This window comes from Pseudomonas sp. R3-56 (assembly GCF_051132075.1).
In the GTDB taxonomy this organism is placed as follows: domain Bacteria; phylum Pseudomonadota; class Gammaproteobacteria; order Pseudomonadales; family Pseudomonadaceae; genus Aquipseudomonas.
In genome coordinates this window covers 3,367,238-3,597,923 of sequence record NZ_CP071657.1, presented here as the reverse complement: position 1 = coordinate 3,597,923, position 230,686 = coordinate 3,367,238, and the positions used below count along the sequence as shown (strand labels likewise).

General features: G+C 61.1%; 189 protein-coding genes and 9 pseudogenes (1 of these 198 only partly in view). 117 read left to right on the top strand and 81 right to left on the bottom strand.

Features of this window, described 5'->3' with window-relative positions; genetic code table 11:
* Positions 1 to 184: 184 nt before the first annotated feature.
* Positions 185 to 1,009, bottom strand: coding sequence for a DUF6216 family protein (locus tag J3P96_RS16005; protein ID WP_434652277.1), 825 nt, complete (start codon positions 1,007 to 1,009; stop codon positions 185 to 187).
* A 248-nt stretch (positions 1,010 to 1,257) separates the two neighbouring features.
* Here J3P96_RS16005 and J3P96_RS16000 point away from each other — a divergent pair, with 248 nt between their 5' ends.
* Positions 1,258 to 1,536 carry a hypothetical protein gene (locus J3P96_RS16000; protein WP_434652275.1) on the top strand — a complete coding sequence of 93 codons (279 nt, stop codon included), beginning with the start codon at positions 1,258 to 1,260 and terminating at the stop codon, positions 1,534 to 1,536.
* Between the two features lie 510 nt (positions 1,537 to 2,046).
* On the opposite strand, the gene J3P96_RS15995 is transcribed toward J3P96_RS16000, so the two are convergent.
* Positions 2,047 to 2,454 (bottom strand): helix-turn-helix domain-containing protein, encoded by a 408-nt coding sequence (locus tag J3P96_RS15995; protein WP_434652273.1) that lies wholly within the window; start codon positions 2,452 to 2,454, stop codon positions 2,047 to 2,049.
* Between the two features lie 336 nt (positions 2,455 to 2,790).
* Here J3P96_RS15995 and J3P96_RS15990 point away from each other — a divergent pair, with 336 nt between their 5' ends.
* The 6 genes from J3P96_RS15990 to J3P96_RS15965 all read left to right on the top strand — a co-directional run bounded on the left by J3P96_RS15990 (position 2,791) and on the right by J3P96_RS15965 (position 9,059).
* Entirely contained in the window at positions 2,791 to 3,678 is an 888-nt protein-coding gene (locus tag J3P96_RS15990) for a serine hydrolase domain-containing protein (protein WP_434652271.1), read from the top strand.
* Between the two features lie 204 nt (positions 3,679 to 3,882).
* Entirely contained in the window at positions 3,883 to 4,293 is a 411-nt protein-coding gene (locus J3P96_RS15985) for a hypothetical protein (RefSeq protein WP_434652269.1), read from the top strand.
* A gap of 178 nt (positions 4,294 to 4,471) precedes the next feature.
* On the top strand, positions 4,472 to 4,909 hold the full coding sequence (locus tag J3P96_RS15980) for a GNAT family N-acetyltransferase (RefSeq protein ID WP_434652267.1): 438 nt from the start codon (positions 4,472 to 4,474) through the stop codon (positions 4,907 to 4,909).
* Positions 4,910 to 5,066: 157 nt separating this feature from the next.
* Positions 5,067 to 5,582 carry a sigma-70 family RNA polymerase sigma factor gene (locus J3P96_RS15975; protein WP_434658210.1) on the top strand — a complete coding sequence of 172 codons (516 nt, stop codon included), beginning with the start codon at positions 5,067 to 5,069 and terminating at the stop codon, positions 5,580 to 5,582.
* Positions 5,569 to 6,549: a FecR domain-containing protein gene (locus tag J3P96_RS15970; protein ID WP_434652265.1), complete on the top strand. Its 981-nt coding sequence runs from the start codon at positions 5,569 to 5,571 to the stop codon at positions 6,547 to 6,549. Before J3P96_RS15975 ends, J3P96_RS15970 begins: the two co-directional genes overlap by 14 nt.
* 119 nt (positions 6,550 to 6,668) lie before the next feature.
* The gene (locus tag J3P96_RS15965) at positions 6,669 to 9,059 is read left to right on the top strand and encodes a TonB-dependent siderophore receptor (protein ID WP_434652263.1); all 2,391 of its coding nucleotides are present in this window, start codon (positions 6,669 to 6,671) and stop codon (positions 9,057 to 9,059) included.
* Positions 9,060 to 9,076: 17 nt separating this feature from the next.
* Here the strand turns inward: J3P96_RS15965 and J3P96_RS15960 are convergent, their stop codons facing one another.
* On the bottom strand, positions 9,077 to 10,072 hold the full coding sequence (locus J3P96_RS15960) for an MBL fold metallo-hydrolase (RefSeq protein ID WP_434652261.1): 996 nt from the start codon (positions 10,070 to 10,072) through the stop codon (positions 9,077 to 9,079).
* A gap of 218 nt (positions 10,073 to 10,290) precedes the next feature.
* Here J3P96_RS15960 and J3P96_RS15955 point away from each other — a divergent pair, with 218 nt between their 5' ends.
* Positions 10,291 to 10,836: a YkgB family protein gene (locus J3P96_RS15955; RefSeq protein WP_434652259.1), complete on the top strand. Its 546-nt coding sequence runs from the start codon at positions 10,291 to 10,293 to the stop codon at positions 10,834 to 10,836.
* Here the strand turns inward: J3P96_RS15955 and J3P96_RS15950 are convergent.
* Complete coding sequence (locus J3P96_RS15950) at positions 10,793 to 11,698, bottom strand: LysR family transcriptional regulator (protein ID WP_434652257.1); 906 nt, start codon at positions 11,696 to 11,698, stop codon at positions 10,793 to 10,795. The genes J3P96_RS15955 and J3P96_RS15950 overlap by 44 nt on opposite strands.
* Before the next feature lie 114 nt (positions 11,699 to 11,812).
* Here J3P96_RS15950 and J3P96_RS15945 point away from each other — a divergent pair, with 114 nt between their 5' ends.
* Positions 11,813 to 12,409: a flavodoxin family protein gene (locus J3P96_RS15945; RefSeq protein WP_434652256.1), complete on the top strand. Its 597-nt coding sequence runs from the start codon at positions 11,813 to 11,815 to the stop codon at positions 12,407 to 12,409.
* A 71-nt stretch (positions 12,410 to 12,480) separates the two neighbouring features.
* Positions 12,481 to 12,723: an aldo/keto reductase gene (locus J3P96_RS15940; protein WP_434652254.1), complete on the top strand. Its 243-nt coding sequence runs from the start codon at positions 12,481 to 12,483 to the stop codon at positions 12,721 to 12,723.
* A gap of 20 nt (positions 12,724 to 12,743) precedes the next feature.
* On the opposite strand, the pseudogene J3P96_RS15935 reads toward J3P96_RS15940, so the two are convergent.
* Positions 12,744 to 12,911 (bottom strand): annotated as a pseudogene (locus J3P96_RS15935) (IS66 family transposase); the annotation flags it as partial.
* A gap of 3 nt (positions 12,912 to 12,914) precedes the next feature.
* Positions 12,915 to 13,433, bottom strand: a complete 519-nt coding sequence (locus J3P96_RS15930) for a MarR family winged helix-turn-helix transcriptional regulator (RefSeq protein ID WP_434652252.1) — start codon at positions 13,431 to 13,433, stop codon at positions 12,915 to 12,917.
* Between the two features lie 354 nt (positions 13,434 to 13,787).
* On the opposite strand from J3P96_RS15930, the gene J3P96_RS15925 reads away from it, so the two are divergent.
* The 3 genes from J3P96_RS15925 to J3P96_RS15915 all read left to right on the top strand — a co-directional run bounded on the left by J3P96_RS15925 (position 13,788) and on the right by J3P96_RS15915 (position 17,465).
* A complete protein-coding gene (locus J3P96_RS15925) occupies positions 13,788 to 15,440 on the top strand; it encodes a RopAA-2 (protein ID WP_434652250.1) in 1,653 nt (550 codons plus the stop codon).
* Between the two features lie 193 nt (positions 15,441 to 15,633).
* Complete coding sequence (locus J3P96_RS15920; protein ID WP_434658208.1) at positions 15,634 to 17,076, top strand: ATPase domain-containing protein; 1,443 nt, start codon at positions 15,634 to 15,636, stop codon at positions 17,074 to 17,076.
* 26 nt (positions 17,077 to 17,102) lie between these two features.
* A complete protein-coding gene (locus tag J3P96_RS15915; protein ID WP_434624371.1) occupies positions 17,103 to 17,465 on the top strand; it encodes a response regulator in 363 nt (120 codons plus the stop codon).
* 84 nt (positions 17,466 to 17,549) lie between these two features.
* Here the strand turns inward: J3P96_RS15915 and J3P96_RS15910 are convergent, their stop codons facing one another.
* The 3 genes from J3P96_RS15910 to J3P96_RS15900 all read right to left on the bottom strand — a co-directional run bounded on the left by J3P96_RS15910 (position 17,550) and on the right by J3P96_RS15900 (position 19,477).
* The gene (locus J3P96_RS15910; RefSeq protein ID WP_434652248.1) at positions 17,550 to 18,272 is read right to left on the bottom strand and encodes an anti-sigma factor; all 723 of its coding nucleotides are present in this window, start codon (positions 18,270 to 18,272) and stop codon (positions 17,550 to 17,552) included.
* Positions 18,269 to 18,823, bottom strand: a complete 555-nt coding sequence (locus J3P96_RS15905) for a sigma-70 family RNA polymerase sigma factor (RefSeq protein WP_434604327.1) — start codon at positions 18,821 to 18,823, stop codon at positions 18,269 to 18,271. Before J3P96_RS15905 ends, J3P96_RS15910 begins: the two co-directional genes overlap by 4 nt.
* Positions 18,824 to 18,934: 111 nt before the next feature.
* Positions 18,935 to 19,477, bottom strand: a complete 543-nt coding sequence (locus tag J3P96_RS15900) for a DUF3455 domain-containing protein (protein ID WP_434652246.1) — start codon at positions 19,475 to 19,477, stop codon at positions 18,935 to 18,937.
* Positions 19,478 to 19,754: 277 nt separating this feature from the next.
* Here J3P96_RS15900 and J3P96_RS15895 point away from each other — a divergent pair, with 277 nt between their 5' ends.
* The 5 genes from J3P96_RS15895 to J3P96_RS15875 all read left to right on the top strand — a co-directional run bounded on the left by J3P96_RS15895 (position 19,755) and on the right by J3P96_RS15875 (position 24,481).
* Positions 19,755 to 20,438 carry a methylamine utilization protein gene (locus J3P96_RS15895; protein WP_434624363.1) on the top strand — a complete coding sequence of 228 codons (684 nt, stop codon included), beginning with the start codon at positions 19,755 to 19,757 and terminating at the stop codon, positions 20,436 to 20,438.
* Positions 20,422 to 22,779 (top strand): putative bifunctional diguanylate cyclase/phosphodiesterase, encoded by a 2,358-nt coding sequence (locus J3P96_RS15890; protein WP_434652244.1) that lies wholly within the window; start codon positions 20,422 to 20,424, stop codon positions 22,777 to 22,779. Before J3P96_RS15895 ends, J3P96_RS15890 begins: the two co-directional genes overlap by 17 nt.
* 5 nt (positions 22,780 to 22,784) lie before the next feature.
* Positions 22,785 to 23,648 (top strand): DUF3034 family protein, encoded by an 864-nt coding sequence (locus J3P96_RS15885; RefSeq protein ID WP_434568847.1) that lies wholly within the window; start codon positions 22,785 to 22,787, stop codon positions 23,646 to 23,648.
* Entirely contained in the window at positions 23,648 to 24,067 is a 420-nt protein-coding gene (locus J3P96_RS15880) for a group I truncated hemoglobin (RefSeq protein WP_434624359.1), read from the top strand. Before J3P96_RS15885 ends, J3P96_RS15880 begins: the two co-directional genes overlap by 1 nt.
* Positions 24,068 to 24,181: 114 nt before the next feature.
* Positions 24,182 to 24,481: a hypothetical protein gene (locus tag J3P96_RS15875; protein ID WP_434652242.1), complete on the top strand. Its 300-nt coding sequence runs from the start codon at positions 24,182 to 24,184 to the stop codon at positions 24,479 to 24,481.
* Between the two features lie 29 nt (positions 24,482 to 24,510).
* On the opposite strand, the gene J3P96_RS15870 is transcribed toward J3P96_RS15875, so the two are convergent.
* On the bottom strand, positions 24,511 to 25,056 hold the full coding sequence (locus J3P96_RS15870; RefSeq protein ID WP_434652241.1) for a cytochrome b/b6 domain-containing protein: 546 nt from the start codon (positions 25,054 to 25,056) through the stop codon (positions 24,511 to 24,513).
* Complete coding sequence (locus J3P96_RS15865; RefSeq protein ID WP_434652239.1) at positions 25,056 to 25,322, bottom strand: PepSY domain-containing protein; 267 nt, start codon at positions 25,320 to 25,322, stop codon at positions 25,056 to 25,058. Before J3P96_RS15865 ends, J3P96_RS15870 begins: the two co-directional genes overlap by 1 nt.
* A gap of 146 nt (positions 25,323 to 25,468) precedes the next feature.
* Between J3P96_RS15865 and J3P96_RS15860 the strand changes: the two genes are divergently transcribed.
* The gene (locus tag J3P96_RS15860) at positions 25,469 to 26,131 is read left to right on the top strand and encodes a response regulator (RefSeq protein ID WP_305495225.1); all 663 of its coding nucleotides are present in this window, start codon (positions 25,469 to 25,471) and stop codon (positions 26,129 to 26,131) included.
* Positions 26,128 to 27,519 (top strand): ATP-binding protein, encoded by a 1,392-nt coding sequence (locus J3P96_RS15855; protein WP_434652237.1) that lies wholly within the window; start codon positions 26,128 to 26,130, stop codon positions 27,517 to 27,519. The genes J3P96_RS15860 and J3P96_RS15855 overlap by 4 nt, the downstream gene beginning before the upstream one ends.
* 108 nt (positions 27,520 to 27,627) lie before the next feature.
* Here J3P96_RS15855 and J3P96_RS15850 read toward each other — a convergent pair whose 3' ends face one another.
* The 4 genes from J3P96_RS15850 to J3P96_RS15835 form a co-directional block, all read right to left on the bottom strand.
* A complete protein-coding gene (locus J3P96_RS15850; protein ID WP_434652236.1) occupies positions 27,628 to 28,740 on the bottom strand; it encodes a class II histone deacetylase in 1,113 nt (370 codons plus the stop codon).
* 35 nt (positions 28,741 to 28,775) lie between these two features.
* Positions 28,776 to 29,939 carry an MFS transporter gene (locus J3P96_RS15845; protein ID WP_434652234.1) on the bottom strand — a complete coding sequence of 388 codons (1,164 nt, stop codon included), beginning with the start codon at positions 29,937 to 29,939 and terminating at the stop codon, positions 28,776 to 28,778.
* Positions 29,940 to 29,961: 22 nt separating this feature from the next.
* Entirely contained in the window at positions 29,962 to 30,843 is an 882-nt protein-coding gene (locus J3P96_RS15840; protein ID WP_434652232.1) for a transporter, read from the bottom strand.
* Positions 30,844 to 30,974: 131 nt separating this feature from the next.
* Positions 30,975 to 31,952 carry a helix-turn-helix transcriptional regulator gene (locus J3P96_RS15835; protein WP_434652230.1) on the bottom strand — a complete coding sequence of 326 codons (978 nt, stop codon included), beginning with the start codon at positions 31,950 to 31,952 and terminating at the stop codon, positions 30,975 to 30,977.
* A 277-nt stretch (positions 31,953 to 32,229) separates the two neighbouring features.
* On the opposite strand from J3P96_RS15835, the gene J3P96_RS15830 reads away from it, so the two are divergent.
* Entirely contained in the window at positions 32,230 to 33,552 is a 1,323-nt protein-coding gene (locus tag J3P96_RS15830) for an APC family permease (RefSeq protein ID WP_434658205.1), read from the top strand.
* A gap of 48 nt (positions 33,553 to 33,600) precedes the next feature.
* Here J3P96_RS15830 and J3P96_RS15825 read toward each other — a convergent pair whose 3' ends face one another.
* The 4 genes from J3P96_RS15825 to J3P96_RS15810 form a co-directional block, all read right to left on the bottom strand.
* Positions 33,601 to 34,647, bottom strand: coding sequence for a DUF2955 domain-containing protein (locus J3P96_RS15825; RefSeq protein WP_434652228.1), 1,047 nt, complete (start codon positions 34,645 to 34,647; stop codon positions 33,601 to 33,603).
* Positions 34,637 to 35,758 (bottom strand): HlyD family secretion protein, encoded by a 1,122-nt coding sequence (locus J3P96_RS15820; protein WP_434652226.1) that lies wholly within the window; start codon positions 35,756 to 35,758, stop codon positions 34,637 to 34,639. The genes J3P96_RS15825 and J3P96_RS15820 overlap by 11 nt, the downstream gene beginning before the upstream one ends.
* A 73-nt stretch (positions 35,759 to 35,831) precedes the next feature.
* A complete protein-coding gene (locus J3P96_RS15815) occupies positions 35,832 to 36,281 on the bottom strand; it encodes a transporter suffix domain-containing protein (protein WP_305501278.1) in 450 nt (149 codons plus the stop codon).
* 221 nt (positions 36,282 to 36,502) lie between these two features.
* The gene (locus J3P96_RS15810; RefSeq protein WP_434652224.1) at positions 36,503 to 37,396 is read right to left on the bottom strand and encodes a LysR family transcriptional regulator; all 894 of its coding nucleotides are present in this window, start codon (positions 37,394 to 37,396) and stop codon (positions 36,503 to 36,505) included.
* Positions 37,397 to 37,491: 95 nt separating this feature from the next.
* On the opposite strand from J3P96_RS15810, the gene J3P96_RS15805 reads away from it, so the two are divergent.
* The 5 genes and pseudogenes from J3P96_RS15805 to J3P96_RS15785 all read left to right on the top strand — a co-directional run bounded on the left by J3P96_RS15805 (position 37,492) and on the right by J3P96_RS15785 (position 43,676).
* Positions 37,492 to 38,658, top strand: a complete 1,167-nt coding sequence (locus J3P96_RS15805) for an MFS transporter (protein WP_434652222.1) — start codon at positions 37,492 to 37,494, stop codon at positions 38,656 to 38,658.
* Positions 38,659 to 38,884: 226 nt separating this feature from the next.
* Positions 38,885 to 39,925, top strand: coding sequence for an ABC transporter substrate-binding protein (locus J3P96_RS15800; protein WP_434658202.1), 1,041 nt, complete (start codon positions 38,885 to 38,887; stop codon positions 39,923 to 39,925).
* Between the two features lie 28 nt (positions 39,926 to 39,953).
* A pseudogene (locus tag J3P96_RS15795) lies at positions 39,954 to 42,218 on the top strand (ATP-binding protein); the annotation flags it as partial.
* Positions 42,210 to 42,815, top strand: a pseudogene (locus J3P96_RS15790) (ATP-binding response regulator); the annotation flags it as partial. The pseudogenes J3P96_RS15795 and J3P96_RS15790, both read left to right, overlap by 9 nt.
* Positions 42,816 to 43,676 (top strand): sensor histidine kinase, encoded by an 861-nt coding sequence (locus J3P96_RS15785; protein ID WP_434658199.1) that lies wholly within the window; start codon positions 42,816 to 42,818, stop codon positions 43,674 to 43,676.
* 415 nt (positions 43,677 to 44,091) lie between these two features.
* On the opposite strand, the gene J3P96_RS15780 is transcribed toward J3P96_RS15785, so the two are convergent.
* Positions 44,092 to 44,826, bottom strand: coding sequence for a GntR family transcriptional regulator (locus tag J3P96_RS15780; RefSeq protein ID WP_434652220.1), 735 nt, complete (start codon positions 44,824 to 44,826; stop codon positions 44,092 to 44,094).
* Between the two features lie 135 nt (positions 44,827 to 44,961).
* Here J3P96_RS15780 and J3P96_RS15775 point away from each other — a divergent pair, with 135 nt between their 5' ends.
* From J3P96_RS15775 to J3P96_RS15760, 4 genes are read left to right on the top strand one after another with little or no spacing between them, the layout of a single operon-like run.
* Complete coding sequence (locus J3P96_RS15775) at positions 44,962 to 45,801, top strand: ABC transporter ATP-binding protein (RefSeq protein ID WP_434652218.1); 840 nt, start codon at positions 44,962 to 44,964, stop codon at positions 45,799 to 45,801.
* Positions 45,798 to 46,799 (top strand): ABC transporter substrate-binding protein, encoded by a 1,002-nt coding sequence (locus J3P96_RS15770; protein ID WP_434652216.1) that lies wholly within the window; start codon positions 45,798 to 45,800, stop codon positions 46,797 to 46,799. The genes J3P96_RS15775 and J3P96_RS15770 overlap by 4 nt, the downstream gene beginning before the upstream one ends.
* Positions 46,800 to 46,806: 7 nt before the next feature.
* Positions 46,807 to 47,556: an ABC transporter permease gene (locus J3P96_RS15765; RefSeq protein ID WP_434652214.1), complete on the top strand. Its 750-nt coding sequence runs from the start codon at positions 46,807 to 46,809 to the stop codon at positions 47,554 to 47,556.
* Between the two features lie 52 nt (positions 47,557 to 47,608).
* Positions 47,609 to 49,981: a hypothetical protein gene (locus J3P96_RS15760; protein ID WP_434652212.1), complete on the top strand. Its 2,373-nt coding sequence runs from the start codon at positions 47,609 to 47,611 to the stop codon at positions 49,979 to 49,981.
* Positions 49,982 to 50,188: 207 nt separating this feature from the next.
* On the opposite strand, the gene J3P96_RS15755 is transcribed toward J3P96_RS15760, so the two are convergent.
* A complete protein-coding gene (locus tag J3P96_RS15755; RefSeq protein ID WP_434624319.1) occupies positions 50,189 to 50,599 on the bottom strand; it encodes a hypothetical protein in 411 nt (136 codons plus the stop codon).
* Between the two features lie 44 nt (positions 50,600 to 50,643).
* Entirely contained in the window at positions 50,644 to 51,333 is a 690-nt protein-coding gene (locus J3P96_RS15750) for a calcium-binding protein (protein WP_434652210.1), read from the bottom strand.
* A 519-nt stretch (positions 51,334 to 51,852) separates the two neighbouring features.
* Between J3P96_RS15750 and J3P96_RS15745 the strand changes: the two genes are divergently transcribed.
* Entirely contained in the window at positions 51,853 to 53,097 is a 1,245-nt protein-coding gene (locus J3P96_RS15745) for a serine hydrolase domain-containing protein (protein ID WP_434652208.1), read from the top strand.
* A 138-nt stretch (positions 53,098 to 53,235) separates the two neighbouring features.
* Here J3P96_RS15745 and J3P96_RS15740 read toward each other — a convergent pair whose 3' ends face one another.
* Both J3P96_RS15740 and J3P96_RS15735 read right to left on the bottom strand, forming a co-directional pair.
* The gene (locus tag J3P96_RS15740; protein WP_434652206.1) at positions 53,236 to 55,221 is read right to left on the bottom strand and encodes a M10 family metallopeptidase C-terminal domain-containing protein; all 1,986 of its coding nucleotides are present in this window, start codon (positions 55,219 to 55,221) and stop codon (positions 53,236 to 53,238) included.
* A gap of 133 nt (positions 55,222 to 55,354) precedes the next feature.
* The gene (locus tag J3P96_RS15735) at positions 55,355 to 56,317 is read right to left on the bottom strand and encodes a DMT family transporter (RefSeq protein ID WP_434652204.1); all 963 of its coding nucleotides are present in this window, start codon (positions 56,315 to 56,317) and stop codon (positions 55,355 to 55,357) included.
* A gap of 257 nt (positions 56,318 to 56,574) precedes the next feature.
* Between J3P96_RS15735 and J3P96_RS15730 the strand changes: the two genes are divergently transcribed.
* The gene (locus J3P96_RS15730; protein WP_434652202.1) at positions 56,575 to 57,414 is read left to right on the top strand and encodes a LysR substrate-binding domain-containing protein; all 840 of its coding nucleotides are present in this window, start codon (positions 56,575 to 56,577) and stop codon (positions 57,412 to 57,414) included.
* Positions 57,415 to 57,442: 28 nt separating this feature from the next.
* On the opposite strand, the gene J3P96_RS15725 is transcribed toward J3P96_RS15730, so the two are convergent.
* Positions 57,443 to 58,345 (bottom strand): bestrophin family protein, encoded by a 903-nt coding sequence (locus tag J3P96_RS15725; RefSeq protein WP_305495189.1) that lies wholly within the window; start codon positions 58,343 to 58,345, stop codon positions 57,443 to 57,445.
* 482 nt (positions 58,346 to 58,827) lie between these two features.
* On the opposite strand from J3P96_RS15725, the gene J3P96_RS15720 reads away from it, so the two are divergent.
* Positions 58,828 to 59,154, top strand: coding sequence for a hypothetical protein (locus J3P96_RS15720; protein WP_434652200.1), 327 nt, complete (start codon positions 58,828 to 58,830; stop codon positions 59,152 to 59,154).
* A gap of 1,608 nt (positions 59,155 to 60,762) precedes the next feature.
* Positions 60,763 to 63,474, top strand: a complete 2,712-nt coding sequence (locus J3P96_RS15715) for an AAA domain-containing protein (RefSeq protein WP_434652198.1) — start codon at positions 60,763 to 60,765, stop codon at positions 63,472 to 63,474.
* A gap of 599 nt (positions 63,475 to 64,073) precedes the next feature.
* Here the strand turns inward: J3P96_RS15715 and J3P96_RS15710 are convergent.
* The 3 genes from J3P96_RS15710 to J3P96_RS15700 all read right to left on the bottom strand — a co-directional run bounded on the left by J3P96_RS15710 (position 64,074) and on the right by J3P96_RS15700 (position 66,734).
* The gene (locus J3P96_RS15710; protein ID WP_434652196.1) at positions 64,074 to 64,313 is read right to left on the bottom strand and encodes a hypothetical protein; all 240 of its coding nucleotides are present in this window, start codon (positions 64,311 to 64,313) and stop codon (positions 64,074 to 64,076) included.
* A 13-nt stretch (positions 64,314 to 64,326) separates the two neighbouring features.
* Entirely contained in the window at positions 64,327 to 65,457 is a 1,131-nt protein-coding gene (locus J3P96_RS15705) for a M10 family metallopeptidase C-terminal domain-containing protein (protein ID WP_434652194.1), read from the bottom strand.
* A 311-nt stretch (positions 65,458 to 65,768) separates the two neighbouring features.
* Positions 65,769 to 66,734, bottom strand: coding sequence for an AraC family transcriptional regulator (locus J3P96_RS15700; protein WP_434652192.1), 966 nt, complete (start codon positions 66,732 to 66,734; stop codon positions 65,769 to 65,771).
* 101 nt (positions 66,735 to 66,835) lie between these two features.
* Here J3P96_RS15700 and J3P96_RS15695 point away from each other — a divergent pair, with 101 nt between their 5' ends.
* Positions 66,836 to 68,107 carry an MFS transporter gene (locus J3P96_RS15695; protein ID WP_434652190.1) on the top strand — a complete coding sequence of 424 codons (1,272 nt, stop codon included), beginning with the start codon at positions 66,836 to 66,838 and terminating at the stop codon, positions 68,105 to 68,107.
* On the opposite strand, the gene J3P96_RS15690 is transcribed toward J3P96_RS15695, so the two are convergent.
* Positions 68,079 to 68,981 carry a LysR substrate-binding domain-containing protein gene (locus tag J3P96_RS15690; protein WP_434624303.1) on the bottom strand — a complete coding sequence of 301 codons (903 nt, stop codon included), beginning with the start codon at positions 68,979 to 68,981 and terminating at the stop codon, positions 68,079 to 68,081. The two genes, J3P96_RS15695 and J3P96_RS15690, sit on opposite strands and share 29 nt — an antisense overlap.
* 239 nt (positions 68,982 to 69,220) lie before the next feature.
* On the opposite strand from J3P96_RS15690, the gene J3P96_RS15685 reads away from it, so the two are divergent.
* The 6 genes from J3P96_RS15685 to J3P96_RS15660 are packed head-to-tail and all read left to right on the top strand — an operon-like array spanning position 69,221 to position 74,500.
* Positions 69,221 to 70,066, top strand: coding sequence for a transporter substrate-binding domain-containing protein (locus J3P96_RS15685; RefSeq protein ID WP_434568817.1), 846 nt, complete (start codon positions 69,221 to 69,223; stop codon positions 70,064 to 70,066).
* A 12-nt stretch (positions 70,067 to 70,078) separates the two neighbouring features.
* The gene (locus tag J3P96_RS15680) at positions 70,079 to 70,741 is read left to right on the top strand and encodes an amino acid ABC transporter permease (RefSeq protein WP_305495180.1); all 663 of its coding nucleotides are present in this window, start codon (positions 70,079 to 70,081) and stop codon (positions 70,739 to 70,741) included.
* Positions 70,742 to 70,748: 7 nt separating this feature from the next.
* Entirely contained in the window at positions 70,749 to 71,468 is a 720-nt protein-coding gene (locus J3P96_RS15675; protein WP_434568816.1) for an amino acid ABC transporter permease, read from the top strand.
* Complete coding sequence (argH, locus tag J3P96_RS15670; RefSeq protein WP_434652187.1) at positions 71,438 to 72,940, top strand: argininosuccinate lyase; 1,503 nt, start codon at positions 71,438 to 71,440, stop codon at positions 72,938 to 72,940. The genes J3P96_RS15675 and argH overlap by 31 nt, the downstream gene beginning before the upstream one ends.
* Positions 72,937 to 73,677: an amino acid ABC transporter ATP-binding protein gene (locus J3P96_RS15665; RefSeq protein ID WP_434652185.1), complete on the top strand. Its 741-nt coding sequence runs from the start codon at positions 72,937 to 72,939 to the stop codon at positions 73,675 to 73,677. The genes argH and J3P96_RS15665 overlap by 4 nt, the downstream gene beginning before the upstream one ends.
* A 58-nt stretch (positions 73,678 to 73,735) precedes the next feature.
* Positions 73,736 to 74,500: an amino acid ABC transporter ATP-binding protein gene (locus tag J3P96_RS15660; protein ID WP_434652183.1), complete on the top strand. Its 765-nt coding sequence runs from the start codon at positions 73,736 to 73,738 to the stop codon at positions 74,498 to 74,500.
* 54 nt (positions 74,501 to 74,554) lie between these two features.
* On the opposite strand, the gene J3P96_RS15655 is transcribed toward J3P96_RS15660, so the two are convergent.
* The 3 genes from J3P96_RS15655 to J3P96_RS15645 form a co-directional block, all read right to left on the bottom strand.
* Positions 74,555 to 75,268, bottom strand: a complete 714-nt coding sequence (locus tag J3P96_RS15655; protein WP_434652181.1) for an ABC transporter ATP-binding protein — start codon at positions 75,266 to 75,268, stop codon at positions 74,555 to 74,557.
* A gap of 3 nt (positions 75,269 to 75,271) precedes the next feature.
* Positions 75,272 to 76,114, bottom strand: a complete 843-nt coding sequence (locus J3P96_RS15650) for an ABC transporter permease (RefSeq protein WP_434652180.1) — start codon at positions 76,112 to 76,114, stop codon at positions 75,272 to 75,274.
* Between the two features lie 62 nt (positions 76,115 to 76,176).
* On the bottom strand, positions 76,177 to 77,169 hold the full coding sequence (locus J3P96_RS15645) for an aliphatic sulfonate ABC transporter substrate-binding protein (protein WP_434652179.1): 993 nt from the start codon (positions 77,167 to 77,169) through the stop codon (positions 76,177 to 76,179).
* A gap of 318 nt (positions 77,170 to 77,487) precedes the next feature.
* On the opposite strand from J3P96_RS15645, the gene J3P96_RS15640 reads away from it, so the two are divergent.
* The 10 genes from J3P96_RS15640 (at position 77,488) to J3P96_RS15595 (ending at position 87,799) form a co-directional block, all read left to right on the top strand.
* Positions 77,488 to 78,417: an ABC transporter substrate-binding protein gene (locus J3P96_RS15640; RefSeq protein WP_434652178.1), complete on the top strand. Its 930-nt coding sequence runs from the start codon at positions 77,488 to 77,490 to the stop codon at positions 78,415 to 78,417.
* A gap of 253 nt (positions 78,418 to 78,670) precedes the next feature.
* Positions 78,671 to 80,086 (top strand): LLM class flavin-dependent oxidoreductase, encoded by a 1,416-nt coding sequence (locus J3P96_RS15635; protein ID WP_434652177.1) that lies wholly within the window; start codon positions 78,671 to 78,673, stop codon positions 80,084 to 80,086.
* A gap of 4 nt (positions 80,087 to 80,090) precedes the next feature.
* On the top strand, positions 80,091 to 81,062 hold the full coding sequence (locus J3P96_RS15630) for an AMP-binding protein (protein ID WP_434652176.1): 972 nt from the start codon (positions 80,091 to 80,093) through the stop codon (positions 81,060 to 81,062).
* Positions 81,059 to 81,829, top strand: coding sequence for an ABC transporter ATP-binding protein (locus J3P96_RS15625; RefSeq protein WP_434652175.1), 771 nt, complete (start codon positions 81,059 to 81,061; stop codon positions 81,827 to 81,829). Before J3P96_RS15630 ends, J3P96_RS15625 begins: the two co-directional genes overlap by 4 nt.
* Positions 81,826 to 82,707, top strand: a complete 882-nt coding sequence (locus J3P96_RS15620; RefSeq protein ID WP_434652174.1) for a branched-chain amino acid ABC transporter permease — start codon at positions 81,826 to 81,828, stop codon at positions 82,705 to 82,707. The genes J3P96_RS15625 and J3P96_RS15620 overlap by 4 nt, the downstream gene beginning before the upstream one ends.
* A 4-nt stretch (positions 82,708 to 82,711) precedes the next feature.
* Complete coding sequence (locus J3P96_RS15615; RefSeq protein WP_434652172.1) at positions 82,712 to 83,776, top strand: branched-chain amino acid ABC transporter permease; 1,065 nt, start codon at positions 82,712 to 82,714, stop codon at positions 83,774 to 83,776.
* An 88-nt stretch (positions 83,777 to 83,864) separates the two neighbouring features.
* Positions 83,865 to 85,199 (top strand): ABC transporter substrate-binding protein, encoded by a 1,335-nt coding sequence (locus tag J3P96_RS15610; protein WP_434652170.1) that lies wholly within the window; start codon positions 83,865 to 83,867, stop codon positions 85,197 to 85,199.
* A gap of 25 nt (positions 85,200 to 85,224) precedes the next feature.
* On the top strand, positions 85,225 to 86,001 hold the full coding sequence (locus J3P96_RS15605) for an ABC transporter ATP-binding protein (RefSeq protein WP_434652168.1): 777 nt from the start codon (positions 85,225 to 85,227) through the stop codon (positions 85,999 to 86,001).
* 168 nt (positions 86,002 to 86,169) lie between these two features.
* Complete coding sequence (locus J3P96_RS15600) at positions 86,170 to 87,402, top strand: SfnB family sulfur acquisition oxidoreductase (protein ID WP_434652166.1); 1,233 nt, start codon at positions 86,170 to 86,172, stop codon at positions 87,400 to 87,402.
* A 10-nt stretch (positions 87,403 to 87,412) separates the two neighbouring features.
* Positions 87,413 to 87,799, top strand: coding sequence for a hypothetical protein (locus tag J3P96_RS15595; RefSeq protein WP_434652164.1), 387 nt, complete (start codon positions 87,413 to 87,415; stop codon positions 87,797 to 87,799).
* Here J3P96_RS15595 and J3P96_RS15590 read toward each other — a convergent pair.
* From J3P96_RS15590 to J3P96_RS15570, 5 genes are all read right to left on the bottom strand, one after another.
* Positions 87,751 to 88,737, bottom strand: a complete 987-nt coding sequence (locus J3P96_RS15590) for an alpha/beta hydrolase (protein WP_434652162.1) — start codon at positions 88,735 to 88,737, stop codon at positions 87,751 to 87,753. The two genes, J3P96_RS15595 and J3P96_RS15590, sit on opposite strands and share 49 nt — an antisense overlap.
* A gap of 63 nt (positions 88,738 to 88,800) precedes the next feature.
* Positions 88,801 to 89,823, bottom strand: a complete 1,023-nt coding sequence (locus tag J3P96_RS15585) for a transketolase family protein (RefSeq protein WP_434652160.1) — start codon at positions 89,821 to 89,823, stop codon at positions 88,801 to 88,803.
* Positions 89,820 to 90,668: a transketolase gene (locus J3P96_RS15580; RefSeq protein ID WP_434652158.1), complete on the bottom strand. Its 849-nt coding sequence runs from the start codon at positions 90,666 to 90,668 to the stop codon at positions 89,820 to 89,822. Before J3P96_RS15580 ends, J3P96_RS15585 begins: the two co-directional genes overlap by 4 nt.
* A gap of 18 nt (positions 90,669 to 90,686) precedes the next feature.
* Positions 90,687 to 91,985 (bottom strand): MFS transporter, encoded by a 1,299-nt coding sequence (locus J3P96_RS15575; RefSeq protein WP_434604417.1) that lies wholly within the window; start codon positions 91,983 to 91,985, stop codon positions 90,687 to 90,689.
* A 99-nt stretch (positions 91,986 to 92,084) separates the two neighbouring features.
* Positions 92,085 to 92,834 carry an SDR family NAD(P)-dependent oxidoreductase gene (locus J3P96_RS15570; RefSeq protein ID WP_434652156.1) on the bottom strand — a complete coding sequence of 250 codons (750 nt, stop codon included), beginning with the start codon at positions 92,832 to 92,834 and terminating at the stop codon, positions 92,085 to 92,087.
* A gap of 195 nt (positions 92,835 to 93,029) precedes the next feature.
* Here J3P96_RS15570 and J3P96_RS15565 point away from each other — a divergent pair, with 195 nt between their 5' ends.
* The gene (locus tag J3P96_RS15565) at positions 93,030 to 93,947 is read left to right on the top strand and encodes a LysR substrate-binding domain-containing protein (protein ID WP_434604421.1); all 918 of its coding nucleotides are present in this window, start codon (positions 93,030 to 93,032) and stop codon (positions 93,945 to 93,947) included.
* Between the two features lie 87 nt (positions 93,948 to 94,034).
* Positions 94,035 to 94,229, top strand: a pseudogene (locus J3P96_RS15560) (PLP-dependent transferase); the annotation flags it as partial.
* Between the two features lies 1 nt (position 94,230).
* On the opposite strand, the gene J3P96_RS15555 reads toward J3P96_RS15560, so the two are convergent.
* The 11 genes and pseudogenes from J3P96_RS15555 to J3P96_RS15505 form a co-directional block, all read right to left on the bottom strand.
* The gene (locus J3P96_RS15555) at positions 94,231 to 95,358 is read right to left on the bottom strand and encodes a glycosyl transferase (RefSeq protein ID WP_434652154.1); all 1,128 of its coding nucleotides are present in this window, start codon (positions 95,356 to 95,358) and stop codon (positions 94,231 to 94,233) included.
* Positions 95,355 to 96,458 carry a non-hydrolyzing UDP-N-acetylglucosamine 2-epimerase gene (wecB, locus tag J3P96_RS15550; protein WP_434652152.1) on the bottom strand — a complete coding sequence of 368 codons (1,104 nt, stop codon included), beginning with the start codon at positions 96,456 to 96,458 and terminating at the stop codon, positions 95,355 to 95,357. Before wecB ends, J3P96_RS15555 begins: the two co-directional genes overlap by 4 nt.
* Entirely contained in the window at positions 96,455 to 98,041 is a 1,587-nt protein-coding gene (locus tag J3P96_RS15545) for a GMC oxidoreductase (protein WP_434652150.1), read from the bottom strand. Before J3P96_RS15545 ends, wecB begins: the two co-directional genes overlap by 4 nt.
* On the bottom strand, positions 98,031 to 99,314 hold the full coding sequence (locus tag J3P96_RS15540; RefSeq protein ID WP_434652148.1) for an NAD-dependent epimerase/dehydratase family protein: 1,284 nt from the start codon (positions 99,312 to 99,314) through the stop codon (positions 98,031 to 98,033). Before J3P96_RS15540 ends, J3P96_RS15545 begins: the two co-directional genes overlap by 11 nt.
* Positions 99,311 to 99,661 (bottom strand): GtrA family protein, encoded by a 351-nt coding sequence (locus J3P96_RS15535; RefSeq protein ID WP_434652146.1) that lies wholly within the window; start codon positions 99,659 to 99,661, stop codon positions 99,311 to 99,313. The genes J3P96_RS15540 and J3P96_RS15535 overlap by 4 nt, the downstream gene beginning before the upstream one ends.
* A 59-nt stretch (positions 99,662 to 99,720) precedes the next feature.
* Entirely contained in the window at positions 99,721 to 100,023 is a 303-nt protein-coding gene (locus J3P96_RS15530; RefSeq protein WP_434624238.1) for a hypothetical protein, read from the bottom strand.
* A gap of 135 nt (positions 100,024 to 100,158) precedes the next feature.
* A pseudogene (locus J3P96_RS15525) lies at positions 100,159 to 100,218 on the bottom strand (hypothetical protein); the annotation flags it as partial.
* Positions 100,219 to 100,499: 281 nt separating this feature from the next.
* Positions 100,500 to 101,519, bottom strand: a complete 1,020-nt coding sequence (locus tag J3P96_RS15520; RefSeq protein WP_434652144.1) for a glycosyltransferase family 2 protein — start codon at positions 101,517 to 101,519, stop codon at positions 100,500 to 100,502.
* An 11-nt stretch (positions 101,520 to 101,530) separates the two neighbouring features.
* Positions 101,531 to 103,939 carry a phospholipid carrier-dependent glycosyltransferase gene (locus tag J3P96_RS15515; protein WP_434652142.1) on the bottom strand — a complete coding sequence of 803 codons (2,409 nt, stop codon included), beginning with the start codon at positions 103,937 to 103,939 and terminating at the stop codon, positions 101,531 to 101,533.
* A 220-nt stretch (positions 103,940 to 104,159) separates the two neighbouring features.
* On the bottom strand, positions 104,160 to 106,610 hold the full coding sequence (locus J3P96_RS15510) for a glycosyltransferase (RefSeq protein ID WP_434652140.1): 2,451 nt from the start codon (positions 106,608 to 106,610) through the stop codon (positions 104,160 to 104,162).
* Between the two features lie 146 nt (positions 106,611 to 106,756).
* Complete coding sequence (locus J3P96_RS15505; RefSeq protein WP_434652138.1) at positions 106,757 to 107,575, bottom strand: ABC transporter permease; 819 nt, start codon at positions 107,573 to 107,575, stop codon at positions 106,757 to 106,759.
* A gap of 183 nt (positions 107,576 to 107,758) precedes the next feature.
* Between J3P96_RS15505 and J3P96_RS15500 the strand changes: the two are divergent.
* The 4 genes and pseudogenes from J3P96_RS15500 to J3P96_RS15485 form a co-directional block, all read left to right on the top strand.
* Positions 107,759 to 108,985 (top strand): annotated as a pseudogene (locus J3P96_RS15500) (ABC transporter ATP-binding protein); the annotation flags it as partial.
* The gene (locus tag J3P96_RS15495) at positions 108,962 to 110,482 is read left to right on the top strand and encodes a polysaccharide pyruvyl transferase family protein (protein ID WP_434658196.1); all 1,521 of its coding nucleotides are present in this window, start codon (positions 108,962 to 108,964) and stop codon (positions 110,480 to 110,482) included. The pseudogene J3P96_RS15500 and the gene J3P96_RS15495, both read left to right, overlap by 24 nt.
* Positions 110,476 to 111,162 carry a 2OG-Fe(II) oxygenase gene (locus J3P96_RS15490; protein WP_434652136.1) on the top strand — a complete coding sequence of 229 codons (687 nt, stop codon included), beginning with the start codon at positions 110,476 to 110,478 and terminating at the stop codon, positions 111,160 to 111,162. Before J3P96_RS15495 ends, J3P96_RS15490 begins: the two co-directional genes overlap by 7 nt.
* Entirely contained in the window at positions 111,155 to 113,308 is a 2,154-nt protein-coding gene (locus J3P96_RS15485; protein ID WP_434658193.1) for a glycosyltransferase, read from the top strand. The genes J3P96_RS15490 and J3P96_RS15485 overlap by 8 nt, the downstream gene beginning before the upstream one ends.
* Positions 113,309 to 114,243: 935 nt before the next feature.
* Here J3P96_RS15485 and J3P96_RS15480 read toward each other — a convergent pair.
* Both J3P96_RS15480 and J3P96_RS15475 read right to left on the bottom strand, forming a co-directional pair.
* Entirely contained in the window at positions 114,244 to 115,116 is an 873-nt protein-coding gene (locus J3P96_RS15480; RefSeq protein WP_434652133.1) for an NAD-dependent epimerase/dehydratase family protein, read from the bottom strand.
* Positions 115,113 to 116,060: a glycosyltransferase family 2 protein gene (locus tag J3P96_RS15475; protein ID WP_434652130.1), complete on the bottom strand. Its 948-nt coding sequence runs from the start codon at positions 116,058 to 116,060 to the stop codon at positions 115,113 to 115,115. The genes J3P96_RS15480 and J3P96_RS15475 overlap by 4 nt, the downstream gene beginning before the upstream one ends.
* A gap of 335 nt (positions 116,061 to 116,395) precedes the next feature.
* Between J3P96_RS15475 and J3P96_RS15470 the strand changes: the two genes are divergently transcribed.
* Both J3P96_RS15470 and aldA read left to right on the top strand, forming a co-directional pair.
* The gene (locus J3P96_RS15470) at positions 116,396 to 118,573 is read left to right on the top strand and encodes a PQQ-dependent dehydrogenase, methanol/ethanol family (protein ID WP_434652127.1); all 2,178 of its coding nucleotides are present in this window, start codon (positions 116,396 to 116,398) and stop codon (positions 118,571 to 118,573) included.
* A 66-nt stretch (positions 118,574 to 118,639) separates the two neighbouring features.
* Positions 118,640 to 120,076: an aldehyde dehydrogenase gene (gene aldA / locus J3P96_RS15465; RefSeq protein ID WP_434652125.1), complete on the top strand. Its 1,437-nt coding sequence runs from the start codon at positions 118,640 to 118,642 to the stop codon at positions 120,074 to 120,076.
* 222 nt (positions 120,077 to 120,298) lie between these two features.
* Here aldA and J3P96_RS15460 read toward each other — a convergent pair whose 3' ends face one another.
* Both J3P96_RS15460 and J3P96_RS15455 read right to left on the bottom strand, forming a co-directional pair.
* A complete protein-coding gene (locus tag J3P96_RS15460; RefSeq protein ID WP_434652123.1) occupies positions 120,299 to 122,242 on the bottom strand; it encodes a sigma-54-dependent Fis family transcriptional regulator in 1,944 nt (647 codons plus the stop codon).
* A gap of 161 nt (positions 122,243 to 122,403) precedes the next feature.
* Positions 122,404 to 123,300: an alpha/beta fold hydrolase gene (locus tag J3P96_RS15455; RefSeq protein ID WP_434652121.1), complete on the bottom strand. Its 897-nt coding sequence runs from the start codon at positions 123,298 to 123,300 to the stop codon at positions 122,404 to 122,406.
* A gap of 227 nt (positions 123,301 to 123,527) precedes the next feature.
* On the opposite strand from J3P96_RS15455, the gene J3P96_RS15450 reads away from it, so the two are divergent.
* From J3P96_RS15450 to J3P96_RS15420, 7 genes are all read left to right on the top strand, one after another.
* Positions 123,528 to 123,953, top strand: coding sequence for a YciI family protein (locus J3P96_RS15450; RefSeq protein ID WP_434604468.1), 426 nt, complete (start codon positions 123,528 to 123,530; stop codon positions 123,951 to 123,953).
* A gap of 23 nt (positions 123,954 to 123,976) precedes the next feature.
* Complete coding sequence (locus J3P96_RS15445; RefSeq protein WP_434624215.1) at positions 123,977 to 124,384, top strand: VOC family protein; 408 nt, start codon at positions 123,977 to 123,979, stop codon at positions 124,382 to 124,384.
* Positions 124,385 to 124,553: 169 nt separating this feature from the next.
* Complete coding sequence (locus J3P96_RS15440) at positions 124,554 to 125,258, top strand: heavy metal response regulator transcription factor (RefSeq protein ID WP_434568772.1); 705 nt, start codon at positions 124,554 to 124,556, stop codon at positions 125,256 to 125,258.
* Positions 125,258 to 126,631 (top strand): heavy metal sensor histidine kinase, encoded by a 1,374-nt coding sequence (locus J3P96_RS15435; RefSeq protein ID WP_434624213.1) that lies wholly within the window; start codon positions 125,258 to 125,260, stop codon positions 126,629 to 126,631. Before J3P96_RS15440 ends, J3P96_RS15435 begins: the two co-directional genes overlap by 1 nt.
* Before the next feature lie 296 nt (positions 126,632 to 126,927).
* Positions 126,928 to 127,188: a DUF2790 domain-containing protein gene (locus tag J3P96_RS15430; RefSeq protein WP_434652118.1), complete on the top strand. Its 261-nt coding sequence runs from the start codon at positions 126,928 to 126,930 to the stop codon at positions 127,186 to 127,188.
* Positions 127,189 to 127,232: 44 nt separating this feature from the next.
* A complete protein-coding gene (locus tag J3P96_RS15425) occupies positions 127,233 to 128,288 on the top strand; it encodes an SDR family oxidoreductase (RefSeq protein ID WP_434568769.1) in 1,056 nt (351 codons plus the stop codon).
* 69 nt (positions 128,289 to 128,357) lie between these two features.
* Positions 128,358 to 129,677, top strand: coding sequence for an NTP/NDP exchange transporter (locus tag J3P96_RS15420; RefSeq protein ID WP_434652116.1), 1,320 nt, complete (start codon positions 128,358 to 128,360; stop codon positions 129,675 to 129,677).
* A gap of 143 nt (positions 129,678 to 129,820) precedes the next feature.
* On the opposite strand, the gene map is transcribed toward J3P96_RS15420, so the two are convergent.
* The 3 genes from map to J3P96_RS15405 all read right to left on the bottom strand — a co-directional run bounded on the left by map (position 129,821) and on the right by J3P96_RS15405 (position 132,445).
* On the bottom strand, positions 129,821 to 130,600 hold the full coding sequence (gene map, locus J3P96_RS15415) for a type I methionyl aminopeptidase (RefSeq protein WP_434568767.1): 780 nt from the start codon (positions 130,598 to 130,600) through the stop codon (positions 129,821 to 129,823).
* Entirely contained in the window at positions 130,597 to 130,809 is a 213-nt protein-coding gene (locus J3P96_RS15410; RefSeq protein WP_434568766.1) for a ParD-like family protein, read from the bottom strand. Before J3P96_RS15410 ends, map begins: the two co-directional genes overlap by 4 nt.
* Positions 130,810 to 130,888: 79 nt before the next feature.
* Complete coding sequence (locus tag J3P96_RS15405) at positions 130,889 to 132,445, bottom strand: TerC family protein (protein ID WP_434652113.1); 1,557 nt, start codon at positions 132,443 to 132,445, stop codon at positions 130,889 to 130,891.
* 313 nt (positions 132,446 to 132,758) lie between these two features.
* Between J3P96_RS15405 and J3P96_RS15400 the strand changes: the two genes are divergently transcribed.
* The 3 genes from J3P96_RS15400 to J3P96_RS15390 all read left to right on the top strand — a co-directional run bounded on the left by J3P96_RS15400 (position 132,759) and on the right by J3P96_RS15390 (position 134,938).
* The gene (locus tag J3P96_RS15400) at positions 132,759 to 133,052 is read left to right on the top strand and encodes a metal-sensing transcriptional repressor (protein WP_434568764.1); all 294 of its coding nucleotides are present in this window, start codon (positions 132,759 to 132,761) and stop codon (positions 133,050 to 133,052) included.
* A gap of 8 nt (positions 133,053 to 133,060) precedes the next feature.
* Positions 133,061 to 133,933, top strand: coding sequence for a nickel/cobalt efflux protein RcnA (locus J3P96_RS15395; RefSeq protein WP_434652111.1), 873 nt, complete (start codon positions 133,061 to 133,063; stop codon positions 133,931 to 133,933).
* A 102-nt stretch (positions 133,934 to 134,035) separates the two neighbouring features.
* Positions 134,036 to 134,938: a LysR substrate-binding domain-containing protein gene (locus J3P96_RS15390; RefSeq protein ID WP_434658192.1), complete on the top strand. Its 903-nt coding sequence runs from the start codon at positions 134,036 to 134,038 to the stop codon at positions 134,936 to 134,938.
* 31 nt (positions 134,939 to 134,969) lie between these two features.
* Here the strand turns inward: J3P96_RS15390 and J3P96_RS15385 are convergent, their stop codons facing one another.
* Complete coding sequence (locus tag J3P96_RS15385; protein ID WP_434652109.1) at positions 134,970 to 135,902, bottom strand: helix-turn-helix domain-containing protein; 933 nt, start codon at positions 135,900 to 135,902, stop codon at positions 134,970 to 134,972.
* Here J3P96_RS15385 and J3P96_RS15380 point away from each other — a divergent pair.
* From J3P96_RS15380 to J3P96_RS15365, 4 genes are all read left to right on the top strand, one after another.
* On the top strand, positions 135,901 to 137,517 hold the full coding sequence (locus J3P96_RS15380; protein ID WP_434652106.1) for an acyclic terpene utilization AtuA family protein: 1,617 nt from the start codon (positions 135,901 to 135,903) through the stop codon (positions 137,515 to 137,517). The genes J3P96_RS15385 and J3P96_RS15380 overlap by 2 nt on opposite strands.
* Entirely contained in the window at positions 137,514 to 137,822 is a 309-nt protein-coding gene (locus J3P96_RS15375) for a DUF4387 domain-containing protein (RefSeq protein ID WP_434652103.1), read from the top strand. The genes J3P96_RS15380 and J3P96_RS15375 overlap by 4 nt, the downstream gene beginning before the upstream one ends.
* A gap of 69 nt (positions 137,823 to 137,891) precedes the next feature.
* A complete protein-coding gene (locus J3P96_RS15370) occupies positions 137,892 to 139,301 on the top strand; it encodes an MmgE/PrpD family protein (protein ID WP_434652101.1) in 1,410 nt (469 codons plus the stop codon).
* Between the two features lie 422 nt (positions 139,302 to 139,723).
* Positions 139,724 to 140,671 carry an IS110 family transposase gene (locus tag J3P96_RS15365; RefSeq protein WP_434623735.1) on the top strand — a complete coding sequence of 316 codons (948 nt, stop codon included), beginning with the start codon at positions 139,724 to 139,726 and terminating at the stop codon, positions 140,669 to 140,671.
* Between the two features lie 287 nt (positions 140,672 to 140,958).
* Here the strand turns inward: J3P96_RS15365 and J3P96_RS15360 are convergent, their stop codons facing one another.
* Positions 140,959 to 142,164, bottom strand: a complete 1,206-nt coding sequence (locus J3P96_RS15360) for a citrate synthase (protein WP_434652099.1) — start codon at positions 142,162 to 142,164, stop codon at positions 140,959 to 140,961.
* Between the two features lie 257 nt (positions 142,165 to 142,421).
* Here J3P96_RS15360 and J3P96_RS15355 point away from each other — a divergent pair, with 257 nt between their 5' ends.
* The 6 genes from J3P96_RS15355 to treS all read left to right on the top strand — a co-directional run bounded on the left by J3P96_RS15355 (position 142,422) and on the right by treS (position 150,929).
* Positions 142,422 to 143,711: a CitMHS family transporter gene (locus J3P96_RS15355; RefSeq protein ID WP_434652097.1), complete on the top strand. Its 1,290-nt coding sequence runs from the start codon at positions 142,422 to 142,424 to the stop codon at positions 143,709 to 143,711.
* An 84-nt stretch (positions 143,712 to 143,795) separates the two neighbouring features.
* Positions 143,796 to 145,193: an OprD family outer membrane porin gene (locus tag J3P96_RS15350; protein ID WP_434652094.1), complete on the top strand. Its 1,398-nt coding sequence runs from the start codon at positions 143,796 to 143,798 to the stop codon at positions 145,191 to 145,193.
* 30 nt (positions 145,194 to 145,223) lie between these two features.
* A complete protein-coding gene (locus J3P96_RS15345; protein WP_434652092.1) occupies positions 145,224 to 146,252 on the top strand; it encodes a phosphoglycerate dehydrogenase in 1,029 nt (342 codons plus the stop codon).
* Positions 146,249 to 147,214: an alpha/beta hydrolase gene (locus J3P96_RS15340; protein WP_434652090.1), complete on the top strand. Its 966-nt coding sequence runs from the start codon at positions 146,249 to 146,251 to the stop codon at positions 147,212 to 147,214. The genes J3P96_RS15345 and J3P96_RS15340 overlap by 4 nt, the downstream gene beginning before the upstream one ends.
* On the top strand, positions 147,211 to 148,473 hold the full coding sequence (locus J3P96_RS15335) for an alpha/beta fold hydrolase (protein WP_434652088.1): 1,263 nt from the start codon (positions 147,211 to 147,213) through the stop codon (positions 148,471 to 148,473). Before J3P96_RS15340 ends, J3P96_RS15335 begins: the two co-directional genes overlap by 4 nt.
* Before the next feature lie 389 nt (positions 148,474 to 148,862).
* Positions 148,863 to 150,929, top strand: coding sequence for a maltose alpha-D-glucosyltransferase (gene treS / locus J3P96_RS15330; RefSeq protein WP_434652086.1), 2,067 nt, complete (start codon positions 148,863 to 148,865; stop codon positions 150,927 to 150,929).
* Between the two features lie 15 nt (positions 150,930 to 150,944).
* Here the strand turns inward: treS and J3P96_RS15325 are convergent, their stop codons facing one another.
* The 4 genes from J3P96_RS15325 to J3P96_RS15310 all read right to left on the bottom strand — a co-directional run bounded on the left by J3P96_RS15325 (position 150,945) and on the right by J3P96_RS15310 (position 154,538).
* Positions 150,945 to 151,475 carry a cupin gene (locus J3P96_RS15325; protein WP_434652083.1) on the bottom strand — a complete coding sequence of 177 codons (531 nt, stop codon included), beginning with the start codon at positions 151,473 to 151,475 and terminating at the stop codon, positions 150,945 to 150,947.
* A 188-nt stretch (positions 151,476 to 151,663) separates the two neighbouring features.
* Positions 151,664 to 152,398, bottom strand: coding sequence for a substrate-binding periplasmic protein (locus tag J3P96_RS15320; protein WP_434652081.1), 735 nt, complete (start codon positions 152,396 to 152,398; stop codon positions 151,664 to 151,666).
* A 24-nt stretch (positions 152,399 to 152,422) separates the two neighbouring features.
* A complete protein-coding gene (locus J3P96_RS15315; RefSeq protein WP_434658190.1) occupies positions 152,423 to 153,766 on the bottom strand; it encodes a GGDEF domain-containing protein in 1,344 nt (447 codons plus the stop codon).
* Position 153,767: 1 nt separating this feature from the next.
* Entirely contained in the window at positions 153,768 to 154,538 is a 771-nt protein-coding gene (locus J3P96_RS15310; RefSeq protein WP_434652079.1) for a substrate-binding periplasmic protein, read from the bottom strand.
* Between the two features lie 230 nt (positions 154,539 to 154,768).
* On the opposite strand from J3P96_RS15310, the gene J3P96_RS15305 reads away from it, so the two are divergent.
* Positions 154,769 to 156,505 carry an OPT family oligopeptide transporter gene (locus J3P96_RS15305; protein WP_434652076.1) on the top strand — a complete coding sequence of 579 codons (1,737 nt, stop codon included), beginning with the start codon at positions 154,769 to 154,771 and terminating at the stop codon, positions 156,503 to 156,505.
* Positions 156,506 to 156,775: 270 nt separating this feature from the next.
* On the opposite strand, the gene J3P96_RS15300 is transcribed toward J3P96_RS15305, so the two are convergent.
* From J3P96_RS15300 to J3P96_RS15285, 4 genes are all read right to left on the bottom strand, one after another.
* Complete coding sequence (locus tag J3P96_RS15300) at positions 156,776 to 157,192, bottom strand: hypothetical protein (protein ID WP_434652074.1); 417 nt, start codon at positions 157,190 to 157,192, stop codon at positions 156,776 to 156,778.
* Positions 157,192 to 161,994, bottom strand: coding sequence for an RHS repeat-associated core domain-containing protein (locus J3P96_RS15295; RefSeq protein WP_434652071.1), 4,803 nt, complete (start codon positions 161,992 to 161,994; stop codon positions 157,192 to 157,194). The genes J3P96_RS15300 and J3P96_RS15295 overlap by 1 nt, the downstream gene beginning before the upstream one ends.
* Positions 161,995 to 162,185: 191 nt before the next feature.
* The gene (locus J3P96_RS15290) at positions 162,186 to 163,970 is read right to left on the bottom strand and encodes an IlvD/Edd family dehydratase (protein ID WP_434652068.1); all 1,785 of its coding nucleotides are present in this window, start codon (positions 163,968 to 163,970) and stop codon (positions 162,186 to 162,188) included.
* A 46-nt stretch (positions 163,971 to 164,016) separates the two neighbouring features.
* Positions 164,017 to 165,198, bottom strand: coding sequence for a fumarylacetoacetate hydrolase family protein (locus J3P96_RS15285; RefSeq protein WP_434652065.1), 1,182 nt, complete (start codon positions 165,196 to 165,198; stop codon positions 164,017 to 164,019).
* A 113-nt stretch (positions 165,199 to 165,311) separates the two neighbouring features.
* Between J3P96_RS15285 and J3P96_RS15280 the strand changes: the two genes are divergently transcribed.
* From J3P96_RS15280 to J3P96_RS15260, 5 genes are all read left to right on the top strand, one after another.
* Positions 165,312 to 166,250 carry a LysR family transcriptional regulator gene (locus J3P96_RS15280; RefSeq protein ID WP_305495087.1) on the top strand — a complete coding sequence of 313 codons (939 nt, stop codon included), beginning with the start codon at positions 165,312 to 165,314 and terminating at the stop codon, positions 166,248 to 166,250.
* Between the two features lie 306 nt (positions 166,251 to 166,556).
* Entirely contained in the window at positions 166,557 to 167,939 is a 1,383-nt protein-coding gene (locus J3P96_RS15275; protein WP_434652062.1) for an MFS transporter, read from the top strand.
* A complete protein-coding gene (locus tag J3P96_RS15270; protein WP_434652060.1) occupies positions 167,936 to 168,676 on the top strand; it encodes an SDR family oxidoreductase in 741 nt (246 codons plus the stop codon). Before J3P96_RS15275 ends, J3P96_RS15270 begins: the two co-directional genes overlap by 4 nt.
* Before the next feature lie 25 nt (positions 168,677 to 168,701).
* On the top strand, positions 168,702 to 169,550 hold the full coding sequence (locus J3P96_RS15265) for an ureidoglycolate lyase (protein ID WP_434652058.1): 849 nt from the start codon (positions 168,702 to 168,704) through the stop codon (positions 169,548 to 169,550).
* A gap of 185 nt (positions 169,551 to 169,735) precedes the next feature.
* Positions 169,736 to 170,638 carry a hypothetical protein gene (locus tag J3P96_RS15260; RefSeq protein ID WP_434652056.1) on the top strand — a complete coding sequence of 301 codons (903 nt, stop codon included), beginning with the start codon at positions 169,736 to 169,738 and terminating at the stop codon, positions 170,636 to 170,638.
* Between the two features lie 11 nt (positions 170,639 to 170,649).
* Here J3P96_RS15260 and J3P96_RS15255 read toward each other — a convergent pair whose 3' ends face one another.
* The 4 genes and pseudogenes from J3P96_RS15255 to J3P96_RS15240 all read right to left on the bottom strand — a co-directional run.
* Entirely contained in the window at positions 170,650 to 173,745 is a 3,096-nt protein-coding gene (locus J3P96_RS15255) for a multidrug efflux RND transporter permease subunit (protein WP_434652053.1), read from the bottom strand.
* A gap of 3 nt (positions 173,746 to 173,748) precedes the next feature.
* On the bottom strand, positions 173,749 to 174,915 hold the full coding sequence (locus J3P96_RS15250) for an efflux RND transporter periplasmic adaptor subunit (RefSeq protein ID WP_434652051.1): 1,167 nt from the start codon (positions 174,913 to 174,915) through the stop codon (positions 173,749 to 173,751).
* Positions 174,916 to 175,009: 94 nt separating this feature from the next.
* Positions 175,010 to 175,606, bottom strand: a pseudogene (locus J3P96_RS15245) (methyl-accepting chemotaxis protein); the annotation flags it as partial.
* Between the two features lie 309 nt (positions 175,607 to 175,915).
* A pseudogene (locus J3P96_RS15240) lies at positions 175,916 to 177,061 on the bottom strand (PDC sensor domain-containing protein); the annotation flags it as partial.
* A gap of 497 nt (positions 177,062 to 177,558) precedes the next feature.
* Here J3P96_RS15240 and J3P96_RS15235 point away from each other — a divergent pair.
* The 4 genes and pseudogenes from J3P96_RS15235 to J3P96_RS15220 all read left to right on the top strand — a co-directional run bounded on the left by J3P96_RS15235 (position 177,559) and on the right by J3P96_RS15220 (position 183,282).
* Positions 177,559 to 179,007 (top strand): APC family permease, encoded by a 1,449-nt coding sequence (locus J3P96_RS15235; RefSeq protein ID WP_434568737.1) that lies wholly within the window; start codon positions 177,559 to 177,561, stop codon positions 179,005 to 179,007.
* A gap of 85 nt (positions 179,008 to 179,092) precedes the next feature.
* The gene (locus J3P96_RS15230) at positions 179,093 to 180,514 is read left to right on the top strand and encodes an aldehyde dehydrogenase family protein (protein WP_434652048.1); all 1,422 of its coding nucleotides are present in this window, start codon (positions 179,093 to 179,095) and stop codon (positions 180,512 to 180,514) included.
* An 11-nt stretch (positions 180,515 to 180,525) separates the two neighbouring features.
* Positions 180,526 to 181,874, top strand: a pseudogene (locus J3P96_RS15225) (aminotransferase class III-fold pyridoxal phosphate-dependent enzyme).
* A gap of 82 nt (positions 181,875 to 181,956) precedes the next feature.
* Positions 181,957 to 183,282 carry a hypothetical protein gene (locus J3P96_RS15220; protein WP_434652045.1) on the top strand — a complete coding sequence of 442 codons (1,326 nt, stop codon included), beginning with the start codon at positions 181,957 to 181,959 and terminating at the stop codon, positions 183,280 to 183,282.
* A 177-nt stretch (positions 183,283 to 183,459) separates the two neighbouring features.
* Here the strand turns inward: J3P96_RS15220 and J3P96_RS15215 are convergent, their stop codons facing one another.
* A complete protein-coding gene (locus J3P96_RS15215) occupies positions 183,460 to 184,212 on the bottom strand; it encodes an IclR family transcriptional regulator (RefSeq protein WP_434652043.1) in 753 nt (250 codons plus the stop codon).
* Positions 184,213 to 184,485: 273 nt separating this feature from the next.
* Here J3P96_RS15215 and J3P96_RS15210 point away from each other — a divergent pair, with 273 nt between their 5' ends.
* From J3P96_RS15210 to J3P96_RS15140, 15 genes are all read left to right on the top strand, one after another.
* Positions 184,486 to 186,027, top strand: a complete 1,542-nt coding sequence (locus J3P96_RS15210; protein WP_434624142.1) for an acetolactate synthase large subunit — start codon at positions 184,486 to 184,488, stop codon at positions 186,025 to 186,027.
* 10 nt (positions 186,028 to 186,037) lie between these two features.
* Positions 186,038 to 187,528 carry an aldehyde dehydrogenase family protein gene (locus J3P96_RS15205; protein WP_434652041.1) on the top strand — a complete coding sequence of 497 codons (1,491 nt, stop codon included), beginning with the start codon at positions 186,038 to 186,040 and terminating at the stop codon, positions 187,526 to 187,528.
* A 25-nt stretch (positions 187,529 to 187,553) separates the two neighbouring features.
* Positions 187,554 to 188,348 carry an SDR family NAD(P)-dependent oxidoreductase gene (locus tag J3P96_RS15200; protein ID WP_434624138.1) on the top strand — a complete coding sequence of 265 codons (795 nt, stop codon included), beginning with the start codon at positions 187,554 to 187,556 and terminating at the stop codon, positions 188,346 to 188,348.
* A 12-nt stretch (positions 188,349 to 188,360) separates the two neighbouring features.
* Positions 188,361 to 189,401: a VPS10 domain-containing protein gene (locus J3P96_RS15195; protein WP_434652039.1), complete on the top strand. Its 1,041-nt coding sequence runs from the start codon at positions 188,361 to 188,363 to the stop codon at positions 189,399 to 189,401.
* An 11-nt stretch (positions 189,402 to 189,412) separates the two neighbouring features.
* Positions 189,413 to 189,862, top strand: coding sequence for a VOC family protein (locus J3P96_RS15190; RefSeq protein ID WP_305495050.1), 450 nt, complete (start codon positions 189,413 to 189,415; stop codon positions 189,860 to 189,862).
* 14 nt (positions 189,863 to 189,876) lie between these two features.
* The gene (locus tag J3P96_RS15185) at positions 189,877 to 190,479 is read left to right on the top strand and encodes an amino acid synthesis family protein (protein WP_434652036.1); all 603 of its coding nucleotides are present in this window, start codon (positions 189,877 to 189,879) and stop codon (positions 190,477 to 190,479) included.
* 26 nt (positions 190,480 to 190,505) lie between these two features.
* On the top strand, positions 190,506 to 191,357 hold the full coding sequence (locus tag J3P96_RS15180) for an alpha/beta fold hydrolase (protein WP_434652033.1): 852 nt from the start codon (positions 190,506 to 190,508) through the stop codon (positions 191,355 to 191,357).
* Between the two features lie 14 nt (positions 191,358 to 191,371).
* Positions 191,372 to 192,979, top strand: coding sequence for a bifunctional 3-(3-hydroxy-phenyl)propionate/3-hydroxycinnamic acid hydroxylase (locus J3P96_RS15175; protein ID WP_434652031.1), 1,608 nt, complete (start codon positions 191,372 to 191,374; stop codon positions 192,977 to 192,979).
* A complete protein-coding gene (locus J3P96_RS15170; protein WP_434652029.1) occupies positions 192,976 to 193,740 on the top strand; it encodes a 2-keto-4-pentenoate hydratase in 765 nt (254 codons plus the stop codon). Before J3P96_RS15175 ends, J3P96_RS15170 begins: the two co-directional genes overlap by 4 nt.
* A 92-nt stretch (positions 193,741 to 193,832) precedes the next feature.
* On the top strand, positions 193,833 to 194,774 hold the full coding sequence (locus J3P96_RS15165; protein ID WP_434652027.1) for a helix-turn-helix domain-containing protein: 942 nt from the start codon (positions 193,833 to 193,835) through the stop codon (positions 194,772 to 194,774).
* Positions 194,775 to 194,995: 221 nt separating this feature from the next.
* Positions 194,996 to 195,664 (top strand): GntR family transcriptional regulator, encoded by a 669-nt coding sequence (locus J3P96_RS15160; RefSeq protein ID WP_434652026.1) that lies wholly within the window; start codon positions 194,996 to 194,998, stop codon positions 195,662 to 195,664.
* Between the two features lie 76 nt (positions 195,665 to 195,740).
* Positions 195,741 to 196,547 carry an ABC transporter substrate-binding protein gene (locus tag J3P96_RS15155; protein ID WP_434652024.1) on the top strand — a complete coding sequence of 269 codons (807 nt, stop codon included), beginning with the start codon at positions 195,741 to 195,743 and terminating at the stop codon, positions 196,545 to 196,547.
* 12 nt (positions 196,548 to 196,559) lie between these two features.
* Positions 196,560 to 197,336, top strand: a complete 777-nt coding sequence (locus J3P96_RS15150) for an amino acid ABC transporter permease (RefSeq protein ID WP_434652022.1) — start codon at positions 196,560 to 196,562, stop codon at positions 197,334 to 197,336.
* 2 nt (positions 197,337 to 197,338) lie between these two features.
* Positions 197,339 to 198,118 carry an amino acid ABC transporter ATP-binding protein gene (locus J3P96_RS15145; RefSeq protein ID WP_305495035.1) on the top strand — a complete coding sequence of 260 codons (780 nt, stop codon included), beginning with the start codon at positions 197,339 to 197,341 and terminating at the stop codon, positions 198,116 to 198,118.
* A 41-nt stretch (positions 198,119 to 198,159) separates the two neighbouring features.
* On the top strand, positions 198,160 to 199,770 hold the full coding sequence (locus tag J3P96_RS15140) for a gamma-glutamyltransferase family protein (RefSeq protein ID WP_434652021.1): 1,611 nt from the start codon (positions 198,160 to 198,162) through the stop codon (positions 199,768 to 199,770).
* 15 nt (positions 199,771 to 199,785) lie between these two features.
* Here J3P96_RS15140 and J3P96_RS15135 read toward each other — a convergent pair whose 3' ends face one another.
* On the bottom strand, positions 199,786 to 200,664 hold the full coding sequence (locus tag J3P96_RS15135; RefSeq protein WP_434652020.1) for a LysR substrate-binding domain-containing protein: 879 nt from the start codon (positions 200,662 to 200,664) through the stop codon (positions 199,786 to 199,788).
* A gap of 124 nt (positions 200,665 to 200,788) precedes the next feature.
* Here J3P96_RS15135 and J3P96_RS15130 point away from each other — a divergent pair, with 124 nt between their 5' ends.
* Positions 200,789 to 201,214, top strand: coding sequence for a VOC family protein (locus J3P96_RS15130; RefSeq protein ID WP_434652018.1), 426 nt, complete (start codon positions 200,789 to 200,791; stop codon positions 201,212 to 201,214).
* Between the two features lie 299 nt (positions 201,215 to 201,513).
* Here J3P96_RS15130 and kdgR read toward each other — a convergent pair whose 3' ends face one another.
* Positions 201,514 to 202,296 carry a DNA-binding transcriptional regulator KdgR gene (gene kdgR, locus J3P96_RS15125; RefSeq protein WP_434568717.1) on the bottom strand — a complete coding sequence of 261 codons (783 nt, stop codon included), beginning with the start codon at positions 202,294 to 202,296 and terminating at the stop codon, positions 201,514 to 201,516.
* 152 nt (positions 202,297 to 202,448) lie between these two features.
* Between kdgR and J3P96_RS15120 the strand changes: the two genes are divergently transcribed.
* From J3P96_RS15120 to uxuA, 6 genes are all read left to right on the top strand, one after another.
* Positions 202,449 to 203,450 carry a sugar kinase gene (locus tag J3P96_RS15120; RefSeq protein WP_434652016.1) on the top strand — a complete coding sequence of 334 codons (1,002 nt, stop codon included), beginning with the start codon at positions 202,449 to 202,451 and terminating at the stop codon, positions 203,448 to 203,450.
* 3 nt (positions 203,451 to 203,453) lie between these two features.
* On the top strand, positions 203,454 to 204,665 hold the full coding sequence (manD, locus tag J3P96_RS15115) for a D-mannonate dehydratase ManD (protein ID WP_434652015.1): 1,212 nt from the start codon (positions 203,454 to 203,456) through the stop codon (positions 204,663 to 204,665).
* Positions 204,666 to 204,720: 55 nt separating this feature from the next.
* Positions 204,721 to 205,752: a Zn-dependent oxidoreductase gene (locus tag J3P96_RS15110; protein WP_434652014.1), complete on the top strand. Its 1,032-nt coding sequence runs from the start codon at positions 204,721 to 204,723 to the stop codon at positions 205,750 to 205,752.
* Positions 205,753 to 205,830: 78 nt separating this feature from the next.
* A complete protein-coding gene (locus tag J3P96_RS15105) occupies positions 205,831 to 207,123 on the top strand; it encodes an MFS transporter (RefSeq protein ID WP_434568715.1) in 1,293 nt (430 codons plus the stop codon).
* 12 nt (positions 207,124 to 207,135) lie between these two features.
* Complete coding sequence (locus J3P96_RS15100) at positions 207,136 to 208,593, top strand: mannitol dehydrogenase family protein (protein ID WP_434652013.1); 1,458 nt, start codon at positions 207,136 to 207,138, stop codon at positions 208,591 to 208,593.
* 16 nt (positions 208,594 to 208,609) lie between these two features.
* Positions 208,610 to 209,797, top strand: a complete 1,188-nt coding sequence (gene uxuA / locus J3P96_RS15095) for a mannonate dehydratase (RefSeq protein WP_434652011.1) — start codon at positions 208,610 to 208,612, stop codon at positions 209,795 to 209,797.
* 1,177 nt (positions 209,798 to 210,974) lie between these two features.
* Here uxuA and J3P96_RS15090 read toward each other — a convergent pair.
* The 6 genes from J3P96_RS15090 to J3P96_RS15065 all read right to left on the bottom strand — a co-directional run bounded on the left by J3P96_RS15090 (position 210,975) and on the right by J3P96_RS15065 (position 217,685).
* On the bottom strand, positions 210,975 to 211,688 hold the full coding sequence (locus J3P96_RS15090; protein ID WP_434652008.1) for a FadR/GntR family transcriptional regulator: 714 nt from the start codon (positions 211,686 to 211,688) through the stop codon (positions 210,975 to 210,977).
* A gap of 82 nt (positions 211,689 to 211,770) precedes the next feature.
* On the bottom strand, positions 211,771 to 213,300 hold the full coding sequence (locus tag J3P96_RS15085; protein WP_434652005.1) for a UxaA family hydrolase: 1,530 nt from the start codon (positions 213,298 to 213,300) through the stop codon (positions 211,771 to 211,773).
* A gap of 17 nt (positions 213,301 to 213,317) precedes the next feature.
* Positions 213,318 to 214,328 (bottom strand): zinc-binding alcohol dehydrogenase family protein, encoded by a 1,011-nt coding sequence (locus J3P96_RS15080; protein WP_434652003.1) that lies wholly within the window; start codon positions 214,326 to 214,328, stop codon positions 213,318 to 213,320.
* 439 nt (positions 214,329 to 214,767) lie between these two features.
* Positions 214,768 to 215,724 carry a diguanylate cyclase gene (locus J3P96_RS15075; RefSeq protein WP_434604593.1) on the bottom strand — a complete coding sequence of 319 codons (957 nt, stop codon included), beginning with the start codon at positions 215,722 to 215,724 and terminating at the stop codon, positions 214,768 to 214,770.
* A gap of 3 nt (positions 215,725 to 215,727) precedes the next feature.
* On the bottom strand, positions 215,728 to 216,687 hold the full coding sequence (locus J3P96_RS15070; protein ID WP_434574195.1) for a response regulator: 960 nt from the start codon (positions 216,685 to 216,687) through the stop codon (positions 215,728 to 215,730).
* A 185-nt stretch (positions 216,688 to 216,872) separates the two neighbouring features.
* On the bottom strand, positions 216,873 to 217,685 hold the full coding sequence (locus tag J3P96_RS15065; RefSeq protein WP_434574193.1) for a helix-turn-helix transcriptional regulator: 813 nt from the start codon (positions 217,683 to 217,685) through the stop codon (positions 216,873 to 216,875).
* 106 nt (positions 217,686 to 217,791) lie between these two features.
* Here J3P96_RS15065 and J3P96_RS15060 point away from each other — a divergent pair, with 106 nt between their 5' ends.
* The gene (locus J3P96_RS15060) at positions 217,792 to 218,748 is read left to right on the top strand and encodes a threonine dehydratase (RefSeq protein ID WP_434652000.1); all 957 of its coding nucleotides are present in this window, start codon (positions 217,792 to 217,794) and stop codon (positions 218,746 to 218,748) included.
* A gap of 97 nt (positions 218,749 to 218,845) precedes the next feature.
* Positions 218,846 to 219,466 carry a TetR/AcrR family transcriptional regulator gene (locus J3P96_RS15055; RefSeq protein ID WP_434568707.1) on the top strand — a complete coding sequence of 207 codons (621 nt, stop codon included), beginning with the start codon at positions 218,846 to 218,848 and terminating at the stop codon, positions 219,464 to 219,466.
* A gap of 113 nt (positions 219,467 to 219,579) precedes the next feature.
* Here the strand turns inward: J3P96_RS15055 and J3P96_RS15050 are convergent, their stop codons facing one another.
* A complete protein-coding gene (locus J3P96_RS15050) occupies positions 219,580 to 221,040 on the bottom strand; it encodes an efflux transporter outer membrane subunit (protein WP_434651998.1) in 1,461 nt (486 codons plus the stop codon).
* Between the two features lie 221 nt (positions 221,041 to 221,261).
* On the opposite strand from J3P96_RS15050, the gene J3P96_RS15045 reads away from it, so the two are divergent.
* Genes J3P96_RS15045 through fabF form a run of 3 tightly spaced genes read left to right on the top strand, consistent with a single transcriptional unit; the run spans position 221,262 to position 226,713 of the window.
* Positions 221,262 to 222,371, top strand: coding sequence for an efflux RND transporter periplasmic adaptor subunit (locus J3P96_RS15045; RefSeq protein WP_434651996.1), 1,110 nt, complete (start codon positions 221,262 to 221,264; stop codon positions 222,369 to 222,371).
* Positions 222,368 to 225,430: an efflux RND transporter permease subunit gene (locus tag J3P96_RS15040; RefSeq protein WP_434651994.1), complete on the top strand. Its 3,063-nt coding sequence runs from the start codon at positions 222,368 to 222,370 to the stop codon at positions 225,428 to 225,430. The genes J3P96_RS15045 and J3P96_RS15040 overlap by 4 nt, the downstream gene beginning before the upstream one ends.
* Positions 225,427 to 226,713 (top strand): beta-ketoacyl-ACP synthase II, encoded by a 1,287-nt coding sequence (fabF, locus tag J3P96_RS15035; protein ID WP_434651992.1) that lies wholly within the window; start codon positions 225,427 to 225,429, stop codon positions 226,711 to 226,713. Before J3P96_RS15040 ends, fabF begins: the two co-directional genes overlap by 4 nt.
* Before the next feature lie 7 nt (positions 226,714 to 226,720).
* Here fabF and J3P96_RS15030 read toward each other — a convergent pair whose 3' ends face one another.
* Together J3P96_RS15030 and J3P96_RS15025 are read right to left on the bottom strand one after the other, a co-directional pair.
* A complete protein-coding gene (locus J3P96_RS15030; protein WP_434651989.1) occupies positions 226,721 to 227,932 on the bottom strand; it encodes a multidrug effflux MFS transporter in 1,212 nt (403 codons plus the stop codon).
* A gap of 191 nt (positions 227,933 to 228,123) precedes the next feature.
* Positions 228,124 to 230,337 carry a TonB-dependent siderophore receptor gene (locus tag J3P96_RS15025; RefSeq protein WP_434651987.1) on the bottom strand — a complete coding sequence of 738 codons (2,214 nt, stop codon included), beginning with the start codon at positions 230,335 to 230,337 and terminating at the stop codon, positions 228,124 to 228,126.
* Between the two features lie 290 nt (positions 230,338 to 230,627).
* Between J3P96_RS15025 and J3P96_RS15020 the strand changes: the two genes are divergently transcribed.
* Positions 230,628 to 230,686, top strand: partial view of an ABC transporter ATP-binding protein gene (locus tag J3P96_RS15020; protein WP_434651985.1) — the 5' end (the start) only. It continues 745 nt past the right edge of the window; only the first 59 of its 804 coding nucleotides appear in the window; its start codon is at positions 230,628 to 230,630; its stop codon lies beyond the right edge, outside the window.

Genomic DNA, 230,686 nt, shown 5'->3' with positions numbered 1-230,686 from the left:
CAGCAAAACCAGGCGACTTCAGGAATTTGGCCTGCTTCAGCCGAGACGATGGTTGTTGCAATAGGTTTCGAGCCCACTGCCGGAAGGAAACATTTAGCTGTCAAAAGCATCGCTCCGCGAAGTGGTGCTGGGGCAGCAGGTTACACAGCTAGCGTCTGCCCAAGGCAAGAACGGGAGCAGGCCACTAGACGCTCCCCGACACATCGGCAACCTTTTTCTCCAAAGCCGTGGCGTTGACCTCACAAAGCATGATGAAGATTAGAAAAATGAGGCAGACAAATGCCGCACAGCCCACCCCCATTCCGATCGCCCACTGCTCACCGATGATGTCCTCGATTTTCTGATTGGAATTGCCCAGCACCAGGTTGCAGACAACCTCTTTGTCCCACTGATCTTTGAAGGGCTCCAGGCCATCCGAGAACAGACAGTATTGATTGTCTACTGTCCACTGGGCAGAGCCACCCCACGGCAACCAGTTGCCGGTGCCATTGAAGGCGCCGTTTGGCTGAACCCAGAACGTAATATGAGTTTTTTTGACCGTGAGCAACGCGTACGGGGTCTGAGTGAACACGTAGGCTGCCAAGGACAGAAATGCCGCTACGAGCAGCATCATGGTTCGCACGGTTCTGCGCCGAAGCTTTGAGGGGATTTTGAAGGCAAGCTCGTTTGCATCGAAGTAGCGACGTGCTCGGCACAGCTCTTCGATAGTCAGTTCATGGCGACTCATCCAGGAAAGCAGCTTTGCCATATGTTTGGACGTCCTGAGTTGCAGTCCGAACCACAGGTTGAAGCGCTGCAAGTCTTCATGATCCGCCCACACACGCTGCGCAAATTTGCTGTTGAAGCCCTTTGTCGCTCCCAACAGTTGATGCCATCGGTAGACCACATAGAACATCGCGTTGGTTCTGAGCATCACGTAGATCATCAACGCAGCAGCTCCCAAATAGGGCAGTATTTTGATTGCAACGTCGATCCATTCCAGAGGAGATTTAACGAGCTGTTCGGACAAGGAGGAGTTTCCAACAAGATGGTGAATGGCAAGGAAGGGCTGGTGCGTTTCGCAACGTGATGCTGCTATCTCATGTACAGCTGCTTGGTTCGGGTCATCTTGATGACATAGCTGTCAGCGAAAAGGCCATTCGTTTCCAATACGACTTCGTCCTTTTTCATGCTGCGAATGTCATATCGCTGGGACTGAGCCAAGAGGAGACCTCGCTCAATCTCGGATTCCTCAGCACTTTGATGAGGTGAGGTGCCATGGACGTCGAAGCTCATGCCAGCTATCGATTTGGCGGTTATTCGCGTTTTCACATTCAGCAGTTTGATTACCAGTTCATCATCAGTGGCCTGCCACTCTCCATTGCCATCGAAGTTATAGCTTGTGGCGTATGGAAGGAATGGTACGGGCAAAAAGGTAGTGCTCTTCAGCAGACCAGTAATTCGGTATGTGCTGTTGCGAAAGTACTCAATAGTGCCCTCGAAGCCGACCACGCCATTGTGTTGAGCGTATTGGAATTTCTCATCCCACATGCCTAGCAATTTGGAGTTCAAACCGTCGGATGAGCTTGGGGGATTGATGTAGGGTGCCCAAGGCCCAAGGATGGTCGAAAAATCCTTGAAAAACGCGAGTAGAAGAACCACCACTGCGATGATGCTTTTCCGCCAGCCACCTCGAAACCTGCTCCACCTCATACTATGCTATCCATGTTGTAAAAAATTCCTGTTCCTTATATGACCAAGTGCCTAAGCGTTGGATTTTCCATGCCACAGGTCTTGCACTGTCTGCTTGGATAGTGGAATTGGTCAGCCATCACAGATCTCGCAATCCTGAACCTTTGGTAGGCTCTGCTGAGCGCCGCCCTCGAGGCATCATGACGCGTGATAGTTATAAGGTAAATCCCCTTCCTGGAGCCCGACAGCGGACGCAACGCGCCCTGAAACTGATCTGCGAAATATTAGATGTTTACAGGACAATGCTGCTCGCCGGCCGACCAAGAATTAAGCTGTAAACAATCTCATGGCTTGATTATCGGAACCAAGGGGACTTCAGTGCCAGTGCCGCTGAACTGTCGACCTCGGAATCCCCAGATCCCTAGAGACTTTTACCTGGGTTAGCCCCCGAGCTTTCACTTCTTGGACTTGCGAGCGTGTACGTGCAGCCCGCGAGCTGGTCGGGTGAGGGCTATCGGTGCTTTGCGCTGATGCTGGCGGAACTGTATCGATCAGCCCAAGACGCTCCAGGTCGTCAACTGCTTTCATCAGCACAGCTCTAGGCGTAGTCCCCAAATTGGAGGCGGCAGCGGCAGCCAGTAGCGCAGAAGGTGACAGGCCGAGTGCAAGGGCCAAATCTCCAGCGACCTTGACTGTCTGACTTGTTTTGCCGGCTTCGAGTTGACTGACGTGTGACGCAGCGAAAGTGGTGCTGACATCTTTTTGGGTCAGCCCTCTGGTCACCCGTATCCATCGCAACGCTGCAGCGCTCGCGCGTGACCTATCGACCAGTCAATAGCATTTTGCTGACCAACTGTGTGCATTCGACTTAACCAGCGCACGCGGTAATGATGGTCGGCATAGAACGGCTAACTGCTATCGATCCCGAGTGGCAGCGAATGGCCGATTGTTGCCTTTCGCCACCGGCAGCAATGGGTCGATAGCAGCCCTTCGTGACAGGCAGCTATCGGCCAAGAGCAGTCGTTCAGGACAGTGCAACGGCTGATCTTTGCCTCCGCGAAAGGAATGACTGAGGTATCTTGTCAAGCTGCCGATCCGCTTGAGACTCCAAGGAAGCCAATGCTCAGTTCACTCGTTTCAAATGGTCAGGTACAAGCGGCTGATCGCTCAGAACTGATGGCCCCCTGGTGGAGTTTCACGAAAACAGTCTTGGCTGCTACGGCCCTATCGTTGGTGCGTGACGGGCTGGTCGGATTGGACCACCCTGTTCTTGGTCAGCCTTTTACGCTACGCCAGTTACTACGGCATGAGGCCGGTCTGCCTGATTACGGAGAACTTGCGGAGTATCACTCCGCCGTTAAAAATAGTGAGCCAGCCTGGCCGGCCGTTGAAATGATGCAACGCCTTGACGGTGCTCGACTCCGATATAGTCCCGGAAACGGTTGGCGTTACTCGAATGTCGGCTACCTGCTTGTCGGCAGGCTAATTGAACGGCTGACTGATCTGAAGCTTGATGAAGCGGTAATTCAACGGACACTTTCTCCTCTGGGCTTATTGGGCGTTCGCTTTGCAAAAACGCGAGCAGACTTCCAAACGACCCACCTTGGAAGTTCCTCAAGTTATGATCCTGCCTGGGTTTACCACGGCTTGTTGATCGGCCACATTTCGCACGCAGCGTTATTTCTGGATCGACTCTTTTGTGCAGACCTGCTCCCCACGGACTTGCTTCAGGAAATGCAAAAAGCACGAACATTGGGCGGCCCGATTCCCGGTCGCCCTTGGATCACGCCGGGCTATGGCCTTGGCGTGATGCAAGGGTCGATTGATGGCGGGTATTCGCTATGCGGGCACACCGGGTGCGGACCGAGCAGTGTCATTGCTGTCTACCGTCTCTGCGACGGCGACGCATCGGCTTGTTGTGCTGCTTTTGACGTGGGGTCCAGTGAAGGCTTCGTCGAAGCCATCGTCGTCGAGCAGCTCATGCAAGTTCTGCGTCAGAAGAGCTGACTGCATTAAACGCCTTTTGGCGTCGGTCAAAGGATTTGCCGAATGACCGCCTTGGGTCGAAAGACGTCTTTCGGTAAAGACATCGGGACGTCGCTACGCCCCGCGCGGACCGGGTAGCAGAGTGGCGATGGGAGTCGCCTGATTCGTTGCGCGTTTGTTAGGTCATCGTCACTCTGGAAGCGACGATTTTTTGAGCAAATTGAAGTGGACATTGAGCGTCTGTTAAAAAAGCGGCAACTGAACGTGCAAGAGCAAAATGCTCTTGTGGCCCACAGACTCATGGTAACCGCCAAAGCTTGGTTGGCCAGAGGGATTCCCCTCGCCTTAAAAAACTATAGCGAGTCGAAAGGCATTAGATGGTCAGAAACCGTCGTATTAGATCTTGAGGTCGACTTTCCCGGTATGCCCAGCCTTTATGGTCTTTTGCTCACTCACGCAGAGCGGTTCATAGAGTTTGAAATTGATACCGATAACACTCACAGGTACGTGGAATCGGTGAGTCAATGGGAGGATGTTTCTGCTAATCAGGACTACGCGCCCCGCAAGCGCGGCACTGGAAAGGGCTTCGCAGCAATTGCTCTTCAGGTCAGGCGCGAACTCCTATGCGGCTTGTAGGTGTGGATCACAGAACCTGAGATTCGATTGTTGATCGGAAGCTGCTTTTGCGCCGATTTCTTCCGGCAACTGGTGTCCTCTTTGGGTCGGTAGCTGCCGCTTGCGTGCGCACAGTCCGCACATCAAGATCCCTAGCAACTCAGAAGCTTCGTACCCAATTAGGGAGGACTGACCGCCAATGGAGATTCAACGGGTTACGCACATGCCGTCACAAATTTATGCCCTTGAGAAAGAGGCTGTGGCAGAAGGTTTCAGGTTTATCACTCGGCTGACTTCGGAATGGTATTCAGGCACCAATTGCTTCGATGCGCCAGGCGAATGCCTAATGGCAGCGTATCTAGACCGGCAACTGGTGGGCGTTGGAGGTCTGTCTGTTGATCCGTTCACGCATACCCGCATAGGAAGGCTGCGGCGTGTTTATGTAACTCCTGCGTCACGGGGGCAACAGATTGGCAGGCGACTGGTTAGCGCCTTGCTTGCCCACGCCGCTTTGCACTTTCAAGGAGTGCGTCTTTACACCGAAACTTCTGAGGGAAGCACTTTTTACCTGCGCTGCGGCTTCACACGAACTCAAGACGCCCATGCGACTCACATCGTGCAGCAAAGAAGCCTCTGACTCTGGCAGCTTTCGGCCAAATGCAGCCACTCAGGTTCCGATGTTTTTCCAGCGCAACGTGCCCAAAAAACGGACACCGATCGCCACGTATTTGCCTAAGGCCTAGCCCCTGAGTAGAATGCGATTAATTATCAATCATGTACTTGCCGGGATTCCGATGCGCAGCGATGAAACGCTAGGTAACACAGATCTAGGGCTGCTCTATCGAACCCACCACTCGTGGTTACACGGCTGGCTTATCCGACGCATTGGATGTCGCGATAACGCAGCAGATTTGGCGCAGGACACCTTCGTACGTCTGCTCAAATCCCGCCAGTCCAGCCCCTTGCGCGAACCACGGGCCTATTTGAGCAGTATCGCCCGCGGACTGATGATCGATCAGTATCGTCGTCGTGAACTCGAACGTGCCTACCTGGAAAGCGTCACGTTGCTGCCTCAGCACGAGGTTCCCTCGGAAGAAAGCCGGCTGTTGATTCTCGATGCGCTCGAGCGCATAGACCGCATGCTCGGTATGCTGAAACCCAGAGTTCGCCAGGCATTTTTATTTGCCCGACTCGACGGTCTGACCTGCGCGCAAATAGCCGAAAAGCTGGGTGTTTCCCGTGCGACGGTGGAACGCGACCTGGCCACGGCCCTGCAGCACTGCTATCGCTTGCGTTATGTCGAGGCATGAGCCGCAGGCGCTCGATCCGGCCATTGTCGAGCAGGCGATCGAATGGCTGGTGCGCCTTCGCTTCAATCAAGCCGATGAACAAACACAGCGCACTTTCGAGCACTGGCTGCAGCAGTGCCCGGAGCATGTGTTGGCGTGGCAGCGTGTGGAAACGCTTGGGGATGAATTTGCGGGCGTGCCAGCTCAATTGGCCCGACAAACCCTTAGTGGTACCCATCATGGAATGCGGCGGCGGGAAAGCCTGAAGCTGCTGGGCCTATTGGCCACTGTTAGCACTGCAGCCTGGCTCGGCCGGGACTATACGCCCGTACCCGCCATGCTTGCGCAGCAGCGCAGCAGTACCGGCGAGCAACGACGCTTCCAACTCGATGATGGCAGCCTGATCCAGCTCAATAGCGATAGCGCCGTCGACAGCGATTTCGACGCCCAGCGACGCCTGATAATCCTGCGACGTGGTGAAATCATCGTGAATGTCGGCGCGGATCGACACTCGCCTCAAGCGCGACCGTTCTGGGTGCAGTCACGTGACGGGATCATGCGCGCTCAGAGTTCCCGCTTCCTGGCACGCGAGCTGGATGATGGCACTCTGGTCTCGGCTCAGGAAGGATCAGTCACGGTTTTCCTCGGCTCCAGTCAAACTCCTGCGAGCCGCAGCGTCCAGGCAGGAAGCCAGCTGCTGTTCTCATCAAGTGGCACCCGAATGTTCAGGGACAACGGCCTGGATCTATGGAGCTGGGGGGACGGGGTGATCAGTGCGTGCAATATGCGCCTCAATGATTTCATCGTGGAGTTGTCGCGTTATCGCCCCGGGGTGCTGCGCTGCGCCGAAGAGGTCGCTGATCTTCGCGTTTCCGGCACCTTCCAGCTCGCCGACAACGATCAGGTCCTGGCATTGGTCGCGCAGTCACTGCACTTGAACATTGATTATCGAACCCGTTATTGGGTGACCGTGACCGCTGCCACCTGAGCCCATCAAAAAATTTGTGCTAGCTGAAAAATAATGAGGTAGCTTCTCATTCTCGTTCGACCTCTAAGGAAGGCCGGAATACAGGCCAGTCTGCCGATGTCCTTTCTTGGAGCGAGAAAATGAGTTCGTCCCCTGTTTCACAGCGCCATCCATTAAATCGTGCCTTGCACGCTGCGATTTTGGGTTTGATCGTAAGCAGCTATGCATTGCCATCGCTGGCGCAAACATCGAGCGCTGACCACAGCAACCCAGTCAAGCAGTGGAACATCGCTGCCGGCCCACTGGCGCCAGCGCTTGACCGCTTTGCGCGCGAGGCTGGCATCAGTCTTTCCTTCGACGCGTCAAGTGTCGCGAACCGCACCACTGCTGGCGTGAATGGCACGCTCGATACGTCGGCAGCGCTGTCATCGTTGCTGCAGGGGAGCGAATTGCAAATCGAACAGCAAGGCCCGAATGCCTATCTACTGCTCCCTCAACCAAAGCCCGCCGGCCCGCTGGAGCTCGACGCAACGGACGTCGAGGAATACCGCCTGGCACCCCTCATCATCAATGCCAAGGTCAGGGTCAGCGCCGACGACGACGCCAACTCGGTAGTTGCCAAGGAGCTCTGGGTTGGCGGCAAGGTGGCAACCAGCATTCTCAATACGCCGGCATCGGTGTCGGTTGTTACCAACAAGGAAATGGAGCAACGTAGCGTCAGCACCACCGAAGAGGCGCTGCAATACACGCCGGGCGTGATCAGTGATTTCTATGGTACGGATGACCGCAACGACTATTTCCAGATCCGGGGCTTCCAGGCCACCACTTACCGTGACGGCTTGACCCTGAGTTCGATGCGCGGCGTACGCGAAGATCCGTTCGCTTATGAACGCATAGAGATTCTGCGTGGCGCCAACTCCACGCTGTTTGGCCCAGCGGACCCGGGCGGTTCGGTGAATTTCGTGACCAAACAGCCGCGCTTCGAGCAGTTTGGCCAAGGCTACGTGACCTACGGTTCGTTTGACCATGTGGAGACAGGCATCGATGTGGGGGATGCGCTGAACGACGAGAAAACCGTGGCTGGCCGCTTTACTGCCAAAGGCCAGAACAGCGACCGCGAGTACGACCACTCACAGGACGATAACCGGTTGGTGATGGGTGGCCTCACCTGGGCACCCACGGATTACACGTCAGCCACCGTGATTCTGGACTATCTGAAAACTGAAAGTTCGCCCAACAGTGGCGGCTATCCGCGGGACAAAGAGTACGACCGCAGCAAGTTTTATGGTGAGCCCAGCTACAACTTTCATGATGTCGAGCGCACCAGCCTCAGCGGTAACGTCACGCATGACTTCGACAACGGCTTCGTACTGCGCAGCAATCTGCGTTACAGCAAATTGACCGATGATTTCGGCTACGTTTACCTCAGCGACAGCGCCGGACGTGTCGGTACCACCGTTGACCGGTATTTGTTTGGAACGGACACTGAGGCCGACCAGTTCAACGGCAATCTGATGCTGCAATACGATGCCCGCTTCGAGAACATCGACAGCAGCAGCCTGGTGGGCGTGGAGTACCTCGATTCGACCACCAAGGAAAGCTCGGTCTACGCCCTGACGACCCCGATTGACATTAAAAATCCTGTGTTTACTGGCGTCCCAGGCTCAATCACGCCGTATGCCGTCAACAAGCGAGACGCGACCACCAAGGCTGTTTTCCTTCAGCAGAACCTGTCGTTCTACGAGCGTTTCATCGTCACCGCGGGTATGCGCAACGACTCGATGGACCTTACCAGCAAAGGCTTGCAATCCACTGAGAAGGACAACTTCTCCGAAACCTCCTACCGAGGTGCGTTGACTTATATCGTCAACGACGAGGTGTCCACCTATGTGAGCATGGTGGAATCCGTCTCGCCGCCGCAGGTTGGCGTAACCCCGCAGACGGGCACGCAGTACGAAGTGGGCGTGAAGTATGCGCCGATGGGAATGGACGCACTGTTCTCCGCAGCCGTCTATGACCTGACCCAGGAAAACGTCACCATCGCCGTGGTGCTGCCGAGCGGCATCATCGAGCAACAGACGGTGGGCGAATCGCGGGCGCGTGGCCTCGACCTGGAGGCCAAGGCGCAGGTGACGCAGAACATCAGCCTGATAGGCGGTTATTCCTATATGGAGTCCGAGGTACTGCGCGGTTCGTTGTACGACGGCAGCTCCCTGAAGGGTAATGAGTTCTCCACGGCGCCCAAGCATTCCGCTTCGCTCTGGAGTTATTACGACGTGCCCGGTACTGATGTCAGCGTTGGCTTGGGTGCGCGCTACGTCGGCTCTTATTACTTCGATGCAGCCAACTCCGGCAAAAGCGATGGCACCACGCTGTTCGACGCCGCCTTCAACTACGAGATCGCCAAGGGCACCGACCTTGCGGTGAACGTCAGCAACCTGCTGGATGAGCAGCACGTGGTCGGTTCCGGCACAGCGAACTTCTACAACCCGGGTCGCGAGATTACCGCCAAAGTGAGTTACAACTGGTAAGCAGGCGTGTAAGGCCTTCAGTCGCGATTGCGGTATTGGACGGGTACCCACTCATACCTGCCGGCTTCGCGCCTGATGTGGCCTATGCCCGGAAATGGCAAGTGAGCGACTGCTGACAACCGTTGCTCACTCGCGGCAGCCTCAAATTGTCGTAATCGCTGGGCGCGAGCGGCGTTCTGATTGACGTCGAAGGTTATTGTCACCTCCGGCCGCGAGAACTGGATGAGGCCGACATGCATGATGTCGCCCCAGAAATCGATGCTCTCGCCTTCGCTTGTGACCCGAAAAAAGCTGTGGCCCGGGGTATGTCCCGGCGTGGGAATGGCGGTGATACCCGGGAGGATTTCGGATTCGGCTGCGAATGGCTTCAGCTTTCCTTCGCGCTGGTACGGGCCAACCGTCTTCAGCGCTTGCTCCAGATAAGCCGGCGTTAACCCCTTGTCCAGGTTGGCGCGGTCCAGGAAGAAGTCGACGTCGGCCTGGCCGACGTGGATGGTCGCATTGGGAAACATCATCTGGCCGCCGCGTGTCAGGCCGCCGGAATGATCGGTATGGATGTGGGTAATCAGCACATCGGTGATCTGCGCCGGCTGGTAGCCCGCAGCCGCCAGGCTTTCGGGTAGCTTGCCGCCAACGTTACCGAACAATTCACCGGCACCGGTATCGATCAGTACTACATGTGAGCCAGTATCGACGAGGTAGGCATTGATAGACGTCTCCAGCGGGTTGCGAGCAAATCCGCGTTGCAGCATTGCGTCGATCTGCTTTGGGCTGATGCCTCTAAGCAGCGGATGTAGATCGAGGGGCAGCGTCCCGTCGCTTAGTGCGGTGATGCGGAACTTGCCCAGAGTGAAGGCGTAGATGCCCGCGAGTGCAGGTTTATGGGGCGGTGCCGTCGTTGCGGTCGACGTCTGTGACGCTAGCGCTGCGGTGGGCGACGGTGAGTAGGTTGCACCCGTGACTAGGGCGGCTGTCAGTAGGGCCGCAAGATGGAACCGCGCGTGGTTATGCATGATGAGTACCTTTGTGAGTGTAACCATCGGTGATCGCTGCGATAAAGGTAGATAAAGCGCGTTCAGTGTGAGGCACCGCGTACGCCTTAGCCGCTAGCCAGTACCGGCTGTATCTACGACATGCTTAGGCTTCATAGCGAAATATTATATGCGTGACGCATGCATTTTGCCAATAGCTGATATATGCTTCGAGCACATATCGGCAATCGGAGAATCTCATGCAGCACATCACGAGCGTCACCAGCAGCCAGGCTGCTCTCACTTCCAGCATTTCGAGACTCGAGAACGTAAGTCGGGCAATTGTCTTGTCCGGCGTTGTTCTTCCCCTGCTAATGATTGGTCTACTCAAGTTCACGCAGATCGAGGTGCAGGTACTCATACCCCTGATCAGTGGCACCCCATGGCTGGCCTGGCTTTATCCAGTTCTTGGCGAAGCCGGTACCTCGTACTTATTAGGTGTAGTCGAGATACTGACTGCATTGCTGCTCATCGCTTCACCCTGGTCTGCTCGAGCAGCTATCGCAGGTGGGTTGTTAGCATCGCTGACCTTCTTTACGACCATTTCCATGATGTTGGTATTGCCGATATGGGAGGCCGGATCGGGAGGTTTTCCATGGCTGAACTTCCTGGGCACATTCCTGATAAAAGACGTTGCGTTGTTAGGGGTGAGCCTGGTGATCCTCACCGAGGGGCTGCAGCGTATGTTGCCCACTCTAGCGGCTAATCAAAATAGGGTTCCAAAACACTCTCAATCCAAGTCATGAAGGCCCGGACGCGTTGGGAAAGGTTACGCCGATGCGCGACTACGAGCGACGCCGACAGCGGCTCTGGTCGTAGATCGGGCAGAATCTCCACCAGATCGCCGCTTTTGATGTGGTGCGCAAGGGCCAGATAACCGGCCTGAATCAGTCCAATCCCCGCCAGGCCCGCAGCATGATAGGTTTGCACGTTATTCACTTGCACCGCCCCTGGCAACGCAAGTGATGCGTAGCTGTCTCCCTCCGGATATTCCCAACCAGCGAGTCGCGCGCCGAGTGTCGGCGTGTAGTGAACCATCTGGTGACCCTGGATGAGGAGGTCATCGAGTGTTTGCGGTATGCCGTACTTTGCCAGATAGCCTGGACTCGCCACGTTCATCATGCGCAGTTTGCCGAGCGAGCGGGCGATCAGTCTGTCGTCCATGATCGGCCCGAGACGAATCACGCAATCAAACCCTTCTTGAACCAGATCGACACGGCGATCCGTGCTGGATAGTTCCAGCTCCAACTCAGGATTGGCCTTGAGTAGTTGCGGTAGAGCGGGAATCACGACGGTCTTTGCCAACTCAGTCGGCATATCTACGCGCAATCTCCCCCTCAGAGGGGCGCCGCTGTTCGCGAACATGGACTGCACGTCCTGAGCTTCGGCCAGCAGGTCACGCGCACGTGCATAAAAACTACGACCGTCTTCGGTCAATTGCACGCTGCGTGTTGTTCTGTGCAGGAGGGTCGCGCCCATGTCCCGTTCCAGCTCACGAATCACCGTCGACACCCGTCCCTTCTGGATTCCCAGGCTTTCAGCGGCACGCGTGAAGCTCATCATTTCCGCAACGCGGGCAAAAATCAAAAGTGCCTGAAGATTGGGCATTGTTCACCGATTGGATAACAGTGTGTTCGGATTCGGATGGTTTATAACTCATTTTGGACTCAGTAGAGTAACTCTCAGGTTGTCAACAACTCCAGAACTTGTAAGGGAGCACTCATGAACTCAACTTCCACGCCAATCCGAACGGTCATCATTTATCACTCAGGCTATGGCCACACCGTACGAATGGCAGCTGCCGTTGCCGAAGGCGCTGGCACCGACTCTGTATTGGTTGCAATCGACCCCGAGGGCAATCTCCCCGAGGATGCCTGGCAAATACTCGCAGACGCAGACGCAATCGTCTTCGGTTCGCCTACCTACATGGGCGGCCCTAGCTGGCAGTTCAAGAAATTCGCGGACGCCTCTTCCAAGCCCTGGTTCGAAGGCGCATGGCAAAACAAGATTTTTGGCGGCTTTACCAATAGCGCGAGCATCAACGGCGACAAGCTCAATACTCTTGAGTATTTCTTCCTGCTCTCTGGGCAGCACGCCGGGATCTGGGTTGGTCTGGACATCAAACCAGCGAACGTCAAGGCGTCGAAACGCGACGATTTGAACCGCATGGGTTCTTACATCGCGCCCATGGCGCAGACGCCTGCGGATGCCTCTCCTGACGAGATGTCATCGGGAGATCTGGAGACCGCGCGTCTGTATGGCGCGCGCGTCGCATTGATTGCCGGACAGTTCCGAGCCGGTAAATCTCAGTCTGTCTGATGTCCACTCGCGTCGACGATACTGGCCCGCTGCTGTGCTCATTTTCATCCATCGATCTCGAAGGAGAAGTCATGAAATACAAGCGACTTGGTCGTACGGGCCTGTATGTATCCGAGCTGTGCCTGGGCACGATGACGCTCGGTGGTAATGCCAACGCGGGTATGTGGTCTGCAATCGGCGCGGTTGAACAGGGCGAAGCCAACAGATTGATCGCCCACGCTCTGGCGCAAGGAATCAACTTCATGGACACCGCCGATATTTATTCTTTCGGTCAGTCGGAGCGTATGCCATTTCTTGCGCCCAAGAGCCCATGATCTGCTTTGGTTTTCAGCCCAATTGTTTGGATATAGCGCAAGGCCTGCTCGGCGAGCGTGCTCTTGTTGGCAGCGTGCAACTCGAAGAACTTGCGCCGCGCATGGGCCACACAGCCGATCTCGGTCACCCCGAGTTCGAAGCTGGCTTTGTAGCCACCAGAATCATCACAGACCAACTTGCCCTTCCAGTCTTAGAGATGGCCAGTGCAGGGATTTTCATTCAACGCATCTGCGACTGGACAATTCGTGCAAGACGCAGGGTCGCACAGTCTACAAACTGAATAGCCTTGATCGAGATCATTCACCAAGCCGTTGAGTAGCTTTTCGGTTATCCGTCCAAGGATTTCGCGCTCATCCGGATCAAGCACTTCCAAAGCACGAGCTATACGTTCATGGCGGACTGCTAGCACGGCAGCACAGTTCGCATTTCCTGCGGTAGTAAGGTGGAGCGCAACGGCACGCCGATCAGCGTCTGCTTGTCTCCGTTCCACTACACCCTGGGTGACAAGCCTATCAACCAGGCGCACGGCTCCAGGATGAGACAATCCCAATGCTCGCCTCAAACGCTCTATGGACATGCCTGGCTCGTGACCGAGCAAGGCAATAGCCGCAGCTGCCGGACCAACTTCCGGAGCTTGGTCTTGAGTGCCTTGGTGGATAGAGTCAGAAATCGCCAGCGACAGCGCCCCAACTATGTTTTCGAGTTTCATATCTTTCATGGGCTAAATATGTGTGCATCGCGCATGGAATGCAAGATTTTCGGATGAGAAGGGCCCGTCTTGGGGAAAAGCTACGGGTTCTTTCTTATCAGTAGCTCCATTGCTCAGCGACTTTTAGCTATCGCATCGACATTCTTGTTTCCAAGGACCGGCCTGGCCTTCGCATCGCCTTCTACGATGAAAAAAAATAGAACGGTCAGCCTTTCAGTTGTGACCGTCGGTTTTTCAAATTTATTACATCCTTGGAACGCTTCTTCCGGCACGGCCACTCAGGTGTGAGGATGCCGCCGCTCATACCGGGGTCATTCGCATTCATCTATCTGCCGATGCCAAGAGGACAACGCCATGGATACGATTAATGTAGGTACAAGCCGCGAGCTGACCCGTCCACCTGATGAGATACAGCAGGAAACAACACTGCGGGCCTCTCACTCTCCGGTCCTCGGTGATATCGGGGTAGCAATGCGCACGCGGCTTCATAACCATTTCGAGGCTCACCTTGAAACACAAGCTGACTCCGATCAACCCGCTGCCCCTGCTTCAAGCGCCCGCAACGCGGAGCTGAACGCCATTCGCGATGACCGTGCCCAACGGCTGGAGGCCGGGGGTTATACCGTCCATGACATGGAGAAGGCGGAAAAAAACGCAGCCAGGGCCGACAGATTGTTTGCGTCGATAAAGTCAGGGATGGGGGGGACACCCTTTGCGGCGCTGACCGAGGCCGGTAATTTCAAACCGTCGATCCTCCAGGTAGCGGGCCAGCATGCCAATACGGTACGCCAAGCGGCTATAGAGAACGCCATGTCATGCTTGTACGCCGGTATGGCGGATGCTGCCGGTAACAAGACGATCGCGGGCTTCAAGCCTGGTTATTACCTTAAGCCCGAGAGCAATACACTGCACCCGGCGCTTCAAGCATCGGTGGCGGAGAAGCTGCTGGCGTTGGACAAAGGTCCATTGCGCAATGCTTTCGACGAAGCTAATAAATGGCTTACCGGGTTTGCTGTACGTAACACTGCAATGTACGCATCAACGCTTGCCATGACGGCTGCTGGCAGAGAGGAACTGGATGCAATCCTGCAACCCGCCCTACGACCGGTCACGGCTATCATCGTGGGTATTGCAATCGAGCATTACAATGTGAGCCGTGATCGCAGTAACCATTTGGCTGACCCTGCAATGCTCTATGGTCGTCGAGATGCTGTACCGGAAGGGCAGGCTCATAAGCCTATTGATCAAGATACCGAATGGCTGGATGACTTCGAGACCTTAAAGGATCTCGATGCCACTGCCCTGGTCAAGATGGTCTCCACGCGGCTGGGTGAAGGCGCGGCCACGGCGCTGAATGCGGTCATCAGTGGCGATGCCTTGAAAGAGATAGTAGACCCGGTCAGTGTTGTAGGAAATGGTCTGCTGATTGGCGGTTTTTCTGCAATGGGCGCGGCTACAACCGCCACAGCCAACCTGGCGAAGTCCACGGAGCTGGGAAAAATGGCGGCTACCGCAGCCTCGGAGGGCGTAAAAAACGTATTGGGTACCCTGGCTTTCGGGCTGTGGGCAGCTGGCGCCTCGCTAGGTGGATCAGTGCCGAAAAAAGCCACCGCTGCTGTCGATGCCCATGTACCAAAAGCGGTAGAAGGGGGCGCAGATGCAGCGGGCAGGGTGGCGGTCAAAGGCGGTGAGCTTGCGCTCAAGACATCGCTCACCGGCGCCAGATTTGCCAAAGAGACAGCGGTGTCAGCGACCAACCACACAAAAAATGCAGCTCAAGCGGTAGGGGATGGAGTCACTAGCGTTGCCAGCGCCATTGGCACCACCTCCCAGTCAGCCTGGAATAAAAGCGTTGGAGCCCTGAGGCAACGCTCCGCGGCCACCCCTCAAAGCCAGGCCGCTCAGGGGCAGAGCATACCCATGCAGCCGCTCGCGGGTACGCAGGTCCAGGCATCTTCCTCAGCACCTGCGCGTCCGACTGCCCAGGATGACGGAGATATCGTTTAGCAGCCTTTCCTTGTCGCTCACTTCAGTTTTCCTTGATGTCCAGGGATCGGACATTTCAAATGATTACTTACGACCCAAAGCGAACGATCTCCCACGTCTACTTTCTATTGAACCTGAATGGCCTCGAATTCGAATTGGCGTTAGCATTTCATTCATCCGGCTTAAAAGCCTGTTTTTTTTAGATCAGGGTCACATTGTGGAAAAGCTAAAACGCCTTCAAAGCGGAATCGAAGGGCTCGACGCTCTGCTTAACGGAGGGCTGGTCGCGGGTGCTTCATACATAATTCAAGGTCGTCCAGGTTCGGGCAAGACGATCCTCGCCAATCAGCTTGGATTCCATCACGTGCGTAATGGAGGCCGTGTTTTAGTCGCCACACTGCTGGCCGAGTCGCATGACCGTCTCTTTCAGTTTCTCTCTACCCTGAGCTTTTTCGACTCATCCAAAGTGGGCGCTGAAATCCAGTTCGTCAGCGCATTCGATACGTTGGAAAACGAAGGTCTCGATGAAGTAGTAAAACTGCTTCGGCGTGAGATCAGTCGGCAGAAGGCTACGGTCATGGTCGTCGACGGTTTGCTCAATGCGCGCTCCAAAGCCGATTCGCCTATCGACACCAAGAAATTCATCCTGGAGTTGCAAGGCCACGCAGCGTTCGCCGGATGTACCGTACTGTTCCTCACCAGTTCACGGCTTGACGACGGTAGCCCAGAGCACACGATGGTTGATGGTGTGATCGAAATGGGAGAGGAGCTGTTCGGCACTCGTTCCGTACGACGTATACAACTACGCAAGACGCGAGGCAGCAGCGCACTGACCGGTCTTCACGAATGTGAAATCACTGATGACGGCCTGGTTGTCTATCCGCGTCTCGAGAGCCTGTACAGCCGTCCTTCCTCTTCCGACAGTGCGGACATGACGCGTATCGCCAGTGGGATTGATTCCCTCGACGATATATTGGGCGGAGGGCTACACAGCTCCAGTGTGTCTCTGGTCATGGGGCCCTCCGGGATCGGCAAGACCACGCTGGGTCTCAAATTCCTGGCCAAGTCCACACCTGATGCCCCAGGCTTGCATTTTGGGTTCTATGAAAGTCCACAGCGGCTGCGCCTGAAAGGATCCTCACTGGGCATCGACATCGAAGCCATGGAGGAGAGCGGGGCGTTGAGCATTGTCTGGCAGCCAACCACCGAAGGGCTGCTGGATGGACTCGGCTCAAGACTGCTGAGCATCGTCAAGGAGAAGGGTATCAAACGCCTGTTCATCGACAGTCTGAGCGGGATGACACGCGTTTCGACAAATCCGGGACGGATTACCGATTTCTACAGTGCGCTCATGAATGAGCTGCGCTCCAGAGGCGTTACGGTATTTGCATCCTGGGAAATGCGCGACCTGTTCGGTTCTGAGGTCAGCTCACCGAACTCCGACCTGTCGAGCATCGTCGACAACCTGATGCTGATGCGTTTCTTTGAGAGTCGCGCTGAACTAAGCAGGACGCTTTCCATTCTTAAGGTACGAGATAGCTCCTATGACCCCTCGCGATTCGAGGTGGTGATTCGTGATCAAGATGTTTTCCTGAAAAAGGCTTTGAGGAATGAACCTTCAGTTGCCACTGAGTCCTTGCCTGGTTCGATTTCATAAGTCTTTGAACAGGTTGAAAAATTAACATGACCACCATCCTGGTCGTCGACGACGAGTATCTGATCGCTGACATCCTCAGCTTCGCGCTGGAGGATGAAGGCTTCATGGTCGTAAAAGCCAGCAATGGTCGAAAGGGACTCGAAGTTCTCGAAAGGGAGCGTCCAGCGTTGATTGTTACCGACTTCATGATGCCCGTCATGGACGGCTTGGAGTTCGCCACGGCTGTGCGAGCACTTCCGTCCGTCAATCGTTTGCCAATCATCCTCATGAGCGGTGCCCAGGCGCACATAGGTATGCAGAGATCGGATTTGTTTGATGCAGTCCTGCCAAAGCCATTCGAGATAGGCGCCATCATCGCAGAAGTGAAAAAGCTCTTGTCTGCGCAGTAGTTCGTTCCGGTAGGCGTCACGAGAGCGAGTCTATCGAGTGCCCACCGATGCCCAGCGTGGGCTGCGTGATTTTTGAGGAGGGTGCTAGAGGACTTTCACGGCCCGGCCGATGAACTGCACCGGCCCTGTGGGTTTTCCGGTCGGCGAGCCATTGACACTTTCAAGAGTCAGTTCAAAAAGTTGATGGGGCTCCAACGGCGGTAATTTATCGAGCGGGACCGACAGCGTTTGTCCAGGCCGGACCAAACCCAGGGATACCGGCGCTTTCCAGTCGTCCGCCTTGGTCCAGAATTGCAATGCTTTATCGCTGGGGACCTGTGCCACCGCCAGCGGTATAAGTTGAATTTGCTTGGAGTCGGTCGCTTGGATGACCCATCCAGGTGCCTGGTTTTGCGGCGCTACCAGCACCACCAGGTAAGTGGTTGGGCTGACCGCGGTCGTGCGCGTCAGTAGCAGCGTTCCCAGCAGCAATGTTGCAACGATGCCTGCCCCGGCGAGCCCGCGCCATAACGGAAGAAAATTCCACAATGATCTCGACCGTGGGGCATTCGGCGCTCGCTGGCCATGACTGTCCAGGCTGTTCTGGATACGCCTCCAGACTAGGGGCCCAGGTGTTTGCGGTTCTGCCTGCTCAGTCAAGGCAGCCAGGCGCTGCTCCCAGGCATCGACCGCGTCGCGCAGGGCGGGTTCTTGCGCGAGACGCTGTCGAACCTGCTTGCGCTGATTGGCCGGCAATGTCCCCAACACATATTCGCTCGCCAGTTCTTCGATGTTTTCGGGAAGATCATCCTCTGCGCTCGTCGTCATCCCATGCACTCCCGCAACGCCACCAGACTACGTTTGATCCACGCCTTTACGGTTCCCAGCGGTGCGCCCACTTTTTTCGATATTTCGGAGTGTGAATAACCGTCCACGTACGCATGAAGTATGCAATTGCGCCGGGCCGGCTCCAATCGTTCAAGGCAGGTATAGATACGACCTGAACGAGTCAGGTACTCAAACGTGTCGCTGTTCGGCGCGTCAACGGACGCCAAAGCGTCCGAGGCCATTTCACTGTGCTCGTCGAGCTGAATTTGCCTGGCGTTGTCGCGCACGACATTGAGGGCCAGGTGTCGGGTTATGCTGAATATCCAGCCACGGGCCGAGCCTCTGGTCGGGTCGAAACTGGCGGCGCGAGTCCATATCTTGATAAAGACGTCATGGAGGATGTCTTCCGCCAACGCCTTATGGCGCACGATTCGCTGAGCAACGCCCATCACGCGTGCGCTTTCCTGATCGTATAAGGCGCGCAACGCCTGTTGGTCGCCTTGGGCGCATGCCGCAAGGTGGGCTTCATAATCGAAGTAAGGTTCGGGCAAGGACAGGTTTCCAGCCATTGGCAGCAACATGACCCCAAGCCCGGAGGCAAGGGGGTATTCATGGGAGAAGAGTAGCCGACTTTGCCCTGACCACTGGCCGTCGATCGTGATCTATTGGGCAGCCCAGAATATATAGTCGGCCTGATACTTCACTACCTCACGCTTGCCTTTGTTGGCACTGGAGCATTCGGTCATCGGCGCTACGCCACCCTTGACGGCTAGCCGCTGGATGTAACTGACTCCGCTCATTGCGCCTTTCCCTTCGGCGGGGTTGGCCTTGACCAGCTGCAAGGGGAGGTCTTTGGGGCTGACCGATGCGACCGCCAATTGGGTTCCGGTGATTTTGGAACCGTCGTTGGCTTGCCATGTTGCGGGTGGTCCGAAATAAGTGCCGATCGCCTTGCCGCTTCGGTCGTTCAGCAGCGCCTTCGGGCCGATGAAAAACCATTCTGTCTGCCCTGTGGCATTGGCCTTGTCACGACATTCATAAGTGATTTCTCCGACTCCTGCACTTTCGAGCGCGACCTTATGGCCGGCCGGGACCTTGATGCTTTCAGGCAAGTCTGCTTGCGCGTAAGCAGCAGGCATCGCGACGAACAGGCAACTGGCAGTCAATGCAGTACCGACAATGCAGAACAATCGTTTAGCGTTCATACAAGCTTCTCCTGAGGATTTGATCAGCGCAGCGGTTCATGGCCGCTACATGTACTACCCTCTGGAACGCGGACTGGATGCACTTGGCTGAATAAAAATATCAACGGCCGTTTCAGCGGGGCTCAAGGCCGGCAGTCGGTCATGTCGGGGCTGCCTGTTCAGGTTTTTGCTACGCGGTCGATACCTAGGTAAATGGGCGATCAGTGCGTGACTGCCGATGCCGCCATCAGGAGTCTCGTCACCAGGACGATTCACCCTCGTTTTCAATGGAATGGGCATGTCCAGGAATAACCCGCTTTTTGCACTGCTGTTACTGTTCGCGTGCCCTGTCGGGTGGGCGGGGGTGGCCAAGCTTGATGTGGCGATGCACGAAGGCACAGGCCAGCGGCTGCCCGACGCGGTGGTCACGCTGCAAGGCCCGATCGGTGCGCCGTTGGCGCCTCCCGCCGCCAATATGGATCAGCGCAACCAGCAATTTGCGCCCCATGTGCTGGCGGTGCACACCGGCACCCCGATCAAATTTCCCAACAGCGACAACATCCGCCACCAGGTCTACTCGTTTTCGCCAGCGAAGCGCTTTGAGTTGCGCTTGTACGAGGGCACCCCCTCCGAGCCGGTGCTGTTCGATAAGCCCGGCGTGGTGGTATTGGGCTGCAACATCCATGACCGGATGCTCGGCTACGTCTTTGTCACCGACGATCCGCGTTTTGCCGTCAGCGATGCCCAAGGCAATGTGGTGCTGAACGATTTGCCAGTCGGCGAGTACCGCGTGACGCTTTGGCATCCCCGGCTCAAGGGGATGCAACCGATCGATGCCGGTTCTGTGAAACTTCCTGCGACCGGCCTCAAGCAGAACTACACCCTGACGCTGGAGCCTTTACCTGAGCAGCCCGCAACCGCTCCGGCTTCGAGTGCCTTCGGCGACACATTCAAGCGAGCGGCTCGTGAAACTGCGCAATAGTTTCCAGGCGCAAGTCGCAGCGGTGATGATCCTGTTGTCGCTGGGGGTGATCGGCGTGTTGTATTTCAGCGTCAATGCAGCGACCCGTTCTGCGGTGCGTAGCCAGTCCGAGGCGCAGTTGGACGTCGGTACGCGCGTCTTCGAGCGGCTGCTGGAAGTGCAGGGCCGACGCTTGGCCGATGGCGTGCAGTTATTGGCGGCCGACTTCGGCTTTCGCGAAGCGGTAGCCAGCCGGGATGCTGCAACCATCCGTTCAGTGCTGGTCAACCATGGCAAGCGCATCAATGCCAGCGACATGATTCTGCTGAGCATGGACGGCGAGGTGCTCGCCAGTACCCTCGACAACATGCCGGAAGGTTCATTGTTCCAGTACGATGGCGCGCTGCGCCTGGCGCAACGTGCGCGCCAGGCCATGGTAATCGTACCGTTGCAGGGTAAACCGCATCTGTTGGTGGAAACGCCCGTACTCGCACCTCTGCCTGTTGCCAGGGTGGTGATGGGTTTCAGCATGGACAAGGCCTTTGCCAGTGAGTTGCGCTCACTCACCAACCTTGAGGTTTCGTTTCTTGCCGTTGATCACCAACGGCCTGGTGAGCTTGTCAGCACGCAACCAGACGTTCTGCGCGGGCCTGTCTCCAGCTTGATGCTCAACTCGTCCAACCGCAACAGCGCGGTACTGACGGAGCACCTGGATCGCAATTTCCTCAGTCAGTTTCTGCTGCTGGCTGACGGTTCGAACGAATACGATGGGCAAGTAATAGCACTCTTGCAGAGTCCGCTGGACGTGGCCATGCAAGCGTTTGCTCCGCTGGACGAAAAAATCCTGGCGATTACCCTGGTCGCACTGATCGCCTCGTTGGTCGGCGCTTTGCTATTGGCACGAGGTGTGTCGCGTCCGGTCAAGTCACTGGCGCTGGCGGCGGAGCGCATCGGTCAAGGCGATTACCAGACCCCCGTGGTATTGGAGCGGGAGGATGAACTCGGGGTGTTGGCCAAAGCCGTCAATTCGATGCAAAGCGGCATCGCCGAGCGGGAGCAGCAGCTGGCCCACAACGCCCTCCATGACCCCGTCACTGGCTTGCCCAACCGCGCATTGGCCATGGAGCGCCTGGGCAGTGCAATTGCCGCCAACCGGCCGATTGCCCTGATCTGCATGGGCATCCATAACCTGCGGGCCATCAACGAAACGGTCGACCCCGAAACGGTCGACCGGCTGCTCCGTCAGACCGGCCAGCAAACCCAAGCCCTGTTGCACCCTGGCGACACCGTGGCGCATCTGATCGCCGAGGAGTTCCTGGTTCTGCTCGATGGGATGGACAGCGATGCGGCGGTCGCCTTGGCGGACAGGTTGCAGCAAGTATTGCTCAAGCCCCAGCACATCAACGGCCACGACCTGGCCCTGGAATGCAGGCTTGGAATAGCGGCCTACCCGGCGGATGGGCAAAGCGCGCAGACCCTGCTGGAACGCGCCTCCATCGCCATGAAAGACGCGGCGCAGATGCCGGGTCATCTACAGATTTATCAGCACGGGCGTGATTTGGCTCACCGCCGCCAGATCGCCCTGATTCGAGACTTGCGCCACGCGGCGAACAACGGTGAGCTGCTCCTGCATTACCAGCCCAAGATGGACATTCTGAAGAGTCATGTCCGCCAGGCTGAAGGCCTGTTGCGCTGGCAGCATCCGCAACTGGGCCCGATCTCTCCAGCCGAATTCATTCCCTTGGCAGAACGGACCGGAAGCATTCAGGCGCTGACCCACTGGGTGATCAACGAGGGCATGCGCCAGCTCTCGGAGTGGAATGGGCGAGGGTTACGCTTGCAACTGTCATTGAATATATCCGCCGAAGACCTGATCAGCGACGATCTGCCTGGTCGGGTCGTGGTGTTGCTGCGCACGCATCGGCTGCCAGCCGAGCAGCTGGTGTTTGAAGTCACCGAGAGCGCTGTCATGCGCGAGCCCGAGCGGGCCTTGAAGAACCTCCATTTGTTGCGCGATTGCGGCATCAGTCTGTCGGTGGATGACTTCGGTACCGGCTATTCGTCCTTGGCGCACCTCAAGCGACTGCCGGTGCAAGAGTTGAAAATCGACCAGTCGTTCGTCCGAGACCTGCATGACACCAGCGAAGATGCGGTAATTGTCCGCTCGACCATCGAAATGAGTCATAACCTGGGGCTCAAGGTCGTTGCCGAAGGCGTTGAATATGAACACAGCCTGAGATTACTCGAGCGTTGGCATTGCGATACCGCGCAGGGCTACCTGATCAGCCGACCGCTGACCGCCGCGGCGTTCGAGGCCTGGGTGGCGTTGCCTTTGAATCTTCATTCTTCGCTGGTTCATTGAACATCATGAGTTCACGTTTGTGGCTATCGATCGCCTGTTGCACAGGACTCGCCCTTCAGGTTGTTTCTGCCGACGGCGGGCGTTTGATCGCGACCGGTGGCGCCAGCAGCCTGGAGGGTGCCGCCGGCGGCGGGATCACGCCTTGGGCAGTGCTGGCCGGTTACGGCGAAAAAAACGAATGGGGGGCGACTGCGTTCGCGACCTCGGTCAATCTGCCGGATTATCGGCTGGATGTCGCCGGGCTGGCCGTGGCCTACGACAACCGGGTCGAGCTGTCTTTTGCCCGGCAGCGTTTCGACCTGGGTTCGCTGGTGAACAAGCTGAACCTGCCCGACGATAACCTCGGCCAGGACATCTTTGCCATGAAGGTGCGTTTGTTCGGTGACGTGATCTACGACGATTTGCCGCAGGTTTCCCTTGGTCTGGAGTACAAACACCAGAACAACTTCCTGATCCCGAGCCTGGTCGGCGCCAGGCGGGACAGCGACACCGAAGGCTATCTGGCTGCCAGTCGGTTATTCATGGGCGGGGCGTTTGGCTACAACCTGCTGCTCAACGGCAGCCTGCGCTACAGCCGTGCCAATGAGCTGGGGTTGCTCGGGTTCGGCGGTGACCGTCGCGACACTCGTAGCGTGCTGAAGGAGGGCTCCCTGGCGGTGCTGCTCAATCCGCGCTGGGCACTGGGCGTCGAGTATCGGCAGAAACCGGACAACCTGTCCTTTGCCGGGGAAAGTGACTGGGCTGATCTGTTCGTCGGTTACTTTCCCAATAAACATCTGTCGGTGGTGCTGGCCTACGCGCGGCTGGGCGAAATCGCGACGCTCGACCGCCAGAACGGCACATATCTTTCGGTGCAGGGGAGTTTTTGATGCGCATTGTCCTGCTGGTGCTGATCGGGCTGTTGAGCGCCTGCGCACAATCCTTGCCCAGGGACGACTCGCTCTATCAAGACCTCGGCGCACAGGCCGGGATCACCCGGATCGTCGAGGGCATGCTGCTGAACATCGCGCGTGATGAACGTATCGTAGAGCGCTTTCGCAAGATTGATATCGAGCGGCTGCGCGACAAATTGATCGAGCAATTTTGCCTGGAAACCGGCGGCCCCTGCACCTACACCGGTGACAGCATGGCCGAGAGTCACAAGGGGCAGAACATCAGCCGCAGTGACTTTAATGCCTTGGTTGAAGACCTGATCGCTGCAATGGATGAACAGCGTGTTCCGGTGCCGGTGCAAAATCGGTTGATCGCACGGCTGGCACCGATGCGCGGCGAGATCATCGAGAAGTAAGGGGTTCAATCCGTGTTTTAAGCCAGACCTGTCTTGGGCTTTCGTCAGACGCAGGGAACGACCCGCTGCGCCTGTAAGTCTACCTGAATCTACTCATTGGCAAGGTACAGCGCAATGGATAAGACAATCACCGTGGATCAGCTGGCTACCACCGACCTTGGACCATTCAATGAGATATGGCTCGGTGGGACTCATACCCAGCTATGCCTATGGCGGGGTGCCCAGGTGTTCACCCACGAAATGCTCAGCGAGGGCACCCACGATCAGAATGTCCAGCGCCTGTGCTTGCAGTTGGTCGACCCTGACGATCAGGCCGCCGTGGCCAGCGTTGAGCTGATCGCCCGCGAACGGCTGAACAAGATCGGGAAGGAGGGCGAATTTTATCCGGCTGAGGAAGCGGACACCCATCAATAGTCACCCTGCAAGCTCGGCGTCATTAAATGTTACTGCGCACGTTCGTCCGGCAGGCGCTTCCTGCGGCCGGTGAGCATGGATAACGGCAAGTTGTCGCGGACCTGGATACTTTCAAAAACGGCTGCCAGCACATGCACACACACCAGACCGAGCAGCGTGTTGGCGGCGGTTTCGTGCAGTTGCAACGGCCAATCGGCGCCCCAGAGGGCATTGACTTCCTGCATCAGGAAGCCGCTGATTCCGATAGTCAGCAATGCCAGCAACATCGACAACATCACCAGCGCGCCAATTGGCGAATGGCCCAGGCGGTGTTGTGGCCGACCGTTGAGCAGCGAGCGCACGTGAGTACCCAGACGTTCTGGCGTGGGCCAGAAGTCCGCCCACCGTGCGCTGCGTGGTCCGACGAATCCCCAAACCGTTCGTACCAGCAGCCAGGCCATGGCGTAATAGCCCAGCCAGACGTGCCAGTCGTCGCCTGCTTCGTTGAAGAAGTAGTTGGCGACAAAGACCCCGGCGATAGACAGATGAAACAGTCTCACCAACGGGTCCCACAGGCGTAAGGATTCGCCTGGCATCAGCCTTTGATCTCGGTCTTCACGGCTTTTCCGGTGACCGGGTCATGGTAGATTTCGACCTTGCGCTTGTCCTTGTCGAAGCCGTAGATCTCGTAGCAGTTGCCATCGGTCACCTTGAACTTGCTGATCTCGTAGCCTTCGCTCTTGAGCTTGTCCTGGAAGGCTTTTTCGTCTTGCCATTGCGAACGCTCTGCGGTGGTGCATTGCGGACCGGCGACAGCCAGGGGGCTGGCGATAATCAGGGACAACAGGAGAATTTTGCGCATGGAAAAGCTCTCAGCGGATGTGGGAGATTGCACAGTGCAAAACCAACCTTAGGGCAACCTTAGTTGGCAACGAGTCGTAACATTTTGCTGAAATGCCCCCGGCCAGAACTCGGCATGATGCCGCCGATTCCTACAGAGATTTTGCCATGCGCCTGCTCCTTGTCGAAGATGACCGTGCCCTCGGCCAGGGAATTCGCGTAGCCCTGGGTGCCGAAGGCTACACGCTGGACTGGCTGCAGGATGGCGTCGCGGCCCTGCACGCCGTGCGCAGCGAAAGCTTTGACCTGTTGCTGCTCGACCTCGGCCTGCCACGCCTCGACGGCCTCGACCTGTTGCAACAACTGCGCGCCGAGCAGCACGATTTACCGGTGCTGGTGCTCACCGCCCGCGACGGCACCGCCGAACGCATCGCCGGGCTCGACGCTGGCGCCGACGACTATCTGGTGAAACCCTTCGACGTCGAAGAACTCAAGGCCCGCGTGCGCGCCTTGCTGCGCCGCAGCCAGGGCCGCGCGCAACCGATGCTTGAACACGCCGGCGTCAGCCTTGACCCGGCCACTCAGCAGGTGCGCTACCAGGATGCGGACGTCATCGTCACCCCCATGGAATACCAACTGCTCCACCAACTGATGGTGCGCCCCGGCAAAGTGGTGACCCGCGAGCGTCTGTCCCGCGCGCTGTATGGCTGGCAGGACCGCGTCGAGAGCAACACATTGGAAGTGTTGATCCACAACCTGCGAAAAAAGTTATCCAGCGAGCTGATCCGCACCGTGCGCGGTGTTGGCTACGTACTGGCGCTCAAACCATGACCTCCGTGCGGGCGCGCATCCTCATTCCTGTATTGGCCCTGATCCTGTTGGGTGACGCCCTGATCAGCTGGCTGGTGCTGCGCGATAGCCACCAGGAAATAGAAGAAGTCTACGACGCCCAACTGGCCCAAAGCGCGCGGCTGCTGCAAGGCGTGCTGCGCCAACGCGACCCCGGCGAAGCTGACTGGAACCGCCTGTACCAGGCCTTCGACCAGGCCATGAGTCGCGTCGGTGAAAACGGCGTTGCCCATCCTTATGAAACGCGCTTGACCTTCCAGGTGTGGCGCAGGGATGGTCAGCTACTGGTGCGCTCCGCCGGCGCACCGGTTCTCGATGCGTCGCTGGCCACCCTGGGTTCCCACGACATTGTCGATAACGGCAATGACTGGTGCGCCTTTCTCCTTGCCGACCCTGAACAGGACCTGCTGATCTGGGTGGGCGAGCGCGACGACATCCGCCAGGACCTGATCCAGCGCATCGTGCGTCATACCCTCTGGCCCAGCCTGATTGGAGTGCCGCTGCTGGCGCTGTTGATCTGGCTGGTCATCGGTTGGGGCCTCAGCCCCTTGCGGACCATGGCCCTTTCTATCCGTGGGCGCACCACCGAGACTTTGCAGCCGTTGCATCTCAAGCCTCTGCCCAGCGATCTTGAGCCCATGCAAACCGCGCTGAATCGCCTGCTGGAACAGGTCGATGGTCTATTGGCGCGCGAGCGTCGCTTCATCGCCGACGCCGCTCACGAGCTGCGTACACCCTTGGCGATCCTGCGCATCCATGCCCAGAACGCGCAAACCGCGTTGACTGAAGAACAGCGGCGCGAGGCGCTGCATTTCCTGGTCAACGGGGTCGATCGCGCCACCCGCATCGCCAGCCAGCTCTTGACCATGGCCCGCATCGAACCGCAACTGAACAACCCCGTGTATCAGCGCGTGCAACTCGCCGAACTGGTCCGTGAAGAATTGGCCGAACTCACGCCACTGGCCATGGAAAAGAACGTGGAATTGGTATTGGAGTGTGATGAAGCGTGTTGGCTGCAAACCGAACCGGTAGCACTGGCCATTGTCCTGCAGAACCTGGTGACCAATGCCCTCAACTTTTCTCCCCCAGGGAGCGAGGTGGCTGTGGTGGTGCGCAAGGACGAGGCGGGCAGGGTCTGCTTGAGGGTTGAAGACGCCGGCCCGGGGATCGATGAAGGGGAAATCGCAAGGCTGTTCGAGCGCTTTTACAGTCGCGGCAATGCCAATGGCGCGGGCCTGGGATTGGCCATCGTGCAGATGGTGACAAACAAGATCGGCTGCACGTTACGCCTTTACAACCTGGCGGGCGGTGGCGTTTGTGCGGAACTTTGTCTGAACAGTGACCTTGCAAGCCCGACCTCCAACGCTTGACTCAAGGGTTGGCTTCGCAGCATGCGGGCGTAGAAGTGTCAGGCGCGTATCAAGAGCCGATGCCAGTCATGGCATCGGTTCTTGTCTCTCGCTCAGGCGTGCCAGCGCCTAGGCCAAGCGTGTGTGGGCCAACTCATCGATCAAGTGCCGCTGAAACGCCGCAAGCGCCTCCTTCGGTTGCTGCAGTTGGACAAATTCCAGCATGGGATCGGTGACGGCAGTCCTCACGCCCGCCAGTTCCTCAAGGGTCGCCAGCCCGCAAAACGGTACATACGCTTCTGAGTATCCACCTTCGTGCACCAGCACGAGACGGCCCTGGCACAAGCGCTCGGCGGCTTTACGCACGAGGCAGGTCATCTGCCGGAACGAGTCGCTGTGCAACAGCATGCGGGCCAGCGGGTCGACGGCGTTGGCGTCGTAGCCGCAGGCGACAATGATCAATTCGGGCTCGAAGCGCTCCAGTGCCGGGATCACGATGCGTTCCATCGCGTACAGGTAAGCCTCATGGCCGCTGCCGGGCGGCAGTGGAATATTGATGTTCGCACCCAACCCCGCGCCACGGCCGCGATCAGCCTCACCGCCGTAACCTGCCGGGAAACAACCGTCCTGGTGCAGTGAGATAGTCAGCACGTCACCACGCTCTTCGAAGATGGATTGTGTGCCGTTGCCATGGTGTACGTCCCAGTCGATCACCGCGACGTTGCCCAGGCCACGGCGGGCTTTTGCGGCTTCAATGGCGATGGCAATGTTGGCCAGGAAGCAAAAGCCCATGGCGCTGTCGGCGAGGCAGTGATGGCCTGGCGGGCGCGACAGGGCGTATGCGTTGTCGGCTTCCCCGACGAGCACGGCATCGACCGCGGCGATGGCCAACCCGGCAGAGAGCTTGGCTATTTCATAACTACCAGGCCCGATGGGCGCGTGCGGCCCCAACTCACCGCCCCCGGCATCGCTCATCGTCTTGAAGCGTTGCAGGTAACCGGGCGTATGAACCCGCAGCAGATCTTCATCGGTCGCCGCATTAGCGCTGCGTACCTGCAAATGACGGGTCAGGCCGGAAACGTCCAGCAGGCTCTTCAGACGGCGTTTGGTTTCCGGCGATTCAGCGTGGCCCGCAGCGGCAGGTGGTTGTACCCATCCTCCCACCGGCAAGGTCAAGGCATGCAACCCGGCGCTGTGCCAGAGGCTGAGTTCGTCGAAGAAAAATGCACTTTTTCGGCTCATCGTCTTTCCATTTTCTTTGGGGGTAATAAGGCCACTCATGCGTTTGGGCGGCTGCCGAGCATCAACGCCAGGGAGAGCAGGGTGATGCACGTCCCGCCGATCAGCAGCGATTGGAAGCCGCCGCTGGCTTCGATCAGCCGGCCCGCCACTGTCGGGCCGATAGCCAGGCCACCGCCGATCACCAGGTTGGAGGCGTTCATCAGTTTCCCGGAGCGGTCGAGGTCGGCCAGACAGGCCAGAATCAGCGGCAGGATGAAGGTCCAGGTGAACTTGAACAGCAGCGCCGCCACGGCAAATTGCATTATTTCGGGTTGACCTCGCAGCAACAGCACTGAGCCGGCCATCAGTGCGTAGCCCAGCAGCAACAGCAGCAAGCGTGGCAGTCGGTCGCCGATCAGTGAGGCACAGCCCGCTCCGACAATGCCCATCACCGTGGCGAGGGCCAGAACCTTGCCACTGGACTCGGCGGAGATACCTGCCTGGGTGGCGATGGAGCCGATAAAGGTCCACACGCCGCCCAGGCAAATGTAGAAACTCAAGACCCCCAGAATGCCCAGCGCGGCTTTCCACAGCGAGGCGATGGCGACATGCTCGGCGGTTGTTTCAGCCGATGGGCTGCCTTGCGGAAAATAGCGGGCCAGTGGCAAAAAGACCGTCATCAACCCTGCGAGGATCACGTAGCACGCCGATAGCCCGAAGTGTTCGAAGAGCCGAGGCAGGATGCTCAAACCGATCGCCCCGACGACCAGTTGCCCCAGCACCCATAACCCATAGACGCGACCGGGATTGGCTGTTGACGCGGCGCTGGACAGGCAGATGATCATCAACGAACCGCCCGCCAGGGCACTGCAAAAGCGTAATGCCAGGAGTATCGAGTAGTCGGCAGCAAGCACTGATAAAAGGTTTGCTGCAATGAACACGACACCCGCTAGCAATGCGGCGCGGCGCCAGTCGATACGTTTCAGCCACCACAGGGCGGGCAGGGTGGCCAGGCTCATGGCGCCAAGTTCGGTGGAGAACAGATCGCCGATCTGTGACGGGCTCAACTGCCATTGAGTCGCCAGTTGCGCTGCGATGGCCGGTGCGGTCATGAGAATGGTCGGGGTGATGGCGGCGAACAGCACGATGGCTGCCAGCAGCGCCCGTTCAGATGATGCGCGCAAACGCTCATGCACCAGCGGTTGGGTCTGGGTGTTCATGGGGAAACTCCGGTGAATGAATTCAGAACACATGGACCAGACGCAGCAGTGCGTCGGTGCCGTGATAGCCGTTATCGGTAGCAACGTTCTGCGAAAGGCCGAACATCACCTGGTTCTGTTTATCCAGCCAGTGGCCGACCTCGAAGCCCACCTGGGTGTAGCGCTTGTGAGTGTCATCGATGCTCTGGTCATTGATCCGCAGCTCGCCGCCATCGGCGTGGATCAGTCGCAATGCGCCGTAGGTGCTTTGCGTAAAGTCGTAGGACGCGAAGGCCTGCAGGCGATACAGCGGGTCCTGTTTCAGCTCGCTGCCAAAGTAATCGTCGTTCTTGCCGTAGAGCTGGGCTTCGAGGTTCGCCTCCAATACCCATTTTTCGCCGATGCCCTGGGTGTAGTTGTAAACGAAGGTCGCGCCCCAGCGATTGGCACCGGGTGAGACATCAGGACTGTCGTCGTGGTATTCGCCAATCGGCAGGGTGACCAGGGTCAGCAAGCCGCTATAGGTGCGTGAAGCGGGGTCATTGATGATGAACAGCGTGCCGCCGACCTGAGGGTCGCCAAAGCCGCTTTCCCCGGTGTAATGGCTGGCACCTGGCAGGCGTGCGTTGATGTCGGCAAAGGGCACGATGAACTGCGGAGTGCACAGGGTGCCCCAGACGTCGGTGAAAAATACCTGACGGTAAGCCATGGCGTTGACCTTGAGGTCGGCCTTGCCGGTGCTGTCGGCCGGGCCGTGAAAGTCGTCAGCGCGGCTCGCCGGCAAATACACCACGCCCAGGTTGGTGCCTGAAGGCGCGCCGAAAAAATCCCGAGCATTGAGGTCGGCGGCACTGGCGTGCAGGTTCGACAATCCACCGATCAGGGCCAGTGCGGCATTGCGCGTGAAAGTCTTGGTCATTGGCATTGCATCTCTTCTTTGAGTTGTCGTGCGGCGAATGGCTCGCCTGTCGATGGCAGAGGGGCAAAAAAAGGACAAAGGCGTCCCGTGGCCGTCAAAACGACAGCGAAAAATTCAGCGCAAGTCAGCGGTGCGGATCAGTCGGGTGGGGCATGCAGTAGATGGGCGATACGGGCCTTGTCCTTGACACCGAGCTTGCTGTAGATCGCCCGGATGTGGTGGCGCACGGTGTTGGGGGACATGCCCAGGTCGCGGGCGACTTCCTTGTAGGTCTTGCCTTCGCCGAAACCCTGGGCTACGGCGTTTTCCCGTGGGCTCAGTTGCATCAGCACCGTGCGGCTGCGAGCGGCCAGCAGGAGCAGGTCGCCGACCGTCGATGCCTCGATCTGCAAGTGCTTGCCTTCATAGCCGTCAGCGTTCATCGCCACCGGCAGGCAAGGGCCGGTCCAGTCCGGCCACTCGCTCAACAGCAAGTCGACGAAGCCACGTTCCGCGCAGTGCAGGGTGCCGCGTTGGTCGCACACGGCGAGCGCGAGGTTGCGCGGATGCGTGAGGGCTTCGCGCATCGCCACCAGGGTGCGAATCTGATTGGCGGATACCGCCGCCACCAGGTGCAACATGAGATTGTTCAGCAACAGGCAGTCTTGCTCGGTGAAGCGTGCCGCGTCTGGGGCGCGATAGAGTGCGAGGTGGTCGCTGAGGTGGGTTTGCGGGTCGATGTACACCACGCACAGCAACTCGCCGATGGCGTACGTCTGGCCGAGCCAGTTAAGCCCGGAGCCGCTGGCAGGGTTGCGCATGTCGACGATGACCGCTCGCCCCGGAACATCGTGGGCCCTGGCGACAGTCACATCGATATGGCGAATCGACTGCCAGTCCGACAGGTAGCTGCGGGGCAGTTCATGTAGATAGGAGCTGTGTTCTTCAGGCAGTCCGTCAACCAACGCCCCGCGGCCCCACCAGGCGCTGTCGAAGGGCAACAGCTGGCTGATGCAGCTCAGCGCCGCTTCGTGGAAATGCTCGATGTCCTTGTCTTGCGCCAGGCGCTGGAGCTCCAGTGTCATTGCGCTGAAGGCCTCAAGGAGGCAGGCGTGACCATGATCATGACGGCTCATTCGTATGTACCTCTATGCGACGTTCTTATTGTTTTCGTCACGAAGTCATTGAGGGCCGGAACGTCGTTTGGACGTGGGCAGGGCCTGGGAGCGATTATTGGCCCACTAAAGCAAGACTGCCATCCTACAGATGCATGATAGTGCCTGGCGGGAGCTCTTCCTCCACTGGCAATTTAGTGAACTTTTACCCTGCGAATTTTTCCACTGCTCAGAGGTTATGCGAGGGCATGACGCTCGGATGAATCTTGCGAAAAAAATCCCCCTGGCAGAGCCTCGAATGACAGTGAACCGGTCACAACCCAAGCCCTCTTTGCGCCGCGCCATCACGGGGCCGATGCTGTTTCTGTTCATCCTGGGCGATGTACTGGGCGCTGGCGTTTATGCCCTTGCGGGTACCATCGCCGGAGAGGTAGGCGGGGCGATTTGGGTGCCGTTATTGATCGCGTTGTTCTTCGCCATGTTGACGGCAGGTTCGTACGCCGAACTTGTCTCGAAATATCCTCACGCGGGCGCGGCGTCGGTGTTTGCCGAAAAGGCTTTCAAGTCACCGCTGATATCGTTCCTGGTCGGTTTTTGCATGCTCGCCGCGGCGGTGACCAGCGCTGCCGGTCTCTCGCTGGCCTTCGCGGGGGACTATCTTGGCGCATTCATCCAGGTATCACCCCACGTTGCTGCGCTGATTTTCCTGCTGGCCATTGCCCTCTTGAATGCGCGAGGAATCAAGGAATCTCTGGGGGCGAATCTGCTGATGACCGTGATCGAGCTGTCAGGGCTGATATTGGTCATCGTTGCTGCGGGTTACTTTTTCAGTTCTGGCGAAGCTGAACTGGCAAGGGCGCTGGAGTTCAAGCCTGGGGTCAGTCCGATGCTGGCGGTATTGGGCGCGGCGTTGCTCGCGTTCTATTCGTTCGTCGGTTTTGAGACGTCCGCCAATCTCGCGGAAGAGATCAAGGATGTTCGCAAGGTATACCCACGGGCCTTGTTCGCGGCGCTGATTACCGCAGGGGTGGTTTACATGGCTGTTGGGGTCGCCGCGTCCTCAGTGTTGCCAACGGAAAAACTGCTTGCCACATCGGCCCCACTACTGGAAGTGGTTCGGGCTTCCGGGCTCGACATTTCGCCGCGCCTGTTCGCCTTTATCGCGCTCATCGCGGTGGCCAACGGAGCGCTGCTGACCATGATCATGGCCAGTCGACTCACTTATGGGATGGCCAATCTGGGGCTGTTGCCAGATGTCCTGGGACGGGTCCTGCCGCATAGGCGCACACCGTGGGCGGCGATTATTGCAACGACGCTCGTAGCCATCGCACTGACGCTGACAGGAACGTTGGCGACCTTGGCGCAAACCGTGGTGCTGCTTTTACTGTTCGTGTTCCTCAGTACCAACATGGCCGTGCTGGTGTTACGCAAGGACAAGGTTGCGGAAGAACATTTTCAGGTTCCAACCTGGGTACCCTGGCTGGCGATCCTGTCTTGCCTCTTATTGCTGAGTCAGCAAGACCTGGGTACGTGGCTGCGAGGCGGGGCACTTATCCTGGTGGGGATGCTGCTGTATGTCTTTGCCCGAATGGCTGTGCCGGCTGTTGTAAAACCAGACTAGACAACGGCCGCACCGCAAGCAGACGCGCCTCGTGCAGGAGTGGATCACCTACACCGATTGCGGACGAGGCTCCGATACGCTCGCTCTTGGCCACAGCAGCGCGGCCAGGCCAATGGCATAGACCACTGCAAACAACACGTAGGCGATTCGGCTGGAAAACAGCTGTGGCGTCTCTGTTGGCAGTGGCGATACACCGAGCCCGAACAGAATAACGAAGGTGATAAGCCCGCCGCCGAATATCTTGCCAGTGGCGTTGCCGATGGCGGCTTTGCCGGCAAACAGCAGGCTTACCAGCAACAGGATCAGCGCCACCAGCCACAGGGTCGGGCGCAGTTCAAACAGCGTGAAGGCCACGGATGCCGCCATCCCGCCTAGCAAGTTGACCAGCACCAGGCCAAGGGCGGTGCGGCTGCTCATGCCCAGGGAAAACTGGCTAAGCAACGAGGCCACCGTGATCGGTACGACGATCGCCGTGGCCAGCCGTGGGTCGCTCAGGCACAGCGCAACCATGGCCAGCAGAATTGTCGCGCTGGCCATGGCCTGGCGAATCACCAGCGTCTGCTCGTGCGGCTGGGCGGCTGCCTGCCTGGCATGTTCACCAGCAGGGTCGGGCAGCAGCGCATGGGCGCCCCAGGCCAGCAGCAAACCCAGGCCGACCGCCTTGACCAGTACCAGCACAATGGACTCGCCCAGATCGCTCTGCGCGATATCGAGCATCGGCACCACAATGGCGATCACCAGCATCAGCGCTGGTCCCGCGCCGCCAGGTTGCCGGCCTTGCGCGGTAAAACAGGCGAGATAAAACAGCCAAAGCAGCGGCAGCAATATCCATGGCCGCTCACCGAACATACCAGTCACACCCACCAGCAGCGCGCCGGTGAGCATACTCACCAGCAACGTTATCAACCCTTGAGATAGCGCTGGCGCGCGGCGGCTGGCCAAGAGGAACTGGACGGCGAACAAGGGCGCGAGAAACGGCAGGACGTCGCCCAGGACCAGACCCGCACACAAGCCCACGGTCACTGCCAGGGCGACACGCAATCCCTGGCGTTTGATCCGCAGCAGCTCAAGCTTGGCCTGCCCATCAATTGACATAGTTCAGCCAGGCGCCCAGGCGTGTCATGAATGCCCCCAGTGCGTTAGTCATGGGGTTGTCATCGGTATAGATCACCACGCTCACCTGCGAGCCGTAACGCGGGCCGATCGGGTGCGGTTCCTCCACTATCAGGCGTACCGGAAAGCGCTGCGGGTCGCGCACCCAACCACTCTGGTTGCGCACCGAGGGCAGGGCCGAGTTGCTGCTGCCCTGTTGCGCGACACCCCAGCCGACGCTTTCAACACGGCCTTTGAACACACGACCCGGCAATACATCGAACACCAGTTCCGCCGGATCGTCGGCCTGCACATGTTCCAGGCTGTTTTCCTTGAACGCGGCAGACACCCATACCGTGCCCCTGTCGATGAAGGTCAGTGCCGGTTGGCCGGCGCTGACGACCTGACCGACCGCTAGCTGGAGATGGGTGATCACGCCGTCGGCGGGTGCGATGACTTCGGTGCGCACCAGATCGAGCCGGGCTTTTTCCAGCGCGGCCAGGGCTTGCTTGAACTGCGGATTGTCGTTGCCTTTGGGCCCCAGTTGCTGGCGCGCCCGTTCCAGGTCGGCCTGGGCCTTGCTCACGGCCGCCTCGGCGGAGCCCAGCGAGGCTTTCGCTTCATCCTGGCGGGCGGCGGCAAACACGCCACGCTCCACCAGTTGATTCACCCGTCGGGCTTGCTCGCGAATGTTGTCGCGCTGCGCTCGCGCCGACACCAGCTGCGCCTGGGCGGCATCCACCGAGGCGGTGCTGGCGCCCACTGCCTGGCCGGCTTCCTCCAGCCGTGCCTCTGCCTCGCTGACGACAAGTCTGTAAGGCTGCGGGTCGATACGAAACAGCACCTGGCCGGCCTTCACCCGGGCATTGTCGATCACCGCTATTTCCGTCACACGGCCGCCCACTTCGGCAGCCATCTCCACCACATAGGCTTGCACCACGGCTTGCGACGTCGAGGGCGTGCGGCGCTCCATGAAAATCGAGAGGGTGAACAGCACGGCGATCAACACTGCAACGCCCAGGGCAATGCGCCTTAGCGGATTGGCTGGCGCAGGCTTTTCAGGAAGCGGTTCGGTTTGTAACTCAGGCTCGACGGAACTGGGCGAATCGGGCATATCGGCACCTGCAAGTCATGGCCATCCAAAAAACAGCTGACAGAGCGCCGGGGGCGGCGGCCCTGGTATCGGATCAGACCGCGTCGGCAGCGGTATTGACCCGTGCGGTGCGGATAAACAACGCGCGCAATTTCTCCCAGAAGTTACCACCCAGGACGAAGAAGCTGCCGATCAACAGGACATCGCCAAGCAGTTGCAACGCCCAGCTGTTGGGGCGAAAGCCGGGCGCGAAGGCATCGATATAAGGTTCAAGAAAAGAGCACAGCAACGGCAGGCAGAACATCACCAGGCCAATACGGTGGCGGGTGACGCTGACCTCCTGCTCGGCACTGGGTACAAGGCCCGACACATAACCGAACACCTTCTGCTTGAGCTCTTGAAAACCTGCCTTGCCCATCACCGCGATGACCAGCAGCAACAGCACCTTGTTGATGATGAACAGCGCGCCGGTGATCGCCGCAATGGTGGAGCGGGGTACATCCGCAGCCGCCGCCAGCGGCACCAGCAACCATAACGTGAGCATCAGGCAAAGAATCGCGATGCCTGCCTTGAAGCGCCATTTGGCGGACTTTGACGTGGTCGGAGGCGGTACCGTGCTCATGCTGCCTTACCTTTCTTTGAGTTGTTATGGCTTATGGTCTGGAGCGAAACTGAGCTTAGCAGCTGGATTGTCAACGCATTCAGCGCTGTCGGTATTTTCTGCGCAGGGGCCGAATCTGTTTATGCGTGAGATACAGCTCAACCTCACATCCGATGATGCTCCAGCAGAAAGTCCACAAACACCCGTACCCGCGCCGGCATCGCCGCACCCCCCACGAAGACGGCATGGATCGGCTCCCGGTCTCCCGGGTTCCAGGCATCCAGGAGCGATACCAGATCGCCGCGTTGCAGATCCTCGGCCACGCTGAACTCGCCGATACGGGCGATGCCAGCCCCTAACCGTGCGAACTGTGCCAGCGCCTCACCACTGCTGCATTCGATGTTGCCGCTGACCTTCAGGGAAAACTCTTTGCCGTCGCGGGTGAACGGCCAGTTGGGTTCGGCGCGACGGAAGTTGAAGCGCAGGCAGTTGTGCCGCAGCAGGTCTTCCGGTACCTCGAGGGTGCCGTGTCGTTGCAGATACTCGGGAGAAGCCACCACCACCTGGCCGGTGTCGCCGATCCTGCGCGCGGTCAGCGGGCTGTCGGGCAGGTGGCCAAACCGCACCGCCACATCGGCCTGGCCGCCGAGAATGTCGACCACTTCGTCGCCAAGGGTGAGGTCGACGACGATGTTCGGGTAGCGGGCGCTGAATGCGGCCACCAGAGGAACGATGGTCTGCCGCCCATGGCCGAGGGCGGCACTGACCCGCAAACGGCCCTTGGGCACGCCCTGGTCAGCGATGGCCTCTTCGACCTCAGCCATGTCGGCGAGGATACGCCGGGCTGCGCGCAGGTAAGCCTCGCCTTCGGCGGTGAAGGTGATCGAGCGGGTGGTGCGCAACAGCAGGCGGGTGCCAAGCCGTTGTTCGGTTCGCGCGATGATCCGACTGACCGCCGAAGGGGTCAGCCCCAATACACGCGCTGCGGCCGACAGGCTGCCTTCCTGCGCCACCGTGGCGAACATAGCCATTTCACCTGATCTGCCGTTGAAGTCCATTTGTGCTCCCCACGCAAAGGTGCTTGCCAGAAATGCTATCTACCGCTTGCAAAGGCCGAATCGTAGCATTTGCGGCATAGATAAGGAGGCTTCCCATGCGTATCAATCCACCGCTTGTCGCACTCGCCATTGGTGCCTTTGGCATCGGCGTTACCGAGTTTGCCCCCATGGGCATGTTGCCGGGCATCGCCGCGGATCTCGGCGTTTCCATTCCCGCCGCGGGTCTGTTGGTCAGTGCCTACGCTCTGGGCGTGCTGCTCGGCGCGCCGCTGATGACCTTGACCACCGGCAGAATTCCCCGGCGCTATCTGCTGATCGGGCTCATGGCGATTTTCACCCTGGGTAACCTGATGTCAGCGCTGGCGACCGATTACTACAGCCTGATGGTTGCCAGGGTGGTGACCTCACTGAACCACGGTGCGTTTTTTGGCGTTGGCTCCATCGTCGCCGCCAGCGTGGTCGCCCCGGAAAAACGTGCCGGGGCGGTCGCGGCCATGTTCATGGGCCTGACCCTGGCGACCATCGGCGGTGTGCCGTTGGCGGCCTGGTTTGGCGATTTGTTTGGCTGGCGCACCGCGTTCTGGGGAATTACCGGATTGGGCGTAATGGCAATGGCTGCGTTGTGGTTCGCGCTGCCCAACCTGCCGGCGCCGCAAAGCAGCGGGGTGCTGGCGGAAATCCGTGTACTGGGCCGCGGCCCGGTGCTCGGGGCGTTGGTCCTGACCGTAGTCGGCTCGGGCGCAATGTTCACGGTCTTCACCTACATCGCTCCGATCCTGACCAGCGAGACTCATGCCTCCAACGCCTTTATCACGGCCATGTTGGTGCTGTTCGGCGTGGGGCTGACGCTGGGCAATATGTGGGGCGGCAAGGCCGCGGATCGCTCGATAGACCGCACCCTGATCGTTTCGCTGAGCGTGCTGATTCTCGTCTTGCTGGCGTTCACGGTACTGATGCGCTGGCCGCTGCCGGCCGCGGTTGCCATCCTCATCTGGGGGATCGCCAGTTTTGCCTTGGTACCGCCACTGCAGATGCGCGTGATGGAAGCCGCCAAGGACGCGCCCAATCTGGCTTCGGCGGTGAATATCGGCGCCTTCAACTTCGGCAACGCGATTGGCGCGGCGCTGGGCGGCGCGGTGATCAACGCGGGGTTGGGTTACCCGGCGATTTCCCTGGCCGGCGCGGCAATGGCGGGTCTGGGGCTGCTGATGGTGCTGGCTTTTGCCTGGCGTGCCCGAGGGGTTGCGGCTGCGGCGGTGTGAAGGTGGCGCGATCAGGGGGCTCGGCTGGCTGAAATCCTCCGTGGCCGCGCGAAGCGGGCACGTTGGGACTATGCTCATTGCCACTACCGTCGTTGCACGGGTTTCAGTCGCCGCCAAGGAAAGGAGTCTGTACGTGTCTGATACTTCATGCCCGGTTCCATTATTGAAATGGCCCTTGATCCACAGCGTCCTTTGGCGCTTCGCCGGTTGCGTAACCGGGCTGGCGATGCTTGCCGCCCATCCAGCCCAAGCGGCCGACGGCGGTGTCGCCGGCGGCTCCACCGCAAGCTATAGCATTGCCTTCAGCAATTCCTACGCGGGCAGCGATTTTCGCAAGGTGATGGTGCGCAACTGGCAGGAAATTGCGTCCCAGGCGCAAAAGGACGGCTTGATCCGCGAGGCTCCGGTGGTCAGCGCCAACAACTCGGCGTCGGAACAAGCGGCCCATATCCAGGACATGATCGTCAATGGCGTGAACGCCATCGTCATCCTGGCCGCGTCCGACACGGCGCTGAACGGGGTGATCCGCGATGCCTGCAATGCCGGCATCGTGGTGGTGGTCATGGCCAGCCTGGTCAGCGAAAGTTGCGTCTATACCGTGGACTACAACTGGTCCGCCATGGGCCGCGTGGAGATGGATTACATCGCCGAGCGCCTCAAGGGCAACGGAACGCTGCTGGAGATCCGCGGCATTGCCGGCGATGCCACCGATAAAAACATCAGCGACGGCATTCGCAAGGCCGCCAGCGACTATCCGGGCCTGAAGTTCGCCAAGACCGTGTATGGGAACTGGACGGCTTCCGTCGCCCGCAAAGAGGTGGCGCTGGCGCTGCCGTCGCTGCCGAGCATCGATGCCGTGGCGACTCAAGGGGGCGACGGTTATGGCGCGGCCATGGCGTTCAAGGCGGCGGGACGGCCTCTACCGATCATCGTGATGGGCAATCGTCAGGACGAACTCGCCCTGTGGAAACAGGAGCGCGATGCCAATGGCTACGAGACCGTCTCTGTTTCTGCCTCCCCCAGCGTTTCGCAGGCAGGTTTCTGGGTCGCCCAGCAGATTCTGGCGGGCAAGCAGGTGCCGAAGTTCGTCGAAGTGCCGCTGGTGCGTATCGATGCGAAAGACCTGGACGCCTGGCTCGCGACCATGCCGGTGGGCGGCGCCGCCAATCCTTTTTACAGCCAGGCTTCCGTAGCCGCGATGATCGACGCGGCTAACAACAATACGGCGCCGCCGGCGACGCCTTTGCCGGAGGTTACGAAGCAGTAGTGGCGGGGGAGTGGGGAGGCGCAGCGCCATGGTGACATTCAAGCCCGTCACCGACAGGCCCATTGCCGTCAGGATCGGGCTGGCGGTCGCCGCGCTGGTGTTCCTGATGCTGGCGGTGTCGCTGGTGAACCTCTACGGCTTGCGAGGCATGGTCCGCGCGGTGGATTCCGCCAGCCATTCGGCGGAGATCCTGGCCTCGGTCAACGGCGCCACCGGGCGTGTGGAAAACTTCATCGCTACTCGCGATCCTGAGAGTCTGTCCCAGGCCGAAGGCATGGTGGCGACGGCGATCGCCGGCCTCAGCGCCATTCCGGCGGCCGAGGCGCAATCGCTCAAGGGCAGCCTGGAGCGGCTCGCCGCAGCGATCACTGCCTTGCGCGCGGCGACCCTGACCATGGATGGCGAAACGGAGAACATGACCGCCCACTACGGGCGGATGCGAGAGGCGACGATCCTCGTCGAACAGGGCATCGCCGATGGCCTGAAGGGGCTCGATGCCCGCACCGCCGGGCACGAGGCGCGGGTGAGCAACATCGAAAGCGCCCACCGCATCCTGGATGTCCTGCGCAACGGCGAACGGATCATCACCGGCTATATGGCCAAGATGTTGGTAACCGGGGATGCGGCGGCCGCCACCGCGGCGCGCAACGCCTGCGCGGCGCTCCTGCCGGTGGTCGAACAACTGCGCGAGGTGATGGTGGCGCCGCAGGAAACGGAGATCCTTGACCAGTTGGCGGCGGCGGTCGCTGCTGCCAGCGTCGCGGTAGAGCACCTTGGCGAGGCCCCCAGAGTTCAGGGAGACGAAGCTTTGCGGCAGCTCGCCGCCGTCGGGGATGCGGCCGGGCGCCTCGAGGCGATGCTGGCTGACGCGGATGGGCTCGTCGGCCACGACGCAAGCGACATTCAGGCAGCGACGGGGTTGCTGCACAACGCAGCCGCGTTATCCAAGCGTTTCGCCGAGCGTGTCGCCACGCTGGAAGCGCAGACCTTGTCGTTTCGCCTGTCACCGTCGGCCGAAACCGCCCGCTCTGTCGGCCTGATTCTTGACGAGCTCTCCCGTCTCGCCCGGGTTCTGCCTTCGTCCGTGGGACTGCAAGCCAAGGCGACGCCCCTGACGGTCAGTGATCAGATTGCCGGCTACCGGGCGGCCTTCGCCAGGTTCCATCAGGCGAGCAATGCCTTGAGCGCGGCGCGCGACGAGGTTCGCAACGAGGCACGGAGCGCCGGCCTGTTGGTTGCGCGCTTTGCCGGTGAAGCGCGCTCCGACGCCTTGGTCCATAACGATCGCGGCATGCTTGCGACGATAATTGCGGGCACCGTCGCCGTCCTGCTGGCCGGTGCCATCGCCTGGAGCACGTCACGATTTGTCGCGCAGCCCATCGTGGCCCTGGCCTCGGTCATGCGCCGGCTTGCGGCCGGCGACCTGAACGCCGAGATTGCCAGCGCCGCGCGCGGTGACGAGATTGGAATCATGACCCGCGCCGTACGGGTGTTCCAGGAGAATGCCCTGCGCATCCGGGTGCTGGAGGCCGAGGCCGAAGCCGAGCGACAGCAGGTGCAGGCCTCTTTGGAGCGAATGGTCGCCGAACGGACCGACACGTTGCACCAACAGACCGACATACTGGAGGCGCAGGCCGTCGAACTCATTCAGGCGCGCAACCAGGCCGAGACGGCCAACCAGGCAAAGAGCGATTTTGTCGCCACGGTCAGCCACGAACTGCGCACCCCCCTGACCCTCATCCTCGCCCCCCTGGAGCAGCTCTCGGCGGCGAACACCCCGCCGGCGGACTGGCGTGTGCAGGTCGAACGTGCCCAACGCAACGCATTGCGCTTGATGAACCGGGTGAACGACATCCTCGACTTTTCCAAGGCCGAAGCTGGCAAGTTCGAGCTGTGTCCCTCGCCGGTTGATTTGAACCAGGCGGTGGGGGTGCTGGCCGAGGACGCCGCCATGGTCGCCGAGGGCAAAGGCTGCACCTTGACTTGCAACATCGATCCCGCGCTCGGCACGGTGTTTCTGGACCCCCGGCACTTCGAAAAAATCCTCCTCAACCTGGTGAGCAATGCCATCAAGTTCACGCCCGGCGGCGGCACCGTACACCTGGCAGTGACGCCGATCGAAGGCGAGCGATTTGAATTAGCGGTGCAAGACTCGGGAATCGGCATAGCGCCGGACAAACTCCCGCTGTTGTTTCAGCGTTTTTCCCAGATCGACAACTCTGCCACGCGCCATTACAGCGGCACCGGCATCGGTCTCGCCCTGGTCAAGGACCTCGCCGAACTGATGGGCGGCGAAGTTGGCGTCAACAGCGAGCCTGGACGGGGTTCGCGCTTCTTTGTCCGGCTTCCGCTGGGGGCTGAGCAGAACACCCTGCCGACCGAAGTCAGCCATATGCTTGAGCAATCATCGGCGGGCACAACCAGTACGATGGAGCAGCGCCACCTGCGTTTTGACGATGGCCGCCAGGGCAGTCGCAACGACCTCGCTTCGACGCAAGGCGCAGACGACGAGCCGCATCCGGAACATGCCCTGCGATCCAGAGTGCTGGTGGTGGACGACAGCCCGGAAATGCTCAGTTATCTCAGCGAGCTTCTGCAAAACGACTACATCGTCGCCACCGCAACGGATGGAGAGCAGGCCTGGGCACTGCTGCAGCTTCGACCCATCGATGTGATCGTCTCGGATGTGATGATGCCCAAGCTCGACGGTTTCGGCCTGACCGCCAGGATCAAAGCCAGCGCCGGTTTTGCCCATTTACCGGTAATCCTGGTGACCGCCCGCGGCGGTAGCGAGGCCTGCATCTCCGGGCTGGAAAGTGGCGCCGACGACTATATCGCCAAACCCTTCTCGCCGCTGGAGCTCAAGGCTCGCGTACGCGCGGCGCTGCGCATGAGCCAGGTGCAAAGCGAACTGCAGGCAAAATCCCGCCAGGCGGGCATGGCCGAAATCGCCACGACTGTGCTGCACAACGTCGGTAACGTCCTCAACAGCGTGAACGTATCGGCAGAACTGGTCAGCAGCCAGATGCGCACCTCCAAGGCCCAGGGGCTGGGGAAAGTGGCGCGGCTGATGAACGAACACGTCCATGACCTGAGCGATTTTCTGACTACGGACAACAAGGGAAGGATGCTGCCCGATTATCTGCTCAAGCTGGCGCAAGTGGTGACGGAAGAGCAGCAGGGCATCATCGAAGAGCTCGGGCAACTCATCAAGGGCATCGACCACATCAAAACCATCGTCGCTGCCCAGCAGTCCTATGCCGTTGCTGTCAGCGTCGTCGAGACAGTACCGGTCCCGGAATTGATCAATGATGCCTTGCGCATGAGTGCCGGATCACTGGCACGCAAGGAGGTGACGGTGGTCAAGAACATTGCCGACTTGCCCTTGCTGTCGCTGGACCGGCACCGGATGCTGCTGATTCTGGTGAACCTGATCCGCAACGCCAGGCAGGCGCTGGATGGCGTGAGCGATCGCAGCCCCTGCATCACGTTCTGCGCGTCCCTTGTCGACGGATCAGTATTGCGTATCACGGTGGCCGACAACGGCAACGGGGTCGCGCCAGAGCACTTGGCGCGGATCTTTACCCATGGCTTCACTACTCGCAAGGATGGTCACGGTTTCGGCCTGCACAGCTGCGCGCTCGCCGCGCAGGAAATGGGCGGCAGCTTGAGCGTGCACAGCGACGGGGCCGGCCAGGGCGCGACCTTTATCCTTGATATTCCCGTTGATGCTGCGCTGAGCGGTGCTTGAACATCGCGTCGTCAACGACACCGATGCGGCGCTGTTCGCTACGGTTTCCAGACCTCGACGTCGTGCGCATCCACCGCCGATAGGCCCAGGACCTGAGCGGCGTTCCAGTGTGGGAGCGAGCTTGCTCGCGAAGGCGGAGTATCGGTCGATGAACGTATTGATGTGATGGTCTGTTCGAGATCCAGGCGGCCCCGCCCGGGCCACGGTCCAGAGAGTCCCGTTTGCGCTTCAAACTGAGAATCCGTGGCGAGGGAGCTTGCTCCCGCTGGGCTGCGAAGCGGCCCTAAAACCTGCCCAATACGGAGTATCAGGCACACCGCACCCCGCCGGTCACGACAGCTTGGTAGTAAACGCCTGCAGGCCCAGTTTCACTGCCGGCCATGACCGCGGGTTCGGACTGTTGTCATCAACTACCCTAAGCGGTTTTGAAAACCCCACTGAGAATAAACGCATAGCGCTCCGGCCGGATGTAGAACGTCGTGCGGTCGCAGCAGCGACCGTCGGCAAAATACGAGGTGCGCTCCATGACCAGCAGCGCCGCGCCGCGTTTGACCTGCAGCGCGTTGGCCAGGCTTTTGTCGGCTTCCTGCGCACGGATTGCCAGGTCGGCGCGGGTGACCGCGAGGCCAGTGATTGACTCGAGGATGGAATAGATCGGCTGGTGTTCGACTTCACTCCAGGCAACGTCGGCCAACTCCGCCGGTAAGTGACTGCGTCCCAGAGCAATGGGTTCGTCATCGACGAAGTGCAGGCGCTCCAGCAGCAGGCAGTCGTCTGCTGCTTCAAACAAACCCCGCATGAGTTCCGGAACAGGCAGCAGGGCATGGCTGAGCACCCGCATGCTCGGTTGCAGCCCTTGCAGCAACAACGCCTCATGAAAACTGCGCAACGCATCCAGGCCGTGGCGTACCTGTTTGGCTGCGACGAAGGTGCCTTTGCCTTGCTTGCGTTCCACCACGCCGTCGTCGCTGAGCTTGCCCACCGCCAGGCGAATCGTGACGCGGCTCACCCCGAACCGCTCGCCCAACTGCGCCTCGGACGGCAGCTTGCCGCTGGGTTCATAGTCGCCGCGCTGGATTTCCTCCAGCAGTTGATGGGCAATCTGTTCATAGAGTGAGGTGCTGCTGTCGCGAAGAATGGAGGTGGACACTGTCAGCTTCCATGGCCTTGAGTGGGGGCAGGGCGCCTTCACTTCTAAGGTTATAAAAATAGGTTATTGGGACTACTTGTATTAATACGTATTATGTCAGGCATTGCCATTGTAAACGACCTGACGACACTTGCCATGCTCAAAACCCTCCCGTGCCCACAGCTGCAAGCCGATGCCCTGACAGTTGCTGATATCAGCTTCCGTTACCCCAACGGGCATACAGTATTTTCCTCGTTCAGCCTGAACGCCAGGCCCGGTGAATTCGTCGCGATCCTCGGTCCATCCGGCTGCGGAAAAACCACGCTATTGAATCTGCTGTCGGGTTTCATGCAGCCGCAGGCTGGCCAGATCACCATCAACCAGACAGCGGTGCGGCCGGAGCGTTCGGAGCTGGGTTACGTGTTCCAGGCGCCGCAATTGTTTCCCTGGTTGAGCGCGTTGGAAAACGTCCGTTTCGGTCTGCGGATGAGCGCCAGCATCGACGCATCGCAGCAGCGCGAACGGGCCTTGCAGTACCTGCGCCTGGTCGATCTGGAGAGCGCGGCGCATCGGCTGCCGCACCAGCTTTCCGGCGGCATGCAACAGCGCGTCTCCCTGGCCCGGACCCTGGCCCTGGAACCCAGTGTGTTGCTGATGGACGAGCCGTTTGCCGCGCTCGACGCCATCAGCCGCAACAGCATGAACGAAGAGACGTTGCGCATCTGGGCCGAACTGGGCCAGACGGTGTTGTTCATCACCCACGACATCGACGAAGCGGTGTTCCTGGCCGATCGGGTCATCGTACTGAACATTGCCCCCGCAGGGATTCACAGCGAACTGGAGATCCAGCTGCCGCGCCCCCGAACGAACCTTAAGACCCGCCGCCTGCCGGCGTTCCTCGATTACCGCAATGAATTGATGACGCGCATCGCCCAGGTGATGAACACGGGCGACGCCACGGTTTACCCCACCCCTCGACTTGAGCTGACAGCATGATCAAACGTTCGCTGCTTGCCCTTACCTTGTCCGCCGCCACGTTGGCCGGCAGCGCATTCGCCGTGGCCGGCGAGGCGAAACCCTTGCGCGTGGGTTACGTCTTCGCCATGGCCAACGCTCCGGCGCTGATCGCTGAGAAACAGGGCTACTTCCGTGACGAGGGCTTGAATGTCGATCTCAAGGCGTTGGGCGATGGCCCGGTGATCCAACAGGCCCTGGCCGCCGGTGAACTGGACGTGGCTTATGTCGGCACCCCGCCGGTGTACCAGTGGTTTTCCCGTGGGCTGCAAAGCCGGATCCTGGCGAAGGTCAATTATGGCCAGGCCGCGGTGATTGTCGATGCCAAGAGTGCGATCACCCAGCTGGAAGCGCTCAAGGGGAAAAAGCTCGCCGGGGTCAAGAAGGGCAGCGGCATGGATGTGCTGCTGCGCGGATACGTCCTGAAGGAAAAGGCCGGGCTCGATCCTGACAAGGACCTGGACATCATCGACATGCCGCCGGGCAACATGAACGCCGCCCTGGAACGCGGCATCGTCGATGCGGCATTTTCCTGGGAGCCCTTCGTCAGCCAGTCAGTGTTGCGCGGTTCGAGCCGGATTTTGCTCGATGTCAACCAGGCGCTGCCCCAGTATCCATGGTACGTGGTGATCGCCTTGCCAAAAACCTTGCAGGAGCATCCGGACGACGTGGTGAAGCTGCTACGTGCCCACCGCAAGGCGATCGCCTTCCTCAATGAGCATCCCGCCGAATCGAACCGGCTTATCGCCGAGGCTTTCAAGCTGGAAGCGGTGCAGGGCATTGACGGCAAGACCATCACGCCGGAGGCCATCGTCGCCCAGGCGCGGACCCGGCTGGGCTGGTCGGCGGACTTGGAGGAGTCGGACATCCAGTTCATCCAGCGCCTGATGAATTACTCCCATGCCCTGGGTTTTATCGACACCACGCTCAAGACCGAACAGATCGTGGATACCTCCTACCTGGAAAAAGCCGCGTACTGAGCCCGTCATGTCCTTGCCAAAGCCGAATTGGGGATGGGCGTCGCTGCCATTCCTGTTGTTGATCTGGATCGCCCTGGCGAGCCGCTTTCCCACCTACATCCTGCCGCAGCCATGGGACGTTGCCCGTGAGGCGCTGCGCTGGCTGGGGGACCGTTCGCTGTGGCAGCACCTGCAGACCAGTGTGTTGGAAGAACTGGGTGGTTTTTGCGCGGCGGTAATCGTGGCGGTCTTGCTGGGGACGGCCGCTGGCCTGTCCTCGCATTTTCGCGATTTTATCTCACCGCTCAACAGCCTGTTCATGGCCATCCCGCCGATTGCCTGGGCGCCGCTGATCATGATCATTTTCGGCCTGGGCTATGTCTCCATCGTGCTGGTGATTTTCATTGCCGCGATGTTCCCCATGGCAGTGACGATCCAGGAGGGCGTGCAAAGCATTCGCGGCGGTGAAGTCCGTGCGGCGCGAACCTTGGGCGCCAACGCCTGGCAGCTGTTGGCCCACGTCTATCTGCCGGCCTCGTTGCCGTTCGTGACCGCCGCCTTGCGCATCGGCTTCAGCCAGGGCTGGCGGGCGCTGGTCGCGGCGGAAATGATCGGAGCCTCCCAAGGCATCGGCTGGATGGTCTCCACCGGCGGGCAGATCGGCAACAGCAGTCAGGTGCTGCTGGGCATCGTCGTGATCGGCCTGATCGCCTGGCTCATGGAAAGCTTCGTGTTCCGGCGCATCGAGCGTCACTACCAGAAATGGCGCGTGCAATAAGCATCGCCCCACGTATTCGAACCCTTCAGTGGACCACTGCACGAGGTGTCATGTGAGTAACGTTTTCGATCCACGCGAAGCCGGGCACTACATCGCCCCGCAAGGCCTGTACGAGCGCAACAAGAAACGTCCATTCCTGGGCAGCGTCCACTGCGACCGTGACACGCTGGTCGCCGGGCAGTGGGATGAAATCACCCTGGTCTATGAGGTCGGTGGCAGTGGCCTGGCCGACGGTGCGTGGCTCAAGTTGGCCTTCAAGTTCTACTCGGACTGGGCCTTGTTCCAGACCTCGAACCCGGCCGGTCCCAACTATGTCAGCGCCGAATACCAGGCCGGTGAGTTGGTCCCCGGCCAGAGCCAGGCCACGGTGCAGCACTTGAAAGTGCGCTTCGACCAGAAGGGGCATGAACGGCCGTTCCAGAAAGCGATCATCATCGACATCATCGACGGCTACCTGAACCCAGGAGATAAAGTCATCATCCGCCTGGGCGATCGACGCCAGGGCGGAGCAGGGACACGGGCGCAGAGTTTCGTCGAGAAGGACTTCCGTTTCCGCCTGTTCATCGACCCGTTGGGCAGCTCGAAATTTGCCGAGGTGCCGGGCGATCCCCTGCTGGACATCGTGCCGGGGCCGGCGCAGCGTGTGCAGGTGATCGTGCCGCGATTGGTCAGCGCCGGCGAGGCATTCGATGTCCTGTTGCGGGTGGACGATGCCTGGGGCAACACCTGCCGAAACCTGCCGCTCGAGGGTGTGCTGACCTTGGTTGACCCGGAGGGCGGCGAGAGCCAACAGCCGTTCACGCTGGCCTGCGAAGGTTGGGCGACGGCCCGTATCGAGGCGCTTGATCTCGGCGCCGTGGGTGAGTGGCGTCTGTCCGCCGAGGTGGCGGCACCTTTTGTCCACGGCGCCCAGGCCTTCGTCACTGTCGACCCGGCCGGTACTGCGCTGCGCCCGCTCTACGCCGACCTGCATGTGCACTCGGATGACACGGTGGGCACCAACGACACCCTGTACAACCTCAGCTACGGTCGCGATGTCGCCGGGCTCGATGTCCTCGGCTACACCGCCAACGACTTCAACATCACCGAGCAGCGCTGGGACCAGGCGGTCAAGCTGATCCATGAGCTCAATGAGCCAGGCCGATTCGTGTGTTATCCCGGTACGGAATGGTGCGGTAACTCCTGCGCCGGTGGCGACCGCAACGTCGTATTCCTTCACGACCGCAAACCCGAATTCCCCTTCGACAATCAGGGCCGACTGGTGCGCTCCTTCGAATGGAACGAGTTCACCGCCGGCACCATCAAGCCGGGTGCCTGGCCGGTGGACGAGTTGTATGCCGCCTATGCCAAGGACCCCGAAGGCCATTTGATGATGCCCCACGTCGGCGGCCGTCGGTGCAACCTCGACTGGCATCACCCGGAGCTCGAACGGCTGATCGAAGTCGGTTCGGCCTGGGGCCAGTTCCATTGGGTCTACGCCGAAGCGCTGCAGCGTGGCTATCGGGTCGGCGCCGCGGCGAACAGCGACGAGCATCAAGGCCGCTGCGGTGGTGGCGTTCCAGCGACGGCGGTGTTCGGCTCCCGTGGCGGGCTGACCGGCGTGGTCGCCGAGGCTTTCGACCGCGCCAATGTCGGCAAGGCCCTGCGCGCCCGTCGCACCTTCGCCACAACCGGCGAACGCTCGTTCGCCAGCCTGCGCCAGGGCAAGCACTTCATGGGCGAAGTCTTCACCGCCGATTCGAATGCCATTCTGGATTATCGACTATTGGGCGAGGCGGGCTGGGAGCAGGTCGATCTGTTCGACGGCGACCAACTGATCTGGTCACGCAACCTGCACCAGGAACTGGGCTACAGCACACAACGCATTCGCCTGCGCCTGGGCGGCGCACGGATCAAGGATCGCTATCGCGGCGCCTACTGGACCGGCGAAATCCGCATCACTGGCGCAGTCATCAACGGCTTTCGCGCCCTGGGCCTCGATCACCCCGAGCAGACCGTATGGCGCAAGGATGCAACGGTCCTGGCGTTTCGCACCGACACCAATGGCGATACCGACAGCATCGAAATCGACCTGTCGCAACTGGCCGGCGCCACGCTGCAGATCCACAGCCGTATCGACAATTACGTCAAGGTTGGCGACCCGTCCGAACCGCAACCTAACGTACACGCGCCGACAGTGGTCATGGAACTCTCCGGCGAACAATTGCTGACGCAATCGCAAGTGGTCGAAGTTTTGCCCGGCGCGGAATTGAAAATGTCCCTGGAACGGATGACCGCTGCGCCGTTGCCCCGTGAATTGCAGGGCAGCATCGAACTGGCGCGGTTGGGGCTTGAAGCAGGACGAGAGCACCCGTTGTTCATCTGCGCCCGGCAGCGCGACCAGTCACGGGTCTGGACGTCTGCGTTATTTCTTGGCCTGCAATAGCATGAACGGGCCCACTGCGGTGGGCCCGTTGAGTCAGTGCTGGACGCCTCCCTTGGCCTCAAGGGCACGGTAATAATCAATCTTGTCTTGCAGTGCAACGATAGCCTTTTGCATGGCAACCTCCCTTCTTCGAAGATTTCAAAAAAAAAGTCCCGCCGAAACTGGGCTTTTTTTAACGCGGTGTGCGGTTATCCAAAAAATCTCGTCTTAAACGATTGTTGAAAACGGAAATTTCGAAGAGCGAGAGTCGGGAGATACATCTAAAATCTTCCCGCCCACAGCCTCTGCTATCACTTTAGCGCGCATCGCTCCTGATTCAGGAAGATTGAGGTGGTCTATATATCCGGCGAACTCACCAGAAATCGTTACTGCACCGGATTTATAAATTGTGGCAACAACCTGATTGCCTTTCATAACCGTTTGAACCGCGTTCTCGGGGGCGTTGTCAGCAACAAAGTGAATTTCGCCTCGTTCCATCGCTTGCGCCTTGAGAACAAATTTTTGCCCCTCACTTAACACGCGGTCAAAATCACCAGTCGCTTTCGCTGGCGTAGGATTCATGTCTGCAATGCTGCGCGACATGTTTGTCGTTAAGCGTATGCCTTTGGAAATGTCCATGTAATATATCTCCTTCTGTTTATATGAGGTCTGCCACTGGCAAGTTACGCAAATGCCAAACTATGCGAAGAGGACTCGGTGTACGAAGTTTCGTCCGGAGTCAACAGTTGGGATAGGTCAAATCTGGCGCCGGTGCTATCCTTCATATATTCAATATTGGTGTTGTTATCATTCAAATAGAAGTCTTGAATGATAACGCCGTGCTGGATCGATCCATTTTCGTCCACGCCTGCCGATGTAAATAACAGAAGGTCATTACTGGAAGCGAGGTGCTGAAAATAGATATCGTTAAAAGTTGCGTTGGAAAATTCAAGCGTGTCGGTTCCGCCGCCGTAGCCCGCGATTCCGGCTGCCGTGAGACCATCATTGATGATATCAATCCCGGAGTTCACGGAATAAAGATAATTATCATTGCCGTAATTGCCATGTAAACGATCATTGCCGGCGCCACCAAATAGGAAGTCGTTTCCAGCTCCGGTAGCATCGAGGGTATTGTCTCCGACGATAAAATCGTCTCCATCCCCTCCATATAATCGGTCAGATCCCTCGTTGCCGATTACCATATCGTTCCCAGCATTGGCGTATATCACATCATTGCCAGTTCCTGCTTCAATGATGTCATTGAAATTACTTCCATTTATGGTGTCGTTTCCTCCAAAACCATACATGAAAGAAGCTTCGGTAGCCCACAAGTCGTCGTCGCTGTTGTCGCCCTCAACAATAGCCATAGCCATAGTTATCTCCTGAAAATATATAGGTTTCGTCCTTAAGCACTGTATGGAAGAAGATCCTGAGCGCCTACGAATGCTAGCATGTGACTTGCACATCGTGAAACTAAATTCCTCCAGCTACAAAGGTATTGCTGGGTATGCAACTTCTAGGGTCTGTAAGAAACTTCCGATAACCCCAATTGTTGTTCTTAAAATGCTGAGACTTGGTAGCGTTTGCACCATCAACGGAACGAAATTATGTAATGACAAAGTGTTACAAACTATCGGATGAGGCCTGGGAATGTAGGTCTCCGAACTCTTCATCGAAACCCATGGCAGGGGGCGGCCTCGCTTGAACGACCGATGGATGCTGACAGTAAAAGGCGGTAAGAGGGGACAGCCTTATCTTCAGCAAATGAATCTGTCGCTTTTTCTGCAACAGCAGCGTCTTTCAGCCCGGGCGTGATTTCAATGAGTAGGCTATGGTTCAAGCGGGCGCGTGTCTTGACGTGCGTGAATAGCAAATCAAAATAAGGATAGGTTATGCACTCATCCGCTATTTTTGGTGTGGCTGCGGCTGGTCGTTCGCTGCTTCTCTCGCTTGGTCTGCTCGCCGCAGGTATCACCGCGGGCGCGTGGGCTGAGGATTATCCCCACGCCCAGGAACCGATTGGCACCGTGGAGCAGATCTATGACGGCGCCATGCTCCCCGATCTGGCGGTCAGTACCTACCGCAACATCGACCGGCTGTTCCCTACCCACAGGATCAAAGCCGGCGATCACCCGTATGCGCTGCCGAAATCAGACAAACAGTTGCCCAACGTTCGCTTCACTGTCGGGGACAAAAAGTACGACCTGTATGACTTCGTCGCACTGGACAGTATTACGGCGATGCTTGTGCTCAAGGACGGCAAGATCGTGTTCGAGACCTACCAGCGAGGCAACACCGAGAAAACCCGATGGATGTCGATGTCGATAGCCAAGTCCATCACCTCTACGCTGGCGGCTGCAGCGATCAAGGACGGCCTTATCAAGAGCCTTGATGCGCAAGTGGTGGATTACGTTCCCGAGCTCAAGGGCAGCGCCTACGAAGGAGTGACCGTGCGCAACGTGCTGATGATGTCTTCGGGCGTGAAGTGGAACGAGACCTACACCGATCCGGCGTCCGATCGTCGCGCGCTACTCAAAGCGCAGATCTCGCAGAAACCGCATTCGGCCATGGCCTTGATGGCAAGCTTGCCGCGAGCGGCCGAGCCCGGCACGGCCAACACTTACAGCACTGGCGAAACGCAGGTACTCGGTGAGATCGTCCGTGGCGCTGTGAAAATGCCGCTGGCCGATTATCTATCGCAGAAGATCTGGCAGCCGTTCGGTATGGAGAGTGATGCCCGGTGGTGGCTCGATTCGCCTGACGGCGTGGAAATCGGTGGCAGTGGTATCAGTGCCACGCTGCGCGATTATGGACGCTTCGGGCTGTTTTTCATGAACGGCGGCAAGATCAATGGCACCTCGATTCTGCCCGAAGGCTGGGTCAAGGAGGCGACGCTGCCGACCACCCTCAAAGGCGGCAAGTCCCTGGACTACGGTTATATGTGGTGGACGGCGTGGACCGAGCCGTCGGTGAAAGACGGCGCCTATTCGGCGGTCGGAATCCAGGGCCAGAACATCTACGTCAACCCTGCCAATAACGTCGTGATTGTCACCTTCGGTGCCCAGCCCAAGCCGGTGGACAAAGAGCCGATCGACCCGATGGTATTCTTCGATGCCGTGGTGGCTGCGTTGAAGTAAATTCGCGCATCGAATGACGTTAAGCTTCGCGGCGCGGAAGAACAACTGCGGGGAGTAACGAAGAGCGGCCTGTTCCGTTGGATGACATCCCCGCGTCGAGTGCTAACTGCCTAAGACAAAACTATCCAGGCCTGCGTTTCACACTAGGGCGTCAGCCACTCCGATCAACTGAAAGAGGTCCTCCTCCAAGGGCTCGGCGAAGATGATGTTCAAGTCACGGTAACCGGAGTGATCCCCTGCCAGGCTCAACTCGAATCTGGCCCCGGACGCGTCGGCTTCGTAGCTCTTCAAGTAAGTCAGGTTCTTGGCCTCATTAAAAACCACGTCCAACGTGCCGTTGTAACCATTTCCCAATCGAGTAAAGCCCAAGGCGGACAAGTCGATCGTGTCTTCACCCGCGGTATAGTCAATCAGGCGATCAGTGTGGTTTTCGGTGGCGGTACGGTAGCTGTCGCTCAATGCGTCGAAGCGGAACACATCGTTGTTGCCGCCACCCGCCAATAGGTCCCGACCATTTCCGCCGGCCAATACATCATTCCCGAGTGCGCCATCAAGGCGATCATCGCCTGCGAATCCTTCGATGATTTCGCCGCGAGCGTTGCCTTGTAAACGATCAGCCCCTTCGGTGCCCATCAGTCTGGCTAGGTGAAACAGGACGTTGGTTTCATTCAGCGTCTGGCCCAGGTTACCGTCGAAGACCACTTCGAAGCGTTCCCCATCCGCGTTGGCCTCGAAACTCTTGAGGTAGGTCCGGGTCCCGCTTTCATTGACGCGTATCGCCAGCGTTCCGTCATATCCATTGCCCAGCCCGAGGAAGCCGAGGGAGGAGAGGTCGATCGTATCGGTGCTGGGGTCGAAGTCGGTGATTCGGTCGCTATGGGCCGTGGTTGCGGTTCGGTAGCTGTCTGCGGCTGACTGATAACGGAACGTATCGGCCCCGGTGCCACCCGTCAGCAGGTCACGACCTTGCTGGCCATCGAGCAGATCGTCACCGGCCCCGCCAGAGATCGCATCGTCGAACGAGGCGGTACCGAGCAGGAAGTCATCCTCGCGGCCACCGTCAAGGTGCTGATAGCCATCGTCCGGATTGCCAAAGCCGAGGTCCAGGCGACCGTCGGGGTTCAACTGAACCAAGGCGGCCAGATAACCGTCCGCGCTCGTCCCTTGGCTTCCGCCAATCAATAGCTTGCCGTTGGCCTGCACGATCATGTCGGCGACTGCGAAAGGAGCGCTTTGCGAGCCCCAACTCACCTTACCCTGATCACCGAAACCGGTGTCGAGCGAGCCGTCGGCATTGAGGCGGATGACGCTCGCCACGCCGCCCGAGGCGCCCGCCAGCAGGATTTTGCCGTCATCCTGAATGACGAGGGCGTCTGGGTGAACATCCAGAGCGAGGCTGCCCCCGTTCGCAAAACTGCTATCCAGAGTACCGTCCGGGTTGAGGCGGGTCAGGGTATCTCGCCCGGTGACCAATACCTTCCCGTCTCCCTGCAGCGAAACGTCGATCGCGCTGCCGGGGTGAATGCCCACGGACGCTGGCAGGTGCAGGACTCCAGCCTCGCCGAAAGACGAGACCAAAATCCCCGTCGCGTCGAAGCGGGCGATATGGATCTCCCCAGAGGGATACCCGGCGCTTGCGAAAAAGCTGCCGTCGCGTTGTACGGAGAACGACGCTTGCTGGCCTAGATCTTCATTCCAGTAGAAAGGCACCGTCGTGGTGCCGCCATTCCCGAAACTGGTATCGAGGCTGCCGTCAGCCAAGGTACGGCTTACACCTGAAACCCAGGCATCGCCCACTTTTACGTAGAGCGCCGCCAGGTAGCCCCCTCCCGGCTGCACCGCAGCGTTGCCACCGTCCTCGATATCGAGCGACACGGGGAGGAGGGACTTACCGTCTCCACTGAAGTTGCGATCCAGGCTACCGTCGGCATTGAACCGAACCAGGCTGCCGGTAAAGCCTGAATCTTCTTCGCCTCCTAATCCCAGGCGACTATAAGCGCCAAGCCAGATGGCACCGTCCGGATCGACCGTAATACCTGCGACGGTGTCCGAGCCCCATAAAGTCGTGATTACCATGCCGGTATTCCGCGCAGCTGAAGCGGCGGGCGAAATGCTCTGACTCATGTCCATGCCTCCGGTAGCTATCTGGCGCCGAAAACTATAGACAGGGCTCAATCAGGTTGCCAGGTGAGCTGCGCAATTGAACGTACCCCGAAGCGATCACCGGATGACGGCCAGCCTGTCCGTCAACCCGTCTTCATGACTGAATCTTCCCCTTGCGATTTTCAAGGGGCGGGCAACTTCTATCATCCCCAGTCTGCCCAACCGCTTTGCTGAGATTCACTACGAGCAGGCCGACAATAGTCAGGCTTGCGCCCAGTAGAAATCCGAAGCTCGTTTGCTCTCCGAGCCACAGATAACCCATCAGTACGCCAAACAGCGGACTCATGAAGGCCAGCACTCCAAGACGAGCTGCGAAGTAGCGGCGAAGCATCCAGAACCAGATCAAGTAGCTTGCCACTGACACGATTAATGTCTGGAAAACCAGGCTGGCCACTGCGCCGGTAGAGAAAGTCATCGAGCTTTGGCCTGCTACCAGGCTTAAAGGCAGCAGAAAGAGAAAGGCTCCTGCCAGTTGATAAAACAGGGTCTGGGTTGCCGGAGCTTCACTAAGGCGACTGGTACGCACCGCTACTGTCGTAAATCCCCAAGTAGCGCCCGCGCACAAGCCCAACAGGTCACCCAGAAGACTGTTTGAGTTGGTGATTTGAAGGGCTGTCCCGTCCCGTGGCATGAGGAAGGTGACGGCAATCCCTGCGAACGCCAGAGACATACCAGACCATTGAATCGCGCTAAGGCGCTCCTCCGGCAAGCGTAGATGCAGACCAATGGCGGCGAATAAGGGCGCTGTATAAAGGAAAACCGCCATATGTGAAGCACTTGTCCAGCGTAACCCTTGCGCGATAAACAGAAATTCGCTGGCGAACAGAACGGCCACGACCAACCCGGAGCGGCACCAGACACGTGGCAACCACATCTCCCGCATGATGCATTTTCCGATCAGCCAGACCAAGGCTGCAGCGACTCCGGAGCGAACGGCGACCTGCATGATAGGGGCCATGTCACCAGCAACCGCCTTCATTGCCACTTGCTGGGCACCCCAAATGAGGCACAGCACCACCATCACTGCCGTGGCAGCCCCGTCTACAGACTTCCTCACTTATTGGCACCTTTTATCGCTGATGATCTGGACAGCCATTTATTCCTCACTCGGTTGGGGCACAGCCGGCCATCTGCCGGACGATCGGCATTGGTTTTTCCTACGGAAATCGGAATTCGTTCTGCGCTGTAGCGAAATTCGATTGTGGGAAAGTACGCAAGCCGCTACAAATCATGTGTTTTCGATCTATAGAAGAGAAAAACTACGTCATGAGAGCTGACACGCCCCTCAGGGCTATCGCTTGCTTCGACGCGGTCATGCGCACTGGCAGCGTCAGCGTCGCTGCAAGCCAGTTGTTCGTGACGCCGGGAGCAGTCGGGCAACAGATTCGAAAACTGGAAGGTTGGCTAGGAACGCCACTGTTCGTACGCAGTGTGCGCAGGCTGCAACCAACGGCGGAAGCTCTGAGCTACTGGGAGCAGGTGAAGCCGGCTCTTCGCCAGCTGGAGACAGCCAACCTGGCTGTCCGGGGCCTTAGAGACAGGCAGGTACGGTTGAGTCTGCCGCCGGCGTTCGCCAAGTCCTGGTTCGCAAAACGGATGCCGTTGTTCACCGAGCGCTATCCAGAAGTGCAACTGCACCTGAGTGCATCTACCGATACCGTGGATTTTAACGACGCCGCCTGCGACCTGGCAGTGCGCCATTTCGATGGATATGCCAGTGACGTGCACGCAGAACTGCTCTTGCCGGACGAGGTAAGGGTCTACTGCAGCCCGGCCTACCGCGAACGGCTCCAGTTGCATGACCTTGATTGTTTGCCGGGAGCCACCTTGCTTTATACGACTTCTCATGCCCACTGGTCTCAATGGCTATCATCGGTCGGCATGTCCCCCGATAACTTCTCCAGCAGCCTCAAATTCGATCAGTCCGAGTTGGCAATCGACGCGGCGCGGCGCGATCAAGGTTTGGTGCTCACCAGCCCTTGGCTGGTTGAGGACGACATGGAGCAAGGCCTTCTAGTACCTGTCGTTGACGCTGTGCTGAAGACTGGCAAGGGCTATTATTTAGTGCAGGCCAAAGATGTGGTGCTGGGCGAGGCAGCCCAACTGTTGCGCCAGTGGCTATGTGAAGTAGCGCGGCGAGTTCAACAACACTGATAACCTGAGGGACTATTAGAGTTTTTCTTCAAGCGTTCTCTTCAATCCTGCGCACATCACCCAAGGAATCGCGCTGCATCGACTGCAGGTTCTTTTCGATGGTTTCGCACAGCGCATCCATCTGAATCTGATGTTCGCTGTGGCGGAACGGGCTTTGCAGATCGGTGCCGATGCGCTCGATGGCCAGCAGCATGAACCCAACCACGGTCGAAGCCAGCGGCGTGAACCAGCCCAGGGATTCCACCAGTCCAACCGGCACAATCAGGCAGAACAGCGAAATAAACAGCCGTGGAAAATACACATAGGGGTAGGGCAGCGGCGTATTCGCGATCCGCTCCATGCCGCCCTGACTGTTGGACAGGTCCACCAGCGTCGACTCAAGACGCGCCAGGCGAATACTGTCCAAGTGTCCGGCTTTGTATTCCCGCGCCAGCAACGTCGCCGAGCCGGTGAGGATATCGTTGGCAAAGTTATTGGTCGTGCCACTGCGGGCAAACTCTTCGTCCGGAATAAACGCCCGCACCTCCTCGGGACAAGGCTGGCCTTGCAGATGCGCGGCGAGGCAATTCACATAAGCGACGTGGCGACGCAACAGGGTCGACTTGACCGGATTCACCTCGCTGCCAGGGTCATCCAGCAGCGTCAGCACCTGACGGGCGAAGCTGCGTGAATTGTTGATCATCGTCCCCCACAGCGTCCGTGCTTCCCACCAGCGGTTGTAAGCACTGCTGTTGCGGAAGCTGATCAACACCACCAACGCCGAGCCGAGCAAGGTCAGCGGCATCAGCGGCAGGTTCAACTTGGCGTTGAGAAACAGCATGAAGTCCACCGTGACGGCGATGTCCCAGAGCAACAACCAGAACAAAGCCCAGCCCACGTAGCCCATGGTCTTGACGATCAGACGGTAATTTTTGACGATGGCAGCTTTCAAACGGAAACCTCGTGGCGAGCAGTTAGCTTAAACGCTTAAGCTCGGACGATGCTTGGGGGCAAAGGTTCGGTTGGCGCAGGAAGCATGACATTTTGGTCGGTTGATGAGATCGGCGAGAGCGGCCGCCTGTTCGGCTGTCCGAGCTGGTTTTGCTGAGGTTGAGGAGCCGAGCAAGGGACCTAAACAGGCCGTAGAACTCCGCGAGCATCCCATCAGCTGAACTTTGGAGATCTGCGGGATTCGGCGCTTCCAGAGTTTATAGGCTGCTATCAACCCAAAGCAGCCGTTGGACCTGCGCAACAATGAGCTGATAGGGTTGAATCTACCCACTAATGGTAATAGGTTGACCGAACTGTTTTTTGGAGCTTGATGATGGGTTTCTCCACAACGCTGTGGGAGTGGTACGGCCAAGATGAATACAAGCGAGTTGTCGCGGTGTGCGAGGCATCCCGGCTCTTGAGTTCCTGGCACTGACCTCGGACATGCAGCAGGAAACCATCCCGGATTGCCCTGCATGTGAAGCCTGGTCAGGTATGATCCTTCCGTTGAGCGAAGTTCTTTCAATCTGTGGCAGCGCGTTACCAGAGGAGATCAAGACACGGCTGCAAGGCATTTGGAAGCGATGCAATAGCCTTACTGAGGCTGCATTTCACTGTCATGATCGGCTGATATTTGATCATGACGAGTGGCAGCCGATCAGGACGGCCGCCGTAGAACTGCTGGATCTAATGGACTCGCTGGCAATCAATCCATTTCTGGATGACTTGCTATTGGATTGCATAAACCTTACTCGCGGAATAAAGCGTTGAGCATTTCTGCAATTCTATGATGGTGTTGAACGTACTCAGCCGCGTGCCCTAGAGATTTACCGCTTTTGGCCGATAGCTGTTGAAGCTATCGCTGCTACCATCCTTTCCCCGATCGAGTGCGCGACACATGCATTATCTGCTTTCAGGTGTTCTGGAGATATACTCACGATGACAGGGAACTCACTAATCTATAAAAATAATCATATTAAACTAATGAGGTTTCATATCGTTTTGGCATTGGTGTATTTTTTTCTTTGTTCACTTTTTGTTTGGTTAAGCTTTGCTGATAAGGATACTTCAATCTGGCTGCCTGTTTTTTGCGGCGGAGCAATTTGCGCTCATTTACTGCTGGCATATGGAAGCAAAAATAGACTTGAGTCTTCAAGGAAAGTATCAGAACTTATAGGCGTATTATTGATGTTAGGTTTTCCAGTAGGTACTTTTTTAGGATATTTCTTCTTGCAATGCACGATATGGCATGATCCAGAACAAAAACAATAACAGTCTATGTGAGGATAGGTATGTGTGAAGGAGGTCCTTTTATTGGATTGACTTACACCGAGTTATTGGCCAAAAGACCTCGCCCTCAGTGTAAGGCAACTGACTGCTTACGGCCGGCGGGCGACGATTTTGGCGCAAGACACCAGTACACTCAGCCGTGCCCAGGGCGTTAACTTGCACGGCGGCGAGGCGTAAGCTGCCCTTGGCATGGGGCGACTTGTACCGCAAGCTGCCTGTCGCGAATGGTTGCTTTTTGCTTTGATCCTAAGCGGGCGGTCGCGACAGCTGTTCGGCCTCATAATACCTTAAGTGATAGCCTTGTGACTGGATGCACTCTCTTGCCGGCGTCAGCTACGGTCGTCTTCTGCCCGTCGCGAGACGGAAGAAAACGACCCAATACAGCCGGTCGACACTGGCAGAAGTGGGCCAAAAGCGGAATTTATCTGCTATGACACCAATGACGAGCTGGTCTGTGAGGTAGGCTGTAAAAATATGATCACCACAGTGAGCCAAGATGATTGCTTAAGCTATTTCGTCGTCGTGCATGGCATTGACATTGAGACCTACGAACGACTGGCCGTTCACTTCGAATGTCGTCGTGGCGGCATGCGAGTGACGGACGGAAGCCGGTATATCTCTGTCCCAATCACGATGGCTACCTTAGAGGGCACCCTCGCTTGGGTCAAAACCGAACTCGGGGGGCGCTACTGTGAGCTGTATTTAATAGTGTGCGTCGCAACCAAATTGTCTTGGAGCGAGGTTGTCATCAACTCTGAGATAGCTTTGCTCGCTGGTCAAGCTGGTGCGGCGATTAAGTTTGCTTTTAAGCGAGCGTGATTTCATCTCTGCAGTATCCACATTGGGTCGGTAGCCGCGATTGGTGAACGGCTGCTTTTGGCCGCTAGCAGTCCTTATCAAAGGTCTGCATTGGGTCGAAAGCTGCCATTTGCGATGGGCTGCTCTCCGCCGGTAGCACGAAAGATTAATAAACGCGTGAATTGGCTATCGACCCTGCATGCAATGATGGCAATATGATCGCTCTAGGAGAAATAGCATTCGGCGCGAGGCAAAGCCGGATGTCATGCGCATAGGGATAGGGATAGGGATATGGCTTCGATTCTGGTGGATGGTGCGGACAAGACCGCAAAGATCAGCGATTGGGCGATTCGCTGGAACGACAAGCACGAAGCTCTGGAATTGACCTGTCACTTCCCCTCCAAGAAAAAATACACCCGCCCACTCAGTAACTGCCAAGTTTCGCCCACCCGCGAGTTGACTAATGTATTGCTGCACAAGCCCGGCAGCATGATCGTCACGCCCATTGCCAAAGCTATGATTTACGGCGAGCGATACGCCGTCGTGCACTACCCAGGCACCGAAAAGCCTTATGTCTACAAGATGGACGGTATCAACTTCACCGCCCCGACATCAATGAAAGACACTCCGGTCTTTCGCTATTTCACTACCGTGGCGAATGCCCGACAGGATCATGCTGAGTCGAAAACTGATCGTGAAATTGCCGAAAATGTGGTGCGCCAGCTTGGAAAACTGCCTGCCATCGCTGGTACTGCCTTGCAAGCCTATTGTACGGGGCGCAACGGCACGCTGGCGCCGGGTCAGGGGCTCATCTATCCGTTCGGGCTTAACGAGAGTCAGCTTCAGGCGGTCGAACGAGCGTTCAGTGCGCAAATCAGCGTGATCGAAGGCCCGCCAGGGACCGGCAAGACTCAGACGATCCTCAACATACTCGCCAATATTCTTTTACGTGGGCAGACGGTAGCGGTGCTGTCCAACAACAATGCTGCCGTGGAGAACGTTTACGAGAAGCTGGAGAAGTACGGCCTGGGCCACTTAGTCGCCAAGCTTGGCAGCCAGGACAAACGCGAGTCCTTCTTCGCCGACCTGCCTGAGTGGCCATCAAGCGCGCCCGAGCCTGCACCGTCCCTAGATGAGATCCAGGCCTTGCTGACCCGCTTGAAGCAGCACCTGAAAGACCACAACAGGGCGGCACAACTACAAATCGAGCTGGACGAGCTGGTCATCGAACGGCGCTACCTGCAGCAATGGCAGACAGAAAGTGATGTGCAGGGCACAGGCTCGCTCGATAAGTACGGCCTGACCCCCCGCAAGACTGCGGACCTCATGGCCTATTTGGCTTACCTCGGCGAGCAGCGCGTTAATTTCAAAGACCGCATTGAGCTACTGTTTAAATTCAAGATTTTCCGCACCAAGCCATTCGCCGAGGGCGAGGCGCGCATGGCCGTTTTTCATGCACTGCAAATGCATTACTACGACAAGTCGCTACGGGACAAGGAGGCGGAGCTGCGGGCGTGCCGTGAATCGATGGTACGCGCAAATTTCACGGCCCTGCTGAAAGAATTCTCAACAGCATCAATGCACCATCTGAAGCAGCATCTGCAACTTCAGGTACCGCCGTCGGACAGCTTTGATGCCAAAACTTACCGCAGGTATTTCGACGTTTTTATGAAGCGCTTCCCGATCCTGGGCAGCGGCACGCACTCCATCGTCAATTCGATCGCGCCGGGAGCGGTCCTCGACTACGTAATCATCGACGAAGCCTCTTTGCAAGACATCGTGCCGGGCATCCTGCCACTGGGCTGCGCAAAGAACCTGATCGTCGTGGGAGACAACCGACAGTTGCCGCATATCCCCGTGGCACTGGGGCTTCAAGCGCCCGCCGAGGTCTACGATTGCGAGCACTACAGCCTACTGGATTCGTGCATCGCTGTGTTCCAGGACGCTCTGCCCAGAACCCTGTTGAAAGAACATTACCGCTGCCACCCCAGGATCATCCAGTTCTGCAACCAGCAGTTCTACAACAACGCACTGGTGCCAATGACCGAGGACAAAGGCGAAGCCCCCCTGCGCCTAGTGGTGACAGCCAAGGGCAACCACGCCAGGAAGAACACCAACCTTCGGGAGTTGGATTCCCTGCTGAAGGTGCTTGAGGACGAGGGGCAGCCCGTCGGAGTGGACGGCGAAGGCCGTGGTTACATCGCCCCGTTTCGGGCGCAAGTCAATCTTTCCGACACGCACCTGCCGACGGATTTCGTTAAGGACACCGTGCATAAGTTTCAGGGGCGTGAGTGCGACGAGATTGTCTTCTCCACTGTGCTCGACAAGAAGCGCTACAACCAGGCGCAAACACGTCTGGATTTCGTCGATGACCCACGCATGGTCAACGTGGCAGTTTCGCGGGCCAGACATCGCTTCACGCTGGTGACCGGCGATGAGGTGTTCACTGATAATAATGGCCACATCGCCGCGCTGATCCGCTACATCAGCTATTACGCGCAGGACGAGCAGATCGTACGCGCGCCGGTGGTGTCGGCATTCGACTTGCTGTACCGCGAGTACGACAGGTCCCTGGCACGCTTGGACGCCCGCCTGCGATCAGAGGACTCACGCTACAAGTCCGAGCAGATCGTGGAACAGTTGCTGCGCGAAGCGCTGTCAGCCCCGGCGTACCAGGCATTGAAGTACCACACACAGATCCAGCTGGATAAGCTTGCATCACCGGGTAGCCTCGACTGGACGGGGCCCCAGCGGGAATTCATGAGGCGCGCCAGTTGCGATTTCGTGATCTATTTCAAAGTGGGCAAGAAACCGATAGGGGTGATCGAGGTCGATGGCGGGTACCACGACCGACCCGTGCAGGCAGCTCGGGACGCCAAGAAGAATGAGATTTTGGCTAAAAGCGGCATTCCTATTCTGCGGCTGCGGACGGTTGAGAGTGACATTGAGCGAAGAGTTGGCGACTTTATTGGGCGGTGGGCTAGTCCTGCGCATGGCGCATAAACCACTTGGAGGGCTAATTTATTAATACGCCTGTACCCCGAAATCTGTTTGCGGCACTCAAAAAACCAAACGACGTTGGGGTTACAGCCTTGGCGGTAATTGGCCTGGTGAGTACTGACCTAGAGGTGTGCTACCTCGTTATCAGGTACATCAACTATGAAACGGGCGCTGTTGATGGCGATCATCTTTATCTCTCCTTAGAGGAAGTGTTCGCCTCGACCGCGTCGGATTATGGGGTGGCAATAGATGACTGGCGGACGCTATCGGCCGCAGAGGTCGCTGTTATTAACGCGCAAATTCGGTGAGTGACTTGGGGTTCTTCCTCACCTGTGGTGCCTTTGGCAAAACTTTTCATCTGCGCTAATCGATTGGGATTGATAGCCCTTAAGGTCAGTGGCCCGGTGCCGGAAAGGAGGTTTGGCTCGTATGGAAGAGATTGGCTGGGCCGTGTGAGGCTAGCCATGGTGCGTTTGCAAACCAAGCGGCATCCGGTTTTTTCGCAAGGCTGGGCGCGCTTGCGGCGGCTTGCGAGATCCATCACTTCATATCGCTTTAGACCGCTCGGAAAGCCCAAGGCAAGGACTAACCAGGTTTACTTTTCACACCAAGGACTCAGCCACTCCGATCAATTGAAAGGCGTCTTTCTCCAAAGGCTCGGCGAAGATGATGTTCCAATCACGGTAACCGGAGTGATCCCCTACCAGGCTCAACTCGAATCGAGCCCCAGATGCATCGGTTTCGTAGCTTTTCAAGTAAGTCAGGTTCTTGGCTTCATTAAAAACCACGTCCACCGTGCTGTTGTAACCATTTCCCAGTCGGGTAAAGCCCAAGGCGGGCAAGTCGATCGTGTCTTCACCCGCGGTATAGGCGATCAGTGTGGTTTTCGGTGGCGGTACGGTAGCTGTCGCTCAATGCGTCGAAGCGGAACACATCGTTGTTACCGCCACCCGTCAATAGGTCCCGGCCATCTCCGCCAACCAATACATCATTCCCTAGCGCGCCATAAAGGCGATCATCGCCCGCGAAGCTTTCGATGATTTCGCCTCGAGCGTTGCCTTGTAAATGATCAGCCTCTTCGGTGCCCATCAACCTGGCTAGGTGAAACAGGATGTTGGTTTCATTCAGCGCTTGGCCCAAGTTACCGTCGAAGATCACTTCGAAGCGTTCCCCATCCGCGTTGGCCTCGAAACTCTTGAGGTAGGTCCGCGTCCCGCTGTCATTGACTCGTATCGCCAGTGTTCCATCATGTCCGTTGCCCAGCCCGAGGAAGCCGAGGGAGGAGAGGTCGAGCGTATCGGTGCTGGGGTCGAAGTCGGTGATTCGGTCGCTATGGGCCGTGGTTGCGGTTCGGTAGCTGTCTGCGGCTGACTGGTAACGGAACGTATCGGCCCCGGCGCCGCCTGTCAGCAGGTCACGACCTTGCTGGCCATCGAGCAGATCGTCACCGGCTCCGCCAGAGATCGCATCGTCGAACGAGGCGGTACCGAGCAGGAAGTCATCCTCGCGGCCACCGTCAAGGTGATGATAGCCATCGTCGGGATTGCCAAAGCCGAGGTCCAGGCGACCGTCGGGGTTCAACTGAACCAAGGCGGCCAGATAGCCGTCCGCGCTCGTCCCTTGGCTTCCGCCAATCAATAGCTTGCCGTTGGCCAGCACGATCATGTCAGCGACTGCGAAAGGAGCGCTTTGCGAGCCCCAACTCACCTTGTCCTGATCACCGAAACCGCTGTCGAGCGAGCCGTCGGCATTGAGGCGGATGACGCTCGCCACGCCGCCCGAGGCGCCCGCCAGCAGGATTTTGCCGTCATCCTGGATGACCAGGGCGTCTGGGTGAACATCCAGGGCGAGGCTGCCCCCGTTCGCAAAGCTGCTATCCAGAGTGCCGTCCGGATTGAGGCGAGTCAGGGTATCTCGCCCGGTGACCAATACCTTCCCGTCTCCCTGCAGCGAAACGTCGATCGCGCTGCCGGGTTGAATGCCCACGGACGCTGGCAGGTGCAGGACCCCAGCCTCGCCGAAAGACGAGACCAGGGTCCCCGTCGCGTCGAAGCGAGCGATATGGATCTCCCCGGACGGATACCCGGCGCTTGCGAAAAAAAAAGCTGCCGTCGCGTTGTACGGAGAACGACGCTTGCTGACCCCAGATCGTCATTCCAATAGAAAGGCACCGTTGCGGTGCCGCCATTCCCGAAACTGGTATCGAGGCTGCCGTTTGCCAAGGTACGGCTTACACCCGAAACCCAGGCATCGCCCACCTTCACGTAGAGCGCCGCCAGGTAGCCCCCTCCCGGCTGCTAGAGAGCCGACTGCCTCGACTGACGACTCAACCCAGGCGTCTTGCCCGTAACGCGCTTGAATGCGCGGCTGAAAGCGGCCTGGGAGGTGTAGCCCAGGCGTTGCGCCACTTCTTCGATTGGCAACCTTTCGAGCGTCAGCCACTGGCTCGCGAGCCGCATCCGCAGTTCGGTGACGTAGCGCAACGGGGCCATGCCGATAGTCGCCTGGAAACGGTCGGCGAAGACCGAGCGCGAGGTATTGCATTGCTTCGCCAACTGCGCAACGGTCCAGTCGCGGCCCGGTTGTTGATGGAGCGCGAGAAGTGCATTGGCCAGGCGCTGATCGCGCAATGCGGCGACCAGCCCAGAGGCATTGCCGCAGGCGCACTCCACCCAACCGCGAACGACCATGGCGGCCACCACGTCGGCCAGCCGCGCGAGAATGCCGGCGAAGCCGACACGTGCGGCGCTCGCTTCGCGTTCCATGGTGGTCAGGATCGGCATCAGTCCAGGGTAACGCTGGCCGCCGGCATCAATCAGCATCAGGCCCGGCATCAGCCTGCCCAGGCCATGGATGCTGCCCAGTTCAAACTCCATGCAGCCGCTGAACAGAATGGTCGTCGGCGTGGGGCTGGCATCGTTTCCGGTATCCACCGCGCTGACGGCATCGCCGAGGGGAGCGCCGTCCAGGCGATCGATGGCCTGAACCGGCGCGTCCACATGGGACAGCAGTTGGTGGACCGCCCCATGGGAAATGAACACGGCATTGCCGGCCGACAGCGCATAGGTGGTTCCGTCTTCCATCCGCAGCAGTGCATTGCCGACCGCCAGGAAGTGGAACCAGGCGTGTCCGGGTTTGTCAGCGAAGCCGAGGCCGAAGGCTGGACCGGCCTGGATACGCCGGTACTCGACGCCGCGCAGGCGCATGCCGCGCAACAACTCGTTGATGAGATCCGAGGAGAGGGCAAACTGATCGGTGGGCATGGCTCAGGTGTTTCGGTCAAAAAGTCGAGGTTTTCGATCATAGATCATCCGGTTTCGCGCGCCTAGACTGCGGGTCGCAATGAAATTCGGAGATCCGTGTAATGACTGACTGTGTGTGTAATGCCGGACCCGGCAGCCGTTCCGGCGTCGGGCCGGATGTGGAGCCGACAACCCCCGCGTGGATGGCCGTTTTCTCGCTGGCAATGGGCGTGTTCGGATTGCTGACCGCCGAGTACCTTCCGGCCAGCCTGTTGACGCCGATGGCGACCGACCTGGGAGTGTCCGAAGCGTTGGCTGGCCAGGCGGTAACGGTGACCGCCGTGGTCGCGTTGTTCGCTGGCCTGTTGGTGCCTGGCCTGACCCGCGGCATCGATCGCCGCTGGGTGCTGCTGGGTTTTTCCACGTTGATGATCGCATCCAATCTACTGGTCGCCGTGTCCTCCAGCCTCGCGGTGCTGTTGCTGATGCGGATCTTGCTGGGCATCGCCCTGGGCGGGTTCTGGAGCATGGCGGCAGCGGTGGCGATGCGCCTGGTACCGGCGGCTTTGTTGCCCCGAGCGCTCTCGATCATTTTCAGCGGCATTGCTATCGGGACGGTGGTTGCGGTCCCGCTGGGTAGCTACCTGGGCGGGCTGTATGGCTGGCGCAGCGCGTTCTTTGCAGCGGCGGCGGTAGGTGTGGTGACCCTGGCTTTCCAGTCGTTCACGCTGCCGCGCCTCGCGCCGCGCAGGCCGGCCCGCCTGCGCACCGTACTTGAAGTGTTGCGGCGCCCGGGCATCGCCATGGGCATGTTCGCTTGCGTGCTGGTGCACAGCGGCCATTTCGCGATGTTCACTTATGTCCGGCCATTTCTCGAAGGGACTACCGGCATCGACGCGCAAGGGCTGTCGCTGATGCTGCTGGGTTTCGGTGTGGCGAACTTCGCCGGCACGCTGTTGGCCGGGTGGCTGCTTGAGCGTCATCCGCTGGCCACCCTGGTATTGATGCCGGCGCTGGTAGGCGTTGCCGCACTGGCGTTGGTGCTGTTGCCGGCCTCGGTGCCAGGCCAGGCGGTGCTGCTGGCAATCTGGGGCCTGGCCTTTGGCGGTGTGCCGGTGGCGTGGTCGAACTGGGTCGCCAGCGCGGTGCCTGATCAGGCGGAAAGCGCCGGGGGCATGGTGGTGGCGTCCGTGCAGTCGGCCATCGCAACGGGCGCTGCCGGTGGCGGTGCGATGTTCAGCCTCGGTGGCAGCGTCGGCGTATTCGTCGCGGCGGCTGTGGTGATGCTGCTGGCTGCGTTGCTGATTGCGTTGCGGGTCCGGGTTCGTTCTGTCCATGGCAGTGCCCAGGCCACGACGGCGCCGCTCATTGCCAATCCGTCGCAACGGCAGTGAGCATTTCATGAATCAGTTGCCCGAACCGTTGTGTCAGCAAGCCTTGCGGCCTGTCTGCCGGTAGCAGCAGATAGGTCGAGAAGCGTATCTGTGGGCGAAAGGGGCGGATTTCGATGCCAGTATGCAGGTACTCCAGCGCCACGATCGGGCTGACGATGCTGACACCCAGGCCCAGACCCACCAACGAGCAGACCGTGGCGGCGTAGGGCGTTTCCAGGCTCAGTTTCCGGTGGCCCCGGTCCTCGGGGAATGCCCGGTCGACCCGGGCACGAGAGCCGTCGTTTTGCGACAGCGAAATGAATTCCTCGCCCTTGAGATCCTCCGGTCCGACGCAGGCCAGTGCGCTCAGGCGATGACCCTTGGGGAATATGCACACGCCTGGCACGTCGCAGATCAACCGGGTCGTCACCCCCGGCATGTCCTCGCCGACGTAGGACGCCAGCCCCAGATCGCAAAATTGCGAGGCAGTCCAATGGGCAACCATCGGTGAGTCATTGGTATGGAGCGAGATCGCGACGTCCGGGTTCTCCTGGCGAAAGCGTTGGATCACGCGAGGCAACACCGTCAGCGACAGGGAGGGGACCGCGGCGATACGCAAGCGCCCCGTGCCGACGCGGCGGATGTTCTGCGCGGCTTTCTCCAGGCTGTGCAGCCCGATGAACGCCCGCTCGACATCGGCGAACAGCGCGGCCCCTTCATCGGTGGGTAGCAAGCGTCCGGCGACCCGTTCGAACAGCTTGAAACCAGCGTTGCGCTCAAGTTGGGCAATCAAACGACTGATGTTGGGCTGGGAGGTATGCAGGGACTCGGCCGCGGCGGTCATCGAGCCACTCAACATGACCGCGCGAAAGGCTTCGACTTGTTTGAAGTTCATGGCGTCCCATATCAATTTGGTATGAATGACTGATGAATTGTCATTTGTTTGCATGAGCCACAGGCTTTATAAATCTTTCCATCGACGTGAGCGCGAACGCGGGAACGGCGATGCGGTTCGAGCATACGGCAGTCATAAGCATAAAAAAATGCCGCTCTTTATCTCATTTCTGCCCTTGTATTTTCACGGTGTCGTGCTGCCTCAGCCGCTCGATACCGATAGGTAAACCAGGAGGCATCATGTCGTTTTCATTCAAGATTCTTGGCAGTGCGCTGGCGTTCTCGGGCCTGACGCTGGGTGGCCTTGCCCAGGCCCAGGCAAGCGGATTGCCTGCGGTTCCCGATGAGATCAAGGAGGCCGGCCAGGTGCGTGCCGGCGTGCGTTGCGACCAACCGCCCTACGGTTTTCAGGACAGCAGTGGCCAGTTCGCCGGCGTCGAAGTGGAGATGGCCAGGCAGATCGCGCTGTGGTCGCTGGGCTCGAAAGACAAGGTGACGTTCACCTGCGTCACGGCGGAAAACCGCGTCCCGCAATTGCTCGGGCGCAAGGTCGATTTCCTGATCGCGACCTTGGGCGTCACCCCTGAACGCTTGCGCGTCATCGACTTCACCACGCCTTATCGTTGGGGCGCCAGCGACGTGGTGGTGAAGAAGGACAGCCCGATCAGGAAAATCGCCGACCTCAACGGCAAGACCCTCGCTACCCTCAAGGGCTCGGTGCAGGCCAAGTGGTTCGAAGACCACATGCCGGGGGTCAAGACCTTGCGCATGAACAGCGCCGCCGATGCGTTGCAGACCTTCCGCCAGGGCCGCGCCGATGCCTACACCCATGATGCGGCGACGCTTGTGGTGGTGGCGGACAATGACAAGGACGCGCGCCTGCTCAACGAGCCGTTCCAGATTTCCGATGCGGCGATCGGCGTGCGCAAGAACGACGAGGCATGGCGCGACTACCTCAGCGCCGCCATCGCGCGCATGCATGAGGAAAAACTGTTCCGTGGCTGGATCCAGCAGTTCGTGCCCCAGGGCATCCAGAGCTACTACATAAGCGTCTTCGAGCAGCCCAAGCCTGCCGAAGCCCTTTGAGCGGACGTCACCATGGACTTTGACTTCAACTATCTATTGGCCCAGTGGCCGGCGCTGCTCGATGGCGTGCAGATGACGTTGCGCGTGTCGGTGCTCGCCATCGGTTGCTCATTGCTCGTGGGTGTCCTCGGTGGCGCGGCGCGGGTGATGAAAGTGCCGGTGCTGGCGCAGGTCGTGGCGTTGTACGTGGAACTGATCCGCAACACGCCGATCCTGGTGCAGTTGTTCTTCATTTTCTATGGGTTGCCCGCCATCGGCATGGGGCTGTCGCTGTTCTGGTCGGGGGTGTTGTGCCTGTCGCTTTGGGCCGGGGCCTATCAGATCGAGAACGTGCGGGGAGGGCTGGCGACCGTGGAGCACGGCATGCGTGAAGCCAGCGTCGCGCTGAGCCTCAAGCCAAGTCATTACTTTTGCCTGGTGGCCTTGCCCATCGCTTTCAGGACCAGTTTGCCGGCGATGTTGAACACCGCCATTTCGTTGCTCAAGAACTCGTCCTACCTGCAGGCCATCGGCCTGGCCGAGCTGACGTTCGTCGCGGTGGACCGCATTGCCACGGATTTTCGTGCCATCGAAATGTTCAGCGCCATTTGCGTCATCTACCTGGCGCTGGTGGGGATCCTGGCGCTGTTGACGGGACGGCTCTCGGCCCGCTTGCAACGACCTTTCCAACACTGAGGCCGGTATGAATTTTCTGATCGAAAACTGGGCCTTCGTATGCAAGGGCCTGTGGATGACCTTGCGCCTGGCGTTGGTGGTGCTGCTGTTCACTACGCTGATCTCTGTCGTTCTCGGGGTGCTGGCGACGCTGAAGAATCGTCTGTTGCAGTTGGCGATCCACGGTTACGTCGAGCTGTTTCGTTCGATCCCGTTGATCGTCAATGTGTTCTTCATCTTTTTCGGTGCGCCGATGTTGGGCCTGGACTTGAGCCCGTTCGTGGCGGTGACCACCGGCCTGACCCTGTGGGGCAGTGCCAATGGCATCGAGATCGTGCGCGGTGGCCTGGAGTCGGTGGCGCGCCATCAATGGAAAAGCGCCTGGGCACTGGGCCTGCGGCCCTGGCAAATCTATCTCTACGTGATCGCGCCACAGTCGATGCGCGCCATCCTTCCGGCGTACACCGGCCTGCTGACCATGCTGGTACAGGCCACGTCCCTGGGCGCGCTGGTGGGTGTCGGCGAGTTCCTCAAGGTCGGCCAGATCATCATCGAACGGGACACCGTCATGACTGGTGTGAGCCCTGCGTTCACGGTCTACGGCCTGGTGTTGCTGGTGTATTTCGTCATCTGTTCCCTGCTGAGCTGGCTCAGCCGTTATCTCGAACGTCGGCTGGGTCGCCCAGTGACGCGTGCCACTCCTGAAGAGGTTTCAACATGCAAGCATCCAAAGTCAGCCGGCGTCTGAAGGAAGCCACCGCGCCGGAAGTCAACGAGTACATCTATCGGCCGCGCCTGCAGGGCTTCGCCGAGGGTTTCGAACTGTTGGGCAATATCAACAAGGCCCACATCGTGATGCTTGCCGAGCAAGGCCTGATCAAGGATGAGCACGCCGCCGTGTTGGCCAGGGGCGTGCTCGAAATGGAGGAGGCCGGGCCTGGCGAGGTGGCCCTCGACCCGTCCCGTGAGGATGCCTACTTCAACTACGAGGCCCACCTGATCGGGCAAATTGGCACCGACATCGGCGGGCGCCTGCACACCGGCCGCAGCCGCAACGACATCCTCGCCACGCTCGACCGGCTGCGCTGCCGTGAAGTGCTGATGGACCTGATCGAGGCATTGCTGGAAGTCCGCCAGACAGCTGTCAACAACGCCGAAGTGTTCGCCGACGTGGTGATGCCGGGTTATACCCATCTGCAACCGGCGCAGCCGATCACCTATGGCTATTACCTGTCTGCGGTGGAACAGGCGTTGGCACGCGATTGCAAGCGCCTGACCCAGACCCTGGAATCGATGAACCAGAGTCCGCTGGGCGCGGCGGCCTTCGCCGGGACGCCATTCAACATCAACCGGGGGCGCACGGCCGAGCTGCTGGGTTTCGACGGCTATCTGGACAACGCCCTGGACGCGGTCGGCTCCAGGGATTTCATTCTCGAAAGCCTGTCGCACCTGAGCCTGTTGGCGGTGTTCTGGAGCCGCGTGGCCCAGGATTATTTCGTCTGGAGCACTCACGAATTCAGCCTGATCGACTTTCCCGACAGCGTCGCCGCGACGTCGAGCATCATGCCCCAGAAGAAAAACCCCACGGTGCTGGAGTATCTCAAAGGCCGCAGCGGGCATATTGTCGGCCTGCTGATGGGGGCGAGTATCAGCATCAAGGGAAGCAATTTCTCCCATACCGGCGACGGTAATCGCGAGGGCATCCGTGGCTTCTGGGAGGCCGCCGAAGAAAGCCTGCGCTGCCTGAAACTGTTGGATCTGGTATTGCGCACCGCAACGCCGAATATCGAACTGGCGGTACGCCGCGCGGGAGAGGATTTTTCAACCGCCACCGGCCTGGCCGATCTGATCGTGCAGGAAGCGGACCTGTCGTTCCGCGAGGCCCATCATGTCGTCGGTGGGGTCGTACGCATGGCCATGGATGCGGGCATGCTGGCGCACCAGATCGATAGCGCGATGGTCGATGTCTGTGCCCTGGAGCAGTTGGGGTATGCGCTGAACCTGCCGGCCCAGAAGGTGCGCGACTGCCTTGATCCGACCGCCAACGTCCAGGCGCGGATTTCGGCGGGCGGCCCGTCGATGGCTTCACTCAAGCCGAGCCTGCTGCGCGCCAACGCCAGAATCGCCACCGAGCGCCAAGCCAACCAGGCTCGTCGTGATCGCTTGGCGGCTGCCCATGAGCGTCTGCAGGCGGCGACCCGGGCCCAGGCGGGGCTATGAAGAGCATGTTGACGGTACGTGGGTTGCACAAGCGGTTCGGTGACCATGAGGTGGTCAAGGGCGTGGACCTGGACGTTGCCGAAGGCGAAGTGGTGGTGATCATCGGTCCCAGCGGCTCCGGAAAATCCACCTTCATTCGCTGCCTCAACAGCCTCGAATTGCCCTCGGCTGGCAGTGTGGTGATCGGCAATGGCGAGTCGATCAAGGCGGGTGATCGCAAGGCACTGGCGAAGTTGCGGGAGGAGGTGGGCATGGTGTTCCAGGACTACACCTTGTTCCCGCACCTGTCGGTGATGGCCAATATGATCCTGGCGCCGGTCAAGCTCAAGCGCGCGTCCAAGGCCCAGGCGCAAAGCGCTGCGCTGGCACTGCTGGACCGCGTCGGACTTCGGCATAAGGCTGACGGGTACCCATCCGAACTGTCGGGGGGGCAGCAACAGCGCGTGGCGATCGTCCGTGCCTTGGCCATGAAGCCCAAGTTGCTGCTGTTCGATGAGCCCACCTCGGCGCTGGACCCGGAAACCGTTGGCGACGTGCTGAACGTGATGAAGGGTCTGGCCGCCGAAGGCATGACCATGATTGTCGTGACCCACGAAATGGGCTTTGCCCGGGAAGTGGCGGATCGGGTGATATTTTTCGACGCAGGGCGGATTGTCGAGATGGGGCCGCCGTCACAGATATTTACCGCGCCCCAGGAGGCTCGGACACGACAATTCCTGCAAGCGGTCCTTCATTGAAACGCAGATATTCAGGCCGTTGCTCGACATGAGCGGGCCTGCAGCATGGGAGTTTGTGATGAATGAAGTGATCACTGGGCCTGCGGGCGCCGACGGCATGATCCGCATGGAGGCTGTCCACAAATGGTACGGCCAGTTCCACGTGTTGAAAGACATCAACCTGAACGTCAGGCAGGGTGAGCGTATCGTCCTGTGCGGCCCTTCGGGTTCCGGCAAGTCCACCACCATCCGCTGCCTCAATCGCCTGGAAGAACACCAGCAGGGCCGCATCGTGGTCGACGGCGTCGAGCTGACCAACGACCTCAAGCAGATCGAAGCGATCCGCCGGGAAGTCGGCATGGTGTTCCAGCACTTCAACCTGTTCCCGCACCTGACCATCCTGCAGAACTGCACCCTGGCCCCGATGTGGGTGCGCAAGATGCCCAAGCGCAAGGCCGAGGAAATCGCCATGCATTACCTGGAGCGCGTGCGCATTCCGGAACAGGCGCACAAGTACCCGGGCCAGCTTTCTGGCGGTCAGCAGCAGCGCGTGGCGATTGCCCGCGCCCTGTGCATGAAACCGAAAATCATGCTGTTCGACGAACCGACCTCGGCCCTCGACCCGGAAATGGTGAAAGAGGTTCTGGACACCATGATCGGCCTGGCCGAAGACGGCATGACCATGCTCTGCGTGACCCACGAAATGGGTTTCGCCCGCACCGTGGCCAACCGCGTGATCTTCATGGACAAGGGCGAAATCGTCGAACAGGCCGCCCCGCACGACTTCTTCGACAACCCACAGAACGACCGCACCAAGCTGTTCCTGAGCCAAATCCTGCATTGATCGAGCTTGCTACGCTGGTCAGGTGATGCCGGCCACTGCTGGTTGAACGCCTGTTCAAATCACATGCGCACGCTGCAATTCAGTCAGGGCCAGCGCCTTGAGCTGCGCCAGCAATGGGTCGCGTCGATCCCGCGGATGGTCCAGCTGCACCGTCAGTTCCTGGCGGATGCTGCTGGGGCGGTTGTCCATCACCAAGACCCGGTCACTCAGGTACAACGCCTCGTCAACATCGTGGGTCACCAACAACAGGGCGATGGCGTGCCGCTCGGCCAGTTGCAGCAAGAGGTCCTGCAGTTTCATCCGGGTGAACGCGTCCACGGCACTGAAGGGTTCGTCCAGCAATAGCACTTGCGGTCGCGAGTACAGGCCGCGGGCAATCGCCACGCGTTGCGCCATGCCGCCGGACAAGGCCTTGGGCAAGGCGTCGGCAAAACCGTTGAGGCCAACTTCGTCGATCAACTGCGCGACCCAGGCCTTGTCGTAATCATCGTCATCACCGAAGCCGATGTTCTGTTGCACCGTCAGCCACGGCATCAGCCGTGCTTCCTGAAACACAAAGGCGAGCTGTTCGGTGTGGCTGAGCAGTTGTCCTTCGAAGTCTTTTTCCAGGCCTGCGACGATGCGCAGCAAAGTGCTTTTGCCACAGCCGCTGGGGCCCAGCAGGCTCACGGTTTCCCGGGGCTGCAGTTGCAGGTGGATATTATCGAGCACAGTGGTGGCGGCAAAGGTCTTGCGCTCGACGTGGATATCCAGCAGGGCTTGGGTCATGGCTCAATCCTCGCTGCCGTTGAAGGTGTCGCGCCAGGCCAGGAAGCGTTTTTCCAGGCCGGCAAGGATGCCGTCGCTGAGCTTGCCGAGCACGGCGAGTGCGATGATGGCCGCCAGGACGATGTCCGGCCGCGAGGTTTCGCGGCCATCGCTGAGCAGATAGCCCAAGCCTTTGGTGGCGGCGATCAGTTCGGCGGCCACCAGAAACATCCAGGCCAGGCTCATGCCGCTGCGCAACCCGGTGAACAGGCCGGGCAGGGCGGCGGGCAGGAGAATCCGCCGCACCAGGCGGCGGCGGTTGAACCCGTACATATGGCCGACTTCCACCAGCTTGCGGTCGATGTTGCGAATCGCTGCGACGCCATTGAGGTAAACGGGAAAGAACGCGCCGATGGCGATCAGCACCACTTTCGAGGTTTCGTCGATGCCCAGCCACAGCAGGAGCAACGGCACCCAGGCCAGGCTGGGAATCGAGCGCAGGCCGGCGAAGGTTGGTTCCAGATAGGCTTCGGCTTCGCGGCTCAAGCCAACCCAGGCGGCAAATACCAAGGCCAGGCCGGCGCCGATGGCGAAGCCCAGCAATACCCGCAACAGGCTGGCGCTGATGTGTTTCCACAGTGCCCCTTCGGCGAGGTCGCCGAGGGTCAGGGCGATCTCGCTCGGGGCCGGCATCTGGTAGGAGGGCAGCCAACCGATGCGCACGATGATTTCCAGGAATACGATGATCAGCACCGGCAGGGCCAGCCCCTTGAGACGCAGTCGCCAGTCGGCATTGAACAAGGGCGTCTTGCCCGCTGTGGGCAGGGCCAGGCGCGGGCTGGAAAGGTCTTTGCTGTTACTGCTCATGGCGGTTCTCCGGCAACGCCGAATCCGCGCCAGGCGCGGATCGGTTGTCGCCTGGGCAATGGTTATTCAAGGGCCACGGCCTGCTGGCGGCCGGTGTCGAGCAGCTGCTCGATCACCTCGTCCACATTCACCCCGCGCCGCACTAGTTCCTCGGAAACCAGGATCGGCGCGGCGGCCTTGGAAGCCACTACATCCTTGGCGCTCAGTTGTGGGTCGCCCAGGTCAGTGCGCGACAGTTGCAACCTGGCCACTTCCAGCGGCAGGCCCGATTCGTCGGCCAGCAGTTTGGCCAGCTCCTGCGGATGACCTAGCGCCCACTCACGGGCCTGTTCATAAGCGGCGAGTACGGTGTTGATGGTCTGCGGATGCTCCTTTGCATATTTTTCGGTGACGCTGACTACCCCGTAGCTGTTGAAGCCGGGGTTGCGATACAGCAGGCGCGATCCGGCCTGGACTTCACTGGCGGCCATGTGCGGGTCGAGGCCGGCCCAGGCGTCGACGTCACCTTTTTCCAGGGCGGTGCGCCCGTCCGGGTGCTGCAGGTGGACGAGTTCTACGTCGTCTTTGTCCAGCCCGGCCTGTTGCAGGCTGCGCAAGGTGAACAGGTAGGGATCGGTGCCCTTGGTGGCGGCGATTTTTTTGCCCTTGAGGTCGGCGACCGTCTGGTACGGCGAATCCTTGCGCACCACCAGGGCGGTCCATTCGGCACGGCTGTAGACGTACACCGACTTGATCGGGCTACCGTTGGCCCGACTCAGCACGGCGGCGAGGCTGGCGGACGAAGCGAAGTCGACGCCGCCGCTGTTGAGGTATTCCAGGGAACGGTTACTGCCCTGGCTCAAAACCCAGCTCACCTTGGTCTGGGGCAGGGCCTTTTCCAGATAGCCGAAGTGCTTGAGCACCAGGCTGACCGGCGAGTAATAGGCGTAGTCCAGATGCACTTCAGCCGGTGGGCTTTCTGCGGCCAGGGTCAGGGACGGGAGGCCCAGCACCAGGACGCAGGCGCTGAGCAGGGATCTGGCGCGGGCCAGGGAAAAGCGGAGGGCGGGTTTCATCGAGCGGCTCCAGGCAAGGCGGCAAGAAGGCAATGTTCTTATTTCCGAAAGATCGAAAGGCAGGAAAAAACCGCCGGATTGGAATATTGCAGGCTCTGTGCCATAGCCGGAAAACGCGCGGCTGGCGGGGCGCCAGGGGGTGGAAGTTTCGAGGGCAATGTTGCCCTGTCAACAGTCTGCTGCGGCGCTGTTGCACCGCAGACAGCGGTCGCAAGTGACTTATGAGCTTATGCCTTAAAAGAATTTCTGAGTTGAATTACAAGAGCGTTAAGTTCTAACAAATTCACTCAGGAGTCTTTCACGCAGCCCCGTCAATTCTTGCAACGTCTACTGCTCAGCACATTGTCTGCCGCACCGTTGGCCCAGGCCGCCGAGCCATTGGTACTGCATGTCGGCGACCAGAACTATTACAACGTACGGGCTTCGGTGGAGGCTTCGGGTGTGCTTGAGGGCGCCCCCTATCGCGTCGACTGGAAGCACTTCCAAGCGGCCGCGCCACTGGCCGAGGCGCTGAGTACCGGTGACCTGGACCTGGGTTTCCTCGGCGATTCGGGCTTTTTGTTCCTGGCAGCCAAACAGGCACCAGTGAAGTTGATCGGCGTCTCGCGGCAGAACCCTGACACCATCGCGCTGCTCGTGCCCAAGGACTCGCCGGTCAAGACCATCGCCGACCTCAAGGGCAAGAAGGTCGCCTATTGGCCCGGGGCGTGGAGTCAGCAACTGACACTGCGCGCCCTGGAACGGGCCGGCTTGCCGGAAGACCACGTCGACTTCATCAAGCTGATGCCCATTGATGCAGCCGCTGCCTTGCCCCAGGGCAGCATCGATGCCTTCCCGGTGTGGGAGCCCTACATCTCACAACAGATCCTCTTCTCCGGCGCCCGGCCGATCCTGACGGCGAAGGACCTCATGCCCGGCCTCAGCGCCATAGCCGCCTCGACGCCGGCCATCGACAGCAAGCGTGAAGCCATCGCCGACTTCCTCGGCCGCGTGAAACAAGCCCGCGCCTGGGTCGACAACCACACCGACCAATACGCCGACCTCTGGGCAAAGAAGGCCAATCTTGACCAGGACGTTTCGCGCCATTGGTTGCGCCAGGCCCACATGAGCGTTGGTCCGGTGGACCAGCAGTCCGCCGCCGACCTGCAGAGCACGGCGGACTTCCTGTTCAAGGTCAAGGCGCTATCGGCTCCGCTGGCCACTGCTGGCGTTATCGACACTTCCTTCAACCAAGCCTTCAGCCATTGAACATTGATGAGCGATGGCCGGTTCCGGACTAGGCCGTCGGCTGGGTGTTGGCAAACGGTCCCGAGCGAACGTCCGTACTGTTTGTTATCGAACAATTGATCAACACCGGTGTTGGGAGGCAGTCACCCTGATTGCCCGGTTGCGTGAGTAACCCACTGTAAATAAAGGAATTTACGAACTGGCATGAATCATGTTGAGACAGCAACGAGAAAGCGCCCGGATGGGGTGCTGAACCCATCGAGCAGGAGTTCCCATGCCACGTGAAATTCGTTTCAATGCCTTCGAGATGAACTGCGTCGGCCACCAGTCTCCAGGGCTCTGGCGACATCCCCTGGATCGTGCCTGGCAGTATAAAGACCTGGATTACTGGACCGACCTGGCCAAACTGCTGGAGCGCGGCAAGTTCGACGGCATCTTCATTGCCGATGTGATCGGTATCTACGATGTGCTCGGCGGCAATGGTGACGCCGCGATCCGCCAGGCGACCCAAGTCCCGGTCAATGATCCACTGGCGCTGATCACGCCGATGGCACTGGTGACCGAGCACCTGGGTTTCGGCCTGACCGCCTCGTTGACCTTCGAGCATCCCTATCCCTTTGCCCGCCGCCTGTCGACATTGGATCACCTGACCAAGGGGCGCATCGGTTGGAACATCGTCACGTCTTACCTCGACAGTGGCGCGCGTAACCTCGGCCAGAAGGCGCTGAGTGATCACGATGCACGCTACGACTACGCCGACGAATACCTCGAGGTGCTCTACAAACTGTTCGAAGGCAGTTGGGAGGAGGGCGCGGTGGTGCGCGACCGTGAGCGCGGCATCTTCAGCGACCCGGGCAAAGTCCATGAGATCCGTCACCAGGGCAAGCACTTCCAGGTGCCGGGTATCCACCTTTGCGAGCCGTCGCCGCAGCGCACGCCGGTGCTCTACCAGGCAGGGGCATCGAGCCGTGGCAAGGATTTCGCCGCCGGCCATGCGGAATGTGTATTCGTCGCGGCGCCGTCGAAGGTCATCCTGAAAAAGACCGTGGCCGATATCCGCCGACGTGCCGCAGAGGCCGGGCGTGATCCGCGCAAGGTGCTGATCTTCAACCTGCAAACGGTGATCGTCGACGAGACCGATGCCAAGGCACAGGCCAAGTGGCGGGAGCTGAAATCCTACAGCAGCTATGAGGGCGCGCTGGCGTTGGTTTCCGGCTGGACTGGCATCGACTTCAGCCAGTACCGACCCGACCAGGTGCTCAAGCACATCCATACCAACGCCATTCAATCGGCCGTGGAAACCTTCTCCACCGCCGACCCCGACAAACAATGGACAGTCCAGGAACTGGCCGATTGGGTCGGCATCGGCGGCTTTGGTCCGTTGATCGTCGGCGGCGCGCAAACCGTCGCCGACGAGTTGCAGGCCTGGGTCGAGGACACCGATGTGGACGGCTTCAACCTGGCCTACGCCCGGGCCCATGAGACCTTTCGCGACGTGGTCGAGCTGCTGGTGCCCGAACTCCAACAGCGCGGCGTGTACAAGAACGAATATCGCCCCGGCACCCTGCGCGAGAAGCTGTTCGGCGACGGCCCGCGCCTTCCCGCCAGCCACCCGGGCGCTGGTTATCGGGACTTGAATCGCCTGGCCCAGCGCGCTCGTGTCGCTGAGCCGGCCCTGGTTGAGGAGTAAGCGCATGAGTGTTTTCGAACTCAATGCTCCATTGCCCGAAAGCGTGACGGACAGCGCCCTCGTGGCGTTGCAGCGCTGGGCCAGGGAGCGTCCGACGCAGATCGCGATGCGTCATCGACGCCTCGGCGCCTGGAGGGCCTGGCGGTGGATCGATGTGCAACGCGAGGTCGAGCGGGTTTGCGATGGCCTGCGCCAACAAGGCTTCGTCCCTGGCGCGCGGTTGGCATTGAGCGGTGCCTTCGAGCCGAGCCTGCTGATCCTGACATTGGCGGCGCGCCAGCTGGGTGGACACAGCGTGGTCGTCGACCGCGACAGTCAGGGCGAGGATCTGCAACGCCAGTTACGTTTGATCCGCCCGGCGTTCGCCTTTGTCCAGCGCCGCGAAAGTGTCTCGCACTGGCTGCAGTGCGGCCTGGATGAAGAGTGGCCGCTGCGGCTGTATTCGGCCCAGGCCAGTGCGGCGCGTCGTGGCCTTTGGCAGGTGCAGTCACTGTCGGTGCTGTTCGTCACCGAGGCGCCGGCAGCGCAGCGCCAGGGCTGGGCCCAGGTCGCCAAGGACGCGGTGGTATGGATCGATGAGGGCACTGAATGGCGTGATGGGCTGACTCATCTGTTCCGTCGCTGGCTGGAGGGCGGTGAAGGCCTGGCCTTTCCGGAAGCTCGCGAATCGGCCAGCCGCGATCGCCGCGAGATTGCCCCGACGGCCTTGCTGTTGTCCGCTGCGCGAGTCGAATCGCTGGCGGCGGAAATCGAAGCCCGGCTGCCGATTGCGGGCAGTTGGCGGCGACGCCTCTGCGAATGGACCCTGGATGATCCGCGACGTGGCCTGCGCCGCTGGCTCAAGTCGCGGGTGCGGCGTCTGCTCGGGTTCCAGCGGCTGCGCCGGATCGAGGTGCCAAGCGCGCCCGCAGACGCCTTGTTGCAAGGCTCGGCGCGCCAGGCCTGGTTGCAGGAATATCTGGAGCGAGCCGCATGAATGCGCTGTTGGAGGTGCGTAATGTGTCGCTGTCGTTCAGGGGCGTGAAAGCGATTTCCGACCTCTCGTTCAGCGTCAGGCTTGGCGAGATCTGCGCGTTGATCGGGCCGAACGGTGCGGGCAAGAGTTCGCTGCTGAACATCCTCAACGGGGTCTACCGGGCCGATGCCGGCCAGGTGTTCTTCGCTGCCGAACCGTTGCGCCGTCCGCATCCATTGAAGGCGGCGCGGCTTGGTATCGGCCGGACGTTCCAGAACAACGCGCTGTTCAAGAAAATGAGCGTGGTGGACAACCTGCTCACTGGCCTGTCGCGCTTGCAGCGTACGTTTTTTCTCGAGCAGGCCTTGGGCTTGCCGCGCGCCCGGCGCGAGGCGCGGGCGTTCGCCGAGCGGGCCGAGCAGGTGCTGGAATTCCTCGAACTGCAGGCCTGGCGTGACGTCGCGGTGGGCAGCCTCGCCTACGGTTTGCAGAAACGCGTGGAGCTGGGCCGGGCACTGATCGCGCAGCCGACCCTGCTGTTGCTCGACGAACCGATGGCTGGCATGAACGCTGAAGAAAAACAGGAGATGAGCCGCTTCATCGTCGATATCAATCGCGACCTTGGCACCACGGTGATTCTCATTGAACACGACATTCCGGTGGTCATGGGGCTGTCCAGCCATGTGGTGGTGCTGGACTACGGACGCAAGGTCGGTGACGGCACGCCCGCGCAGGTGCAGGCCAACCCCGATGTGATCGCCGCTTACCTGGGGGCCTCGCACTCATGAATTTCTTTCTGGAAACCCTGGTTGGCGGGCTGCTGGCCGGCACTCTGTATTCACTGGTGGCCATCGGTTTCGTGCTGATCTACAAGGCCAGCGGCGTGTTCAATTTTGCTCAGGGCGCGATGCTGCTGTTCGCCGCGCTGACCTTCGTCAGCTTGCGTGAGCAGGGCCTGTCTTTTGCCCTCGCGTTGGTCCTGACGGTGCTGGTGATGATCGTCGGCGCATTGTTGATCGAGCGCCTGGTGCTACGGCCGTTGGTCAACCGATCGCAGATCACCCTGTTCATGGCCACCCTCGGCCTGTCGTTTATCATCGAGGGCCTGGCCCAAGGACTGATGGGCGCCCAGGTGCGTGCGCTGGACCTGGGCATCGAGGACGTCCCGCTGTTCGTAGGGGAGATCATGGTCAGCCAATTCGACTTGATGGCGGCGGCAGTGTCCGGACTGACGGTGGCGGTGCTGGCCTTGCTGTTCAACCAGACCCGCATCGGGATCGCCCTGCGCGCCGTGGCCGATGATACCCGTGCGGCGTTGTCGCTGGGCATCAACCTCAATCGCATCTGGCAGATTGTCTGGGCCGTGGCCGGGGTGGTCGGCCTGGTCGCCGGGTTGCTCTGGGGCGCGCGACAGGGCGTGCAGTTCTCGCTTTCGCTGGTGGTGCTAAAAGCGCTGCCGGTGCTGATCATCGGCGGCTTCACCTCGATCGGCGGGGCCATCGTCGGCGGGCTGATCGTCGGTGCGGCGGAGAATCTTGCCGAGGCTTACATCGGTCCGCTGATCGGCGGAGGCATCACGCCCTGGTTCGCCTATTTCCTCGCCTTGATCTTCCTCTACATCCGTCCGTCCGGCCTGTTCGGCGACCGGATCATTGAACGGGTATGACGCCATGACCGCTACTGTTGCGCGCCTCACTGCCAGCTTCGACGACTCACCCCTGACCCTGGTGCGCCGGCGTTGGCGGCCGGGCCTCTTGTTGCTGCTACTGGTGGCTTTTATCGGGTTGCCGTGGCTCGGTAATGACTATTGGCTCAACGCGATCCTGATTCCCTTCCTGGTGCTGTCGCTGGCAGGCGTGGGGCTGAACCTGTTGACCGGCTACACCGGCCAGACCTCGGTCGGCGCCGCCGGCTTCATGGCCGTGGGCGCGTTCGCCACTTACGGCCTGCTGCTGCGCGTGCCCGGGCTGCCGTTGCCACTGGCGCTGCTTGGCGGTGGAGTGATTACCGGGTTGGTCGGGCTGCTGTTCGGCATTCCAAGTTCTCGGATCAAGGGTTTTTACCTGATGGTCACCACGCTGGCCTCGCAGTTCTCCCTGGAATGGGTGTTTGCCAAATTCCCCTGGTTCTACAACTACGCCTCGTCCGGCACCATCAGCGCGCCACGCCTGGAGCTGTTCGGCCATAACCTCGGCACCCCGGTCGGTCGCTACCTGTTGACCCTCAGTTGCGTGGTGCTGTTGACCTGGGTGGCGGTCAACCTGGTGCGCAGCCAGATTGGCCGCAACTGGATGGCCATCCGGGACATGGACACCGCTGCCGCTGTCATCGGGATCGCCGTGGAGCGCGACAAGCGCATGGCCTTCGCCGTCAGTTCGTTCTACCTCGGAATCGCCGGGGCGCTCTGGGCGTTCGCGTACCTGGGGACGGCCAGTGCAGGCAGCTTCGACATCAATCGTTCGTTCCAGATTCTGTTCATCATCATTATCGGCGGCATGGGCAGCATTGCCGGCAGCTTCATCGGCGCGGCCTTCATCAGCCTCGTGCCGATCCTGCTCAGCCATGCCGGCCTATGGCTGTTCAACGGCAACGTCGACGCCGGGCAACTGCAGAACCTGCAGAAGGTGCTCTTCGGTGGCCTGATCATCTGGTTCCTGATCAAGGAACCGGAAGGGCTGGCACGCCTGCTCGGTGACCTGCGTGAACGCATCAAGGTCTGGCCGCTGCGGTTCTGAGCGCCTTCCCACAACCCAACGAACCTTGACCCTACCGAGGGAAAGGAGGTTTCCAACACTGCACAAGACCCCAATCGAGAAGACCAACATGCATGCAACTTTAAAACGCAGCCTCGCTGCCATCGGCCTGGCACTGGGTGCCTGCGCAACGCTGGTACCGGTTGCCCAGGCGGCCAACGAACAGTTCTTCCCCCTGGCCACCTACCGGGTCGGCGCCTATGCCTCCAGCGGCATTCCGGTGTGGGCCGGAATGATCGACTATCTGCGCTACATCAACGAGGTGGAAGGCGGGGTCAACGGCGTCAAGCTGGTCTGGCAGGAGTGCGAGACCGAATGGACGGCGGAAAAAGGCATCGAGTGCTACGAGCGCTTCAAGAACGGCCTCAACGGCGCGCCGGTGGCGGTCTACCAACCCAACGGTGCACCGGCGGCCTATGCCCTCGCGGACAAGGCCGAAGCCGACCGGATTCCGCTGATCACCCTCGGCTATGGTCGGACCGAGGCTACCGATGGCAGGGTGTTTCCCTACAATTTCCCGGCCATGCTGACGTTCTACAGCGAGGCTTCGGCATTCATCAATTACGTGGCTGAGCGCGAGGGCGGGCTGGACAGGCTCAAGGGCAAGAAGATCGCCACCGTCTACCATGACTCGGCCTATGGTCGGGAAACCCAGGGGCCGCTGGCCCTGCTGGCGCAGAAGTATGGCTTCGAGAACATCCAGATCGCGGTGGCGGATCCGGGCAACGAACAGGCCGGGCAGTGGCGCCAGGTGCGGCAGCTCAAGCCGGACTGGGTGTTCCTGCGTACCTGGGGTGTATCCACGCCGGTAGCGATCAAGACCGCGGCGCGTTTCGGCTACCCGGTGGAGCGCATCGTCGGTGACATCTGGGCCAGTTCCAACGAGGACGTGTTGCCGGCCGGCGAGGCCGGCAAGGGCTACCTGGCGTTGACACCCTATCCAGGCGGTGCCGATTTCGACATCCACCAACGCATTCGCCAGTACATCCTCGATACCGGCAAGAGCGATCTCAAGGATCCGAAGAGTTTCGGCAGCGTCTATTACAACTCCGGCCTGGTGAATGCCGCCATTGCCGTCGAGGCGATCCGCACCGGGCAGAAGAAGTTCGGCAATCGTCCGCTCAACGGTGAGGAAGGTCGCTGGGGCCTGGAGCATCTCGACCTCGATGACGCGCGTCTCAAGGAGATCGGTTTCCTTGGACTGATGCAGCCGCTGAAGCTGTCTTGCAGCGACCATGAAGGTGGCGGGGCAGCCAAGGTACAACAATGGGACGGCCAGCAATGGAAACTGATCACCGACTGGGTCCAGGCCGACCGCGCGACGTTGCGCCCATTGATCGACGCCAAGGCCGCCGAGTATGCGAAAGAAAAGGGCGTAACGGCCCGCGATTGCGCGGCGCAGTAGCCGTGCGCACGAGGAGGAAGAACCCATGACCATTGCGGCCCTTGCGGGCACCGCAAGCAGCGAGTTGCTGGCGGTGCACGACATCGAAGTCATCTACGACGGCGCGATCCTCGCCGTGGCCGGGGTTTCCCTGCGGGTCGGGCAGGGCGACATCGTTGCGCTGCTGGGCGCCAACGGGGCTGGCAAGAGCACCACGCTCAAGGCCATTTCCGGGTTGGTCCAGGCTGACCGTGCGCAAGTCAGCCGCGGCCGGATCACTTTCCAGGGGCGTGATACCGCCGGCGTCGCAGCCAACCTGCTGGCCCGCCAAGGCATTGTCCATGTGCTGGAGGGGCGCCACGTGTTCGCCCACCTGACCGTCGAGGACAACCTGCGTACCGGCGGTTTCCTGCGTAACCCGACGCGCCGGGAACTGGAACAGGATCTGGAGCGCATCTACGCCTGGTTCCCTCGTCTCAAGACCAAGCGCAAGACCCAGGCCGGGCTGACATCCGGCGGCGAGCAGCAAATGCTTGCCATCGGTCGGGCGCTGATGACCCGACCTCGGCTGGTATTGCTGGATGAACCTTCGATGGGGCTGGCGCCGATCCTCGTCGAGGAGATTTTTGCCATCGTCGCCCAGCTCAATGCCCAGGAAGGCATGAGCTTCCTGGTGGCCGAACAGAACATCAACGTTGCGCTGCGCCATGCCACCTACGCCTACGTCCTGGAAAACGGTCGGGTCGTGGGTGAGGGCAGCGGTGCGGAGTTGGCGGCGCGGGAAGACATCCAGCATTTCTATCTGGGCGGCAAGACCGGTTGAGTGCCGGTTTTCCGCTGTCTTGTGGGCAACAGTGAATCCGCAATTTGCTGTTGCAGGGGCTTTGTCCAGCCCGCTAATGGTTCACAACTCTTTGAAAAAAAAGGGTTTAGAGGGTTGGTACGGACTGTGCTCTGGCTGTTGATGAACCCGTTACGAAAGGAGCAACACATGAGCCATTCAGCGACTATTGATCCGTCCGAGCAGGTTCGTCCGGTGCCTCGGCGCCCGGCCCATCTCATTCGCAGCGACGCCGAGGCGATCGAGGTGGCGCACCGTGTGGCCGGGGATTTCGCTCGCGAGGCGGCAACCCGCGACCGCGACCGACGTCTGCCCTGGGAAGAACTCGAACGCTTTTCCGAAAGCGGGTTGTGGGCGATCAGCGTGCCGAAGGCCTACGGCGGCGCCGGGGTGTCCTATGTCACGCTGAGCGAAGTGATCGCCATCATTTCCGCAGCCGATTCCTCCCTCGGTCAGTTGCCGCAAAACCATTTCGGGGTACTCAGCAATCTTGGCTTGACCGGCAGCGAAGAGCAGAAACGGCGCTACTACGCCAGGGTGCTCGAGGGGTATCGCTTTGGTAACGCTTTTTCCGAAGCGCGAAGCCAATACGTCACCACGTTCCAGACGCAGATTCGCTTCGAGGGTGACACGGCCGTACTTGATGGAGAAAAGGCCTACTGCACCGGTGCATTGTTCGCTCATATCGTGCCGGTAGCCGCGGTGGACGAGGCGGGGCATGTGCATATCGCGCTGGTTCCGCGCGATGCCGCCGGATTGACGGTAATCGACAGTTGGGACGGTTTCGGCCAACGCATCACCGCCAGCGGCCAAGTGCGCATCGAAGGCGTACGCGTGCCTGCCCGCGACGTGGTACCTGCCTGGAAAGCCTATGACCAGCCCACTGCCGATGGCCCGATTTCGCAGATCATCCAGGCCGCGGTGGACACCGGCATTGCCCGGGGTGCCTTCGCCGAGACCCTGCGTGTCGCCCGCCAGGCGCGTCCTTGGGTCGACAGCGGCCTGCAACACGGTTGGCAGGATCCGCTAGGCCAAGCGCTGATCGGCGAGCTGGCCTGGCGGCTGCAAGCGGCCGAGGCGATTTTGCAGCGCGCGGCCCAAGCGGTCGATCTCGCGGTCGCCGAGCCCAGTGAGGAACGGGTCGCCGAAGCCTCTGTGGTCGTAGGCCAGGCCAAGGTGCTGTCCACCGAGATTGCCCTTGAGGCTTCCAGCCGCCTGCTGGAGCTGGGCGGCACGCGCAGCGTCTCGGCCAGCCAGGGCCTGGACCGGTTCTGGCGCAATGCGCGGACCCATACCCTGCATGACCCGGTGCGCTGGAAATATCACCTGGTCGGCAACCAGCTTCTCAACGAAATCAAGCCGCAACGTCACTCCTGGAACTGAGGTATCGAGCATGTCCCATTCACCCTCCCAGGGTCGCAGCGACCTCGCCCATGCCCGCCACGTCGAGGCGGCTCTGCTTGACTACCTGCGCGGGCAGAGCGCGCGACATGAAGCCCTGGTGGTCGCCGCGGTCGGTGACCTGCGTATCCGTATCGACGCTGCCGATGCGTTGCTCGAACGCGCCAACGCTTCCCAATCGTCCGCCATTGCCTTTCGTCTGGCTGCTGCCGAGGCGGCGCGTGTCGGTGCGCATCTATTCTTCGAGCTGGCCGGGCGCAGCTTGCCGCGGCCGTTGCCGGATGCAGCCGAGCCGGCGTTACTGACCCAGCGTCGGCTGCTGGGCGACCATTACCTCAACGGCGCGGCGCTGGCTGATGGACAGGGAGGGCAGGCATGACGGCTGCTCAAAAGTCCTTTCAACGCCCGGACGATATCTAGGGTCAATTGATCCGCGATGCGCCCTGGCACTTGGTCGAACATATGCGGGGCTCCAGGATAGACGTGGAGTTCCATGGCCACTCCGGCGCGAGACAACCGCATTGCAAAATCCACGTCCTCCTCAAGGAACAGGTCTTGAGAGCCGACGGCGATGAAGGTCGGCGGCAGGTTGCGCAGGTCGGGTTGCAGGGCCGGGGAAAACAGACCGACACGTTCATCGTCCAGGGCGTAGCCACCGCGCAGGCATGTCCAGCAGAACTGGTTGGGCTCCGGCAACCAACTGAACGTGCCTGTCTGCCCGCTGGGATAGGGTGATTGCGCTGAGCCTGTGCGGTGATCGAGCATGGGATAGATGAGGACCTGGCCGGCGAGCGGAAACCGGGCTCTGTCGCGGGCCATGATCGCCAATGCGGCGGCCAGCGCGCCGCCGGCGCTATGGCCCATCACGGCAATGCGCCGGGGATCCAGGCTCAGGTCCTGACTGTTTTCGAACAGCCAGGCGAGGGCGCTGTAGCAGTCGTCAAGGGGCGCTGGAAAGGAATGTTCTGGCGCCAGTCGATAATCCACCGCAACGATGAACGCACTCAGTTCGTCGGCCAGGTCGGCCAGGAAGTCATCGGCCATCTCGGGTCTTCCGAGTACGAAGCCACCGCCATGGATGGACAGGATCGCCGGAAGGCTTGCGTCTGGCCCGAGGCCTTTCGGCCGATAGAGGCACAGACGCAAGCGTGCGGTATCGGGGCCGGGGATCCAGCGTACTTCGCATCGTGCGCGATGCTCGGGTTTGAAGCCCGAATGGACTCGGGTGCGGATGGCCGGCAGCGTGTCCAGCGACCATTGTTCAGCACCCGAGGCGACAAGGCCGCGAAATGCGGGATCGAGCCATTGCTCAGGCATCAGGTTGCGCTCCCCTTTGTTTGAACCGCCGGGTACCTGTTGCCGGTACCCGGCGCTTTGCCGTTAAAGCCAGGCTTTGATTTGCGCGCAAACGGCCTGGGTGGAAATGCCGTAGCGATCATGCAGTGTCGGCAGCGCGCCCGCGTCGAGGAAGGCGTCTGGCAAGGCTATTTGCCTGAACGTCGGCGTCACGCCGTTGCGCAGCAGGACCCCGGCAACCGCTTCGCCGAGCCCGCCGATGACAGAGCTGTTTTCCGCGGTCACCACCAGTCGTCCCGGCTTTCTGGCCTCGGCAAGGAGGGTGTGTTCATCCAGCGGCTTGATGGTCGGCATGTGCAGTACCGCGACGTCGACGCCGTCTGCCTGCAATTGCTTGGCGGCTTCGAGAGCACGCATCGTCATCAACCCGGTGGAAACGATCAGCACATCGTTGCCGGTGCGCAGGGTCTTGGCTTTGCCGATTTCGAACGTGTAGCCGTACTCGTCCAGCACCAGGGGCACGTTACCGCGCAGCAAACGCATGTAGACCGGGCCTTGGTGCGCGGCAATGGCGGGCACGGCCTGTTCGATTTCCAGCGCGTCGCAGGGGTCGACGATCATCAGGTTGGGCATGGCGCGGAAGATCGCCAGGTCGTCCGTGGCCTGGTGGCTGGGGCCGTAACCCGTGGTAAGGCCCGGCAAGCCGCAGACGATTTTGACGTTGAGGTTTTCCTCGGCGATCGCCATGCAGATGAAGTCGTAGGCACGACGGGAAGCGAACACCGCGTAGGTCGTGGCAAACGGCACGAAACCTTCCCGGGCCATGCCAGCTGCTGCGCTCATCAGCAACTGCTCGGCCATGCCCATCTGATAGAAGCGATCCGGATGGGCCTTGGCGAAGATGTGCAGGTCGGTGTATTTGGACAGATCGGCGGACAGCCCGACGATGTCCGGGCGCTGGTCGGCCAATGCAGCCAGCGCATGTCCGAATGGTGCAGGTTTCGTGGCTTGGCCCTCGGCTGCAATCGAGGCGATCATCGCCGAGGTGGTGAGGCGTTTTTTGCCCGGTTCGCCCATCGCGTTCGGTGTGTTGGCGGCGTTGTTCATGGCTTTTTTCCTTCTGCAAGGTTGTTCAGCGCCAGGTCCCACTCGTGTTCTTCGACGCGGATGAAATGGGTCTTTTCGCGGTTTTCCAGGAATGGCACGCCCTTGCCCATGCGGGTATCGCAGATGATCACCCGGGGCTGTCCGGCGGGATGGTTGCGCGCGGCATCGAATGCCGCGACCAGCGCATCCAGATCGTTGCCGTCGACGCGCTGGGTAAACCAGCCAAAGGCTTGCCAGCGATCGACGATCGGCTCGAACGAGAGAATTTCGCTGGAGTATCCATCGGCCTGCTGGTTGTTGACGTCGACGATGGCGATCAGGTTGTCGAGTTTCCAGTGCGACGCCGACATCACCGCTTCCCAGGTTGAACCTTCGTTCAGTTCACCGTCCGAGAGCAGGTTGTAGACGAAGGCGGGCGAGCCTTTGCGCTTCAGCCCCAGGCAGGCGCCTACGGCGATGCCCAGGCCTTGGCCGAGGGAGCCGCCGGTGATTTCCATACCCGGCGTGTACGCCGCCATTCCCGACATGGGGAGGCGGCTGTCGTCCGCACCGTAGGTTTCCAACTCATCGAGCGGAACGATCCGGGCCTCGATCAATGCCGCGTACAGCGCAATCGCATAGTGGCCGATGGAGAGATAGAAGCGATCACGTTGTTCCCAGTCAGGGTCTTCGGGCCGATAGTTCATGGCGTGGAAGTACGCGACCGCCAGCAGGTCGGCGGCGCCCAGGGCCTGGCCAACGTAGCCTTGGCCCTGGACCTGACCCATGCGCAGCGCGTGATGACGGATATTGTGGGCGCGTTCGGTCAGGGACATGGATGAAGCAGAGGAAAGCGAGCGAGTCATGGTGAAACTCCGGTGAACTTAACGATTGACCAGGGCGGCGGGGATGCGCAGCACCAGCGAGGCGCCGCCCAGCAGCACGCCGGTGATCAGGTACATGCCGATGGCGCTGGAGCCGGTTTGCGTGGTGATCCAGCCAATCAGATAGGGAGAGCAGAAGCCGGCGAGGTTGGCGAAGCTGTTCACCGCCGCGATGCCTGCGGCGGCGGACACCCCGCCGAGGAGGGTCGTGGGCAGCATCCAGAACATCGAGGACGCGGAAAGGATGCCGGATGCCGCCAGGCACAGGCTCAGGATGGACAGCAGGATGTTGCCCCCCAGCAGCGCGGCGAGCGTCAGCCCGATGGCACCGGCGATCATCGGTACGATCAGGTGCCAGCGCCGCTCGCGATATCTGTCGCCGCTGCGGCCGATCAGCAACATGGCCGCGATCGCGCAGAGATAGGGCAGGCTGGTCAGGAAACCGATGTGCAGCGGATCGGAAACCCCGGCGTTGCGCACCAGCGTCGGCAGCCAGAAGGTGATGGCGTACTGGCCCATGACGACGCAAAAGTAGATACCTGCCAACAACCACAGGCGGCGGTCGCGGACGAACTCGCCCACCGAGGCATGGGTGACCTTCTGCTGGTTGTCCTCGGCCAGTTCACGGCTGACCAACGCCTTCTCTTCATCGTCCAGCCAGTGGGCCTGATGGACGCCGTCCTTGAGGTAACTCAGCACCAGCAAACCGACAATGACGGTGGGAATGGCTTCGAGCACGAACATCCACTGCCATCCGGCCCAGCCGTGCACGCCGGCGAAATGGTTCATGATCCAGCCCGAGAGCGGACCGCCCACCATGCCTGACAAAGGGATGGCGATGAACCAGAGCACAGTCATGCGCGCACGGCGATAGGATGGGAACCAGTAGGTCAGATAGAGCAGCAATCCCGGCGCGAGCCCTGCTTCGGCGACCCCGAGCAGAAACCGCAGGGCATAGAACTGCCAGGCCGTTTCGACGAAGGCGAACAGCGCCGAAATGATGCCCCAGGTAATCATGATCCGCGCGATCCACACGCGAGCGCCGACCTTGTGCAGAATGACGTTGCTGGGGACTTCGCAGAGGAAGTAGCCAATGAAGAACATCCCCGCACCCAGCCCGTAGACGGTTTCGCTGAGCGCCAGGTCGTTCATCATTTGCAGCTTGGCGAAGCCGACGTTGACCCGGTCCAGATAGGCGCACAAATAGCACAGCATCAGGAATGGCATCAGCCGCCAGGCCGTTTTCCGGTAGGCATTGGAGCGCACGGTCGAAACCGCTTCGAGCGACAAAGTAGTCATGATGGCCTGATCTCTTGTTTTTATTTACCGCCAGGCAAACAGCCCGGCTGGGGTCTTCGATCCAGAACCGCACGGGCCGGGTGGGCCCGTCCAGATACATCAATGAATCAGCATTCCACCGTTTACATCCAACGTGGTGCCCGTCAGGTACGAAGATAGATCGCTGGCGAGGAAGAGGGCGGCGTTAGCGACGTCCTGGGCCGCACCCAGGCGACCCAACGGAATACCTTCGATGATTGCGTGACGACGCTCGTCCTGCATGAGGCCGCCGGTGATGTCGGTGTGGATCAGACCTGGGGCGATGGAGTTGACCCGCACCTTGTCCGGGCCCAGTTCGCGCGCCATTGCCTTGGCCAGGCCCAGTACACCGGCCTTGGCGGCGCTGTAGTGTGGCCCACCGAATATGCCGCCACCGCGCTGGGCAGACACCGAAGACATGCAGACGATGCTGCCGCCTTGCTGCTCGCGCATCAGCGGGATCACGGCTTGTGACATGAGCAGGGTGCCGCGCAGGCTGACGTCCAATACCTTGTCGTAGTCCGACGGGCGAATGTCGAGGGTCTTGAGGGGTTGGGTGATGCCCGCGTTGTTGATGAGAATGTCGATTCGGCCGAAATGTTCGATGGCGCGGGCGACGGCCCGTTGGACCTGCGCTTCATCGGCGACATTGGCGGCGAGGCCGAGATGATTGTCGCCCAGGGCGCTGGCGGCATCGCGTGCGGCAGATTCATCCAGGTCGAGAATCACGACGCGGGCGCCGTGCCGGGCGAACGTCGTAGCGGTGGCGCGGCCAATGCCACGGGCAGATGCGGCGCCGGTAATGATTGCGACTTTGCCTTGAAGAAGCATGAAGGGATACCTCGGATTGTTTTTATTGGGTCGATTCGGCAAAAACCGATGACTCAGCTTCGTCCTGGTTCCCTGGCTGAGCAATGGCCTGAAAGTCATTCAGTGCTGAAAAAAATTCAGCACTCGCTGGCTTGCGGCTGGAACCTTTCACGGCGAAGCTCAACAATCATTAGAACTGTTATGCAGGGACCTGCCATGCGTACCGATGCCGATGCCCCTTTGATTCTTCCACCGCTGAAAGCAATTCAGGCTTTTGAGCAAACGGCCCGGTTCAGCAATGTCGCCAGGGCAGCGGAAGTGCTGGACCTGACACCCTCCGCGGTCAGCCATCAATTGGCGAAACTTGAAGCGATGATTGGCCGGCAACTGTTTGTGCGTGCCGCGCGGGGCGTCACGCTCACGCCTGTGGGGGAGCAATACCTCAAGGAGGTGTCCGGGTTGCTCCATAGCCTGGCCGTCGCCACCGAACGTGCGGCCAGCGACGTAAGCCTGGACTGCTTGCGCCTGCATTCGGCGCCCAGCTTCGGGTTGTTGTGGTTGATGCCGAGGCTGGAAGCTTTTCGGGCGTCCAACCCTGATATCCAGATCAATCTTTCCTGCTCTTACGAATCGCTGCATTTCAGTCGGGACAAGATTGACGTGGACATCCGCCACGGCACTGCAAACTGGCCCAGTTATGAAGTCCGCACCGTCCAGAACGAGACTTTCGCGGTGCTCGCTTCGCCAAAACTGCTCGCGCAATGCCCGATCCGCAACGCGTCCGATTTGTTGAATTGCGACCTGGTACTTTCGGAAGCCACGTTGCTCAAATGGCCGCAATGGTTTGCGCAACATGGCCTGGCGCGCCCGGAGAAGCCTTATGCCTTGAGCTTCGACCGGTCGTACATGTCGCTGGAGGCCGCCAGTCATGGCTTGGGGTTTGCCTTGGAAAGCACATTGCTGGCGAAGAAATATCTTGCCACCGGCAGCCTGGTCGAGGTGGCACCCGAGGCGCTCAGCGCACCGGTGGCTGCCCATCACCTGGTGTTTCCGAAGGCCCACTCGAGCTTCCCCCGCGTCCGGCGTTTTCTGGAGTGGATGGAAAGTGAGCTGGGGCAGGGTTTCGCCTATTGACCGAGCGGGTCTTCCTGGGCAGCGATCACTCAATGCCCCTGATTGTTCCTGATCAGCTCATAAGCCCGGCGCACCAGTGCGTTGATTATCGATGCGTTGCAGGTGTTCGGGTTGGGGGCGTCCTGGGGTGGGTTCGAGAGTCTGGTGACCGTTGCCGATACCCAGGATCGGCAGAGCGCCGAGGATCGGGCGTTGAACCCGGTGGTGCGATTGCATGTGGGACTGGAGGATGTCGAGGTGTTGATCGAGGACCTGCAGCGGGGCTTTGTGGCTGCCGGATGATTTACCAGACTTCTGGTTTCTCCAATGAGGCAGGCATGAGGTCTACCGCCGAAAAACGCTTGGCCCAGAGATGCGCCTGACGAAATTGCTGAACGGTGGCATGGTCGCTTTGACTGGCGAGCGCTGCAACGACGGTGTTGCGCAGGTCAGTCCCTTGATCCACGATCCAGACGCCCGGCTCCCGGTCGCGCAGGGCCATTTCACCGAAGCGGGTCGAGATGACAGGCAGGCCGAGGGCGCGGTACTCGTAGTATTTGATCGGGTCGACCGAGGCGGTCAGGCGGTTGAGCTTGAACGGAATCAGGCCTACCGAAAACGTTGCCATGGCCGTCATTGCATCGGCATGGGAACACTCGGGTAGCAGCTCGATGTTGGCGGGCAATACGCAGGGCGCCGGTGTGAAGACGGGGCCGATCAGCCGGATCCGGTTTCCAGGGTTGGCCTGGGCCAGCGCGGTGACCAGGTCCCAGTCGAACCAACGACCCAGGGTGCCGACATAACCAAGCACCTGTTGCATGGCGGCCAGGTCCAGGCTTTCGACCGGCGCCAGTCCGCGCACGTCACAGGCATTGAGGGCCAGTTCCACCTGGTCGGTCATGCCCAGGAGTTTATTGCGCAGGTGGCTGGAGGAGGCCAGCACTCTGTCTACCCGTCGAATAAGCTGCGCCTGGCGACGCTCCATGGACCGGCGTGACAGGCCCTGATAAAAGGCCGGGAAATCATCCATCGCGTCGTAGACGGCAGGGCTTGCAGGCATGCGTGCCAGCAGTTGCAAGGCCAGTTCGGAAGGTTTTCCGACACCTATCAGGCAGGGGCCGGCGGCGGCAAACGCCGCAATCTCCTTGAACAGGTTGCGCCACAGTTGCTTGAGCAGCATTGCCGAGCCTGGAAGCGGCTCAATGGGAAGGCTCCGGGGTTTGCAAACGTGCAACCAGGGGGGAACGGTAACGCTGTGCTGATCGGCAACAGGCGGCTTGGACCTGATGTCGTTCAACGTGGGCAAGCGCGTCGGATAGGGATCGATCCAGAGCACCTGTGCGTCAGTCTGGTGGTGATACCAGTTGACGAAATGATGAGGGCGCTGGCTGAAACTGGCCCATGGCACCGGGGACAGGTAGATCATTCTCATGACTGAAGGTGCTGGCGCAGGACGTCGGCAATACGCGTTGCGGCCCTGCCGTCGCCATAGGGGGAAACGCCCCGCGCCATGCCCTGATAGGCCTCAGGGTCATCCAGCAGATGCTGTGCCTGTTCAACGATGGTGTCCCGATTGGCGCCCACCAACTTGACTACGCCGAGGTCGACCGCTTCGGGGCGTTCGGTTTCTGTCCTGAGTACCAGCACCGGTTTACCCAGGGCAGGGGCTTCTTCCTGCACGCCCCCGGAATCGCTGATGATCAGGTATGAGCGCTTGATTGCCGCGACAAACGGAGCGTAGTCCAGCGGTGCGCAGAGGATGATGTTCGGGGTTCGGCCGAGCAGTTGATGGGCGACGTCCTTGACGTTCGGGTTGGGGTGGACGGGATAGAGGATCTGGATGTCCGGGTTCCGTTCGGCCAGGCACTTGAGTGCCTGGCAGATATCCTGGAACGGTTCGCCGAAGTTTTCCCGACGATGGCAGGTCACCAGCACCATGCGTCTGTGCGCATCGAGTGGGACGGTCAAGGCTGAGTCCTGTGCCGCGGTCATCAGCAAGGCATCGATCACGGTATTGCCGGTCAGGGTGATATCACTGGCGGCAACACCTTCGCCCAGCAGGTTGGCCACGGCGCCCTGGGTCGGCGCGAAATGCCAGCGGGCCAGCTTGCCGGCGATCACCCGGTTGGCCTCTTCGGGGAACGGATTGTACAGGTCCCCGGTACGCAGGCCCGCTTCGACATGGCCGAAGGGAATTCGCAGGTAGAAACACGCCAGTGCGGCGCTCATGACGGTGGTCGTGTCACCTTGAGCCAGTACGACATCCGGTTTCTCGGCTTGCAGGACGCCGTCGAGTTCACGCAGCAGGCGTGAGGTCAGCGCTGCCAGAGACTGGTTGGGACGCATGATGTCCAGGTCGAGGTCGGCATTGATCGCAAAGCCCTTCAGTATCTGGTCGAGCAGGCCGCGGTGCTGGGCGGTGGCGAGCACACGGCACTCGATGTTTTTCTCGGCCTTGAGAGCGTTGATCACCGGGGCCATCTTGATGGCTTCGGGGCGTGTACCGACGATGCAGAGTACTTTGCGGGTCATGACTGCTGATTTCCTATCATTGTTGTCAGAGAGCGTGCTATCCGGTCCGCGTTGGCCATCAGGGTCAACGTGTGCGATTTCTCGGTAAGGCTGGGCAGACAGGCGCCATCAACGACATGCACGCCGTCGAGGCCTGCGACCTGGCCAAGGCGATCGGTCTGGCCAATCTTCGGCTTCGAGTGCATGGGCAGGGTTCCCGCATAGTGGATATCTGCTCCCGGTCTGCCGACGGTGAAGCTCATGGGCATCAACAGCGCGCCCATCTTCCAATAGATCCGCCGCAGCCTGGTCTCGGCGGCTTTCATGAGCCCGGGGAGCTCGTGATGCACTTGGCCGGTGATGCTCAACGAACCGTCGGAGCGCAGCAGCGCCGTGTTGCTGGACAGCTGCCCGGGAAGGAAGATGTTGCCGACGACGCACGCGCTGAGCAGGTTCCTCAGCAATTCGATGCTGTAGCGTTTGCTCATGGGAATCCGGGTGACGAACTCGGTCATGGGCAAGCCCGTGGTGCTGAACGTCGAACCGAAAGCTGTGGCGCCGGACTTCAACTCCAGGGTGAACGAGAGCTGGCCCAGGCCAAATACCGGCACTCTCGGGGTGCCGAGCATTCTTGGCAACCATAGTAGGAAGGCCGCCGTCGGCGATGACAGCAGCGGTACCGGTGCCGAATGGTTCAGGCACTTGAGGACGAGCCGGGTCGAGGCCAGTGTGCCGGCCGCCAGCAACAGGCGCGCACCGCGCAAGCGCCGGGCGGAGCGATGATCGGTGATGGTCCATGCGTCGTCCTGTTTCAGCAGATCCTCCACCAGGAAATTCTGGACGTGCTGGAAACCAGGGTATTGCTTGAGTTTTCGCAGCTCTTGCGAGGCGCTGTACAAGGCTTGGTGGTGGCAGCCCCACAAGCAGTTTCCAGAAAGATCGCAGGCCTTGCGCTCGTCGAGGGGCTGGCTCAAGGCGGCGACCCTTGAACGGCCAAGGCGAAACCCCAGGTCGGGAAACACCGCTCGGCGCCGGGTGTAGCGGTCGAGCAAGCGCTGATGCAGGTTGTCCAGCGGCAGGGGTGGTTGCGACCACTCATCCAGACCGAAGTAGCTGGAGAGATCGTCGTCGAGCCGGCCACTGATGCCGATCCGGCGCGCAATCGTTTCGTAGGACGCCTGCATCTCGGAATAATCGATGGGCAGCCCGGCGAAGTCACTGGCACCCAGCGCTGCCACGCCGCAACCCCAGGCATTGGACAGGCCTCCGGTGGCCAGTGATCCGATGCCGATGAAGTTTTCGGTCTCGATGCGATTGCCGGCGCTGAACCCTTCGAAGACATGGGCGTGGGTCGGCGTCTTCAGCTTGGGCGATACGGCGTCCAGTTGGTCCAGGGCGTGGAAGTTTTCGCCGATCATCCATTTCCACTGATGCGCGTCGTTGGCCCTGGCACCGAGGAATGGCCGGGTTGGCGGCGCCGGTGAGTCGCTGTTGGCCTGGGCATCGACCATGAGCACTCGCAGGCCCGCCTTGACCAGCGGATAGGCCGCCGAAGTCCCGGCTGGGCCGCTGCCGACAATGATCACATCGAACTCAGGCTTCACGGTGGGCTTCACTTCCAAGCAGCAGCGGGCGGGCAAAAGCACGGCACGACAACGCCGCGATCTTCCACACCAACGCTTTGACCGAGGTGAGTCCCAACGCAGCCAGCGTGGCGACAAGGCTGCGCGGCCACCGGGTGCCGAGAAACACCTGCGCGCCTTGGGGGCTGGCTTCGGCGATACCGAGTGCAACCTGCAGGCGCCAGGCCAGTTCCTGGCCCTCGGGCGTGCCCAGGACGCCGGGGTTGTCCAGCAGCGTCAAGAGTATCGGCCAGCCCATCAGCAGGCGTGAGTGAATGACGGGACGGGTTTTGCCCGCACGCTCCAGTGCCCTTGCATAGCGCCTTACCAGGCTTTTTTGCGGCGGGCGCTTGAGCAGGTAGCCCAAGAGCACCGCCGCTTCCTGTAGCAGGCCTCGACGTTGCCCATGGCCGGAGCGATGCATGCCGTGGGCAAGGGGGCGCAACGCGATGCCGAGTTTTTCCAGGGAACGCTCGCTGTCCATGGGCGGCAGATGAATAAGGGAAAAGATCCGCTCCAGGCCCAGCTTTCTGCTCAAGGACCGTCCGAGTATCAGCCGCAACAGCCTGAGCAATGCCACCGGCAGAGGGATTGGCATGCGCACGGCGCGGACCCGGTGCGTCGCAATGGCGCTCAGGAAGCGCCCAAAGGCAATCGGTTTTACGGCACCCAGCGTGATGACCTCACCATGAACGTCGTCCCGCTCGGCGATGGCCAATATCGCGGCCGCGAGGTCGTCGACATGGATGGGCTGCACGCGAGGCGCTGGCATGAGGATCGGAATGAACGGGCTCCGGCGAACCAGCCCGGTCAACAGGCCAAAAAGCCCGCGTTCGGGGCCGCCGTACACTTGCCCGGGGCGGATCACGGTACCCCCGGCGGCGAGCACATGCTGCTCGATACGCCACTTGGTCCGGCCATAAACGCTCGGGGCCGTGGCCCCGGCGGTTTGGCTGGAAATGAAGATGAACCTGGCCGAGCCTTGTCGGGCGCAATCGATCAGCGCCAGGGCCGCGTTTATTTCAGCGTCCGCGTTAGTGTCAGTATCGGGTGACGTGTCGGCCGCCAGATGGATCAGCGCCTGAGTGCCGGCCGGGCATTCGGGCGCCGGGCCCCGCAGGTCATAAGGCAGCCAGGCATAGGGGGCAGGGCACGGCTTGCGGGTGGCGCAAATGACTTCGTGACCGCTTGCTGCCGCGAGGGCCGTCAAGCGTCGTCCGATGTAGCCGGTCGCGCCGGTAATCAGTAGCGTCATGGTCGTGCGCCTTCGGCTCGGTCAGCGGGAGCCGGCGGGTGCGTATCGGTACGAAACACGAACCGCTTGCTGATCCAGTAGGTCAGCGCTACGCAGATCACGTCGCTGACAAATTTCACCGGGACAGGGTTATCGATGAGGTACAGCCCCGCGCTGAGCAGCACCGAAGCGAGCGGAATATTGATGGCGAGCAACGAAAAATAGCGCAGCGCTTGAGCCTTGCTGCCGACGCGTGTCGACTGGAATGTGAAATGCCGATGCGAAAAGAACGCGAACGTCCCGGCCACGACTTTGCCAGCGACGTTGGCCAGCACGGGTTGGTTGTCGAATAGCGCGAGCAGCAACAAAAACGTCCCCATGTCCAACCCATAGGCCACAAGTTGGATGGCGCCGTATCGGATAAAGGTCAAGACGTCCTCCGGATCACCACGATGTGGTGCAAGGCCAGTATCCGGTGCAACGGATACAGCAGTTTTTCAATGACCTTGAGCACAGGGATGAATACGTCAGGCAACAGCTGGCGAAAGTTCAGGCCGCCGGAAATCAGGTAACGCAGGTAGCTGCCACAGATCTCCTGGTGGACGATCTCCAGGCCCGGGTACTTGTGCTCGAACGCCTGCCGGTCGCGAACGAAAACGATGTAGCTGAGGGCCTGGTTGGCACCGTTCATGGGGCCGGTTGACGGTGTATGCCAAGAAGGGAAGTGCATGTCGAAGCCTTCGGACTTGAACAGGCGCCTATAGAGGAACGCGGCAAAGGGGCCGTGAAAGGGCTCGATCAAAATGGCCCCGCCGCCGATCTTGAGCGTCCTTTCCAGCTCCGTGAAAAAACGCTCGGGGTGAGGAAAGTGGTGAAAACAATTCTGGCCGTAAAAGGCCCTCACCGAATCATCGTCCAGGCTCATTGCCTGGGCATCGAGCGCCATGTCGAGTTTCTCGCTGGCGACAACGTCCGTGGCCAGGACTTCAGGGTACGAATCGCGCATGGGCGCGATGCCCGCTCCCAACTCCACCTCAAGACCCCCGACCTGGAAATAGCGGTCTGCCAGTCGACGGAACGCGTGGTGGAATTCCACGAAGATTTCCCTGAGCATTTGCTTGCGTTCAAGCACCTTGCCGTGAAGTTCGAGGCGTTCGCAGCCATCGACATCCAGCGCCTTGAGCGACGGGTCCGATAAAAAATCTCTTAGCGCTTTAATGACTTTTCTTCCCGCAATGAAGTGGCCCTGCGCCTGGAATGCCGAGGCCTGTTGGGGACCGAGGCGATGTCGTAACCGAGAAACGCCATGATCAATTGCAGCCCCATGAGCATGGGCAATGCGCTGAGCATCACGGTGCCGGCTGGCGTCGCGACGCCATGCTGCGCCGACTCGAACCAGTGGTAACTGCCGAACAGGATGCCGAACACGAACATCAGGATTCCGATCGGCAGCTCGATCGAAGCCAGGGACATGTCGCGCAAGTAGTAGTTGTAGAGCACGCGCTTGGTGAAGTTGCGCAGGTGCTTGAAGAGAAATTCGCCGACGATTTTCGAGATCTTCAGGTGACTGACCTCATCGCCGTAGCGGGCTTCCATCGGTATGTCCACCACCACGGCGCGCACGGTGTTCAGGCGGAACAGAATGTCGGTCTCGAAAAAATAGCGTTGGCTGACCTTGTCCAGGGGCAGCAGCCTGGCGACGTCACGGTGAATCGCGGTATAGCCGTTGGTCGGGTCGAACAGATCCCAGTAACCCGTCGACAGTTTGGCCATCAACGACAACACGGCATTGCCGAACAGTCGAATTCGCGGCATCGACTGGACTTCCTCCAGGTCGAAAAACCGATTGCCCTTGGTGTAGTCGGCTTCACCCGCCAGGATCGGTTCGATGAACAGCGGAATCAGGGTCGGGTCCATCTGACCGTCGCCGTCGACCTTGACGATGATACTCGCGCCGTCAGCGAGGGCTGCTCGATAGCCGGTCATGACCGCACCCCCCACACCTTTGTTGATGTCATGGGGCAGCACCTTGACCCGAGGGTCGTTACAGGAGGCCAGGACATGCCCGCCCGAACCGTCCGGGCAGGCATCGTCAATGACATAGATGCGCCAGACCTCCGGCCCGATGGCGTCGATGACGCCGACGATGTGTGCGGTGACCCGATAGCTGGGGATGACGACGGCAACGCGTAGTTCATCCGTGAAAATCGTTGTTGTTGTGTTCATCGATTTGCCAACTATTGCCTGAATGAAAGTGATTTGAACTCCAGGGGAGTGTCGGTATGCCCGGACGCATAAATGACCGCGGACGTGGCATTAGCCGGGGCAATGACGCTCATCTCATGGGTCTCCCAGTGCGTGGTGCAATCAAACGTCTCGATGCTGGCGCTGATGAAGTCGCCTTGGTCGTCAATCCAGTTGGCCTGGATTCTTCCGGTAGTGGCTGCCTCCGCGCAGCGTGCGGACACACTGTTGATGTAGGTCAGCCCCGGCGTCACGTCGACGCGCTGTGTGGCGGGTGTGTTGACGTTGACGGTGAGGATCTTGCGCGAGGTGTCATAGGTCGAGGGTGACAGCAGGTTCCAGCCGTCGAGGCTGGACAGGTCCGGATTGAGCAGGAGCTCGTAGTGGGTGGCGTTGAGTTTGCGCAGGTCCAGGTTACCCAGCCTGGAATATGACGTGGACACGGCGAGCAGGCGGTCGAGTTGCGCCTGGGGAAGAGACTTGAGATCGATCACCAGCCAGTTCACCTGGCGCTGGCGCAAGCGCCGGGTAAGCTCCGCCGGCGAGGTCGCTGCGTCGAATTCGCCCTTCCACTTCAGGTTGTACCACGATGCGTAAAGGGCATCGCCATGCAAACCCGCCATCAAGGGCGACGCAAAAACCGCCACGGGTTGATAACCGCTGTTCAAGGCGTTGACGGTGTCGACCATTTTCCGGATCGGCAGGCGCTCCAGCAAAAAGGCCTCCCGACCGGCCTGGCTCAACAGTGCCGAGGGTTTGATTTCGCCATAGTAAGTCGCGGCCTGGATGAAGCGAGTGTTGGCCAGGACCAACACGGCACCGGCCGCGATGGCGAGGCTGCGGGGGAACGCCCTGGCGTCGGAAAAGGGCAGGGCGAGGATCACCGAGAACAGCGCAAAGGAGGGAAACACATAACGCAGGTAGGCCGTTGACTGGAACGTCATGAACATCGCGCCGGCGCCGACCAGGAGGATGCACAGGGCTTTTTTGTTGCCGCTCAACAGCACGGCGACGGCCGCAGTGGGTAGCAGCAGCCATTGGAAACCCGCCGCGCCGACCCGTCCCTCGATGAACTGCGGCGACTGGAAGACCATTCGATAGAGAGTGTCCCAGGTCATTCCGGTACCGAAAGTGGCGGGCGGTTCGAAGTTCATGTCCGGCCAGAGCGGCGAATGGAAAACCCCGTTGAAAAACGGGAACACCGGGTTACCGGTCAAGTACCCGGCGCAGACGTAAGGGGTAGCGCCCGCCAGCAGCAGGCCGGCGCTGCCGAGCATGAGGGTCTTGGCGATTCCTCGCACGGCCCAGGCCTTGTATTGCAGCAAGAGGACCAACAGCAGGACCGGCAGGACACTCAGGGTCACCGCCTTGGCCGCCATGGCGAAGCCCAGCAGGACACCGGCCAGGACCAGTTGCGACAGGCGTTCCCGAGGATCCGCAGTGAAGCCTGAGACCTTCAGGATTGCCAGGGTCCCGGCCAGCATGAAGGCGGTCCACGCCGACTCTATGTGCAGGCTGCTGCTTTCAGCAAAGGCGAGGGGCGTCGACAGGAAGATCAGGCTTGCCCCGCGAGCGCTCGTGGCGGAGCCCCCGGCCCAGAGGGTCATGTTGCGAATCTGCCACGCCACCAGCAAGGCGAATGCGCTATTGCTCAGGCGTGACGCCGTTTCGCCCGCCAGCATATAGACGATGCTATAGATCCAGTCGGCCAGCATGGGCATGACGGCCCACACATAGGTGTTTGCATCGAACGACCATTGGTGCCGCTGGGCCAGCTGTGAAGGGACGAAGAGGTGCATGGCCAAGGCGTCGTGGCCGACCTCCGGCATGAAGGCCACCAGCACATAAAGGCAGGCGAAGCCGCCAATCAATACATCGAGCCCGGTTTGCAGGGGCGTTTGTGCCGAGCGGGTGGCCTGGATTTGTGCCAGCAGTTCGCGACCTATCGACAGAACCTGTTTGCGCCCCAGTACAAGCGGCACTGCCAACATCGCGCCATACAGCCAGGGATAGTTGATCGGCATATACGCAGCCAGGCCTGTCAGCGTACCGAACGTGCCGGTGCCCATCAGTAAATGGATGCTCCAGTCGGCCGGATTTTCTTGCCTGAGCAGCCACCTGCCGAGCACGGTGGCAGACAGCGCGAAGACCGCGACGACAACCACCGGCCAGGTCTGCGCGCAGGCAATGGTCAGGCACGCCAGCAGGCCAAGGCAAAGAATGATCGGCGGCTTGCGAGTGAAAGCGGTAAGGGCCGCCAGGACTGCCACTGATAGCAGTACCGTGCGGCTACTGCTGTTCATGGACGCCAGTTCAAGCGTCGAAAAACCGTACACGCCGACCGCCGTACTCGCCAGTAAAACCAACAGCACCACTGCGTATTTCAGGCTGAATCTGGGCAAAATATTGTCTCGGCTGAAGGAACTTCGCTTAAGGCGTTTCTCGATTCATCGTGGCGAGGGAGCTTGCTCCCCTGGGCTGCGCAGCAGCCCCAAAAGCTGAATGCAACCTACCTGGCCCGCTGCGGTGGCCGGGTTCAGGGCCGCTTCGCAGCCCAGCGGGAGCAAGCTCCCTCGCCACGGTTGGTCAACGCTCGTAAACAGCGTTGCATCCCAGAGGGGCCTATACATCTCGGTACGTGTGCGGAACCCAGGATCCCCATTTGTTCTCGTAGATCGCCCGGTTCTTCTCGAAAAGTGCCTGTTTTTTCCTGGCACCCAAGGTGTTGAACGAGGCGGACAGGTGGTGATGGACGAAGACGTCTTCGGCGCAAGCCGCGCGCAGGCCGCGACGCTGCACGCGGCGGCAATAATCGTCATCCTCGAAGAACCCCAGGCCGTACTCCTCGCACAGGCCGCCGATCTGCTCGTAGGTCGAGCGCGGGAACATCACGCAGAAAAACGCCAGGGTGTTGATTTCGAACCACTCGCCCATGCGGGCACGGGTCATTTGCGCGGCTTCGGCGGGCATGTCCTCCATCCGGCCATAACGGGTGCGGACTTTGGCTTCGTTGCCGATGTTGTTGGTGACCGGACCGATGATGCCGATTTCCTCGTGGTCCTTCAGATGACGGATCAACCCCCTGATCCAGCCGGCGGTGACGACCGTGTCGTTGTTCAGGATGACGAGGTACTCGCCACTGGCTACCGCGAGCCCCTGGTTGTTCCCTGCGGCGAATCCCTTGTTATCCGGATTGAGGATGACGATCCGTTCGGGATGTCCCTTGGCCCAGGCAGTGAGATAGGCCGGGGTCTGGTCGCTGGAGCAGTTGTCGACCACGATGATTTCAAGGTTCGGGTACTGGCTCTGGGTCAACAGACTGTCGAGGCAAGCCTTGGTCAGTTCGAGGTTGTTGTAGGTCAACACCACGACGCTGACCTTGGGCAGGGGCAATGACTCGATGGCCTTGCGCAGGCTGGCGGCCCGATGCTGCCAGGTCTGGCCCTGGGCGAACGATTGACGCGCCCTTGGCGTTGCGCCGACCTCTGGCAGAGCGTCGAGTACGGCGCGTATGGCCGAGACGAACTCAGTCGGCTGTTCAACCGTCCAGACCAGTTTGCCGAACTGGCTCAACTCCGGCAGTTTCACCGACACTACCGGTTTTCCTGCGCTCAGGTATTCATAGACCTTGACCGGATTGGTGGCGAGCGTCAGGGGCATGACCTTGAACGGAAGCAGGCAAACGTCCATGGCGTAGAGGTAATAGGGCAGGGAGGCATACGGGACTTCGCCTTCCAGGACCACATTCGGGCAGGCCTTGAAATATTTTTTCGCCTGGACGATATCGCTGCCGATCAACAGGATCAGCTGCTGTGGGAAGGAGTGGGCGACGCGCTTGACCAGTTCCAAGTCGAACCATTCGGCGATGACGCCGTAGTAGCCGATGATCTTTCTGTTGGCCGGGTCCCGGTAGATCTTGTCGGGACGTTGGCTGAAAAAACCATATTCGCAGGCGTTGCGGATCACCTCTACGTTGCGGTTTTCCCGCTTGCCGTGTTGTTCGATCCAGTCGGACGTCGCCACCAGCAGATCGGCCCGGCGCATCAAGGCGATTTCCAGGTCGAGCAGTTCCTGGGCAACATTGCCGAAACCTTCGTGATGATCCATGCAGTCATAGACCAGCGTGGCGTTGGGGACACGTCTTGCCAGCGGGAACCAGTAGGCGTGCTGGACGATGCAATCCACGGCGGCGACGTTCGCCGCGTCCAGCAGCATGGCCAGGCCTTGGCGCAACTGGCTGATCGCGGCCGCTGAAGGCGGGGCATGATAAATGGCCGGAGCCCCGCGCACCTTGAAACGGATCTGGAACAGCCGCTCGGAGCCCTCCAGGCGCTCCGCCTCGAAGCCGGGAGCATCATCGTCGATAAAGTGGCTGGAAATATAAAACGTCGTTTGTCCCGCCCGCGCCAACTCCTTGGCCAGGTTTTGTGGGCGCTGGATGCGGAAGTGCCAATCGATCACGCCGAACATGAGGATCGTCGGCTGCCCGTGACCGGATGGCACGGCAAGGTCAATCGGTGGTAGCAGGGGTTGCAGCGGCGCGAGGCTTGGGGACGCCGATGATTCGCCGGCTGTCGCCCTGGTGCGTTTCAACCAGCTTCGAAGCCGCTGGGCCAGCCTGCTTTTCTGCTGTGCGGTGAGCGGCAACCAGGCGTAGATCCGGCGCGATAATTTATACAGCTGCTTGCGTATCGAATAACGCAGCGGTGCGCGTTCGATGGCGTTGCCCCAGTCGGAAAGCTTCAACAGCTCAGTCTGTTTCGCCGCCAATTGTGCGCGCAAATCCACCGCCCAATCGGACAGCTCCACCGCTTGGCGTTCTTTAGCGCGAAGTAATGCCTGGGTGTCTTTGAGGCGCCGTTCGGTCACTTGCAATTGCTCGCGCAGTCGCCCGGCCTTGCCTTCCTGAAGCGACAGGCGAGTGCGAAGCGCTTGTGAACCCAGGTTCAGTTGCTTGATCAGCCGATCCCGATTCTCGATTTCCTTGACCAGCTGCAAGGCTTCAATGGATCTGGACTGTGTTGAGCGAGTCAGTTTGTCAATGTGATCGACAAGACGGTTGATCTGATCCATGCGTTCTTCCAGTCCCTTGGACATTACGGCAACGCACCCCGGGTCGTTCAGGTTTGTTGTCGACTTCAATAACCAGGCAGGCCCAGGTTCCAGCCGTGCCATCCATCAGCATAGCGGCTGCTGGACGAGGCGCCACGTCAACAAACTCATATGACATCGGCAAAGCCTTTGCGTGTCCTCTGGAACCAGGCGAATCCGGCATAGGCAATCGACAAGGAAATTGCCGAATAAGTTGCCAGGTGCGCCCATTGCGGTGTCCTGCCCCAGAACAGTACGTCACGAACCATTTCCACCGGCAGCGTCAGGGGGTTCGCCTGCAACGCCGCCTGGTAGCTTTGCGGAAGTATCGAAAGGGGATAGAAAATCGGCGAGAGAAAGAGCATCGCCGTGATGACAATGCCGATGAACTGGCCGATATCGCGCAGGTATACGCTTATCGAGGCGAGGAACCAGGAAATACCCAGCGTCAACAACACCAACGGAAACAGCACCAACGGCAGCAGAAGGGCGGTTGCCGGAGGGGTTCCGAACAGCACGATATAGAAGAGCAGCCAGGCCAGGATGCTGATCGCCATGTGGAACAGCGCAGCGCCGAGCGACACCATCGGCAGGGTTTCCAGCGGGAACACGATCTTTTTGACGTAGTTGGTATTGGCCAGCACCAGGCCCGGCGCGCGGTTCAGGCATTCGGAAAACAGGTTGAACACCAGCAGGCCTGCGAACAGCACCAGGGCGAATTCGCTCTTGGACTCGCCGCCACCCGACCAGCGGGCCTTGAAGACCACGCTGAAGACGAACGTGTAGACCACCAGCATGAACGCCGGGGTGAAGAACGACCATAAGATACCGAGCATCGAGCCTTTATAACGACCGATGATCTCCCTGCGGATCAACACGTAGATAAGGATTCGATTGACCAGCACACTCTTGATCATGGCGGCAGGGGAAGTGCTGAACGACTGCATTGGTACTGGGGCCTCAAGACAAAAAAATCGGAACTCGGTGAATCGCATCCTCATGGAGGGTAGGCCAAGTTCAGGGCGTTCGAAGTTTTTTTCCCGTTTTGTGCTTAACTCATCGGCAGTGCCCAGCGAAGGAATGATTCAGTAGTGCCGCTAATGGAAGTGACTCATGGAAGGGCTTTGCCGATGTCTTTTGAAGTGGCCATCAGCGCCGAGAACCTGAGCAAGTGTTATCAGATCTACGATGCACCCAAGGACCGCCTGTTGCAGATGCTGGTGCGCGGCAGGAAACGTTTCTACCGCGAGTTCTGGGCCCTGGATGATGTTTCCCTGACCATCGCAAGGGGGGAGACCGTCGGCATCATCGGCCGTAACGGCAGTGGCAAATCCACCTTGTTGCAACTGATCTGCGGAACGTTGATGCCGACCCGGGGCAGTGTTCGCGGGCATGGCCGGATTGCGGCGTTGCTTGAGCTCGGGTCGGGCTTCAATCCGGAGTTCAGCGGCCGCGAGAACGTCTATGTGAACGCGGCGGTGCTGGGCTTGAGTCGCGCGGAAATCGATGCTCGTTTCGATGACATCATCGCCTTCGCCAACATCGGCGACTTCATCGAGCAGCCCACCAAAATCTATTCCAGCGGGATGCTGGTACGGCTGGCCTTCGCCGTTTCGGTCTGCGTGGAACCGGAGATCCTGATCGTCGACGAGGCCCTCTCCGTCGGCGATGCATCTTTTCAATTCAAATGCCTGAACCGCCTGGAAGAACTGGCTGCCAAAGGCACTACGCTGCTGTTCGTTTCCCATGACATGAGCATGGTCAAACGGTTTTGCCACCGGGTCATTTATCTGCGCGCAGGCCGCGTCGTTGCCAGCGGCTCGCCCGATGAAATGGCCGAGCTGCACTTGCTCGACATGCGTGACGAGCAACGTCGCTGGGCCAGTGGCGGGGCCATACCGGTTACACAAAAGTCTTTTATTGGCGGTCAGCAGGGGATGGCTTTTGGAACCGGGGAGGGACACATCAGCGCCGCCTGCTTCACCAACACCCGGCAGCTTTCGTCGAGTTACCTGTATGGCGACGACATCGAGATTCGCGTTGAAGCGTTACTGCATGAGTCGATCACTCAACCCAACATCAGCTTCACCATTCAAGAGGCGAGGCTGTTGGTGATCGGCGGGGGCAACTTTGCCCTGCAACCGGGGCCGGTCGAAGACGGCTGGCGGCGTACGGCCATCACGGTACGCTTCCCGGCTAACCTTGCCGAGGGGCGCTACCACGTCACGCTCAAGCTGTTGCATGGCGCGACGGAAGACACCTCGCAACTGATCGAGAAGCAAGTCGCGCCCTTGGCGTTCGACATGTTGCCCAGCCACAAGCATTTCCTCGGCATGGTTGACCTGGGATTGCAGAGCGTCGACCCGCGAGCGGCCGAGTCGCTTCCCAAGACCTGCGGGATTCAAGCAGAGGAGGACCTGGCGGAACACTTGGATAAGCGCACGTGGCAGGTGGCTATCTTCGGCACCTTCGACGTAGAAAACTATGGTGACCTGCTGTTCCCCATCATCGCCGAGGCAGAGCTGGCCCGGCGCTTGGGTTCGGTCAATCTGCAGCGGTTTTCCTATCATGGGAAAACCCCATCCGAATGGCCCTATGCGGTGACCTCGCTGACAGAGCTGCCCGCTGTAGCGGCAGGCCTGGACGGCGTGTTGATCGGCGGTGGTTTCCTGATCCGTTTCGATAAAGTCGTTGCCCATGGTTATGGTCCGACCACTGCCGACATCCATCACCCTACCGGTTATTGGCTGACCCCCGCGCTCATCGCGCTGCAGCATGCGGTTCCGGTCATGTGGAATGCACCGGGGATGCATTGCAATAGTATTCCCGATTGGGCCAGGCCGTTATTGACGATGGCCCTTGAGCAGAGCCGGTACGTGCGCGTCCGTGATGCCCTGTCGCGCGATACCCTCGGCGCGCTCAGCCAGCAAATCGAGATCGAAGTGCTGCCCGACACCGCGTTCGGCTTACCGCGCCTGATCGATGAGCAACGGCCCTCGGCCGAGTTTGTTCGGCTGCGCGAGCATGCCGGGCTGACCGGGCCCTACATCGTGATCCACGCCATTCATGTGGTGGAGTCCTTTGTAAAACTGTTCGAAGACCACCCCGAGGCGTTCCTGGGGTACCAGTTCCTGGTGGTGCCAATTGGACCGGTCCTGGGTGACGATCCGTCAGTGATTGCCGGGCGGCTGCCCGGGGCCATCACCTTGCCGTTCTGGCCGAAGCCGTTGCTCATGGCCGAAATTCTCAGCCAGGCCCAAGCGGTGATCGGCCATAGCTATCACCTGGCGATCACCGCTTTGGCGTTTGGCGTGCCGGTGTTTTGCTCGGCGGACCTGACCACGGGCAAGTACACGGCGCTGGCTGGGTTCGACACGCTGCATGCGTTGCCGAACGTCGCGACGGTCGATCCGCAATGGTTCCTCGCCCGCGTGGGCAAGACTCAGCCATCGCCCTTGGCGCGTGCGGCGGCGGATCAGTTGGTGGAGCATTGGGACCGGGTCGCTGAGATCATTCGCCAAGGTAAAACGGCGTCGCAGCCGGTGCTGGGAGCTTTTCTGCAGCACTTGCCCAATCTGCTCGAAGCCGCGGCCGAGACGTGCGACCCAGTGCCAGCTGAATCGCCGGTGAGCCCGGTCATCCCTGTGCCGCAGATCAAAGAACCCGCGCAGGACCTGGCAGCACGGGAGCTTGCCCAACAGCAACGGATCATCCAGCTCCGTGAGCAACTGGCTCGCAGCGATGCCAGGATGCGTGAGCTGCAGGACTCCAATTCATTCCGAATGACCGCGCCACTGCGTTCCATCGCCCGTGGTATCAGAAACCTGACAGCGAACAAGAACCGACAATGCTAGATCTCTCTCGTCTCACGCCAGCGGCGCTAAAGGATCAGCCGTTCTCATGGGCTGAAATCGGCAACCTGTACTCGGCCGAGGACGCCGCAGCGTTGGCGGCGACCTTTCCTCATGATCACTTCAAGACGGTGAGTGGTTATGGCGGTGAAAAAAACTATGACTACGAGGCACGAGCCTTGTTGGGCATGGGCGACGATACCATCGCTCATGCTCAGGAATTGAGCGAGGCATGGTTGCGGCTGGCTCGGGATCTTGGCTCGACTGGTTATCGCGAAGCCATGTCGCAAATGACTGGAATCGATCTGCGCAGCGTGCCGATGGAGGTCAATGTCTTTCATTACGGTCCGGGTGCGAGCCTGGGCGCCCATCCGGACCTGCCCGATAAACTGGTCACCCATATCCTCTATTTCAATGAGTCCTGGGACCGCAACGACGGCGGTTGCCTGAACATCCTGCACCGCAACGATCCCAGCGCAGTGGCGGCCGAGATCGAGCCCCTGGTGGGTAATTCGGCGATCCTGGTGCGCTCGGATAATTCCTGGCATGCCGTCACGCCCGTAGTCAATGGCTGCCATTCTTCCCGTCGTAGCCTGACCGCAACGTTCTACCGGCCGGGCTCGCGCAGTTCCATGTGGCCGCCGGATGACAGCACGCCGCTGCATCGGTACCCGCATGCTTAAGCCCGACAGCACCTTGATCGACCGGGACGCCGCCTTGGCTCAGCGAGATGCGGCCGTCAATGAGCGCGATACCGCGCTGGCGAAAGTCGACTTCCTGCAGAACACCCGTTCGTGGCGTTTCACCCGCCCACTGCGTACGCTGTTCCGGGTGCTGCGTTATGGATTTTCCGCCTACCGGGAGTTTCCCGAAACGGCTCCGGCAATCGTCTACCCGGCAGCGCCGGAACCGTTGCCGAACGTTGAGGTACAAGCGGATTTCGCCACCAGAGGGCAGCTGGATATTCTCTGCTTCGCCAATATCGACTGGGCTGCGCGCTTCCAGCGACCGCAGCAGTTGATGAGCCAGTTCGCGAGCAATGGTTATCGGGTGTTTTATATCGTTCCATCCAGTGTGCCGGAGCAGGGACAGCTTTATCGAGTGACGTCAGTGGCGTCCAACCTTTTCGAGGTGGCGCTGCATCGCGATGTGCAAATGGCCTATTACGAAAAGATAGTGACGCCTGAGAACCACCAGGCGTTGCTGCGTGCGATTGCTGCATTGGTCACTGACATGCAGATCAGAACCGCCCTCTCGGTGGTGCATATTGCCTACTGGAGCCCCGTGGTACTCAGCCTGCGCGCGCTGCATGGCTGGCGCATTCACTATGACTGCATGGACGACTGGGATGGTTTTCCGAACATCGGCGAACAGCTGCTGAGCGAGGAAAAGACCCTGATCGCCCAGGCCGATCTGGTGACCGTTTCCGCGGCGTTGCTTTACCAGAAATGGTGCGCCCATAACCCTCGCTGCGTACTGGTGCGAAACGCTGTGGATTTTGCTTTTTTCCACCAGCATTGTTTTACCAACGATGTGCTGAGCGGGCTGGTCGGCCCGGTGATTGGCTATTACGGCGCCTTGGCTGAATGGCTCGATTATCCACTGCTGGCGGCGTTGGCGGACCTGCGACCGACGTGGAATTTCATCCTGGTGGGGGATATTTTCGTCGAGGACCTGGCGGGGCTCGAGCACAAGCCCAATGTGCGGTTGTTGGGCCGCAAGCCGTACACCGAGATGCCGCTGTACCTGGATCATTTCGATGCGTGCCTGATTCCCTTCAGGCTCTACAACGTGACCCATGCGGTCGATCCGGTGAAGTTCTACGAGTACCTCAGCGCCGGCAAACCGGTGATTTCCACGCCATTGGCGGAAATCGCCCTCTACAAGGACCTGCTGTACTTCGCAACCGGAGTCGATGAGTTCATCGAGCAGATCGAGCGTGCCCTGGCCGAGCGCGATCTGGCCCTTTACAAGCGGCGTGTGGAGCTCGCTCGGGCCAACGATTGGAAGGATCGATTTAATAGCATGCAACTTGCCATCGTCGGGCTGTACGAGAAAGTCTCCATCGTGATCGTGACGTACAACAACCTCAATCTGACGATTCAGTGTGTAAACAGTGTTCTGCGTAATACCACCTGGCCCAATTATCAACTGATTGTCGTCGACAACGGCTCGGATGATGGTACGCAAGATTATCTTGAACGCCTGGGCCGTGAGGTACCGTTCACGAAGATCATCCTCAACCCGGACAACCGCGGCTTCGCTGCGGCGAACAACCAGGGTTTGCGAGAAGCCGACGGTGACGTCCTGCTACTGCTCAATAACGACACGGTGGTGCCGGGCGGTTGGCTCGATCCGCTGGTCAGGCATTTGCGTGATCCGAGCATCGGCCTGGTCGGGCCGGTCACGAATGCGGTAGGAAACGAAGCGAAGATCGAGATTTCCTATACCGACATCCGACAGATGCAAGCGTTTGCAGACCACTACACCGAAGCCCGTAAGGGGCAGTCGTTCGATATCTCCATGCTCGCAATGTTTTGTGTCGCCTTTCGCCGAACCACCTTCGATGAGGTGGGGTATCTGGATGAAACGTTCGGTATCGGGTTGTTCGAAGATGACGACTACAGTCGCCGCGTCCAGGCTGCCGGCTACCGGACGGTCTGCGCAGAAGATGCGTTTATCCATCACTACGGGCAGGCCTCGTTCAGCAAGCTGATCGCCAGCGGCGAATACCAGGCCCTCTGGGACAAAAACCAGGCGTATTTCGAAAGCAAATGGGGGGCGTGGCAAGCCCACGTACATCGCGACGAGCCCGGCGCGGAGGGGTAGGGCGCGATAAGGTCACCCCTCGGCATCCTCGTTGACAGTAACTCCGCCTTCGCGAGCAAGCTCGCTCCCACAGTTGGATTTTTTGGCAGCCGCAAAATGCATCTACGCCGAAGCCCCTCTGTGGGAGCGAGCCTGCTCGCGAAATGGCCGGCCCATCCAATATCTTCGTTGATTGACACTCCGCCTTCGCGAGCAAGCTCCCTCCCACATTGGATTTTCAGCAGCCGCAAAATGCATCTACGCAGCAGATCCCTGTGGGAGCGAGCCTGCTCGCGATGAGGCCAGTTCATTCAACATCTTCATCGACTGATACGCCGCCATCGCGAGCAGGCTCGCTCCCACATTGGATTTTCAGCAGCCGCAAAATGCATCTACGCAGCAGATTCCCTGTGGAAGCGAGCCTGCTCGCGATGAGGCCAGCTCATTCAACATCTTCATCGACTGATACGCCGCCTTCGCGAGCAGGCTCGCTCCCACATTGGATTTTCAGCAGCCGCAAAATGCATCTACGCAGCAGATTCCCTGTGGGAGCGAGCTTGCTCGCGAAATGGCCGGCCCATCCAATATCTTCGTTGATTGATACTCCGCCTTCGCGAGCAGGCTCGCTCCCACATTGGATTTTCGGCAGCCGCAAAATGCATCTACGCAGCAGATCCCCTGTGGGAGCGAGCCTGCTCGCGAAATGGCCGGCCCATCCAATATCTTCGTTGATTGACACTCCGCCTTCGCGAGCAGGCTCGCTCCCACATTGGATTTTCGGCAGCCGCAAAATGCATCCACGCAGCAGATCCCCTGTGGGAGCGAGCCTGCTCGCGAAATGGCCGGCCCATCCAATATCTTCGTTGATTGACACTCCGCCTTCGCGAGCAAGTTCGCTCCCACATTGGATGTTCGACAGGCAGACACAAAACATCCCACCCATCGCCAAGGCCGTTTCAGCGTCCAGGCAAATCCTCATCCAGCAACTGAAACGCCTTGGGGGCAAAGCCAAACCGTTGACTGGCCTGCGAGTGGTCGAACACCAGGTCCTGGTTCATCCGCGCCACCAGCGTGCTGGAAAGGTGCCGGTAGCGTGGCAGGCACCGCATGATCGAAACGCCCCAACCCAATGCCTTGGCTGGGAGGGGCACTGTTCGAACCGGGCGTCCCATGGCCTGGAAGATGCGTCGCACCATGGTGTGATACGGCAAGATTTCTCCCCCCGAGAGGTTGTAGCCACCACTGGGCAAGTCAGGCATGTTCATGGCCGACAGGCAAGCCTGGATAACATCATCACCATGCACTGGCTGGCGCAACCCGGTGCCGCCACCGATCAGTGGGAAAAATCCAAAGCGCTGGATGAAACGAGCTATTTCCGAAATATTCTTGTCGCCACCAAAGCCATAGATCAAGGTCGGTCGCAGAATCACCCATTCGATCTGCCGTTCGGTTGCCCACTGCTCAAGTTGTTCTTCTGCACGGATCAAGCGTTGCGCCACGTCTCTTTCCCGAGGGTCAGGCGATGCATGCTTGGCAAAACGGCTGGTGGAAGACAGGACGACAACGCGTTTGACCTGGGTGCTGGCAAGGCGCTCCAGATAGTCTGACAACACCCAGATGGGAGCGAAGGACAGCAGGGTGTCCAGCGTCAGTCCTTGCCAGTCGTCAGCCTCTCGCCAGGTCACTCCAGGGCAGGACGAAACCTTCGACAGGCTTCGGGTGAAGGCGCTTGTCGAATGACCGGTTTGTACCAGCAATGGCAGGAGGCGCTGGCCCAGGAAACTGGAGCCGCCCAATAGGCCTACCCGCAAATTGAAGTCTATTGTCATAGGTTCCATGCATTTTTAAACCGGGTCGTCGCGTAGCGAAGGACGATCAGGCCGAATCGAAACCAGACTCCGATCACCACGCTGATCCAAAGGGCGCCAGAGTATCTGCGACGGAAAAATTTGCGATAGAAACGCAAGAAGCCGAGGTGTTTATGCCATTCGACGAAATACGGACGATGCTGACTGCAGCCACCGAATACATGCATCACCTGGGCATCGGGTACGAACAGGACACGCCAGTCGGCCTGATGGAAGCGCATGCACCAATCCAGATCCTCGCAATGCAGGAAATAGTCTTCGTCCCACATTCCGACGCTCTCGATCGCTTCGCGCTTGACCAGCATGCAGGCCCCGGAAATGGCTTCAACGGCAATGGGCGTGCCGGGTAGGGGATCTTTGTGCAATAAAAAATCAGACAGAACCGAAGGGAAAAACTTCGAGAGCCGCGAAAATCCGAAGGCCCGCATGAAGGCACGCCTCGGAGTCGGAAAGACCCTGCGTCCACCGGCTTGCTCGCTGCCATCCGGATTGCACAGGAACCCTCCCACCATGCCGACTTCCGGCGCGCTGTGCAGCGCCAGGAGCAAGCGGTCCATGGCCTTGGCTGCCAAAACCGCGTCCGGGTTCAAGAAAAACAAATTGGTCGCCGCAGACAGGCGGGCACCCTGGTTACACGCCACCGCGAAGCCGAGGTTGGCGGCATTGCGCACGATTTCAAGCTTGTCGTTGCCGGCGTGGGTACGCTCCAGCCTCACCAGGCTGTCATCGTGAGAATTGTTATCCACCACGATCACTTTGGCAGCGCCGGCGGTAAACGCCGACGCCACACACGCCAGCAAAAGCTCACCAGCGTTGTAATTGACGACGATCACATCGCACTCGCCGCATAAGGATGAGGTGGCCGATTCATCGATAGCGCGCAGATCCATGGCTTTCAACTTCATTACTCCCTGCACAACCTGAATACATATGGAATCGCAACTACACAGGTGTGTATTTCAAGATAGCAGGTCCGCGCACTTCGACCAGTTTCTGGGCCGGTGTGCGCTTCGAGCCAGTCATATTCCACCGCGTCGAGTGTCGACTTTCGCTGTGTCAGGTCCGGCACAACTGTCGCGGCCAATGCGACAGCTGTCGCACGCCGACGCAATCGGCGGCCAGGAATGAGGGCCCCGTACTGCGGGGCCTGCAGCGATATTTATAACGGTGGCATGGGGGTTGCTCTTCTTCTGGTGCGCAGCGCAATGGCTTCGCTACTAATAAGAACCAGGAGTCTCTCATGACACAGATTGGCCTCGCCGTGCCTACTGCTTCTGCGAACGCGTCCCTGCGCGTTCCCTTCAAGACCTTGTTTATCGTGCTGGCGCTTACCCTCAATGCCGCCCCAGGCTGGGCGCAAGACATTCCGGCGAATGTCGATGGCAAGCGCATCATTGCCGCCGACCGGGAGCCCGGTAACTGGATGAGCACCGGCCGGACCTACGACGAGCAGCGCTACAGCCCCCTGAACAAAATCAGCGACCAGAACGTTGGCCAGCTGGGCCTCGCGTGGAGCTACAAGCTCGACCTGGATCGTGGTGTCGAGGCCACGCCGATCGTGGTCGATGGCGTGATGTACACCACCGGTCCGTTCTCCGTGGTCTACGCCCTGGATGCGCGCGACGGCAAGCTGATCTGGAAGTATGACCCCAAGTCTGACCGCAACCGCGCCGGCGAGGCCTGTTGCGATGCGGTCAACCGGGGTGTCGCGGTGTGGAAGGGCAATGTCTACGTGGGTGTGCTCGACGGACGCCTGGAGGCGATCGATGCCAAGACCGGCCAGCGCGCCTGGTCGGTGGACACCCGCGCCGATCACTCGCGCAGCTACACCATCACCGGGGCCCCGCGGGTGGTCAACGGCAAAGTGGTGATCGGCAACGGCGGCGCCGAGTTCGGCGTACGCGGTTATGTCACCGCCTACGACGCTGAAACCGGCAAGCAGGCCTGGCGCTTCTTCACGGTACCGGGTGACCCCAAGCTGCCACCGGAAGACAAGGCCATGGCCATCGCCGCCAAGACCTGGCACGGCGATGCCTATGTGGCTCAGGGCGGGGGCGGCACGGCCTGGGATTCTTTCGCTTTCGACCCGGACTTGAACCTGCTGTACATCGGCGTGGGCAATGGTTCGCTGTGGGACCCGAAATGGCGTAGCCAGGCCAAGGGCGACAACCTGTTCCTGTCATCCATCGTCGCGGTCAACGCCGACACCGGCGAGTACGCCTGGCACTACCAGACCACGCCAGGAGACGCCTGGGACTACACCGCCACCCAGCACATGATCCTGGCGGAACTGCCGATCAATGGAAAGCCGCGCAAGGTCCTGATGCAGGCGCCGAAGAACGGTTTTTTCTACGTGATCGACCGCGCCACGGGTGAGCTGCTGTCGGCCAAGGGGATCGTGCCGCAAAGCTGGACCAAGGGCATGGACATGAAGACCGGCCGGCCGATCGTCGACGACGAGAACGCTGCGTACTGGAAGGATGGCAAGCGCAAACTGGTCACGCCGGCGTTCTGGGGCGCCCACGACTGGCAGCCGATGTCCTACAACCCGAACACGGGCCTGGTGTATATCCCGGCGCACATCATGTCGGCCTACTACGAGCACATCCCCGAGGCGCCGAAGCGCAACCCGTTCAAGAGCATGTACCAGTTGGGCCTGCGCACCGGGATGATGCCGGAGGATGCCGACGGGCTGCTGGAAATGGCCAAGGGCTGGTCGGGCAAACTGATTGCCTGGGATCCGGTCAGGCAGCAACCGGCCTGGGAAGTGCCTTATGTGACGATCTTCAACGGCGGCACCTTGAGCACCGCCGGCAACCTGGTGTTCGAGGGCAGCGCCGATGGCCGGGTGATCGCCTACGCCGCCGACACCGGCAAGAAACTCTGGGAGCAGCCGGCGGCCAGTGGCGTCATGGCCGCGCCGATTACCTACAGCGTGGACGGTGAGCAATACGTCACCTTCATGGCCGGCTGGGGCGGAGCCTTCTCGACGTTTGCCGGGGCTTTGTCCCTGCGCGCCGGGGTGCGGCCGTTCTCCCAGGTGCTGACTTACAAACTGGGCGGCACCGCGAAACTCAACGAGCCGGCGCCGCTTGCCGACACGCCGAAACCGCCGCCACTGACCGCTGACATGGCGGCGGTGGACGCCGGCGGCAAGCTCTATGACGGCTACTGCTCGCAGTGCCACGGCATCCATGCCGTCAGCGGTGGCGTGCTGCCGGACCTGCGCAAGCTGACCAGCGAAAAACACCAGATGTTCCTCGGCATTCTTTATGGCGGCCGAGTACCTGACGGCATGCCGTCCTTTGCCGATGCCTTCACGCCGGAACAGGTCGAGCAGATTCATCAATACCTGATCAAGCGCGCCCACGACCTGCAGCAGGAAGGCGGCGTCTGGAAAACCTTCAGCGCCAAATGAACGCCCGCGACGCAGGGGCCGGTGCGCCTCTGCATCGCTTTCGACACTGACCGCGAGAGCAGACCCATGACCGAGATCATCGATTACCAGAACTTCATCGCCAACGCCTTTGTCCCCAGCGAACCGAGCATCGACGTGCACAACCCGGCCAACGGACGCTTGCTGGCGCGGGTGCCGCAAGCCAGCGGCGAACAGGTTGAAGCGGCCGTTGCCGCGGCGCGCAAGGCGCAGAAAGGCTGGGCGGCCCGCCCGGCCATCGAACGCGCTGGTTACCTGCGCAAGATCGCCAGCAAAGTGCGCGACAACGCCGAGCGCCTCGCCCATGTCATCACCGCCGAACAGGGCAAGGTGCTGGGGCTGGCGCGGGTAGAGGTCAACTTCACCGCCGACTATCTGGATTACATGGCGGAATGGGCGCGGCGCCTTGAAGGCGAGGTGCTGACCAGCGATCGCGCCGGCGAAAGCATCTTCCTGTTGCGCAAACCCCTGGGTGTGGTGGCCGGCATCCTGCCGTGGAACTTCCCGTTCTTCCTGATCGCACGCAAGATGGCGCCTGCGCTGGTGACCGGCAATACAATCGTGATCAAGCCCAGCGAAGAAACCCCGATCAACTGCTTCGAGTTCGCCCGCCTGGTCGCCGAGACCGACTTGCCGGCAGGCGTGTTCAACGTGGTCAGCGGCACCGGCGCAACGGTGGGGCATGACCTGACCCGCCATGCCGGCATCGACCTGATCAGCTTCACCGGCAGCGTCGGCACCGGCTCGCGAATCATGGCCGCGGCGGCGCCGAACATCACCAAGCTCAACCTGGAACTGGGCGGCAAGGCCCCGGCGATCGTGCTGGCGGACGCCGACCTGGCGCTGGCGGTCAAGGCGGTCACCGCGTCGCGTGTGATCAACAGCGGGCAAGTCTGCAATTGCGCCGAGCGGGTGTACGTCGAACGCAAGGTTGCGGATCAATTCATCGAGCAGATCGCCGCGTCGATGGCCGCGACCCGCTACGGCGACCCGCTGGCCGAAGACAATCTGGACATGGGCCCGCTGATCAACCAGGCGGCGCTGGACAAGGTCGCACAAATGGTCCGGACCGCCACGGGGCAGGGGGCCGAAGTGGTCACCGGCGGCGCGGTGGCCGACAAGGGCCAGGGCTTTCATTATCAGCCGACGGTGCTGGCCGGGTGTGGCAGCGATATGGCGATCATGCGCCAGGAGATTTTCGGCCCGGTGTTGCCGATCCAGATTGTCGATGACCTGGACGAAGCCATCGCCCTGGCCAACGACAGTGAATACGGCCTGACCTCATCGATCTATACCCGCAGCCTGAGTTCGGCCATGCGCGCCAGCCATGAACTGGATTTCGGCGAAACCTACATCAACCGGGAGAATTTCGAAGCGATGCAGGGTTTTCATGCGGGAGCGCGCAAATCCGGTATCGGCGGCGCGGATGGCAAGCACGGTTTGTATGAGTACACCCATACTCATGTGGTTTACATCCAAATCTGATCATCACCTGTGCTTGGAAAAATGCCGGCTCCCCGCCTGATGCTGTCAAAGGGAAACCGGGATCCAGTGGCGAGGGAGCTTGCTCCCGCTGGGTTGGAAGCGACCCCAAACCTGGCGAACGCGGAGCATCAGATGCACCGCAGCCGCTGGTTTACGACTGCTTCGCAGCCGAGCGGGAGCAAGCTCCCTCGCCACGGGGCTGTCGAAAGCCTTCGAGTAGCGTCAGGGCTGATCGTTAGGCGCGACGACGCCGTGCTTTTTCATCTTGCGGTACAGCGTCGAGCGCGAAACGCCGAGCTCGGTGGCGGCGGCGCTGATGTTCCAGCGCAGCCGACGCAAGGTGCCCAGCAGTTGACGGGCCTCTTCGCTCCCGAGTTGTTCACCCAGGTTGCTGGTCGACGGTTGGGCGCTGCCAGGCAACCGCAGCGCCTGCGGTGAGAGTAATTCGCCGGGCAGGCAATCCAGGTCGATCACGCCGTCTTCCGCCAGGGCCACCGCGTAGCGCAGGCTATTGAGCAACTGGCGAATGTTGCCAGGCCACGGGTAGTCGATCAGGCATTGGCGCGCATCGGCGTTCAGCCGTAACCCGCGGGCGCCAGGTTGGGCGGCGAGCAACTTGTCGATCAGCTCGGCCCGATCGCTGCGTTCGCGCAAGGCCGGCAGCGCCAGGTTCATGCCAGCGAGGCGATAGAACAGGTCTTCACGAAAGCGCTTATCGCCGATCATCGTCTGCAGGTCCTGGTGTGTAGCCGAAATCACCTGGACATCCAGGGTCACCGGCACCTCGGCCCCCAGAGGTGAGATTTCACGCTCCGCCAGCACCCGCAGCAAACGCGTCTGCAAATGGGCGGGCATGTCGCCGATTTCATCAAGGAACAGGGTTCCGCCGTTCGCCAGCTCCAGTTTGCCTTTCATGCCTTTGCGGTTGGCGCCGGTGAAACTGCCGGCGCGATAGCCGAACAGCTCGCTCTCGATCAACGTTTCCGGAATCGCCGCGCAGTTCAATGCCACGAAAGGCCCGGCGCGACGTAGGCTGGCCTGGTGGATGGCACGGGCAAAGGCCTCCTTGCCGGTGCCGGTCTCGCCGGTAATCAGGATCGGGATGCCCTTGTCGATCACCTTGCGCACGCGTCGCACGTTCTGTTGCAGCCGGGCGTCGAGACCGGCGAGTTGCTGCAGATCCGGGTGAGCCTCAGGGGCCGGGCGGGCGACGGGCAGCGGGCGGTGCCGTTCGGAAGGGATACGCAGGCCGACGTCCAGCAATGCTTCATCCTGACAACGGCGCAAGCGCACACCCTGGGCGCCGCCATTGGTGAGCCGGAGCAGTTCGTCCACCGTAGTCGGGAGCAGGCTGTCGATGAGCGTGCCGAGCAGTGCCGGCTGATCTGCCAGCTCCAGCGCGACAAACGCGGCACGGTTGGCGCCGATGACGCGACCACTTTCATCGAGCGCGAGCAGTTGCTCGTTGGCCAGGTCGGCAATTTCATCGATGGGTTTGAGGGACAGGGTCAAGCGGTCGCGATAGCGCTGGCGAAAGTCTGCGTTCTCGATCAGCCGCGCGTACATGATCACCAGTTGCAGCGTGAGGTACTGGCTTTCCCGAGGGCCCTCGTTGTTCATGCAGGTCGCATTCAGGCAGCCGCGTAGCAAGCCTTGGGCGTCGAAGATCGGCGCCACCGAGCAGCTCAGGCTGAAATTCGATGCCAGGAAGTGCTCCTCACGATGAATGATCAACGGCTGCGCCGCCGCCAGGGTGGTACCGATGCCGTTGGTGCCCACCACCGACTCGTCCCACTGCGCGCCCACTACCAGCCCCGATCGGGTGTAGATGTCGTGCTGGCTGGGGAGCCGGGAATCCAGGGTGATGCCATGCTCGTCGCTCAGCAGTACGGCAAAACCGGCTGGCACCACGCGCTGGGCCAGGCCGCTGACGCCCTGGCTGGCGATGGAAAGATATTGCTGGTGCTGTTCCTGATGACGCCGTATGGCGTCGGCGCTGAGGATATTCTTGCGGCTCGGCGCGCCAGGATCGAGCCGGTGCTCCACGACGCTGCGGTACCAGGATTGCGCAATGACCCCGTCCGGCCTGAGCCCGCGCCCGGAAAAGTGGTCGTTGACGAACGCCGCGAGTTCGCCGGGGATCGTCTGCGTGTCATGCAGGGTCATGAATTGCTCCATCAGGCGTGAGGCCCGCGAAGGGCCTTCACAGCGATCTTGTTATTGGACGATGGCCGCCGTTGCAAGTATCTACCATAGACGCTGGAGCGTGAATTTTCAGCCTCTGGAAATGTTCGCAATTGACGCCGGGGAAGTTTCGCCGCGTGAAATCACCTGGCGCCGGGGACCGGTGGGAGCAGGAACCCGAGCACCTCGTCAATCAGAAGCTCTGGCGCTTCCTCTGCAATGTAATGCCCCGACGGCAAGGCTTTTCCCCGGACGTCGCTAGCGACCTTTTGCCATTCGCCAAGCGGATCGAAGCAGCGACCCACAACGCCGTCGGATCCCCACAAGGCGAGTAGAGGCATAGAGAGTTTCCTGCCGGCTTGCAGGTCGCTCTTGTCGTGCTCCAGATCGATACTGGCACTGGCCCGGTAGTCCTCACACAGACCATGGGCTGCCCCCGGTAGTCTCAGGCAGCGCAGATACTCGGCCGATGCCGCTTCGGTGAAGGGCGCCATGCCCGCGCTGCGAGCACCCATGACGCTGCGCAGATACAGCTGCGGATCCGCTTCAATGAGCGTCTCGGGAAAAGGGGCTGGGCGAATCAGAAAGAACCAGTGCCAGTAGGCGCGGGCGAAAGCTTCATTGGTCTGCTCGTACATCGCCAGCGTCGGAGCGATATCCAGGATGATCAAGCGTTTTACTGCGTCCGGATGATCCATCGCCATCCGACAGGCCACTCGTGCGCCCCTGTCGTGAGCCAACACGTCGAACTTTATGAATCCCAGTTCGCGCATCAGCTCCACCCCGTCCAGCGCCATCTGCCGTTTGGAGTAGGCCAGGTGCTGCGCGTCGCTCGGCGGTTTTTCGCTATCACCGTAGCCCCGAAGATCCGCCGCCACCACGGTGAAATGTTGCGCCAGCGGCTCGGCGATCTTGTGCCACATCACGTGAGTCTGAGGGTGCCCGTGAAGCAGTAGCAAACCTTGGCCACTGCCGCCTTTGCGGTAGTTGACGGTGATATCGTTGACGTGGCATCGACCCGATTCAAATGAGGCAAACATCGCTCGAAACTCCTTTTGGTTGTTGCTCCCATTCTAGGGCGAGCGCGCTGTCGTACGAAGGTACGGCGTGTGAAAGCTTTCTTCACGAATCGTGAGTAACTGGACGCCATACACGCGATGGTTCAAAAAAATCGCCGCGGGCTGTCGATTTGCGTCATCGCCATTCGATTAGTCTGCAGAGCCGCCACACGGACGGCTTGATCCATCTATTCTGAGGAGCTATGAGCATGCGATTTATGGTGATCGTCAAAGCCAGTCCCGAATCCGAAGCCGGAGAAATGCCCAGCGCGCAGCTGCTGACCGCCATGGGCGCCTACAATGAAGAACTGGTCAAGGCCGGGGTGATGCTCGCCGGTGAAGGCCTGCATCCCAGTGCCAAGGGTGTTCGCGTACAGTTTTCCGGAAACAACCGGACCGTCGTCCAGGGCCCGTTTGCCCAAACAGGAGAATTGATCGCCGGCTTCTGGATCTTCCAGGTCCAGTCGTTGCAGGAAGCTGTCGACTGGGTCAAGCGCTGCCCCAACCCTATGGTCAGCGACAGTGAGATTGAAATTCGCCAGATCTTCGAGGCTGAGGATTTCGGCGAGTCTTTTACCACCGAGTTGCGCGAGCAGGAAGAACGTTTGCGAGCGCAGATATCCGATCAATCGTGAAACCGCAGACAGGAGAGCAGAACATGAAAATCATTCCCTACCTGACCTTCAACGGCCGCTGCAAGGAAGCCTTCGCGTTGTACCAGGAGGTGCTGGGCGGCGAGCTTTTTTCCATGTCCTTTGCCGAGGCGCCCGAGGACGTCGGCATGCCCAAGGATCCCAATCTGATCATGCACACCTGCCTGACCGTGGGCGGCTTCAGCCTGATGGCTTCCGACTGCGCGCCCGGCCAACCGTTCAGCAAGCCGCAAGGCGTGTCGGTGTCTCTCAATGTCGACAGCGCGGAGGAGGCCGAGCGGCTGTTCAATGGCCTGAGTGCCGGCGGCAGCGTGCAGATGCCCTTGGGCAAGACCTTCTGGGCGGAGCGCTTTGCGATGTTCGAAGACCGTTTCGGGGTCGCCTGGATGGTCAATTTCGAGGGGCGGCCATAAGTCGAACCGCCGGCACGGCCGCGCCAATTCTGACAGGAATGTCAGGAAGCGGTCAGCCTGCGGACACCTTCGGCCCGATACTCTGCTGGACGCTGTACCCGTCTGCCCGGGCCGCTTGAACATGCATGAGCGCCTGTACAGCGCACCCCTTTGCTGGAGGAAATATCCGATGCGGTTGCTCATCGTCGAGGACGAAGAAAAAACGTCTTCCTATGTCCATCGTGGCTTGAGCGAGCTTGGCTACATTGTCGATGTCGCGACCAATGGTATCGATGGCCTGCATTACGCGTTGGAAATGGATTACGACGTGGTGATCCTGGATGTGATGCTGCCGGGCAAGGACGGCTACGGCGTGTTGCAGGGCTTGCGCCTGCACAAGAAGACGCCGGTGATCATGTTGTCGGCCAGGGGCACGGTGGATGATCGGGTCCGAGGGCTGCGCGAGGGTGCTGACGACTACCTGGGCAAACCGTTTTCCTTCGCCGAGCTTGTTGCGCGGGTCCAGGCATTGATCCGACGGCGTGCCGATGACGCCGCCGACCCGACGCATTTGCGCATCGATGACCTGGAGGTCGATCTGCAGGCGCGCAAGGTAACCCGGGCCGGGCTGCGCCTGGACCTGACCGCCAAGGAGTTCTGCCTGTTGAGCCTGCTGGCGCGACACCAGGGTGAGATTCTCTCCAAGTTGATGATTGCCGAGCAGGTCTGGGACATGAATTTCGATAGCGACGCCAATGTGGTCGAAGTCGCGATCAAGCGGGTGCGGGCCAAGGTGGATGCGCCGTATCCGCGCAAGCTGCTGCATACCGTGCGCGGCATGGGTTATGTGCTGGAGAGCCGTGAACTCAGTGACAGGCAAGCGGGTACAGCGTGATGAAGGGATCGATAGCCAAGCGACTGGCGTTGATGTTCGCGCTTGCAGTCACGCTGATCACCGCGGTCAGTGCGACGCTGTTGCGCTGTTCGTTGAAGCAGTCGCTCGACGAGCAGATGCAGAACGAGCTGATCCTGCGCCACTCGGTGCTCGATCCGGTGCTCGCCAAATACGATTCGCCGGCGTTCTGGGTCGGCTTGCGACAAAAGCTCGATGGCCTGACGCCCGCGGATGAGCGCGTGCGTTATTGGGTGGTGGTCGACGACCCGGCCTATAGTTATGGCGGGCCGATGCCGGACGGCCTGGACTGGTCGAAGCGCCCGGATGGTTTCGCCACCCTCGATCTGCCCGACCGAGACCGCCCGATGGTGCTGATGGTCGAGACCATTGCGGCCATGGGCAGCCGTCCGGAATTGCGTTTTATCGTGGGATTGGATTCGACGCCGTTCATGAAGACACTGGATGATTTTACGCGGATATTAATTCTGACTTCTGCGCTGGGGGTCGTGCTGGTGGCGCTGCTCGGCTATTGGATCGCGCGTTTTGGCCTGGGCCCGGTCCGGCGCTTGAGCCGGCAGGCCAACAGTCTGCCGCCGGGGGATTCGAAGCAGCGACTCGACACGCAGGCGCTGCCTGGCGAATTGCAGGAGCTGGCGGTGTCGTTCAACGGCGCCCTGGCGCGCCAGGAAGCCGCCTGGTGCCAGCTCGAAGGGTTCAATGCCAATGTGGCCCATGAGCTGCGAACGCCGCTGACCAACCTGATCGGGCAGACCCAGGTCGCGTTGGCCCACGGGCGGGACGTGAATGAGCTTCAGGACCTGTTGCAGTCCAATCTCGAAGAACTGGAACGGATGGGCACCATCGTCAACGACATGCTGTTCCTGGCGGGCGCCGAAAGTGGCCAGCGGGCAACCGAGCTGAGCGATGTCTCGCTTTACGAGGAAGCGTCGAAGACCGTGGAATACCTGGAGCCGGTCCTGCACGACAAACAGTTGAGCGTGGTGATCCAGGGGGACATGCGCGTGTGCATCGATCGGCGTCTGTTCCACCGTTCCCTGGCCAATCTGCTGCAAAACGCGGCGCGCTACGCGGTGCCGGCGAGCACCATCACGGTGAGCCTGGAAGACCATGGCATGCAGGCCAGGGTGAGCGTTTCCAACGCCGGCGAACCGATCGAAAGCGTGCACCTGGAACATCTGTTCGAGCGCTTCTATCGAGCCGACGTCGCCAGGGCCCGAAGTGACGCGCACCATGGCCTGGGACTCTCCATCGTGCGGGCGGTGGCGTCGATGCACGGTGGGCGAGTGTTCGCCCACAGCCAGGACGGACTCAACACCTTCGGCTTTTCCCTGACGAGCCAGGCGGCGCGCTAGTCGCTGGCTCGCGAAGCTTCAACATCGCCGTAAGCCAAACTGGCGCTTTCGCGAGCAGGCTCGCTCCCACAGTGGATCCCCAGTAGCCGCAAAATTCAAGGTAAACCACCGATTTCTTGTGGGAGCGAGCCTGCTCGCGAAGAGGCCAGCACATCCATATCCCGTTGGCTGAGCCACCGCGTTTTTCCCGGCGCCGGCGTTTGACATGTTCCTGTCAGTCGCCAGTCACCTTGACGTCAGTGTCCCCCTCATAAAGTGCAACCACTATCCCGGTAAGGGCATTTGTGGAGACCACTATGAACATTCAGAACCTGTCGATCGCCAGTCTGTTGGCCGTCATCGCATTAGGCGGTGCGCCGCTCTATGCGAAAGAGCAAACCAATCCCCCTGCTTACGAATACGGCATGCCGCTGGACGTGGCCCAGGCCATTCGCATCGAGGCGCCGAGCCCGCCGGTGTGCGAGGTGGTGCGGGCAAAGATGACCTATGTCGATACCCAGGGTGAACTCCGGCACGTCAGCTTCCTGCAGCTGGCCGATGCGTGCTCCATCCAGTGAACACCGGCCATACCCCTTCATCACCCCCAACAGAGAAGCCAGTCATGTGGAATAGAACAACAATCCCCGCAATCGGACTTTCGCCCAACCTGGGCCGGATCATCACGCTGGCCCGGACGCTCGCTGCGGGCGTAGCGCTGTTCAGCGCCATCAGCGTCGAAGCATCGGCTCGCGTTGCACCCAAACCCGACTGGTCCACCAGCGACATACCGTCGCAGAAAGGCCGGATTGTCCTGATCACCGGCGGCACCAGCGGCATGGGTTATGAAGATGCGCTGGCATTGGCGCGTGCCGGTGCCGACGTCATTATCGCCGCCCGCAACCCGGAGCGCGGCGCCGAGGCCATCGCCCGTATCCGCGAGTCCGTGCCCGATGCCAAGGTGCAATTCGAGGCCGTGGACCTGGCCAATCTCTCATCGGTAAGCGCGCTGGCCCAGCGTCTCCAGAGCAAGCTGCCGCGCCTCGACGTGTTGATCAACAATGCCGCCATCATGGCGCCGCCAGAGCGCGGTACGTCTGCCGACGGTTTCGAACTGCAACTGGCGACCAATTACCTGGGGCACTTCGCGCTGACCGGCCTGCTGGTGCCGCTCTTGCGCCAGAGCCAGGACGCCCGAGTTGTGAGCCTTTCAAGTATTGCGGCGACGCGCGGCACGATGAATTTTGATGACCTGCAGTTCGAGCGCAAATACGACCCGTACGCGGCCTACGCGCAATCGAAACTGGCGGTGCTGCACTGGGCGTTTGCCTTGCAGCGGCGCAGTGATGCCGAAAACTGGGGTATTCGCAGCATGGCGGCGCACCCCGGGGTAGCGGTCACCGAGTTGGTCGCGCGCGGGCCCGGCCTCGAAAGCGAGTTCGGCCAGCGCTGGGCAAAGGATCGCGACGCGTACCACTCGGCGGCGCAAGGCGCGTTGCCCACGTTGTATGCCGCTACCGCTGTGCGAGCCGTGGGCGGGGCTTATTACGGCCCGACTGGGGACGATGAAAGGCGCGGTCCGTTGGGTTTCGCCAAGACGCCGCCTGCCGCGAACGCGCAGGCGGATGCCGAACGGCTCTGGGCCATCTCCGAGCAACTGACCGGCGTGACCTATCGCTGACGCAGCCTGGGCGCGGGCATTCGTTCCCGCGCTCGACCTCCGGCTTGTTGCCGTTTCCCAGGAGTTTCCATGAGTACCCCTTCCTATTTGCATCGGCTGAGCCTGGCCCTCAACGCCCGTGACGATGAACTGCGTCCGGCAATGTGCGGGTTCCTGTTGTTCCTCTGCCTGTTCACCGGCTACTTCATGTTGCGTCCGATCCGTGAGTCGATGGGGATCGCCGCGGGTGTGGAGAATCTGCAATGGCTGTTTACCGCGACCTTTCTCGTCATGCTGGTGGCCGTGCCGTTGTTCGCCTGGCTCAGCGCGCGAGTGCCGCGCCTGCGCCTCGTCGATTGGGTGTATGGCTTCTTCGTCTTGAACTTGCTGATGTTCGTCGAGCTGTTCCAGTTCGATTCGGACAACGTCTGGCTGGCGCGTACTTTTTACGTATGGATTTCGGTCTATAACCTGTTCGTCGTCTCCGTGGCCTGGAGCCTGATGGCCGATGTATTCGACAGCGAGCAGGCCAAGCGTCTGTTCGCCTTCATCGCGGCCGGCGCCAGCACCGGTGGCCTGCTCGGGCCGGCCTTGAGTGCGCTGCTGATCGACAGCCTCGGTGCCTCGGGGTTGATGTTCGTGGCAGCCGTGTTGCTGGGGGCCACGCTGGGATTGAAACGAACCTTGATGCGTTGGCGTGAAACCGGTGGGGCCGGGCGTCCCGGCGCGGCACCCACGCAAAGCCCGCAGCGGCCCCTGACTGGCAATCCGTTCAGCGGCATGACGGCGGTGTTCCGTTCGCCGTATCTGCTGGGGATCGCCGGTTTCGTCGTGCTGCTGGCAACGGTCAGCACCTTTCTCTACTTCGAGCAGGCACGTCTGGTGGCCGAGCTGTTTCCGGACCGCCAGGCCCAGGTACGGGTCTTCGGCACTATCGATTTTATTGTGCAGGCGGGCGCGCTACTGTCCCAGCTGTTCATCACCGGGCGCATCGCCCCGAAGCTCGGCATCGGTGCGTTATTGGCGATCGTCCCGCTGATCATGTGCATCGGCTTCGTCGGTCTGGCACTGGCGCCAAGCTTTGCGATCCTCGCGACATTGATGATTGTGCGAAGGATCGGCGAGTACGCGTTCGTGAGGCCGGGCCGGGAAATGCTGTTCACGCCGTTGGATGCGGAAAATAAGTACAAAGCCAAGAACTTTATCGACACGGTGGTCTATCGCGGCGGTGATGCGGTCAGCGGCTGGATCAAGACGGCGCTCGACATGCTGGGGCAGGGCGCCGGCCTGGTCGCGTTGATCGGCGCAGGGTGTGCGTTGCTGTGGGCCGGCCTTGGATGGCGGCTGGGACGGCAGGCTGACCATCGCCGTGATGAACTGGAGCTGGAAGCTGGCGTTGCCGAAACCTAGGCATGTTTCGAGTTGCCGGAGGGTTCAAAAGACCCTGTGGGAGCGAGCCTGCTCGCGAAGGGTTCGGCACATTCGGCATCTTTATCGGCTGTGGCTCCGCATTCGCGAGCAGGCTCGCTCCCACAGGATGAATAAACAGTCGTTCAAAGCGTGCCCGTGATCTTGTCCGATTCATCAGGCCGCAACGTCAGCACCGAAAAACCGGACGCCGTGACGGCCACGGTATGCTCGAACTGCGCGGAGAGCGCGCCGTCCCGGGTTACCACGGTCCAGCCGTCGGCTTCGGTCCTGACGTCCGATGTGCCCTGGTTGAGCATCGGCTCGATGGTGAAGACCATGCCCTCGCGCAGGACCAGGCCCGTTCCCGCTTTGCCGAAGTGCAACACCTGGGGTTCCTCGTGCATTTGCCGGCCGATGCCGTGGCCGCAATATTCACGGACCACCGAATAACCGTTGCGTGTCGCATGGCCTTGGATGGCCGAGCCGATGTCGCCCAGGCGAGCGCCCGGGCGGACGGCGCGGATGCCCTTCCACATGGCTTCATAAGTGACCTGGACCAGCTTCCTGGCGGCTGGGTCGACGTTGCCGATCAGGTACGTCTTGCTCGAATCCGCGATATAGCCGTTCTTTTCCAGGGTGATGTCCAGATTGACGATGTCACCGTCTTGAAGCACTCGCGAGCGCGAGGGCACACCATGGCAAACCACTTCGTTGATCGAGCAGTTGAGTACAAAACCGTACCCGTACTGTCCCTTGCTGGCGGGGCGCGCATGGAGGTCGCGGACGATGAAATCCTCGACCATTGCATCGATCTGCAGCGTTGACAGCCCCATCAAATTGGTTTGATCCAGCCGTTCGAACACCAAGGCGAGCAGTCGGCCGGACTCGGCCATCAGGGCCAGTTCTTCGGGTCGCTTGATCATTGCCAGTTCGCCTCCAACGGTTGCGCCGTAACGCCGGCGTCGCTGAGTTCGCGCTGGATGATCTCGTTGAAGCTGAGGGTAGGGTTGGTCTCGCACAGCATGCCGACCTTGATCCAGAAGGCCGCCTGCGCGTTGATCGAACGGCAGGAGACCTTGGTGGCCTTGCGTAGCTGGTCGTGAAGTTCGTCGTCGATGTTGACAATGCCCATGTGTGGCTCCATATGTTTCGTATATCTAGGATATACGTTTCATATGCTGTGGCGCCAGCACCATTTGGCAGCTAGCAGGTCACGCCTGTTCCTCGATACGCAGCAAGACCCTGGTTACCCGACGCTCTTCAACCTCCATGACGGTCATGCTCCATCCCTGCCAATTCAGGGTATCGCCAATCATCGGCAAGCGATCCAGCAAGCTCATCACCAGCCCGGCAAGGGTCTGGTAATCCTCCGTCGCGTACGCCTGGAAACCGATGTGTTCGCGAACCTGGCTGAGGTTCAGGGCCCCGCTGACGAGGAAACCGTCCTCTTGCGCAACAATATTCGGCCCGTCGATTTCACTGGCGTCGGGCAATTCGCCGGCAATGGATTCGAGGATGTCGGTCATCGTGAGCAGGCCGACGAAGTCACCGAATTCGTTCACCACGAAGGCGATGTGAGTCGATTCCTTGCGCATTTGCTCCAGCGCGTTGAGGATCGTGAAACTGTCGAGCAGGTTGATGGCTTTGCGCGCCATGGCTTCCAGATTCGGTTGATTGCCCGCCAGTATTTCCTTGAGCAGCTCCTTCTTGTGGACGAAACCCAACGGCTCATCCACGCGTCCGTCGCGAATCAACGGCAAGCGCGAATACGACGAGTGCATCAGCGTCGTACGGATGTCTTCCGGCGTGTTCGCCAGGTCGAGGTGGTCGATTTGCGCGCGAGGGGTCATCACACTGCGTATCGGGCGCTCCGCCAATTGCAGCACGCCACTGATCATGACCCGTTCGCGTCGATGGAAAACCTGCTCGGGCTCCTCGCCTTCCAGCAGGTCGGCGATTTCTTCGCCGACTTCATCGGCCCCCAGCTTTTGACCGCCCAGCAGGCGCAGCACCGCATGGGCGGTACGCTCGCGCATCGGCCGAAGACCTTGCAAACTTTTCTTGCGACGCGAGCGCGCCAACTGGTTGAACAGCTCGATCAGGATCGAGAAGCCAATCGCGGCGTACAGGTAACCTTTAGGAATGTGGAAACCCAGGCCCTCGGCGGTGAGGCTGAAGCCGATCATCATCAAAAAGCCCAGGCACAGCATGATGACGGTAGGGTGGCCGTTGACGAATTTTGTCAACGGCTTGCTCGCGATCATCATCAGGCCGATGGAGAAGATCACCGCGATCATCATCACTGACAGATGTTCAACCATGCCCACGGCGGTGATCACCGCATCCAGGGAAAAGACCGCATCCAGCACCACGATCTGCGCAACGATCGGCCAGAACAGCGCATAGGCGGCGTTGCCGGAACGTTGCGCCACGTGGCCCTCGAGTCGCTCATGCAACTCCATGGTTGCCTTGAACAACAGGAACACGCCGCCAAACAGCATGATCAAGTCGCGGCCCGAGAACGTCTTGCCGAACACTTCGAACAGCGGGTTGGTCAGGGTCACCATCCAGGAGATGCTCGCCAGCAGGCCCAGGCGCATCAGCAGCGCCAGGGACAGGCCGATGACTCGGGCACGGTCGCGCTGCGCGGGGGGGAGCTTGTCCGCCAGGATGGCGATGAATACGAGGTTATCGATGCCGAGCACCAGCTCCAGCACGATCAGGGTCAGCAGGCCGAGCCATGCCGTGGGGTCAACGATCCATTCCATGGGTTATTCGCTCCCTCGGGCGATCAATATGAGGGAAGAGGGCTGTAACCGCGATACAGGCGGCGCTGGAGCGGGGGAGACAGGGTTTTCTGAAAAGCTACTGGGAGGTTCCTGAAGGGTGTTCATACGGGTCTGGCAATAATTGGGGAAGAAATCCTACAACGGTTCCCAGCATTTCATACGAAGCGATTTATTACAGGATCTGACGAAGCCGCAATGTCTTGCGGTGCGTCATGGGGGAGAGGGCTTGTTTGTCATATCCCCCTGGGGGGGATATGATCCGGCGCATTCCATAGCGATCCGAGCCTCGTCCATGAGTGAACTCAACCACGATCATCCCCATGTCCACCAAAGCCATGAAGCGATCATCAAGCGCCTCAAGCGGGCGGACGGTCACCTGCGCAGCATCATCCTCATGATCGAGGAGGGTCGTGATTGCGTGGACATCGCCCAGCAGTTGCATGCGGTGGAGAAAGCCGTGTGCCAGGCCAAGCGCACACTGATCCAGGATCACATTGATCATTGCCTCGAAGATACCGTTTCGGCACTGGACAGGGGCGAGCGCGCGCCGCTGGAAGCCTTCAAACAAATCACCAAGTACCTCTAGGCCTCGACATGCCGAATTTTGCTGAACTGCTGCAACAGGGGGGTGCTCACGCCTGGCTGTATTTCCCCAGTGCGATCTTGCTGGGCGCTTTGCACGGGCTGGAACCTGGTCATTCGAAAACCATGATGGCGGCGTTCATCGTGGCCATTCGCGGCTCGGTCAAGCAGGCGGTGTTGCTGGGGTTGGCCGCGACGCTTTCGCACACCGCCGTGGTCTGGCTGGTGGCGATTGGCGGGATGTACCTGGGCCAGGGGCTGGACGCCGAGACTACGGAACCGTACTTCCAACTCGCCTCTGCGGTGCTGATCATTGCGATCGCGTTGTGGATGCTCTGGCGTACCTGGCGTGGCGAACAGATGTTCAAGCTTGAGAGCGGTGACGGGCATCGCCATGCTCATCACGATCACGATCACGATCACGATCACGATCACGATCACGATCACGATCACGATCACGATCACGATCATGCGCATCCGGAACTGGCGCTATCATCGGAGGGTTACCAGGACGCTCATGAACGGGCGCATGCCAACGACATCCGCAAGCGTTTCAGCAATCGAGACGTCACCACGGGCCAGATCATTGTGTTCGGCCTGACGGGTGGGCTGATCCCGTGTCCCGCGGCGATAACCGTCCTGCTCCTCTGCCTGCAGGTCAAGGAAGTTGCGCTCGGCGGCATGCTTGTCTTGTGTTTCAGCATCGGCCTGGCAATTACCCTGGTTACGGTGGGAGCGGCCGCGGCCCTTGGCGCTCGGCAGGCCTCCAATCGCTGGCCGTGGCTGGGCACTGTTGCCCGGCGCGCGCCTTATCTGTCGAGCGTGTTGATAATTGCAGTCGGCATGTATGTGGGTATCCACGGCTGGATCGGTTTGAGCGCATGAGAACCTTGATCGGCTGGGCCTCGGCTGCCCTGTGCAATGAGCGCTTTTCCCATTACGCTGAAAAGCTCCTGTCCAGGTAAAGAATCGCGCAGCGTGAAGAAGATAGTTCGAGTCGATGATCTACAGGTGTTCGTGACGACCACTGACGCCGGGAGTTTTTCCGCGGCGGCGCGCTTGCTGGATATTTCTCCGGCGCTGGCCAGCGTCGCGGTACAGCGACTTGAGGCAAGCCTGGGGGTGAGGCTGTTCGTGCGCTCTACGCGGCGGCTGCGTTTGTCGGATGATGGTGAGCGCTACCTGGCCCATGCCCGGCGGGCATTGGAGGTGCTGGAGGATGGCGAGCTCGCCCTGGCCGAGGGGCGTGACGAAGTGGCCGGGACGCTGCGCTTGTCGGTGCCCTCGGACATCGGGCGAAACCTGCTGCTGCCGTGGCTGGACGAGTTCCAGCAGATGCATCCCAAGGTACTGTTGCAGCTGCGGGTCAGCGACCAGGTCGCCGACCTGTTCGGGGAGCATCTCGATGCGAGCATTCGTTATGGTCAGTTGGCCGATTCGAGCCTCGTCTCCCTGATGCTGGCTCCATCCAACCGAAGGACCGTGTGTGCCTCACCCGACTACATCGCGCGGCACGGCCTGCCAAAGACGCCGGGTGAACTGAGCGGGCACAATTGCCTGCGTTACGTGATGGGTGAGCAAACCTACGAGCGTTGGATTTTCCAGACAGCGAATGGGCTGGAAACGGTTCAGGTCGCTGGCGATCGCATCAGCGATGATGCTGATATTGCCAGGCGTTGGGCCGTGGCGGGCCAGGGGATCGTCTACAAATCGAAGCTCGATGTAATGGACGATCTTCGCAGCGGTCGCCTGGTGGAGATTTTCCCAGCGGAGTATGGCCAGCCAGCGCCGCTGCAACTGGTGTGCGCTCATCGAACCTCGCTGACGCCGTCGGTCCAGGTGCTCAGGGCCTTCCTGTCTGCGCGCTGTGAACGTTACATCAACGAGTGAGCAGGGCGCTGGCGAGTGGCTGAAACAGTCCTCACGCCTGGCGATAATCGCTGGGCGTCAAGCCTATCTCTCGGCGAAAGACCTGGGAGAAATGGCTCGGGCTTGAGTAACCCACTTCCAATCCGATGTCGATGACGCTGCGGTCCGTTTCAAGCAGCAGCTGCCGGGCCCGGCTCATGCGCAGGCGAATGAAATACTGTGAAGGCGACAGGCCTGTGGCGCGCTTGAACATTCGGCTGAAGTGATACTCGCTCAGCTCCGCGACCTGGGCCAGGTGGGCAAGGCTGAAATCATCGGCGAGGCGCTGGTTCATCGTCTCGAGGACCCGACGCAATTTGTACGCCTGCAGCGCGTTGCTGCGCGAGGCTCCGCTGTGGGGCGCGAGGTAGGTACGCACCAGGTGCACCGCCAGTGCCTGGGCCAGGCTCTGTGCAAACAGTGGGCTGGGCTGGCGTTCGTCGACCAGCTCGTTGCGCAACTGATCCAGCATGAAGCTCACCCGCAGGTCCTGGGCTCCGGAGATATCGCGAAAGGTGACAGGACCGGCCCGTTCCCCGAGCACGTCGCGCGCGGCGCGCTCGATCAACGGCAAACCGAGATACAGGTGCATGACTTCGAAGATGTCGCAACCTTGCGTTTGCCAGCGCATCTCGTAAGGCTCGTTCGTGCTGGTGAGGTAGAAATCACCGGCCTGAACATCGACGGCTTCCCATTCGCCGCCCAGCGAACGTTCCTCGATCCGGGCGCCCCCGGTCAGCACCAGGACGAGCAGAGGCTCGACCACCGCGGGCACCAGGATCGGCTCGACTACCGTAGGGTGGCTGAACAGCTGCACCACCATTTCCTGGACCTGCGCACGCGTCGGCACGACTTGCGGCGTGCCCGGCATGAAATGCGCCATCGACTCGGCGCTGATGCGCTGGGGAGCGTTCTGCGGCGGTTCATCCGGTCCGGTCTGGCGCATGTGTTGCTCCATCAATGAAGTCCTTTTGCCTGCTGAATCCACGTCGAAAACAGTTTTGATATCGCTCAACTCGCTGCGGATTTTTCAAAGCGGCGAAGTTAGCGTTGGCGTAGTTATATGGACAAAATCTGTCCACTTGTCAACACCGTTGCAAGCCTTATCATCGCCTCAAAGAAGAAGTAAAAAAGAAGAGGGTTTTATGCGAACGGTATTTGAAGATTGTATAAAAGTCATTGTTCCCTGCGGTTCTTTGGGAGCGGGCGTTCGGGAACAGGAAATAGCCTATGGATTGGCCGCCGGTGCACAAGTTATCGCCACCGATGCCGGTTCAACCGACAGTGGCGCGGCTTATCTTGCACTGGGTAAATCGAAGAACAACCGAGGCGCGGTCAAGCGTGACTTGATGATATTAATGAAAGCCCAGGCGCAATCCGGAGTGCCGATCATTGTCGGTACCGCCGGTCAGGCCGGAGGCGATCTTAATTTGAACTGGACGCGTGATATCGCCTTGGAAATAGCCGAAGAGTTGGGCGTGGTGCCAAAGATTGCGCTCATTTATTGCGAGCAGGACAAGGACACGATAAAGAACTTGAACGCCGAGGGGCGTATAAAACCCTTGTCGCCACATACTGCGTTGGACGACGCAACGGTGGACGCTTGCGAACATATTGTCGCCGCGCTGGGGGTGGAGCCCTTTCTCGCTGCGCTGGAGGCCGGTGCCGATATCATATTGGCTGGCCGCTCCACCGATACCGCGGTCATCGCCTGTTATCCAATCTGGAAAGGCGCGCCTTGGGGGCCTTCGTGGCACGCTGGCAAGACCGGCGAATGCGGCGTGCAGTGTGCCGTCAATCCCACGCTAGGCTCGGGAATCCTGCTGAGTATCGATGCGAACGGCTTCGAAGTCGAGCCGTTGAGCCAGGACAACCGGTGCACGCCACATAGCGTTTCGGCCCACATGCTCTACGAAAACAGCGACCCGTTCCGGTTGGTCGAGCCCGGTGGCATCTTGAATGTAGCCGAGGCACGTTACACCGATCTCAATGGCCGTGCTGTCCGGGTCGAAGGTTCGCGCTGGGAGGAAATGCCCTACACCATGAAGTTGGAAGGCGCCGCGGCCGGTTTATATCAAACGATCATGCTGGTGGGCATTCAAGACCCCGATGTACTCAAGGATATCGACGGTTTCCATGATCGGTTACTTGAAGCGCTTTATACAAGAACCTGCCAATCCATCCCCGCCGAGGAACTGGGCGAGTTTCATATTTCCCTGCGCATGTATGGGTGGAACGGCGTCACCGGTGTAACGCCGCCTGCGGGAACATTACCGCCGCCGGAACTAGGCATGTTGTTTGTCGCAACTGCCGCAACCCAGGAAATCGCCAATACCATTGCCCACGCGTGTAATCCCTATTTCTTCCATTACCCGAGTGTCATGGGCAAGGAACTGCCGTCGTATGGATTTGCCTTTACCCCGGCTGATATACCGCGTGGGCAGATTTTCGAGTTCAAGTTGAATCACGTGGTGGAGCTTGAGGACCCCATGGAGTTGGTTCGCCTGGAGTGGATTGATTTATCGGCTAGCTCGGTAGCCAAGAAGGAGCTTGCACAATGACCAAGTTGCGTGATGTATGCCGGCATGTCCGATCCAAGCAAGCGGGGCCGTTCTGGATCACCTTCGATATCTTTTTCAACGGGCGGGAGAATTTCGAGCGTTATTCCGATTGCGCGGCACTTTCCCCGGCGCAATTCGCGAAGCTCTACGGCACTGATCCCGAGCGGGTCAAGCACATCCCGGTGGCGGACCTGGAAATGGTCAAGATTTCCTTTCCCCGCCCAACGCCCCAGGGCGGAATGGTCGAGCGCGACATGCATGCCGGCCAGCAATACGTCCGGCTGCTTGATGTGGTCATCGACTGAGGCCCGTTCGCGCCTTGCTCTGTTCGCCTCATGGACGAGGACTGACCCACCCATTTACCCGAGGTAATCATGACGGATTCCACCGTTGCGATGCGGCTGGCACGCTATGCCCACGCATTCAGGAAACAGCGCCTGCCCGACGAAATCATCCACCTGGTGCGCCAGCGCTTCATCGACAGCCTGGCCTGCGTGCTGGGCGCCTACGGGGCGGCCCCGGTAAAGGCTGCGCTGGGTTATGCCGCTGCCAACCCCGCGACCACCGCCGGCATATTCGGCTCGAACCTGCAAACGACAGCGGAAATCGCTGCCTTCGCCAACGGCCTGATGGTTCGTTTCCTCGATTACAACGATGGCTACATGGGCTTGGAGCCGGGCCATCCGAGTGACAACGTCCCGGCCTGCCTCGCCGTGGCGCAAGCCGAGAGCGCCACCGGCGCCGAACTGATTTCGGCCATCGTCCTGGCCTATGAGATCCAGATGCGCTTGCAGGATGCGGCAAGCTTGAACAGGCGTGGCTGGGACCACGTCAATTACATCAACGTCGCGATGGCAGCGGCGGCTTCCAACCTGATGAAGCTGGACGTCGCGCAGACCGAGCAAGCCATCAACATCGCCTTGAGCGGGCACTTGGCAATGCGCCAGGTGCGCAGTGGAACCTTGTCAGACTGGAAGGGCTGTTCGGCCGCCAATGCCGCGCGCAACGCGGTTTTTGCGGCTCAGCTGGCGCGCCATGGCATGACCGGGCCGTCGCCGGTCTTCGAGGGCGAGATGGGGTTCTTCAAGCTGGTTTCAGGGCCGTTCGAGCTGGACACTGATCGTTTTGCTACGCCCGACAATGACGACTATGCGATACGACGCTCGCTGACCAAGACATTCCCCACCAACGGCGAGCTGCACACCGCCGTCTGGGCCGCGCTGGATATCCGCAAGCGCATCGACAACGTGAATGACATCGCTGCCATTAGCATCGAAACGTCCGAATTCAACCGTCGTGTCCTCGCGGACACCGCGGAGAAATGGTTGCCGAAAACCCGCGAGACTGCGGACCACAGCCTGCCCTATAACGTCGCTCGGGCATTGCTCGACGGGGATATCACTATCGCTTCGTATTCCGCGGAAAAAATCGCCGACCCCGCGGCGATTGCCTTGATGGACAAGGTCAGCGTCACGGAGGATCCGGCGTTGACGGCGCTGTTTCCACGGCACCTTGCCAATCGTGTCAGTGTGACGCTGGTCTGTGGTGAACGGGTGGTGAGCGAGATGATCACCGGCCCCGGGTCAGTCGAAACGCCGATGACCGATGGGGATTTCGAGCGGAAATTCCGGCGCATGGCGATGCCGCATATCGACGCGTCGGCACAAGACCTGGTGCTTGGGTTCGTCGCCGGGCTTGAGCGGCAGACGCAGTTCAATTCGTTGTTTGCGGCGATGGCTGTCGCCCCCATTGCGGACCAGAAACCGGCTGCTCTGCGCGTTTGAGAAGCTTCGCGAGCAGGCTCGCGAAGAGGCCAGTCCATTCAACATCTCCATCGCCTGAAACGCCGCCATCGCGAGCAAGCTCGCTCCCACAGGTCATGTGCCGTGCTTGGATGCTCTGGATGGCGCAGATCTAAGGTGGGAGCGAGCCTGCTCGCGAAGAGGCCAGTCCATTCAACATCCCCATCGCCTGAAACGCCGCCATCGCGAGCAGGCTCGCTTGTATGGTAGGACTTGAAGGGAGGAGGAGGGACTAGGCTCGATTCTGACTGTTAGCCGCAGTACAGACCGTGGGAGATTTCACCCCTCCTCCTTTCACCCAAGCGCCGATAAAGAATGCATCTGGCCTAGACCGACGATAGGAACAAGCCTGCGCCTCTGGGTGAACCCTTCAAGTGTTCAAACCTTAGCCCGGAGGATTTTCAATGGCAATGCCCGTCGCCACCGCCCAGCCGATCGTAGGTGTGGATGTCGCCAAAGATGAGTTGGTGATTTATCACGCCCAATCCGATCGACTCGAAACGATCCCCAACACCAAAGCTGATATCAAAAAGTGGCTCAAGGCATTACCTGCGCCCGTGGATGTCGCCATCGAAGCCACGAATATCTATCACCAGGACTTCGCCGATCTGGCTTATGCGCATGGCTGTGTGATTTATATGATCGGCGGTTACGAACTCAGTCATTACCGCAAAGGTGTGAAAGTGCGCGCTAAAACCGATGCGCTGGATGCTCGGTTGTTGGCTCGCTACTTGAACAACGAAGGCCACCAGTTGCACCCTTGGTCCCCGCCATCGCCCCTGTATTGCAGGCTTATAAGCCTTTTCCGGCGACGGGCAGCCTTGGTTCAGGCGCGTGTCAGCCTCAAGCAAAGCTGGTCGAACGAACCGTTGCTCAAAACGGCCTTTGAGAACCAGATAAAGGCCATGCAAAGACTCGAAATTTTGCTTGAGAAAACAATCCAGACGCAGTTGGATGCAGCCGGTTTGGGCAGTCAGCTCAAGCGCTGCATGAAAGTCGAAGGCATCGGTCTGTTAAGCGGTGCCCGTTTGCTCACGTCGTTCCAGCGTGGAGATTTCAGAAATGCCGATGCCTTCATCGCTTTTCTGGGGCTGGACCTGCGCATATCGGACTCGGGAAAAAAGAAGGGACGCCGCTGCCTGTCTAAGCGAGGTGATCCGGAGGCACGCCGATTGATGCACAACGCCGCGATGTCGGCGAGTCGCACAGCGGCGTGGAAGGGATTTTACGAGGGTTTGAGGTCCCGAGGGCTCAGCACAACCGAGGCATTGGTAGCGCTGGCCCGCAAGCTTGCCCGAGTGGTATTCGCTCTGTTGAAGAACCAGAGCGAATACTTACCAAAAGGCATTTAGGGGCTAGTCCTGCACCATAGAATCTCCCACAGGGTGATGTGCCGCGCATGGATGTTCTGGATGGCATAGATCTATGGTGGGAGCGAGCTTGCTCGCGAAGAGGCCAGTCCATTCAACATCCCCATCGCCTGAAACGCCGCCATCGCGAGCAGGCTCGCTCCCACAGGGTGATGTGCCGCGCATGGATGTTCTGGATGGCGCAGATCTAAGGTGGGAGCGAGCTTGCTCGCGAAGAGGCCTCACAGGCAGGGAATATCTTTCGTCCGCAGGAGCGCCCGGAGCGGACTTCAACGGCGCCCAATGTCGGTCGCCGTTGGCAACGTCCCGGTATAACGAGCGCGAGGCCGGCTCTCGTGGTGCTGGTTGTATTGCTCGCTGGCATGGGCGATCCAGCCGATCGAGCGACCTACCCCAGCCAATGAAATTTCCTGTCCGCGCAGTCCCATTTTCCTGCCGATGAAACTCACCAGGAGAATGAATTCAGGCGGGTATGCAACGAGTTCCGAGGCCACCGAAAAGGCTTTCTGCAACCTGACGAATTCACTGTCGCCATCAAATACTGCGGTCAACGCGGCCATAAGGTTGCTGGCTCGCGGGTCGTTGAGCGAGTGCACATTGGGGCCGAACCCGACGATGTGTCCGTCCTGGTTGTAGCGCTGCAGGATCGGTCGAGTAGGGTCCGCGGCCGTACAGATTTCCTCGATCATCCGGCTGGCGGCTTCATTTCGTCCATAGGCGATCTTGTGGCCTCGCGCGGCGGCGAGCGCGGCGATGACCGCATAATAGGGGGTAGCGCCGGTGGTGGCGGCAACGCGGACGCTGTGAGTGGTGTGGTCCAGTTCATGATCGATGCTGAGAATCAGCAGGCGCCGGATTAGATCGGCATGCGCTGGCGGGGCGCCGCAAGCCTGGGTGATGAACTCATGCAAGGGCTGGTTGCTCGGTTCGGTCGCCCCCACGACCAACGCGGCAAACCAGCGCACGACATCGGCGCCGGTACGGGCGTAACTGTCAGGGGAAAGGTCGAAGGCCTTGGGATTTTCTCGTTGCACCAGGGGGAACAGGGCGATGGCTTTTTCCTGGGCGGACGTGTGTTCATAGATCTTCAACAGCTTGGCAGTGTCCTTCGGGGTGCGAGGCAGCGACGTGCCGAACGCCGAAGGCACCTGCCAGATCAACTCGGCGACTTCTTCGACGGTTGAACGATCAGCCAGCTCGACGACATTGTGGCCGCGATAAAACAGGCCATCGTCCGTTATCAGCGTAATCGCGCTGTCCGACGGCGTCGTACGCTTGGCAACGGGCTTGTCTTGCGCCGGTACTTTCACCAGTCGTTGGATGTCTTCTGCCCAGTAACGCCGCTTGGGCGAGCCGGCAATCTTGATGGAGCGGATATTTTTGCGGCTGACATAGGCGTACAGCGTCGGCAGGCTGACCCGGAGTATGGCTGCCGCCTCTTCTGCCGAGAGGTAAAGGCCTTCTTGTTCTGGCATGACCGGTCCAATCGAATTGATGGAGAGGTATACATGTTTATTGGATTTACCGTCCTGTAGTCAATGTGTATCGGCGCCGGGTTTCAACTTTGTTTTTTCTATCCAGGCTGCGTCTGACGAGCCTTATCCAGCAGGGATGTTGACGGAAAAAATCAAGATTTACAGCGTTTCGCCCCCTATGTAGATTTCGGCTGCGCAAGAGTTGTTCACATTGATTTTCGAAGATCGATAACAATAAAAACGAAAAGGTGAAACGCATGGCTTGGTTAGGTTTCGCAATGGTCGTCACGTTTATGGCATTGATCATAAGCAAACGACTTTCCGCTGTGACGGCACTCATTCTGGTCCCGGTCGCGTTTGGCCTGGCCAGTGGAGCAGGACCGGAACTGGGCGCGATGGTGATGAACGGCGTCAAGCAAGTAGCGCCCACCGCGCTGATGTTGATGTTTGCAATCCTCTATTTCGCAATCATGTTTGACGCGGGGCTCTTTGAACCCGCCGTACGAAAGATTCTGCGTTACGTGGGCAACGATCCTCTGCGCGTGGTCCTGGGCACTGCGCTGCTGGCCACGGTCATTTCTTTCGATGGTGATGGCGCAACGACGGTCTTGATTGTAACCACTGCGTTCCTGCCGCTTTACCTTCGCCTCGGCATGAACCCGCTGATCCTGGCGTTGATGCTGTTGTTGACCAATACCGTGGTCAATCTGATTCCCTGGGGAGGGCCGGTGGCCCGCGCCGCCAGTGCGCTTCACCTGGATGTAGCCGAGTTGTTCCTGGGGTTGGTGCCGGCCATGTTCGCGGGCCTTGCCTATGCGTTTGTCGTGGCGTTCTGGATCGGTCGCAGAGAGCGCCATCGCTTGGGCTGGACGGCCGCTGCCAAGGACGCCGCGCCGGAAGATGTCGTCTTGCCGACCACGCATTCCGAGACGCATCGGCCGAAGCTTTTCTGGGTCAATCTCGCGCTCACCGCTGGGCTCATGTATGCGATGGCGACAGGGCTGACGCCTTTGCCGATGTTGATGATGGTGGGGCTTTCCCTGGCGCTGCTTATCAACTATCCACGGCTGGCGGAACAGAAGGCCAGAGTCGCGGCGCACTCCGAAAGTGTCCTGATGGTCATCGCCCTGATATTTGCATCAGGTGCGTTTACCGGGATCTTGTCAGGTACCGGCATGGTTGATGGGATGTCCGAAAAGATTGTGCAATTGATTCCCGACGACCATGGCCAATATTTCAGCATCATTACCGCGCTCGTCGCCTTGCCACTCAACTTCCTGTTGTCCAATGACGCGTTTTTCTTTGGCATCTTGCCGGTACTGGGCGCGGCGGGCGTCGAATACGGTATTGACCCGATGCACATAGCGCGGGCCTCGGTGCTGGGCCAACCGGTTCACGCATTAAGCCCTTTGGTGGCGGCGGTTTATCTGATCAGCGGAATCATCAAGCGTGACATGGGCGACATGCAACGCTATTGCCTGCTCTGGGCGATCGGCAGCAGCCTTGTCTTGGTTGTAACCGCGGTCATTACCCGGGCGATTATCTGATTCATTAACGCGTAGCGCCGAAGTTTGAAGGACGCCGAGTTGCGTCTGCTCACGTCAAAATAAAAATAATAGATGAGGTGGTCGATGAAATCGATTAACGCCGTCGCTATGACGTTGCTGTCGACAATGTTTGTGTCTGAATTGGCTCTTTCAGCAACGATCAGTTATCCGGACCGGTTCCAACATGAAGGAAAGTTGAATGCTTATCTGCGCTCGGTTTATATCAATACTCGAATATCTAACGATTTGATCGAAGACCGTTTTGGCGGTTTTCCGGACGGCAACAAACTGGGCGGTACCGGAATCGGCGCAATTCTGGATTACAACTCAAGTTATTGGGCCGGCGTCGTAGGGTTTGACGCCTCGTTGTATGGCGTGGCAATGATCGATTCCAAAGATAACGGCCGGGACTTGTTCGATGACAGCGATGGCACGAATGGCGGTTTCGCAAAAGTCGGGCAGAGTTATTTCAAGCTGCGTTATGAGGGCGATGGCTGGAACGTCGATTCCCAGATGGGGCGGGGTCGGTTCGATGCGGGAACGCTGGTCACGCTCGACACGCGGATTGTCCCTGGGTCCTACCAGGGAGGTCGGGCTCATTTGAATTTCACCGAGATGGGCATTGGTCCGCTTCCCGGCACGCTGGGGTTCGAAACGGCCTATATCAACCGTACGTCGCCTCGGGACAGAGAAGAGTTCGAGCACTTGCTGAGTCAGTCGGGCGAGGAAATAAAAGACCTGTACACCTACGGCGTCAAATACGACCTGAAGGCCATCGAACTTGGCTACGACCATGGCGTATCGCGGGACTTCAATGAAAACACTCGATACGGACTCACGTTGAAAGCGCCTCTCGGCGATAAAGCCGGGATCGTACTGGACACTCAATATTATGAGTTCGAAAAGGCCGGACGTATCTGGGAGCGTGATTGGCAGGCCGGCCAGGCCGCTTATGACGATGATGCGAGCTGGTTGAATATCAACGTTGGTTTGTTGCTCGACAAACTTCGCCTGGGTGTTTCGTTTTCCGAGACCAAAGCCGAGTTGAGCAATGGACAACTCGGTTATGCCTACTTTGATCATGCGGACAATGTCGACGGCAGGATGGATGCCTGGACACGCTCCGGCAACGATTTCAATAACGATGGCGAGCGAACCTGGCAAATCGGCGCCGAATATGACTTGAGCGGACATTCTTTATTGGGGGCTTCGCTGGACGGTTTCAAAGTCATGACTATTTATAAGCAAGGTCAGTTTGACGCCACCGACCCATTCAGCGGCCGCCGCACCGATGTGACCGAGCGGCAGAATGAATACCGTCTTTATTATCGCTTTGATGAAAAGGAATACGCCGGGCTCTCAGTCGGCTTGATTTATATCGATTACCGCATTGACCAGGATTTTGTCGCCTTGATATCCGCACAACCCGACAACGTAGTCAGCGGCTCGGAGGCCAGGGTGTATCTGGATTACGCATTTTGAACGCTGGACGTTTCTATCAAGAGGTCCGTGATGCTTGATCATCGCCATAAAATAGTGGTTACACAGCGGTTTTTCGACGCCATGGCCAGCGACTTTCTGCAGAACCATGGCTGTGAGGTGGTTGTCGCGGAGCTGGCGCCCGGCCAAGCCGATGGTGACCTGAGTGAACGGCAGCTGATCGACCTGCTGGCAGACGCCGACGGTTGGATCGTCGGGCACGCGAATGTCACGTCCAGCCTGCTGGGTGCACTGCCGCGCCTGCAAGTCATCGCCCGTCGCGGCGTCGGTTATGAGCGGGTCGATACGGCAGCGGTGGCAGCGGCAGGGAAGGTGGCGACCATTGCTACTGGCGGCAACGATGCCAGCGTCGCCGACCACACCGTTGCGCTGATGCTCGCCGTCTGCCGTCAACTCAAGCGCTGCCAGATGGGCTTGTCGGGCAATGACTGGTCGATTCCCCTGGGCGGTGATCTGTACCGCAAGACGGTTGGCATCGTCGGGTTGGGCCGGATTGGCCGGGGTGTCCTGCAGCGCTTGTCCGGGTTTGAAGTCAGGCCGCTGATCTATACGCCTCATCCAGGCGGCGCCGAGGCCGACGGTGATTTTGTTGACCTGGATACGCTGCTCAGGCAAAGCGACTTCATTACCCTTCACGCGCCGCTCAATGCGCAAACCCAAGGACTGATCGATGAGCGCGCCCTGAACCTGATGAAGCGTTCCGCGGTGCTTATCAACACCGCGCGGGGCGGGTTGGTGCGCGATGCCGATCTGCTGCGGGCCCTGCGCGAAAAGCGAATCGCAGGGGCAGGGCTCGACGTCTTCGAAAGCGAGTCGGACCCCTCGCTCTTGCCGGTGACCGAACAACTGATTCAGCTACCGAACGTGATCGTGACGCCCCATGTCGGCGCGTCCACGGTGGAAGGGCTCAATCGCACCAATCTGATCGCCGCCCAATGCGCGGTGGCCGTCCTGGAAGGACGCAGCCCGCCCAGCCATTGCGTCATCGTGGACGGACGTCGAACTGTCGGCTGCGAGAGCCGCATGGATAACCGGCCATGAGTCGCGAGGAAAATCCGCCGGTGCATCCCGACCTGGCGGCCGTGGTCGACGCGCTCCGGAAGCAGGGATTGCTGCCCGTCGTTCATGGAGATGTGTACAGCGTCCGGGCGCATCTGGAACGGATCAATGCCTGGGCGGCGCAACGCAGCGTGCCGCTGTCCTACGAGCGCACCCTGGGCTTCGCCGTCGACGGGCGGACGGTGCCCTGCAAACTCTATTGGCCGGAGGGCGATGAGACGCCCTGCTTGATGTTCTACTGCCATGGCGGCGGATTCCGCCACGGTTCGCTCGCCGGCTGGGACGCACCTTTGCGCCAGTTGGTGCGCGACAGTGGCCTGGCGGTGCTCTCCATCGACTATGCGCTAGCGCCGGAACATCGCTTTCCGGTGGCGTTCAACGAGGTGGCGGTGATCATCAGCCGGGTCATCAAGCTCGGCGCTATCACCGACTGCCCGGTACGCGGCTATGCCCTGGGCGGCGATTCGGCAGGCGCCAATCTCGCCTTGGGCGTCGCCATTGCACTACGCGACGCGGGAATCGATGCGTTGCGGCAGCTATTGCTGTTCTACGGCAGCTACTCGCGGGACCTGACCTCCGATTCCTGGCAGCGACTTGGCGGCTACGGCGGCCAGAATCTGTCGGTCGAGACCATGCACGCTTACTGGGCCAGCTACCTGGCCAATGACGAGGCCGACTGGAGGGTGCAGCCGATCATTGGTGAATTGGCGGGCCTGCCGCCGGTGCGATTGGTGGTCGGTGAACTGGATCCGCTGGTGGACGAAAACCGTGAGCTGGCGAGTCGATTGCAAAGCGCGGGCGTGACAACAGATCTGCAAGTACTCGCGAACATGCCTCACGGGTTCATTCGCTTCAATGAGGTGGCTCCTGTCGCACGCAACGTCATCGCTGCGCAGGGCAACGCCTTGCGCAAGGCATTTTCCGGACGGGGAAACTTTCCATGAGTATCCGCCAAGCCTTCAGAGGAATTTGCGTGGGGGCGGTCATTGTCGTGGCAGCCAACGCGATGGCGGCCGGCACGCTTCCCGTCGGTCCCGCTGCCGGAGACATGCAGCTGTCGCCGTTTTATCGCTGGTCTGACGCGATGCCTGCGCAGCCTGGCGTGCTGCTGCGCAGCGAGGCCATGGCGGTTCAGGCTCAAATGCCTGCCGCCGCGCGGGCCTTGCGTCTGCTCTACAGCTCCATCGATCAGCGCTGGCGGTCCGGTCTCGTTCCGGTCAGCGGGGCGTTGTATCTGCCGGCAGGAAATCCTCCGGCCGGAGGCTGGCCGCTGCTGGCCTGGGCTCACGGCACGCTGGGCATCGCCGATGCCTGTGCGCCTTCCTGGGCGGGATTGCGTGAGCGTGACGCGGCGTATATCAATCGCTGGCTCGCGCGCGGCTTTGCGGTTGTGGTCAGCGATTATCAAGGCCTGGGAGGACCGGGACCTCATCCCTATACGTTCTGGCAGGCCGAGGGACGCTCGGTCCTGGACTCGATTCGCGCTGCCCAAGCCTTCAAGCCAGGCCTGATCGCCAATCGCGTGGTCCTGGCCGGACAATCCCAGGGCGGTGGGGCGGCGCTGGGCGCGGCGATCCTTGCTGGCACCTACGCACCGGAACTGCCCATTCTGGGCGCGGTGCTCACTGCACCGAACAGCACATTCCCCGAAGGCCCCATCAAGCTGCCGCCGCGCCAGTCCAATACGGTGTTCCTGGCAATGGCGTCAGGCGCGTTGCGTGAGGACGGGCCACCGATCGAAGGCATCCTGACGGCCAAGGGGCTCGAACTGTTGAGCGTCGCCCGGCAAGGCTGTACCCGTGATATTGGGCAAAAGTCCAAGGCGTTGCAGATTGGTTCGTTTGCCGAGCTGTTCACGATCACCCCAGAGGCGTTGAACGCTGCGCGCATTCCAACGACCGATATGCCCCAGGCGTCGATAGCCTTCCCGTTGTTCATTGCCACGGGCCAGGCGGACCATACCATTACGCCAGAGCGGCAATACGCGGTCGCGGCGGCGTTGTGTGCCGCTGGCAATCCTGTGACGTGGCGGACGTATGAAGGCCTGGGGCATGACGGGGTGTTGCATGGTTCGCTGGACGACATGTTTGCCTTTGTCGACGCGTGGTTCGATGGACAGAATCACGCTTCCAATTGCTCCAACCTGCAGAAACCCGGTGCGCCAGGAAAAAGAGACGTGGCAGCACCGTTCAACGACGACTGAGTCTATGGGAGCGAGCCTGCTGGCGAAGGCGGTAACGCAGGCTGTGGAACACGAGCCGCCACGCCAGAGCAGGTCCCCGTGGCGAGGGAGCTTGCTCCCGCTGGCCTGCGCAGCGGGCCCCGGCAGTCTTTCAGGCAGACCGCATCCACCGGTTTGCGACTGCTGCGCAGCCGAGCGGGAGCAAGCTCCCTCACCACGGGATTTCGAGGCGTCTGGGCTGGCGCGTTCGCGAGCAGGCTCGCTCCCACCTTGGTTCGGGTTCACCCATCGAATACCCACCGCTTCGTGCCTCAATGCAACGAATACCGGGCCAGAGCCTCATATGACTAATGAGCGGCGCCGCTGATGTCGGCAGCCGGTCCGGTTTTTTCTTCACGACAGGGATTTTTATGACGACGGCTGAGAAAAATCATGTCGACTGGCTGGTCGAACAATCGATGCTTCACGCGGCGCGGCAGCGGGCCAAGCTCTATTCGGGGCAAGGACGCTTGTGGCAGCAGCCCTATGCGCACACCCGGCCCCGTGATGCTTCAGCGCTTTCCTCAGTGTGGTTTACCGCATACCCAGCCTCCATCGTCACCCGGGAAAATGGCACGGTGCTCGAGGCGCTGGGCGACGAAACCTTGTGGCACGCCTTGTCGAAAATAGGCATCCAGGGCATCCACAACGGTCCGCTGAAAAGATCCGGCGGCCTGCGCGGCACTGACTACACCCCAACCATCGACGGCAATTTCGACCGTATCAGCTTCGACATCGACCCGGAACTGGGCACCGACGCTCAACTCCAGGCACTGACCCGCATGGCCGCTGCGCACAACGCGGTGGTCATCGACGACGTCATCCCGTCCCACACCGGCAAGGGCGCCGATTTTCGTCTGGCGGAGATGGCTTACGAAGACTATCCGGGGCTCTACCACATGGTGGAAATCCGCGAGGAAGACTGGCCGCTGCTGCCCGAGGTCGGGGAGGGGCGTGATGCCCAGAACCTCACCGCCCAGCAGGTGGATGCCCTGCGGGACAAGCACTACATCGTTGGCCAGTTGCAGCGGGTGATCTTCTTCGAGCCTGGCGTCAAGGAAACCGACTGGAGCGCGACGCCGATCATCATGGGCGTCGACGGCAAGCCACGGCGTTGGGTTTACCTGCACTATTTCAAGGAAGGGCAGCCGTCGCTGAACTGGCTGGACCCGACCTTTGCCGCGCAGCAGATGATCATTGGCGATGCGCTGCACGCCATCGATGTCATGGGGGCGAAAATCCTCCGGCTGGACGCCAACGGATTCCTCGGCGTGGAGCGCAAGCTCGATGGCACCGCCTGGTCCGAAAGCCATCCGCTGTCGATCACCGGCAATCAGTTGCTCGGCGGGGCGATTCGCAAGGCCGGCGGTTTCAGCTTCCAGGAATTGAACCTGACCCTCGACGACATTGCCGCCATGTCCCACGGCGGGGCGGACCTGTCTTACGACTTCATCACCCGACCGGCCTACCAGCACGCCCTGCTGATGGGCGACACCGAATTCCTGCGCTTGATGCTGCGCCAGATGCACAGCTTCGGCATCGACCCGGGCTCGCTGATCCACGCCTTGCAGAATCACGATGAACTGACCCTGGAGCTGGTGCACTTCTGGACCCTGCATGCCCACGACACCTACCTGTATCAAGGCCAGACGTTTCCCGGCAGCATCCTGCGCGAGCACATCCGCGAGCAGATGTACGAACGCTTGTCCGGCGAGCATGCGCCTTATAACCTGAAATTCGTCACCAACGGCGTGTCTTGCACCACGGCGAGCATCATCACCGCCGCCCTGGGCATTCGCGACCTCGACGCGATCACAGCGGCCGATATCCAGCAGATTCGCCAGGTGCACCTGCTACTAGTGATGTTCAACGCCATGCAACCGGGCGTGTTCGCCTTGTCTGGCTGGGATCTGGTGGGAGCGTTGCCGTTGCCGGCGGAACAGGTCGAGCACCTGATGCGCGACGGCGACACGCGCTGGATTCATCGCGGTGCCTACGACCTGGTCGACCTCAACCCGGAAGCGCCGCTGTCAGCCGGGCAGATGCCACGTCCAAAGACCTTGTACGGCAGCCTGCCGAGCCAGTTGAAAGATCCGGATTCGTTCGCCTCGCAACTGCGCAGGATCCTGGCCGCGCGCCGCGCCTACGACATCGCGGCGAGTCGCCAGATCCTCATCCCGGACGTCGAGCATCCGGGGCTGCTGATCATGGTTCACGAACTGCCGGCCGGCAAAGGCACGCAGATCACCGCGCTGAACTTCGGTTCGACGCCGATCACCGAAACCCTGCACCTGCCCGGTATCGCACCGGGGCCGGTGGTGGACATCATCAACGAGCGGGTCGAAGGGGATCTCACGCCCGAGGGTGAGTTCACCATTACTCTGGATGCGTTCGAGGGGTTGGCGCTGCGGGTGGTGAGCAGTTCGCCGATGATCTAGCCGGGCCCGGCAGGCTCAACGGGGCTTGGTCCAATATCGGCCGACGGCCCCCGGTGATCCCTGCACGGGGTCCCGATCAGGAAACGGTAGCGCGTCGATGTTTGCCAGTTGCGCCGCGCTCGGCGCTTCCCGGCAGATGTCGGCCTGCTGGCCCGGTGGATACGCTCCGACGACCAGGAAATCTTCGCTGGAACCCAGGTTGCAATGCCCGGTGCCAGCAGGCAGCAGCAACACGTCGCCTGCCTGGACGCCGATCACTTGGCCATCGGGGCCGCCGATCATCAAGCGCGCCTGACCGCTGGCGACGCCCAGAACTTCGTGGCCCTCCGTGTGGTAATGGTGGAAATCGTAGATTCCGTAGCGCCATTGCGGCGGCCAGCCGTTGCTGCGAAACATCTCTTCCAGCTGGGCGGCCAGATCACCTGCCTGGGCAGTCATCGCGTCACGGTAGATGATCACCGGCAGGCGCGGATGGTTGGGTACCCAATCGTTGCGTTCCAGCATCAGGGTCTGAATGGACTCCGATGCCGAGTTCAGTGTGCTCATCGATACATCTCCATCGCTGTAGCCGAACCCAGGAATGTGGGAGCGAGCCTGCTCGCGAATCGGTGTGACAGACGACATTGATGTCGAATGTGCCGCCGTCTTCGCGAGCAGGCTCGCTCCCACAGAATCTAATGGGCTAGACGATGTTTGCGATGCGAGAGTTCAACGTCGCTGACCGGTGCCGCTCGTCAACGCTTCTCCTTCATGATCCGCTCGACTTCGCCCGACGCCTTCAGCGCTTCGAAGGCGCGCTTGGCCCTGGCGACCGTCTCGTCCGGCGTGCTCAGGCTGAAAGCCAGGTAGACCCGGTGGGGCTGCTCGTCGAGGGCATAGACTTCCTCCAGCTGATTGAAATCCATCTGGGCATCCTGGCTCATCAGGCGTGCCGTGTTCTCCGGCATCGGCACCAGTTGGACCTGGCGGTTCAACAGTTTCTGGAAGTTGTCGTGGTTGTTCGCCGACACGACCAGACGACTGAAGCCACGTTCTTGCAGATAGATCTGCTTGGCGTCATTGCGTATCACGCCGATGCTGTACTGCTTGGCCTCTTCAAGGTTGCGGATAATGATGGGGTCTGTGTCTCGCAGCTTGTAGAGCCGGCTGGTGGAACGATGGATTTCACCGACCCACTTGAACAGCTGTTCCCGGGCCGGGGTGCGATCGAGTGGGAAAATCAGCACGTTGGGCTCGCGCAAGGCCATCTCATAAGCCCGCGCCCAGGGATACAGCGCCATGCGGAAATCGCTGAGGTTGGCCTGTTGCAGCGTGTCGGACGCAATATGGATACCGGGGCCGACGAGTTTGTCATCGCGCAGATACGCGTAAAGCGAATCCTCGGTCACGACCTCGATCGTTTCGGCCTGGCTTGTGAGGCTGATCAAGGCCAGGAGTACGCAGGAGCAGAGCAGCAGAGAGTGGCGCATACAGACCTCGACGTTGACGGATCTTCAGAGGGAGACGCGGTTGCGTCCCTGGTGCTTGGCCCGGTACAGCGCCTGGTCGGCGCGTTGCATCAGTGGATCGAAATGATCCATGGTCTCGGGGTCCAGCTCGGCGACGCCGATGCTCAGGGTGACGAAGGGCGAGACCGATGAGCCGCTGTGGGGCAGCTTGCGTTCGGCCAGGGCGGCGCGCAGCCTCTCGGCCGCCTCGCAGGCCTGCTGCGCGTCGATGTTGGGCAGCACGACGACGAACTCTTCGCCACCTACCCGTGCGGTCAGCTCGCCCGAGCGCCCGAATACGTCACGCAGGGTTTCGGCTATCTGTTGCAGGCACAGGTCGCCGTTCATGTGGCCGTAGGTGTCGTTGTAGATCTTGAAAAAATCCACGTCGCACATGAGCACCGCCAGCGGCGTCCTGTGACGCATGGCGCGGCGGAATTCGACTTCCTTCAGTTCGTCGAAGTGGCGACGGTTGGCCAGGCCGGTCAAGGCGTCGTGGCGGGACAAGGCTTCGAGGGCCTGGTTGGCGGCCTTGAGTTCCGCCGTGCGCGCCTCGACCAGTTCGACCAGTTGATCGCGGCTGGCGGCGATCGCCAGTTCGTCCGAACGCTGGCGTTCCAGGTGCGCGTGGAGATTGTCCTGCAGTTCGTTGACCTGGGTTTCGAGCAGGCTCAGTTCGTCCTGGCGGTTGACCGAGCGCTGCAATTTGAGGTGACGCTTGAGAGTTTGCGGAGCGAGCTCACCCAAATGCCGGGCGATATGCACAACATGGATGGTCACCAGGCGGTTGAACATGGTCATGACCAGCCCGGCCAGGAGCATCGATTGGATGATTTGCGTGATGACGATGGTGCGTGCTTCGCCCCACAGACGCTTCCAGAGCAGTTGGTTATCGCCCTCGATGATCAGCTCGCCGACTTTTTCATGGGCGCCGAGATAGGGTTGCGCGATGAGCTGGCGCTGCAATACCGGTGCCGAGCCGGCGTTACCGCTGGTGTAGCGGTTGAGTTCGATGATTTCCGGTGAGCGGCCGGGCCGCAGGACATTCAGGACCACGCGTCCGACCGGCGCTGCACTGGCGACACTGTAGAGCTGCTTGTCCAGGGACTCGCGATCCATTTCCCAGATGGCGTGGGCCAGGGTGTCCTGGAACACCTGGTCAATCAGCCCCAGCTCGGAATTCATCTCCGCCAGGTTGCTTTCCCAGGCCAGCCAGGTGCGCCATGTCACCATCGCCACGGTGAAAATCAGACAGAACAGCAGCGTCGCGAGCACCAGTCGACGCCCCAGGGAGCTGAGGGCCTTGGCCTGTGGTCGTTGAAAGGGCGCCGGGGCGAATTTGCCGTCCATCTCATAACCACTTGCGCGCGATGGCATCGTAGACGCCGTTGCGACGAATGGCCTCCAGGCCGGCGCGGAATTTCTCGACGGTTTGCGCCGGCGTGTTGCGGCTGAATGCCATGTTCAAGCCGTCGGCGCTGCTCAGTTCGGGCAGCGGCAATGACCGGATGAGGACTTTTTCCGGGTCTTCGCCATTCTGCCGAGTCAGGTACAGGGCGTTGAGTTCGTTGGAAATCCACAACTCCACATGGTCGACCTTGAGCTTGCGGTAGTTGTGTTCGTATCGTGTGCTCGATTGCAGATCTTCGCCGATGCGGAACCCCTTCGAGACCAGGTATTGCTCGCCGACGTCCTGATTGACGGTCGCGATCTGGTGCCCATGGGCGTCGGCCAGGGAGTTGAGCTTCACTGGCCGCTCAGCCAGGGAGTAGATGTACCACTGGGTCGGGGCGATGGCGCCGATCCACTGGAAAAGCGCTTCGCGTGCGGGCGTGCGGACGATCGAATAGATCAGGACATTGCTTTCATTGAGCGCCAACTCGTACGCGCGGGCCCAGGGCATGGGCTGGATCGACGCCTGGACGCCGATTTCCTTGAGCACGGCCTCGACGACCTCGGTGCTCATGCCGGTCACGCGTCCGTTCTGCGTCATGTTGTAGGGCGGCAACTCCTCCGTGACGATGCGCAGCGGCGGCTCAGCCGCGATGGCCAACGCCGACCCACCTGCAAGCAGGAGCATCAGGACGCCAGACATCAGTAAGCGGTTAAGCTGCAAAGCCATTGATCATCACCCTATGCGACCAGCAGAGCCTGACGAGGCCGGAGGGCCGCCGTCACACAGGTTATCGGCCAGGTGGAGGGCTGCTTGAGGAGAGCGTTCGATTGTCGGGCTGACGGCTCTATCCCGTGGTCGCCAGAACCATCGCCGGTGAACCTTGCGTCGATACAGCACTCACTTGTCAGGTAGTTACCTCGGCTGAGCCGACTGTTTTTTGCCGATAAGGAATTCGCATGGACCAGATTTCGAGCCCGCATGTCCTCCCCGTCGAACGCGAATTCAGCCCGCGCGCGGTCATCACGGGGATCGTGCTTGGCATCCTCCTGACGCCCTCTAATGTCTATGCCGGATTAAAAATCGGCTGGTCATTCAACATGTCGATCATTGCCTTGCTGGTCGGATACGGCATCTGGCAGGGCCTGGCCAAACGCTCGGCTGCGGCGCTGCCGTGGACGTTGCACGAAAGCAACATCAACCAGACCGTCGCGTCGGCAGCGGCGTCGATCATCTCCGGCGGGCTGGTCGCGCCCATTCCGGCGTACACCTTGCTGACCGGCCAGCAACTGGACCCGGTGCCGATGGTTGCCTGGGTGTTTTCGGTGAGCTTCCTGGGCATCTGGATTGCCTGGTACCTGCGGCCGTCATTGCTCAATGACAAGGCGCTGAGGTTTCCCGAAGGCATGGCGACCCTGGAAACCCTCCTGCACATCTACAACCATGGCCAGGAAGCCGCGACGCGGCTCAAGGTCCTGCTCGGCGCGGCGCTGCTGTCCGGGCTCGCCAAGTGGGTGGATACGTTTTGGTGGACCATCCCGCGTTGGTCGCCGAACGCCCAGTTGGAGCGCCTGACCTTTACCGCAGACCCTTCGTTGTTGCTGGTGGGGTTCGGCGGCATCATCGGCATCCGCGTCGGCTTGACCCTGCTGCTCGGCGCGCTGCTGGCGTGGGGCGGGTTGGCGCCGTGGCTGCTGGAAAATGGCCTGGTGCAGTTACCGCCCGGCAGCAGTGGACCGCAATTTGCGGTGCTGGTGGAGTGGCTGCTGTGGCCGGGGGTGAGCCTGATGGTCTGCTCGACGCTGGCTTCCCTGGCGATTCGCCTGTGGGCCTTGCACGGTTCCACCAAGGCCAGCGGCGCGGCGACCTGGGTGATTCCCAAGGCCGGCCCCGCCCTCGGTTTCCTGTTGGCGATCATTCTGGTGGTAAGCCTGCAAGCGCTGTTGTTCGGCATCAATCCGTGGATGGCGCTGCTGACCATCCCCTTGGCCATCTGCCTGGCGGCGGTGGCGGCCCGTGTGGTTGGCGCCACGGGTATTCCGCCTATCGGTGCCATCGGGCAATTGTCCCAGTTGAGTTTTGGCATCGTCGCCCCGGGCCAGGTGCCGATCAATCTGATGAGTGCCAATACCGCCGGCGGTTCGGCCGGGCAATGCACAGACTTGATGAACGATTTCAAGGTGGGCCGAGCGATCGGCGCCACGCCGCGCAAACAACTGCAGGCGCAGACCCTGGGAATCTTCATCGGCAGCATCGTCGGCGTGCTGGCTTATCTGGCGCTGATCCCGGACCCCCAGACCATGCTGCTCACCGAGGAGTGGCCGGCCCCGGCGGTCGCCACCTGGAAAGCCGTGGCACAGACCCTCACCCATGGCCTGGACTCACTGTCAGCCAGCATCCGCTGGGCGATTTTCATCGGCGCCATCGCCGGCTTGCTGCTGGGCATCCTTGACAGCCTTCTGCCGGCCCATCGGTCCCGCTACCTGCCAAGCACGGCGGCCTTGGGCCTGGCTTTTGTCCTGCCGGCCTCGGTATCGCTGATGATGGCCCTCGGCGCCGTACTCACCTGGCTGGTGAGCTGCCGCTGGCCAAGCCTCACGGAACGCTTCGCTATTACTGCGGCGGCGGGGTTGATTGCGGGGGAGAGCATTACCGGGGTAGGGGCGTCGTTGTGGGAGATGGTTGGGAATATGTGAGTAGGGGCATCTATGAGTGTGCAGTTTACATGTGCCTGCAACCCACCGTGGCGAGGGAGCTTGCTCCCGCTGGGCTGTGTAGCAGCCCCCTCTCAAAGCACTTCGGTGTGTCTGGCTGATCTCATAGACTGTTTTGGGGCCGCTTCGCGACCCAGCGGGAGCAAGCTCCCTCGCCACGGAGAGCGGTTTGGCGGTGCAGTGGGGGCTCGTGTTCTTTGGCTGGTATTCGTGGCCGTCCGAGGCTATTCAAAACTAATCCTCCAAACAATTTTACCAATCGGATGGGTCTTCAAGGGCGGCTTTTTGGATATCTTCTTTCCACTTTTCTTTTGCTAGCAGATAAATATCTTTGAAGAAACCTTTTGGATTTTTCAAGTTATACCACTCGCCACGAGGCCAGCTACCAGCGCAATCTTCCTCTACATCAAACACGCTTTGAAAATCAACAGTCGGATCATTGAGCTTTTCCTTAAGGAAGGATAGCAGCACATGTTTATGCCTGTAAGACAAGCAGTCCAGATCCAAACCATACTTACCAATAAGTTCTCGTCTGTCTTGGTCGTCGTCTGGATTGTAAGCTTCCAGCATTGCCCCGCGAGTCTCTTCGCGATCATATACGTCAAACTGCCCAAGAAACCACATTAGGTCAGGGATAAACTCTTCATTTAGAAATGGGTGTTTCAACATTATTTCTTCTCCGCAGGAAAACTAGTGTACGGCACGCCATTCTTGTCAAATTTAACTTCGAACCAGTTTAAATTTTCGCTCAGCTTAGGATTTTCTTTATCTTTTTTGTTTGGCTTATAGCCACGCCCAGCCCCCGGCAGTTCTTGCCTGACAACTCTATCTTTTTTATGATCCATGCCAGTAAATGGATCGAGCCCAAGCCTTTCCCGTGTCATGGCTTTGTTTAGCGCACTTAGATGAATTCGCCAGTTGCTGAACTGAGAGCTCAAGCTTCCAATAGCGCCTTTGGGAACCTCTCCTGTATGTGGATTCGCACCGTTAATGGCCCGCTGTTTCAGCGCAACGTCTGATATTTCCGCACTGTGCTTCTCAACAGTGTGCATGCTGTATTTTTTCTCCATAGCGACAACACGTCTCTTAGCGTTCGTCTCCCCTAATTCATCAATCCGCGCCCGACGCTGCTCCGCCGTCATCGGCAGCGCCGGCTCACCCTCATCCACCCCAACCTTAGCTGCCGGATCCTGCTCGCCAGCCGCCGGCTTCTTACACCCGTCGCCCGGACAGCCTTCCAACCCCAACGGATCCACCCACCCCGTCGGGTTCAGGGTGTACCGGTACCCATTCAACCCACCCGCTAGCTTGCTCGGGTCAGGCGTGAGATACCGCCCCGTGTCCGGATTGTAGTAGCGATGCCGGTTGTAGTGCAGGCCGCTTTCCAAGTCGTGGTATTGGCCTTGGAAACGCAGCGGTTGGGTCAGTTGTTTGTCGGCGCCGTGGGCGAGTTTGGTGAGTTTGCCGTAGCCGGTGTAGCGCGCCGCCCAGACGATTTCTCCCTGGTGGCTGGTCAGCTCCTGCGGTGTGCCGAGGTGGTCGTTGTGGTAGTAGAACGGCGTGGCGTTTTTCGGGCCTTGGCCTTCGAGCAGGGCGAGGGGGCGGAAGGTGCCGGGCTCGTAGACGTAGCTTTGGTAATGATGGTCGCTGCTTTCGGCGATGAGCTGGTCGCCTTGCCAGATGAATTCGGTGGTCTGGCCGTCCACGGTCTTTTCGATGCGTCGGCCGAAGGCGTCGTAGCGGTAGGACGTTTCGTTGCCGCCCGGGCTGGTGAGGCCGATCAGGCGGTGCTGGCTGTCGTAGCGGTATTCGGTGACCAGGCACTGGGCTTTGCCGCGGCGCTCGCGGACCAGGTTGCCGTAGGCGTCGTAGTCGTAGTGGCGGTCGCCCTCCATCAGCAGGCGGTTGCCCTTGAGCGTGGTCGGGCCGGGGCGGTCGTGCAGCAGCAGGTTGCCGGCCGGGTCGTGGGAAAAGTGCTCCGGGGGCTGGCTGTGGGCGTAGTCGATGCGCAGCAGGCGATCTTGCGGGTCGTAGTGGTAGGCGCGTCGGTTTCGGGTGTCGGACAGCGTGGCGAGGTTGCCGTTGGCGCTGTAGGAATAGTCGCGCCAGAACAATTGCTTCTGCTGGGTCTGCCATACGGTCTGGGCCTTGAGGCGGCCCTGTTCGTCGTAGCTGTAGTCGCTGAGCAGCAGGCCTTGCTGGCGCTGGCGTTCACGAGTGCCGGTGAAGCGGTGTTCGGTCAGGCACTGACCGTTGAGGTCGATGGCCAGCAGCGCGCCGCCGTAAAGATGGCGGTAATTGAGGGTGCTGCGGTCGGGCAGGCGGCAGTAGGTCAGCCGGCCGGCCTCGTCGTAGCGATAGTGCAGGGTGGCCCAGCCCTGGTGTTCGGCGACGAGGCGGTCCTGGTTGTCGTATTCGTAGGTCAGCGGCCAGTGGCCGTCGTCGACGCTGACCAGCCGGCCGAGGGCGTCGTAGCGGTACTCGACCGGTTTGCCGTCGGGCAAGATCTTGCGCAACAGGCGGCCGGCGCTGTCGCGCTGGTAAGCGGTGAGCCGCTGGCTGCCATCGGCACCGAACTCGGTCTTCTCCAGCAGGTGGCCGTTGAGGTCGTAGGCGTAGCCGGTGCGCTGGCCGTCGAAGCCGGTTTCCTGTCGGATCAATCCGTTGGGCGTGTAGGCCAGCTGATATTTTTCGCCGGATTCGTTCTCGATTTCGGTGAGTAACAGCCGCGCCGAGTCGTAGCGATACTTCAGTTCGCTGCCATCGGGATTGAGCCGCCGGCTGATCAGGTGCAGGTCGTCGGCGTATTCGTAGCGGGTGATGCGCCCCAGTTCGTCGCGTTCGGCGGTGACCTTGCCGTAGGCGTTGTAGCTCCAGGCGCGGGTGGCGCCGGTGGGCAGGGTGGTTTCCAGCAAGCGGCCGACGGCATCCCACTGGTAGTGGGAAATCGCGCCATGTTCGTCCTTGCGGGTCAGCAGCCGCCCCAACGTGTCGTAGGAAAAACTCCGCTGGCTGTCGTCGGGCAGGGTTTCTTCAGTCAGCTGGCCCTGGCTATTGCGGACAAAATGATGGGTGCCGCCGTCCGGATAGCGGATCGAGAGCAGTTGCCCCTGGGCGTCATAGGCGTACCGGGTGCTGTGACGATCCGGGTCGATGGCCTCGACCACATCGCCTTGGGCATTGCGCCGGTAGGTCCACACGGCTTTGCCGCGCTGTCGGGCGTGCAGGAAACCGTTGCGGTATTCGTAGGACGTCGGCTCGCCTTCAGGCGGAATCAGCGCCACCAGCCGTCCGGCTTCGTCGTAGCGGTATTCGGTGACCGCGCCCAGCGGATCCTGCTCGGCGGTCAGCCGGCCCTGCTCGTCATAGGCCTTGAGCTGTTCGCCACCAGCGGGATTGACCTGGCGCACCAGCCGCGCCCGGTCGTCGTGGACGTACACTTCCTGGCTGCCATCCTGATGCTGGACCGTGACGCTGCCGTCTTCGCCCCAGGCGTAGCGGCTGTCTATCTGCGCGAACGACGCCCAGTGCCGCACACAGCGCGCCGCCGGGCCGAGGCCTTGCCATTCCCAGTAGAAACTTGCGCCGCCGGCCAGTTGCCGCTGGAGGATGACGTGCTGGTCGTCGTAGTCGTAGCGCTCGCTTTCGCCAGCGGCATTGGTCGCCTCTATCAGTCGGAAGCGGCCGTCGTAGCGGTAGGTCACCAGCGTCTGTTCGGTGCGCCAGGCTTCGTCCGGATGCTGTTTCGGGTCAAAACTCTGATAGTCGATGGCGACCAGGTGGCGATGCTCGTAGCGCAACCGCAGGCCGCGTCGGGCGCCGTTGTCCAGGCGGCTGATGTCGCCGTAGATGTTGCGCTGGACGGTCAGGCGGTTGTCGTACCGATCGCTCAGCGCTGTCAGATGCCCGTCGCGAAAGTGCAGGAAAGGGGCGTCTTCGCCGGGCTGGGAGATGATCAGTTCGTCCGGCTCGCGGCTCAGGTAGATCGCCGCGCGGGCCAGGCTGTTGTGGATCGCCGGGCGTTGCAGGCTGGGGCGAGGAAAGCTGGTGCGGCGGTTTTCCTGGTCGATCCAGGTCACTTGTTCGCCTTCGATCACCAGGCGATGGGCCAGGCCATGGCTCCAGCCACGGCCGAGGCCGATGTCCAGCTCGGCGGCGCTGGTACGATAGAGACGGGTGAAGACGAAGGGCAAGCGCCCGTCGAGGGTGCCGTCCTCCAGGGTCAGCAGTTCTTCGCCGGTGACCATCGACACCGGGCAGCCGTCGGTGCGGGTCTGGGCGGCGCTGTCGGCGGGGTCGCCGTTGGGGTTTTTCGAGGGGGTGGGGGCGTCGTCGTGGGGTTCGTCTTTCTTCAGCGTGGTGTTGCGCTGCGCGTCCCAGCGCAATTGCATCCGGCCTTTTTTCACGCTGGCGGCGATGCCTCGCGCCGCCACGGTTTTGTAGCGGTCCACGTAGGCCATGAACCCGTTCACCACGGCGAAGATCGCCCGAATGAAACGCGTCATTGCGTCAAGTAGCCGGGCGCTGTGGCGGACCAGGCGCAGCGACAGGTAGGCAATCCCGGCGCCCGCCCCGGCAAAGGTCAGGACCACGCCGATCAGCAGGTCGATCACCAACTGCACGGCTACCATGGACAACGCTTTGGCCGTGCCGCCGGCCACTTCGCTGGGCGGCAGCATGTCCAGCCAGAGACTCGCGGTGCGCACCAGCAGGCACAGCGCCGCTTCGTCGCTGGCGAGCAACTGCAGCTTGGCCATGATCTGAGGGGACGACTGGGCAAGTTCGATCAGGTCCGCCGCACCGCTGCCCAATTGATCGCCAAACCGGCTCGGGTCCTTGAGGATCTCCGAGAGCAAGCTGATGCTGTCCCACACGCCCTCGATGGCCGCCCAACCGCCGGCGAGCAGGCCATTGCCCACCGCGGCCGCCGACGTCGTCGACGATTGCTGCGCCCATTGCGGCTTGAAAACCTGCCATTCGCTACGCAGCCAGTCCGTCAGATCAACAGTCAGGCCGTTGTAGGAAGAAAACAGGTCCTCGATCTGCCTGGGGGTGACTTCGCTTTGAACGTGAACCCGGTAGTAGCGACCCGCTTCGCCTTTGAAGGTCCCGACGCCCTGGGCATTCAGCTGGACGGGGGTGACCTCGCCGCTGTCCACCGACACTACATCCACCACGATGTCGCCGAGCGGAATGTCGTACACCGATTCGAGCTTGCTCTCGATCGTCAGGACCCCACCCTTGGGGCACCGGGCCACGGTCGAGTGGAAATCACTGTCGCGGCTGCTGACCGTCGTGGCGCTGCCACCAAAAAGAAGCACCCGTTCCATGCCCATCAGCGAAGGCAAGTCGGCCGCCTGGCTGGCCCGGTCCGCCGCACGGGCGTACCAGCGGTCGAGTTGTCCGCGGTAGAGGGAAAGGCTGTCTTTGAAACTGTCGAGTTCCGCCTCGATGCGGCGCACCTGATCCATCAGGAAGCGGCCTGATCAAGGGCCGGCAGGAAAAATCGGTCGAACATGGGCAGGCGTCTCGCGAAAAATCGGGGTGCGCGAGACTTTGCCGAGGAAGGCTAGGAAAATAAGTCAGACAAGGAGACGGGTGATGTAGGAGGCTTCTTTAAGTGCTCTCAAACGCCCGGCCACTCACGACCGGGCTAACTGAGTCAATGAGAATGCCGCGGCTCGCCACCGCGGGCGATTACCCGCAAATGCAACGTGGCCGGCTCCAGGCAGCCGCCGGTGGACAGCTGCCCGACCAGTTGCCGATAGAGTTCCTGCCAGGGCGTTTGCGAGGGCGGGATGTTCGGTGTCCATTCGCGACGGCGCCGTTCCATTTCGGCCTCGTCGACCAGAAGGTTGACGGTGCGGGTGTTCAGGTCCACTTGCAGCCGGTCGTTGGTTTGCAGCAGCGCCAGGCCGCCGCCCACCGCCGCTTCAGGGGACATGTTGAGGATCGACGGGCTCGCCGAGGTGCCGCTCTGGCGGCCGTCGCCCAGGCAGGGCAGGGAGTCGATACCGCGTTTGATCAGCGCTGCGGGCGGCGCCATGTTCACCACCTCGGCGCTGCCGGGATAACCCACGGTGCCAACGCCGCGAATGACCAGGATGCAGCGCTCGTCGATGTCCAGCGCCGGGTCGTCGATCCGCGCGTGGTAATCCTCCGGCCCTTCGAACACGATCGCCCGGGCTTCGAAGCTGTTTTCAGCGCCGGGCTCGGACAGGTAGGTCTTGCGAAACGCCTCCCCGACCACCGACATCTTCATGATCGCGCTGTCGAAAAAATTGCCGCTGAGCACGATGAATCCAGCGCGATGCTTGAGCGGGGTATCAAACGGGTAGATGACATCGGCGTTGCTGGTCAGGCTGCTGCTGACGATTTCGCCAATCGATTTGCCGCTGACCGTGGCGCAGTCTTCGTGCAGGCGTCCGGCCTTTTGCAGTTCATGCATGACTGCCGGCACGCCACCGGCGCGGTGGAAGCCTTCGCCGAGGTACTTGCCGGCCGGCATGCAGTTGACCAGCAGCGGCACGTCTTCGCCAATCCGCTGCCAGTCGTCCAGGCTCAGCTCGACGCCCATGTGCCGGGCGATGGCAATCAGGTGCGGCGGGCAGTTGCTCGATGCGCCGAGTGCCGAGGCGACGGCGATGGCGTTCTCGAACGCCTCCCGAGTCATGATCCGGGATGGGCGCACGTCCTGGCGCACCAGTTCGCAGATGCGCTTGCCGGTGGCGTAGGCCATCTGCCCGCGCTCGCGATAGGGCGCCGGAATGCTCGCGCAACCGGGCAGCGACATGCCCAGGGCTTCGGCCAGGGCGTTCATCGACAGCGCGGTGCCCATGGTGTTGCAGTGGCCCACCGAAGGCGATGCCGCCGTGGTCATTTCCATGAAGCCTTCGTAGTCGATTTCGCCGGCGGCCATCAGGTTGCGTGCGTGCCAGAGCACGGTGCCGGAGCCGATCAGTTCGCCCTTGTGATGGCCGTCGAGCATCGGCCCGCCGGAAAGCACGATGGCCGGCAGGTCGGTGGTCGCCGCCGCCATCAGGCAGGCCGGGGTGGTCTTGTCGCAGCCGGTGGTGAGCACCACGCCGTCCAACGGGTAGCCATGGAGGATTTCCACCAGGCCCAGGTAGGCCAGGTTGCGATCCAGGGCAGCAGTGGGCCGGCGCGACTGTTCGGCGATCGGGTGCACCGGGAATTCCATCGGGATGCCGCCAGCATCGCGGATGCCGGCCTTGACCCGTTGCGCCAGCTCCAGGTGATGACGATTGCAGGGTGTCAGGTCGCTGCCGGTCTGGGCGATGCCGATGATCGGCCGGCCCGATTGCAGCTCTTCGCGGGTCATCCCGTAGTTCATGTAGCGCTCGACATACAGGGCGGTCATGTCCGCGTGAGCCGGGTCGTTGAACCACTGCTCGCTGCGCAGGCGGCGTTTTGGCGTGTCACTCATGATTCATTTCTCTCTTGTAATTGGATGAATCGACGATCTGTCGGGCTCAGCGATCGAGCAGCCCCCGCGCGGCGAGATTACGCAGCAAGGCGCCGACGCCGAAGGTCCAGGGCGCGGCCTCGCAGCTGTGAGTCACCTGATTATGCAAACTGCCGAGCAACGGGCTGCTGATACTGACCCGGTCGCCCAGTTTGTGGGTGAAACCGCTGCCGGCGTGGTCGCGATCCTCGGTGGGGGCGAACAGGGTACCGAGAAACAGCAGGAAGCCATCCGGGTATTGGTGGTTGGCGTTGAGTGTCTGGCCTGCGAGGTCCTGCGGGTCGCGGCTGATCTGACTCATGGAGCTGCAGCCGTGCAGGCGGTAACCGTCTTCGCCGTGTACCTGGAGATCGACCTCGCAGGCCCGCACGTCGTCCAGGCTGAAGTGTTCATCGAACAGCCGAATGAACGGCCCGATGGCGCACGAGGCATTGTTGTCCTTGGCCTTGCTCAGCAACAACGCGCTGCGGCCTTCGATGTCCCGCAGGTTGACGTCGTTGCCCAGGGTGGCGCCGTGGATCTGGCCGCGGCTGTTCACCGCCAGCACCACTTCCGGTTCCGGGTTGTTCCATTGCGAGGCCGGATGGATGCCGATCTGGCTGCCGCTGCCGACGGCGGCCAGCACCGGCGCCTTGGTGAAGATTTCCGCGTCCGGCCCGATGCCGACCTCCAGGTATTGCGACCACATGCCCTGTTCGATAAGGAAGGCCTTGAGGCGCATGGCTTGCTCGGAGCCCGGGACGATCGAGCGCAGGTTGTCGCCAATAACGCTGTGCACCGTCGCGCGCACGGCTTCGGCCCGGGCCGCGTCACCGCCAGCCTGCTCCTCGATCACCCGCTCGATCATGCTCGCGGCGAAGGTTACGCCGGCGGCCTTGATCACTTGCAAGTCCAAGGGCGGCAGCAGGAAGGGCCTGGCCGGGTCCGCATGCATGCCGGTGTTGGCCAGCAGCGCGTCGACGCTGGCGATGAACGTGCCCGGCGTTTGCCTGACCGCTGTCAGCGGCGCGGGCGTTTCCAGCAAATCGCTCAAGGTCGCGAAACGCTCCGACAGGTCGAACACTCCGTCGCTGCGCAGCACGATTGGCGAAGGCCCGGCGATCCGCCCAGGGACCCAGGCACGACCAATCAGGGTGCCGGCCAGGCCATCGACCGGCAGCGTGTTCTCGGGGGTAAGCATCAGCGACATGGGCAGTCTTCCTGGTTCGTAAAGCTTTCAAGCTAGGGCGCGTAGGTGATGAACTCCAATGAGATATATTCAGTATCTGATAACGTCCGGTTATTGCATCGTGAGGGTTGCCCATGTCCGATCTGTCCTTTTCCAGCTTCTGCGGCTGGCTGAAATTCCGCCATCTGCTGCTGATCGATACCTTGGGCCGCACCTGCAACATGCACTTGGCGGCCGAACAGATGAACCTCAGCCAGCCGGCGGTGAGCAAGATGCTCAAGGAAATCGAGAGCCTGCTCGGCTTCGCCCTGTTCGAGCGGCGTCCGCGCAGCATGCCGCCCACCGCGCTGGGCGAGCATGTGCTGCGCTACGCACAGATCGCTTTGAATGACGCGCGCTCGTTCGTCGAGCAGATCAGCAGCCTGCGGGAGGGCGGCCATGGTTATCTCAAGGTCGGCGGGATCTTTGCCGCGACGGCGGTGGCCCTGCCCGAGGCGATCCTGCAGATCAAGCAGCGCTGGCCGTTGTTGTCCATCGAGGTGGTAGAGCAGACCAGCAATCACCTGATGAAGATGCTGGAGGAGAAGAAGCTCGACCTGGCCGTGGCGCGGTTTACCGAGCAGAGTCAGCAGCAGCGCTACGACTTCCAGCCCCTGGCTCCGGAACCGTTCTGCATCGTCGTCAACGACCGGCATCCGCTGGCAGACGCCGGGCCGATATCGCTGCAGCAACTGGTAGACCTGCCATGGATTCTCTACCCGGTCGGCACGCCGATCCGCGCCCGCATGGAACTGGCGTTCGCCGAAGCGGGCGTGCGGATGCCGCGCAACACCATCGATACGATTTCCATGCAGACCTTCCTCCAGGTGCTGAAACGCGGCCCGATGATCGGCATGTTGCCCAATGCGATGGTTGATCCGCTGCTGGAAAGCGGCCAGCTCAAGACCCTCGATACCCCGTTGCACCTGGTGCCGCAGGATTACGGCATCCTCACGCGAAAGGACGAGCCGCTGGTGGGCGCGGCGCTGGAGTTTGCCGAGATCCTCAAGGACAACGCCCGCCAGAGTGGTTGACAGTGCCGCCGCCTTCGCGAGCAGGCTCGCTCCCACAGTGGATTTTCTACTGAGGTAAATCACAACCCCGGTGGGAGCGAGCCTGCTCGCGAAGACATGGGTCCAGCCAGCACCAAACCCCGTGGCGAGGGAGCTTGCTCCCGCTGGGCTACGCAGTAGCCCCTCGGATTCCGATAACAACTGGTTATCAACTAATCCAAAAATGCCATTGGGAAAGAATCGATCCGCGACAGTAGAGTCCTCGTTCAATCGCCGGATGAGCCGCTCATCCGACGTGACCCAATAACAACAATCAGGGGTTACCTCATGCAAACCATCTCCGAGCCGTTGCCTGCCCAGGCGCAAGCCGGCGAACTGGATTTCGAAGACCGGACCTACCGCAAGGTGATCTGGCGGATCCTGCCAGTGCTGCTGTTGTGCTACATGGCGGCATACCTTGATCGGGTCAATATCGGCTTCGCCAAGCTCGACATGCTCGCCGAGTTGCAATTCAGCAACACCGTGTACGCCTTGGGCGCCAGTATGTTTTTCTGGGGCTATTTCCTGTTCGAGGTCCCCAGCAACCTGTTGCTGCATCGTCTGGGCGCGCGGTTCTGGATCGCCCGGATCATGCTCAGTTGGGCGGTGATCTCCATGGCCGTGGCCTACACGGTGCCGCTGGCAGCGTTCTTCCACGTCGAGTCGAGCACGATGTTTTATGTGCTGCGCTTCCTGTTGGGCATCTGTGAAGCAGGCTTTTTCCCCGGCGTGATCCTCTACCTCAACTACTGGTTCCCGACCCACCGGCAGAGCCGGGTGATGTCCGGGTTCCTGCTGGCGTTGCCGGTCAGCCTGACACTGGGCGGGATCCTGTCCGGGTGGCTGATGAACAGCATGCAAGGCGTGCAAGGCATGTCCGGCTGGCAGTGGATGCTGATCATCGAGGGCATCCCTTCGATCATCATGGCCTTCGTGGTGATCGTCTGCCTGGCCGATAACATCGACAAGGCCAAGTGGCTGTCGGCAGCGGAAAAGGCCTTGCTCAAGGCCAACCTGCAAACCGACAACCAGGGCAAGGCTTCGCGCCTGAGCGAAGTGTTCTTCAACCCTCGCGTCTGGTTGCTGGTGCTGATCCTGCTGACCTTCAACACCGGTTTCTACGGCCTGGCCTTCTGGATGCCGTCGATCATCAAGAGCACCGGCATCACCAACAGCCTGCACATCGGTTTGCTCACCGCCATTCCCTACTCGGTGGCAATCGTGGCGATGCTGCTCAATGCGCGGCACTCCAACCGCACCGGCGAACGGCGCCTGCACGCAGCCATCCCGGCATTCATTGGTGGCGCCGGGCTGATCCTCAGCGCGTTTTTCGCCGATAACCTGGTGTTGTCGGTGCTGTTCCTCAGCGTCTCCGCCTCGGGGATCCTCAGCCTGATGCCGATTTTCTGGACCTTGCCGGGCACTGTGCTGTCGGGCGTTGCCGCCGCAGCCGGGATCGGCATGATCAACGCGATCGGCAACCTGTCGGGCTTCACCGGTTCGATGATCACGGCCGTGGCGGAAACCCTGACGGGTAACATTAACAACGGTACGTACGTCCTGGCGCTGTGCCTGTTGGTCAGCGGCGGGTTGATCCTGGCCATCCCCGCCTCGATGCTCGGCAGGACGCCCAAGACCGCGCCCACGGCCGCGCAACTGGAGACCGCATGAACCTGCAAGGCAAGCGGGTGCTGGTGACGGCGGCGGGACAGGGCATCGGCCTGGCCAGCGCCGTGGCCTTCGCCCGGGCCGGCGCCGAGGTGTTCGCCAGTGACATCGATATTCGCGCGCTGGCGGGCATCGAGGGGGTCACGCCGATGCACCTGGATGTCACCTCGGCCAGCGCCATCGACGCTGCCCGCGAGCGGATTGGCGGGTTGGACGTGCTTTTCAACTGCGCCGGCTACGTGCACAGCGGCACCATTCTCGATTGCGACGAAGCCGCCTGGGCGCGCTCGATGGACCTCAATGTCAGCGCCATGTACCGCATGATCCGCGCGTTTCTGCCGGGTATGCTGGCGCGTGGCGGCGGGTCGATCATCAACATGTCGTCGGTAGCGTCCAGTATCAAGGGCGTGCCCAATCGTTTCGCCTATGCTGCCAGCAAGGCGGCGGTAGTGGGGCTGACCAAGTCCGTCGCCATCGACTTCGTCAGCCAGGGTATCCGTTGCAATGCGATATGCCCGGGCACCGTCGACTCGCCTTCGCTGCGCCAGCGCATTGCCGACCAGGCGGCGCAGCAGGGGGTCGAGGAGGAACAGGTCTACCGGCAGTTTCTCGACCGCCAGCCCATGGGGCGCATCGGCAACACCGAGGAGGTCGCGCAACTGGCGCTGTACCTGGGCAGCGACGCATCTGCCTACACCACCGGGACGGTGCACGTCATTGACGGTGGCATGAGCCTCTGAATTTACACTTGAGCAGGAGCACTTCATGAAACTGTTGCGTTACGGCGAAAAAGGTTCGGAAAAGCCCGGGCTGCTGGATGATGACAAGCAGATCCGTGACCTGTCGGGCCACGTGCCAGACATCGCCGGGCAAGCCCTGGCTCCTGAAAGCCTGGCAAGACTCGCCGCCATCGACCCGCGCAGCCTGCCGGTCGTGGGCGGCCAGCCGCGGATCGGCGCGTGCGTCGGGCAGGTCGGCAAGTTCATCTGCATCGGCCTGAACTACGCCGACCATGCCGCCGAATCGAACATGGAGGTGCCGAAAGAACCGATCATCTTCAACAAATGGACCAGCGCCATCTGCGGACCGAACGATGATGTCCAGATTCCCCGTGGCTCGCTCAAGACCGATTGGGAAGTCGAACTCGGCGTGGTCATTGGCAAGGGCGGGCGCTACATCGACGAAGCGAACGCCATGGAGCATGTCGCCGGTTATTGCGTCATCAACGATGTGTCGGAACGCGAGTGGCAACTCGAACGCGGCGGCACCTGGGACAAGGGCAAAGGCTTCGACACCTTCGGCCCGCTTGGACCCTGGCTGGTAACGAAGGACGAAATCGCCGATCCCCACGCGCTTGATCTGTGGCTGGAAGTCGACGGACATCGTTATCAGAACGGCAATACCCGGACGCTGATCTTCAGCGTGCCGCAACTGATTGCCTACCTGAGCCGGTGCATGAGCCTGCAGCCCGGCGACGTGATTTCGACCGGGACGCCACCGGGTGTCGGCCTGGGCATCAAGCCCAACCCGGTGTTCCTGCGCCCGGGCCAGACCATGCGCCTGGGCATTCAAGGTTTGGGTGAACAGCGTCAGGTGACGGTGCAGGCGGACTGATCACTGGCTTTACCGCCGTCTTCGCGACCAGGCTCGCTCCCAGAGAATCTCCGCCTCCCTGTGGGAGCGAGCCTGCTCGCGAAGACGCGGGTTCAGCCACACAGGAACGGGAACTCTGGAGAGACTGTTCGCGCAATCAAAAATCGCCGAAGATGCGCGACCGTTTCAAGAGAAATGACGCCTCCATGCGCGACGACGCCCACACGCAGTTCTTCCGCTTCCAGACCCCTGATCCAGCCATCGGGCCGCGTGAGCAGGCACCGATGCTTGCGCAGGAGCTGGCCTGGGCGCGGGACCGTGCGTCCATGCATGACTTCAGTTGGTTGGTCGTACTGCTGCCGCCATTGAGCATGGGCCCGGTGCTGCCGGGCGTGGTGTTCCTGGCGGGCCTGGGCCTGAGCCAGAAGTTGTTCGCCCCGGACCTGGACGTTGATCGGATCGTCGGCGACTCCTTGGGCTGGCTGGCGCTGGCGACGCTGCTTTTCGTGGCGGCGTGGATACTGTCCAATTACCTGCGCGATTCGCGCGACCCGACCAAGCACTATTGGCAATCGATGCCCGATCAAGGGCTGGTCGAGCTTGAGCGTCATACGCTGATCTCGGCCATCAGTCTGTGGGCCAACGACTTTGATCCCGATTGCAGCAGCCTGATGTTATGGAAAAACGACAAGCTGGAGCGGGTGCAAAGCTCCGGCGTGTCGCAGTGGATCCTGGCGATGACCACGGCCGGCCATTGGCTGGTGCTCAAGGAGGAATTTCCCGGCGATTTCTGCTACCGACGGGTAGGGCAGCTGCCCGCGCCGGAGAAGCAGATGCAACCCCGGCAGCAACTGGCGATTGCCTTCGCTCCCGGCACCCAGTTGGCGCTTGGCCGGCGTTTCGACGGTGCGCCTTTGCCAATGACGCAGACGTCTTACTGGATGTCTGCCGATGAGATCAAGCGACTCGCGCAGATTGCCCATCACTGGATGTTTTTCCCGCCGGACCGTTATGCGGTGGTCAATGCTGATGATGCCGGTTGGGTACGACGCCTGGCGGACAAAGCCCTGGCCAGCGTTGAGAGCCAGGCTGTGCCACAGGGCAATTAGCGTCGCCAGCCTCAACGCGTTTTGCTGCGCGCGACCCGCTTCATCACCACCACGAAAAACACCGGGACAAACACCACCGCCAGCGTGGCGCTGATCATCCCGCCGATCACGCCGGTACCAATCGCCTGCTGGCTCGCCGAGCTGGCCCCGGTGGCGATCGCCAACGGGACCACGCCGAGGATGAACGCCAGCGAGGTCATGATGATTGGCCGCAGGCGCAGGCGCGCGGCCTGGAGCGTGGCGTCGAGCAGGTCATGGCCATCGTCGTAGAGGCTTTTGGCGAATTCGATGATCAGGATGGCGTTCTTCGCTGACAGGCCGATGATGGTGATCAGGCCGATCTTGAAGAACACATCGTTGGGCATGCCACGCAACGACACCGCCATTACGGCGCCGAGCACGCCCAGCGGTACCACCAGCAACACCGAGGTCGGAATCGACCAGCTCTCGTACAGTGCCGCCAGGCACAGGAACACCACCAGCAGCGACAGGCCCAGCAGGATCGGTGCCTGGCTGCCGGACAAGCGCTCCTGCAAGGACAGGCCGGCCCATTCCTGGCCCATGCTCTTGGGCCCCTGGGCCACCAGCCGTTCGATCTCGGCCATGGCTTGCCCGGTGCTGTAGCCCGGCGCCGGTTCTCCGGAAATACTCACCGCCGGATAACCGTTGTAGCGAGTCAACTGTGCCGGCCCCTGGGTCCAGCGCGCCTGGACAAACGCCGACAACGGCACCATCTTCCCGCTGCTGTTGCGTACGTGAATCTTCAGCAGGTCCTCGACCTGGCTGCGCTGGTCACCCTCGGCCTGGACCACCACCCGTTGCATGCGGCCCTGGTTCGGGAAGTCATTGATGTAGGCTGAGCCCACCGCCGTGGACAACACACTGCCGACGTCGGCAAAGGAGATGCCCAAGGCATTCGCCTGTTTCCGATCCACTTCCAGTTGCACCTGCGGCGCTTCCGCCAGGGCGCTTTCGCGCACATTCATCAGCACCGGGCTTTTATCCGCGGCGGCGAGCAGATCGCTGCGGGCCTGCATCAGCGTGGCGTGGCCGAGGCCGCCGCGGTCCTGCAAGCGGAACTCGAAACCGCTGGAGGTGCCGAGACCGTCCACCGGCGGTGGCAGCACGGAAAACACCATGGCGTCCTTGATTCCACCGAAGGCCTGGTTGGCGCGATCGGCGATGGACGCCGCCGAATCGTCGCCACCGCGCTGCGACCAGTCTTTCAGCGTGGTAAATGCCAGGGCCGCATTCTGCCCGCTGCCGGAGAAGCTGAAGCCGAGGATGACCGTGCTGTCGCCGACCCCAGGCTCGCCGGCATTGTGCGCCTCGATCTGCTCCACCACCTGCACCGTACGATTCTTGCTGGCGCCCGGCGGCAGTTGGATGTCGGTGATGGTATAGCCCTGGTCTTCCACCGGCAGGAACGAGGAGGGCAGGCGGCTGAACAACAGGCCCATGCCCACCAGCAGCACGCCATAGATCAGCAGGTAGCGGCCGCTGCGTTTCATCGCGTAGGCGACCCAACCCTGATAGCGGTTGCCGAACCGGTCGAAGCCACGGTTGAACCAACCAAAGAAACCGCCCTTTGCGTGGTGATCGCCTTGGGTGATCGGTTTGAGCAAGGTCGCGCAAAGCGCCGGGGTCAAGGTCAGCGCGAGAAAGGCCGAGAACAGGATCGACGTCGCCATCGACAGCGAGAACTGCTGGTAGATCACGCCCACCGAACCCTGCATGAACGCCATCGGAATGAACACCGCCACCAGCACCAGGGTGATGCCGATGATCGCCCCGGTGATCTGGCCCATGGCCTTGCGCGTCGCTTCCTTGGGCGACAGGCCTTCCTCGGCCATGATCCGCTCGACGTTTTCCACCACCACGATGGCATCGTCCACCAGGATGCCGATGGCCAGCACCATGCCGAACATGGTCAGTACGTTGATCGAGAACCCCAGCGCGAGCATGGTCGCGAAGGTGCCCATCAGCGCCACCGGCACGACGAGGGTGGGGATCAGCGTGTAGCGGATGTTCTGCAGGAACAGGAACATCACCGCGAACACCAGCAACATCGCCTCGCCGAGGGTATAGACCACCTTGGTGATCGAGACCTTGACGAACGGCGACGTGTCGTAGGGAATCTTGTACTCCACGCCGGCCGGAAAGTAGCGCGACAGCTCGTCCATTTTCGCGCGCACCAGGGTGGCGGTGTTCAGCGCGTTGGCGCCCGGCGACAGCTGCACGGCCACGGCGGTGGAGGGTTTGCCGTTCAGGCGCGTGGAGAACTGATATTCCTGGCTGCCGATTTCCACCCGTGCGATATCCGCGATGCGCACCGTGGAACCGTCGGGGTTGGCCTTGAGCACAATGTCGGCAAATTCTTGCGGGGTCGAGAGCTGGCCCTTGACGACGATGGTCGCGGTGATTTCCTGGGTGCTGCGGCTCGGCAGGTCGCCGAGGCTGCCGGCCGAGACTTGGGCGTTCTGCGCCACGATGGCAGCGTTGACGTCGGCCGGGGTCAGGTTGAAACCCAGCAACTTCTGCGGGTCGATCCAGATCCGCATGGCCCGCTCGGCACCGTACAGCTGGGCCTTGCCGACACCGTCGAGGCGCTTGATCTCGTTCATCACGTTGCGCGCCAGGTAATCGCTGAGCGCCACGTCGTCGAGCTTGCCGTCGCTGGAGGTGAGGGTGATCAGCAGCAGGAAGCCGGCGGAAACCTTATCCACCTGCAAGCCCTGCTGGGTAACCGCCTGCGGCAGGCGCGACTCCACGGCCTTGAGGCGGTTCTGCACGTCGACCTGGGCCAGTTCCGGGTTCGTCCCCGGTTGAAAGGTCGCGGTAATCGTCGCGCTGCCGAGACTGCTCTGGGATTCGAAATACAACAGGTTGTCGGCGCCGTTGAGCTCCTCCTCGATCAGGCTGACCACGCTTTCGTCCACCGTCTGCGCCGAAGCGCCCGGGTACACCGCGTAGATCTCGATTTGCGGCGGAGCCACGACCGGGTACTGCGCCACCGGCAGTTGCGGAATGGCCAGGATCCCGGCTAGCAGGATGAACAGCGCGACGACCCAGGCGAAGACGGGGCGGTCGATGAAAAAATGCGGCATGGCTTAGTGTCCTGCCTGTGGCCCGGGAACCTGGGCGAGGGGGAGAGGGGCGTCGTCGACTCGGACCTGTTCACCGGGGCGGGCATGCTGCAGGCCTTCGACGACGATGCGATCGCCCGGTTTCAAGCCCTGCGTGACGATCCAGCGATCGCTCTGCGCCGCGCCCAGTTGCACCGGTTGCTGGCTGACCTTCTGCTCGGCGTCCAGCAGCAGCACCTGCGCGACGCCGGCGCTGTCGCGCAGGATCGCCCGTTGCGGCACGGTGATGCCCTGGCGGTTGACCGCCTGTTCCAGGCGCACGCGAATGAAGCTGCCGGGCAGCAGATCGAGGTCGGGGTTGGGAAACTCGCTACGCAGGGTGATCTGGCCGGTGCTCGGGTCGACGCTGAGGTCGGTGAACAGCAACTTGCCCGGCAGCGGATAAGGGCTGCCGTCGTCCTGGATCAAGGTGGCCTTGGCCTGGCCCTGGCCGACGGCTTGCAGCTGCCCCGCACGAAACGCCCGACGCAGCTCATTGAGTTCGCGGGTCGATTGGGTGAGGTCGGCGTGGATCGGGTCCAACTGCTGGATCAGCGCCAGTGGCGTGCTTTCGTTCTGCCCCACCAGCGCGCCTTCCGTCACCAGGGCCCGGCCGATGCGCCCGGAAATCGGTGCGGTCACCGTGGCGTAGCCCAGGTTCAGCTTCGCCCGTTCAACGGCGGCCTTGTTGGCGGCGACGTCGGCTGCGGTCTGGCGCACGGCGGCCCGGGCATTGTCATATTCCTGGCCGCTGATCGCCTGGTCATCGATCAACTGGGCATAACGCTGCGCCTGCAACCGGGCCTGGAACGCATTGGCCTCGGCCTTGCGCAACGTCGCCTCGGCGCTGTCCAGGTCGGCCTTGAACGGCGCCGGGTCGATGCGAAACAACACGTCGCCCTGCTTGACGTCGCGGCCTTCTCGAAACACTCGCTGCAAGACCACGCCGGCTACCCGTGCACGGACCTCGGCCACCCGTGGCGCGGCGATACGGCCACTCAGTTCGTTGCTGATCGACAGTGGCCCGGCCTGGACGGTCTCGATACGCACGCTTGCCAGCGGCGCGGATTCTTCCGGGGTCGAGGCGCTGTCACAGCCGCTCAGCAACGCCCCGACCAACAGGCCCAGTGTGACGAAAGGAATCTTGGACATGGTGCTTCCCCAATATTGAACCGCCCATGGTAGGGACCGGAGCCAAGGTCAGGGGTGAAGCTTTGTAGGCGCTATGTGAAATTGTGTAACCGCGCTAGATCCGAAAGTGCTCCACCAACTGCTGTTGATGGTTGGCCATGGCATGCAGCGAGTGGCTGGCCTCGGAGGCTTCGTGCATCTGGCCGCTCAAGGTTTCGCTGATGCCGCGAATGCCGCTCACCCGATGGCTGATGTCTTCCACCACCGAGCTTTGCTCCAGGGCTGCGCTGGCGATCTGCTGGTTCATCTGTTCGATCACTTCCACGGCCCGGGTGATACGTTGCAATGCCCCGTGGGTCTGCTCGACCTGGACCACGCTGCCCCTGGCCAGCTCGCGGCTCGACTGGGTGCTGTGCACCACGTCCTGGCTCAGTTGCTGCAACGCTTCGATCACCGTGCGTATCTGCTCGACCGAGTTCTGCGTGTTGCTCGCCAGATGCCGGACTTCGTCAGCCACCACCGCGAAGCCGCGCCCCTGTTCGCCGGCGCGGGCCGCTTCGATAGCGGCATTCAAGGCCAGCAGGTTGGTTTGCTGGGCAATTGCACAGATGACGTCGAGCACCTGGCTGATCTGCTGGCTGTTGTCCGCCAGTACTCTGACCTGCCCAAGCGTTGCCTCCAGGCGCTGGTCCAGGGCATCGATGCTGTTGACGGCACTGGCGAACATCTCCTGCCCCGATCGACTGGCATTTTCGGCCACCGTTGCGGCATCGGCGGCCTGGTGGGAATGGCGGGCAACTTCCTGGGCGCTGGCGCTCATTTCGTGCAAAGCCGTCGCCGCCAGCTCCACCTCCCGGTATTGCTGCTGCATGCCCGCGCTGACTTCGCGGGCAACCCGCGCCGAGGTGTCGGCGGTCTCCCGGGTGTCGAGGGAGGCTTGCTGGATATCCCGGATGATCGGTTGCAGTTTGTCGAGAAAGCGATTGAAGCCGTCGGCCAATCGACCCAGTTCATCGTGCCGCGTGTTCGGCAGCCGCTGGGTGAGGTCACCGTCGCCTTCGACAATCGCATCGAGCATATGCGCCACCCTCAGCAGTGGCCGGGTCACGCCGTATGCGCTGAGCCAGACAAGCAACAGGCCCAGTCCGGCGCAGAGCAACCCGAGGCTGAGGTTGAACCCGTTGGACTGGCGCTGCTTGTCGTCCAGTTGCGCCTGCATGTGCAAGGCGGGCGCCTGCACCAGTGCTTCCGGCACGCGTATCTGCAACTGCCAGGGATTGTTGGCCGGAGCGGTTTGCACCGTTTGCTGCACATCGACCGAAGCGCCCGCCACGGCGCCGCTGTGGCCGGCAATCTGCCCGGAGGGGGAGAGAATACTGATCTCGCTGTGGCCGGGGTACAAGTCATCGGCAAGGCTGGCGGCGAGTTGCTGAAGGGTATCCAGGCTGATGTCCATGCCGACGATACCGATGACTTTGCCCTCGTCCAGCAGCGGTATGGAAATGCTGCTCATCAGGGTCTTGCGGCCTTCGACTTCGATCGCGTAGGGCTCTGTCACGCATGTGCGCCCCTGGGTCTGCGGGCAGATGTACCAGGCGTTTGCCGGCTCGCTGCCCGGCGGCGCGGTGTTGGCGCTGATCTGGGCTTCGCTGAGCACTTCTTGCACCAGATGGCCGGGTTGGCTTTGCGACCAGTACAGGGCAAAGCGGCCGTTTTCGTTGCCGGCCAGGTCGCGCTGCCCGGCGAAACCGGCGTCTGGACCGGCCAGCGCGTCGGGAAGCAGCACCACGTAGAAACCGAGGACTTTTTCGCGATTCGCAAGGGCCTGGCGCGTTGCGGCGATCAGGTCCTGGCGCAATTGCCCTGGAGTCAGTCGCCCGTGCAATGCCTGGGTGCGCAGCTGAAGCACTTGTTGGGCAAAGCCTTCGCCATCAATCGCTGTTTCGCTGAAAAAACGCTCCACCCGCTGACCGTGTGCCAGGGCCTGTGCCCGCAGGCCTTCCAAGGCCGATTGCCCTAGCAGCTGGCTGCTTTGCTGCTTCAGCAGCGTCGCGCCTTGCTGGTTCTGGTACAGCGAGGCAGCGGTCAACGCCCCGACCACGGCGAGCAGGCACAGGCCACTCAACAGCGTGATCCGCCATTGGATAGAGAGACGAGCGAAGAACATGCTGAGGTTTCCTGCGCTTAGGGATTTTTATTGTTTTGGGCCCAACAGCGTTCGAACGGCGGGCCAGACTATCTTGCGGCAGGAAACGTCGGGCGGTTATCCCGAATCGGCAGCCGTTGTGCGTCGTCATCGGGCCAATACGCGTCACTCAAGAGCACGCTGAATTTGTAGTGAGGGGAGTTATCCCCGCTGGGCTGCGAAGCGGCCCCAAACCAGGCCGCTCTGTGTGCCAGGAAGATTGATTTCACTGCTTGAGGGCTGCTTCGCAGCCCAACGGGGATAAATCCCCTCGCCACAGGTCCACCATGTCCCCGGACCAAACAGGCTGAGCAGTTTTGGGGCGTCGCTTCGGATGCTGCCGTTTTGGGATAGCGCAGGGTTCTGGCGAGGGCATAGCATCGGTTCCAGCGTACAACCAGAACAATAAGCTTTTGGCGAACGGCGCCGTTGGCCGTCCCGATCCCGCAACACTGCCTCATACAATAAGGTCAAGAACAATGAGCGTATCTTTCCCGATCAATAGCTCGACGGAGTTGAAGCGCGGCGCCCTGGGTGTCGGCTTCATCATCTTCTTTGTGATTTCGGCGGCGAGCCCCCTGAGCGTGATCGCCGGTGGCTTTCCCATCGGCATCATGCTCGGCAACGGCGCCGGTACGCCCGCGCTGCTGCTTCTGGCGTTGTTGGTGTTGCTGGCTTTTTCGGCGGGATACACCGCGATGTCCCGGCACATGACCAATGCGGGCGGCTTCTACGCCTTTACCTCCCGTGGCCTCGGTGGGTTGGCGGGCGGGGCGGCAGGCGTGTTGGCGATGTTTGCCTACAACATTCTCCAGGTCGGCCTGTACGGGATGTTCGGCGGTGTGGTCAGTGGCACGATGGCCAGCATGTTCGGCCTGGAATTGCCGTGGTGGGCATATTCGCTGCTGGCGATGGCGAGCGTTGCGATTCTCGGCTATCGCAAGATCGACCTTTCGGCCCGTGTGTTGTCGGTAGTGGTCATCGCCGAATACCTGGCGATCCTGACGCTGGACTTCGCCATGCTCAAGTCCGGTGGCGACAGTGGCATCAACCTCGATTCGTTTGACCGCAGCCACGTATTCAGCGGCACGCCTTCGATCGGCCTGTTGTTCTGTTTTGCCGCCTTCATCGGCTTCGAGGCCACGACCATCTATGGGGAGGAGGCGAGGAACCCGCAGCGCACGATTCCCATTGCCACCTACGCGTCGGTGCTGTTGATCGGTGGTTTTTATGCGCTGTCGGTCTGGGCCATGGTCATCGGCGTCGGGGCCGACAAGATCGTCCCCACCCTGCAGGCGCTGCAGGATCCGACCACGTTCATCTATGGCCTGTCCGATCATTTTGTCGGCCCGCAGCTGACCCAGGTCATCCGCGTGCTGTTCATGGTCAGCATCTACGCCGGGCTGCTGGCGTTCCACAATGCCGCGGCGCGTTACTTCTACGCCATCGGCCGGGACGGGCTGCTGCATAGCCGGTTGGGGACGACCCATCGCGTACACCAGAGCCCACACATGGGCTCGGTCCTGCAAAGCCTGATTGCCGCGGTGGTGGTGCTGATTTTCGCCGCGCTGGACGCCGACCCGATCCTGCAACTGTTCGCCTGGTTCTCCAACCTGGCCACCCTCTGCGTCATCCTGCTCATGGCGCTCACTTCGGCTGCGGTGCTGGTCTATTTCCGCAAACACCCGGAACTGAAACTCGGGCTGTGGCGCGGTCGGATCCTTCCCGGCTTTTCATGCCTGGCGTTACTCGCGGTGCTAGTCCTTGCCGTGCTGCATTTCGATGTGCTGACCGGCGCCAGCCAGCTCTTGTCCTACGGCCTGTGCGCCGTCATTCCCATCGCGCTGATCGTCGGCGTGTTCCTCGCCGCCCGACTGCGCAAGGTCGCGCCCGAGCGATACAGCGCACTGGGTAGCCACAAGCTCTAGGGCGCCAACCCGGCAACGCCAGTCACCCAGAAAACCCGTTCGCTGCCGTTCCGCACGGTCCGGCAGTGCGTGAAAGGAAGGTTCCATGCACGATTATAAAATGCTCATCAATGGGCTCCCGGTCAACGGTGAAAATGGCCACTTCGATGTGCTCAATCCGGCCACCGGTACTGCGTTCGCCCGTTGCCCGGCCGGTTCCCTGGCCCAGTTGGACCTTGCTGTCGAAGCGGCCCAGTCGGCCTTTATCGAATGGCGACACAGCAGCCACGAAGACCGCCGCCGACGTTTGCTGGATATCGCCGATGATATCGAGCAGGAGGCCGACGCATTGGCCCGGCTCATCGTCCTGGAGCAGGGCAAGCCGCTGGCGCTGGCGTTCTCCGAAGTGATGGGCGCGGCGGCCTGGACCCGCTATGCCGCCGAGCAGCAGATTCCCGTCGAACTGGTGGAGGAGACCCCGACCCAGCGCATCGAGCTGCATCGCAAACCCTTGGGCGTGGTGGCCTCGATCACACCGTGGAACTGGCCGTTCATGATCGCCGTCTGGCACATCATGCCGGCGCTGCGGGCCGGCAACTGCGTGGTCAGCAAGCCTTCAAGCCTGACACCCTTGAGCACCCTGCGCCTGGTGGAAATCATCGCCGGTCATGTGCCTCATGGCGTGATCAATGTGGTGACCGGTGAACAAGGTTTTGGCCGCGCGATTACCTCTCACGCCGGCATCCAGAAGATTGTCTTCACCGGCTCGACCGCCACCGGCCAGAGTGTGATGCGCGGTGCCGCCGCCAACCTCAAGCGCCTGACCCTGGAGCTGGGCGGCAACGATGCTGCGATCGTGCTGCCCGGCACGCCGGTCGAGGCGGTGGCCGAGGATATTTTCCAGGCGGCCTTCCTCAACATGGGCCAGACCTGCGCCGCCCTCAAGCGTCTGTACGTCCATCAATCCCAATACGAGGCCTTTGCCGATGCGTTGACGGGCATTGCGGCGCGCCAGGTAGTGGGCGATGGCCTGGAGCCCGAGGTGACCTTCGGCCCGGTGCAGAACGCTGAACAATTGGCGCTGGTGGAGGCGCTGGTAGCCGACGCCCGTGGCCATGGCGGGCGGGTGCTGTGTGGCGGCGCGCGACTGGACCGGCCGGGCTTCTTCTACCCGCCAACCCTGGTCGCCGACGTCACCGATGGCCATCGCCTGGTGGACGAGGAACAGTTTGGCCCGGTGTTGCCATTGATCGCCTATCAGGACGTCGAGGATGTCCTGCGCCGCGCCAATGCCGGCGACATGGGCTTGGGTGGCTCGGTCTGGGGCAGCGATATCGAGCAGGCCCAAGCACTGGCCAGTCGCCTCGAAAGCGGCGTGGCCTGGGTCAACTGCCACGCGCAGATCCAGCCGAATACGCCGTTTGGCGGCAGCAAGATGTCCGGGTTCGGCGTCGAGTTCGGCCTTGAGGGGTTGCTGGAATTCACCGGCCAGCAACTGCTGTACGTACGCAAGCGTGAAACACAGTGAGGACTGCAACCATGTACGAGCACTACAAGACAGCGCAAAAGAAATTCTGGCATCCGATGAGTTCATCGGCCCCCGCGAACCGCTCGAAGACATTGGTCATTGCCCGGGGCGACGGCAACTACATCACCGACATCGAAGGTCATCGCATGCTCGACGGTGTCGGCGGCTTATGGAACGTGAACGTCGGCCATAACCGTGCTTCGGTGAAGGCGGCCATTGCCGCGCAGATGGATGAACTGGCGTATTACCAGACCTTCGACGGCATCGCGCATCCTCGGGTGTTCGATCTGGCCGAGCGGCTGACGTCGATGTTTGCCGAGGAAAACATGGAGCGGGTGCTGTTCAGTTCCGGTGGTTCCGACGCAGTCGAGACGGCGCTGAAAATGGCCCGCCAATACTGGATCGCCAGCGGCGAGCCCGGGCGCACGCGCTTCCTGTCGTTGCGTAACGGCTACCACGGCGTGCACATGGGCGGCACCTCGGTGGGTGGCAACGGCGTCTATCACTACAACCACGGGCCGCTGTTGGCCGGCTGCCATTTGCTCGACACGCCCTGGCTGTACCGCAACCCCTGGGACTGCCGCGACCCGCAGGAGCTCACCGCCCACTGCATTCGTCAGTTGGAGGACCAGATCGCCTTGCTCGGTGCGCAGACCATCGCCGCGCTGATCGCCGAGCCAGTGCAGGGCGCCGGCGGCGTGATCGTCCCGCCGGCCAACTACTGGAAGAGCCTGCGCGAGGTGTGCGATCGCCACGGCATCCTGCTGATCGCCGATGAAGTGGTGACCGGTTTCGGCCGCACCGGCTGCATGCTCGGCAGTCGTGGCTGGGGCGTCGCGCCAGACGTACTGTGCCTGGCCAAGGGCATCACGGCCGGCTACGTGCCCATGGGCGCTACCGTGTTCAACCGGCGTATCGTCGAGGCGATCGAGAACGGGCCGGGTTTCAGCAGCGTGATCATGCATGGCTACACCTACAGCGGACACCCGACCGCTTGCGCCGCGGCTTTGGCGGTGCTGGACATCGTCGAGGCCGAAGATTTGCCGCGCAACGCCGGCAAGGTCGGCGCCCAGTTGCTGGAGCAGCTGCAACCGTTGGCTGAGCGTCACGCGGTGGTCGGCGAAGCGCGCGGCAAGGGCTTGATGATTGCCCTCGACCTGTTGCGGACAAGGCCACCCGTGAACCGCTGGACCCGGCCACCGGGCTGGCCTCGCGCATCGCCGAGCATGCGCGCCGCGCCGGTGTGCTGGTGCGCCCGATCGGCAACAAGATCGTCCTTTCGCCGCCGCTGACCCTCACCTCCGATGAGGCCGGCTTGATGGTCGACGCGCTGGATGACGCGCTCGCCAATTGCCGCTGACCCGGCCCACCGGCGTAGCGTGCTGCGCCGGCTCTCCAAATAAAAAAACAGCCTGCAAAGGCGCACCACAAGGAGCTCAGCCATGCGGTCCCTAGCGCGTATGGAATTTTTCGGCAGCGGTCTTGCCTGCACGCTGGCGCTCTGCGCCGCGAGCCAGGTCCAGGCCTATGAGCTGTATGCCGATGACGACACGCACCTCAACGCCGACATGCTGGCGGTGTTCGGCCATTTCAACAGCCGCAAGAATTACGACGGCAGGTCCGGCGGTTCGACTTGGCGTGAGGGCTTCATCAAGTACGGATTAAGCGGCGACCAGGGTCTTGCCGGCCATGGCACCGCCTACGGTGCGTTCAATCTGGTCAGTTCGGCCACCTGGGGCGATGGCGACGCGGCCGGCAATACGCTGGGCAGCGAGCGCACGACGAAGATCGAAGACGCTTACCTGGGCTGGCGTTCAGCCGATCTGTTCCCGGTGCTGGGACGGGACGGTATCGATATCTCCGGCGGCCGCCAGGTGGTCAAGCTGGGCCGGGGATTCCTGATCAACGATGACGGGCCCAACCTGGGCAAAGGCCCGGCGGACGGACGTTTGAACCGTGGTGGCGCCTATTACCTGGCCGCCCGGCATGCGTTCGACCAAACCGCCGTGTTGCGCCTGGGCGGGCAGGATGGGCTGCATGGCAGCGTGCTGTGGCTCAAGTCCGACAACCGCGCCCAGGCCGAAACCGAACTGGCCGCCGGCACGCTGGACTACACCACCCAGGCCGGTACGCTGGGGCTGACCTGGGTGCATGGCATGGACGTGAACGACCGCTGGGCCAGTGATTTCCAGCGGCAGCGCAAGGGCATGGACGTCTACAGTGTTCGCGGCGAGGGCGATGCCGGCATCGAGAACGCCAGCCTGGCCTTCGAATACGCCTGGCAAGACAAGGACGCCGGCCCGCAGAGCGCCTGGTACGCCGAGGCCGGCTACACCTTTGCCGATATCGCCTGGACGCCGAAGCTGACCTACCGCTACACCCGTTATTCGCAGAAATGGGACTCGCTGTTCACCGGCCAGAGCACCGGTTACGGCACCTGGTTCCAGGGCGAAGTCGCGGGGAACTATGCCGGCCCGTTCAACAGTAATACCGGCATCCACCATCTCGGCCTGACCGCCAGGCCATCGGAGAACCTGACCCTCGGTGCGTTGTACTTCGACTTCAACACGGTGCGTAAGGACAACGCCCTGAACCTGGATGCCCGGGAGCTGGACCTGTACGCCGAGTGGGCGGTGAACGAGCATTTGATCGTCACGCCGCTGGTAGGCCTCTACAAGCCGGATCGGGATGCGACGACAGAGGGCAATCAGGTGAGCGGTAACGGCACCAACGTGTACAGCCAAGTGACGGTGGCAGTGCCGTTCTGAGGCAGGAGCTGTTCGCTAAACCCTGTGGCGAGGGAGCTTGCTCCCGCTGGGTCGCGCAGCGGCCCCTCTTTTTTGGGCCTGCTACGCCCGAAGCGTCGGACCGGTCCAGCGGGAGCAAGCTCCCTCGCCACAGGTTGGGTGTTTTTTTAAGTGGTCGGTATGGCGCAAGATCCCTTTCTAGCCCACAGCGGGCGGATTTTGCATCCGTTCGGCAATCCGCCGGGTGGTGTCCATGACCATTTCAATCACGGTTTCCTGGCGCAGCAGCTTGAAACTGTGGGTGCTGCCGACGGCCGAAAGGCTGCCCACCACTTCATCGAGCCCGGGATTGATGATCGGCGCCGCGATACCGGTCAGCCCTTGATTGAGCTCATCGTGCGTCAGGCAATAGCCGTCCTTGCGGATCTTTTTTGTCGCCTTGGAAAAGCCCGCCCAGTCGTAGGTGTTCGCAGGGTCGTTGGCCAGGTGCTCGTCGTACAGCCGCTGCAGCCGCCGACCTTTCTGGAAGGCAATCAATACCTTGGATTGGGCACCGCGAAAAAACGGCAGCGGGTGGCCGCGGCCGAATGAGAACTGGTAGGTGTCATTCGGGTCGGCGATGTAGGTATTGATGATGTGACCGTCATAAAAAACGCTGGCGAACACGGCGAGGCCGGTCTGTTCGGACAGCTCATGCATCAGCTCGCGCCCGGCGACGAGGATCGGGTCGTACTGACGCATCATCCAGTCAAGCTCGATGATGCGCGGCCCCAGGCCGTAGCTGCCGGCATCCACCCGGGTCAACAGGCCCGCATCACACAAGTCCTTGACGTAGCGGTACACGGTCGCCCGCGACAGGCCCATGCGTTCGGCAATGGTATCGGGGTCGATCTTCAGTCGATCCGGGCCGAAGAGGTCCAGGACGCTCAGCATTTTGCTCAGGCTGCTCATTTCGCTCCTAAAGGGGGAGTGGCGCGTAGGTGGCCGTTTGGGTGAGCACTATAGGTAGGCGCGTCGCTGATGAAAAGCCTGCGAGGTCGTCCATGCGTGCGCTGCCAAGGTAACCCAATACCTGAGAAATACAAGTCTCAAGGCCAGCGTTTAGGCTTTACAAAATAACATAAATCTCAAAATACGAGTTTAACGTTAAAAAATAACTTGTTTTGTCGATTTTCATGTGTGTAAATCTCAGCCACTGCAAACGCTCGATGAAGAGGGCTGGAAATGAATGGTGCGCAACTGATAGTGAAGGCGGCGGTGGCAAGCGGTATCGAGTACTGCTTCGCCAACCCCGGGACGACCGAGATTCCCCTGGTAGCGGCCATGGCCAGCGCGCCAGCCCTCAAGCCGGTGTTGTCGTTGTTCGAAGGGGTATGCACCGGTGCCGCCGATGGTTACGGCCGGATTGCCGGCAAGCCGGCGATGACCCTGACCCACCTCGGGCCGGGTTTTGCCAATGGCATCGCCAACCTGCACAACGCCCGTCGCGCCAACACGCCGATCGTCAACGTCATCGGCGACCACGCCTCATGGCACGTCAATTACGATCCGCCGCTGGCGAGTGATATCCAGGCGTTGGCCGGGAGCGTATCCGGCTGGGTGCGCACCTCGCGCACGGCAGCGGGCATTGGCGAAGATTTCCAGGAAGCGGTGCGCGCCGCCTGGCAAGCCAAGGGCCAGATCGCCAGCCTGATCCTGCCGATGGATCTGCAAGCCAGCCCGGTGCAGCGGGAAAAAGCCTTCAGCTCTTTGCAGGCCCCGGTCCGGCGCTTTGCCGGTGATCGGGTCGAGGCAGTAGCGCGGGCGCTGCGTGACGGTCGGCGGCTGGTGTTCATCGTTGGCGACCAGGGTCTCTCGGTCGCCGGCCTGGAAGCGGCGGGGCGCCTGGCCCGGTTGGCCGGCGTGCGGATGTTCGCCGAAACCTTCCCGCGCTTGAGCTATCGCGGCGGTGGCCTGCCGGACCTGGATCGCCTGCCTTATTTTCCCGAAGTGGCCATCGAAATCCTCGACCAATACGACGCCGTGGTCTGCGCCGGCGTCCCCGAGCCCATCAGCTATTTCGGCTACGAAGGCATTGCGTCGCGGCTGGCGGAGCGTGAGCGGCTGTTGTGTCTGGCCGAGGTGGGCGACGACGTTGCCGGAGCGCTCACCGCACTGGCCGATGCGCTTGAGGCGCCGGCGCATATACCTACGCCGATCGGGATCGAGCTGCCCGCCGCCGAGGCTGAACTGACGCCTCAGTCGGTCGGGCAGGTGCTGGCCGCGTCGCTGCCGGACGACAGTATCGTTTCCGTCGAAGGCGGCACGTGCGGTTATCCGTTTTTCACCGCCTCGGCCCATGCCGCGCGGCACCGCGTGTTGACCAATACCGGTGGCGCCATCGGCCAGGGGATTCCGGTGGGATTCGGCGCCGCCATGGCCGAGCGGGGCAACAAGGTGTTCTGCCTGCAATCGGACGGCAGCGCCCAGTACACCATCCAGACGTTATGGAGTATCGCTCGCGAACAATTGCCGGTGGTGATCCTGATCGCGGCCAACCATCGCTACGCGATCCTGCAGAACGAACTGCGCCGCTTCGGCATGACCGAGCTGGGCCCCGAGGCCTTGAGTCTGACGGTGCTGGACCGTCCACGCATCGACTGGAAAGCCCTGGCCAGAGGCTACGGCATGCCGGCCAGCACGGTGCATACCAATGGCGAGTTGCAGCGCGCCCTGGCAAACGCCAAGGCCGACGGCGGCCCGTGCCTGATCGAAATGGCGCTGTGAAGGAGCGGATATGAGCCAGATCCAATTGTTACCTGCCGTCGAGCAGTTCCTGTCGCAGCCGGGGCGCCTGTTCATTGGCGGCACCTGGCAGGACGCCGCCGGCGGCCGCCAGTTCGCCGTGGAAAACCCGGCCACCGAACAGACCCTGGCCGAAGTGGCCGAAGGCGCTGAGCGGGACGTAGACGCCGCCGTCGCTGCCGCCCGCGCAGCCTTCACCGGGAGTTGGGCGCAGCAGTCGCCGGCCCAGCGCGGCTTGTTGCTGTTTCGTCTGGCGGAGCTGCTCGATCAGCATCGCGAAGAGCTGGCGCAACTGATCACCCTGGAAAACGGCAAGCCGATTGCCACGGCCCGTGGAGAAGCGGCGAGCGCGGCCAACATCATTCGCTACTTCGCCGGCTGGCCGACCAAGATCGAAGGCAGCACGCTGCCAGTGTCGCCCGCCAGCGGCGCACCGATGCTCAACTACACCCTGCGCGAACCGGTGGGCGTCTGCGCATTGATCGTGCCGTGGAACTTCCCCCTGACCATGTGCGTGTGGAAGCTCGGCCCGGTATTGGCGACCGGTTGTGTCGCGGTGCTCAAGCCCGCCGAGCAGACGCCCCTGGTTGCGATTCGCCTGGTGCAGTTGATCGAGGCCGCCGGATTCCCGGCCGGCGTCGTCAACCTGCTCACCGGCCTCGGTGCCCAGACTGGCGCACCGCTGGCCGGGCATCCGGACGTCGACAAGATCGCCTTCACCGGCTCGACCCAGGTCGGCCGGCTGATCGCCCAGGCGGCCACCGGCAACATGAAGAAGGTCTCCCTGGAACTGGGTGGCAAGTCGCCGAACATCATCTTGCCGGACGCCGATATCGTCCGCGCCGCCAAGGGTGCCGCCGACGGCATCTTCTACAACCAGGGCCAGGTCTGCACCGCCGGCTCGCGTCTCTACGTACACGCCAGCGTCCTCGACCAAGTGCTTGAAGAACTCCAGCGCCACGCGGCCGCGCATGTCCTCGGGCCAGGCCTGGATCCGGCCAGCAGCATGGGCCCGCTGGTCTCGGCCCGGCAATTGGGCACGGTCCGTGGCTACCTGCAACGGGGCCAGGAGGAGGGTGCCGAACTGATCTGCGGCGGCGACCGGCCGGCCCACCTGGAGCAGGGCCACTTCATTCGCCCCAGCGTGTTTCTTGACCGTGCCGAGCGCGCCTGCGTCGCCCGGGAAGAAATCTTCGGCCCGGTGCTGACCGTCATGAGCTGGACCGAAATCGATGAACTGGTGCTGCGCGCCAACGACTCGCCGTACGGGCTGGCGGCCGGTCTCTGGACCCGTGACCTGCGTTCCGCCCATCGCGTGGCCGCGCAGTTGAAGGCCGGGTCGGTGTGGATCAACTGCTGGAACGTCGTCGACCCGGCGTCGCCCTTCGGTGGCTATAAGCAATCCGGTTGGGGACGGGAAATGAGCAAGAACGTGATCGATGCGTACACCGAAACCAAAAGTGTCTTTGTCGATCTGGCCTGAGCGAATAATCACAAGAGGAACTGTTATGGATCTGGAATTGCAAGGCCGCGTGGCAATCGTCACCGGCGGTGGGATGGGTATCGGCAAGGAAGTCGCGCGTTTTCTGTCCCAGGAGGGCTGCAAGGTGGTGATCTGCGCGCGGCGCATGGAGTATCTCCAGCAAGCCGCCGAGGAAATCAGCGCCGAAACCGGCAACGACGTGCTGCCGCTGTTCTGTGACACCAACCAGATGTCGGCCGTGTCCGACATGGTCCAGGCCGCGCACAAGCACTTCGGCCGGATCGACATCCTGGTCAACGGCGCCGCGGCCCCGTCCGGCGTGGTGCGCAACGACATCGAGCATGCCGGCGACGACGAATTGCTCTCGGACCTGAACACCAAGGTGATCGGCTATTTCCGCTGCGCCAAGGCCGTGACCCCGCACATGAAGGCCGGCGGCTTCGGTCGCATCATCAACATCGGTGGCCTGACCGGGCGCGGCAGCAAGGTGCTCTCGGGCATGCGTAACCTGGCCATCGCCCACATGACCAAGACCCTTTCCGATCAGTTGGGCCCATCCGGCATCACGGTCAACCTGATTCACCCCGGCGTGGTCGACACCCCGCACATCCAGGAGCTGTACGAGCGCGAAGGGGTCAAGCAGGGCAAGACGCCCGAGCAGGTGGAGCAGGGCTACATCGACGCGACGCCGATCCGGCGCACCCTGGCGCCGATCGAAATGGGCTGGCTGATCGGTTTCCTCGCGTCCCCCAAGGCCGGCGCGGTGACCGGCGAATCCATCGGCATCGATGGCGGCCTGACCCGTGGCATCTTCATTTGAGGAGCAGTTGTGATGAGTAACGGAACGCTTTTAGTCGCCACCGTAGGGCAAGCGGTCATCCGCAGCGCCGACGATGGCCGCACCTGGCATCGCCTGGGCCTGGGCCAGGACCTGGAATTCGATGCAATCACCCGGTCCCTGAGTTTCCACCCAGGCACTCCCGAAGTGATCTACGCCGGCACCGACGTCGGCCTGTGCATCAGCCGTGATGCAGGCGGCCACTGGCAGCGGGTGGATTCGCCGTTCAATGGCCAGACCGTCTGGAAGGTCGCGGTGGATCCGCAGGACGCACAACGCATTTTCGTCGGCACCGGCGCGCCTTCCCGGGCGGTGCTGTGGCGCACCCTCGACGGTGGCCAGAGCTGGGATCGTGCCCCGGTGGAGATCCCGGAGTTTTGCGACGGCGTCAGTCGTCCACGCTTGCTGGCCTTCGCCTACGACCCGACGGATCGCAACCAGCTCTGGTTCGGCCTGGAAGAGGGCGGGCTGTTCCATAGCCGCGATGGTGGTGACAGCTGGACCCGCGTCGATGACCGCTTGCTATGGGACTACAACTCGGATGTGCACAACATCCTGGTCCTGCCCAACCATGGGCAAAAAGTCATCGTGGTGGTCTGTGTCAATGCCGTCTACCGCAGCCTCGACGAGGGGCAGACCTGGACCGGCATCGTCGCCCGGGAAACCTTCGGCCTGTACTACGTGCGCGCCATGAATGCACCGCTGGGCAGCGAGGACACCCTGTACCTAAGTATTTCAGACGGCACGCCAGGCACCACCAGCAAGGTGCTGGTTTCCCGGGACGCAGCCTTGAGCTGGGAAGTGTTGCCGCTGTCGCAACAACCCAACTCGTGTGTCTGGGCGATTGCCTTCAACCCGGCTGATCCTCGACAGATCGTCGCCGGTACCAAGTACGGACACCTGTTCACCTCCGAGAACGGTGGTGACGGCTGGCAAAAGCAGTGGCGTGAATTCAGCGAAATCGCTGATGTGCTCTGGACGCCCGCCGTGGCGCAGATCAAGTCCGGGCATCAATCCATCGTCAAGAAAAACTGAGGTATCGCGCGATGAAAGTCGAGGTCGTTCGTACTCATCTGTCGCTGTTCGTGAGCGACCCTGAAGTGTCGGCGCGCTGGTATGCCGACGTGTTGGGCATGCATGAAAGTGCCCGCGGTGAAAGCTGGATCATGATGGCCTTCGGTGCCAAGCACCACGACATCGCCTTGATCCGCGCAGCACCGGGAGCCCATCAGGGCGGCCTGGGATTGCAGCACTACGGGCTGGAGATCGCGGGTGACATGACCACCCTGCGCCAGCTCTACGGCATGTTGCTGAACAAGGGCGTCGAGGTGGTGAAAATCACCGATCACGAGATCGGCAACGGCGTGTATTTCAACGACCCCGATGGCAATCGCATGGAATTTTTCCTCGAGTCCGAACACGACGACGAGCGCGGCAAGGCCCGCTTCAAGGCCGCTGGCGCGCCCAGCCGGCACTTCGATCTCGACCCACTTTGAAAGAGGCTTCCGTTATGAAAACCGCGAATTTCTCCAGCTACCACATCCGCAAATGGTACAGCTTCGTCGAGGAAACCCTGGCCAACGAAACCGGCCAGCTCGCCGATGGCGAGCCGTTGTTCAAATACGCCATCGGCGCGGTGATCGCCAATCCTTACGCCGGACGCTTCAGCGAGAGCCTGGCCGAGCTGATCGAACCGTCACCGTTGTTGGGCGAGGAATTCGGCCGGCGTATCCAGGCACTGGCGGGCGAGCGGCACATCATCAGCTACGGCAAGGCTTGCCTGGTGGGCAGCCAGGGTGAGTACGAACACGGCAATGCGCTACTGACCAACCCGGCGGCGGACCCGATTCGCCTGGCCTTGGGCGGCGGCAAATCCTGGGTGCCTTCCACCGGCAAGCGCGGTGGGCCGGGTACGACCATCGATGTACCGCTGGCCCACAAGGACGCGCTGTATGTGCGTTCGCACTACGACAGCATTTCGCTTTCGTTCGGTGACGGTCCTTCAGCGGACGAGTTGATCATCATCTGGGCCTTCGCCACGCGCGGACGTCTGCATGCGCGTCTGGGCGGCCTCCAGGCAGCGGACGTCAAGGGCAACGACGGCCTGTACTGAAGCGCGCTGATCGCGGGAGCAAACGTATGTCGGCAAACAGCCAGTTTTTCACCAATCGGACGGGGATGCGCCTGCGTTATGTGCGCTGGGGCAACCCGTCAGCAATTCCGCTGCTGCTGCTCCATGGGCTGCGCTCCTACGCCCAGACCTGGGCGCCGCTGGCCGCTGCGCTGGGCGAGCAGTATGCCTGCCATGCGCTGGATCAGCGCGGCCGTGGCGAGAGTGACTGGGCCGAGGCGTCCAGCTATCGCACCGAGAGTTATGTGAGCGACCTGGAAGATTGGGTGGCTCATCTGGGCCTGGAGCGTTTTGTCCTGGTGGGCCACTCCCTCGGCGGCACCAATGCGCTGGAATACGCCCGGCTCAACCCCGGGCGACTGCACGCGCTGGTAATCGAGGACATCGGCCCCGGTTCGTCGATCCGTGGCGAGGGCGCCGAACGTATCCGCCGCGAGATGAGCCAGACGCCGGTGGTGTTTCCCGACTGGGACAGCGCCGCGCAGTTCTGGCGGCAGTCGCGACCGGGTCTGTCGGCCGATGCGCTGGCGTCCCGATTGCGCTTTTCCATGAAGCAGACGCCGACGGGCATCGAATGGCGTCATGATCAGAAAGGCATTGCCGAGGCGCGCCTGAGCATCACGCCGACTGACTTGTGGCCAGCGGTGCGGGCGCTGGATTGCCCGACGCTATTCATTCGTGGCGCGCGTTCGGATTTTCTTCCGTTGGCAACCCTGGAGGCGATGCGCGAGGCCAATCCGCGGGTGCAGACAGCGGAAATCGCCGACGCCAGCCATTATGTCCATGACGATCAGGGCGACGTGTTCAACCGGGTCGTCGCGGATTACCTGCGTGATCAACTCTTGCAACTACAACAATAAAGCGGTGGATAGCGATGAAGCACGACAAAACCCAGGTTGTCATCGTGGGCGGCGGCCCGAACGGGATCACGGCGGCGCATTACATGGGGCTGTACGGCATCGACTGCATCGTCCTCGAATTGGCCGAGGGCATCCTGCCGTATCCCCGGGCGGTGGGCATGGACGATGAGGCGCTGCGCGTGCTGCAAGGCATCGGCATTGCCGAACTGGCCGCGCGGGACATGATCTGCAACGTGCCGCTGCGTTACTACAACGCGCGGGGCGTGTGTTTTGCCGAGGTCAAGCCGAGCACGGCCCATTATGGTTGGCCGATGCGCAATATCTTCATGCAGCAGTTGCTGGAAACGACCTTGCGCGCAGAGCTGGGTCGGCACGCGGGCGTCGAGCTGCGTCAAGGCCATGAAATGCTCGACCTGGAGCAGGATGAAGCGGGCGTGACCTTGCAGGTGCGCGATGCCCAGGGTGAGCTGTATCAGTTGAGCGCACAGTACGTGATCGGTGCCGACGGCGGCCGCTCCAGCGTGCGCAAGAAACTCGGTATCGAGCTGCTGGGGCTGACCCATCCGCGCAAATGGGTAGTGGTCGACACGGCCAACGACACCCTGGATGCGCCATACACAGCCCTGCATGCCGATCCCCAGCGGCCCTTCGTGTGCATCTATTTGCCGTACCAGCAACGACGTTGGGAGTTCATGCTGCTGGAAGGCGAGGACGAGGCCCGCATGTGCGAAGAAACAACGATCCGACAGTTGATCCGTGGTCATATCGGCGATGCGGTCGATCAGCTAGAGATCATCCGGATCCGCGCGTACACCCACAACTCGCGAGTGGCGGCGCGGTTTGTCGCCGGCCGCGTGGCGCTGGTGGGCGATGCTGCGCACATTTCTCCGCCCTGGGCCGGGCAGGGACTCAACTCGGGCCTGCGTGACGTGGTCAACGTGGCGTGGAAACTGGCGGCGATCCTCCAGGGCCGGGCATCACCGGCGATACTCGCCAGTTACGACCAGGAGCGCCGCGGCCATGCGACAGACCTCATCGCGCTGGCCGATAACATGGGCGCGGTCCTCGGCCTGACCAACCCACTGATGGCCGGCGTGCGGGACTGGTTGTTCCAGGCAGTGAACAGCGTCGACAACCTGCGCTCGCACTTGCTGGAGTTCAAGTTCAAACCCAAGGCGACCATCACCAAAGGCCTGGTCTACCACGAGCGCGCCGAGCTGCACGAGGATGACCTGGTCGGGCAGCTATTCATCCAGCCGTCGATCGAAGATGCCCAAGGGCAGCGTCGACAGCTGGATGAGGTGCTGGGGCATTCCTACGCGGTGCTCGGTTATCGGGTCAATCCGGCCGCGCACCTGGGCGAAGAAACCGCGGCCTGGTGGGCGCGCTGGGAGACGCGCTTCATCCAGATCAATCGTTCGCGCAGTGGCGTGGGGCGCAACCAGCCCTTGGCGGCCAACGGCGCCATAGGCATTGAAGACGTTGATAACCGTCTGGGCGAGTGGTTTGCCAGGGTGCGCGATTGCATCGTGGTGGTGCGGCCGGATCGGTTTGTCGCGGCGATCACCACGCCCGAGCGGCTCGAAGGCGTGTTGCGCAAACTGGCGGAGCAATTGTCATGAGGCGTGAAGATGATCTGTTGGTCCGGCTTCACGACGCCGCGCAGGCGGTACATGCCTTGCCTTCATTGGAATCACAGGCTTTCGATTTACCGAAGGGCTACGCCTTGCAGCGCGAGGCGTTGCGCCGACGCCAGGCCGGCGGTGAGCAGTTGAGCGGTTGGAAAGTCGCTTTCGCTGGTCGCGCGGCGCAGGAACGCTTCGGGCTCGATGAGCCGGTATTGGGCGGCTTGACCGATGCCATGGCCGTGGAGCCCGGCAGTGCGGTGGCGCTTGCACGGCTGATCCAGCCGAAGCTGGAAATCGAATTGGCGTTTGTCCTCGGGCGCGCGCTGGAGCCTGGTTTTCACAGCGACGAGGACATCCTCGCCGCCGTGTCGGAGGTCGCGCCAGCGTTCGAGATCGCCGATTGCCGCTGGCAGGGCTGGCGTTTCGGCGTCGGCGCGTTCCTGGCCGACAATGCCGCCGCGGGGCTTTACTGCCTGGGGCCACGGGTGAGGTTCAGTCCTGATCAATTGCCCCACGTAAACTACCGGCTGGAATGCGACGGGGTGGCATGCGGAGAACGAAACGTGCTGGCGCGCGAGGACACGCCGGTGTCGAATTTGTGTTGGCTGGTCAGGCGATTACTGGCCGATGGGCAGTGCGTTGAGGCGGGGCAGGTGGTGCTTTCCGGGTCGTTGTTGGCGCCGTTGGACATCAGGCCCGGCGAATATCGCTTGCACATGCTTGGCACGGAACTGGCTTTGGTTTTCCACCGATAAGAACAATTCTCTCAAGGACACCACGGGGTTTATCGATTTCTCTGGATATCAGCATCGGGCAATAAGCGCAGGGCCACCGAGGAACAACGACCATGTTCGCCGAAGTTCGTACCTTCAATGATCCTCAACAACACGCCGGTTCGATCCTCGGCTGGCATCAGGTCTATGACCAACTCGGCCGTGGCTGCCTTTCCAGCGAACTGCGGCAGGTGTGCGCCGAGCGCTTCCAGATCTTCCAGGAGGTGCTGGACAAACGCGTGGTCCAGCGTGGTAGCGCGCCGAAAGGGCGCTTGTGCATTGCCCTGTCGCTGGGCAATGCGCCGGTGGTCCAAGGGCACCAAGTCGGCGCCCACAGCGTCGTGCTGTTGCGCGACGGCGAAGACTTCATCTTGCACGCCCCGGAAGGCATGCATTTCTTCGCGGCGAATGTCGACACGGTGCGTTTTGCCAAGCTGGCGGCTTATGAGCTGGCGGACGAACAGCTCAAACGCCTGAAAAGCGTTTCGCAAATCAGCGTGGATGAAGCGGTGTTGTCGAGGGTCCAGCAGCAGATCCAACCGCTGTTTCGTCACCTTTTGGAACAAGCGGGCGCCGCCAATCCCACCGTGGAAAAAATCCTCGAAGACGTCCTGCTCAATGCTTTCCTCGATCTGTTCAGCCATGCCTCGGACGAGGTGCGTGGGCGTCGCGGCAACGTTGCCGTCAATGCCTACCTGGTCAAGCGCTGCCAGGAATTGGTCATGGCCAGCGCCGAAGTGCCGTTGAGCATCCTGGACCTGTGCGAACAATTGCGCGTGAGCCGCAGGACCTTGCAGAACAGCTTCCAGGCGGTCACCGGGATGCGTCCGGTGGAGTACTTGCGCAACCTGCGACTCAATGCGGTGCGTCGCCGTTTGATCAGCACCCATGCGACCGAGCTGAATGTCAGCGAGATCGCTGTGGCGATGGGTTTTTTCCACCTGAGCCACTTCGCCACCCATTACCGGGCACTGTTTGGTGAGTCGCCATCCGATACACCCCGGGCACCGGCTTGATGGGCCGCGGTGTTACCAAACCATCCCCCCTGCACCCATAAAAGGCAGCCTCTGAGCTGTTTGGTAGCACACCGGGTGCGACCCAGCCTGTAGCGCGCCCGTCGTTTTCCTCGACAACTTCCTCAAAATCAATCCCTTGCACAGCCAACGGTTCGCTTGGCACGCATTCTGCTTTTGTGAATACATGGATAATTGGATACAAAAATGCAGAAGGTGCTGCCATGCAGTTTGCCCCGACCTACGCTGAACGTCCGCCCATCACTGCCGAGGAAGAAGCCTACAACTTTCTGCTCGAAGCCATTTGCGGCGGTCGCCTGCGCAAAGGCGACCGGCTGATCGCCGAGGACATCGCCAACGAGATCGGCATGAGCCGCATGCCCGTGCGCGAGGCTTTCCGGCGTCTGGATGCCCAGGGCCTGGTGACCCTGCGGCCCAATCGCGGCGCGGTGGTCAGTGGCCTGGACATTGACGAATTGCACGAAGTCTTTGAAATGCGCAGCGCCCTCGAAGGCCTGGCGGTCCGCGTTGCCACGGCGAAAATCGGCGATCGTCAACTGGCCGCCCTGGAACGCCTGCTGGACGAGATGGACGACTATCGCGAGGAAAGCGCCGAGTGGGTCAGCCGCCATCGCGCGTTCCATGAATATCTATGCAGCCTCAGCGGTCGGCCGCGCTTGCTGAAGCAGATCAGCGCGCTTTATTCGCTGATCGAAGCGCCGATGCGCCTGTGGCTGCAGCACGTGGAAAAGCCCCTGAGTGCGCGCCAGGAGCACACGCTGATCCTCGATGCCCTGCGTGCAGGCGATGCGGGGAAGGCCGAGGCGGTGGTGCGTGCGCACATCGAGGGTACCGTTCCTGAGTTGATCGAGTTTCTGCAATCGAAAAAATAACGAGAGCAGGCTTTAAGCCTGCCCCGTGTTTTGACTTTGAGTACTGCCGTCATTTACTGAACTGGAGTGTCTGGTCATGCATAAGCCTCGCCTGTTGGTCGCCGCTTTATCCTTGGGTTTCTTCGCGCAATGGGCGGCGGCTGCGCCCGTTGTCCCGGAGCGTCTGCTCAAGGCCGATAAACTCGTCTACTGCTCGGGCATGGATTCGCCACCGCTGGTGTCCTTCGATGCGGCGCAGAAACCCAAGGGACTGACCGTGGACCTGGGGCTGGAAATCGCCAAGCGCCTGGGCGACAAGAAGGTCGAATGGCGGGTCATTCCGTTCGCGGGACTGCTCCCGGCGCTGCTGGCCCGGCAGTGCGACATGATCGTCGACCAGCTGTTCGACAAGCCCGAGCGCCGCGAGGTGATCGACATCGTCAACTACATGTATTCCAGCCAGGCGGTGGTGGTGCCCAAGGGCAATCCCAAGGGCCTGAAGACGCTGCAGAGTCTCTCCGGCCACAAGGTCGCGGTACTCAACGGTTCGACCATCAAGACCCTGCTCGACGCCGAAAACGAAACCCTGGCCAAGGCCGGCAAGCCGCCGATGAAGCTGGTGGTCTACAACACCGACACCGATGCCTTCCAGGCCTTGCGCATCAGCCAGGTCGACGCCTACGGCACTACGGTGGAAACCGCCGGTTACTACGCTGGCATGGCCCCTGACCTGTTCGAAGAAGGCGTACCGGCCTTCAGCCGGATTCTCACCGGCCTGGGTATTCGCAAGGACGATCCGCAACTGACCGCCGCCGTGCAGCAGGTGATCGGCGATATGCGCAGCGATGGCAGCTACAGCCAACTGCTCGGCAAATGGCATGTCGCCAGCGACACACTGGATTGAGGCGAACCGTCGATGAATTTCAATTGGGATGTGTTCTGGCAGTACCTGTTGCAGCCCAGTGAGGTGTACCTCACCGGGCTGTGGCTGACCTGCCTCATCAGCGTGCTGGCGATGCTGCTCGGTTGTGCCCTGGGGCTGGCGGCCGCGCTGCTGCGGTTGTCGAAGAACCCGTTGCTGCACCTGCCGGTGCGCTTCTACGTGTGGCTGATGCGCGGTACGCCATTGCTGGTGCAGATCGTCTTTCTCTACACCGCGCTGGCCGCTGGCGGGATTTTCCGCTTCGAAGACATCGAGCTGTTCGGGCTGGTGATTCCCGGCAATATCCAGGCGGCGATCATCGCCCTGGGCCTCAACGAGGGCGCCTACATGGCCGAGATCATTCGCGCCGGCATCGGTGCGGTGGACAAGGGCCAATACGAGGCCGGACGTTCCCTGGGCATGACCTTCGCCAAGCTGATGCGTCGCATTGTCTTGCCCCAGGCGTTCCGGGTCATCGTTCCGCCGCTGGGCAACGAGTTCAACGTGATGCTCAAGAACACCACGCTGGTCAGCGTGATCGGCGTGCAGGAACTGCTGCTCAGTACCCAGATGGTCACGTCGGCGACGTTCCGGGTGTTCGAGTTGTACCTGGTGGTGGCGATCTATTTCCTGCTGCTGACCACCCTGTGGGGCTTTTTCCAGCGCTGGCTGGAGGGCCGTTTCGGCCAGTCGGACCGCCCGTCGTCACCGCCACCGGCGTCGCTGCGGATGTTCGGTCGCAGCACCATGAACCTGTTGAGGGCACGTTGACCATGGCGCACAAGAGTGAAGAGCTGATCATCGAGGCGCTGGACGTGCACAAGTCCTTCGGTGAGTTGCAGATTCTCAAGGGCATCTCGCTGCAGGTGCGGCGCGGTGAAGTGGTGGTGCTGATCGGCGCGTCAGGCTCCGGCAAGACCACCTTCATCCGCTGCATCAATCTGCTCGAAGACATCCAGGGCGGACGCATTCGCGTCAATGGCCAGGCCATGGGTTACCGCGAGCGGGCCGACGGCAGCCTGGTGCGTGAGTCGGAGCGCAACATCGCCCGCCAGCGAAGGGACATCGGCATGGTGTTCCAGCGCTTCAATCTGTTCCCCCACATGACCGCCCTGGAGAACATCATCGAGGCGCCGATCCAGGTGCTCGGCGTGCCTCGCGCCGCTGCGCTGGAACAGGCTCGCGGCTTGCTGGAGCGGGTCGGCCTGGCGGACAAGGCTGATCACTACCCGTCGATGCTTTCCGGCGGTCAGCAGCAGCGGGTGGCGATTGCCCGCGCGCTGGCGATGAAACCCCAGGCCATGCTGTTCGACGAACCGACCAGCGCCCTCGACCCGGAAACCGTTGGCGAGGTCCTGCAGGTGATGAAGGAGTTGGCCGAGGAGGGCATGACCATGGTCGTGGTGACCCACGAGATGGGCTTTGCCCGCGAAGTGGCGGACCGCGTGGTAGTGCTCGATCAGGGCGAGCTCATCGAGCAAGGGCCGCCGGAGCAGATTTTCTGTCACCCCATCCACCCGCGCACCCGGGCCTTTCTCAGTCGCGTGCTGTGACCTTTCCCGGCCATGAATTCCCGTATTGAAGAGCCTTTGCCATGCTGAAATTTTCTGCCCACGAATACCCCTATCCGTCACAGCGCCAGAGCGTTTTTGCCCGTCGCGGCATGGTCGCCGCATCCCAGCCCCTGGCAGCCCAGGCGGGCATCGAGATCATGCAAAAAGGCGGCAACGCCATCGACGCCGCCATCGCCACGGCGGCGGCGCTGACGGTGGTGGAGCCCACCGGCTGCGGTATCGGCGGTGACGCCTTCGCGTTGGTCTGGTGCAAGGGCCAGTTGCATGGGCTCAACGGCAACGGCCATGCACCGGCGGCCTTGAGCATCGAGGCGGTCAGGGCGGCTGGCCATGAACAGATGCCGGTGTATGGCTGGACACCCGTCACCGTTCCCGGCTGCCCGTCGGCATGGGCCGAGCTGTCTCGGCGCTTCGGTAAGCTGCCTTTTGCCGAGTTGCTACAGCCGGCGATCAGCCTGGCGCGGGACGGTTTTGTAGTGTCGCCGGTGGTTGCCCATCAATGGCAGGTCGCGGTGAGCGAGCTCACGCCTCATCGCGATCCGGTCCTGGAGGCCTGGTTCGATACCTTTCTCATCGAAGGTCGCGCGCCACGGGCCGGGGAGATTTTCCGCAACCCGGCCCAGGCCCGCACGCTCCAGGAACTGGCCGACACGTGCTGCGAAAGCCTCTATCGCGGCGCACTGGCCGAGCGCCTGGATGCCCATTCCCGCGCTAGCGGCGGCTACCTGCGCGCCTCGGACCTGAGGGATTATCGCGCCCAGTGGGTCGACCCCATCCATGTCAATTACCGTGGTGTGGACGTCTGGGAGATCCCGCCGAGCGGGCAGGGCCTGGTGGCCTTGATGGCGTTGAAAATACTTGAAGGCTTCGACTTCGATCACCGTGACAGCCAACAGACCTGGCATCGCCAGTTGGAGGCGATGAAGCTCGCCTACAGCGACGGCCTGCACCACATCACCGACCCCCTGCACATGCGCGTGGCGGTGGCCGATTTGCTCAGTGATGACTACAGCGCCCGCCGTCGCGGACAGATCGGCGAGCAGGCCCAACCGCCGAAGCCCGGCGATCCCCACGCCAGCGGCACGGTGTACCTGGCGACCGCAGACGGCGAGGGCAATATGGTCTCGTTCATCCAGAGCAACTACCACGGGTTCGGCTCCGGCGTGGTGCTGCCCGACAGCGGAATCGCCCTGCAGAATCGCGGCCAGGAATTCAGCCTTGATCCGGCCCACGCCAATTGCCTGGCCCCAGGCAAGAAGACCTTCCATACCATCATTCCCGGGTTTCTTACCCGCGATGGCGAGGCCCTCGGTCCTTTCGGCGTGATGGGCGGCTACATGCAACCCCAGGGGCATGTGCAGATGGTCATGAACCTGGTGGATTTCGGCCTGAACCCGCAAGCGGCCCTGGATGCGCCGCGCTGGCAGTGGCTGGGCGAGATGAAAGTCGGCATCGAGCAGGGCGCTTCACGGGACCTGATCAATGCCCTGGCACGCCGCGGCCACGAGGTTCAGGTCGCCAGCGACCTGACCGATTACGGGCGCGGCCAGATCATCCTGCGCGATCCGGTCACTGGCGTCTTGTGTGGCGGGACCGAACCGCGGGCGGATTCGCATATCGCGGTCTGGTAGCCGCTGCAGAGGGCGTTATCCAACCCCACCGCCGGCCCGCTCTTGAATCAGTTCGGCCAAGGTCGCGACGGGGTCGGCAAGGCTCTGTCGCGATCGATGGATGAGGCCGATATCGCGGTGAAAAGTGTGCTGGCCCAAGTCGAGCGCCCGCACACCTTTCGGCCATGGCTGATGGGCCGATGTCTGCGGCACCAGGGCGACTCCGACGCCTTTTTCCACCAGTTTGATGATCGCGTCCAGTTCATCCAGCTCGCACACTTCGCGCAAGGTGAAGTGCATCTGCCGCAGGAAACGGTCGACCTGCCTGCCACCGAAGGACGACCGGTCATAGCGGATGAAAGGTTGGCTGGAAAGCAGCGCCGACCAGTCCTCGCCGAGCATTCCACGGGGGACGATCAACCGGTAGGGCTCAAGCGCCAGGGTCGTCCAGCGCAGGTCGCTTTGCAGCGAGAACGGCGGGCGGATCATCACCGCCAAATCGATTTCGCCGGCGTCCACCAGGTTGATCAACTCGACCGACAGGCCTGGCACCACACGCGTGCGGCATTGCGGACACTGCTGGTGGAACCTGGCGAGGGCGTCCGGCAGGTAGGAGCGCTGGACGGAGGCGATCGCGCCGATGTTCACCAGGACGCTGGCGGGTAGCCCGGGCAGGGTGGAACCGAGATTGTCGTAAAGACGGAGCAGCTCCTGGGCTTGCAGGAGTATCTGCTGGCCCCGTTTGTTGAGGTGGGCCGAGCGTCCCTTGCGGTCGAACAGCTCGAAGCCCAGTTCGGCTTCCAGACGCTGGATCTGCGCGCTGACCGCCGCCTGGGTGAGGCCGATCCTGTGCCCGGCAGCGGCAAAGGTGCCTTCGCGCGCCACCGCGATGAGGGTCTTGAGTTCTTTGATCATTCATCAAGAATAATTGTGATTCTGAGAAATTTATATTGATTTTATTGTTCAGTGGCCGCGCCTACGATAGGGCACGCCTTGATGAGCGTGCCCTTGAACAAGAATATTGTCATTTGGAGTCCTGATGAGCCTTTCACCCTTCCATCTCGCAATCCCGGTTTATGACCTCGCGGCAGCCCGAAGCTTTTATGGCCAGGTGTTCGGGCTGGAGGAGGGTCGTTCCAGTGATCAATGGGTCGACTTCAACTTCTACGGGCACCAGTTGGTGATCCACGAGCATCCGAAGACCGCTTCCCAGGAAAACGCGCACAGCAATGCCGTGGATGGGCACGACGTGCCGGTGCCGCACTTCGGCGTCGTGTTGGGCTGGGCGGAATGGGAAGCACTGGCCGAGCGATTGAAGTCGTTTGGTACCGAATTCGTGATCGAACCCTACGTGCGCTTCAAGGGCCAGGTCGGCGAGCAGGCGACGATGTTCCTGTTCGACCCTTGCGGCAATGCGCTGGAGTTCAAGGCGTTCAAGGACATGAGCCAGCTGTTCGCGAAATAACGGTTGGGCGTTAAAGACTGTGGAACCAAGCTGAATGCAAGGCTGAACACTCACTATCCCTGTGGGAGCGAGCCTGCTCGCGAAAGCGGAGGGTCAGCTTGTAGTGATGTTGGATGTGCCGACGTCTTCGCGAGCAGGCTCGCTCCCACAGGTAATGCAGTTCATTTGAGAGCAACGATGGTCCTGTGGCGAGGGAGCTTGCTCGCGCTGGACTGCGCAGCAGGCCCAAAAAAAGGGGCCGCTTTGCGACCCAGCGGGAGCAAGCTCCCTCGCCACGGGTTTGTCGTCGGATCTAGCGCTCAACGTGCATGCCAACCCAACTGAGCTGAAATCTGCTGCGTCGCCTGCATCAATTGCTTCACATAGTCCTGCTTCAATTCTTCCCGGAAGCGAAAGCACGGGAATGAAACGCTCATCCCGCCGATCACATGGCCGAAACGGTCGCGGATCGGTGCCGCCAGGCAGCGCATGTTGTCTTCGAATTCTTCGTGATCCTCGGCATAGCCCTGCTGGCGCACAATCTCCAACTCCTGCAGATACGCCTCGACACTGGTCAAGGTGTTGGCCGTACGGCGCTCGAAGCTTTCCTGCGCGAGATGCGCGAGCAGCTCTTCCTCTTCCAGCCACGCCATCAGCACCTTGCCGATGCCGGTGCAATACAACGGCGCCCGCCGGCCGATGCGCGAGTACATGCGCAGGTTGTATTTGGAGTCGATCTTGTGCACGTAGACGATGCTGCCTTCGTCGAGGATCCCCAGGTGCACGGTCTCGCCGGTCAGCTCGTTGATCCGGCGCATCCCCGGCTCCGCTTCGCGAACGATGTCCAGATGGGGCAGGGCCTGGGCGCCCAGTTCGAACAGCCGGACGCTGAGGCGATAACGGTCTTCGGCATCCTGCACCACATACCCGCGAGCCTTGAGTGACTGCAGGAAGCGATAAACCGTGGCCTTGGACATGTCCAGTTTGGTGGCGATTTCCGACACGCCGCTTTCTTCCGGATGCTCGGCCAGGGCTTCGAGCACGGCCATGGTCCGGCCAACCGCCGACACCAGATCGTTGTTGGGAATGACGCTGTTGTCCATGAAGGCTCCAACGTGAAAGTAAAACCCAAGGATATACGCAAGCAGAACAAAACGCTGTTTCATTTTTGCTTGACGAGGCCGGAAATCTGACTAGACTCGGGCCTTGAGATAAAAATGAAACGCCGTTTTAAAAACAAGAAAGGCGCGTAGTGATGGATTTGACACTCAACCATGGCCCGGACACCCGCTTCCCCCGACCGCTGAAGGTCGCGCTGGTGGGTGAGTGCATGATCGAGGTGCGCGGCGGGCCGGATGCCGAGATCACGCAGACCTTCGGTGGCGATACGCTTAACACCGCGGTCTACCTGGCCCGATTGAATCCACGTGGCGCCGTCGCCGTGGACTACATGACCGCGGTGGGCAACGACGCATTCAGCGCGGCCATGCGCCAGTCCTGGCTGGACGAAGGCATTGGCGATGCGCATGTCCGGGTGATCGAGGATGCGCTGCCGGGGTTGTACTTCATCCAGACCGATCCACACGGCGAGCGGCGGTTCCTCTACTGGCGCGGGGAAGCGGCGGCGCGGCGCATGTTCGAAGGCGCCGAGGCCGAGGCCATGATCGCTGCGCTGGCCGATTACGACTATGTCTACCTGAGCGGCATCACCCTGGCGATCCTCCTGCCGGAGGGGCGCGAGCGCCTGATCCATGCCTTGCATCGGGCTCGCCGGGCGGGCACGCGCATTGTCTTCGACAACAACTACCGTCCCCACCTTTGGCCCGACCCTGAAACGGCTCGGCAGGCCTATCGCGATCTGCTGCACCTGAGCGACCTGGCGCTGGTGACTTGGGAAGACGACGCGAGCCTGTTCGGCTACCACGACCCTGATGCCTTGTTCAGCGCCTACGCCGAGGCGGGAGTCCGCGAAGTCGCCCTCAAGCGTGGCGCGGCCAGTTGCCTGATCCAGTGTCCCGAGGGGCGTTTCGAAGTGCCCGCGCAGACCGTCGCGCAGGTCATCGACACCACCGCTGCCGGTGATTCGTTCAACGCTGCGTACCTGGCCTGCCATCTGCGCGGCGGTGATCCGCAGCAGGCCGCCCGCTGGGGCCATCGCCTGGCTGCCGAGGTCGTCCAGTACCGGGGCGCGCTGATTCCGCAGGCGGCCATGCCGAGCATGGGCACGTCCTCACTTCCTTTTGTCGAACAGGTCTGACTTATGAAAATCGTTGAAGCGCGTGTCATCGTTACCTGCCCGGGGCGCAACCTGGTCACGTTGAAGATTGTCACCGACGAAGGCATCTACGGCATCGGCGATGCCACGTTGAATGGCCGCGAACTGGCCGTCGTCGCCTATCTGGAAGAGCACGTTCTTCCGGCGTTGATCGGCCGCGATGCCCATCGCATCGAGGACATCTGGCAGTACCTCTATCGCGGCGCATACTGGCGTCGGGGGCCGGTGACCATGACGGCCATCGCCGCCGTCGACGTGGCGCTCTGGGACATCAAGGCCAAGGCCGCGAACATGCCGCTGTACCAATTGCTCGGCGGCAAGAGCCGTGAGCGGGTGATGGTCTACGGGCACGCCACCGGCAAGGACATCGAAGGCTGCCTGGACGAAGTCGCCCGTCACGTCGAGCTGGGCTACAAGGCCGTGCGGGTGCAATGCGGAGTCCCGGGCATTGCCACGACGTACGGGGTCGCCAAACGCAGTGGCGAACGTTATGAACCGGCCGACAGCGACCTGCCCGCGGAACACGTCTGGGACACCGCCAAATACCTCAACTATGTACCCAAGCTGTTTGCCGCCGTGCGCGAGCGTTTTGGCGATGACCTGCACATTCTCCACGACGTGCATCATCGCCTGACGCCCATCGAGGCCGGGCGTCTGGGCAAGGCGGTGGAACCGTACAACCTGTTCTGGCTGGAAGACTGCACGCCAGCGGAAAACCAGCAGAGCTTCCGCCTGATCCGCCAGCACACCACCACGCCGCTGGCGGTGGGCGAGGTGTTCAACTCGATCCATGACTGCCGCGAGCTGATCCAGGAACAGTTGATCGACTACATCCGCACGACGCTGGTGCATGCCGGCGGCATTACCCACGTGCGGCGAATTGCCGATTTCGCCGCGCTGTTCCAGGTGCGTACCGGTTTTCACGGGGCCACCGACCTGTCACCGGTGTGCATGGGCGCGGCCCTGCATTTCGATACGTGGGTGCCGAACTTCGGCATCCAGGAACACATGCCTCACGAAGACCGCATCGATGAGGTCTTCCCTCATGCGTATCGCTTCGAGGACGGCCATTTCACCCCGGGCGAAGCACCAGGGCATGGCGTCGATATCGATGAAGAGCTTGCCCGCCAATACCCCTACAAACGCGCCAGCCTGCCGGTAAACCGTCTTGAAGACGGCACGCTGTGGCATTGGTGAAACGGTTTCAACCCATTCAAGGAAACGGGACGAATGTCCCGCCAGGAGTCTTCCGATGAAAGCGTTCCAGGTAAGAGCACCCTTCGAGTTCGGCCTGGCCCAGGTCGACCGCCCCGAGGTCGCTCGTGGCGAGGTGCTGGTCGATGTGGCGTATGCCGGCATCTGTGGCTCGGACATGCACATCATTCACGGGCAGAACGCATTCGTGCGTTTCCCCAGGGTCACCGGCCATGAATTCTCCGGAGTGATCCGCCAGGTCGGTGAAGGTGTCGAGCACCTCCAGACAGGCGACCGGGTGTGCATCGATCCGGTGATCAGTTGCGGCACCTGTTATCCCTGCCGCATTGGGCGGCCGAACGTCTGCACGCGGCTGCAAGTGATCGGCGTGCATCGTGACGGCGGCTTCAGCGAGCAGGTCTGCGTCCCGGCCGAGAACGCCCACCGCTTGCCCGATTCGATGTCCCTCAGCCACGGCGCCCTGGTGGAGCCTTATTCCATTGCCCTGAACGTGCTCGATCGGATGCAGCCGCAGCCGGGTGACAGCGTGTTGATCTACGGCGCCGGCGTGATCGGCCTGACCCTGGTGCAAATGGCCCGGGCGCTGGGAATGACCGACATCACCGTGACCGATGTCATCGACAGTCGCCTGGAGACAGCGCGTGCGCTGGGCGCCAGTCGCACCCTCAACGGCCAGCAAGTCGATGTCGAAGCGCTGATGCGTGAGCACACCCAGGGCGAGGGCGTGCCGTTGATCGTCGACGCTGCCTGCATTCCGGCGCTGATGCCGCAGATGGTGCGCCTGGCCTCGCCGGCCGGGCGCATCGGATTGCTCGGCTTCAATGCCACGCCCAGCGATCTGGTGCAGTTGGAGATGATCAAGAAGGAATTGACTCTGGTCGGTTCCAGGCTCAACAACCGCAAGTTCCCCCAGGTGATCGAACTGATCGCCAGCGGCAAATTGCAGGTCCAGGACCTGATCAGCCATCGCGTCAGCTTCGATGAAATGCCCGGCGCCATCGACCTGATCGAGAAGCACCCCGAGCAAACCCGAAAAGTCCTGGTGGAGCTGACGAGCGCCCTTCACTGAGCCGTCTGCATCACCGGTTTCATCGTGCCTGTCATGGGCACCCTCACCGAATAAACACAACAAGCGGGAGGTTCCACCATGTTTGGTCAAGGACGTAGCTTAATCATCATCATGCTGTTCCTGGCCGGGGTGATCAATTACCTCGACCGGTCGGCATTGTCTGTGGCGGCGCCGTTCATCCAGAAGGACTACGGTCTGAGTACGGGTGAGATGGGCATGATCTTCAGCAGCTTTTTCGTCGGTTATGCCGCCTTCAACTTCATCGGTGGCTGGGCCGCCGACCGTTATGGCGCCAAGACCACGTTGCTGCTGGCCATGGTCCTGTGGTCGTTGTTCAGCGGCCTTACGGTGCTGACGGTGGGCTTCGCGTCGCTGGTGCTCATCCGGATCCTGTTCGGCATGGGCGAAGGTCCGCTGAGCGTCACCACCAGCAAGATGGTGAACAACTGGTACACCCCCAAGCGCCGGGCACGAGCCCTAGGTGCCTCGATGTCCGGCACGCCGCTGGGCGGGGCGATTTCCGGTCCGGTGGTGGGCTTCATTGCGGTCACCTACGGCTGGAAGGTGTCGTTCATCATCATCATGCTGGTCGGCCTGATCTGGGCGGCAATCTGGTACAAGTTCGTCAAGGAAAAGCCCGAGGGCGAGGGCGCCGAGGATATCCTGCGGGCGGAGGGGCAGAGCGAGCTGGCGTCGCAACCGGTATTCCCGCTGCGGTTCTACCTCAAGCAGCCGACGGTGCTGTTCACCTCCCTGGCGTTCTTTTCCTATAACTACACGCTGTTCTTCTTCCTGACCTGGTTCCCCAGTTATCTCACCATGGCCCACGGCCTGAACGTCAAGGACATGAGCATCGCCACGGTCATCCCCTGGCTGCTGGGCTTCCTGGGTCTGGCATTGGGTGGGTTCATTTCCGACTTCGTGTTCAAGAAGACCGGGCGGATCATGTTCTCGCGCAAAGTCGTGCTGGTGACTTGCCTGTTGGCCTGCGCCGGTTGCATCGGCGTCGCCGGGGTGGTGAAGACGCTATATCCGGCCGTCATCCTGGTGGCGCTGGCGGTGTTTTTCCTCTACCTCACCGGCGCGATCTATTGGGCGATCATCCAGGATACGGTGCCTGCGGCGCGTGTCGGCGGCGTCAGTGGTTTCATGCATTTCCTGGCCAACACCTCGGGCATCATCGGGCCGACCCTGACCGGGTTCATCGTCCAGTTCACCGGCTCGTTCACCAGCGCGTTCCTGCTGGCGGGCCTGCTGACTATCATCGGTGCGCTGTGCGTGGCGCGTTACGTCAAGCCGCTGGCGGTGGCAGGTGTCGCGCCGCAGGCCGATGCAGGCGTCCAGCCGCGTCCAGCCCTCGACCATCCCTGAAGGAGGATAGCCATGGCGCTCAACCAACGCGTTCCCGCCACTGGCCAGGCCCGCGAGATCGGCATCGTGCACCTGGGCCTGGGGGCCTTTCACCGGGCGCATCAGGCGGTGTACCTGCAACGCAATCTCAATCGCCACGGCGACAGCGACTGGGGCTTGTGCAGCGCCAACCTGCGCTCCAATCACGCTTTGGTCGAGCAATTGCGCGAGCAGGACGGTCGTTACCATGTGGCGGAGTATCGTGACCGCGAGCAGGTCACGCTGCGGGAAATCGGGGTATTGCGCGAGGCCTTGTATGCGGGCGAGGGCGGTCAGGAGCTGGAGCAGTTGTTGCAACGCATGGCCGCGCCGCAGACGCGGATCGTCACGCTCACCGTCACTGAAAAAGGCTACTGCCTGAGCCCTTCTTCAGGGCAGTTGCGCCGTGAGGATCCGACAATTGCCCATGACATCGCCCATCCGCAGGCGCCGCGCTCGGCGCCCGGCATCGTCCTGGAAGCCCTGCGCCGTCGTCGCGCCGCGGGCGTCCCGGCGTTTACCGTGTTGTGCTGTGACAACATGCCCGACAACGGCCAGCGCACCCGCCAGGCGGTAAGCGCATTGGCGGCGTTGCAGGATCAGGCGCTGGCGCAGTGGATCGAGCAACAGGTGGCGTTTCCCAGTTGCATGGTCGACCGCATCGTGCCGGCCATGGACGAGGAATCCTTCACCCGGCTGGAGCGACAATTGGACTGCCATGACCGCGCCGCCGTGGTCTGTGAAAGCTTCAGCCAGTGGGTGATCGAGGACCACTTTCCCCTTGGCCGACCGGACTGGGAAGCCGAAGGCGTGCAGATGGTCGACGATGTGCGCCCGTTCGAAACCATGAAATTGCGCATGCTCAACGGCAGCCATTCGTTGCTGGCCTATGTGGGGCTGCTGGCCGGGCATGAGTCAGTCTTCGAGGCCGTCAGCGATGTGAGGCTGGCGCATTTCATCGAGCGCTACATGACCGAGGAAGCCGCGCCTACGCTGGACATGCCGGCAGGGATCGACCTGTTGGTTTACGGTCGCGACCTGCTGGCGCGCTTCGCCAACGACAGCCTGCAACATCGCTTGCGCCAGATCGCCATGGACGGTTCGCAAAAACTGCCGCAACGCTGGTTGCTCGGCGCAGAGCAATTGCTCGACCACGGGCGCGGCATCGACTGCACCGCGTTGGGAATTGCCGCCTGGATTTATTACTGCACGCAGCCGTTGCCCGGCCGACCGGCGCATGTGGTTGACGACCCGCTGAGCGCAACCTTTGCCGACGTTGCGGGACGCTTCGACGGCGCATCGCGGGTCGATGCTTTTCTCGACCTTGAAGAAGTCTTCCCGCCGGCGCTGTCAGCTCGCGCCGCGTTTCGCGACGCCGTGCACCGCGCCTATGACGCCTTGACCCGCGATGGCGTCGACAGCCTGTTGCACACTTTTGCCACACCCAACTGATAACAAGGAGAAAAACATGGAACAGACATGGCGTTGGTTTGGCCCCAAAGATCCGATTTCCCTGGCGGACGTTCGCCAGACCGGTGCGACCGGCATCGTCACCGCGTTGCACGAGATTCCCAATGGCCAGGTCTGGCCGGTGGACGCCATCGCGGCGCGCAAGGCGCTGATCGAAGCCGCCGGCCTGACCTGGTCGGTGGTGGAAAGCATTCCGGTGCACGAAGACATCAAGCGCGGCTGCGGACGTCGTGACGAGTACATCGCCAACTACCAGCAAAGCGTGCGTAACCTGGCGAGCTGCGGTATCGATATCGTCTGCTACAACTTCATGCCGGTGCTGGACTGGACCCGTACCGACTTGACGTACGAACTGGCGGATGGCGGTTGGGCCTTGCGCTTCGACCAGACTGCGTTCGCCGCCTTCGACCTGTTCATCCTCCAGCGGCCGGGAGCGCAGGACGAGTACAGCGCCGAGGATATCCAGCAGGCCAAGGCCCATTTCGAACAACTGTCGCCGGCCGGGCGCGAAGCCTTGGTCGATACCCTGATCGCTGGATTGCCCGGCGCCGAAGAACACTACAGCCTGGACAAATTCCGCGAGTTGCTGCGTACCTACGCCGACATCGACGAGGCCAGGTTGCGTGAGCACCTGGGGTATTTTCTGCGCGCGGTGATTCCGGTCGCGGAGGAGGTGGGCGTGCGCATGGCGATCCATCCGGACGACCCGCCCCGGGCATTGCTCGGGCTGCCGCGCATCCTTTCTACCGCCGAAGATGCCCAATGGCTGCTGGATGCCGCGCCAAGCCCGGCCAATGGGCTGACATTCTGTACCGGCTCCTATGGCGTGCGCGAAGACAACGACCTGGTGGCGATGGCCAGGCACTTTGCGCCGTTCATCTACTTCACTCACCTGCGTTCGACCCGTCGGGAAGCCGATCCACGCAGCTTTCATGAAGCTCATCACCTGGCTGGGGACGTCGATATGGTCGGGGTCATCAGTGCCCTGGTGGCCGAAGAGCGCCGGCGCGAGCGCGAAGGCGGCCCGCGCTTGCCGCTGCGTCCAGATCATGGGCATCAGTTGCTCGACGACCAGCATCGCAAGAGCAATCCCGGCTACTCCCTGATCGGCCGCCTCAAGGGCCTGGCGGAAATCCGCGGCGTGGAACTGGCCGTGCGCCTACAACTGGACCAAACAGCACACTAAATCCCGAGCAACACCCCGTGGCGAGGGAGCTTGCTCCCGCTGGGCTGCGCAGCAGCACCTGAAACAGACACCTCGGTGCATCAGGCAAATCGCGTTCGACCGGTTTGGGGGCGCTGCGCACCCCAGCGGGAGCAAGCTCCCTCGCCACAAAAGCGGGTACCGGTAGGGAAACGAGGCAGGAGTGCAGACGCGTCGGTGCATACCATACCCAACTGCCTACACGAACCCGTGGCGAGGGAGCTTGCTCCCGCTGGGCTGCGCAGCAGCCCTGAAACAGGCACCTCGGTGCATCAGGCAAATCGCGTTCGACCGGTTTGGGGGCGCTGCGCACCCCAGCGGGAGCTAGCTCCCTCGCCACAAAAGCGGGTACCGGTAGGGAAACGAGGCAGGAGTGCAGGCGTGTCGGTGCATTCCATACCCAACTGCCTACACGAACCCGTGGCGAGGGAGCTTGCTCCCGCTGGGCTGCGCAGCAGTCCTGAACCCAGGCACCTCGGTGTATCAGGCAAGTCGTATTCAACCGGTTTGGGGTCGCTGCGCACCCCAGCGGGAGCAAGCTCCCTCGCCACAAAAGCGGGTACCGGTAGGGAAACGAGGCAGGAGTGCAGGCGTGTCGGTGCATTCCATACCCAACTGCCTACACGAACCCGTGGCGAGGGAGCTTGCTCCCGCTGGGCTGCGCAGCAGCCCCTGAAACAGACACCTCGGTGCATCAGGCCAATCGTATTCAACCGGTTTGGGGGCGCTGCGCACCCCAGCGGGAGCAAGCTCCCTCGCCACAAAAGCGGTACCAGCATCAATCGAGGCAAGCGTCAGGACGCCGGGGCTTTTGTGGCGAGGGGATTTATCCCCGCTGGGCTGCGCAGCAGCCCCTGAAACGGGCACCTCGGTGCATCAGGCTAATCGCGTTCAACCGGATTGGGGTCGCTGCGCACCCCAGCGGGAGCAAGCTCCCTCGCCACAAAAGCGGGTACCAGCATCAATCGAGGCAAGCGTCAGGACGCCGGGGCTTTTGTGGCGAGGGGATTTATCCCCGCTGGGCTGCGCAGCAGCCCTGAACCCAGGCACCTCGGTGCAGCAGGCAAATCGTATTCAACCGGATTGGGGGCGCTGCGCACCCCAGCGGGGATAAATCCCCTCGCCACAGGTTTTGTGTTCAGAGGATTGAATGTGTGGGCTAGCCGGCGGGGGCTTCAGGTTCGAGCGCCCGCAGCCAGCGGTTTTCCGAGCGGCTCAGGTGCTGGCGCATCGAGGTTTGTGCTCCGAGCACGTCCTTGGTAGACACGGCGTGCAGGATTGCTTCATGTTCGACGACTGCCGCCTCCCACGTCAGTGCGTTCTCCGCGTGTTTGCTCAGGTGCGCCGAAATCGGATTGTGACGTTCATCGAACAGGGCGGTGATGATCCGCACCAGGGCGGAGTTGCCGCTCATTTTCGCCAGGCGCTGATGAAATCTGCGGTCATCCTCCAACGGCGGCAGACCACTGGCGATGCTCGCGCGCATGGCATCGATGCATTCCTGCAGGTAGCGGTAGTCGCTTTTCTTGCCATGCAGACACGCCAGGATCACCGACTCGCCCTCGATCAAGGCACGAGCCTGCATGAGTTTCGAGGGACTCTCGCCCAAGGTCATGCTCGGTTTTTTTGCATCGCCGGACCTGGCCCGTACGTAAACGCCGGAGCCCATCTTGATCTCGATGTCGCCGTCGATTTCCAGGGCGATCAGCGCCTCGCGAAGGGACGGCCTGGAAACCCCGAGAAGCTGGGTCAAATCTCGCTCGGGGGGAAGTCTTGCGCCCGTCTTGAACTCCCCCTCGGCAATGTAGTTGCGCAGTTGATCAGCGATTTTCTGGTACGGCTTGCGTTCGGCGGGATTGATCGGTGAGACCATGGGTGGGCGTCCATCTGAGAGTCCGCAAAGGCTACCATAGCCGCTTGATCGTATTCATTCATGTGGGAAAGAGTGCAACGACTCACATCACCGCACCGATCTGCCAGGGCAGGAATTCGTTATCGCCCAGGCCGTTTTCCTCGCTGCGGGTGCGGCTTCCGGAAGCGGTCTGCAGCATCAACCGGAACAACCGTTCACCGGCCTCGGCCACCGACTCCACACCGTCGACAATGCCACCGGCGTTGAAATCCATGTCCAGCTCCATGTGCTGGAACAGGCGGGTGTTGGTGGCGATCTTCAAAGAGGGCGTGGGCTTGCAGCCGTAGGTCGAGCCGCGACCCGTGGTGAAGCAGATGAGATTGGCACCGCCCGCCACCTGGCCGGTCGCGGACACCGGGTCGTAGCCGGGGGTGTCCATGAACACCAGGCCCCGGGTATCGATTTTTTCAGCGTAATGATAGACCCCCATCAGCCCGGTCGAGCCGGCTTTTGCCACCGCGCCCAGGGATTTTTCCAGAATGGTGGTGATGCCTCCGGCCTTGTTGCCCGGTGAAGGGTTGTTGTTCATGTCGCCGTCGTTGTGTTGCACATAGGTTTCCCACCAATGGATGCGCTCCATCAGTTTCGCCGAGATGTCGGCGGACGCGGCGCGGGCTGTCAGCAGGTGCTCGGCGCCATAGATCTCCGGGGTTTCCGAAAGGATCGCGGTGCCGCCCTGTTGCACCAGCAGGTCCACGGCCGCGCCGAGCGCCGGGTTGGCCGTGATGCCTGAGTAGCCATCCGAGCCGCCACATTGCAGACCCACGCACAGGTGGCTGGCGGCGACGGCCGTGCGCCGGCATTGGTTGACGATGGGCAGCATCGTCTCAATAGCGGCAATACCCCGTTGCACGGCTTCGCGGGTTCCGCCTTCGTCCTGAATGATCAGGCTGGCCTTGAGTGCAGCGCGGCGATCACCCAGTTCATCCATGAGCGGGGTGAGTTGGTTGACCTCGCAACCGAGGCCGATCAACAGCACCCCGGCGAAATTGGCGTGATCGGCATACCCGCGCAAGGTGCGCTTGAGGATGTCGATGCCTTCACCCTTGGCCCCCATGCCACAGCCACTGCCATGGGTGATTGCGACGACACCGTCGACGTTGGGGAAGTCTTTCAGCCGCTCGGATGAAAAGGCCTTGGCGATGTGCTTGCAGACGGTCGCCGAGCAGTTGACGCTGGAAATCACGCCAATGTAGTTGCGCGTGCCGACGCGTCCATCGTCACGCAGATAACCTTCGAACGTAGCGGGGCGAGCGCTCGGCAATGTGGGCACATAGACGTTCCGGACGCTGTGTTCGGCATTGGTCGCAGACATGTCCAGGTTGTGCACGTGGACGTGATCGCCGGGCTCTATGTCTCGAGTTGCCTGGCCGATAGTCTGCCCGTATTTAAGTACCCGATGGCCGGCCGACACCGGGCGCAGGGCGATCTTGTGACCGGATGGAATCGGTTGTCGGGCGGTCAGCGTGACGCCATCGGCGCTGAGGCTTTGACCTTCGGGAATGTCGCCCCGGGCTACGGCAACATCGTCACCGGACGCCAGGACAAGCAAGGTGGAAGCAGGCGGGTTCATACGGTGTCCTCCGTTGCCTAGCACTCGATGATCGCCTTGACCACACCCTGGTTGGGGTCGAGCAATGTGGAGAAGGAGTGGGCCACGTCGCTCAGCAGCAGCCGATGGGTGTTCAGGGCTGCATCGGGAATCAAGCCCTGGCGCAAACATTGCTCGACGTACTGGAAATCTTCCCGGGTGGCGTTGCGGCTGCCCATCAGCGTGGCTTCACGCTTGTGAAATTCAGGATCGGAAAAAGTAATCGAGTCCCGTACCACCGAGATCATCACGTAGGTGCCACCGTGGGCGATGAATTCGAATCCGCGCTCCATCGCCCGGGCGTTGCCGGTGGCATCAAATACCACGTCGAAGAAGTCCCCCCCGGTCAGTTCGGCCAAGGCCTGCTTGTCGCCTTCGCCGATGTGCACGGCCGCGTAGATATCCAGATGTTCCTTGCAGAACGCCAGGCGATCCTGGCGGGTATCCAGTACGGTGACTTTCGCCCCGCGCAGGCTCGCGAAGATCGCCGCCGCCATGCCGATCGGGCCGGTGCCGACCACCAGGGCGTGTTTGTCTGCCTGGACGTTCGAGCGACGTACGGCGTGGGCTCCGATGGAAAGAAATTCAATCATCGCCGCCTGGTCCAGGGAAACCCCCACGGCCTTGTGCACGAACTCCTGGGGAACGCTCAGGTATTGAGTGAAGGCGCCGTCGCAATGGACGCCCAGTACCTGGATGCGGGTGCAGCAGTTGGTCTTGCCTTGACGGCAGGCAACGCAAGTGCCGCAGGAGAGATAGGGCATCACGTAGACGACATCACCGACAGCCAGGTCGCTGGAGGCGTCGCTGGCTTCGACAATTCCGGAGAACTCATGACCCATGACGCGCGGGTACTCGAGGAAGGGCTGGTTGCCGCTGAAAATATGCAGATCGGTGCCGCAGACGCCGACACGCTTGACTCGAATCAGGACCTCTCGCGGTTTCCTGACGGGCATTTCACGTTCGATGGCGGTTAGCGAGCCGGGTTCGTTACAGACGACAGTCAGCATGTTGATGCTCCTTGGCTGGCGCGCAAGCGGAGGCTGGCTGCACGCGGTAGGAGGGGAAGTGAGCGCACGGCTGCCGGGACCGGGACGCTCTTTCTTGTTGTAGGCGCGCAGTGAGCTGCGCCGCTGATGTTGGCTCGAAACTACACGGCGGAAAAAATATTGGCAAGACCAATCAGATAAAAAACTAGATTGGACAGACCAATAAAATTGAAACAGCGAGCTTGCTCGCGATAGCGATCTAGCGGCCTGGATAGATGTTGGATATGCCGCCGTCATCGCGAGCAAGCTCGCTCCCACAGGGATCTGAAGTGGCCTCGGGATCTATGCTCACTACATTCAACTGTGGGAGCGAGCTTGCTCGCGATGGGGCCGTCACATTCAACATCCCTGCTGGCTGCTACACCGCAATCTCGAGCGGGCTTCCCACAGGATCTGTGAATTAGTGGCCGTGAACCGTCACGCGATTGCGTCCGGTCTTTTTCGACGTGTACAGCGCCTGGTCGGCCCTGGCGATCAGTTCGGCGTGGTCGTTGGCGGGCTGGCTCAGGTCGGCCACGCCCAGGCTGACGGTGAAACTTATGTCCTGGCCGTTGTACTGCACCAGCGACTCTTCAACTGCCTTGCGCAGGCGCTCGGCGAAAATCTGCCCGCCGGCCGAGTCGGTGTCCGATAGCACCACGCCGAACTCTTCGCCGCCGTAACGCCCGGCGACGTCGGATTCGCGCACATGCTCGTGTAACAGTCGGGCGACTTGCTCGATGACCTTGTCGCCGGCCTGATGACCGTAGGTGTCGTTGACCCGCTTGAAGTGATCGATGTCGAGCATCACCAGGCTCAGCGCATTGCCGTAGCGTTGATGGCGGGCGTAGGCGGCTTTCAGGCTGGCTTCCCAATGACCACGGTTGTACAGGCCGGTCAGGCGATCGGTGCTGGACAGCAGTTGCAACTGTGCGTTGGCGGCCTGGATCTGATGGCGGTTGGTGGCGACGTCAGTGACGTCGTAGATCACCAGGCAGATGTGATTGATCCGGTTGTCGGGCGAGCGCAGCGGCAGCAGCGTGGTGTTCTGGTACATGAACTCTTCCTGGCCGGTGATCGGCTGGTAGCTCTTGAACCGCATCAGGTACGGGCGCTGCTCCCAGACCGTGAATGCCGGCGTGCCGAGGGTCGCGACGCTCTCGACCTTGCGGCTGAACCAGGGGCGATCGATTTCAGGAAACAGGCTGAAGAAGTTGCGGTTCTGGGCATCCTTGGGCTGCACGCCGGAGCGGTTCTCCATGAAGGTGTTCCAGACCTGTACGCGGTACTCGCGATCAAGTACCACCACGCCGACGTCGATGCTCTGAACGATGGCCAGCAACCAGTGGAATTCGTTCAGATCGATGGATTCGCTCATGGCTCAGTTCATCAGGTAGGCGAGTTTGTGGGTTAGCCGCTCGATGGAGTCTTCCGTGAACAGCAGCAACAGGTCGAAGCGGATATCCTGGCCTTCCAGGCCATAGCTGATTTCCACCGCCAGGGTCTTTTTCCAGTGGACGCGGTTGGCGCGGATCAATTCCTCGATTGCTGCATGCTGACCCAGAATCTGCGGATGCCCCTGGGAAAAAATCACGTCGATCTGTTCGGCGATGCTGCTCAGGCAAGCACCGATCAGGATGCTGGAAAGGTCCACCAGCATCTCCAGGTCCGAATAGTCGGCGCTCTCGCGCTGCATCAGTTGCCCGATGTCGGCGATCTCCGAGTCATGGAATATCAGCAGTGCTTCACCGGCGATGCCGCTGCCGATAAAGCCTTGGCAGATGGCCGTGAGTTGCTGGGAGCTGCCGACGTCGTTCAGCGCCATGTGCAGTTCCCCGACTTCGAGGATGTTCACGTTCGGCACCGGCAATTGCACGAAGACGCCCAGGACCTTGGCAATCAGCGCCGCGGCCTGGCCGATGGCAACGTTCACCGTCTCGCGGAACGCATCCTGGAAACTGATGGCCGCGTTCGGTACCGGTCGATTTTGCAGCGGTGCCTGGCCGGGTTGAGTCAGTAGACCCAGCCCGGTGAGCGTCTGGCGCAACTGGTTTTCGTCGAAAGGTTTTTTCAGGAACGCCAGTGCGCCCAGTTCATGCACCCGGCGTACCGCTTCGTCCTGGACGTCGCCGGAAATCACGATGACCTGCGCTTTCAAGCCCTCGGCGCGCAAGGCACTCAATACTTGATAACCATCCATCTCCGGCATGGTCAGGTCGAGCAGCACCACGTGGCCAAGGCCCTGGCGTATGGCATCCATCGCCTGGCGACCGTTGACCGCCTCGGTGACTGAAACCGGCCAATCTTGCGGCAGCGCACGCAACACCTGCTTGCGCGCCATGGTGGAGTCGTCGCACACAACCAGGGGGATCAGCGACACAGGCGCACCCAACAAGACTCAACGGCGCAGATTCTTCGTACATCGATCATAGGCGGCAGCGGTCCTCTGATTCACGAATGGGGTGTATCCAGCACAACGTCCGGTGAGATGCTGTCCTTGAAAACTGGACCATTAAGTCAAGGACGTCAAATGCATTTCGTCATTTGACGCAATTGCGCCGGACTCACACCAAGGCGCTGCTTGAACGTCGTTGTCATGTGCGCTTGTGAGCTGAAACCGCAGGCGAGGGCGATTTCTGGCAGTGTGGCCGAGCAATCGCGTATCAGCGCCCGGGCCTTGGCGAGGCGTCGGTCGATGAGGTAGCCATGGGGGCTCTTGCCTGTCGCGGCCTTGAACGCACGCATGAAGTAGCCCTCGGACAGCCCCAGCAGCTGCGCCATCGCCGGTACGGCCAATGGCTGATCGAGGCCTGCGTCGATGAATTCATCCAGCAAGCGCATCCGGCTGTCGGTGAGGGAACCTTGGGGCCTTGCCGACTTGGAGTTTTCCGCTGCCGCGCATTCGGCCAGTGCCAGGGCCCAAGCCTCCCAATCGTCGTCGATCGAACCGTGCAGGAGCGCGCGACGCATGCGCTGCGCGAGCGCAATGGCCCGAGGGTCGATGCGATTGTTGAAGGGGTGATCGCCTTCAAGCACGAAACCATCGGTGCGTATCAGGCGCAGGTATTCGCCGCCATGAGGTGACTGTGAATACACGTCGCACTGGGCCGGGACGAACGCCAGCCCGTTGGGCAGCGCATTGAAGGGCTGCACCCGGTCGCTGCCGATCGCATGCAAGCCGCGCTGGCTGTCGAACGCGAAACCGATCGCCGACTGGCTCGCGATGTAGCGCGCTGCATAGGCGCAGCCGGGGAGCAATTCGATCGCCCACGGCCCTGCCTCGATGCGACGGGTCGATTCAGTCTTGCGCGGCGGCTGTGGGCGGTTGCGATGGCTCATGATGTCCATAGTAGTGAAGCAGCGCAGGAAAAGTCAGGTCGGTTTTTTGAAAGCCGGGGCTCGGCGCCCCTGGCTAGACTGGACGAAATTCCAGGAGGCCATTCTCATGTACACACTGACGCTCGACGAGATTGAACAAGCGGCTCGGCAGGTCTATCAAGTCATGCCCGCCACCGCCCAGTACGCCTGGCCCTTGTTGGCGCAGCGGCTGGGATGCACGGTGTGGGTCAAGCACGAAAACCATACCCCCACCGGGGCTTTCAAGGTGCGTGGCGGCATTACCTTCATGCATTGGCTCAAGCGTGAGCACCCGCAAGCAAAGGGGATCGTCACCGCCACCCGTGGCAACCACGGACAGAGCCTGGCGTTGTCGGCCAGCGCCTCGGGACTGAGGGCGTTGATTGTGGTGCCGGAGGGTAACTCGATCGAAAAGAATAACGCCATGCGCGGCTTCGGTGGCGAAGTGATCGAATACGGCCGCGATTTCGATGAGGCCCGGGAGGAGGCGGCACGCCTGGCGCAAGCGCAGGGCCTGTTTCTCGTGCCGCCGTTTCATACCGAGCTGGTCAAGGGCGTCGCCACCTATGCCCTTGAGCTGTTCAAGGCTGTGCCCGACCTGGACACCGTCTACGTACCCATCGGCTGTGGCTCGGGGATTTGCGCAGTGATTGCCGCGCGTGATGCCCTGGGCTTGCAAACCCAGGTTGTAGGCGTGGTGTCTACCGAGGCAACGGCTGCAAAAATGTCATTTGAAACCGGAGAAATCTGCGAAACCGCTTCGGCCAACACCTTCGCCGACGGCCTTGCCGTGCGCAGGCCGATTCCCGAAGCCTTGGCCATCTACCGCGCCGCGGCGGCGCGGATCGTGGCGGTCAGTGACCAGCAGATTGCCGAGGCCATGCGCGTCTATTACACCGACACCCATAACCTCGCCGAAGGTGCTGGCGCTGCGGCACTGGCAGGGTTGATCCAGGAGCGTGGGTTGATGGAGGGGAAGAAGGTCGGGGTGGTGCTGTCCGGGGGCAATGTCGACAGGGCAGTGTATGCCGATGTGATTGGCTGACAGCCAAAGGATGGCCGGCCCGAAGGGGGGCGTTTGTGACTTTATTCCGGAAAGGTCATGAGTTGTCAGCGACCTTTCGGGTGCGTAAGCTGCCCCCATGAACCAGCCATCCATTACCTCGCCCAGCGCCCGCGGCCCCGTCGATCACGATATTCGCGATCAGATTGTCGCGGCCGCCAATGAACACTTCAGCCAGTACGGTTATGGCAAGACCACGGTGTCCGACCTGGCCAAGGCCATCGGTTTTTCCAAGGCGTACATCTATAAATTCTTCGATTCCAAGCAGGCGATCGGCGAGGCTATCTGCGCCAATTGCCTGTCGAAAATCGTTGCGGCCGTCGAAGCAGCCATCCAGGAAGAAGGGCTGTCGGCGACGGAGCGTTTTCGCCGGCTGGTCAAGACCGTGATCGCGACGGGCGTGGACCTGTTCTTCAATGAGCGCAAGCTCTACGACATCGCTGCGTTCTCGGCCTCGGAGCGCTGGCCCAGTTCACAAATCTACAACGAGCAGATCAAGAGCTTCGTGCTGCAGATCGTCCGGGAAGGTCGTGAGCTCGGCGAGTTTGAGCGCAAGACGCCGCTGGACGAAACCGTCGAAGCCATTCACCTGGCGCTGCGGCCGTTCGTCAATCCGTTGCTGCTGCAGTACAACCTCGATTTCGTCGAGGAAGCGCCTACGCTCACTTCCAACCTGATCCTGCGCAGTCTTATGCCCTGAGCCAGGGGCTCAGGGATGGGGCTGCTGTGCAGCCCAGCGGGAGCAAGCTCCCTCGCACCTCACGTGAATAGCCTTGCCTGATATCGCCAATTAGTGACCATTTCAAGGAATGATCACCGGGTTGCCACGGGCGTTTTCTCAGGCGGTTGCCAGCCACCGCCGAGCGCCCGAAAGGCCGCGACTGCCGCCCGTGCCGATTCCGTTCGCGCCTGCGCTCGGGTGTCGGACGTGCGCAGCAGTGTCTCATCGGCATTGAGCACATCGATCAGGCTGGCCGTACCTTTCCGGTAGGCGACAAATGTCGATTGACGAGCCTGGGTCAGCGACGTTTCCCCTTGAGCAAGAGTCGTCGCCTGGGCTTCGCGGTTCACCAGGGCGCTGAGGGCGTTTTCAACCTCCTCGGTGGCGCGCAACACCGACTGGCGATAAGCCGCCAGCGCTTCGGCTTCCTGGCCCTTGGCCTGTTCGATCTGCGCGTTGATGCGGGCGAAATCGAAGAGCCTCCAGCGCAGCCCCAGCACACCCGCCGACTGGCTGGCCCCGCCGCTGAAAAGATTGCCGCCGGACACCGCCGTGGCACTGCCGAGCAAGGCGCTGAGGGAGAACTTCGGATAATACTCGGCGACGGCCTCGCCGATCCGTGCGTTGGAGGCCGCCAGGCGGCGCTCGGCGACGATGAGGTCAGGTCGACGCCGAAGCAGGTCCGCAGGGGTTCCTGTCGTCGCCATCGGTGGCGCGAGAGGAATATCGCCCACCTGAGCCAATTGCGGGCGATGGGTGCCAGGTGGCGTGCCGAGCATCACATCCAGCGCATTCATGGCCGCGTCCAACCCGGCTTGCAAGACCGGCACGGTGGCCTGTACCTCTGACAATTGTCCCTCGGTCTGGCGGACCTGATAGCTGGCGGCCAGGCCTTTGCTGTAGAGCAATCGGACTTTTTCCAGCAGGTCCTGCTGCGTCCTGACCTGGCGGTTCGCGATGTCCAGCCGGGTCTGTAAACCCCGCACGGTGATGTAGACGTCGGCGACCTGCGCGGCAACGGCCAGACGCGTGGCGACGGCACCGGCCTCCGACGCCTGGTATTCGGCCAACGCCGCCTCGCGCCCGCGGCGCAGGCCACCGAAGGCGTCTATCTCCCAGCTGGCACCAAGGTTGAGCTCGTAGAAGTTTCCGTATCGGTCGTAGCCGGGCGTCGAGTCCAGCACCTGGCCGAGCGGGGTCTCGACCGATTGGTATGAGCGCGCGGCCTGGCCACTGATGTTGCCCGAGGGCAGCAAAGCGGCGTTGGCCGCGCCCAGGCCAGCCCGTGCCTGGGTGACGCGCGCCGACGCTTGCGCCAGGTCCAGGTTCTGTTCCAGGGCTTGTTGGATGAAGGCGGTGAGGGTGGGATCAGCGAAGCCTTCCCACCAGTTGACCAGCAGGGTCGGTGCGGCCGTGGAGCGCTGTTCGACCGCAGGCTGGCCCAGGTACCGGCTCGAAAGCGGCGCGGCGGCACGTTGGTAATCCGGGCCGACCGCGCAACCTGCCATGAGGCTGGCACTCATTAGAAGAGCAATAGGGCGCAGGGGAGGCATCGTATTTCCTTGAGTGGAGATTATTTGTGACCATACTAATTATTGGTCACTTAAAGTCAAATCATCTTGCTCTCAACGGTTTTTATCTTGTCATTTAGGCCAGAACGTACAGTGCTCAGAAGACGGGCGTCCGATCAATTGGTGTTTTAGTGACGATTGACAGAAATGGTCACAAGCATTGAGAATGCGCCTTCCATCCTAGCGTTCAAGTAAGGGACCCTATGCTCCGGCGCCGACCTGTCACCATTGCCGCTTGCTTGTTGCCGCTCGTTCTGACGGCGTGCGGCGATTCGTCCACCACCAAGGATCCGCGCACGCTGGCGCCGTTGGTGCGGGTGTCCGAGGTATCGGCGGCGTCCGATACCTCGCGCGCCTTCACCGGCGTGGTGACCGCCCGCGTCCAGAGCGATTTGGGTTTCCGGGTTTCCGGCAAGGTGCTCGAACGTCTGGTCGACACTGGCCAGACCGTCAAGCGGGGCCAGCCACTCATGCGCCTCGATCCCATCGACCTGGGCTTGCAGGCACGCGCGCGGCAGGAGGCCGTCGCCGCGGCCCGGGCGCGGGCCAGGCAGACCGCGGATGACGAGGCGCGGTATCGCGACCTGGTCGCTGCGGGCGCCATTTCCGCCTCGGGCTACGACCAGATCAAGGCCGCCGCCGACACCGCGAAAGCGCAACTCAGCGCCGCCCAGGCGCAGGCTGACGTAGCGCGCAATGCGTCCGGTTATGCGGTGCTGCTGGCTGATGCCGATGGCGTGGTGATGGAGACCCTGGCCGAGCCCGGGCAAGTCGTCAGCCCTGGCCAAATCGTCGTGCGACTGGCGCGTGCAGGCCAGCGCGAAGCCGCTGTGCAGTTGCCCGAGACCCTGCGGCCCGCCCCCGGCGCAACCGCGCAGGCGACGCTTTATGGCAACGCCGCCGCGACGGTTAACGCCAAGCTCAGGTGGCTGTCGGATTCCGCCGATCGGGTGACACGCACCTTTGAGGCACGTTATGTGTTGGAGGGCGCGCTGGCCAATGCCCCGCTGGGTTCGACGGTGACGCTGCGGATCAGTCCGGGCACCCGGTTGGGGCAGGCGCTGCAAGTGCCGATCGCCGCGCTGCACGACTCGGGCAAAGGCGCCGGCGTCTGGGTGATCGCCGGTGAACCGGCAAAAGTTTCCTGGCGTCCGCTCCAGCTACTGGGCCTGAGCGACGACACTGCGCAAGTCTCGGGCGAGCTGAAAGTCGGCGAGCGGATCGTCGCGCTTGGCGCCCATCTGCTACGCGACGGTGAAGAGGTGAGGCTGGCTCAACCGGGCGATGTGCAGGTTGCGGAGAATCGCCCATGAGCTTCAATCTCTCGGCGCTCGCCGTTCGCGAGCGCTCGATCACGATGTTCCTGTTGTTCCTGATTGCAGTCGCGGGTGTCCTGGCGTTCTTCCAGCTGGGCCGCGCGGAAGATCCGCCGTTCACCGTCAAGCAACTTACCGTCATCACCGCCTGGCCAGGGGCGACGGCCCAGGAGATGCAGGACCAGGTCGCCGAGCCGCTGGAAAAACGCCTGCAGGAATTGAAGTGGTACGACCGCACGGAAACCTATACGCGCCCGGGGCTCGCGTTCACCATGGTGTCGCTGGTCGACCGCACGCCGCCGTCCCAGGTCCAGGAGGAGTTCTACCAGGCGCGCAAGAAGCTCGCCGACGAGGCAATCAAGCTGCCGGCCGGCGTCATCGGGCCGATGGTCAACGACGAGTTTTCCGACGTGACCTTTGCGCTGTTCGCCCTGAAAGCCAAAGGCGAGCCGCAGCGATTGCTGGTGCGTGACGCCGAGGCGTTGCGCCAACGGCTGCTGCACGTGCCGGGCGTAAAAAAGGTCAACATCATTGGCGAGCAGGCCGAACGGATTTTTGTGTCCTTTTCCCATGATCGGTTGGCGACCCTGGGGGTTTCGCCGCAGGAAATCTTTGCCGCCCTCAACGGCCAGAACATGCTCACGCCAGCGGGGTCGATCGAAACCGTCGGGCCGCAGGTCTTCCTGCGCCTGGACGGCGCCTTCGACAAGTTGCAGAAGATTCGCGATACACCGGTGGTGGTACAAGGTCGCTCGCTGAAACTGTCGGACGTGGCGACCGTCGAGCGCGGCTACGAAGACCCGGCCACATTCCTGGTGCGCAACGGCGGCGAAGAGGCGCTGTTGCTGGGCGTGATCATGCGCGAGGGCTGGAACGGCCTCGACCTGGGCAAAGCGCTGGATGTGGAAACCAGCAATATCAATGCGGGCATGCCACTGGGTATGACGCTGACCAAGGTCACCGACCAATCGGTGAACATCGACTCGGCCGTCGGCGAGTTCATGGTCAAGTTCTTCGTCGCGCTGCTGGTGGTGATGCTTGTCTGCTTCCTGAGCATGGGCTGGCGCGTCGGGGTGGTGGTCGCGGCGGCGGTGCCGCTGACCCTGGCGGTGGTGTTCGTGGTCATGGCCGCCACCGGCAAGAACTTCGACCGCATTACCTTGGGGTCGCTGATCCTGGCGCTCGGGCTGCTGGTGGATGACGCCATCATTGCCATTGAAATGATGGTGGTGAAGATGGAGGAGGGCTACGACCGGATCAAGGCCTCCGCCTATGCCTGGAGCCACACGGCCGCGCCAATGCTTTCCGGCACCCTGGTAACCGCCATCGGCTTCATGCCCAATGGCTTCGCCCAATCGACCGCGGGCGAGTACACCAGCAACATGTTCTGGATCGTCGGTATTGCGCTGATCGCTTCCTGGGTGGTCGCGGTGGCGTTCACGCCGTACCTGGGTGTCAAGCTGTTGCCCGACATCAAGCCGGTCGAGGGTGGTCACGCGGCCATCTACAACACCCGCCATTACAACCGCTTCCGCCAGATACTGACCCGCGTCATCGCACGCAAGTGGTGGGTGGCCGGGACGGTGATCGCAACGTTCTTCGTGGCGATTGTGGGCATGGGCCTGGTGAAGAAGCAGTTCTTCCCGACCTCGGACCGCCCAGAGGTGCTGGTGGAAGTGCAGATGCCTTATGGCACCTCCATCGAGCAGACCAGCGCCACCACCGCGAAGGTCGAAGCCTGGCTGCAACAGCAGGAAGAGGCGAAGATCGTCACCGCCTATATCGGTCAAGGCGCGCCGCGTTTCTACCTGGCGATGGCGCCGGAGCTCCCCGACCCGTCCTTCGCCAAGATCGTGGTCCTGACCGACAGCCAGGAGGCACGCGAAGCCCTCAAGTTCCGTCTGCGTGAAGCGGTCGCCGAAGGGCTTGCCCCAGAGGCGCGGGTGCGGGTGACCCAACTGGTGTTTGGCCCGTACTCGCCGTTCCCCGTGGCCTATCGGGTGATGGGGCCGGATCCGGCGAAACTGCGCGAGATCGCCAGCCAGGTTGAGGGCATCATGCAGGCAAGCCCACTGATGAGGACCGTCAACACCGATTGGGGGCCGCTGGTGCCGACGCTGCATTTCAACCTCGACCAGGACCGCTTGCAGGCGGTGGGGCTGACGTCCAGCGCAGTCGCCCAGCAACTGCAGTTCCTGCTCACGGGCGTGCCGATCACGGCGGTCCGCGAGGACATCCGCTCGGTGCAGGTGGTCGGCCGCGCTGCCGGCGATATCCGCCTCGACCCCGCGAAAATAGACGGCTTTACCCTGGTGGGCGCGACGGGCCAGCGGATTCCGCTGTCCCAGGTGGGCGAAGTCGATGTGCGCATGGAGGACCCGATCCTGCGCCGACGTGATCGCACGCCGACCATGACCGTGCGCGGCGACATCGCCGAAGGCCTGCAACCTCCGGATGTCTCCAGCGCAATCATCAAGCAGCTGCAACCTGTGATCGACAGATTGCCCAGCGGCTACCGGATCGAGCAGGCGGGCGCGATCGAGGAGTCGGGCAAGGCCGGCAAGGCCATCGTGCCGCTGGTGCCGATCATGGTCGCCATGACGCTGCTGATCATCATCCTGCAAGTGCGTTCGGTCTCGGCGATGATCATGGTTTTCCTTACCGCACCGCTGGGCTTGATTGGCGTGGTGCCGACGCTGCTGATCTTCAATCAGCCGTTCGGCATCAACGCGCTGGTCGGGCTGATCGCGCTGTCGGGCATCCTGATGCGCAATACGTTGATCCTGATCGGGCAGATCCATCACAACGCCAATGAAGGCCTCGATCCGTTCCACGCGGTGATCGAAGCCACGGTGCAGCGAGCCAGGCCGGTGCTGCTCACGGCGCTGGCGGCGATCCTGGCGTTCATTCCGCTGACCCATTCGGTGTTCTGGGGAACGCTGGCCTACACCCTGATCGGCGGCACGTTCGTCGGCAGCATCATGACGCTGGTATTCCTGCCGGCGATGTATTCCATCTGGTTCAAGATCCGTCCCGAGACGAAGAGGGCAGCATGAAAAATCACCAAGGTCTGAAACGAATCGTCGTCACCGGTGTGGGCATGGTCGGGCCGCTGGGTTGCGTCGTGGATGAGGTGTGGCAGCGATTGCTGGCCGGGCATTCCGGCATTCGCAATCTGTCCGTCGACGTCACCGAAGGCACCGGCGTCGCGGTGGGTGGGCAGGTGCCGACCCTTGAAGAGGACGGCGTTGCCGGCTACGACCCGGAGCGCCTCATCGCGCCCAAGGATCGCAAGAAGATGGACCGCTTCATCGAGTTCGCCCTGGTGGCGGCTCACGAAGCCCTGGAGCAGGCCGGCTGGCATCCCGTCGAGGCCATCGATCAGGAGCGGACCGCCACGATCATTTCCTCGGGCGTGGGTGGTTTCGCCACGATTGCCGATGCCGTGCGCACCACGGACAGTCGTGGCCCGCGTCGTTTGTCGCCGTTCACCGCGCCGGCTTTCCTGGCCAACATGGCGGCCGGGCAGGTGTCGATCCGGCATGCGTTCAAAGGGCCGCTGGGCGCACCCGTCACGGCTTGCGCCGCCGGTGTGCAGGCCATCGGCGATGCGGCCCGGCTGATCAGGAGTGGCGAGGCGGACATTGCCATCTGCGGCGGTACCGAGGCGGCGATAGACCGCGTGACACTGGGCTGTTTCGCGGCAGCTCGCGCGCTGTCTACCGGGTTCGCCGAGCGCCCGCAAGAGGCCTCGCGGCCGTTTGATCGTGATCGCGACGGTTTTGTCATGGCCGAAGGCGCCGGTTTGCTGGTGATCGAGTCGCTGGAGCATGCGTTGGCACGTGGCGCCAAGCCCCTGGCTGAGCTGGTCGGTTATGGCACCAGTGCCGATGCCTATCACCTGACCGCAGGACCGGAGGATGGCAACGGTGCCCGCCGCGCCATGGAACAGGCGCTGCGCCAGGCCGGTATCAGCCCCGCCGAGGTGCAGCACATCAACGCTCACGCGACCTCCACCCAGGTTGGCGACGCGGGAGAGCTGGCGGCGATTCGCGCGGTGTTCGGCGTGGACTCCGGTGTGGCGATCACCTCGACAAAATCCGCCACCGGGCATCTGTTGGGCGCCGCCGGAGGCATCGAAGCCATCTTCACCGTCCTCGCGCTTCGTGATCAGATCGTGCCGCCGACGCTGAACCTGCTTCATCCGGATGAGGCGGCCAGCGGGCTCGATCTGGTTGGCCTGAAGTCGCGGAAGATGCCGATCACCCATGCGCTGTCGAATGGGTTCGGCTTTGGTGGCGTCAACGCCAGCGTGCTGTTCCGTCGCTGGGAAGACTGACGTCGGTTCAGCGGCGCAAGAAGAACAGCAGCGCGATCAGGCAGGTCAGCGCTTGGATCGCGCCCAGCGTGGTGATGGGCGAAAAGCTCAATACGGAGGCCAGCCAGGTGGTCAGCGCCGCCGCGCCCATGGACAAGAATCCCAACAACGCCGAGGCCATGCCGGCCTCCTTGCCGAAAGGCCCCATGGTGATGGCGGTGCCCAGCGGGTTCGCCAGGCCCATGCCCCAGAGAAACGTCACCATCGAGACGGCATACCAGCCCAGGCCTGGGTCAGCCGGCCCGACCACAAGCAGGCCACCGCCGAGCATGGCGCAGGCAATGCCCAGCAAGGCGATGGTGCGCGTGCCGTAGCGGTGCGCCAGGCGCGGGGCTGCCATGCCGGCGGCGAACACGACGAACACCGTCGAGGCGAAATACAGGCCGGCTTGCACTGACGTCAGGCCGATGCCTTTCATCAGGATCGCCGGGGCGGCCGCGAAAGAAGCGAACAAGCCGCTCAGCAGCAGGCTCATCGACAGGGCGGGGAGGATAAAGCGCTTGTCCCCCATCAGCCTTGCGTAAGCGCGCACGACGCTGCCGGTGGAGTGCGGCGCCCGGCGGTCAGCGGGATGGGTTTCACCGAGGTCGCGGACGTAGAAGAAGGCGAGTACGACTGCCGCCAATCCAACCAGGATAAACATCGCGCGCCACCCTAGCGTGACGGACAGCACGCTGCCCACCAAGGGCGAGAAACCTGGCGCGGCGGCGGTGGCAACCATCGTCAACGACAGGGCGCGGGACAACGTCTCGCCTTCGAACAGATCCCGAGCGATGGCGCGCGACAGCACCGAGGCAGCGCACACACCCAATGCCTGGACGATGCGCCCGGCGATCATGACATCGAGTGTGGTGGCGAGCCCTGCGATGACGGTCCCGACCATGAACACCGACAATCCGCCCAGCACCAGCTTCTTGCGCCCATAACGATCGGCCAGCGGCCCGACCACCAACTGGCCCAGGGCAAAGGTGACGAAGTAGCTGGAGAGTGTCAGGCCCAGTTCGCGGGCGGTCACGCCCAAGTCATCGCCAATGACCGGGAACGCTGGAAGGATGATGTTGGTGGAAAGCATGCCAATCGCCGCGAGGCCTGCGAGCAGGGCCACGACTCGACCGGTCAAGGCTGAACGCGATGCCTCTGGCTGCGCTTGCGCAATCGCTGATGCACTTCCAGTTTCCATGGATCAACCCTCTTGGCCGGTTATTGTCTGTCTTATGATGATCGTAATATGACGATCGACATCTGATGCGTCAAGTCAAAAGAGAATTCAGAGGGGCGGGTGCGATGAAGGGGGGCAGCGGGCTTGAAAAGGTTTTCGTTCTGCGCGAAATGGCTCGGTCGGCGCTTGTCGGCGCCGACCGAGCCAGGGTTTTACCAGCGGAAGTTGACGGAGGTCACCAGCTCGCGCTCGTCGCCGTAGCGGCAGATGGCTGCTTCGCAGTAAACGTATTTCTTGTTTGTCACGTTGTTCGCATTGAGGGAGACGTCCCAGTTCTTGTCGATCTGGTAGCTGGCCATGGCATCGAACAGGGTGTAGGCGGGCAATTGTGAATCGATGCCCGACGCCTGTGTGGTGCCTTTGTAGCGCGCGCCGCCGCCCACCTTCAGCTGTGGCACGCCGAAGAGCGCGAAGTTGTAATCAGCCCACAGCGCAGCCTGGTGGTAAGGCGTATCTTCGCTGCGCTGGCCGACTTCGCTCTGGACTACGCTTTTGGTGATGCGTGAATCGGTGTAAGCATACGTCGCGATGACTGTCAGTTGAGGCGTGACGTCGCTCTTGGCTTCCAGTTCGAGGCCACGGGAGCGCTGTTCGCCGATCTGCTGCGGGTTGTTACCGGCGAGGTCGCGCTTGACGACGTTTTCCTGGGTCAGCTCATAAACCGCTGCGCTCAACAGCGTATTGCTGCCAGGAGGCTGGTAGCGGATACCGATTTCATACTGCTTGCCTTCGGTCGGCTCGAACGTCTGGCCAGGAGCATCGGCAACCGCTACCGGGAAGAACGATTCGCTGTAGCTGATGTAAGGGGCCAAGCCGTTATCGGCCTCGTACACCAGGCCGGCGCGCCAGGTGGTGGATTCGTCGTCCTGGCTCAGCTTCTGGCCGGTGGCGAAGCCTTCCTGGTCCTGGTCGGCCCAGTCATGGCGACCGCCCAACAGCAGCAGCCAGTGATCATCGAACTTGATCTGGTCTTGCAGGTAGATGCCGGTCTGGAAGGTATCGATCTGCGAACCACGATCACGGTTCCGGCTCTTGTCTACAACAACTGGCTGGCCGTAGTTGTAGTCACCGATATTGATCGATGTCGAGTTGGCGCGGAAATTGTGCGAGTCATACGACGCATCATAGGTATCCGCGCCCACCAGGAAGGTGTTTTCAATACCGCCAATGTTCCAGCGCGTCTCGATGTTGGTGTCGCTGGCCAGCGCCCGGGAACGCTCGCGCCGGTCACTGTACTGACGACGAAGGACGCCGGTATTGGCTGCTCCGTTGATGGCTGCCGTGCTGGTCTGTGCCTGCATGTATTTCCACTTCACATCCGCTTCGTAGTAACGGAGCTTGTTGCTGATACGGGTGTGCTCATCGAAGCGGTGTTCGAACTCATAACCGATGGCGGACATCTCGCCATTCATGTCGTCGTAATCGGGCTCGCCGATAAAATCGTGGCGGCCGATGGTGACCGGCCCGTTGCCCACGCCCTTGACCAATTGATAGGGCAGCGGGGCGGAGAAACGGGTGTCGCTCTTCTGATAGAACGAGAGCAGGGTCAGCGACGTATCTTCATTGGGGCGCCAGGTCAGGGCCGGGGCGATATAGAGCTTGTCGTCGTTGATGTAGTCCTGCTGGGTGTCGCTGTCGCGCTTGAGCATGGTCAAGCGGTAGCTGAGGACTTCGCTGTCGCCGAGCGGCCCGCTGAAGTCGGCGGTCAGTTGCTTGCGATCATGGTTGCCGTATTGCATCCCCAGCTCGTGCTGTGGGGTTTCGGTCGGGCGTTTGCTCACGCCGTTGACGAAGCCACCGGGCGACAGTTGGCCGTACAACACCGAAGCCGCGCCGCGCACGACCTCCACGCGTTCCAGACCATAGGGTTCCTGCACACCGTCGTAAGAGTTGTACTGCAAGCGCATGCCGTCGCGTAGCGAACCGCCGGTGGCGGATTCGACGTCGAATCCGCGCATGCGGAACCGGTCGGAGGTGCGGTTGAAGCTACTTGGCTGGCTGGTGAAACCCGGGGTATAGCTCAGGGCATCTGCCAGAGTGTCGGACTTGCGATCACGCATTTCATCGGCGGTCACCACGGAAACCGATTGCGGCGTTTCGGTGATGGCTGCGTTGGATTTGGTGGCGCTGCCGTTACGCAAGGCGACTTTGCCGGCCAGCGGCGCCGTCGGGTTTTCCACCGCGGCGGCGTTGATGTTGATTTCGCCGAGTTGAAGAGGGGCCTTGTCGGCGGCCTCTTCTTGAGCGGCCATCGCCTGTGCTGAAAAAATGCTCCCCAAAGCCAGTGCCAGCGTGCTCAGGTGAAACGCAGGATGACGCGAGACGTAACGTTTTTCGGTGCCAACTATTGTTTTTCTGACGAGCATCGAGGAAGTCCTTGGGGTTGTTTTTGTCTTCGCAGGCCTGCTGTCCCGGTCCAGCGGCATCGGGCAGACGAACGAGGTTAGTGTCTACTGGCCATAATCTGACTGTGAATGATAAGGGTTTGCATTAATATTGTCAGGCTTGTAGCGAAATTATTTTGGTTTCGACATATTCTGTGCCCCACTTTTTTGGCCCTTGGTGGATTTCCCTGTGTTGTCAGGGGGAAATGATCCAGGGGGATCTGTACGATGGACGAAACGATCAGGCCCTCTAGGGCGTTGGAGGGACGGTCATGCTGAAAGCCAGCAACGTGCGGCTGAGCTATGGCGAGCAACAGATTCTCAACGGTGT

Coding starts and splice junctions, on each gene's coding strand:
- J3P96_RS16000 (WP_434652275.1), top strand. CDS start 1,258: ATGGACGTCGAAGCTCATGCCAGCTATCGATTTGGCGGTTATTCGCGT.
- J3P96_RS15990 (WP_434652271.1), top strand. CDS start 2,791: ATGCTCAGTTCACTCGTTTCAAATGGTCAGGTACAAGCGGCTGATCGC.
- J3P96_RS15980 (WP_434652267.1), top strand. CDS start 4,472: ATGGAGATTCAACGGGTTACGCACATGCCGTCACAAATTTATGCCCTT.
- J3P96_RS15975 (WP_434658210.1), top strand. CDS start 5,067: ATGCGCAGCGATGAAACGCTAGGTAACACAGATCTAGGGCTGCTCTAT.
- J3P96_RS15970 (WP_434652265.1), top strand. CDS start 5,569: ATGTCGAGGCATGAGCCGCAGGCGCTCGATCCGGCCATTGTCGAGCAG.
- J3P96_RS15965 (WP_434652263.1), top strand. CDS start 6,669: ATGAGTTCGTCCCCTGTTTCACAGCGCCATCCATTAAATCGTGCCTTG.
- J3P96_RS15960 (WP_434652261.1), bottom strand. CDS start 10,072: ATGCATAACCACGCGCGGTTCCATCTTGCGGCCCTACTGACAGCCGCC.
- J3P96_RS15955 (WP_434652259.1), top strand. CDS start 10,291: ATGCAGCACATCACGAGCGTCACCAGCAGCCAGGCTGCTCTCACTTCC.
- J3P96_RS15950 (WP_434652257.1), bottom strand. CDS start 11,698: ATGCCCAATCTTCAGGCACTTTTGATTTTTGCCCGCGTTGCGGAAATG.
- J3P96_RS15945 (WP_434652256.1), top strand. CDS start 11,813: ATGAACTCAACTTCCACGCCAATCCGAACGGTCATCATTTATCACTCA.
- J3P96_RS15940 (WP_434652254.1), top strand. CDS start 12,481: ATGAAATACAAGCGACTTGGTCGTACGGGCCTGTATGTATCCGAGCTG.
- J3P96_RS15930 (WP_434652252.1), bottom strand. CDS start 13,433: ATGAAACTCGAAAACATAGTTGGGGCGCTGTCGCTGGCGATTTCTGAC.
- J3P96_RS15925 (WP_434652250.1), top strand. CDS start 13,788: ATGGATACGATTAATGTAGGTACAAGCCGCGAGCTGACCCGTCCACCT.
- J3P96_RS15915 (WP_434624371.1), top strand. CDS start 17,103: ATGACCACCATCCTGGTCGTCGACGACGAGTATCTGATCGCTGACATC.
- J3P96_RS15910 (WP_434652248.1), bottom strand. CDS start 18,272: ATGACGACGAGCGCAGAGGATGATCTTCCCGAAAACATCGAAGAACTG.
- J3P96_RS15900 (WP_434652246.1), bottom strand. CDS start 19,477: ATGAACGCTAAACGATTGTTCTGCATTGTCGGTACTGCATTGACTGCC.
- J3P96_RS15895 (WP_434624363.1), top strand. CDS start 19,755: ATGTCCAGGAATAACCCGCTTTTTGCACTGCTGTTACTGTTCGCGTGC.
- J3P96_RS15885 (WP_434568847.1), top strand. CDS start 22,785: ATGAGTTCACGTTTGTGGCTATCGATCGCCTGTTGCACAGGACTCGCC.
- J3P96_RS15880 (WP_434624359.1), top strand. CDS start 23,648: ATGCGCATTGTCCTGCTGGTGCTGATCGGGCTGTTGAGCGCCTGCGCA.
- J3P96_RS15875 (WP_434652242.1), top strand. CDS start 24,182: ATGGATAAGACAATCACCGTGGATCAGCTGGCTACCACCGACCTTGGA.
- J3P96_RS15870 (WP_434652241.1), bottom strand. CDS start 25,056: ATGCCAGGCGAATCCTTACGCCTGTGGGACCCGTTGGTGAGACTGTTT.
- J3P96_RS15865 (WP_434652239.1), bottom strand. CDS start 25,322: ATGCGCAAAATTCTCCTGTTGTCCCTGATTATCGCCAGCCCCCTGGCT.
- J3P96_RS15860 (WP_305495225.1), top strand. CDS start 25,469: ATGCGCCTGCTCCTTGTCGAAGATGACCGTGCCCTCGGCCAGGGAATT.
- J3P96_RS15855 (WP_434652237.1), top strand. CDS start 26,128: ATGACCTCCGTGCGGGCGCGCATCCTCATTCCTGTATTGGCCCTGATC.
- J3P96_RS15850 (WP_434652236.1), bottom strand. CDS start 28,740: ATGAGCCGAAAAAGTGCATTTTTCTTCGACGAACTCAGCCTCTGGCAC.
- J3P96_RS15845 (WP_434652234.1), bottom strand. CDS start 29,939: ATGAACACCCAGACCCAACCGCTGGTGCATGAGCGTTTGCGCGCATCA.
- J3P96_RS15840 (WP_434652232.1), bottom strand. CDS start 30,843: ATGCCAATGACCAAGACTTTCACGCGCAATGCCGCACTGGCCCTGATC.
- J3P96_RS15835 (WP_434652230.1), bottom strand. CDS start 31,952: ATGAGCCGTCATGATCATGGTCACGCCTGCCTCCTTGAGGCCTTCAGC.
- J3P96_RS15830 (WP_434658205.1), top strand. CDS start 32,230: ATGACAGTGAACCGGTCACAACCCAAGCCCTCTTTGCGCCGCGCCATC.
- J3P96_RS15825 (WP_434652228.1), bottom strand. CDS start 34,647: ATGTCAATTGATGGGCAGGCCAAGCTTGAGCTGCTGCGGATCAAACGC.
- J3P96_RS15820 (WP_434652226.1), bottom strand. CDS start 35,758: ATGCCCGATTCGCCCAGTTCCGTCGAGCCTGAGTTACAAACCGAACCG.
- J3P96_RS15815 (WP_305501278.1), bottom strand. CDS start 36,281: ATGCTCACGTTATGGTTGCTGGTGCCGCTGGCGGCGGCTGCGGATGTA.
- J3P96_RS15810 (WP_434652224.1), bottom strand. CDS start 37,396: ATGGACTTCAACGGCAGATCAGGTGAAATGGCTATGTTCGCCACGGTG.
- J3P96_RS15805 (WP_434652222.1), top strand. CDS start 37,492: ATGCGTATCAATCCACCGCTTGTCGCACTCGCCATTGGTGCCTTTGGC.
- J3P96_RS15800 (WP_434658202.1), top strand. CDS start 38,885: ATGCTTGCCGCCCATCCAGCCCAAGCGGCCGACGGCGGTGTCGCCGGC.
- J3P96_RS15785 (WP_434658199.1), top strand. CDS start 42,816: ATGAGCCAGGTGCAAAGCGAACTGCAGGCAAAATCCCGCCAGGCGGGC.
- J3P96_RS15775 (WP_434652218.1), top strand. CDS start 44,962: ATGCTCAAAACCCTCCCGTGCCCACAGCTGCAAGCCGATGCCCTGACA.
- J3P96_RS15770 (WP_434652216.1), top strand. CDS start 45,798: ATGATCAAACGTTCGCTGCTTGCCCTTACCTTGTCCGCCGCCACGTTG.
- J3P96_RS15765 (WP_434652214.1), top strand. CDS start 46,807: ATGTCCTTGCCAAAGCCGAATTGGGGATGGGCGTCGCTGCCATTCCTG.
- J3P96_RS15755 (WP_434624319.1), bottom strand. CDS start 50,599: ATGGACATTTCCAAAGGCATACGCTTAACGACAAACATGTCGCGCAGC.
- J3P96_RS15750 (WP_434652210.1), bottom strand. CDS start 51,333: ATGGCTATGGCTATTGTTGAGGGCGACAACAGCGACGACGACTTGTGG.
- J3P96_RS15745 (WP_434652208.1), top strand. CDS start 51,853: ATGCACTCATCCGCTATTTTTGGTGTGGCTGCGGCTGGTCGTTCGCTG.
- J3P96_RS15740 (WP_434652206.1), bottom strand. CDS start 55,221: ATGAGTCAGAGCATTTCGCCCGCCGCTTCAGCTGCGCGGAATACCGGC.
- J3P96_RS15730 (WP_434652202.1), top strand. CDS start 56,575: ATGCGCACTGGCAGCGTCAGCGTCGCTGCAAGCCAGTTGTTCGTGACG.
- J3P96_RS15720 (WP_434652200.1), top strand. CDS start 58,828: ATGCAGCAGGAAACCATCCCGGATTGCCCTGCATGTGAAGCCTGGTCA.
- J3P96_RS15715 (WP_434652198.1), top strand. CDS start 60,763: ATGGCTTCGATTCTGGTGGATGGTGCGGACAAGACCGCAAAGATCAGC.
- J3P96_RS15700 (WP_434652192.1), bottom strand. CDS start 66,734: ATGCCCACCGATCAGTTTGCCCTCTCCTCGGATCTCATCAACGAGTTG.
- J3P96_RS15695 (WP_434652190.1), top strand. CDS start 66,836: ATGACTGACTGTGTGTGTAATGCCGGACCCGGCAGCCGTTCCGGCGTC.
- J3P96_RS15690 (WP_434624303.1), bottom strand. CDS start 68,981: ATGAACTTCAAACAAGTCGAAGCCTTTCGCGCGGTCATGTTGAGTGGC.
- J3P96_RS15685 (WP_434568817.1), top strand. CDS start 69,221: ATGTCGTTTTCATTCAAGATTCTTGGCAGTGCGCTGGCGTTCTCGGGC.
- J3P96_RS15680 (WP_305495180.1), top strand. CDS start 70,079: ATGGACTTTGACTTCAACTATCTATTGGCCCAGTGGCCGGCGCTGCTC.
- J3P96_RS15675 (WP_434568816.1), top strand. CDS start 70,749: ATGAATTTTCTGATCGAAAACTGGGCCTTCGTATGCAAGGGCCTGTGG.
- argH (WP_434652187.1), top strand. CDS start 71,438: ATGCAAGCATCCAAAGTCAGCCGGCGTCTGAAGGAAGCCACCGCGCCG.
- J3P96_RS15665 (WP_434652185.1), top strand. CDS start 72,937: ATGAAGAGCATGTTGACGGTACGTGGGTTGCACAAGCGGTTCGGTGAC.
- J3P96_RS15660 (WP_434652183.1), top strand. CDS start 73,736: ATGAATGAAGTGATCACTGGGCCTGCGGGCGCCGACGGCATGATCCGC.
- J3P96_RS15655 (WP_434652181.1), bottom strand. CDS start 75,268: ATGACCCAAGCCCTGCTGGATATCCACGTCGAGCGCAAGACCTTTGCC.
- J3P96_RS15650 (WP_434652180.1), bottom strand. CDS start 76,114: ATGAGCAGTAACAGCAAAGACCTTTCCAGCCCGCGCCTGGCCCTGCCC.
- J3P96_RS15645 (WP_434652179.1), bottom strand. CDS start 77,169: ATGAAACCCGCCCTCCGCTTTTCCCTGGCCCGCGCCAGATCCCTGCTC.
- J3P96_RS15635 (WP_434652177.1), top strand. CDS start 78,671: ATGCCACGTGAAATTCGTTTCAATGCCTTCGAGATGAACTGCGTCGGC.
- J3P96_RS15630 (WP_434652176.1), top strand. CDS start 80,091: ATGAGTGTTTTCGAACTCAATGCTCCATTGCCCGAAAGCGTGACGGAC.
- J3P96_RS15625 (WP_434652175.1), top strand. CDS start 81,059: ATGAATGCGCTGTTGGAGGTGCGTAATGTGTCGCTGTCGTTCAGGGGC.
- J3P96_RS15620 (WP_434652174.1), top strand. CDS start 81,826: ATGAATTTCTTTCTGGAAACCCTGGTTGGCGGGCTGCTGGCCGGCACT.
- J3P96_RS15615 (WP_434652172.1), top strand. CDS start 82,712: ATGACCGCTACTGTTGCGCGCCTCACTGCCAGCTTCGACGACTCACCC.
- J3P96_RS15610 (WP_434652170.1), top strand. CDS start 83,865: ATGCATGCAACTTTAAAACGCAGCCTCGCTGCCATCGGCCTGGCACTG.
- J3P96_RS15605 (WP_434652168.1), top strand. CDS start 85,225: ATGACCATTGCGGCCCTTGCGGGCACCGCAAGCAGCGAGTTGCTGGCG.
- J3P96_RS15600 (WP_434652166.1), top strand. CDS start 86,170: ATGAGCCATTCAGCGACTATTGATCCGTCCGAGCAGGTTCGTCCGGTG.
- J3P96_RS15595 (WP_434652164.1), top strand. CDS start 87,413: ATGTCCCATTCACCCTCCCAGGGTCGCAGCGACCTCGCCCATGCCCGC.
- J3P96_RS15590 (WP_434652162.1), bottom strand. CDS start 88,737: ATGCCTGAGCAATGGCTCGATCCCGCATTTCGCGGCCTTGTCGCCTCG.
- J3P96_RS15585 (WP_434652160.1), bottom strand. CDS start 89,823: ATGAACAACGCCGCCAACACACCGAACGCGATGGGCGAACCGGGCAAA.
- J3P96_RS15580 (WP_434652158.1), bottom strand. CDS start 90,668: ATGACTCGCTCGCTTTCCTCTGCTTCATCCATGTCCCTGACCGAACGC.
- J3P96_RS15575 (WP_434604417.1), bottom strand. CDS start 91,985: ATGACTACTTTGTCGCTCGAAGCGGTTTCGACCGTGCGCTCCAATGCC.
- J3P96_RS15570 (WP_434652156.1), bottom strand. CDS start 92,834: ATGCTTCTTCAAGGCAAAGTCGCAATCATTACCGGCGCCGCATCTGCC.
- J3P96_RS15565 (WP_434604421.1), top strand. CDS start 93,030: ATGCGTACCGATGCCGATGCCCCTTTGATTCTTCCACCGCTGAAAGCA.
- J3P96_RS15555 (WP_434652154.1), bottom strand. CDS start 95,358: ATGAGAATGATCTACCTGTCCCCGGTGCCATGGGCCAGTTTCAGCCAG.
- wecB (WP_434652152.1), bottom strand. CDS start 96,458: ATGACCCGCAAAGTACTCTGCATCGTCGGTACACGCCCCGAAGCCATC.
- J3P96_RS15540 (WP_434652148.1), bottom strand. CDS start 99,314: ATGACGCTACTGATTACCGGCGCGACCGGCTACATCGGACGACGCTTG.
- J3P96_RS15530 (WP_434624238.1), bottom strand. CDS start 100,023: ATGCACTTCCCTTCTTGGCATACACCGTCAACCGGCCCCATGAACGGT.
- J3P96_RS15520 (WP_434652144.1), bottom strand. CDS start 101,519: ATGAACACAACAACAACGATTTTCACGGATGAACTACGCGTTGCCGTC.
- J3P96_RS15510 (WP_434652140.1), bottom strand. CDS start 106,610: ATGGATCAGATCAACCGTCTTGTCGATCACATTGACAAACTGACTCGC.
- J3P96_RS15505 (WP_434652138.1), bottom strand. CDS start 107,575: ATGCAGTCGTTCAGCACTTCCCCTGCCGCCATGATCAAGAGTGTGCTG.
- J3P96_RS15495 (WP_434658196.1), top strand. CDS start 108,962: ATGGTTGACCTGGGATTGCAGAGCGTCGACCCGCGAGCGGCCGAGTCG.
- J3P96_RS15490 (WP_434652136.1), top strand. CDS start 110,476: ATGCTAGATCTCTCTCGTCTCACGCCAGCGGCGCTAAAGGATCAGCCG.
- J3P96_RS15485 (WP_434658193.1), top strand. CDS start 111,155: ATGCTTAAGCCCGACAGCACCTTGATCGACCGGGACGCCGCCTTGGCT.
- J3P96_RS15480 (WP_434652133.1), bottom strand. CDS start 115,116: ATGACAATAGACTTCAATTTGCGGGTAGGCCTATTGGGCGGCTCCAGT.
- J3P96_RS15475 (WP_434652130.1), bottom strand. CDS start 116,060: ATGAAGTTGAAAGCCATGGATCTGCGCGCTATCGATGAATCGGCCACC.
- J3P96_RS15470 (WP_434652127.1), top strand. CDS start 116,396: ATGACACAGATTGGCCTCGCCGTGCCTACTGCTTCTGCGAACGCGTCC.
- aldA (WP_434652125.1), top strand. CDS start 118,640: ATGACCGAGATCATCGATTACCAGAACTTCATCGCCAACGCCTTTGTC.
- J3P96_RS15460 (WP_434652123.1), bottom strand. CDS start 122,242: ATGACCCTGCATGACACGCAGACGATCCCCGGCGAACTCGCGGCGTTC.
- J3P96_RS15455 (WP_434652121.1), bottom strand. CDS start 123,300: ATGTTTGCCTCATTTGAATCGGGTCGATGCCACGTCAACGATATCACC.
- J3P96_RS15450 (WP_434604468.1), top strand. CDS start 123,528: ATGCGATTTATGGTGATCGTCAAAGCCAGTCCCGAATCCGAAGCCGGA.
- J3P96_RS15445 (WP_434624215.1), top strand. CDS start 123,977: ATGAAAATCATTCCCTACCTGACCTTCAACGGCCGCTGCAAGGAAGCC.
- J3P96_RS15440 (WP_434568772.1), top strand. CDS start 124,554: ATGCGGTTGCTCATCGTCGAGGACGAAGAAAAAACGTCTTCCTATGTC.
- J3P96_RS15435 (WP_434624213.1), top strand. CDS start 125,258: ATGAAGGGATCGATAGCCAAGCGACTGGCGTTGATGTTCGCGCTTGCA.
- J3P96_RS15430 (WP_434652118.1), top strand. CDS start 126,928: ATGAACATTCAGAACCTGTCGATCGCCAGTCTGTTGGCCGTCATCGCA.
- J3P96_RS15425 (WP_434568769.1), top strand. CDS start 127,233: ATGTGGAATAGAACAACAATCCCCGCAATCGGACTTTCGCCCAACCTG.
- J3P96_RS15420 (WP_434652116.1), top strand. CDS start 128,358: ATGAGTACCCCTTCCTATTTGCATCGGCTGAGCCTGGCCCTCAACGCC.
- map (WP_434568767.1), bottom strand. CDS start 130,600: ATGATCAAGCGACCCGAAGAACTGGCCCTGATGGCCGAGTCCGGCCGA.
- J3P96_RS15410 (WP_434568766.1), bottom strand. CDS start 130,809: ATGGGCATTGTCAACATCGACGACGAACTTCACGACCAGCTACGCAAG.
- J3P96_RS15405 (WP_434652113.1), bottom strand. CDS start 132,445: ATGGAATGGATCGTTGACCCCACGGCATGGCTCGGCCTGCTGACCCTG.
- J3P96_RS15400 (WP_434568764.1), top strand. CDS start 132,759: ATGAGTGAACTCAACCACGATCATCCCCATGTCCACCAAAGCCATGAA.
- J3P96_RS15395 (WP_434652111.1), top strand. CDS start 133,061: ATGCCGAATTTTGCTGAACTGCTGCAACAGGGGGGTGCTCACGCCTGG.
- J3P96_RS15380 (WP_434652106.1), top strand. CDS start 135,901: ATGTGTTGCTCCATCAATGAAGTCCTTTTGCCTGCTGAATCCACGTCG.
- J3P96_RS15385 (WP_434652109.1), bottom strand. CDS start 135,902: ATGCGCCAGACCGGACCGGATGAACCGCCGCAGAACGCTCCCCAGCGC.
- J3P96_RS15375 (WP_434652103.1), top strand. CDS start 137,514: ATGACCAAGTTGCGTGATGTATGCCGGCATGTCCGATCCAAGCAAGCG.
- J3P96_RS15370 (WP_434652101.1), top strand. CDS start 137,892: ATGACGGATTCCACCGTTGCGATGCGGCTGGCACGCTATGCCCACGCA.
- J3P96_RS15365 (WP_434623735.1), top strand. CDS start 139,724: ATGGCAATGCCCGTCGCCACCGCCCAGCCGATCGTAGGTGTGGATGTC.
- J3P96_RS15360 (WP_434652099.1), bottom strand. CDS start 142,164: ATGCCAGAACAAGAAGGCCTTTACCTCTCGGCAGAAGAGGCGGCAGCC.
- J3P96_RS15355 (WP_434652097.1), top strand. CDS start 142,422: ATGGCTTGGTTAGGTTTCGCAATGGTCGTCACGTTTATGGCATTGATC.
- J3P96_RS15350 (WP_434652094.1), top strand. CDS start 143,796: ATGAAATCGATTAACGCCGTCGCTATGACGTTGCTGTCGACAATGTTT.
- J3P96_RS15345 (WP_434652092.1), top strand. CDS start 145,224: ATGCTTGATCATCGCCATAAAATAGTGGTTACACAGCGGTTTTTCGAC.
- J3P96_RS15340 (WP_434652090.1), top strand. CDS start 146,249: ATGAGTCGCGAGGAAAATCCGCCGGTGCATCCCGACCTGGCGGCCGTG.
- J3P96_RS15335 (WP_434652088.1), top strand. CDS start 147,211: ATGAGTATCCGCCAAGCCTTCAGAGGAATTTGCGTGGGGGCGGTCATT.
- treS (WP_434652086.1), top strand. CDS start 148,863: ATGACGACGGCTGAGAAAAATCATGTCGACTGGCTGGTCGAACAATCG.
- J3P96_RS15325 (WP_434652083.1), bottom strand. CDS start 151,475: ATGAGCACACTGAACTCGGCATCGGAGTCCATTCAGACCCTGATGCTG.
- J3P96_RS15320 (WP_434652081.1), bottom strand. CDS start 152,398: ATGCGCCACTCTCTGCTGCTCTGCTCCTGCGTACTCCTGGCCTTGATC.
- J3P96_RS15315 (WP_434658190.1), bottom strand. CDS start 153,766: ATGGACGGCAAATTCGCCCCGGCGCCCTTTCAACGACCACAGGCCAAG.
- J3P96_RS15310 (WP_434652079.1), bottom strand. CDS start 154,538: ATGGCTTTGCAGCTTAACCGCTTACTGATGTCTGGCGTCCTGATGCTC.
- J3P96_RS15305 (WP_434652076.1), top strand. CDS start 154,769: ATGGACCAGATTTCGAGCCCGCATGTCCTCCCCGTCGAACGCGAATTC.
- J3P96_RS15300 (WP_434652074.1), bottom strand. CDS start 157,192: ATGTTGAAACACCCATTTCTAAATGAAGAGTTTATCCCTGACCTAATG.
- J3P96_RS15295 (WP_434652071.1), bottom strand. CDS start 161,994: ATGGATCAGGTGCGCCGCATCGAGGCGGAACTCGACAGTTTCAAAGAC.
- J3P96_RS15290 (WP_434652068.1), bottom strand. CDS start 163,970: ATGAGTGACACGCCAAAACGCCGCCTGCGCAGCGAGCAGTGGTTCAAC.
- J3P96_RS15285 (WP_434652065.1), bottom strand. CDS start 165,198: ATGTCGCTGATGCTTACCCCCGAGAACACGCTGCCGGTCGATGGCCTG.
- J3P96_RS15280 (WP_305495087.1), top strand. CDS start 165,312: ATGTCCGATCTGTCCTTTTCCAGCTTCTGCGGCTGGCTGAAATTCCGC.
- J3P96_RS15275 (WP_434652062.1), top strand. CDS start 166,557: ATGCAAACCATCTCCGAGCCGTTGCCTGCCCAGGCGCAAGCCGGCGAA.
- J3P96_RS15270 (WP_434652060.1), top strand. CDS start 167,936: ATGAACCTGCAAGGCAAGCGGGTGCTGGTGACGGCGGCGGGACAGGGC.
- J3P96_RS15265 (WP_434652058.1), top strand. CDS start 168,702: ATGAAACTGTTGCGTTACGGCGAAAAAGGTTCGGAAAAGCCCGGGCTG.
- J3P96_RS15260 (WP_434652056.1), top strand. CDS start 169,736: ATGCGCGACGACGCCCACACGCAGTTCTTCCGCTTCCAGACCCCTGAT.
- J3P96_RS15255 (WP_434652053.1), bottom strand. CDS start 173,745: ATGCCGCATTTTTTCATCGACCGCCCCGTCTTCGCCTGGGTCGTCGCG.
- J3P96_RS15250 (WP_434652051.1), bottom strand. CDS start 174,915: ATGTCCAAGATTCCTTTCGTCACACTGGGCCTGTTGGTCGGGGCGTTG.
- J3P96_RS15235 (WP_434568737.1), top strand. CDS start 177,559: ATGAGCGTATCTTTCCCGATCAATAGCTCGACGGAGTTGAAGCGCGGC.
- J3P96_RS15230 (WP_434652048.1), top strand. CDS start 179,093: ATGCACGATTATAAAATGCTCATCAATGGGCTCCCGGTCAACGGTGAA.
- J3P96_RS15220 (WP_434652045.1), top strand. CDS start 181,957: ATGCGGTCCCTAGCGCGTATGGAATTTTTCGGCAGCGGTCTTGCCTGC.
- J3P96_RS15215 (WP_434652043.1), bottom strand. CDS start 184,212: ATGAGCAGCCTGAGCAAAATGCTGAGCGTCCTGGACCTCTTCGGCCCG.
- J3P96_RS15210 (WP_434624142.1), top strand. CDS start 184,486: ATGAATGGTGCGCAACTGATAGTGAAGGCGGCGGTGGCAAGCGGTATC.
- J3P96_RS15205 (WP_434652041.1), top strand. CDS start 186,038: ATGAGCCAGATCCAATTGTTACCTGCCGTCGAGCAGTTCCTGTCGCAG.
- J3P96_RS15200 (WP_434624138.1), top strand. CDS start 187,554: ATGGATCTGGAATTGCAAGGCCGCGTGGCAATCGTCACCGGCGGTGGG.
- J3P96_RS15195 (WP_434652039.1), top strand. CDS start 188,361: ATGAGTAACGGAACGCTTTTAGTCGCCACCGTAGGGCAAGCGGTCATC.
- J3P96_RS15190 (WP_305495050.1), top strand. CDS start 189,413: ATGAAAGTCGAGGTCGTTCGTACTCATCTGTCGCTGTTCGTGAGCGAC.
- J3P96_RS15185 (WP_434652036.1), top strand. CDS start 189,877: ATGAAAACCGCGAATTTCTCCAGCTACCACATCCGCAAATGGTACAGC.
- J3P96_RS15180 (WP_434652033.1), top strand. CDS start 190,506: ATGTCGGCAAACAGCCAGTTTTTCACCAATCGGACGGGGATGCGCCTG.
- J3P96_RS15175 (WP_434652031.1), top strand. CDS start 191,372: ATGAAGCACGACAAAACCCAGGTTGTCATCGTGGGCGGCGGCCCGAAC.
- J3P96_RS15170 (WP_434652029.1), top strand. CDS start 192,976: ATGAGGCGTGAAGATGATCTGTTGGTCCGGCTTCACGACGCCGCGCAG.
- J3P96_RS15165 (WP_434652027.1), top strand. CDS start 193,833: ATGTTCGCCGAAGTTCGTACCTTCAATGATCCTCAACAACACGCCGGT.
- J3P96_RS15160 (WP_434652026.1), top strand. CDS start 194,996: ATGCAGTTTGCCCCGACCTACGCTGAACGTCCGCCCATCACTGCCGAG.
- J3P96_RS15155 (WP_434652024.1), top strand. CDS start 195,741: ATGCATAAGCCTCGCCTGTTGGTCGCCGCTTTATCCTTGGGTTTCTTC.
- J3P96_RS15150 (WP_434652022.1), top strand. CDS start 196,560: ATGAATTTCAATTGGGATGTGTTCTGGCAGTACCTGTTGCAGCCCAGT.
- J3P96_RS15145 (WP_305495035.1), top strand. CDS start 197,339: ATGGCGCACAAGAGTGAAGAGCTGATCATCGAGGCGCTGGACGTGCAC.
- J3P96_RS15140 (WP_434652021.1), top strand. CDS start 198,160: ATGCTGAAATTTTCTGCCCACGAATACCCCTATCCGTCACAGCGCCAG.
- J3P96_RS15135 (WP_434652020.1), bottom strand. CDS start 200,664: ATGATCAAAGAACTCAAGACCCTCATCGCGGTGGCGCGCGAAGGCACC.
- J3P96_RS15130 (WP_434652018.1), top strand. CDS start 200,789: ATGAGCCTTTCACCCTTCCATCTCGCAATCCCGGTTTATGACCTCGCG.
- kdgR (WP_434568717.1), bottom strand. CDS start 202,296: ATGGACAACAGCGTCATTCCCAACAACGATCTGGTGTCGGCGGTTGGC.
- J3P96_RS15120 (WP_434652016.1), top strand. CDS start 202,449: ATGGATTTGACACTCAACCATGGCCCGGACACCCGCTTCCCCCGACCG.
- manD (WP_434652015.1), top strand. CDS start 203,454: ATGAAAATCGTTGAAGCGCGTGTCATCGTTACCTGCCCGGGGCGCAAC.
- J3P96_RS15110 (WP_434652014.1), top strand. CDS start 204,721: ATGAAAGCGTTCCAGGTAAGAGCACCCTTCGAGTTCGGCCTGGCCCAG.
- J3P96_RS15105 (WP_434568715.1), top strand. CDS start 205,831: ATGTTTGGTCAAGGACGTAGCTTAATCATCATCATGCTGTTCCTGGCC.
- J3P96_RS15100 (WP_434652013.1), top strand. CDS start 207,136: ATGGCGCTCAACCAACGCGTTCCCGCCACTGGCCAGGCCCGCGAGATC.
- uxuA (WP_434652011.1), top strand. CDS start 208,610: ATGGAACAGACATGGCGTTGGTTTGGCCCCAAAGATCCGATTTCCCTG.
- J3P96_RS15090 (WP_434652008.1), bottom strand. CDS start 211,688: ATGGTCTCACCGATCAATCCCGCCGAACGCAAGCCGTACCAGAAAATC.
- J3P96_RS15085 (WP_434652005.1), bottom strand. CDS start 213,300: ATGAACCCGCCTGCTTCCACCTTGCTTGTCCTGGCGTCCGGTGACGAT.
- J3P96_RS15080 (WP_434652003.1), bottom strand. CDS start 214,328: ATGCTGACTGTCGTCTGTAACGAACCCGGCTCGCTAACCGCCATCGAA.
- J3P96_RS15075 (WP_434604593.1), bottom strand. CDS start 215,724: ATGAGCGAATCCATCGATCTGAACGAATTCCACTGGTTGCTGGCCATC.
- J3P96_RS15070 (WP_434574195.1), bottom strand. CDS start 216,687: ATGGCGCGCAAGCAGGTGTTGCGTGCGCTGCCGCAAGATTGGCCGGTT.
- J3P96_RS15065 (WP_434574193.1), bottom strand. CDS start 217,685: ATGAGCCATCGCAACCGCCCACAGCCGCCGCGCAAGACTGAATCGACC.
- J3P96_RS15060 (WP_434652000.1), top strand. CDS start 217,792: ATGTACACACTGACGCTCGACGAGATTGAACAAGCGGCTCGGCAGGTC.
- J3P96_RS15055 (WP_434568707.1), top strand. CDS start 218,846: ATGAACCAGCCATCCATTACCTCGCCCAGCGCCCGCGGCCCCGTCGAT.
- J3P96_RS15050 (WP_434651998.1), bottom strand. CDS start 221,040: ATGCCTCCCCTGCGCCCTATTGCTCTTCTAATGAGTGCCAGCCTCATG.
- J3P96_RS15045 (WP_434651996.1), top strand. CDS start 221,262: ATGCTCCGGCGCCGACCTGTCACCATTGCCGCTTGCTTGTTGCCGCTC.
- J3P96_RS15040 (WP_434651994.1), top strand. CDS start 222,368: ATGAGCTTCAATCTCTCGGCGCTCGCCGTTCGCGAGCGCTCGATCACG.
- fabF (WP_434651992.1), top strand. CDS start 225,427: ATGAAAAATCACCAAGGTCTGAAACGAATCGTCGTCACCGGTGTGGGC.
- J3P96_RS15030 (WP_434651989.1), bottom strand. CDS start 227,932: ATGGAAACTGGAAGTGCATCAGCGATTGCGCAAGCGCAGCCAGAGGCA.
- J3P96_RS15025 (WP_434651987.1), bottom strand. CDS start 230,337: ATGCTCGTCAGAAAAACAATAGTTGGCACCGAAAAACGTTACGTCTCG.